We start from the raw sequence: 225790 nt of genomic DNA, 5'->3' as shown, positions 1-225790 counted from the left end.
GTTGGCGGTCTCGCGCTGGCGGCGGAAGGTCGGTGTCTGCTCGGTGAGGTAGGCGGAGTCGCGCGAGCGCACCACCTCGGTGGGGTGCCGCAGCATCGTCAGCGTGCTCACCGAGGCGCCGAGCTCGGCGGCGACGCGGGTCCACACGGGCAGGATCCAGAAGGCACGCGGGTCCTTGACGAGGATCTGCTCGGCGTCGAGCTGGCCGCCCAGCCACTCGCGGAGCTCGGCCTCGACCTCGGGGCGGCTGCCCGCCTCGGCGGCGATCGCGCCGGCGGTGGGCCGGGTGTCGATGGTGCGCACCGGCACCGGGTTGAGCACGCGCTTGTGGAACTCGGTCACCCACTCGGGCTCGTAGTAGCCGCGCGGGTTCTTCTCGTCCGCGGGCACCTCCGGCTGGGGGACGTGCAGGCCCAGGCGCTTGAGCGCGCCCGCGACGCTGGACGTGCCGGACCGGCCGGAACCGGTGACGAGGAGAAGGTGGGGACTCACGCAGGCGAGGCTAGTCCACGACCGATCGCTCCACTGACCGTGCTGGATCGTCCCCCGCCTGGTGCCGAGGATCCAGCACTGTCGAACACGTCGGTGAGCACGCCATCGGCGTACCCGCCCAGCCTCTCGCCTGCAGCACCCCGACGAGAGTGGTGGCCAGGCGGCACGCCTCCAACACCTGACGCCAGCCCGGCCGCAGGGTCAGCCGTGCGGAGGCAGCGGCGGCGAGGTCGCGCTCGAGGTCCTTCCAGCGATCGGCAGCCGCCTCGTGCCCGAGCCGCCCGTCGAGCTCGACGTAGAGGTCGAAGTCCGGATACTCCACGTCGCGGATCGCCCGTCGACCCGCGACCGTGGACGTGCTCTGACGCACGCCGCCGGGAAGGCCGTGGGCACGCTCGACGTCGCGCAGGTAGCGCTGCTCGAGGACTGAATGAGCACCCTCCCCGACATCATCGAGGACCCCCACCAGGAATGCCCTCCCAGGCAGGCGTGGCATGTCGGCGAGGGCGGCGGTCAGCCTGGCCGCAGTCGTACGGCGCGTGGAGACCGCATCGGAGATCACCGCGACTGCATCCTCCTCGCTGCTGCTCGATGCCACCTGGAGCACCGCATGGTCCAGTCGGACCCGGGGAGGGGAGGTCGTCGAGCGCACCCAGTCGTCGTAGTGGGCGAGGCGTTCGACGACGATTCCGCTCGGCGCCCGTCCGCCACGCGACTTGTCGATCGCCACTCTCACGGGCGCGTCCTCACTCACGCCACACCGCTTCATGCCACAGGCCCTCAGCGCGGAGTCGCGGCTGAGCGCCGCCGGCCACACCGCGAGCACCGCGGCCCAGGCACGCTGGTTCCACGTGGGGACGCCGGTGTGGTTGAGGTAGATCCCAGGTCGCAGCCGGACCCACTCCCGCCGCCGGATCATGCGCTCGATGAGGTCGTCCGTGCCGCCTGCCTCGATCACCTGGAAGCGCGCTACGACGCCGTCCTGTTTGGCAAGGAGCTCGTCGATCTTTTCGTCCACGCTCATCCGGGGCTGATGCCCTCGCAGTCGGCACTCCAAGCCAGCACCTCGCAGCCTGTGGACAATCGACCGTGCTGGATCGTCCCCCGCCTGGTGCCGAGGATCCAGCACAGTCCGGACCCCTAGTCGCCCGCCAGCTCCGCCACGATGTCGAGCTGCCCGGCGTGGCGGGCGTACTCCGCCAGCACGTGGAAGCAGATCCACTCGAGCGTCGGCGGGTCGTCGTCGAAGCGCCCCCCGGGCGCGGCGATCGCGTCCAGCGGGACGTCGCGGAGGATGCCGCGAGTGCGCTCGGCGACCACGTCGAGCCGGGCCGCCAGCGACTCGGCGGTCTCGTCGTCGGCCACGGCCCACCGCGCGGTCGCCGCCGTGGTGGGGTCGTCGGCGTCCCAGTCGCCCCACGGCTCGTCGACCTGCTCGCCCAGGAAGCCCCAGACGAACCAGCGCTGCTCCATGTGCAGCACGTGGCTCAGCAGCTCCAGCGGTGTCCACGCCGAGGGCACCTGCGAGGTCCGCTGGTCGTCGTACGACATCGACAGGACGTTGTCCACGAGGTCGCCGCGAGCCCAGTCGAGGTAGCCGATCCAGCGCTCCGCCCCGGCCGGCCCGTCCTTCCGGGGCTCGCCGGCGAAGCGCGCGACGCGGTTGTCGTCAGTCGGCAATGCGGTTGCCGTCCTCGTCCCAGTGGGCGGCGACCTTCTTCGACGGCTGGACGCGCGGCGGCTCGCCGGGCATCTTCGGGTGGTCGGGCGGGTAGTTCAGCTCGACCGGGTTGGCGTCCCACAGGTCCAGCAACGGCTGGAGCGAGAAGTGCTCGTCGTCGATCGTCTCCCACGGGTCGCCGTCGTTGGCGAGCCGCGACGGGACAGTGAAGAGGTTGAGCCCGCTCGGCGAGGTCAGCGTCGCCAGCTCGTCCCACGACACCGGCGTCGAGACCGGCGCGCCCGGCAGCGGCCGCAGGGAGTAGGCCGAGGCGATGGTCCGGTCGCGGGTGTTCTGGTTGAAGTCGACGAAGATCCGCTCCCCGCGCTCCTCCTTCCACCATGCCGTCGTCACGCCGGAGTCGCGCTTCTCCAGCTCGCGGCCGAAGGCGATCGCCGCGTGGCGTACGGCGCTGAACTCCCAGCGAGGCTCGATCCGGACATAGACGTGGATGCCCCGGTTGCCCGACGTCTTCGCATAGCCGGTCATCCCGAGGTCGGCCAGCAGCTCGCGCGCGGCACCGGCCACGCGGACCGCGTCGGCGAAGTCGGTCCCGGGCTGCGGGTCGAGGTCGATCCGCAGTTCGTCGGGGTGGTCGACGTCGTCGCGGCGAACCGGCCAGGGGTGGAAGGTGAGGGTGCCCATGTGGGCACACCAGACCGGCACCGCGATCTCCGTCGGGCAGATCTCCTCCGCCGTACGCCCCGAGGGGAAGGTGATCTCCACCGACTCGAGATAGTCGGGAGCACCCTTCGGCACGCGCTTCTGGTAGAACGCGTCGGCGTCCTTGTCCATCGGCCCGGTGGCCAGCTTCATCCCCGGGCGCACGCCGGAAGTCCACCGCTCCAGCGCCGTCGGCCGGTCCCGCAGCGCGCGCATGAGCCCCTCCTGCACGGACGTGAAGTACTCCGCCACCATCACCTTGGTGACCTCGGGAGTCATGTCGGTCGCCTCGTAGATCACGCGGTCGGGCGACGAGACGCGGACCTCACGGTCGCCGGCCTGCACCATCACCGGCTTCGCTGCTGCCATGTCGGTCAGGCTAGCGGGCTCAGTCGACCGGTTGCAGGATCGAGGTAACCTCGACCACGCCCTCGCCGTACTCCGCGTCCACCCAGCGCTGGTAGCGCCCGTCGTCGTGGAAGACCGTCAGCTCCACCTGGTTGTCGGGGTTGCCGGAACCGACCTGGAGCATCCCCGGCAGGCCGATCAACGACTGCTGGATGCGCTCGAGGTCGGCGTGCGAGTGCTCGACCTCAGTGACGCAGAGCATCCCGCCCCACACCTCGCGCAGTGCGCGCTCGGCACCCGCCGGGTCGCCAGCGACGTAGACGGTCACCACGGTCTCGGCCGGGTCCCGCGGCCCCGGGGCACCCTCCACCGTGCTGACGGCGGTCAGCGCATGGTCGGGCAGGTCCTCGGCCACACTCGACAAGCTCGTCAGCTGCTCCCGGGTCGCGCGGGCCGGGTCCTCGACCTGCCAGCCTCCTGCCGGCTCGGGGCACGGGATCGAGAAGTCCGGCGTGTACGGCGACGACGACGGCGGGTCGACATCGGTCGGCTCGAACGACTCACCGTCGAACGTGCCCGTCAGCAGGAACGAGCCCCAGCGCACACCGTTCGACTCCTCGAAGGCGCCCGCGTGCTCGGTCCAGTCCCAGCCCGGCACGGCAGCGTCCGAGCAGTCAGGCGGGCCACCGAAGGAATAGGAGCCGAAACAGAGCTGTGGACCCGACCCGTCGTCACTGACCACGACCGGCTGCCGGGTGGTCACGATGCCAGTCGCCCCCGGCACAGCCGTCGGCCGCTCCACCGGGCCCGCGTCCGCCACTGACCGCTGGTCACCACAGCCGACGGCCGCGAACAGCACCGCAATCCAGCACGTCGTCGCCGCGAGTCGTCGGACCATCCGCTGATCGTGCCCGCTCGCGGCCGGAAGACCGAGCGCCGTGGCCGAACCGTGACCTGGCGGCGCCTCAGACCTTGATCACGAGCTTGCCGAAGTTCTCGCCGCGCAGCATCCCGGCGAAGGCGGCGGGCGCGTTCTCCAGCCCCTCGACGACGTCCTCGCGGTAGCGCACCCGGCCGCTGCCGACCCACTCCCCCATGTCGCGGACGAAGTCGCGGCCGTGGCTGCGGGTGAACTCGGACTGGATGAAGCCGCGGATCGTCAGGCTCCGGGTGAGGACCTGCCCCATGAGGCCGGCCAGCTGGTCCGGCCCCTCCGGCGGTGCCGTCAGGTTGTAGTTGGCGACCAGCCCGCAGACCGGGATCCGTGCGTAGGTGTTGAGGCGTCGCCGTACGGCGTCGAAGACCCTGCCGCCGACGTTCTCGAAGTAGACGTCGATGCCGTCTGGGGTCGCTGCCTTCAACTGGTCGACGAAGTCGGGGGCACGGTGATCGAGCGCCGCGTCGAAGCCGAACTCGTCGGTGAGGGCGCGCACCTTGTCCGGCCCGCCGGCGATGCCCACCGCCCGGGCCCCCTTGATGCGGGCGATCTGGCCGACTGCGCTGCCGACCGGTCCGGTGGCCGCGGCCACGACGACGGTCTCACCCTCCTGCGGGCGGCCGATCTCGAGGAGACCGGCGTAGGCGGTGAAGCCCGGCATGCCCAGCACACCCAGGGCGGTCGTGACGGGGGCGACCGACGGGTCGAGCTTGCGGACCTGGTTGCCCTCGGCGATCGCGGCCGTCTGCCAGCCGGAATAGGACAGCACGACGTCACCCGGCGACAGGCCCTCGAAGCGGGACTCGACCACCTCACCGACGGTCCCACCCACCATGACGTCACCGATCTCGACCGGATCAGCGTAGGACTTCGCGGTGCTCAGGCGACCGCGCATGTAGGGATCGAGCGAGAGGTAGCGGATCGCGAGCGCCACCTGGCCGTCCTGCAGGTCGGGCAGGGCCTCGGTGACCGTGCTGAAGGTGCTGGCGTCGGGTTCACCGACGGGCCGCTGGGCCAGGCGGATCTGGGTGGTGTCCATCCCGACAGCGTGCCAGCCGGCCCATGGACAGGGGAGTAACTTGGTCTGCATGGCCTACGAGGTGGAGAAGACCGACGAGCAGTGGCGAGCCGAGCTCAGCCCCGAGGAATACGCCGTGCTGCGGCAGGCCGGCACGGAAGCCGCCTTCAAGGGCACCTACACGGACACCGAGACCGAGGGCACCTACTCGTGCAAGGCCTGCGGCCACGAGCTCTTCACGAGCACCACGAAGTTCCACTCCGGCTGCGGCTGGCCGAGCTTCTACCAGCCGCTGAGCGACACGATCGAGTACATCAAGGACACCTCCCACGGCATGGACCGGGTCGAGGTGCGCTGCGCCAACTGCGGCTCACACCTGGGGCACGTCTTCCCCGACGGCTACGGCACGCCCACCGGCGACCGCTACTGCATCAACTCGATCTCGCTCAACCTGAAACCTGCCGCAGAGCAGAGCTGATCTCGACCACGCCGGAGCCGAACTCCCGGTCGACCCAGGCCTGGATCGAACCGTCGTCGTAGATCACCATCTGCTCGACCTTGTTGTTGACCGATCCATAGCCCCCGCCGAGGAAGCCCGGCAGGTCCCTCAGGTCCTCGGCGGCACGGCGGAGCTCGGCCTCGGTGTTCGCCACCTGGTAGACGCACAGCGGCCCACCCCAGACAGGGCGCAGCTCGGCCTCGGCCGCCGCGACGTCGCCGGTCACGCCCACATTGACGATGGTGAAGGCCGGGTCGTTCATGGCCTGCTCGATCTCGAGCGAGGCCTCGCCGTCGAGGAAGTCCTGCCAGCGCGGATTGATCGACTGGTCCACCCACACCAGTCCGTGATCGGGGCGGACGGCCGCAGCCCGCATCAGCTTGCCGCGCGCCGTGTCCGAGGTCGTGGCGTGGTCGAGGACGGTCCAGCCGCCGGCGGGTTCGGAGCACGGCGTCCTCTCAGGCATCTGCATCTCGGGCACCTCGCCGCCGGCGACCACCTCCGTGGGCGTGAACGCCGTGCCGTCCCAGTCGCCGACGAGGGTGAACTCGCCCCACCGCACGCCGTCGGCTTCCTCGTAGGCACCCGCGTGATCAGCCCAGGTCCAGTCGAGCACCGGCGGTCCGCTGCACTGGGGCGGCAGTGACTCCGCCACCCCACCGAGGCAGAGCTCGGGGCCGTCACCGTCATCGAGGACGGTCGTGCGCCAGGTCGTCACCGGCCCGGTCGCGGCCAGCACCTCGGTCGGTCGCACCGGCGGGGAGGCGACAGGAGCAACCTTGTCGCCGCACCCGGCCACCAGCGCGGCCATGACGCACACGAGCACCGTCCCCCGCACGGTGCTGGCCATCAGCTGGCCGGGAGCAGGGACGAGCTGATCTCGACCCGGCCCTCGCCGTACGTCGAGTCGGCCCACTCCTGGAGCGAGCCGTCGTCGAAGAGCACGCCGATCTGCACGACGTCGTCGGCGGCCGAGGACGAGATGACGCCGGGCAGCTTCTGCAGCTCCATCGCCAGCTCGTTGAGCTCGGTCTCCGTGTACGCCGCCTCGCTGACGCACAGGGCGCCACCCCACGTCTCACGGAGCTTGGCGTCGGCGCCCGCGACGTCCTCGGTGACGGCGACGTTGATGATCACCTTGCTCAGGTCCATGACGCCGTTCTCGACGCCGGGGTCGAGGGGCTGGTCGATCCAGGATCCTGCGTAGCCGGGCAGCGCGGACGCCGCGGCGAAGGTCGCGTCCATCGCCTCCTGGCTGGTCTTCGCCGGGTCCACGACGCCCCAGCCCTCGGCGGGCGCCGGGCACGGTGTGTCGAGCTCCGGCTCGGGCGCCTGGCTCATCGGGTCGTAGAGCGCTGCGGGCGTCGCCTCGGTGACCGCGAACGTGGTGCCGTCGAAGGTTCCGGTGAGGGCGAAGGAGCCCCACTTCGTCCCGGCCTGGTCCTCGTGCTCGGGGTGGGCGGCCCAGTCCCAGCCGGCGATCGGGGGGCCCGAGCACTGCGGCGGCAGCGACTCGGCCACGGCCGTGCAGAGCTCGGGACCGTCGCCGTCGTCGAGCACGGTGACGAGGCCGTCGGTGCTGACGGTGCCGCTCGCGGCCGGCACGGCGGTCGGGAACTCACCCGGCTCAGCGGCCGCAGCGGTGTCGGAACCGGCGGCGGGGTCGACGCCCCGCATCTCGTCCTCGGTGCTGCAGGCGGCCGTGGACAGGGCGAGCAGCGCGGCGAGCGCGACGACGGTGCGTGTCATGGGAGTACGACGATCGGTGCGCATCGCTGGTTCCTTCGTGCCGAGGGACGTGACGCGTCCACTATGCCGGGTCCCCGGCCGACCGTGCGTCAGGGCAGACGGGCGACCAGCTCCGCGGGCGAGACCCGCGAGCCGGTGTAGAACGGCACCTCGTCGCGCACGTGGCGACGGGTCTCGGAGCCGCGCAGGTGGCGCATCAGGTCGACGATCCGGTACAGCTCGTCGGCCTCGAAGGCCAGCATCCACTCGTAGTCACCGAGCGCGAAGGACGCGACCGTGTTGGCGCGGACGTCGGGGTAGTCGCGGGCCATCTTGCCGTGCTCGGCGAGCATCGCGCGGCGCTCGCCGTCGTCGAGGAGGTACCACTCGTAGGAGCGCACGAAGGGATAGACGCAGACGTGCGCCTTCGTCTCCTCGTCGGCCAGGAAGGCGGGGATGTGCGACTTGTTGAACTCCGCGGGACGGTGCAGCGCCATCTGCGACCAGACGGGCTCCAGCCGCGCGCCGAAGGTCGTGCGGCGGAACGTGTTGTAGGCCGACTGCAGCATCTCGCTGTCCTCGGCGTGCCACCAGACCATCAGGTCGGCGTCGGCGCGCAGGCCGCTGACGTCGTAGAGCCCGCGCACCACGATGTCCTCCTCGGCCTGCGACGCGAAGAGCGCCTCCACCTCGGACGCCTCGGTGTCGCGGTCGGCGGCGCCGAGCACGTCGCGCAGCTTGAAGACCGACCACATCGTGTAGCGGATGGTGTCGTTGAGCTCTCGTGCCTTCGCTGCCTTCGTCGCCATACGGCTCATTCTGCCCGGGCGACCTCGGCGGCCGCACGATGGGCTGACCCGATCACCGCGGGGATGCCCACTCCGTCACACCAGGCGCCGCAGACGGCCAGGCCGGGCGGCAGCGAGGAGCGCACGCGCGCGACCAGGTCGAGGTGGCCGACGGCGTACTGCGGCAGGCCTCCGCCCCACCGCTGCACGTGCGTGTCGATGGGTACGGCGACGACGCCGGCCAGCTCCGCGAGCTCGGCCAGCGAGCGCGCGACCAGCTCGTCGTCGGTCGCCTGCAGGGTCGTCTCCTCCCCCACGCGACCCAGTGAGGTCCGCAGGATCGCGACCTCGCCGCCGGCCTCGTGCACCCAGTCCCACTTGGCGAAGGAGAAGGTGCTGGCCTTGATCCCGCGCTGCTCGACCGGCGGCACCAGGAAGCCCGACCGGTCACCAAGGTGCGTGACGGCCTCGCACGGGAGGGCGAGCGTCACGACAGCCACGCTGGCGGACTCGATGCGCGCGACGCCGACGGCGGCCTCGGGCGCGACCCCGGCCAGCAGCCTGGCCGTGGATGCAGCCGGTGTCGCCAGCACGACGTGCCGCGCGAGCACGGTCTCGGGTGCGTGCGTCGAGCCGACGGTCAGGGCCCAGCCGTCGCCGGCGCGGCGCAGCTCACGCACGGTGGAGTCGAGGCGGACGTCGAGACCGGCGGCGACCGCGGCCGGGAGCAGACCCATCCCGCCCGGCAGCCCGGCGAAGACGGGGACGTCGCTGCGCGGGAACCCGGCTGCCTGGTCCAGCAGCGAGCCACGCCGAGCCATCGCCAGCAGCTGTGGGACCGCTGCCGCGGCCGAGATGCGGTGGGCCCGTCCGGCATAGACACCGCCCAGCAGCGGCTCGACGAGGCGGTCGACGACCTCGTCACCGAGCCTGGTCGCCACGAGCTCGCCGACGCTGACGTCGTCGTCGAAGGCCACCGCGGTCTCGGCGCGCACGCGGGCCAGGCCGGACCCGGACAGCACCCCTGACGCCGCCAGCTCGTCGAGGTCGAAGGGCACGCCCATCAGCGATCGCGGCATCGGCCGCAGCTCGCCGCGCGAGTAGATCCGCGAGGTCGCGGTCGTCGGGTGCACCACGTCGAGGCCGAGGTCGCGCGCCAGTGCCACGCCCTCGGGCCGGCGGTTGAGCATCGCCTCGGCGCCGACGTCGACGAGGACCCCGGCCACCGACTCGCGTCGCAGCTTGCCGCCGATCCGGGGCGAGCCCTCGAGCACCAGCACTTCGTGGGTGGCCGCGAGATCGCGGGCCGCGGTCAGGCCGGCGATGCCCGCTCCGACCACCACGACGTCATGCCTCACGCGGGCAACTCTGGCACGACCGGGTCCGCCGCCCCCGTCACGGTTCGGTCACGGCAGTCCTCCGCAGGGAACCGGCTGCCCGATCGACGGCGTCCGACGCTCATGACAACACTCACGCGGAACCAGCCGCGCTCCCCGCGCAACCGGCGCCGGAAGGCCGGGCTCATCGCAGCAGTCACCATGACGGCGACCCTCATGACCGGCCTCGCCGCCTGCTCGTCCGGCGGCCAGAGCGACGCCGGCTACGCGGACCGCGAGTCGACCTCCGCCGCGGGCGCGGGCTCCGACGGTGCGGGCAGCGACAGCCGGGCCGCCGAGCTCGACAGGCAGTACTCCGGCGACGCTGCCACCGGCGACGCCGTCACCGGCACCTCGGCCAGCAAGGCGCGACAGCCCGCGATCGAGCGCCACGTCATCTCGAACGGCACCGTGTCGCTGGTGAGCGCCGACGTGGCGAAGGCCCGCCGCGACGTCCAGCGCATCGTGGACGCCCAGCAAGGAACGGTCTCCGAGGAGAACACCCAGACCGACGACGAGGGCACGGCGACGTACGCACGACTCGTCATCCGGGTGCCGTCGAGCTCCTTCGCGGCGACGATGCTGGAGCTGGAGAAGGCGGCCGAGCTGCGCCAGTCGCAGCTCTCGAGCGAGGACGTCACGACCCAGGTCATCGACACCGACGTGCGGGTGCGCGCCCAGGAGAGCAGCCTGCGGCGGGTCGAGCAGCTGCTCGCACGGGCCAGCTCGCTCAAGGACATCATCTGGATCGAGTCGCAGCTGACGCGTCGTCAGGCCGAGCTCGACTCGCTGAAGTCGCAGCAGGCCTGGCTCTCCGACCAGACCAGCGACTCGACGATCACCATCGACATCGAGCGCAAGCACGCCGCCGAGGAGGGGAAGGAGGACGGCGACGCCGGCTTCCTCACCGGGCTCAGGAGCGGCATGTCGGCGCTCGGCGAGTTCGCGACGGCGATGGCCACCATCACCGGGGCCCTGCTGCCGTTCGCGATCGTGCTGGCGATCTTCGGGCTGCCCGTGTGGTTGTTCGTACGCCGCAGTGCCCGCCGTCGTACGGCAAAGGAACCCGCCACGCCGTGACGCCCCCGACGACGTGGCTGCGTCCTCGACGACCGAGCGGCGCGGCTATGGTCGATGCATGGAAGCCGACCTCCACGGAGGCACCCGGATCGCCGTCCTCATCGACGCCGACAACACGTCCCCCAAGTACGCCGAGGCGCTGCTGGAGGAGGTCGCGAAATATGGCACGCCCACGATCAAGCGGGCGTACGGCGACTTCTCCCACCAACGACTGGCCGGCTGGTCCCGCGAGCTCAACGCCCGCGCGATCCGCTCGATGCACCAGATCGCCTTCACCACCGGCAAGAACTCCACCGACTCGGCGCTGATCATCGACGCGATGGACCTGCTCTACGCCGACAACGTCGAGGCGTTCGCCATCGTCAGCAGCGACAGCGACTTCACCAGCCTGGCGCTGCGGCTGCGCGAGTCCGGCAAGAAGGTCTACGGCCTCGGCCGCAAGACCACGCCGTCGTCGCTGCAGAACGCCTGCGACCGGTTCATCGCGCTCGAGGTGCTGATGACGGAGTCCCAGCCGGACGAGGAGGCCGAGGAGCCCGAGGAGAAGGGCCGGTCCGGCGACGAGAAGTCGGGAGACGAGTCGCCGTCGCTCAACCTCCAGAGCGCGCTGACCAAGGCGATCAACGCGATGGCCGACGAGGACGGCTGGGTGACGGTGTCGCAGATCGGCAACCACCTCACCCGCACCCACGCCTCCTTCGACCCGCGCAACTTCGGGCACAGCAAGCTGACCGCCCTCGTGCAGGCGCAGCCCTACCTCGAGACCCGCGGCGACGCGAAGCGCCTCGAGGTTCGGCTCAAGGCACCGCGCAAGGCCGCCGCCGAGCCGAAGAAGGCGACCAGGGCGCCCAGGAAGGCCGCCGCGAAGTCGCCCGAGAAGACGCCGGCCAAGGCGTCCGCGAAGACCCCGGCCGCCGAGGCTCCTCCGGAGGCCGAGCCGCCGGCGACGCCCACGGTGAAGGTGACCACCCGGACCCGCACCGCGCGCAAGACGACGACCCCGAAGGGCTGAGCCCCTCAGTCCTTCGTGGGTCGGGTGACGGCTGCGACCAGGTCGGCGACGACGACGCGGGCCTGGTCGTCGATCGTCTCCCGCGGCAGGGCGCGCAACGGGCCGCGCGAGGTCAGCGTCGCGAACCCGTGCACCCCCGACCAGCAGGTCATGGCGGCGTCGCCGACCCGGTCGGCGGCGAGCCTCCCCTCGGCCACGAGCGCCTCGAGCGACTCCTCCAGCAGGGTGTACGGCGACCGCCCGCCCGCCTGCAGCTTCTCCCCCATCGCGAAGAAGGCGACGTCGAACCAGCCCGGCTCGTCGAGGGCGAACGCGATGTAGCCCTCGCCCACCGCCGTCAGCAACGCCGTCCCGTCGTCCGCGTCCGCCTGCCGGGCCGCGATGGTCGCGGCCATCTCGTCGAGCACCGAGACCGCGACCGCTGACACGAACGCGTCCCGGTCGGCGAAGTGCCGGTAGGCCGCCCGCGCCGTGACGCCCACCTGCCTGGTCGCCTCGCGGATGCCGATCGCGTCGGCCCCGTCGACGCGCGCCAGCTCGCGGGCGACCCGCACCAGCTCCTCGCGCAGGTTGCCGTGGTGATAGCTCGCTCTTGCCGTGGTCATGGCCAAAGTCTACAGTGACGACATTGATGTACTCGGTGTGGACATGCCCGATTCGACAGCGGACAGGAACTGTCCTGCATCGCCGAGACACTCGAGACATCGAACAGTCACCACAGACCAGAAGGAGACACCCATGACACTCGCTGTCGAGGCCATCGCCCTCGTCAAGCGCTACCGCGGCAAGGGTGGTGAGGTCGACGCCGTGCGCGGCATCGACCTGGCCATCCCGACCGGTTCGGTGTTCGGCTTCCTCGGGCCCAACGGCGCCGGGAAGTCCACCACCGTGCGGATGCTGACCACGCTGATGACCATCACCGCGGGCTCCGCGCGGGTGGCCGGCATCGACGTCGCGGCGGATCCCGACGCCGTACGCCGCCGCATCGGTGTCGCACTCCAGGAGGCCGGGCTCGACCCGCGCCAGACCGGCCGCGAGCTGCTCCGGCTGCAGTGCCGGCTCTACGGCATGTCGTCGGCCGAGGCCGCGGAGCGGACCGAGGAGCTGCTGCGCCTCGTCGAGCTCGAGGACTCGGCCGATCGCAACGTCAAGGGCTACTCCGGCGGCATGAAGCGGCGCCTCGACCTCGCCTCGGCGCTCGTGCACCGACCGGAGGTGCTCTTCCTCGACGAGCCGACGACCGGCCTCGACCCGGCCAGCCGGCTGACGATCTGGGAAGAGGTGCGGCGCATCAACGAGCAGGGCACGACCGTCTTCCTCACCACGCAGTACCTCGAGGAGGCCGACCAGCTCTGCGACGAGGTCGCGATCATCGACGACGGCCTCATCGTGCGGCAGGGCTCCCCCGCCGCGCTCAAGGACGAGCTGGCACGCCGTCGCGGTGACGGTTCCGTGCCCACGCTCGACGACGTGTTCCTCGACGCCACCGGTCGCAGCCGGGCCCGGGTGGCAGGCGACGTACAGGAGGTCCAGGCATGAGTGACACCACCGTTCTCGGCGGGCGGGCAGTGCGCGAGTCGCTGCGCACCCCCGACGCCCTGATCCCGACCATCTTCATCCCGCTGTTCTTCCTGGTGGTCAACACCGGGCAGGTCTCGAAGATCTTCCAGGCCGACACCACGGCCTTCCTGCAGGGGCAGGGCTATGCCGCGTTCCAGCTGCCGACGTCCCTGCTGCTGGCCGCGTCGTTCGGCAGCTCCGCGCTGTTCCTGGTCGAGGAGATCGAGGGCGGCTACTTCGACAAGCTGCGCGCAGCCCCGATCTCGCGGGTCTCGATCGTCTTCGGCCGGCTCTGGTCCGAGGGCATCAAGAGCCTCGCGCTGACGGCGCTGATGGTGCTCGTGGCGCTGCCGTTCGGCGTCCGGGTCGCGAGCGGCGTCGCCGGCTTCGCGGTCCTGCTGGTGCTGATCGCACTGTGGGCGGTGGTCTTCAGCGGCTTCATGCAGCTGATCGCGCTCAAGAGCCGCAGCGCGGCCGCGACCCAGGCCGGCGGCATGGCGTTCTTCCCGCTGCTGTTCATCACGCCCAACTTCGTGCCCCGCGACCAGCTCAGCCGGCTGATGGAGATCGCGGCGTCGTTCAACCCGGTCACCTACCTCATGGAGGCGGCCCGGTCGCTGGTGCTCGACCCGACGTTCCAGTGGGCCGTGCTCGGCAAGGGGTTCGTGGTCGTCGCGCTGGCCATGGCCGTGATGGTGGCGCTGACCGTGCGGGCGATCAACGACTACGAGTGAGGCTCAGACCGGGTAGGCCTGCACGAACTCCGTGAGTGCCTTGAGCTGACCCGGATCGGTCGACGGGATGACCCCGTGACCCAGATTGAAGATGTGACCCTTGGCGGCCCGGCCCGCGTCGATGATCTCGGCGGCCCGGGCCGTCATCACGTCGGTCGGTGCGAAGACCAGCGTCGGGTCGAGGTTGCCCTGCACGGCGCGGTCACCCACACGGGCAATGCCGTCCGCCAGCGGTGTGCGCCAGTCGATGCCGACGACGTCGGCGCCCGCCTCGGCCATCAGCCCCAGCAGGTTGGTGGTGCCGACCCCGAAGTGGATGCGGGGCACGCCGAGCTCGCCGGCCGCGGCCAGCACGCGCGCGGAGTGCGGCATGACGTGCTCGGAGTAGTCGCCGGGGGTGAGCGCACCGGCCCACGAGTCGAAGAGCTGTACGGCGCTGGCGCCGGCCTGGACCTGGATGCGGAGGTAGTCCGCGGCGATGCCGGCGATCTTGCGCATCAGCGCGTCCCAGACGTCGGGGGCGCCGAACATCAGCGCCTTGGTCTTCGCGTGCTCCTTCGAGGGCCCGCCCTCGACGAGGTAGGACGCGACCGTGAACGGCGCGCCCGCGAAGCCGATCAGCGGCGTGCTGCCGAGCTCGGCGACGAGCTGCTGCACGGCCTGGGTGATGAAGGGGACGTGGTCGGGCGTGAGGTCGGGAATCGCCTCGACGTCGGCCAGGGTGCGCACCGGGGAGGCCACGACGGGGCCGATCCCGGGCTTGATGTCGAGGTCGACGCCCACCGCCTTGAGCGGCAGCACGATGTCGGAGAAGAAGATGGCCGCGTCGACGCCGTAGCGGCGGACCGGCTGCAGGGTGATCTCGGTGACGAGGTCGGCGTCCATGCAGGACTCCAGCATCCCGACGCCCTCGCGGATCTTCAGGTATTCGGGCAGCGACCGGCCTGCCTGCCGCATGAACCACACGGGCGTGTGGCTCGGGGTCTCGCCACGGGCCGCGGCCAGGAAGGCGCTGCCGGCGAGCCCGCCGTCTGACTGGGTGTCGGTGGAGGCTGTCACGGAGGAATCTTCGCAGGTCAGGCGGCGTGGCGGCACATCGCCACCGGCCGCCACTGACCTACTGTGGAGCCATGGTGGCGCGTCAAGAGACGCACTCGGAGTCGAGTGCTGGGCCTGCGGAGTTCCGCGCGGCGGTCGCCAGCATGCGCGCAGCAGCCCTGCGGCCCGAGGTTTTCTGCGAGGAGATGCCGGCCCCGCAGCGCATCGCGCCCTATTCCTCCGCCCTGTCCGCCGACGTCACGCTCGACGACGTCGACCTCGGCACCGGCCGGATCATCCTGCTCCACGACCCCGCCGGCAACGAGGCCTGGAACGGCACCTTCCGGTGCGTGGTCTATGCCCGCGCCGAGATCGACCCCGACCTGATCTCCGACCCGATGCTGGCGGCGGTGGGCTGGTCGTGGCTGAGCGAGGCGCTCGAGGCCCATGGCGCGGTCTACGCCGAGATGTCCGGGACGGTCACGAGCGTGGCCACCGAGAGCTTCGGCGGCATGGCCGACGAGGAGGGCACCGCCCAGATCGAGGTCCGCGCCTCCTGGACCCCCGTGGCCACCGACGAGGACAAGCCGCTCGACCTCGGCCCCCACGTCGAGGCGTGGGCCGAGCTGTTGTGCACCTCGGCCGGGCTCCCGCCCGTCCCCGAGGGCGTCACGGCGATCCCGAGCCGGCGCGGTCAGCGCGGCTCGTGACGATGGACGAAGCACCCACGACAGAGGCGGCGGTCGACGAGCCACCCCTCGCACCCCTGCTCACTCTGCGCGACGGCCTGCCCCACGTGGTGGAGACCGACGAGGCCCTCGCCGAGGCGTGCGCCGCTCTGGGCGCGGCCAGCGGGCCGGTCGCGATCGACGCCGAGCGCGCCTCCGGCTACCGCTACTCCTCCCGCGCCTATCTCATCCAGCTCCGGCGCGAGGGCGCCGGCACCTGGCTGGTCGACCCGATCGCCTTCGACGACTTGCGCCCGCTCCAGGAGGCGCTGGCCGGGACCGAGTGGATCCTGCACGCCGCGACCCAGGACCTGCCGTGCCTGCGCGAGGTCGGCCTCGAGCCGGCGTCGATCTTCGACAGCGAGCTGGCCGGTCGCCTGCTCGGCTATCCCCGCGTCGGGCTGGCCACGCTCGTCGAGACGCTGCTGGGCCAGCGCATGCGCAAGGAGCACTCCGCTGCCGACTGGTCGACCCGGCCGCTGCCGAAGGCGTGGCTCGACTACGCCGCGCTCGACGTCGAGGTCCTGCTCGAGCTGCGCGAGCTGATGGTCGACGCGCTCGAGGAGGCCGGCAAGACCGAGTGGGCCCGCCAGGAGTTCGACCACCTCCTCGGTTTCGAGCCGACCGTCCGCCAGGACGCCTGGCGACGCACCTCCGGCGTCCACCGCCTGCGTGGTCGGCGATCGCTCGCCGCCGCGAAAGCGCTGTGGGAGGCCCGCGACGAGATCGCCGAGCGTCGTGACGTGACGCCCGGGCGGATCATCCCCGACGCTGCGATCGTGGCGGCGGCCACCGCACTCCCCGCGGACCGTGCAGCCCTGCTGGGCACCCCCGGCTTCCACGGCCGTGGCGCCGAGCGCTACTCCCGCACCTGGGTCGAGGTGCTGGCAGGAGTCCGCGAGCTGCCCGAGGACGAGCTGCCCACCCGCACTCCGCGCGTGGACGGCCCGCCGCACCCCCGCATGTGGGCCGACCGCGACATCGTCGCCGACCGCCGCTTCAAGGCGGCGCGGGCCTCGATGCTCACGCTGGCCGAGGAGCACAACCTGCCGGTGGAAAACCTCCTCACCCCCGACTTCGTACGCCGCGCCATGTGGTCGCCGCCGACCACCCGTGAGCCGGCCGAGCTCGCCGACGCGCTGCGCGAGCAGCTCACCGGCTACGGCGCCCGCCCCTGGCAGGTCACCCTGGTCACCGGCGCCCTCACCGGGGCCGTGCTCGCCGGGGACGTCGAGCCCTCACCGCCCGAGCCCGACGCCGTGGCCGAGCCCGACGCCTGAGCGCTAGTCGGTCGGGGACTCCGACGGCGCCGGCGACTCGGTGAACGACTCGGGGTCGAGCACCGAGCGGGAGACATTGTCGATCTCCTCGGTGGCGAGCTCGAGGTCGAGGACACCGGGGCTGGTGACGAGGTCGTCCAGGAGCGGGGAGACGGCCGTCTCCAGCTCGGGCCCGGTGGCCAGCAGCGGCGGGATGATCATGCCGCGGATCGCGGAGTTGAAGACCGACGCGTGGGCCGGCTGGCGGTCCGGCCACAAGAAGGCGTCGGAGCCGGCGACCTCGGTGTTGGCCGGGACGATGTAGCCGGTGCGGGTCACGATCTCGAGCGCGGCGTCGGAGACGGCGTAGGCGAGGAAGTCGGCGGCGTCGTTGACCCGCTCGGAGTCGGCGGAGATGCACAGCCCGTCGATGTCGCCCACGGTCGCGGGTGAGTCGATGACCGGCATCGAGATGGTGTCGAAGGACAGCGAGTCGACCGCGCGCAGCTCGGGGACGAGGTCGCGGAAGCCGGCGATCATGGCGAGCTTGCCGCGCTTGAACAGCTGCAGGGCGGTCGCCTTGCGCAGCTCGTCGGCGCTCGGCGTCAACGTCGTGTCGCGCAGGATCGCCAGCGTCTGGTCGAGGGCCGAGCGGGTGCCGTCGTCGGAGAAGGCGAGCGAGGTGGGGTCGTCGTCCTCGTCGAAGACCTGGCCGCCGCCGGAGTAGATGAAGGGTGCGAGCCCGCGCAGGGTGGGCTCGATCCAGACGCCGTCGACCTTGCCGCGGCGCGTCGCGAACTGGGCAGCGGCGGCGAACTCCGCGAGCGACCAGCGGTCGCTGCGCACGTCGTTCTTCACGGACGGTACGTCGAGCCCCCGGCGCTCCATCTTGTCGAAGTCGATGAGGTCGTCGTTGTAGTAGATGACCATCGGCGAGACCGAGTAGGCCATGCACTGCAGCTCGTCCTCGTAGGCGAACGCGTCGACGGCGTCGCGCGAGAAGCGGTCACCGAAGTCGACGCCACGCTCGTCGAGCAGCAGGCCGACCGGCCGCGTCGCGTCGGCGTCGGCGATCTGTCGCAGGTCGCGGCGACTGGTCAGGAAGACGTCGGGCGCGTCGCCCTCGAGGACCGACTCGAGCGCCTGCTCGTGGTTGGCCCAGGTGACGAGCTTGACCTCGCGCGTCTGGGAGGTCGCGTTGAACGAGTCGACGACGCGCTGGAAGGCCTTGAGCTCGGTGGGGTGGCCGAAGGCGCCGAAGGTCAGCGTCCGCGGCTCCTCGGCGGTGCCCGCGCTCGGCTTGGGCGTGGGCTCGGGTGCGGGCTGCTGCTCCTCGGAGCAGGCCGCGAGCCCGAGACTGAGCACCAGCGCAGCCGTCATCGCCATCAGCCGCCGCGTCATCCGTGCCCTGCTTCCCGTTGCCTTGTCCTGCCTCGGCAACCCTAATGGGCCGCCGGTCACTGCGCCGCGTGGTGTCCGGCTGCCTCGAGCACCTGGGCGAACAGCACCGGGTCGAGGGCGGCTCCCTCGCGCCGTACGCCATCACGCGTCAGCGGGACCAGCCGGTCGAGCCGCACCTCGCTGGGGCGGCCCTCGGAGTCCCAGCCACCGGCGCCGACGTCCATCCAGAAGCGACCGTGGGCCGCCTCGTCGGCGGCGTCGCGGTCGTGGTCCTGGCTGGAGAGATAGAGCCCGACCCAGCCGTCGCCCTCGACACGCAGCACCAGCACCGGCCGGTCCTTGCCCTGCGACGGATCGTCCTCGTAGGCCACCCACGCCCAGACGACCTCGCCGGGATCTGGCTCGCCGTCGATCTCGGGGGCGTAGGTCTCGCTCGACATGGCCATGAGCATAGGGGCGGCTCCTAGAGTGGATGGATGCCCGACTCCGACTCCCCCCGACACCACCGACCGTCCGTTCCGGGCGCGACGTTCTTCGAGGAGATCAGCGACGGCGCCGACCCGGCCGCGATCCGCGAGGCCGGTGACCTCGCCGCCACGCTGCTGGTGCGCGGGGCCCAGGGAGCCCACGACCACGACCTGGTCGAGCGGGTGCTGCACCTTGCCGACACCGAGGGTCTCGAGACGCTCGCCGAGGTGTGGTCGGGCGCCCCGGCCGACACGCTGGCGGGCTGCCTGTGGCGGCTCTACGTCCTCCGAGCGTGGGTGCACCGCTCACCGTCGGCCGTCGCTGCGGAGTACGACGCCGGGCTGGCCGGCGCCCAGGTCGCGCGCGTGGTGGCGGGGGTGGCCGACCCACCCGGTCCCGACGAGGTCAAGTCGATGATCGACGAGGTGCTGCGCGGCATCGTCGGCGACTTCGCCGTCACGCTGCTCCGCGCCTCCGCATTCGCCCGGGTCGTGGCCACCGGCCGCGCCACCGTCGCGGGCTCGATCCACGCCGACACCGTGAGGATGCTCACGCTCGCCGAGCAGCTCGAGGCGGCGGGCCACCTCGAGCTCCGCGGTGCGCTGGCCTGAGCGAGATCTCGACGTAGACTCTCCCCCGGAGCACGCCGGATCGCGGCAGCCCCGGGTCCCAAAATTAGCCGCTACGAGCGGCCACGCGCCGTGAGGCGCTCCCGGTCCGGCGTGCCCCACTGACTTCGCCGGCCGCTCAGCCCGCGGCGAGTGCCTTGCGGATCCGCTGGTCGCTGACCGAGCCCTTCGTGCCGAGGTGCTGCGCCCACAGCGACACGCGGTACTCCTCCAGCAGCCAGCGCACGGCGCGCTGTCCGGCGCTCGGCGGTCGACCGGGCGGCAGCGCGGCGACCTGGTGCAGCCAGGCGTCCTGCAGGTCGGCCATCTGGTCCATCAGCTGCCGGTCGCGCGCGACCTGCTCGTCCAGCTTGGCGCGGCGGTGCTGCACCGCTGCGAGGTAGCGCGGGAGCTCGCGCAGCTGGATGGCTCCCGCCTCGCCGATGAAGCCGCGCGACATCAGCCGCTGGACCTGCGTCTTCATGTCCGTCAGCGCCGGCAGCGTCAGCAGCTCGGCCCGCCCGGACAGCTCCTTGTCGCACGCACGCCACGCGCCCAGCACCCGGATCACGTCGTGGACGCAGGCGGTCACCGCCGCCGTGTGGTCGCGCCGGGCGACGGCCAGCAGGGCGTCGTACGCCGCCTCGTCCCGCACCTCCGGACGCGCGTCGACGAGGTCGCCGACGACGGCCGCGCGGACGTCGTCCACGAGCTCGCCGACCGTCGGGTACGGCGATGCGACCAGCGCCAGCATGCTGAACTGGTCGAGCCCGAGCTGGTCGACGGTGGGTGACCCGCCGAGGGCGAGCAGGAGCAGGCGGCGTACGCCCAAACGGTGGCGGGCAGCGGCCTCGACAGCGGACGCGCAGACCTGGACGCCGACGGTGCTGCCCTCGTCGACCAGGGCCGGGAAGCCGCGGACCTCGTGGCCGGCGCGGAGCTGCGTGAAGGACTCCTCGAGGGTGCCGAACGTCCAGCTCGTCTGGCCGGTCGCGGAGACGCCCGAGTCGGCGGCGACGTCGGCGATCGCCTGCTCGAGGCTGGGTCGCAGCGGCTCCTTGAGCGACTCGAGGTCCTTGCCGCGGGCGGCCTCGCCACCGTCCTCGTCGACGACCTTGAACGTCGGCTGGAGGTGGCCGGGAACCTTGCTCCAGTCCCACGCGTCGCGGGGGACGACGATGCCGGTGCCGGCCACGAGATAGCGCTCGAGGGCGTCGAGCAGCGGCTCAGCGCCGGCGGGCACGGCCGCGAGGAACTCGCGCGCCTTGTTGGGGGCCGGAACGAAGTTGACGCGGAGGTTCTTGGGCAGGCTGCGGATGAGCTCGGTGACGAGCTCCTCGCGCAGGCCCGGCACCAGCCAGGAGAAGTCGGCCGCCTCGACCCGGTTGAGGGTGGCGACCGGCACCTCGATCGTGATGCCGTCGTCGGCCGCGCCCGGCTCGAAGTGATAGCTGATGGGGAAGGTCAGCCCGACCTCGTCGGAGTCGTGCCAGCTGGTCGGGAAGTCGGTCGCGCGGACCTCGTCGGCGCCGGCGTGGGTGAGCATCTCCGGGTCGAAGGTGAGCAGGTCGGGCTTCGTCCGGCGCTCGCGCTTCCACCACTGGTCGAAGTGGGCGCCGCTGACGACCTCGGGGCCGACGCGGGCGTCGTAGAAGTCGAAGAGCGTCTCCTCGTCGACCACGATGTCGCGCCGGCGGGCGCGGTGCTCGAGCTCCTCGGCCTCGTCGAGGAGCTGTCGGTTGGTGTGGAAGAAGGCGTGCTGCGTGCGCCACTCCCCCTGCACCAGCGCATGCCGGATGAAGAGCTCGCGTGACAGCGCCGGGTCGACCTTGCCGAAGGTGATCAGCCGGTCGGCGACGAGGGGGACGCCGTAGAGCGTGACCTTCTCGTGGGCCATCACCGACGCCCGCTTCGCCGACCAGTGCGGCTCGGAGTAGGTGCGCTTGACCAGGTGGGCGGCCAGTGTCTCGGCCCACTCCGGCTTGATCGCGGCGTTCTGGCGACCCCACAGCCGGCTCGTCTCGACCAGCTCGCCGGCCATCACGAAGGCCGGGTTGCGGCCCTTGAGCACGCTGCCCGGGAAGATCGCGAAGCGCGCGCCGCGCGCCCCGACGTACTCCCGCATCGCCTTGCGCTCGCCCGGTCTCGGCTGCGCCCGCTCCTCGAGGGCGCCGATGTGGCTGAGGAGCCCCGACAGCAGCGCCTGGTGGATGCCGTCGGCGTCGGGCAGGTCAGCCGGCTGCCCGAGGTCGACCTTCATCTCCTTGCAGACCTGGCGCAGCTGCGACTCGAAGTCCTGCCACTCGCGCACGCGCAGGTAGTTGAGGAACTCGCGCTTGCACATCCGGCGGAAGGCGCTCGAGCTGAGCTCGCGCTGCTGCTCCTTGATGTGGCGCCAGAGGTTGAGCCAGGTGAGGAAGTCGGAGGTCTCGTCCTTGAAGCGGGCGTGCTGCTGGTCGGACTGCGCCTGCATCTCCGCCGGGCGCTCGCGCGGGTCCTGGAGGCTGAGCGCCGCGGCGATCACGATGACCTCGCGGACGCAGCCGAGGCGCTCGGCCTCGAGGATCATCCGGCCGAGTCGCGGGTCGATCGGCAGCCGGGCAAGGCGTCGGCCGAGCTTGGTGAGGGTGGGGCCGGCAGGGGGCGGACCTGGCTTCGACACGCTCGCCGGCGATCGGCGCTCCACCAGCGTCGAGAGGGCGCCGAGCTCCTCCAGCAGCTCGATGCCGGCCTTGATGTTGCGGTTGTCCGGCGGCTCGACGAACGGGAAGCGGCCGACGTCGCCGAGCCCGAGCGAGGTCATCTGGAGGATGACGCTGGCGAGGTTGGTGCGCAGGATCTCCGGGTCGGTGAACTCGGCGCGGCCCTCGAAGTCCTCCTCGGAGTAGAGCCGGATCGCGATGCCGGCCTCGACACGGCCGCAGCGACCGGAGCGCTGGTTGGCGCTGGCCTGGCTGATCGGCTCGATCGGCAGTCGCTGCACCTTCGTCCGCAGCGAGTAGCGCGAGATCCGCGCGACGCCGGTGTCGATGACGTAGCGGATGCCCGGCACGGTCAGCGAGGTCTCGGCCACGTTGGTGGCGAGCACGATGCGCCGTACGGACATGTTGTGGCTGGAGAAGACGCGGTGCTGCTCGGCCGCGGACAGCCGGGAGTAGAGCGGCACGACCTCGAGCCGGTCGCTCTTGAGCGCGTCGAGGGCGTCAGCGGTGTCACGGATCTCGCGCTCGCCCGGCAGGAAGACCAGGACGTCGCCCGGACCCTCGGCCGACAGCTCGCGGACCGCCGCGAGGATCGCTTCGGTCTGGTCGCGCTGGACCGGCTCGCCCTCGGCGTCGGCCTCGGGCAGCTCGAGGAGCGGGCGGTAGCGGATCTCGACCGGGAACGTCCGGCCCGTCACCTCGACGACGGGTGCGTCGAAGTGCTGGGCGAAGCGCTCGACGTCGATGGTCGCGCTGGTGATGATCAGCTTGAGGTCGGGCCGGCGCGGCAGCAGCCGCTTGAGGTAGCCGAGCAGGAAGTCGATGTTGAGGGAGCGCTCGTGCGCCTCGTCGATGATGATCGTGTCGTACTTGCGCAGCTGGCGGTCGCGCTGCAGCTCCGCGAGCAGGATGCCGTCGGTCATCAGCTTGATCCGCGACTGGCGCGAGGTGCGGTCGGTGAAGCGCACCTGGTAGCCGACCACGTCACCCAGCTCGGTGCCGAGCTCCTCCGCGATCCGCTCGGCCACGGAGCGGGCCGCGATCCGGCGCGGCTGGGTGTGCCCGATCAGCTTGCCGTCGGCGGCCCGGCCCAGCTCGAGGCAGATCTTGGGGAGCTGCGTCGTCTTCCCGGACCCCGTCTCGCCCGCGATGATGACGACCTGGTGGTCGCGAATGGCAGCCGCGATGTCGTCACGGCGCGCGGAGACCGGCAGGGCCGGCGGGTAGGAGATCTGCACAACCGGATCATTCTCCCGCACCCCGCAACCGAGTTCGGTCCGGGTGGCGTACGGCGATCGCCGTACGCCTCAGGTGAGGTCGACCAGTCCCGGCAGCGACAGGGCGAGCACCTCGAGCAGCTGGTCGCGGGTGATCGTGGTCGGGTCCTCCGCCCAGGTGAGCACCATCTCCTCGGTCATCGCGGACCAGCCGCGCACGACCAGCCGCGACTGCGGGGTGTCCGTCAGGATCTGCCCGAGCGAGTCCTCGCGGAAGATCCGGTCGGTGAGCGCGAAGCGACCCTTCTCGTAGACCGCGCGGACCTCGTCGGTGCCACCGGCCGCAGCCCGCACCAAGGAGCGGTAGAGCGTCAGGTTGTCGAGCACGTAGTCGACGTAGACACCCAGGGACGTGAGGAGCCGTTCGAGCGGCTCCCCCTCGGCCGGGGGGGCGGTCTTCTCCACGAGGTCCTCGACGGCGTGCCGGATGACGGCCAGGCGGAAGTCCTGCTTGGAACCGAAGTAGTGGTAGAGCAGGCCGCGCGAGACACCGGCCTCCTCGGCGAGCACGTCGATGGAGATCTCGTCGACCGACCGGGTCGCGAACAGCTGCGCGCCGAGCTCGAGGAGCTGCGCGCGCCGCGCGTCGGGCGAGAGTCGGGTCCGCGCCGGAGAAGTGGTCATGCACACATCCTATTGACGGATATTCAATAACGCCAATAGTCTCCTCCCCATGACCCAGCGCACTGCTCCCCTGCCCGCAGCCGTCGACCACCTCGTGATCGGTGCCGGCTTCGCCGGGCTCGGCGCGGCGATCAAGCTCGCCGAAGCCGGCGAGGACGACTTCCTCGTCATCGAGAAGGACGGTGGCATCGGCGGCACCTGGCGAGCCAACACCTATCCCGGTGCGGCGTGCGACGTCCCCAGCCAGCTCTACTCGTACTCCTTCGCACCCAACCCCGACTGGTCGATGTCGTTCTCCCCGCAGCCGGAGATCGAGGCCTACCTGCGCGACGTGGCGGAGAAGTCGGGCACGCTCGACCGGTTCTCCTTCGACACCGAGCTGACCGACGCGCGGTGGGACGAGAGCGACCAGCGCTGGCACGTCACCACGTCGCGCGGCGAGGTCGTGGCCAAGGCCCTCATCTCGGGCTCCGGCGGACTGTCCGTGCCGAAGATGCCCGAGATCGACGGCATCGAGACCTTCCAGGGCGAGGTCTTCCACTCCGCCCGCTGGGACCACGACGTCGACCTCGCCGGCAAGCGCGTCGCGATCATCGGCACTGGTGCGTCCAGCATCCAGATCGTCCCCGCGATCCAGCCCGACGTCGCCCAGCTCGACGTCTACCAACGCACCGCGCCCTATGTCCTGCCGCGCAACGACCGCCGCTACACCCGCCTCGAGAGGCTGCTCTTCAAGCACGTCCCCGTCGTGCAGAAGGCCTACCGCACCGGGATCTACTGGGCGCGTGAGCTCTACGTCCCGGGCTTCGTGTGGAACCCCGCACTGGCCACACCCGCCAAGAAGCTCGCGCTCGCCAACCTCGCGAAGGGCATCCAGGACCCCGAGCTGCGCGCCAAGGTCACCCCGACCTACCAGGTCGGCTGCAAGCGCATCCTGATCTCCAACACCTACTACCCCGCGCTCGCGGCCGACAACGTCGACCTGGTCACCGACCCGATCGCCAAGGTCACCGGCAACGCGATCGTCACCGCCGACGGTGTCGAGCGACCCATCGACGTACTCATCGTGGCGACCGGCTTCCAGACCACCGAGCAGCCGATCGCCGAGCTCATCCACGGCCGTGACGGCGCGTCGCTCTCCGACGTGTGGGCCGAGCACGGGATGGCGTCCTACAAGGGCACCGCGACCCGGGGCTTCCCCAACCTCTTCCAGGTCGTCGGCGCCAACACCGGTCTGGGACACACCTCGATGGTCTTCATGATCGAGTCGCAGCTCGCCTACATCGTTGACGCGCTGACCACCATGCGGCAGCGGGGCGTGGCAGCGGTCGAGCCGCAGCAGGCCGTCCAGGACGAGTGGAACGACGACATCCAGCGGCGCATGAAGCGCACGGTGTGGAGCACCGGCGGCTGCTCGAGCTGGTATCTCGACGCCCACGGCAAGAACACCACCCTGTGGCCGCGCGCGACCTTCACCTTCCGCAAGCTGATGTCGCGCTTCGACGCGGAGAGCTACGACCTCGCGCCCGCGAAGGCCACCTCACAGCACGCCACCACGCAGACCGAAGGAGCCAGCGCATGAGCCTCAAGACACTGCAGGACAAGGTCGTCGTCATCACCGGCGCCGGCTCCGGGATCGGGCGCGAGCTCGCCCGGCAGTCCGCCCAGCAAGGTGCGCTGCTCGCCATCTCCGACTGGAACCCCGACGGCCTCGCCGAGACCGTCGAGATCGTCAAGGCGCTCGGCGCCGAGGTCCGCAGCGACGTCGTCGACGTCTCCGACCGGGCCGCGATGGCGCAGTGGGCGACCGACGTGGTCGGCCAGTTCGGCCGGGTCAACCTGGTCGTCAACAACGCCGGCGTCACGATGAGCGGCGACTTCGAGAACATGACCTACGAGGAGTTCGACTGGATCGTCGGGGTCAACCTCGACGGTGTCGTCAACGGCACCAAGGAGTTCCTCCCCCACCTGATCGCCTCCGGCAACGGCGCGCTGGTCAATCTCTCGTCGCTGTTCGGGCTGGTCTCGATGCCCGGGCAGAGCGCCTACAACGCCACGAAGTTCGCGGTCCGCGGCTTCACCGAGGCACTGCGCGAGGAGATGCTGATCAACGGCCACCCGGTGACCGTCACCAGCGTCCACCCCGGCGGGATCAAGACCGGCATCGCGCGCAACGGCCGCACCACGGCCGGCGAGGACCACGAGCAGCTCTCGGACCTGTTCGAGAAGAAGCTCGCGCGGATGCCCGCCGACAAGGCGGCGCGCATCATCCTCAAGGGCGCGCTCTCCGGCAAGGCGCGCGTGCTCGTCGGTATCGACGCCCACGTGCTGCACCACTTCGCCAAGCTCGTGGGCTCGCGCTACCAGGACGTCATCGCCCGGGTGGCGCCGCGCCTGATGCCCTGACCCCGCTCACAGCCCCCGGGCCAGCCTGACGAGCCTGACGATGTCAGAGCCTCCGGAGCAGTAGTTCTCCCGGTCCTCGACGTCGTGCGCGGAGACGACGGAGACGGCGTACGGGCCGTCGGACCACCAGGCGAACATCGGGCCACCGGAGTTCCCGGGGTTGATGTCCGCGTCGGTGTCCATCGCCCGGCCGGAGCCGAAGTCCCACGCGTGCTCGTTGAGCCACTTGCTGCGCTGCCACGTCGGCCAGGCCGCGCCGCCGACGTCGCCGGGGTAGCCGACGTTGTACCAGTACGCGTCGCCGTCCCAGCTGCTCGAATAGGTGCGGCAGCCGAGCCAGCCGAACCTGTCCCCGATCGGGTCCGCGACCTCGAGGACGGCATAGTCCTCGTCCAGCTCCGTCCAGCCCACGGTCCCGGTGACCTGGGTGTAGGCGAAGACGCGCCGGATGGGCGACACCGCCGACACGGTGGCGCCGGCGCGGTGCACCTCGACGGTGCCGTTGACCCCGCCCGGGACCGACCAGTTCACGACGTGGCTGGCGGTGAGGACGTGGCGCGGGCCGATGATCACCCCGGAGCCGGAGCCCACGCTGGTGATCACCTTGCACACGCACCCCCACGGGTAGGAGCGGTCGCTGTAGGTCCGCCGCTCGTCGCTGCCCAGGACGACGGCGGGCTGGAGCTCCTTGCCCCGGAACCGGATGCGCGGGCGGTAGCCCTCCTGGCGCAGCGCGGCGACCGGTCGCGACCGGATGTCGGACCAGTCCGGCACCGAGAACTCGATCGGTTCGTCCGAGACGTCGGCCAGCATCTTCGCGTCGACCCGCACGACCTCGAAGGCCTCGAGGTCGGCCAGCGCGTCGAGGGACCTGAACACCTCCGGCACCTTCCCCGACCCCTCGCGGTCCACGTCCTCGCAGCGGACGTTGTCCACCGGACGATCCGGGTCGCACCGGTTCGACGACCGGTCGGTCTCACGCTTGTTCGTAGCCATGGTGCTCACTCCCCCTGTCAGGCCCCGCCCGATGCCGGGCCTCACCAGAGAGGAACGCGCAGGACTGCGTCAGATACGACCGCCTAGATTCCTTCCCATGACTCGTGCTCCCGGCGACCCGGTCCGCGTCGAGGTGACCAAGTGGGGCGATCGGCCCCACTGGCGCTTCGCCGGCGTCTGGCTCGGCTCTGATGCGTACGGCGAGTGGCTCGGCTTCCCCGCGGGCACCCACAACTCCCGGCCGGGGTTCGCCTTCGACTCCGAGGTCGACGCGGTCACCCTCGTGCCGCACGAGGGTCACTGGCTCGCCACCTTCCACGCTTCGGGGATCTGGTGCGACCTCTACATCGACGTCAGCACGCCGGCCACCTGGGACGGAGACGTCCTGCGCACCGTGGACCTCGACCTCGACGTGATCCGGATGGCCCCCGAGGACCCGGGCCTCTCGTTCACCGCTCCGCAGAACCAGCGCGCGGGGTGGGGCGAGGTCTTCATCGACGACGAGGACGAGTTCCTCGAGCACCAGGTCGCCTACGGCTACCCGCCCGAGGTGGTCGCCGCCGCTCGCGCCAGCGCGGACGGGCTGCACGCCGCGGTGGTGGCCGGCGCGGCGCCGTACGACAAGGTGGCGCACCTGCCCTGGCTGGCGTTGCTCGACCAGCGGGCCTGACGTTCAGACGATCCGGTCGGCCCGGGTCTCGCCGCGCTTCGTCGCCCGGAAGGGCCCCACGAGCCGCGGGCCGGAGAGCCGCGCCTCCATCCGGCGGGTCTCGCGCTTCAGGGGCTGGGCGAGGTACTCCCCCAGGATCACCCCGGACGCCAGCGCGACCGCGACCGAGGCCGCGGTCATCATCGCGACGATCCCCTCGGAGGTGCCGGAGCCGTCGGTGGCGAGCAGCGAGAGCCCGCGGTAGATCGAGAGGCCGGGCAGCAGCGGCACGATGGCGGACACCGCGACGACGAGAGGCGGCACCCGGAAGCGGCCGGCGACGCCGTAGGCGACCACGCCGATGATGAAGGCGCCGACGGCCGCCGCCCAGGTGCGACCGAAGCCGGTCTCGCTGACGACGGCGTTGAGCAGGGTCGCGACGCCGGAGGTGAGGGCGATCGGGAGCAGCGCGCGGCGGGGTGCGTAGCAGGCGAAGGCGAAGGCGGCGGCCGACACCGCGGCACCGACGACGGCGATGAGCACGTGGTTGCCGAGCGAGCGGCCCGGCACGAGCTGGCCGAGGTTGACCCCCAGCACGTCGGCCACCGAGAGGCCGCCGCTGACCCCCGCGATGATCCCGGCCGTGGCCAGCAGCGCCTCGATCACCCGCGCGCCACTGGTGACGTAGAACCCGGTCAGCGCGTCCTGGATCGCACCCATGAAGCCGATGCCGGCGAGCAGCATGACGATGTTGGCGGTGACCACGAGCGAGAAGTCGGCCGTGAGCGGGGTGGCCGCCAACCCGACCGCGAACAGGGTCGCGACCATCCCGCCCGCGACCTGGAGGTAGAACGTGGGCAGCCGGCGTCGGGCGAGCACGAGCTGCAGGCGGTCGATCGTCATGGCCGCGGCCGACGCGATCAGCGCGATCAGCCAGTCGCCGCCCAGGAAGACCGCGACGCTCGCGCACATCACGCCCCAGGCGAGCGTCACCGACCAGCGCGGCCAGGGATGCCCGGTCGAGAGGATCGTGGCCATGCGGGTGCGGGCGAGGTAGAGGTCGAGCTCGCCGGCGAGCACCTCGTGCACGAGGTGGTCGACCTGCGTCAGGTCGGCGTAGTCGATGTCGCGGTGCTTGACGTTGCGGATCATCAGCACCGGCGGGTCCTCGGGCGAGAGCTGGTAGCTCATGGACAGCGACGTGAAGGTCACGTCGATCTCCGGGTGCCGCAGGCCGAGGTGGAGGGCGACCGACTGCATGGTCGCGGTGACGTCGGCCGCGCCGGCGCCCGACGACAACAGCACCTCACCGATGCGCAGGCACAGGTCGATGGTCAGGTTGAGCTCGCGCGGATCGTCCACCACGGGGCCCATGGTTGCACCGGTCGCCGGGCGCGGGCAGGCGGGCTCAGGCGAGGCCGTCGAAGGGGCGCACCTCGACCTTGCCGCGGCACGCCGCGGACGCCTCGGCCGCGAGCGCGAGCGCGACGTCGAGGTCGGGTGCGTCGATGACCCAGAAGCCCGCGATGAGCTCCTTGGTCTCGAGGTAGGGGCCGTCGGTCATCACCGGCGTCTTCCCCTGGCCGTCGACGACGGTCGCGCTCGACGCCGACTGCAGGCCACCGGCGAAGACCCAGTAGCCGTCGGCCTTGAGCTTGTCGTTGAAGGCGCCGGTCTCGGCGAACGCCTCCTCCATCTCCTCCTTGGAGCCGTAGCTGCCGAACTCGTCCAGCTCGGCGGGCCCGTGCACGGTCATCAGGTAGTGCGTCATCTCGTTCCTCCTCGGTCCGGGCGGTCCGGTGACCGCCTCTCATTCACTCCACGAACGACGTCGGGCGCATACGACAAACGTGGCACAGAAATTGTTCGTCGTGACCTGGGGCCAGCCTCAGGGGTGACGCGGCGACGCGTCACATCCCTACGATGGCTGGGTGCGCATCGACTTCCCCATCGCCTTCCAGGCTTCGTCCGCGCCGACGATCGGGGTCGAGTGGGAGTTCGCGCTCGTCGACCGTGAGACCCGCGACCTCTCCAACACCGCGGCCGACCTGTTCGCCGCGGTCACGCCGGAGCTGGTCGACCCCTCTCGGCTGCACAAGGAGCTGCTGCGCAACACCGTCGAGGTCGTGACCGGCATCTGTACGTCGGTGGGCGAGGCCGTCGCCGACCTGCGCACCACCCTCGGGGTGGTCGTGCCCGCGGCGGACCGGCTCGGCGTCGACCTGCTCGGATCGGGCACGCACCCCTTCGCGAAGTGGTCGGCACAGCAGCTGACCGAGGGCCCCCGCTACGAGGAGCTGATCAACCGCACGCAGTGGTGGGGCCGGCAGATGCTGATCTGGGGCGTGCACGTGCACGTCGGGTTGCCGTCGCAGGACCGGGTGATGCCGATCATGTCATCGTTGCTCAACACCTATCCCCACCTCCTGGCCCTCTCCGCGAGCTCGCCGGTCTGGGCCGGCCTCGACACCGGTTATGCCTCCAACCGGTCGCAGATGTTCCAGCAGCTGCCGACCGCCGGGCTGCCCTTCACGTTCGACACGTGGGAGGAGTTCGAGGCGTGCATCGGTGACCAGGCCACGACCGGCGTCATCGACTCGATGTCCGACGTGCGCTGGGACATCCGGCCGGCGCCCCATCTGGGCACGATCGAGAACCGGGTCTGCGACGGCATGTCCGACATCACCGAGCTCGCTGCCCTGACCGCGCTGATCCACTGCCTGGTCGTCGACCTCGACACCCGCCTGGCGGCCGGGGAGACCCTGCCGACGATGCCGCCCTGGCACGTGCAGGAGAACAAGTGGCGAGCAGCGCGCTACGGCCTCGACGCGATCGTGATCCTGGACGCCACGTCGCGCGAGCGGCTGGTCACCGACGACCTCGACGACCTGCTCGAGCGCCTCACGCCGCTGTCGAAGCGGCTCGACTGCGAGGACGAGCTGCGCTCGGTCGCCGACATCCCCCGCAAGGGCGCCTCCTACCAGCGCCAGCGCAAGGTCGCCGCCGACACCAACGGCGACCTGGTCGCCGTCGTCGACTCGGTCGTCGCCGAGCTGCGGGCCTCCCTCTGACCCCGGCCCTGCGGCCTCAGCTGCGCGGCCGCGGGATCGCGTCGGTCGACTCCAGCTGGCCCATGCCCGTCAGCATCAGCAGGTCGGTGACGACCGCGCGCAGCTGCGCCAGCATCACCTCGACCGACAACGCGTCCTCGCGCGGCAGCTCGGAGGTCGCGATCCCGACGGCGATCAGCGCCGGCTGCGCCGCCACCGCCACCCGGTCGGCCTGAAGCTCGTCGGCGACGAGGTCGATCGCGGCCGCGAGGTCGCGCGCGACCAGCGGATAGGCCGACGGCACCGGCCGTCTCCTGTACGCCGCCAGCGCGACGTACCTCATCAGGACCCTCGTGCTGCGCAGCGACCTGTCCAGCGGCTCGACGAGCTCGGCCATCCGCCGGACGCCGGGCTTGTGCCGCACCCGGAACGGCGAGGAGGCCACCACCGCCAGGCCCTCGTCGGCGGCGCTGCGCAGCTCGGCGATGAGGTAGTCGGTGGAGCGGGCGTCGGCGAGCAGGTCGAGCGCGCGCTCCAGCTCGCCGTCGACCATCACGTCGGCGGCGGCCCGCAGCATCTCGGCCTCCTTGCGCAGCACGCGGGCAGCCTGTTCGCGCGGTCTGCGCAGGGCGGCGGCCGGCACGACCGTCGCGGCCACGAGCGCGACGGCACCACCGATCAGCGCGTCGGTCCAGCGGGTGAGGGCTCCGCCCGGGCTGACGATCAGCGTCGTGATGACGATCGACTGCACCGCGGCCTGGGTGACCATCAGCTGCCCGCCGTCGAGGAGGAAGGCCACCGACATCGCCAGCGCCACCACGATCGCGATCTGCCACCAGCCGGACCCGAGCCAGACCACCAGCAGGTCGCCGAGCAGCACGCCCAGGGCGACCCCGACCGTCACCTCCGCGACCCGGCGCAGCCGCTGTCCGTAGGACGTGCCGAGGCTGACGACCGCCGCGATCGGGGCGAAGAACGGGGTGTCGTGACCGAGCAGGTCCTTGGCGATCAGCCAGGCCACGCCAGCTGCGACGGCGCACTGGGCGATCGCGAAGGACTTCGAGCGCAGCCTCTCGACGCGGGTGCCCATCGACGTACGACCCCGCGACCAGGCCCGGTCGAGCCGATCGAGCGGGGTGGCCTCCATGGGCAGATCCTGCCAGAGCGTGACGGCTCGCCGGGATGGTCGTTTCCCTTGTGGCCCGACTCACATGGCGCGAGGATCGGGCTTGCGTCCAAGGAGGGACCCAGCATGGTGACACCGATCGACCCGACGTCCGTGGCTTTCCTGTATGCCGAGAGCCGCAAGCAACCGATGCACGTCGGGGGGCTCCAGCTGTTCGAGAAGCCCGCGGGTGCCGGTGACAACTACGCCCGGGAGATCTACGAGGCGAGCACCACGAGCGAGGCGGAGATCGCACCACTCTTCCTCAAGCGCCCCAAGCGCTCCCTGACGACCGCCGGGCAGTTCGTCTGGGAGCACGACACCCAGTTCGACATCGAGCACCACGTGCGCCACAGCGCCCTCCCCCAGCCGGGACGCGTCCGTGAGCTGCTCGACCTGTGCTCGCGCCTGCACTCCCAGCGGCTGGGCCGCGAGCGGCCGCTGTGGGAGAGCCACATCATCGAAGGACTCAACGACGGCCGGATCGCCGTCTACACCAAGATGCACCACGGGCTCGTCGACGGCATCTCCGCGATGCGGCTGATGGCGAACAGCATGTCGTCCGATCCCGACGAACGCGACATGCCGCCGCTGTGGGCAGCGCGACCTGCGCGGGCGAAGGTGGAGAAGGCCCGCGCGACCACCCAGCAGTCCCTGTCCGAGGTGCCGCTCTCGGCGCTGCGCTCGGCGCTGGCAGTCAGCGCCGACGCGGCCGGGATGCCCGGGGCGCTGGTCAAGACGCTCAACAAGAGCCTGCGCAACGAGACGTCGGCGCTGTCGCTGTATGCCCCTCGCACGATGTTCAACCAGCCGATCACCGGCTCGCGGCGCTTCGCGGGCCAGCAGTGGGAGATCGCGAGGATGACGAGCATCGGCAAGGCCACCGGCACGACGATCAACGACGTCGTGCTGGCGATGTGCAGCGGCGCACTGCGGCAGTACCTCCTCGACTTCGACGCGCTGCCCGACGCCTCGATGGTCTCCATGGTGCCGGTCGGTCTCCACGCCAAGGCGCCGAGCAACGCCTCCGCCGACGGTGGCAACGCGGTCGGCTCCGTGATGGTCCAGCTCGGCACCGACCTGGCCGACCCGGGCGACCGGCTCGCGAACATCCACCGTTCGATGAAGGCGGGCAAGGCCGCGCTCGCCTCGATGACACCGACCCAGATCATGGCGATGAGCGCGCTCGGCATGACTCCGTCGTTCCTGATCCCGATGCTGCGGCTGCAGGGGGTCGTGCGTCCACCGTTCAACGTCGCGATCAGCAACGTGCCCGGTTCACGCACCACGCAGTACTTCAACGGTGCCAAGCAGGTCGGCCAGTACCCGCTCTCCATCCCGATCAACGGCGTGGCGCTCAACATCACCTGCGTGTCCTACGACGGCAACATGGGCTTCGGCCTCACCGGCTGCCGGCGGACGGTGCCCCACCTGCAGCGGCTGCTGACCTACCTCGACGACGAGCTCGCCGCGCTCGAGAAGGCCGCGGGCCTCTAGCTCGAGCCGTGCCGCTCCGCGACCGCGGCGAGCCGGGCGCGGGTGATGTCGGCGACCGTGGCGAAGCCCGCGTTGGCGGCGTTCGAGCCCGGCCGGGTGGGCTCGCCGGAGTTGATGCTGATGCAGCGACGCGTGCCTGCGTCAGCGGCGTTGGCGAGCGCGACGGCGTGACCTGTCGTGCCGCTGCCGGCGAAGGGGTCGAGCACCACCGCGTCGGGCGGCATCGTGGCGAGGATGCGCCGGACCAGCCCGGTCGGCTTGGGCGACTCGAAGACGTGCCCGATCAGCCCCTTCAGCTCCGCGACTGCCGTGTCGGTGGAGCCGATCTCCTCGGAGAGCCAGATCGTGGTGAGCTTCTTGCGGCGGCCCCCGTCGCGGTGCAGCCAGTCGCGCTGGAAGACATCCACGCGGGTCCCGTTGCGACCGTTGATCTCGCGGCACACCAGGTCGTCGGGCCGCTCGTCGATGCGCGGGCGCGACCAGCGCCACACCGCGGGCCGGCCGTCGCCGAAGACCGGCCACACCTCCTGGGCGCCGTCGAAGTCGGTCGTCGCGACGGCGCCGGTCAGCGGGTCGCCGTACACGGGAAAGTGCAGGGTGCGCGAGGTGACCGGGTTGAACTTCTTGTTGGTGTTGCGCAGCGGGAGGTGGCGGAAGGCGCGCCCGTCGTCGGTGAGGAGCGGGAAGTCGTCGGCGTTGACCGTGTCGGGGCTGCTGGCGTCGAGGACGCACTGCTTGGCGTCGCGGGCGTAGGCGAAGAGGTATTCGTGACTGGTCGCGAAGCCCCCGCCGAGCTGGCGGCCCTTCGGATTGAGGTTGACGACGACCTGGGCGAGGAAGTTGGCCTCGCCGAAGACCTCGTCGAGCAGCAGTCGGAGGTACGCCGCCTCGTTGTCGTCGATGCTGATGAAGAGCGCGCCCGTGTCGGCCAGGACGTCGCGCATCGCCACCAGGCGCGGGCGCATCATCGCCACCCAGGCCTCGTGCCGGCTCGCGCGGCCGCCCCCGTCGGAGCGGAACGAATCGGCGTAGGCGAAGTCGTTGCCGGTGTTGTAGGGCGGGTCGGTGTAGATCAGGTCGACGCTGCCCGGCTCGAGGGTGGGGAGCACCTCGAGGTTGTCCCCCTCGATGAAGACGTTGTCCTCGCGCGCAGCCACGCCGGGCAGCCTAGTGGCGACAACCTTCCCCGCGGTGGGTTCGTCTTCCACTGGTGATGACGCCCCGACCGCCCAGCACCGACACGCCACCGACCTCGTCCGGCAGGCTTCGCCGCGCCTTTACTCTGGAGCGCGTGCCTTCCTCCACACGCGTGACCTCTGCCCTGCTCGCCGGTGCCCTCGGGTGCTCGATGCTCGCCGTCGCCGCGCCTGCCCTCTCCTCGCCCGAGAGCGTCCGTCCCACCTCGTCCGCCCAGGGCGACGGTGACGGCCTCGGGCCGCTCCAGCGGCGTGCGCTCCGCGAGCCCGGGACGGTCATGGGCAGGCCGGGACAGACCTCCGACGGCGTGCGCGCACGGATCGCGCGCCAGCTGCCCCGCGGCACCCGCGACGAGCCGGCCACGGTGACCAGCGACGTGACCTACGAGATCGCCCCCGGCATGACCATCCGCGAGTGGGACCAGACCGACTACCGCGGCCCGATCCGCGCCAACCTGCTCACCGTCGACCTCAACGCCCCGAACATCTCGTTGGACTACCTCGGCGCCAAGTACGCCGTCCGTACCAAGACCGTCAGCAAGCTGGGTGCCGCGGAAGGTGTCATCGGGGCGGTGAACGGCGACTTCTTCGACATCTCCGACACCGGGGCCGCCCTCGGCGTCGGCATCGACCGCCAGCGCGGCCTGGTCCAGGGCTCGGCCAGCGGCTGGATCCCCGAGAACGCCTCGTTCTACCTCGACTCCGCCGGCCAGCCGCAGGTCGGCCCGATGGTGACGCGGACCAAGCTCCGCCAGCGTCCGCGCTGGCCCGTCAGCGGCCTGAACGCCCCCACCATCGCCCCGGACTCGATCGGTGTCTACACGAGCGACTGGGGCTGGACCAAGGGCTACTCCGTCACCGACGGGGACAAGAAGGCCCGCGAGGTCGTCGTCGTCAACGGCAAGATCGTCTCCAACAAGGGCATCCTGTCCAAGGGCCGCAAGGTCAAGGGACAGGTCATGGTCGGGCGCGGTTCGGCCGCCAAGCTGCTGCGGGACCTCAAGGTCGGGCGCAAGGCGACCTTCAAGTACAAGGCCAAGCCCGGGGCCACCGTCGCCGTGTCCGGCGACCGTCCCCTGCTGCTCAACGGGGTGCAGACGGTCATCAACGACCGCCTCATGCACCCGCGTACGGCGGTGGGCATCGACGTCGACGGCCGGAAGCTGTTGTTCTTGGTGATCGACGGCCGCTCGGCCGTGAGCCGCGGCTACACCATGGTGGAGCTCGCGACCATGATGCGCGCGCTCGGCGCGGAGAGCGCGCTCAACTTCGACGGCGGCGGCTCCTCGACGCTCTACTCGCGCAAGGTGACCGGCGAGATGGGCGTCATCAACGAGCCGTCCTCGGGCGGCGTCGAGCGCAAGGTCGCCAACGGGGTCGGCATCTACTACAACGGCACGTTCCCGCCGATCCTGCCGCCCGTGCCGCCGACGCCGACCCCCACCCCGGCTCCGTCCCCGACCCCCACCGCGACCACGCCGCCGCCCACGACCCCCACTGCCGCCGGACGCTGACGCCCCGGCCGGCTCAGCTGGGCACGAGGAACAGCGCCACCGAGGTGACCGGCACCAGGCACTGCACCTTCGACTTGGGCAGCACCGGCGCCACCTCGATGCCCTCGAACGTCGTGGACCAGGTGATGCCGGTCGGGGTGTGGCAGCCCACCGAGACGACGGCACCGAACAGCGTGCTGTCGTCCGGGACCTGCACCTCCTCGATGGCGGTCCGCACGTCGGCGGCCAGGCGGGCGTCGGTCGCGGACACGAAGGCGTCGACCGACTTCTGGTCGACCAGCGCGCTGGCGCGCTCGGCGGTCTCGCCGTCCACATTGGACGCGCTCACGATCACGGCCTGTCCGGGCTCGACGCTCTCACCGACCACGACGTGGCCCCCCGCGCCGGTGGAGGTGTCGGAACCCGGCGAGCCGGACTCGGACGGAGCCGATTCGGTCGTCGAGGTGTCGGTCGCGTTCCCATCGCCTGAGTCGCTCCCGCAGCCCAGGACGCTCACGAGCACGAAGACGCAGCACGCGGCGCTGGCACGCAGAGTTCTTGGGCTCATGGCACTAGGACGATAGCCCGCGCGACCGGGTTCCGCCCGCGCAGCGCGCAGTGCCTAGGCTCGACGCCATGGCCCTGTTCACCCGCGCCGAGCTCGAGTCGTTCCGTGACACCGAGGTCCCCGACCTCGTCGGCCCGGACGTGCGGCTAGTCTTCGTCGGCATCAATCCCGGCCTGTGGACCGCAGCGACACAGACCCACTTCGCGCACCCGGTGAACCGCTTCTACCCCGCGCTGCTGCAGGCCGGGATCATCGATCGCCCCATCGATGCCGCTGCGGGCATGGACGACGAGGACCGCGCCTACTTCCGCTCGCGCGGCCTCGGCATCACCAACCTCGCCCCCCGGGCCACCGTGCGCGCCGACGAGCTCACGCCCGACGAGCTGCGGGCCGGCGGCGCGCGACTGCTCGAGCTCGTCACCACGCTCCGACCGCGCGTCGTCGCGGTCGCCGGCATCACCGCCTACCGCCTGGCGTTCGGGGACCGCAAGGCCACCGCCGGGCGGCAACCGCAGCCGCTGGGCGAGGCCGAGCTGTGGGTCGTGCCCAACCCCAGCGGCCTGAACGCCCACCACACGGTGGCCACCCTCGCCGCTGCCTATGCCGAGCCGGCACGCGCTGCGGGGATCCTCGGCTGAACCGGCTCCACCCACGACACGGCCGGGTCACGACGCATCCCCCAGCTCGCCCTCGAAGACCTCACCGCCCTCCACGATGAGCAGCGCCGACCCCCGCCCGCACGGTCCGGGCACGTCGAGCGAGCCGTCGACCTGGTGGCCCTCGCCGAGGAACTCGGCGATCAGGAACCGCAGCCACTGCCCCGCTGCGACCGACGCCGCCGCCAGCACCAGGCAGCACCCCTCGTCACAGGGAAGCCAGGGCGACGGCACTGCTGGCTGTCCTGGCCAGATCCGGGCCACCTGGCCGCGGCGGCGGCCGAAGCCGGCGAGGAAGGCTGCCTCTCCGGTGTCGAGGGCGGGAGTGAGGCTGAGCCGGTCGCCGGTCCGTGCGTGGTGGGTCATCTGGGTCCTCCTTCGGTGGTGGTGTGCGTCGTCCTGACGCCCTACCCACCGTGGCCACGTCCACCGACAACACCGGCGTTGCGGCGTACGACCTGTGGACAGGCCGCAGGCGCACCTGCCCTGTGGACACTTTGCGGCCCGCGAATCTGAGAGGCTGTGCCCGTGCCCCCCACTGACCTGCCCGTACGCGAGGCCGTGCGCGCCTATGCCGCACTACAGCCGGGACTGGTGGAGCCGACCGAGCACTTCGTCGAGCTGATCACCACCCTGCTCGACGACGCCGGCATCAACTACCTCAGCGTCACCGGCCGGACGAAGAGCGTCGCGTCGTTCGCCGCCAAGGCCGCGCGGACCGTCGGCGACCAGCTCCTCTACCCCGATCCCCTCGTCCAGATCACCGACCAGATCGGCGTGCGTGTCATCACCTACGTCCACAGCGACGTGGCCGCGGTCGCGGAGCTCCTCGACGACGAGCTGACGATCCTCGACGACCGCGACATGGGCCAGGAGACCGCGCGTGCCGGCGGCTTCGGCTACGCCAGCCGGCACCTCCTGGTGACGCCCGATCCCCCGGACGACGAGGTGCACCAGGCGCCGTACGACGAGGTGCGCGGCCACCGGGCGAGCGTGCAGGTGCGCACCGTGCTGCAGCACGCGTGGGCCGAGTTCGAGCACGACATCCGCTACAAGGGCACCGTCCCGGAGGAGTACGTCCCCGACCTCGACCGCCGCTTCACACTGGCGGCCGGGCTGCTCGAGCTCGCCGACCGGGAGTTCTCCACCATCCGCGAGCGTCTCCAGGCGGTGGCCCCGGTCTCCCCCGGCGAGGCCGATCCCAGCGACCCGCGCATCAGCGGGCAGGAGCTGGCAGCCTTCCTGGCCGGGCAGTACGCCGACGCCGGCTGGTCGCACACCGACCACTACGGCTGGATCGGCGGCCTGATGCTCGAGCTGGGCATCACCTCGCTCGACGAGCTCGACGGGCTGCTCACCTCTGTCGACGCCGACGCAATCATCCGACGGATGGGCTACCGCTATCCCGCTGGTGCAGTCCGTCGTCTCGACGACGCCCTGCTCGCGATCTTCGGCCAGCAGTACGTCGACCTGAAGGGCAACTCCCACCGGGTGGAGAAGCTCACCGAACGACTCGCGAAGCTGAACTCGCCCGACGGCTGATGAGGACCACTCTCTAGGGTTGGCCCATGCCGCGCCCGCTCTGGACCTCGCTCACGCCAGTCCTCGCTGCGCTCCTGCTCGCCGCGACCTGGGGGCGCCACCCGGGCGCAGCAGTGCTGACCCTCGTCGCCGTGGTGCTGGTGGGAGCCGTGCTGGCAGCGGTCCACCACGCCGAGGTCGTCGCCCACCGGGTCGGCGAACCGCTCGGCTCGCTGGTGCTCGCGGTCGCCGTCACGGTCATCGAGGTGGCGCTGATCATCACGCTGATGATCACCGCCGACAAGGACACCTCCGGTCTCGCCCGCGACACCGTCTTCGCTGCCGTGATGATCAGCATCAACGGCATCCTCGGCCTGTCACTGCTGGTCAGCGCGCTGAAGCACCACCTCGCGGTGTTCAACCCCGAGGGCACCGGCTCCATGCTCGCCACCGTCGTCACGCTGGCCACGGTCTGCCTGGTGCTGCCGTCGTTCACCATGTCCGAGCCCGGTCCCGTCTACACCGGCCCGCAGCTCGCCTTCGCGGCCATCGCCTCGCTCGTTCTCTACGGCCTGTTCGTCTTCACCCAGACGATCCGGCACCGTGACTTCTTCCTGCCCGTCGACCGCGACGGCGAGACGCTCGGCTCGGGTGGTCACGTGGACGCGGACGACGACGGGCACGCCGACCCGCCGGACAACCGCACGACCGCGTGGAGCGCCGGGCTCCTCGTCGTCTCGCTCGTCGCCGTCGTCGGCCTGGCCAAGATCGTCTCGCCGGCCATCGAGGACGGCGTCGCGGCGGTCGGCTTCCCGAACGCCGTCGTCGGTGTCGCGATCGCCCTCCTCGTGCTGATGCCGGAGTCGATCGCGGCAGTCCGCGCCGCCGCCCGCGAGCGGGTCCAGGTCAGCCTCAATCTCGCGTTCGGCTCGGCCATGGCCTCGATCGGCCTGACCATCCCGACCCTCGCCGTCGCGTCGATCTGGCTCGACGGGCCGCTGTCCCTCGGTCTCGACAACGTGCAGATCGTGCTGCTGTTCCTGACCGTGGTCGTCGCCATCCTGACCGTGGTCCCAGGTCGTGCCAAGCCCCTGCAGGGCGGCGTGCACCTCGTCCTGCTGGCGGCCTTCATCTTCTTGACCATCGCTCCCTGAGCCCCTGACACCCCGACCGAGAGACCGAGATGACCGAGCCCGCCCAGCCCCGCCGCGCGCGACACCTGATGGACCCCAACGCACCACGCCCGGTGCGCGATCACGCGTCCGAGAACAAGAGCCTCACCCGCGTGCAGCGCTGGGTGATGTCCGCGCTCGCCGTGACCACGATCTTCCACCTGGTGATGGGCCTGATCATCGCGGCGCTCTTCCTCGACAACCCGCGCCCCGGTGCCCAGGTCGGCCTGTGCCTGATCGCCGGCGCGTTCGGCGTGATCGCGATCGCGGTCGCGTTCGTGATCCACGGCAAGAAGCCGCTCACCCCGTGGCTGCTCGTCGGGCTGATCCCCTCGGCGGTCGGGATCTACCTGATCAACCGCTAGCTACTTCTGGGCCTTGGCCTTGCCGAACCAGGTCTCGTAGATCTCGTCGTAGCGACCGCTCTCCTGGATGTCGGCGAGCACCTCGTTGATGACGCGCAGGAGGTCGACGTTGCCGTCCTTCTCCACCGCCATGCCGTACTGCTCGCCCGTGTCGAACTCGGAGACGACCTCGAAGTCGGGGTGCCGCTTGATGGCGTCACCGACGATGTTGTTGTCGTAGATGCCGGCGTCGACGGCGCCGCCGCTGAGCGCGGAGTCGACGTCCTGGACGTTCTTGTAGGACACGATCTGGGTGTTGGTCGGCGCGTGGTCGTTGGCATAGAGCTCGCCGGTGGTCGCTTCCTGTACGGCGATGCGCCCGCCGCCGAGGTCGCTGAGGTCGTCGATCCCGCTGCCCTTCTGCACCACCATCACCTGCGCGGCGTTGAAGTAGGGGCTGGAGAAGTCGACGACGCGGGCCCGGTCGCCGTTGATCGACATGGCGGCGACGCCCACGTCGCAGCTCCCGTCGTTGAACAGCTCCCCCGAGGCGATGTCGTCGAAGTTCTCGTTGACGAACTCCGCCTTGACGTCGAGCGCCGCGGCCACTTCGTTGACGAGGTCGATGTCGAAGCCGACGACCTCACCGCCCTGCTCGAACTCGAAGGGCTCGTAGGGCAGGGACGTGCACACCTTCAGGGCGCCGTCCTTGACGAGCTCGGGCTCGGGTGCGCTCGTCGACGAACCGTCGGAGCCGCAGCCGGCCAGGGCGAGCACGACCACCGAAGCGATGGCCACACGCGCCATCGGCAGACGTGAGGTGCGCATCAGCTGGCACCTGCCAGCGTCCGGGTGAGGTGCTCGAGGGCGTATTCGGTGACCCGGATGAGGGCGGCCTTGGCAGACTCGCGATCGCGTGCATCGATGGAGATGATCGGGACCTCGGGCGGCAGCGCGAGGGCGGCCTTGACCTGGTCGAGGGTGTACTGCTCGATGCCGTCGAACTGGTTGACCGCGACGATGAACGGCAGGCCCTTGGCCTCGAAGTAGTCGAGGGGCGAGAAGGACTCGTCGAGTCGCGCGGTGTCGACGATGACGATCGCACCGATCGCGCCGAGGCACAGGTCGTCCCACATGAACCAGAAGCGGCGCTGGCCCGGCGTGCCGAAGAGGTAGAGGATCAGGTCCTCGCCCAGCGTCAGCCGGCCGAAGTCCATGGCGACGGTGGTGGTCGCCTTCGAGGGGACGGCGTCGAGGTTGTCGACGCCCTCCGACTCGTTGGTGACGAGCGCTTCGGTGCGCAGCGGTTGGATCTCCGACACAGAGCCGACCAGGGTTGTCTTGCCAACGCCGAAACCGCCAGCGATGACGATCTTGGTCGACGCTGCCTTGTTGCGACTAGTAGGTGCGGAGTCCACGGAGGGTCCTTTCGATGAGCTCTATCCGCTCGTCCTTGGACGAGTTCTCGGTGATGGTTGCTTGTACGCGGATGAACCCGTGCTCGACGAGATCGCTGAGCAGGACGCGCACGACGCCGATTGGCATCTTGACGAGGGCCGCGCACTCAGCGACGGAGCGTCGGTCACACACCTCGAGCACCTGGAGGGCGGCGGCGCTCACCGAGGCGCCGTCGTCCGTGGGTTCCAGACGCAGGGTCGCTTCCATGGGCAGGTCCACGGTCGCGTGGGTCCGCCCTGAAGTGATGGTGTACGGCCGGACGAAGCGAGGTCTCCTGACCTGCTCGTCCGATCCGTCTGACTCAACTGGTGTCACGGCCGGTCACGCTCAGTTCGACGAACTGACGCGGGCCCCGGCCTGGACGGTCTGACCGACGCGCTCGACGAGCAGCGCCATCTCGTAACCGACCTGGCCGATGTCCGCGTCCTCTTCGGTCAGGACCGTGAGGTTGGAGCCGTCGCCGACGCTCATGAGCATGAGGTAGCCGTGCTCCATCTCCACGACGGTCTGGAGCACTGCCCCACCGTCGAAGAGGCGCGCGGCACCGACGGCGAGGCTGGCCAGACCGGACGACACGGCCGCAACCTGCTCGGCCCGCTCGCCGGGGATGCTCTGGCTCTCCGCCATCAGGAGGCCGTCGGCGGACACCAGGATCGCGTGGGCCGCGTCGGTCACCTCCTCGACGAAGCGAGACACCAGCCAGTTCAGGTTGTTGTCGGTGGCAGAGATGCCTTGGGACTCGGTCATTTCTCTTCTACTTTCTTACTGGTCGTCGGCAGGCACGGAGGCAGTGCGTCCACGGCGGACACCGGCCTTGTGAGCGGACAGTCGAGCACGGATGGCTTCGGGGTCGCGACCGGCGCTCCCCACGGGCTTGGTGACGCTGCCCGGCACGAGACGTGCACCTGGGCGGCGGACCGGCAGTCCGGAATCTGTGGACACCTCTTCGTGGGTGGTGGCGACGGTGTCGGCTCGCTCCCATCCGGCCTCGACCTCAGTCGAGGTCCACTCGCGGTCCTGCTCGTCGGTGCTGAGCCACGACGACTTCGCGGACCCGTTGAGCGCGGGCTCCTCGACCCGCGCGACCGGAGCCGGCTGGTCCAGGACGGTGGTGGTCGTGCCGACGTCGAAGACCGGCTCGGACACCAGGTTGGCTGCAGGGGCCTCGGTGGCGACCTCGACCCACGAGGACTCCACGGGCTCCAACAGGGCCGTCGTCGCGACCGGGGCGACCACCTCGCGCTCGCTCGGCAGGGGGTCGCTCGGCAGGGGGTCGGTCAGCGGGTCACCGAGCGACCCGCGCTCGCGCGAGGGCATCTGCAAGATGGCGGCGTGGTCAACCTCGTCGTAGTCCGGGATCGGCAGTCGGCCGCGCTGGGGACGGATCTTGGCCATGAGGGCCGCGATGTGCGCTTCGGGGCTCTCCTCCTCGATCTCGTCCTCGACGACCGGCTCGGCCACGACCACGGGGACCTCGACCACGGGGGCCTCGACGACCGGGGCCTCGACCTCGACGGCTTCCTCGACCGGCGCCGGCTCGTCGAGCGCGGACGTCGTGGCGTAGGTCTCGGGGGCATCCTCGATGAACTCGTCGGCCACCTCCTCGGCGACCTCGGGCTCCCGCGGGAGATCCGGAACGGCCGAGACGATGGGCGCAACGGGGGTCAGGTCGCGCTTGGAACGCAACGCCATCCCGCCGGTGGCGCGCTTGGTCTCGCGCGGCGTCTCCGGCTCGGTCTCCTCGCCGTCGGCCTTGGGGAGCTGGACGCCGGCCGCGCTGAGCGTGGGCAGGGTCGCGCCGCGCTCGCGGGTCGGCAGCACGGGGCTGACCGATCGCAGGTGGGAGTCGCCGATGCCCAGCGGGTCGGACGCGTCGACGGCGGACTCGTGGGAGCCGCGCGTCGGGAGCTGGGTGGGCGGCACCAGTGCCGGGGAGTCCTCGAACGCCTCGATCGGGGCGGCCTCGAGTGCCTCGTCCTGCTCCTCCACGAACGGCTCGGGCTCGGGCTCGACCGGAGTCGGCTCGAGGTGCGCGCGCTCGGGCAGGATCGCGTTGGGCACCAGGACGTAGGCGGTCGTGCCGTCGCCGCTGTTGGCCTTCAGCGTGACGCTGACGCCGTGGCGCTGGGCGAGCCGGCTGACCACGAACAGGCCCATGCGACGGGCGGTGTCGGGGGTGACCTCGACGCCGGTGCGCAGGTTCTCGTTGATCTGCTTGAGCTCGTCGGCGGGGATGCCGAGACCCGCATCGGCCACCGTGATGGTCACACCGTTGTCGGTGACGACGGAGTCGAGCACCACGCTGGTGTGCGGCGAGGAGTAGGACAGCGAGTTGTCGACCAGCTCGGTGACGAGGTGGACCAGGTCACCGGCGGCGGACTCGTTGACCAGGATCGGCAGGTCGGACTCGACCCGCACGCGCTGGTAGTCGGTCACACCAGCGGTCGCGGCCTGCAGGGTCTCGCCGATGGAGACGCTCTCCCAGCCGGCCGAGCGCGTGGGCGCGTCGGCGAGGATGAGCAGCGAGTCGGCCGTACGGCGCATGCGGGCCGCGAGGTGGTCGAGGCGGAAGAGGCTCTCGAGTCGCTTCGGGTCCTCCTCGTCGCTCTCCAGCGCCTCGATCAGGTTGAGCTGCTGGTTGATCAGCGTGGTGTTGCGACGCGAGAGCGTCACGAACATCTCGCCGACCTGGCTACGGAGCTTGGCCTCGCCGGAGGCGAGCGTGACGGCCTGCTGGTGGAGGTCGTCCACGGCCCGGGCCAGCTGGCCGACCTCTTCGTGCGTGTTGACGTCGATGCGCTTGATCGGGCCCGGCTCCGAGCCGGCCCGGATGCGGGCGACCGCGTCGGGCAGGTCCTGGCGGGCCACCTTGAGGGCGCCCTCGCGGACCCGGCGGATCGGGTTGACGAGGGTGCGCGAGATCAGCAGGGCGAGCGCGATGGCGGCGCCGAGCGCGATCAGGGTCAGCAGGGCGTTGAGCAGGGCGCGACGGCGGGCGTCGGACGCGGTCTCGGCGAGCTGCTCGTCCACGCCGTCGAGCAGCGTGGTCTGCAGCTTGTCGTATTCGTCGTAGGCGTCGGCGCCACCGAGGTCGCTGCCACCGGTGCGGATCTCGTTGGCGCGCTCACCGTTGTTGGTGCGCAGGGCCTGGATCGAGTCGTCGGCCTCGCCCAGCTGGCCGGCAAGGCGGTCGAGCGCGGCACTCTCGGCACCGAACTCGGAGAAGAGGGGGAGAGCGTCGTTGCGACCCGTGCGCTCAGTGGCGCCCAGCGCCTGCTGCATGGCGAGCGCGAAGCGACCACCGAGCGCCTGGGACAGCAGCTCGAGGCGGGGCTCGGGGGTGAGCTGCTCGTTGATGATGGTGGTGATGAGCTTGGTGACACCCGACTGCATCTGCCGCAGCTGGGCGATCCACGTGCCGGGGCTGACGGGGCCGGTCGCCTCGTCGCGCAGCGCGCGGCTGAGGCTGAGGATCACGTCGACCTGGCGGCCCTGCTCAGTGGTGAGGTCGGCGTCGTCACGGGCCTCGAGAAGCTCGGCGGCGGCGGCCTTGATCTCGGCCAGCGCGTCGTCGAGCTCGTTCTGGCTGGTGCCGGTCGTCGACTGGGCCGCGACCATGCCCTTCTCGGCCGCGGTGAGGTAGGCGATCGCAGGCTCGAGCACGGTGACCTGCTGGGCACTCGCCGAGGCGTTGGCGGACTGCTCGAGGTCGTTGGTGACCCGGAGGCCACCGAATGCCGCTGCGAGGAGCAGCGGGATCGCCAGTGCGAGCGCAACCTTGCGTCGCAGCGGCCAGCCGGAGACGGCGAGTTGGGAGTCGCGTCCCTGGGACGGGCTCTGGTCGCTCATGTGGACCCCATGACTTTCATCTTCTCCGCCCGAGGGACGGCTGCCCCACACAGGGCAAACTCAAGATAGAGACTGGGCGGCCTCCGCGTGGCGGAATTGGAGAACTAGCCCAGCCAGATGTCTAGACAGCCTATGGGATTAGCCCGTTCGGGCGCGAGCGCGACGATCGGTGGATGTTTTCAGGCCAGCGACCACACGCCGGGGGCGCCCTTGGCCATCACGCCGTCCTTGATCATCGACTGCCGGGCCCGGCGGGCGGCATAGCGCCACCGCAGCTCTCCTTCGGGCGTGAGCTGCCGGTCGCCGTCGAGCAGATCCTCGGCCAGGCGCGACTCCAGTGCGGTGAAGACGTCCTCGGTGTCGAGCTCGCCTCCGGCGGCCTCGAGCACGCCGACGATGTGGGGTGCGAAGTCCTCGGGTGGGGTCCACTTCCGCGGCGCCCGCCGGGTGGGTACGGCGGGCGCCGTGGTCTTCGCAGCGCGGGGCGTGCTCACGCGAGGTGCCCTGACCGGCGCCGGGGGCGGCGGAGGTGCCGGAGGCATCCCGTGCACGCACGTCGACAGGGGCAGGTCACACAGGTCGCAATAGTCGTCAGGCATCGGTGCCAACGCTAGCCCACCTCGACGTCACGGGCGGACGTCGCGCTCCCAGAACCGAAGCGCCGCGCAGGCCTTGACGAAGTCCGAGGCGCTCTTCACCGACAGGTCGGGGCAACCGGCGTCGGGCTGGATCGCCGCAGCGGCCAGCCACTCCCCCGCGTCGGCGCCCACACCGATGAGCTTGTGGTGGGCGAAGGCGTCGTTGACGAAGTCCTTGGCACTGGCCCGGCCGGCGAGCTCGGTGGCACCGGCGAGCGAGGGCAGCAGGGCCACCGCGTCGAAGAGCACCGACGGCCCGCCGTCGATCGCGTGGTGGGGCTTGATCGTGCCGCCGCCCTTCAGCTTGACGGGCCCGATCGCGGGTGCGACGTACTCGACCGTCGCCCCGGCCTTCTCGAAGGCGCCGGCCACCGCGTTGACGACGGCCTTGTCGCTGCCGTCGGTCACGACGATGCCGAGCTTGCGTCCGGCGAAGGAGTCGGGGCCGTTGAGCTGGATGCTCAGCGCAGCAGATTCGGGCAGGTCGGTGCGCGGGGCGACCGCTGCCTCGGCCGCGTCCGGCAGCGGCATCGCGAGCTTGTCGGCGACCTGCTGGGCGAGGTCGTCGTGCACGTTGCGCAGGTTGGCGAGCATGCGGGTGCGGATCTTGGGGTCCTCGACCTTGCTGAGCTCGAAGCCGAAGGCCGCCACGATGTGCTGGCGCTCCACGTCGGTCTGGCTGATGAAGAACTGCCGCGCCTGTGAGTAGTGGTCGGCGAACGACTCCGCGCGCAGCCGCCGGGTCTGACCCTGCTCCTCACGCATGACGCTCTGGTAGCCCTGCACGAGGTCGGCGCGCGAACCGCGGTCGGCCCCGGTCAGCGAGTTCGGCTCGTAGTTGCCCCGGCCGGTCTGCGGCATCGTCTGCATGTGGCCGTCGCGCTGGAAGTGCGCGACGGGGCAGCGCGGTGCGTTGACCGGGATGTGGGTGAAGTTGGGGCTGCCCAGCCGCTTGAGCTGGGTGTCGAGGTAGGAGAAGTTGCGGCCCTGGAGCAGTGGGTCGTTGGTGAAGTCGATGCCCGGGATGACGTTCTGGGTGCAGAAGGCGACCTGCTCGGTCTCGGCGAAGACGTTGTCGACCACGCGGTCGAGGGTGAGGCGGGCGATCACCCGGACGGGCAGCACCTCCTCGGGAATGATCTTGGTCGCGTCGAGCACGTCGAAGTCGAACTTGTCGGCGAAGGCGTCATCGAAGACCTGGACACCGAGGTCCCACTGGGGGAAGTCGCCCGACTCGATCGCGGCATAGAGGTCGCGGCGGTGGAAGTCGGGGTCGGCGCCGTTGATCTTCACCGCCTCGTTCCACACCACCGACTGCATGCCCTGTCGCGGCTTCCAGTGGAACTTGACGAAGGTGGCCTTCCCGTCGGCGTTGACGAAGCGGTAGGTGTGGACGCCGAAGCCCTCCATGAACCGGAACGAGCGCGGGATCGCGCGATCGCTCATCGCCCACAGCAGCATGTGCGTCGACTCCGGCATCAAGGACACGAAGTCCCAGAAGGTGTCGTGCGCGCTGGCGGCCTGCGGCCAGCCACGGTCCTGCTCCTCCTTGACCGCGTGGACGAGGTCGGGGAACTTCATCGCGTCCTGGATGAAGAAGACCGGCATGTTGTTGCCGACGATGTCCCAGTTGCCCTCCTCGCTGTAGAGCTTGACCGCGAACCCGCGTACGTCGCGGGCCAGGTCGGGCGAGCCGAGGTTGCCCGCCACCGTGGAGAACCGGACGAACGCCTCGGTCCGCTGGCCCTTCTTCTGCAACGGAGCGGCCCGGGTCAGGTCAGGCACCGGGTCGAGGCACTCGAGGTAGCCGTGGGCGCCGTAGCCGCGCGCGTGCACGACGCGCTCGGGGATGCGCTCGTGGTCGAAGTGGAAGATCTTGTCGCGCAAGACGAAGTCCTCGAGGACGGTGGGGCCGCGATCGCCCACCTTGAGCGAGTTCTGGTCGTCGCCCAGCGGGGTGCCGGTCGACGTCGTCATCCGCTCGCCCCCCTTGACGCCCTGGTGGAGCTCGTCCCCCGTGCCGCGCTGGTCGGGAGTGCTGGTCGGTCGTTTGAGAGCCATGCCGAGAGTCCTCACGTCGTGGCCGCGGTGATCGCGTCCCCCACCGGCGAGGCTAGCCATCATCGGGCGTGGCCGACACCCCCCGATTCAGGCTCGACGCGGCCGAGATGCCCGCCGCGGGGGTCCGGCGAAACGCTCCGCCGCGCGCCTATGGAGAACCGGACGCCGACGCGCCGCTACGGTGATCCCGTGGGACGTCTCCGGCAATCCGTTCTGCATCCTGCCCGGGTCGTCCCGGTCGCGTTCTTCGCGGCGATCGTCGTGGGCACCGTGCTGCTCGCGCTGCCGTGGTCCACCCCGGGACCCGAGCGGACGCCGATCCTGACAGCAGCCTTCACCGCCGTCTCCGCGGTGTGCGTGACCGGACTCGCGACGGTCGACACCGCGACGTACTGGTCACCGTTCGGCCAGGGCGTGATCATGGCGCTGATCCAGGTCGGCGGCTTCGGGATCATGACCCTGGCGACCCTGCTCGGGCTGCTCGTCGGCGGCAAGCTGCGGTTGAAGTCGTCGCTGATCGCGCAGGCCGAGACGCACACGCTCAACATCGGCGACGTGCGCCACGTCATCGGCCGCATCGCCATCACCATCCTGGCGTTCGAGATCGCCTTCGCCACGATGCTGACGTTCCGCTTCCGGGCGGCCTACGACGACACCTGGGGCCAGGCCCTGTGGCACGGCGCGTTCCACTCCGTGTCGGCATTCAACAACGCCGGCTTCGCGCTCTACAGCGACAGCCTGATCGGCTTCGTCGACGACGCGTGGATCATCTTCCCGATCTGTGTGGCCGTCATCGCCGGCGGCATCGGCTTCCCCGTCCTGTTCGAGCTGCGCCGTCGCTGGCGCAGCCCCGATCGCTGGACAGTGCACACCCGGTTGACCGTGTACGGCACCGGCATCCTGCTCGTCGTCGGCACGGCCGCCTTCCTGGCCCTCGAGTGGACCAACGCCGGCACGCTCGGGCCGCTCGACACCTGGGGCAAGCTCGTCGGTGGCGTGACCGGTGGCGTCGTGCCCCGCACGGCCGGGTTCAACAGCGTCGACTACGGCCAGATCACCCCCGAGACGATGGCCGTCAACTACGTCCTGATGTTCATCGGCGGTGGCTCAGCGGGCACCGCCGGCGGCATCAAGGTCACCACGTTCTTCCTGCTGGCCTACGTCATCTGGTCCGAGGTCCGCGGTGAGCGCGACACCAACGTCGCCCACCGGCGCATCAGCAGCGAGACCATGCGCCAGGCGCTCACGGTCGCGCTGCTAGCCATCGCCGCGATCAGCACGGGCACGATGGTGATCCTGCTGTCCACGGACTACGCCCTCGACGTCGTGCTGTTCGAGTCGATCTCCGCCTTCGCCACGGTCGGTCTGTCCACCGGCATCACGCCCGACCTGCCGCCCGTGGCCGAGGTGACCCTCATGCTGTTGATGTTCGTCGGCCGCGTCGGCACCATCACCGTCGCCACCGCCCTGGCGCTGAAGACCCGTCACCGCCACTTCCACCTGCCCGAGGAGCGTCCCATTGTTGGCTAGGAACAAGCCGGACTCCGTGTCCGTCGTCGTCATCGGACTCGGCAGGTTCGGCACCGCCGTCGCCCAGTCGCTGGTCAACCTCGGCCAGGAGGTGCTCGCGGTCGACGAGAACCTCGCGCTGGTGGAGCGCTGGGCCGAGGAGCTGACCCACGTCGTGCAGGCCGACACCACGGACGATCAGGCGCTGCGCCAGCTCGGCATCAGCGACTTCGACCGGGCAGTCGTCGCCATCGGCACCGACATCGAGGCCAGCGTCCTGACTGTCCTCGCGCTCGCCGAGGCGGGCGTCCCCGACATCTGGGCCAAGGCCATCACCCGCAAGCACGGCGCGATCCTCGAGCGCGTCGGCGCCCACCACGTCGTCTATCCCGAGCACTCCATGGGCGAGCGGGTGGCGCACATGCTGACCGGCTCGATGATCGACTACATCGAGTTCGACGACCACTTCTCCATCGCTCGCGCGCACGCGCCCAAGGAGACCTGGGACAAGACCTTGGCGGAGTCCTCGCCCCGGACCCACCACGGCGTCACCATCGTCGGCGTGAAGCGGCTGGGCGAGGACTTCACCTATGCCCGGCCCGAGACGTCCGTCGCGCGCAACGACCAGCTGATCGTCTCCGGCCCGACGGACAAGGTCGAGAGGTTCTGCAACCTCAAGTAGTCACCGACCCGTCACCCCGACGCCCCTTCCCAGGGCCGCCGGGGTGCGCCATGCTCCCGATCATGAACCGTCATCTCGGGACGGGTCGAGCCCTCGCGCTCGCCCTCATCAGCGCACTCGTCGTCGTCCTCTCGCCGGTCGCACCGGCCACGGCCGCCACCCCGCTCACCGTCAGCCAGGCCATCGGTCAGCAGACCGGGGCGACGCAGACCGTTCGCGGCTACGTGGTCGGGCAGCCGACCGCGACCAACACGGTCGTGCGGTCGGACTTCCCCAACGACTACGCCCTCGCGATCGCCGACTCCGCCAGCCAGACGAGCACGTCGCAGATGCTCTACGTGCAGATCCCGTCGGCGTACCGCGCGCAATGGGGGCTGAAGACCAACCCCGGCCTGATGGGCAAGCAGATCGACGTGACGGGAGCGCTGTCGGCGTACTTCTCCCACCCCGGCATGACGGGCACCTCCGCCTTCGCGCTCGCCGGCGGCACCACCGAGCCGCCTCCGGGCGGCACGAGCCCGTGGGACAGCACCTACTACGCGCCGGCGATGGGCAAGACGGGTACGGCGCTGCGCACCTCGTTGCACGACATCATCGACGCCCACACCCAGCTGTCCTACGACCAGGTGTGGACCGCGCTCAAGGACACCGACCAGGACCCCGCCAACACCGCGAACGTGATCGAGCTCTACACCGGACGCTCCATCTCCAAGAGCAGCAACGGCGGCAACCTCGGGCAGTGGAACCGTGAGCACGTCTGGGCGCAGTCGCGCGGCGGCTTCACCACCAGCGCCGGGCCCGGCACCGACCTGCACCACATCCGCCCCGAGGACGTGGCCGTCAACTCCACCCGCGGCAACAAGGACTTCGACCTCGGCGGCTCGGCGGTGTCGGGGTGCACCGACTGCTGGACCGACGCCGACTCCTTCGAGCCGCGCGACGCCGTCAAGGGCGACGTGGCGCGGATGCTGCTCTACATGGCGATCCGCTACGAGGGCGGCGACGGCTTCAACAACCTCGAGATGAGCAGCACCGTCGGCTCCTCCTCGACCCTGATCGGCGACCTTGAGGTGCTGATCGCGTGGAACTCTGAGGACCCGGTGTCGACGTTCGAGATGCGTCGCAACGATCGCATCCACTCGACCTGGCAGGGCAACCGCAACCCGTTCATCGACCACCCCGAGTGGGCCACCGCGATCTGGAACTGACCCCCGGTGCGCGATGCTGGGTCCATGAGCGAGCGCAACGTCCTCGGTGGCGAGCTGGAGTCCTGCGGCACCGAACCCATGACCGGGTTCTACCGCGACGGCACGTGCACGGTCGGGCCGCAGGACGTCGGCCTGCACGCGATCTGCGCAGTCATGACCGAAGACTTCCTCGCCCACCAGCGCGAGGTCGGCAACGACCTGTCCACCCCGCGCCCCGAGTGGGGCTTCCCCGGCCTCGCGCCCGGTGATCGCTGGTGCGTGGTCGCCGTGCGCTGGCTCCAGGCGTACGACGCCGGGCGCGCCGCCCCCGTCGTCCTGGCTGCCACGTCCGTGCGGGCGCTCGACGTCGTCCCGCTCGAGGTGCTGCGGCGCCACTCCGTCGACGTACCGCCCGATCTGTCGGAGCTGACCTGACGACTCTGTTCAACAGGGTGGTTGGGGGTGTAGGGATGAAGCATGGCCGCGCTCGAAAGTGCCCAGCTGCTCGCGGAGCTCGAACCGACCGTGGCGGAGAACCTCGACCGACATCTCGCCATCGCCGACGAGTGGATGCCGCATGAATACGTGCCCTGGAGCCTCGGACGCGACTTCGCCGAGCTGGGTGGCGACCCGTGGGAGGTCGCGCAGTCGCAGCTGTCCCCGATCGCGCGGACGGCGCTCGAGGTCAACCTGCTGACGGAGGACAACCTGCCCAGCTACCACCGCGAGATCGACCGCGCCTTCGGCCGCGACAGCGCGTGGGGCACGTGGGTCAACCGCTGGACAGCGGAGGAGGGGCGGCACGCGTTCTGCATCCGCGACTACCTCCTCGTCACCCGCGGCGTCGACCCCGTCGAGCTCGAGCGGGCGCGGATGCAGACGATGGAGACGGGCTACGACACCGTCGACAAGCCGCTGCTCAACGTCTGCGCCTACGTCTCCTTCCAGGAGCTCGCGACCCGCGTCTCCCACCGCAACACCGGGCGCTACACCGAGGAGCCCATCGCGGAGAAGCTGCTGAGCAGGGTCGCCAAGGACGAGAACCTGCACATGATCTTCTACCGCAACATCGTCGCCGCGGCCCTCCAGGTCGCGCCGAGCCAGACGATGCGCGCGGTCACTGATGAGGTCCTCGACTTCCAGATGCCCGGCAACGTCATCCCCGGCTTCACCCGCAAGGCGGTCGCGATGGCCAAGGCCGGGATCTACGACCTGCGGATCCACCACGACGACATCGTCACTCCCCTGCTGCGGCAGTGGGGCGTGTGGGAGCTCGAGGGCCTCGACGCCGACGGGGAGGCAGCCCGCGACGAGCTCGCGCTGGCTGTCTCCGCGCTGGACACCGAGGCCTCCCGCTTCGTCGAGCGCCGTTCCGAGGCAGCGGCGAAGAAGGCGGCGCGGCAGTCGTCCTAGGCGCTCATCGGGGGCGGTGCCGCTCGAACGCGACGACCTGCTGGAAGGTCGGCCGGTTCTGCCAGTCGATGTCGCGCACCCCGACCGCGCCCGAGGTGGAGTGCCGGATGGCGTCGATCGACTTGTCGTAGGTCAGGTCGGCGACCTTCGAGACCCCCTGCGCGGCCAGCACTCGCGTGACGGCACCGCGCAGCGACGTACGCACGGTCTGGCGGCACTTCTTCAGGCTGCCGCGCCCGCAGTAGGCGAACGCGAGGTCCTCGCGCACGGTGCGGTCGCCGAGCAGCGTGCGGAGGTCCTTGTTGAGGTAGCTGTAGTAGGGCGGGTCCATCCACGCGGAGCCGGTGCCGGCCCGCGGGTGATCGTCGAGGTTGCCGGGCACGTCCCGAGCCAGCACGCCGAGCCGGTCGCCCATGACGTCGTAGGCCACGGACTCCTCGCCGTCCTCCCACCAGGTGTCGAAGAGCGCGATCGCCTGCTGGTGGGCGTAGGCGCCGTCGCGGTCGCGGTCGACGCGCGGGGCCCCAGCGCGCGCCCAGCGCTTGAGGGCCGCGCGCGCTTCGGTCGTACGGCGGTCCTTGCCGATCACCTTCAGCAGTGACGGCAGCACCGACGTGGCGCGGGTGTCCTGCGTCGCCGCGTCGGCCATGATCCCGACCGCGCGCGTCAGCGACACCTTGCGCGAGCCGCGGATGTCGCGGCGGACCTTGTCCTCGAGGGCGTCGGAGCGGTGCACCGAGCCCCAGCCCCAGATGTTGTCGGGCGCTCCCCACTTCGGCGACTGCCGGTTGTTCCAGCTGACGAGGTAGCCGCGCTCCGGGTTGATCTCGCGGACGTGGTCGTCGAAGCCGAGCCAGCCGCGCCAGTCGTAGCGGCGATCGCCCCAGCGCGGGAAGTCGAAGGCCGTGCCCTTCGCGCGCCGCGGCAGCCGCCCGGAGGCGAAGTAGGCGATGTCGCGGTTGTCGGCGTAGAACCAGTTGAAGGTGTAGTCGATGCCGTGGGCCGCGCGCTGGAAGGTCTTGGCGTCCTTGACGTAGTCGGGGTTGTTGAGCCGCGCGAAGCCGATCGCGGAGGCGACCTCGCGGCCGTAGGTGCTGCGCTGCGCGACGAGCGCGACGGGAACGCCGTCGACGGTGGTGCGCTCCTGCACGATGCCGTGACGGGTGCGGAGCACGAGGAAGGTGTAGGTCGCCGGCGCCCCCTGCCAGCCGGCGCTCGGGTGCACGGTCTCGCTCGGGGTGTTCCTGGTCATCGGCACGCACGTGCCGTCCACGAGGTAGCCCTCGGACTCGACGCTCGCCTTGCTGCCATCAACGTTGCAGAGGCGCTCCGCGACGGTGTCGACGTTGTCGAGGGACGCGCTGGTCGCCGACCAGGCGTAGTCGATCCCGCGACCGAGCTCGACCACGAGGTTGGTGCCGGCGAAGGAGACACCGCGGGCGTGCACGCCCGGCCCCATCAGCACCTGCTCGTTGAGCAGCTGCGGGGTGAAGTAGCCGGTCTGCGGACCGAAGACGACGACGGGCTTGCCCGTGGCCGACTCCTTCGCACCGATGAGCAGGGCGTTGCTCATCCCCTGCCGGAGCTCGCGCAGGCTGAAGCTGCCGCTCGGCAGGTCCATCCGCGGCTCGGCGCGCTCGACCTTCGCCTGGACGCGCTCGCGGGCGATCACCGTCCCCGAGCCGGGCCCTGTCTGCCCGCCCAGGTCGGGCAGCGCGACGCCGCGACGCTTGTCGCCGAGCGCCTCGCCGTCGCCGTACGCCGTCTTCACGCTCGCGCTGGTGGGTGCGTCGGCGTCGAGCTTGGTGCGCAGGTCGCGGTAGAGCGCGCGTCCCTTCAACTTGCCGAACTTCTTGGTGAGCTGCTGGAGGTACGCCGCGTTGTCGGCCTCGCCCCCGCCGCCGCGGCCGAAGATGCCGCCGACCAGCGAGGCGATGTAGATGACGTCGGCGCGGTCCCAGCTCTCGATCTGCTGGCCGAGGAGGGCGTACTCCACCGGGCAGGTGGGTGCCACGACCAGGCCGGCCGGGCAGAGCTTGTCCTGGCCGGCGTTGATGCCGGCGAGGTAGGCGTCGAGCCCGCCGACGAGGCGCTGCCCCTCGGCGCCGTACTCCCCCGCGATCTTGTCGATCTGCGCGGTCGCCTCCTCCTCGGTGTAGAAAGCCGCCTTGTGCTGCGCGGCGTCCATCGCGACGTTGCCCGGGGTCCCGCCGGCGAACTCCGCGAGCCGGCCGGAGCCGGTGTGGCGCAGCGCGTCCATCAGGAACATGCGGTCCATCGCCGCGGCATAGCCGGAGCCGAACATGACGTCGCCATAGGTCGTGCCGGTGATGTAGGGGACACCGAACTGGTCCCACTGGATCGCGACGCCGGCGCGCGGGCTCTCCTCGCGCACGACCTGCTCGGGGGTGAAGCCTGCGCTCTTGAAGAGCCCGCCGAGGTCCGTCTTGTCGAGGCTGTACGGCGCGTGGGTGGTCAGCTCGTCGTACATCTCGAGCTGGTCTGCGAAGTTGGGCGGCGCGTTCTTGCCCTCCTGGGCCTCGAGGCCGGGTCCGACCGTCAACAGGTCCGTCGCGTCGATCGTGCCGTTCTCGCCCGGCGGCAGGATGTTGCGGACGTAGCCGTAGTCGTCATCCTGCGCACTCGCGCTCGGTGGCAGCGTCGTGACCGCCAGCAGCGGGACCAGGGACAGGGCAAGGACACTCGACCAACGGCGCACGGCGACTCCTCATTCGGGGCTGTGCCGCCTCAACGACCGGGTGACTTCGCCGGTTACGAGTGCGGCGTTGCGGGGCCCTTCGCCGCGGCCACCGTGAGCAGCAGCTCCAGGCTCCTCACGCTCACGCCGGACTCGAGGTCGCGCAGGGAGATGGCGTCGGCCTTGCGGTCCAGGATGACCACCGGCACGATCGGGTTGCGTCCGGCTGCCTCGACGGCGGGCACGTCGTACCGCAGGATCGGCTGACCGATCTCGACGTCGTCCCCCTCGGCCGCATAGGAGCTGAATCCCTCACCCTTGAGCTGCACCGTGTCGATGCCGAGGTGCACCAGGACGCCGACTCCCTCGGGAGTCTGGACGGCGAAGGCGTGCGGCCAGAGCTTGAGGATCTTGCCCGAGACGGGCGCGACCACGTCGACGACCTCACGCGGCGGATCGATGGCCAGGCCGGGGCCGACCAGGCCCTTCGCGAACGTCGCGTCCGGAACCTCGGCGAGCGGGACCATCGTGCCGACGAGTGGCGAGAGGACCGTCACGCGTCCGGCCGCTGCAGTCGGGAGCGGTACCGCCGGTGCGGCCGCGGGCGCCGCCGCAGGGGCAACGACCGGTGCCGGTCCCTCGGCCAGGGCTGTCCGGATCTCGTCCTTGAGGACGTCCGCCTGGGTGCCGAAGACGGCCTGCACGTTGTTGCCCACCTCCATGACGCCCGCGGCTCCGAGCCCTCGCAGCGCTGCGGCGTCCACCGCGCCCTTGTCGGCCACCTCGATCCGCAGCCTCGTGATGCAGGCATCGACCGTCTTGAGGTTGTCGGGGCCACCGAAGGCGGCGATGAGCTGGTGGGCACGTGCCGTCGCCGCTCCGGGCACGGTGTCAGCGGTGGTGGCGTCGGCCGCGTCATCCGCGCCGTCCATCTCGGGGTCGCGTCCCGGGGTGAGCAGGTTCCAGCGGGTGATCGCGAAGCGGAACATCACGTAGTAGAGGACGAAGAACACCAGGCCCATCACGACCAGGAGCGGGATGTTCTTCGCAGCGGGGGCGGTGCCGTAGAGCAGCAGGTCGATCAGCCCGGCCGAGAACGAGAAGCCCAGGTGGATGTCGAGGGCATAGGCGATCGCCAGGGACAGGCCGGTGAGCACCGCGTGGATCACGTAGAGGGGGAAGGCGACGAACATGAACGCGAACTCGAGCGGCTCGGTGACACCGGTCAGGAAGGCGGTGATGGCGGCCGCGGACAGGATGCCGACCGCGAGCTTCTTCTGCGACTTGCGGGCGCTCTGGATCATCGCGAGCGCGGCGCCGGGCAGGCCGAACATCAGGACGGGGTAGAAGCCGGCGGTCAGACGACCAGCCTCGGGATCGCCGTTGGCGAAGCGGGTGAGCTCACCGGTGTACGTCGCCCCGTCGGCCGTGAAGTCGCCGTACAGGAACCAGATGTAGGTGTTGACGATGTGGTGCAGACCGAGCGGGATCATCATCCGGTTGACGAAGCCGTAGACGAACGCTCCGACCGCGCCGGCGCCGCCGATGAACTCCGCGATGCCGGTCAGTCCCATGTCGAAGAGGGGATAGAGGTAGCTCATCGCGAACGCGATCAGCAGGGCTGCCAGCGAGACGACGATGGGCACGAACCGACGGCCGCCGAAGAATCCGAGGTACGGCGGCAGCTGGATCGTGTGATAGCGATCGAACAGCCACGCCGTCACGATGCCGATGATGATCCCGGCGAAGACGCTGTAGTTGATCGTCGCCTGGTCGCCGGAGGGCGTGGTCTCGCCGGCCAGGACGATGGGCGACATCGCCGTGAAGACCTCGGCCATGACGAGGTAGCCGGCGACTGCCGAGAGCGCCGTCGAGCCGTCGGCCTTGCGGGCGAACCCGATGGCCACGCCCACGGCGAACAGCAGGGGCAGGTTGGCGAAGATGGCGCCGCCCGCCGCGCTCATGGCGTCGAAGAAGGGGCCGATGACGGGCTGGTCGTACTGCCCGAGCAGGTCGTCCTGACCGAGACGAAGCAGGATGCCGGCCGCGGGCAGCAACGCGATGGGCAACATCAGGCTCTTGCCGAGGCGCTGGAGCTGGGCGAATCCGGGGATGCGCAGCCCTCCTCGCCGGGAGGGTGCTCGGGTGGGGACGGCGGTTGACATCGGATCCTCCGGCGGCTGATAGATTGGTGTAGACCAATTGCACATTGGCATAGACCAATCCGGGCCGTCAAGAGGCGGGACGACGTCCGAGCGGAGGATTCTGTGAAGGTTCCGAAGTACTACCTCGTCAAACGGGAGATCCAGCGACTCATCGCCGACCTCCCGGTCGGGGCAGTCCTGCCCACCGAGCGCGAGCTGGCGGAGCAGCTGGAGACGTCGCGCACGACGGTACGAAAGGCCATCTCCGAGCTCGTCGTCAACGGCCGCCTCGAGCGCACGCAGGGCCGCGGCACGTTCGTGGCCCGACCCAAGCTGATGCAGCTGCGGCCCCTGACCTCCTTCTCCCAAGATCTCGCCGCCGAGGGCTGGCGGCCGGGGAGCAAGATGCTGGAGATCGACGTGATCGAGGCTGACGAGGAGCTCGCCCGCCACCTGCAGCTCACACCCGGCGCCCCGGTGCATCGCGTGACGCGACTGCGGACCCAGGAAGAAGAACCCATCGCCCTGGAGATCGCCCATCTGCCGGGACCTCTGCCAGGCCTGGCCGAGGAGATGGCCGCCCGCGGCTCGCTCTACCGCACCCTGGCCGAGGCCTACTTGATCGACCTCGATGCCGTCGAGGACACCGTCGAGACGACGCTGGCCGACCCCGAGACCGCGAACCTGCTCGGGATCGAGGTCGGGCTGCCGTTGTTGCTCGTGCACCGCACGGCTTGGGATGCGGGCGGCCGCCCCGTGGAGTGGACCCGCTCGCTGTTCCGCGGGGACCGGTTCCGGTTCGTCGCCAGACACAGGCTCCGCGACACCGAGCACCCGGCGTCGGCCGGTGCCACTCGGCCATAATGGGCCGATGAAGCTCGATGACGTCCTCGTCCTGGACGGCGGACTGTCCAATGCGCTCGAGGACCGCGGTCTCGATCTCTCCTCCGACCTCTGGACCGCACGCCTGCTCCTGGACGACCCCGCGCAGATCGCCGCCGTCCACCGTGACTACTACCTCGCCGGCGCCGACGTCGCGACGACCGCGAGCTACCAGGCGAGCGTCCCGAGCCTCGTTGCGGCCGGGCTGACGAAGCGCGAGGCCGAGCACACGATCGTCTCCAGCGTCTTGCTCGCGTGCGGGGTGCGTGACGAGATCGCTTCGCACACCGGGCGCCGGCTGCTGGTCGCGGCGTCCGTCGGTCCGTACGGCGCTGTGCTGGCCGACGGCTCGGAATACCGAGGTCGGTACGGCGTCTCGCCAGCCGCGCTCCGCGACTTCCACGGACCGCGGCTGGAGCTGCTGGCCTCGGCGGGCCCGGACCTGCTCGCGGTCGAGACCATCCCCGACGCCGACGAGGCGGAGGTGCTGGTGCCGCTCCTCGACGAGCTCGGCCTGCCTGCCTGGTTCTCCTACTCCGTCTCGGGAGATTCCACTCGCGCCGGCCAACCCCTTCGAGATGCCTACGCCGTCCTGGCCGACAGCACGAGCATCGTGGCTGCCGGGGTGAACTGCTCGGCGCCGTACGACGTGATGCAGGCCGTGACGGCGGCGGTCGCAGTCACGGGTCGTCCTGCTGTCGCCTACCCGAACCTCGGCGAGACCTGGGACAGCGAGTCGCACACGTGGAGTGGCGACGGGGTCTTCAACACCGCGCTCGCGGCCGACTGGGTCGCCGCTGGAGCGCGGCTGGTGGGCGGCTGCTGCCGGGTGGGACCGGACCACATCGCCCAGCTGGCGGGTGTGCTCAAGGAGCACGAGGCCGACCGTGATGTCGGCGGCGCAACGGATGTCCCTATTGGCGGTTGACCTGGTGTCGGCAGCCTGTGCCTCTGCGGTGGTCGGTGGGGGTGACGTCGGTGGTGCCGTCGGGGTCGCGGAGGAACTGTTGGCCGTGGGGGTCGGACCAGAGCCAGGTGCCCCTCTCGAGGGGCGTGTAGCGCCACCCGGCGTGGGTCTTGAGCTGGTGATGATGCCTGCAGAGCGGGGCGATGTTGCAGTCACACGACGCGCCACCCGTGGTGGGGTCGTCGTGGTCGAACGGGACGATGTGGTCGTGGTCGCAGGCCCGGGCGGCTCTGGTGCACCACGGGAAGACGCAGGTCCCGGCGATCAGGTCGGCCCGGATCCGGGTGCGGGTCTTGATCTGGTGCACGGACGTCTGGTCGTGGTCAGCAAGGTCCAGCACGGGCTGGACGACCAGGTGGGTGTCGGTCCGGCCGCACCAGTCACGCACGAGCTGGTCCAGGACCGCGCGGTCGCGGGTGAGATTGCGGGCCACCGGGTCCAGGCCGACGAGGTTGGTGTCGGTGATGTGCAGCACCAGCTCGGCCCGCTTGCCCGGGGCTGGGGCGTCGTCGCCAGACAGCAGGGCCAGCGCGGCGGCCGGGTCCGCGAGGATCCCGATCGCACGCGATCGGCGTACGTCGAGGGACTCCGCCGGCAGGCCCAGGGCCGCGTCCCTCGCGGCGATCGCGACCGCGACCCGGGACACGGTGACGTCGAAGTCGAACAGGTCCTTCCAATCCGCACGGATGGCCATGTCGGCGATCCCGGTGTGGTTGATCGAGGCCTCGTCGAGCCGCACGAACCGCCGGTCCAGGGCCTCGAGCTGGTCGGCCTCACGCTGCTCGGGATAGAGCCGCAGCATCGCCTCGTCGATCTTCTTCTCCAGCGCGACCTCACCGATCTTGTGCGCGAGGTGAGCGACGTGGGTGTCAATGTGGTCCGCCACATCACGCGGGCGACCCATGATCGAGCGCGCGAGCATCCGCGCCTTCGTCGGCTCGACCTGGCCCACGAGCACCCGGTCCCAGAGCCGGGGCAGGCGGTGTCGCACGATCAGCGCATCGCGGATCAGGCACGACGCGGCGTTGGTGGACCGCCCGATCGCGCCACCGAACGCCGCCGGCGCGTCCCACCGCACCGAGGGGATGAACGGATCGTCGAACCCGTCCGGGTCACCGACACAACCATTCGCGCAGCCGCCGCCGAAGTCCTCACCCGGCAGCCCCGTGGTCGGACAGCCGTGAATGCACGCACCACTCGTGGTCGCCTTCTCGTCGGGATGCGCATCGGCCCACTCCGCTGCCAGCACGAACACCCGCGTCTGCGCCGACCGCAACGTTGCGGTCGTCTCCCTCAGCTCCACGATCATCGCGGTCGGGGTGACGGTGTCGGTGGCCATGACCCATTCTCTCTCGAACATCTGTTCGAGTCAATGGGTGGCCGACATTCCATTCATGCGCTCACGGCCGCCCCTGAGGCCCGCTCCCACACGAGAAGGGGACCTGTGGGCTCCGGTGTCGGCCAAGCAACCTCACGCCGCATCGGCCAGCTGGTGTGCCAACCGAGACACACCTCGTCGGCAGGTGCGGCGAGGACCCGGGCCAGGTGCATGACCGCCCGCGAATCGGAAGCGACGAGCAGTGGAGTCAGCGCCTCGACGGTGCCGGGCTCGAGAACGGCGGCGGCCACCAACGGCGCCAGTGGCCGCGACCCCTCGTTGCACCGCTCGCAGGTGCAGTCGCTGTCACCGTCGCCCTCCACGTCGATCTCGCCGGCCAGCGCAGCGAGGACGAGCGCGGCGTCGTACTCCTGACCGTTGCCACCGGTGCCGACCTGGTCGGAGCTCAGGTCAGGGTCGGCAGGCTGGACCAGCTGTCGACGTACTCGTTGCGGCAGGTCGAACAGGAGGTCGAACTCGTGGAGCCGCGCCACGAGCTGGGACATGACCGCGCCCAGGGCGTCCGCGGCAGCCGTCGGCGACGGCATCCACCCACCCAGCCGGTCGGGAGGCACGCACAGGGGCGCGCTCTCGAAGAGAGCGACCCCGTCCGACTCGACGAGTCGCCCGATCACGCACTCGCCGTCGGCCAGCATCGCCGCCGCCCCCAAGTTGATCGTCTCGACCACCGCCCTCGTTGACAGGTCGAACCACAGGATCCGGTCCGCCTCTTCCATGAAGAGCTCGAAGCCACCCATCGGCGCGGAGACCCAGCGTTCGACGCCCGCCGCGCGTCCGAGCAACACCTTGCCGGCCCGGGTCCTGATGAACTCCGCGAGGCCGCCGTACTCATGCAGGACGAGCTGCCGGTAGACCCAGTCGTGGTCCATGACCTTCGACTGCGCATCGGTGTCGTCGACGCCCCACAACGTGCTGCGGCCGCCGCGGGTTGCGACCGCCACCTCCAGGGCACGGTTCGGGTTTCCCGGCGTTGCCTGGGCGGCCTGGGCCACCACCCACCTCGCCCAGACCCACGCCGGCGCCGCGTCCTCGAGGTCGACGATCTGCCTGAGCCTGCGGATCCGTGAGGGCCGCCACCACGGACGACCGTCCGGGCCGTTCGGCATCTCCTCGATCAGACGCAGCGCCTCGACGGCATCGCCGCGGGCCTCGACCGAGTCGACCTCGAGCATCCGTCTGAGCCATGGCGCGTTGACCAGGAACGGGTCTCGCCGGTCGACCTTCTCGACGGGTCGCGACGGTGTCGTACGGCGGGTGCGTCCCTTGCGGCGGTGGCGTGATGTGGGCATGGCCTCAGTCCAACCGGAACGCGTCGCCGGCACCAGACCCCTCGGGCGATCTGTGGACAAAGGCGACTGGGCCCAGGACCGTTTACACCCGCCCATCGCAGGCCTAGTGTCCCGAGATCAGCACCTTGACCTCGGAGGACCTCACAGCCATGTCGACAGACCAGTCGCTCGAACGCCGCACCATCCTCAAGACCGCCGCTGCCGCCTCGCTGGCCGGTCCCTTCGCAGGCCTGGTGGCCGCCGGCCCGGCCTCGGCCAAGACCACACCTCAGGCGGTCGCTCTCTTCCCTGTCCCCGACGAGCGCGACGGTGTCGTGCGCCTGCACGTGCCGGAGGGCTTCCGCTACCGCTCGTTCCACGACACCACGACTCCGGTGGTGCTGACCGACGGCACGACCCTGCCCGGTCGGCACGACGGGATGGGCGCCTTCCCCGGCCCCGACGGCACGGTGCTGCTGGTGCGCAACCACGAGGTCAACAACCCGGTACCGGCGGCGTTCGGCCCCGGCAATCCGTATGACTCGCGCGCGGGTGGCGGCACCACGACGATCCAGGTGACGCGCCGGGGCGAGGTGATCCGGTCCTTCACCAGCCTCAACGGCACGATGATGAACTGCTCGGGCGGCGAGATGCCCTGGGGCTCCTGGGTCACCTGCGAGGAGACGATCAACGGCCCGGACGTCGGCCCCGACTTCACCGGCACCTCCAACGTGTCGCTCACCAAGCCACATGGCTTCGTCTTCGAGGTGCCGGCCAGCGCGTTCCCGGGCGAGGGGCAGTCGTCGCGCCAGCCGATCCGATCGGCCGGGCGCTTCGCGCACGAGGCGGTGTCCTACGACCCGGAGAGCGGCTACCTCTACCTCACCGAGGACGACTTCGGCTTCGCCTCCGGCTTCTACCGCTACAAGCCCCCGACCGACCCGATGCTCGTCGGCCGGCTCGAGGACGGCGGGACGTTGGAGATGCTCAAGATCGTCGGGATCGACAACGCGCATCTCGAAGCGGCGCAGGTGCAGGGTGCGACGTACGAGACCGAATGGGTGCCGATCGCCGACCCGGCCCCCGACTTCCCCTACACGCCTGGCGAGACCGCGCCGACCAGCAACAACGAGGCGATCACCCACGTCGCACGGCAGGGCTGGGCCCAGGGTGCGGCCTACTTCTCCCGGCTCGAGGGACAGGTGTCACGTGCCGGGGTCGTCTACTTCACCTCGACGCAGGGCGGTGGTGAGGCCGAGACCGGCAACGAGAACCCCGCCGGCTACGGCCGCGGCTTCGGACAGGTGTGGGCCTACGAAACCGGCAGCGGGACCCTCCGTTGCGCCTTCCAGTCCTCCGGCCGGATGGTGCTCGACCTGCCGGACAACATCACCACTTCGCCCCGCGGCACGCTCGTCGTCTGCGAGGACAACACCGACAACAACTACATCCGCGGCCTGTCCAAGGAGGGCAACCTCTTCGACATCGCCCTGAACCCGACCAACGACGAGTTCGCCGGGTCGACCTTCAGCCAGGGCGGGCGGACGCTGTTCGTGAACATCCAGGCCAGTCGCGGGCGCACCTTCGCCATCTGGGGGCCGTGGCACGAGATCGGGGTCTGAGCCCGCCCAACAAATCGGCCGGCCGGCTACGCCTTCTCGCAGGCGATGCCGTCGTTGTCGCGGTCGAGGCCACCGTTGGCGGCATCGGCCGCTCGGTACAGCGCCGAGTCGCGACGGAAGGTCGTCACCGGCGTGCCGGATGTCTTGTCGCGAGCCTTGGCAAGACCGACACCGTGCGGAAGACGCTTGTTGACCGTCGTGCAGTTCGCCCACTTGGCGGGTACGGCGGCGGCGTCTGCGGCCACCGCCGTGAACGCGAGGCAGGGCAGCGACAGGGCTGCAGCGGCGGCAAGCTTCTTCTTCATGTGGTCCCCCAGGACGGCTGATGGGCCGTCTATCTGACGGCGACTCGAGTCTGCGTCGGGAACCAGGGCCGTGTCAGAGGAATCGCAGTCTTGGCGGGCTCAGCCGCCGTTTTTTACCTTCTCTTGTTTCCGTGGCCGTGGGGTTTTGGCTGGCGACTTCTCGACCGGGATTGGATGGGCGGTCGACGGCGCGAGCAGGGCCACGATTTCCTCCGACGCTCGCTGCATCGCTGAGGTGAACCACGTCGGCTGGGACAGGACCAGCGCAATCGTCGCGACGGCAGCGACCATTGCGCCCGCGCTTGGCTTCTTGCCACTCTTCCTGCGGCTCATGCGCACCGGCGAGGTGGTGCGAGGGCGAACCTGACGCTCGACTGTCCTGTGAGCCACGAGGGCGTCTTTCAGTTGAGCGAGGTCACCGGCCGACACAGGTTCGCGGCAAGCCGGCTGAGCGCGGAGCTGCGCCACGAGGTTCTGGCTGGAGCAGACCAGGACCTCTCCGAAACGCTCGGCGAACCAGTCATCGCGAACGAGGCAGAGCACGGGCCTCACGGCGGCTTCAGAAGATTCGGGGATGAGGCCAGCGACAGCGCTTGCCGCTTCCGCGACAGCTGCAACCTCCTTGGCCCGACTGCGCCCGTTCTGCCGCAGGATCCCTCCACGCGTTGCGACATCGCCACTCCAGTTCTTGGCGTCGATGACGAACGCACGTCCATTGCCGATTGCGACGTGATCGATGTTCGCGTACTTCCTACCCGGCCAGGCGAGGTCGTGAAGCACCGTCCAGCCGCTGGCCTCGAGTTCGGCTAGAGCGGAGGCGACAGCGACTTCCCCGTTTGCGCCGCGTTCCCAACGATCGGCTGATTCGATCAGTCGGGCAGCCTTCGCCCGCTGGCGGCTCGCTTGCTCACGCGCTGATTCCCCGGCCATGCCACTCTCCCGTTTTGCTATCCGCGCAGATCCAAACACAGCTCACGTTCAACTCGACGAGGAATCGAAAAAGCGCGACGGGCAACGTCTACCTTCCGATTCGTCGGTTCGAGGGAATGTCCGAGCTCAAGCTGGCAAGGTACGCAGCGTGCGCGAGGGCTTGTACGAACACGTGGTCACGGCCGGGCTCGAGCTATCCCTGGATTCGCTCCAGGGCTTTGAACCCGAGCTCGGCAAGGTCGACGACGCGGACCAGTCCCACGTGCTCACGCGGCACATCGCCAAGGCCCTGCATTCGCGGTTGGCCTCCATCAAAGATCCCGTCGCCCGGCTGGCGGCAGCCAATGCCGTGCTCGGCGCAATCGAAGCCGTCCCGGATCCCATGAGTGACCCGGTGCGAGAGCTGCGGGCGTTGCGACTCCCCGACGGCCCCGGTCGTACGCCGCGGCTCCGACACCGCCCCAAGACACCGCTCAACGACGCAGCGCTTTTGACGAACGCGCACGGCGAACCAAGCCTGGCTTCGGAACTACGCGCGGAGATCGACTCCGCCGACTCGATCGACCTGCTCTGTGCGTTCGTCATGTGGCACGGGCTGCGCCTCATCGAAGGCGAGCTCGCGACTGCGCGTGACGCGGGCATTCCGATTCGAGTCGTCACCACGACGTACATCGGCGGCACTCAACGCGAAGCGCTCGACCGTCTGGTCCGCGACTTCGGCGCCGAGGTCAAGGTGCAGTACGACGCGAAGCGAACTCGCCTCCATGCGAAGGCCTGGCTCTTCGGGAGGAACACGGGTTTCGACACCGCCTACGTCGGATCGTCGAACCTCACGACCTCCGCGATGCTCGAAGGCGTCGAATGGAACGTCCGACTCAGCACAGCAGCGACGCCGAGCTTGATGGACAAGTTCCGAGCCACCTTCGATGCCTACTGGAACAGCCCCGAGTTCGAGAGCTACGACCCCGACCGCGACGGGGACCGCCTCGACGATGCCCTCCTGGAAGCGAAGGGAGGCAAGGGTTCCGATCGCGTCACCATGAGCACCGTCGGACTCGAAGTCCGGGCCTACCCCTACCAACAGGAGATGCTCGACGCGCTTGAGGTTGAGCGAGTCCTCCACGACCGGCACCGCAATCTCGTGGTCGCGGCAACAGGCACCGGGAAGACCGTCATCGCAGCCCTCGACTACCGGCACCAGGTCGCCCAAGCCGGTGGCCGACCACCCAGTCTTCTGTTCGTTGCCCACCGTCGCGAGATCCTCGAGCAGTCCATGCGGGTGTATCGCGAGGTGCTGGCGGACGGCGACTTCGGCGAGTTGTACGTCGGCGGGCAGCGTCCGGAACGGTGGAAGCACGTCTTCGCCAGTGTTCAGTCGTTGACGTCGTACGGAGTTGCCAAGATCCCGCGAGACGCCTACGAGGTAGTCGTCATCGACGAGTTCCACCACGCTCAGGCGGCGACCTACCAGCGGATCCTCGAACACCTTCAGCCACGAGAACTGCTCGGGCTGACCGCAACGCCTGAACGCGCTGATGGCACGGATGTCCGGTCGTTCTTCGAGGGTCGAACGGCAGCAGAGCTCCGGCTCTGGGACGCCCTTGGGCAGGATCTCCTCTGCCCCTTCCACTACTTCGGCGTCGCCGACGGCACCGACCTGCGACAGATCGCGTGGAGTCGTGGACGGTACGACGAGGGTCAACTGGCCGACGTCTACACAGGCAACGACGCTCGCGCTCGAATCGTGCTGAGTCAGGTACGCGACAAGATTGTCAACGTCGGAGAGATGCGCGCGCTGGGCTTCTGCGTCAGCGTCGCCCATGCGGAGTACATGACCCGCGTCTTCAATGACGCAGGCATTCCTGCACGCACGGTCACGGGCGGAACTCCTGGCTCAGACCGGTCGGAGGCGTTGCGATTCCTGCGCTCGGCCGAGGTCAACGTGCTGTTCACGGTTGACGTCTTCAACGAAGGTCTCGACCTTCCTGACGTCGACACGGTGCTGTTCCTGCGCCCCACGGAAAGCGCGACGATCTTCATGCAGCAACTGGGCCGCGGACTGCGCCGGACGCAGCGCAAGGCGGTGCTGACGGTGCTCGACTTCGTCGGCTATCACCGCAAGGAGTTCAACTTCTCGAGCAAGTTCGCCGTGCTTACCGGCATCCACGGGAAGCACCTCGAGAAGGCGGTCGCGGAGGACTTCCCGTTCTTACCGTCTGGCTGTCAGGTGCGGTTGGACAAGCAGACGCAGGCGGTCGTGCTGGAGAACCTCAAGTCTCAGCTCGCAGGCAAGTGGAGCAAGATCGTCGGGCAACTCCGCGCCACGAAAGACGATTCTCTTGGGTCATTTCTGGAAACGTCAGGGCTCGAGCTCAGCGACGTCCTGCGGCAGGGCAGCCGCTCGTGGACCAAGCTTCGCCAGGACGCGGGACTCGACACGCTCCCCGGCGACGAGCACGAGGAAAAAATGCTTCGTCGCGTGCGCGCATTCACGCACGTCGACGACCCGCAGCGGGCAGATGCCTATAGGTCGCTATTGGCCGACGACGCCCACCGTTATGACGACCTGTCGCCAGAGGAACAGCGGCTCGCCCGGATGCTCTACTACTCGTTCTGGTACGACGGCGGCGGCTTCGCATCGGTCTCCGAAGGCTTCGATGCACTGCGCCGCGAAGCTGCAACGCGAGCTGAAGTCGCGAGCGTTGTCGACCTGAGCTTTGAGGACGCGCGACACGTCCCCTTCGCGCTGCCCGGACTTCTCGCCGATGTCCCACTCCAGGTCCACGCTCGCTACCAGCGCGAGGAGATCCTCCCCGCCCTCGACTTCCCGCGGCTGCCCAACAGTTTCCGGGAGGGCGTGTACTACTCGGCTCATCTCAACGTCGACGCCTTCTTCATCACGCTCAAGAAGTCCGAGGCCGACTACTCACCCACGACGATGTACGCCGACTACCCCATCTCACGCGACCTGTTCCACTGGGAGACACAGTCGACAACGTCAGTGAACTCACCCACGGGGCGGCGCTACCTCGATGGCTCGTCAACTGTGCTGCTGTTCGTCCGCCAGCAGCCGAGGGACGACTTCGGCACGTCGCCATATCTGTTCCTTGGGCCGGCGACCTACGTGTCGCACAGCGGAGATCGGCCAATCGCGATTACGTGGAAGCTCGAGACCCCGATGCCAACGGACTTCTTCAACCACGCCTCCGCGGTGGCGCAGTAGGGCACTCCGCCTCGAGTGCAGCTCTGCCGCAGCTCGTCAGCGATTCGGATCGCTCGGCACGGCTTCGCTCAGCCGACGCTCGCAGGTTCGGATGCGATGACAGTTCGCGCAGACCACCTCGCACTTCTCCATCTCCACCAGCACTTCGGGCCATGGCCGGATCTTGCCAATCAGGATTGCGATCGTGGCCACCTTCGGTCCGCGCACGTGATCCCAGTCGAGCCCTCGTGCCCAGCTCCGCCAACCACAGTCGGCGCAACCTCGACGAAGCTTGATGGCGTCGTTTTCGTCTTGCATATCGATCCGTCGCTGCCACGACGGTGGATTCCGATCAGCGCGCCGAGTCTTTGAGAAGCGCTGCTGATGCGTCACGCGTCGATGGCAGCGCGCACACCGCGGGTCGCACTTCGCGAGCTCTTCGCGGATGCGAGCGGCGGAGGCGCAGAGTGTCACCAGTCGACTCACGTGCCCGACCTTGACCTCGCCCTCGCGGTGGTCGGGGTCGATCGCCCGAATATCGGCGTAGCCGCAGTCGACACATCCTTGACTCTTCCAGTCGTCCACGATGCCTTGGAGACGAGCACGTGCTCTTCTGAGGTCCTCCTGCCCTTTCGTCTTCCGCCGCTCGACGGAGGCCAAAAGGCTTCGCCCTCGATATTCAGGGTCTGCCCAGCGACGCTTGTTGCGTTGGCGCGTGCGCTCGCGCTCCTCGGGGAGTTGGCGCTTCTCCGCCCACGCGGCACGGCAGATCGCCGATAGGCCGCTGTACCTGCGCGTCTCTTTGTTGAACGCCGACGCCGGATGCTCGGCCTCGCACCATGGACACCAGATCGGTGTGTCTGGCTCGATCTCGGCCGCGGCCGGTCGCATACGTCGCCGTTTCCTAGGTAGCGGTGGGTCGGTCATTTTCGAACTGCACTTTCCCGACCCCGCGTTTGTCTTGCGATCTTTTCTAGCAGTGCCCACCGACAGCGAAACGGCCCCGACACCGTGAGGGGTGTCGAGACCGTTTCGCTATTCAATCAATCAGCTGCAGCCGCTGGTGCTTCCGCACCCTTCGCAGACGTAGCACGAGCCAGCGGGGCGCATCTTCGTCCCGCAGGTCATGCAGAGCGGGCTGTCCACGGCCGTGCCGGTGAGCTTCTCGAAGAGCTCGGCGGAGGTGTGGACACCGGAGGGCGCCTCGATGGTCGCCTTGGTTTCGACACGGCCTCGTTCCTCGCCCTGCTCAACCAGCGGTTCGGCGTCCTCGACCACGACGTCCTCGACCGAGACGAGCTCGGAGGCCGAGCCGGTCTCCTCGACGATCGGCTCGTAGGAACCGGTCTCGAGCTGGCGCTGACGCTCCTCGGCAGAGTAGATGCCGAGGCCGGCGCGGTCCTCGAAGGACATGTAGTCCAGGGCCAGACGGCGCCAGACGTAGTCCATCAGCGACTGCGCCATACGGACGTCCGGGTCGTCGGTCAGGCCGGCAGGCTCGAAGCGCAGGTTGGTGAACTTCGAGACGTAGGTCTCCAGCGGGACGCCGTACTGCAGGCCGATCGAGACGGCGATGGAGAAGGCGTCCATGACACCGGCCAGGGTCGAGCCCTGCTTGCCGAGCTTGAGGAAGACCTCGCCCAGCTCGCCGTCGTCGTGCGCACCGGAGGTCATGTAGCCCTCGGCGCCGCCGACCGTGAAGCTCGTCGTGCGCGAGACGCGCGACTTCGGGAGGCGCTTGCGGGTGGGGGCGTAGACGACCTTCTCGATGACCTTGGTCGCCTCGGCGACGTCGTCGCCCTCGACGTGCTGGCCCTGGTCGCGCTTGGCCTGGTCCGACTTGCCGTCGGAGAGCGGCTGGCCGACCTTGCAGGAATCGCGGTAGATCGCGGTCGCCTTGAGACCGAGCTTCCAGGACTGCATGTAGACGTCCTCGACCTCTTCGACCGTGGCGGTCTCCGGGAGGTTGACGGTCTTGGAGATCGCGCCGGAGAGGAACGGCTGGCAGGCCGCCATCATCCGCACGTGGCCCATCGGCTTGAGCGAGCGGGCGCCCATCGCGGTGTCGAAGACCTCGTAGTGCTCCTGCTTGAGGCCGGGTGCATCGATGACGTGACCGTTCTCGCCGATGAAGGCGACGATGGCCTCGACCTGCTCGGGCTGGTAGCCCATCTTCTCGAGGGCACGCGGGATCGTCTGGTTGACGATCTGCATCGAGCCGCCCCCGACGAGCTTCTTGAACTTCACCAGCGAGAAGTCGGGCTCGATGCCGGTCGTGTCGCAGTCCATCATGAAGCCGATGGTGCCGGTCGGCGCGAGCACCGAGGCCTGCGCGTTGCGGAAGCCGTTCTTCTCACCCGTGGCGATGACGTCGGCCCAGGCCGCCGTCGCGAGCTTGAGCACACGGCTGTCCTCGGTGTGCAGGACGCGCACCACGTCGTTGGCGGCCTGGTGCTTGCGCATGACCCGCTTGTGGGCCTCCGCGTTGCGCTGGTAGCCGGCGTAGGGACCGACGATCCCGGCGAGCTCGGCGCTGCGCTTGTACGACGTGCCCGTCATCAGCGAGGTGATGGCAGCCGCCATCGAGCGACCGCCGTCGGAGTCGTAGCCCAGGCCCATGGCCATCAGCAGCGCGCCGAGGTTGGCGTAGCCGATGCCGAGCTGGCGGTAGTCGCGGGTCGTCTGGGCGATCGGCTCGGTCGGGAAGTCGGCGAAGCAGATCGAGATGTCCATCGCGGTGATGATGAACTCGACGGCCTTCGCGAAGAGGGCGGCGTCGAACGTGTCGTCCTCCTTCAGGAACTTCAGGAGGTTGAGCGAGGCCAGGTTGCACGACGAGTTGTCGAGCGACATGTATTCCGAGCACGGGTTGGACGCGGTGATGCGGCCCGTCTCCGGGTTGGTGTGCCAGTCGTTGATCGTGTCGTCGTACTGCAGACCCGGGTCGGCGCAGGCCCAGGCGGCCTCGCTGATCTTGGTGAAGAGCTCACGGGCGTCGACGCGCTCGATGACCTCGCCGGTGCCGCGGGCACGCAGGCCGAAGTCGGTGCCGTCCTCGACTGCACGCATGAACTCGTCGGTCACGCGGACCGAGTTGTTGGCGTTCTGGTACTGCACGGACGTGATGTCCTTGCCGCCGAGGTCCATGTCGAAGCCGGCGTCGCGCAGGGCGCGGATCTTGTCCTCTTCGTTCTTCTTCGTCTCGACGAACTCCTCGATGTCGGGGTGGTCGACGTCGAGGACGACCATCTTGGCCGCGCGACGCGTGGCGCCGCCCGACTTGATGGTGCCGGCGGACGCGTCGGCGCCGCGCATGAAGGAGACGGGGCCGCTCGCCGTACCGCCGCTCGAGAGCAGCTCCTTGGACGAACGGATGCGGGAGAGGTTGAGGCCGGCACCGGAGCCGCCCTTGAAGATGAAGCCCTCTTCCTTGTACCAGTTGAGGATCGAGTCCATCGAGTCGTCGACGGAGAGGATGAAGCACGCGGAGACCTGCTGCGGGGAGGGCGTGCCGACGTTGAACCAGACCGGGGAGTTGAAGGAGAAGTACTGGTTGACCAGCAGCCACGTCAGCTCGTGCTCGAAGATCTCGGCGTCGCCGGTGGACTTGAAGTAGCCGTTGTCGATGCCGGCCTTCGTGTAGGTCTTCACGACCCGGTCGATGAGCTGCTTGAGGCTCCACTCACGCACGTCGGTGCCGACCGCGCCACGGAAGTACTTCGTGGTGACGATGGTCGAGGCGTTGACGCTCCAGAAGTCGGGGAACTCCACGCCGCGCTGCTCGAAGACGGCCTCGCCGGTCTTCCAGTTGGTCTGGACGACGTCGCGACGCTCCCAGTTGATCGCGTCGTAGGGGTGCGTGCCCTCCGTGCTGAAGACGCGCTCCAGCGTGAGGCCGGCCCCGGTGACATGCGTCTCGGTCATGGGTTCTCCTTCGAATCCGTCTGGATCGGTCGTTGGTGCTTCATCTGTTGGTATGCCCGGCACGCGGCTTCCCCACCACGTGCCGGGCAGTCTGGGTCAGCCAGTCGTGACTGGCTGGGTGAGGCGGCGCTCGGTGCGCAGCATCTCGATCTCGTTCTCGAAGTCCTCCGCCGAGGCGAAGGCGCGGTAGACGCTGGCGAAGCGGAGGTAGGCGACCTCGTCGAGCTCGCGCAGCGGGCTCAGGATCGCCAGGCCGACCTCGTTGGCGTTGATCTCGGCCTGGCCGGAGAGGCGCAGTGCGTCCTCCACGGCCTGGCCCAGGCAGGCCAGCTGGTCCTCGGTGACCGGGCGGCCCTTGCAGGCCTTGCGGACACCGGCGATGGCCTTGTCACGGTTGAACGGCTCGCTCGCACCACTGCGCTTGAGCACCATCAGCTGCATCTGCTCGACGGTCGTGAAGCGCTTCTCGCAGGCAGCGCACACCCGGCGGCGCCGGATCGACGAGCCGTCGTCGGCGACGCGGGAGTCCAGCACGCGGGTGTCGGTCTTGCGGCAGTAGGGACAGTGCATCGCGAGACCTCCTTCCGAGGCTGTGTGGTCGACTGCAGGCGCGCCGAAAACACCCTCTCTAGGGTGTCAACGCATGTGGAGCAGTGGATGTTTCCTGTGGAGAACGGAGCCGAAGCTGTGCAATCAGGGCCGGCTCTTGTGAACTAGATGTGGAAAACCACACCGGTGTAACTACTAGATGTAGTGGTAACCGTACGTCGCGTCCCCAGGGGTTGGCAAGCGGCGATCCCGGCGATCTTCTGGCTCCGTGGCGCGGGCGCGCAAAACCGCAGGTCAGTGGCTCCTGGGGCTCCTGAGACGGGTCCAGACCACGGCGTGTCGAGCCGGCGCCGTACCCCAAAGCGACCACGCGGTTGGGTGTGATCAGCCACAATGACCCCGTGGCTACGGGTAAGCGGGCAGGATCGCGTCGAAGTACGAAGCCGTCGACGTCGTTCAACCGGCCGGCGCTCATGTTCGCCCTCGCCATCACCGGCTGCCTGGTCGCGTGGGGCTATCTCGTCTATCTCGCCATCGATTTCGGTACGTCGGGGCGCGCGGGTGACTCCAGCGCGTGGGCGTTCCTCGCGCTGGCGTCGCTGGGTGCCGTGGCCTGCCTGTTCGCGGGCCTGCTCTTCGTGTCGCGCCTCCTGCGCGCGCTCGGGATCACGAAGGATCCCGCCGAGGCAGAGGCCACAGCACCTGCGCCCACGCCCGTCGCCTCGCGCCCGACCGGTGGGCGTCGCGCCGCGCGTTAGCGGCTGCGGAAGAACTTCACCGAGTAAATCTCTCGATGACCGGAGATGCCGTCGATGGTGATGTCCTCGACCATGACGCGCGCCTTCCCGACGGGGTCGGTCGGCCAGTAGTCGGGCATCTCCCACACGAGCGTCGGCTTGCCCGGGGAGGTCTCGGGCTCGTGCACGGTGATGCCCTTGACCCACTTCTGGGCGAACTTCACCCGCACCGTCGCATCGGAGAAGTCGGCGCCGTCGTCGCCACTGGACAGCGACCACCTGCCGCGCGGGTCGAGCCGGCTCGGGAACCACCCGGCGGCCGGCCAGCTGACCCATTCCGGGTTGGGCGCAGCATCGTTGAAGGGCTGGCCGAACAGGTAGGACACGTTCGCCGTCGCCGTACCCCCGATGCCGATCGCCGTCAGGTAGGGGTAGAGGAACCAGCGCCGGTGGCCGACCTCGTGGTTGATGTTGCCCCAGTCGTCGAGGTAGGACTCGATCTTGGCGGCGTTGGACTCACCACGCACGCCTTGGTAGAGGTTGGACAGGCCCGCCGCGTCGTAGCCCAGCTGCGACCAGCACGGCCACGACTTCGGCGGGTAGTGGTTGACGGCGTTCTTCGCGGTCATCATGATCGCCGCCGCCTGCGCCTCCTCGACCGAGTCGGAGTCGAGCGCGAGCGGCGTGAGCCCGGCGAGCAGACGCGCGAAGTTGATCGCGCCGAGCTGCTTGTTGGTCGAGCCGCCCGAGAGCCGGCCCGACTGGCAGGTCCGGACGTCGCCGCCCACCCACTCCGGGCGCTGGGCGTCGGCACTTCGCCACAGCTGCCGGTACACCGCCTGCACCTCAGCCTTGTCCCTGGTGTCGATCGCCATCGCGGCGCGCGAGGTGACCGGGCTGCTGACCTCTGACTCGGAACGGGGCTGCGGCTCGTGCGGGACCCGCGCATCCGCACCCGGCACCAGGCCCGCTGCGACGAGCAACGGGACCACTGCCGCGGCGATGTGACGTAGGCGCATCCTGTGTCCTTCCCGAGATGGACCGGCGAGAGCCACGTTATCGACGTTGCCCTGAGAACGAACGCCGGACCGTCGCGTCACGCCCCGTGAGGTTCTCCACAGCGTCTGGAGCCGGGCTCGTGCCGGCACGGAATCTCAATTAGCGTGTCGTCGTCCGGCTCGGGCCGGGCCCACTCGGGGAAGAAGGCTCACATGTCCAATGTGTTCGTACGCCGCATCGCGCTCGCCGCCGTCGCGCTCCCGCTGCTCCTCGGCAGCTGTGCCGACGACCCGCCTGTGCCACAGATGCCGGAGACGAGCTCGCCCACGAGTGAGCCGACGGAGACTGAGTCGACCTCGGCTCCGGAGCCATGGGACGAGCAGACCGAGGACGGTGCCGTCGCGTTCGCAGAGCACTGGATCGACCTGCTGAATGGCGCTCGATTGGAAGCCGACTTCGAGCCATTCAGGGCAGCCAGTGCGCCTTCGTGCAAGACGTGCGCCTCCTTCCTTGACGTCCTCCAGCAACTGCACGCTCCCGGCGCCCTTTACGAGAGCAAACCGTGGCGCGTCAGGCAGACGGTCGTCACATCCCGACCCAAGAACGGCAAGGCCCAGGTCGCAGTGCGGGTCTTTGCGCCTGCTGAGCGTGTGCGCGAGGCAGGCGAGAGCGTCGTGCGTCCACACGTGGCTACGACGTCCACCTATGAAGCCTCATTGACTTGGATCAAGTCTGGGTGGCTCATGCAGGAGTTGGTGGTCCTCCAATGAGTCATCGCCTCCTCACGTTGGCCTTCATGCTGATGTTGCTAGGCCACCCCTCCCCGGGGTGGGCAAATCACGGCGGCGCACATTCGGACGTCACCGTCGATCCGAACCAGAACGTTCTAACCGCCACTGCCGAGCAGTCGTCGAACCCCATCACCGAGCAGGACACTTCCGAGAATGTCGGGCAGGAAGTGTCAACAGGTCCTCAGCCCGTGGTGATCTACAAGCCTGTCTGTTTGCGGGGAGACCCCACGCATGACGGCAGCGCCTTCGGTTGCCCGTCGGGAGAGCAACTCGGGTGCGGTGAGGGCGGATCAGTGTTCACCGTCTACGTCACGATGCCCGGACGGCCCACAGAGAGCTCCACTGAATGCATTGAGCCCGGCGACCCCGTTGACCCCGGTGCGCAGACGCCAACGGTCGACATCCCCGGCGAGGCACTGAGTGCCTTCAAGAGGGTCGAACTACCTGCCTCCACGATCGAGATCCAGCCGCCAGGCGGCGAGACGCTGGTCAACTTCAAGACGATCTTGTCGACCCAGGCTGAGCGGCATCAGATCCCGGTCACCCTCGAGAAGGTGAAGATCAATCTGGTCCTCGAAGTCTGGCCGAGCCATTTCGTGTGGCACCACGGCGACGGGACCGAGCAGGAGTCTGCAGTAGCGGGAGTGAAGTGGACCGAGGGAGCCGACGTCGACAGCGCAGGCTTCATCACGCACGTCTACACCACGACGCTGGACGCGGCCCAGGTGAGCGTCGACACGACATGGTCGGCACAGTTCAAGGTCGTCGGTGACAAGGACTGGCGCCCGGTCGACGGAACCGTCACCAAGGTCGGCGCTCCGGCAACTCTCGGGGTGCTGGAGGCGAAGCCGCAGCTCGTCACGAGTCCGAACTGACGGGTCACTCGTCCCCAGCGCGGCTGGACTGTGTGGCTCTGTTGTCACGGGCAGACACCAGAACCACACGGTCGGCGGCAAACAACGAGACCACGAGCAAATGCCGCGAGGGGCGGGCCACGGAAGTGGCCCGCCCCTCGTCTTCCCCGGCCCGCCAGCCGGGGTCGAGTCGGCTGGCGGAGGCTGTGAGTCGGTCAGTCGGTGCTGACCGGGACGCGGAGCTTCTGGCCCGCGGAGAGCGCGACGGAGTCGAGGGCGTTGAGCCGCTCGATCTCGCGCATGGTGGAGCGGATGTCGCCCTCGACGTCGAGCTCGGCGGCGATCCCCCAGAGGGTGTCGCCGGTGCCGACCATGACGATCTCGGTCGGCTCGGCCTGGCCGGGCGTCTCGGAGCCCACGGCGACGGAGCCGAGGAAGAAGGCCGCGAGGAGCAGCAGGGCCAGCGCCGCGAGGAACACGACCACGCGGCCGCGGCGCGTCAGGCGCACGCTGGACTGCGGGGCGCGAGAGACGCGCGGGGCGGAGAAGGTGGGGGAAATGCTGAGGGTGCTCATGTTGGCCTCCTGGGGAAGATCAGCCGGTCGTGGTGTCGAGGGAATGTCTAGACGGAGCCACCGACATCGGCAGCGGGTCGAAGAGACGTTCGATCGAACGTGTGTACGACGGTAGAGCATGTGTTCGAACGATGCAAGCGCTCGGACGAACAATTGTTCGACACGTCAGGAGTCCTCTGAGGCCGACACGCCTTCGAACAAATGTTTGAACAACTGCTCGGCGATGACTACGGTGAAACCAACCGACTGCAGGAGGAGCCGCCATGGCGAAGAAGGAAGCACCGGACGCAAAGGTCCTGGCCATGCCCGACGGGCCGCCGGACGCCACGGGACTCACGCCGCGCCAGCAGCGGGTGCTCGCCACGATCAAGGACGCCATCGAGACCCGCGGCTATCCCCCGAGCATGCGCGAGATCGGCGCCGCGGTCGGGCTCACCAGCTCCTCCAGCGTCGCCCATCAGCTCAAGACCCTCGAGGAGAAGGGCTTCTTGCGACGCGACCCCAACAGGCCGCGCGCGCTGGAGGTGTTCCTGCCCGAGGTGATGGCCGCACGCCGCTCGATGTCGAGCGCCGACGAGTCGACGTACGACGAGACCGACATCGGCGACGCCGCGCCCCCGGCGACCTATGTGCCGATGGTCGGACGGATCGCCGCCGGCGGGCCGATCCTGGCCGACGAGCGCATCGAGGAGGTCTTCCCGCTGCCCAAGTCGCTGGTCGGCGACGGCACCTTGTTCATGCTCGAGGTGTCGGGCGACTCGATGATCGACGCAGCGATCTGCAGCGGTGACTACGTCGTGATCCGCCAGGAGCAGACGGCCGAGAACGGCGACATCGTCGCGGCGCTGATCGACGGCGAGGCGACGGTCAAGACGTTCCAGCGCAAGGACGGACACGTCTGGCTGCTGCCGCACAACGTCAACTACGACCCGATCGACGGCACCAACGCGACCATCCTGGGCAAGGTGACCGCGGTCCTGCGCCGCGTGTGAGGCGAGGTCACCCCTGACCGACACCTGCAGGCGACCCCGGGGTTCCGCGACCGGATCCCCGGGGTCGACCGGGGACAAGCCCGATGCCGGTCAGCCGTCGCCCGGGCTTGTCTGGAACCGTGACGATCCTTGCCCCACGCCCGACCATTTCCGACTCCGCTGCACAGCTCCAGCGGAGTCGTCGCGGCTTGCGCGAGCTCGGCTTCATCGCGCTGCTCTACATCGCGTACGCCGCCTCGCGGGTGTTCGCCGACGACGCCCTCGCGCCGGCGCGTGAGCGAGCGATGCGGATCGTCGACATCGAGGTGACGTTGCTGCTGGACCTGGAACGGACAGCCGTCGGCTGGTTCGTCGACCACGACGTGGCGGGCCTGCTGGCGGCCTACTACTACGCGACGGCCCACTACGTCGGCACCGCCGTCGTGCTCGGCTGGCTCTACCGGCGACGCGCCGCGCTCTATCCGCGTGCCCGGCAGGTCCTGGTCGCGAGCACCCTCGTCGCACTCGTCGGCTACCTGCTGATGCCGACCGCTCCCCCACGCCTCGTCGGCTACGCCGACCTGATGGCGCTACACGCAGACAGCGGCTGGTGGGGCGAGGCCGCGTCGGCACCGCAGGGCATGGGCTGGCTGACCAACCAGCTGGCCGCCTTCCCGAGCATGCACGCCGGCTGGGCGCTGTGGGTGGCGCTCGCGATCAGCGCCGCGACGACCCACCGCGGGTTGCGCTCCGTCGGCTGGGCGCACGCCGTGCTGACTGCCGTCGTGGTCGTCGGCACCGGCAACCACTGGCTCCTCGACGTGGTCGCCGGCTGGGCCATCGTGCTCCTGGCCTGGCAAACAACGAATGAACGTCCGGTCGCCCCGCGTGATCTCGAGGCCTCTGCGTCGTTGCTACATGCGTGACCCAGACCTCGCGCCCCGTTCCGCGCCGTACGATCCTCGCTTCCGCCGGAGCCCTGACCGCCGCAACCGCCGCGAGTGCCGCGGCCAGCGCCGGCGTCGCAGCCAAGCCCGGCCAGGAGCATCGCGTCTTCCAGCACGGCGTCGCCTCCGGTGATCCCCGACCGGGTCGGGTCGTCCTCTGGACCAGGGTGACTCCCTCGCCGGACGCGACTCCCGGGTCGGGCCGCGGCTCGGCCGTGGACGTCGAGTGGGAGGTCGCGCTCGACGAGCGCTTCCGCAAGGTCGTCCGTCGCGGCACCGCGCGCACCAGCGCGGCGCGAGACCACACTGTCAAGATCGACGCGACGCGGTTGGCGCCCGACACCTGGCACTTCTACCGCTTCCGCGTCGGCCGCCACGTCAGCCCCGTCGGCCGCACCTGGACGGCGCCGCGCGCCACCGCCAGCCCCGACAACCTCCGGCTCGGCGTCGTGTCGTGCGCCAACCTGCAGGCGGGCCACTTCTCGGCCTACCGCCACCTCGCGAAGCGCGACGACCTGCACGCGATCCTGCACCTCGGCGACTACCTCTACGAGTACGGCCCGGGCCAGTACGGCTACGGACAGTCCGACGTCGACGTGCGATCGCACGTGCCGGCGCACGAGATGGTCTCGCTGGCCGACTACCGCCAGCGGCACGCGCAGTACAAGCAGGACCCCGACCTCCAGGCGCTGCACGCGCGCTACCCCTTCATCGTCACCTGGGACGACCACGAGGTCACCAACGACCAGTGGGCAGAGGGAGCGCAGAACCACCAGGCCGCCGAGGGCGACTACGCCGCGCGCCGGGCGCGGGCCCATCGGGCGTACGACGAGTGGTTGCCCGTCCTCATGGAGGGCACCGCGCAGGTGGGTGACGGCACGCGGCTCTTCCGCGAGCTGACCTTCGGCAAGCTCGCGCAGCTGAGCATGCTCGACCTGCGCACCCACCGCGACGAGCAGGTCCCCACCACAACACCCAGTCCCGTGCCGACCCTCGAGGCCAGGGTCAGCGACCCCGAGCGCACCATCACCGGCCGCGCGCAGCTCGACTGGCTGCTCGGTGCGCTGCGGCGCGCACGCCCGCAGTGGAAGCTGGTCGGCAACCCGGTGATGATCGCGCCGGTCACCTTCGCGCAGCTGCCGACCGATCTCGTCGACCCCGTCAACGACGTCACCGGGATCTTGCCGCGCGACGGGGCGCCGTACAACGTGGACCAGTGGGACGGCTACACCGACGACCGTCGCGAGCTCTTCACCCACATCCGGGACCGGCGGCTGCGTGACGTGGTGTTCCTGACCGGGGACATCCACTCAGCGTGGGCGTGCGACCTGCCGCAGGACATCGCGACCTATCCGCTGAGCGAGTCCGCGGGCGTCGAGTTCGTCTGCTCGTCGGTCACCTCGAACAACCTGAAGGACATCACCGGCACCCCCGCGCGCACGAGCAGCCTCGTGGTCGAGGGGATCATCCAGGCCAACAACCGGCACGTGAAGTACCTCAACTTCGACGACCACGGCTTCTCGGTCCTCGACGTCACCGCGGCCCGCGCGCAGATGGACTGGTTCGTGATCGGCGACCGTCGTGACCCTGCGGCCCCGGCGAGCTGGAGCGCGTCGTGGGCCACCGCCTCCGGCGCCAACCACGTCGTCCCCGTCGCGAAGCCCGTCGCATGAGCGCCACCCTGGACCGCCGCAGCTTCATCACCCTCGCGGGCGCCGGCGGCCTGGCCGTCACGCTGTCGTCGGCGCCCGGCGCGGCGGCGCGCCCCGCCGCCGACAGGCTCCAGCGGGCCTACGTCCTCGTGCTCGACGGCTGCCGGCCCGACGAGATCACGCCGCTGCTGATGCCGCGCACGAGCGCGCTGCGCTCCTCCGGCCTCAACCACCCCTACGCCTCGTCGGTGCCGATCATGGAGACGATCCCCAACCACGTGATGATGATGACCGGGGTCCGTCCCGATCGCAGCGGCGTGCCGGCCAACTCGGTCTACGACCGCTCGCTCGGCGTCGTCCGCGACCTGGACAAGCCCTCGGACCTCAAGGCGCGTACCGTCATCGAGCGCCTCAGCCGGGACGGCTTCACGACCGGGACGGTGCTCTCGAAGGAGTACCTCTACGGCATCTTCGGCACCCGCGCGACGCACCGCTGGGAGCCCGCGCCCATCGTGCCCGTGTCCGGCCACGCGCCCGACGCGTTCACGATGGCGGCCACCCTCGCGATGCTCGAGCAGCACGACCCCAACCTGATGTTCGTCAACCTCGGCGACATCGACCGGATGGGCCACAGCGACGTCACCGGCCCGGTCGACCTCCGGCTGCTCCGGCAGGCGGCGCTGGCCTCGACCGACCTCCAGGTGGGCCGATTCGTCGACGCGCTGAAGGCAGCCGGACGCTGGTCGCAGTCGTTGGTGATCGTGCTGGCCGACCACTCGATGGACTGGTCGCGCCCCGACGCGGTCATCAGCCTCCAGCCGGCGGTGGACGCCGACCCGCTGCTCGCCGGCAAGGTGGTGATCGCCGACAACGGCGGCGCCGACCTCCTCTACTGGACGGGTGCAGCCGCCCAGCACGACGCGGCCGTGGCCCGGATGATCGCGATCGCCCAGGCGACGCCCGGCGTGCTCAGCGCGCACGACCCTCGCCGTACGACCTGGCTGCGCACCGGCCCGGTCGGCGGTGACGTCGTCGTGTTCTGCCGGGCGGGCTGGCGCTTCAGCGATCCCGCACTGCACTCCAACCCGATCCCCGGCAACCACGGCCATCCGGCGACGAAGCCGATCCCGTTCTTCCTCGCGGGCGGGCACCCGCGCGTCCCCCGCGGCGCGAGCGCGTCGGCGGAGGCGAGGACGATCGACGTCGCGCCCACGCTGACGGACTTCTTCGGGCTGGGTGCGCCGAAGGGCGGCTACGACGGTCAGTCGCGGTTGCCGCGCCGGCGCTGAAGCGGGCTCAGCCCTCGGCCAGGCGCGCGAGCGCCTTGCGCACGAGGGCTGGGTCGGTCGTGGTCCACATCGGCGGCAGGGAGGCCTTGAGGAACGAGCCGTAGCGCGCGGTCGCCAGCCTCGGATCGAGTACGGCGACAACCCCCCGGTCCGTCGTCGTGCGGATCAGTCGCCCGGCCCCCTGGGCCAGCAGCAGCGCGGCGTGGGTGGCGGCGACCTGCATGAAGCCGTTGCCACCTGCGCGGTCGGCGGCCTTCTGTCGCGCTGACATCAGCGGGTCGTCGGGGCGCGGGAAGGGGATCCTGTCGATCAGGACGAGCTGGCAGGTCTCACCCGGAACGTCGAGCCCCTGCCACAGCGACAGCGTGCCGAACAGGCAGGTGTGGGGGTCCTCGACGAACTGCTTGGCCAGCTCGGGCAGCTGGGCGTCGCCCTGGGCGAGGGTGGTCAGGTGGGGCAGGCGCTCGCGCACGACCTCGGCCGCAGCCTCCGCCGCGCGGCGCGACGAGAACAGCCCGAGGGTGCGCCCGCCGGCAGCATCGACCAGCTCGCAGATCTCGTCGAGCTGGGCCTTCACGAGGCCGTCGCGTCCGGGAGGCGGCAGGTGGCGAGCGACGTAGAGGATCGCCTGCTGGCCGTAGTCGAAGGGCGAGCCGACGTCGATGCCGCGCCACGGCAGCACGTCGCCGGAGCGTGAGGGCGCCTCCCGCTCGGTCGCCTTGAGCCCGAGCGTGGACGCGACGGCGTTGAAGTCGCCGCCCAGCATCAGCGTCGCGCTGGTGAACACGACCGTCTTGTCGGTGAGCAGTTTGTCGCGCATCGGCCCCCACACCTGCAGGGGCGCGACGTGCAGCCGGGCGGGGATGCGGTCGCGGGCCTCGTTGAGCCACAGCACGTCGCTGTCGAGGTTGGCGGCCATCCGCTCGGCGTTGGCGAAGACGTCCTGCACCATGCCCTTGGCCTGGGTGCGCCCGGCGTCACCGCCGTCGCCGCCGGGGGTCTCCTTGGGGAAGGCCGACAGACACGTGCGGGCGGCGTCGCGCACCAGCGCCAGCGCCTCGCCGAGCTGGTCGCCGAGCTGCTCGATGCGCCCCGGCGACGTCGCCTCGATCGCCTCGGCGAGCGAGTCGGCCGCCTCGCCGAGGCGGTCGGCGGAGTCGTCCGCCACCCAGCGCTGGGAGCGCCGCGACGCCCGCTCGATGTCGTTGACGGCCAGCTCGTCGGTCGCCGCCTGGGTGACGCGGGCGGTCAGCTCGTGGGCCTCGTCGATGACCACCGCGTCGTAGTCGGGGATCATCGGCACCCCCTCGATCGCGTCGATCGCGAGCAGCGAGTGGTTGGTGATGATCAGGTGGGAGCGCTGCGCCTTCTCCCGCGCGCGCTCCGCGAAGCACTCCGCGGCGAACGGGCACTTCGTCGCGCCCAGGCACTCGCGGTGGTTGACGCTGACCTGGCGCCACTCACGGTCGGTGTGGCGCGGGGCGTTGTCGCGCTCGCCGGTGCCGGAGTCCTCGGACTCCTTCTCGGCCCACGCGCGCAGCTCCAGCACCTTCTCGGCCATCGAGCCGGTCGGCACGTCGACCAGGGCGCCCTGCTCGTCGGGCACGCCCTCGCGGATGCGGTGCAGGCAGGCGTAGTTGCCACGGCCCTTGAGCACGGCGTACGTCGCATCGACCCGGTCGCCGATGGCCTCGACCAGCCTCGGGATGTCCCGCTCGACCAGCTGGTGCTGCAGGGCGAGGGTCGCGGTGGCGACGACCACGCGGTCGTGGTGGAGCAGCGCCGGGACGAGGTAGGCCAGCGACTTGCCGGTGCCGGTGCCGGCCTGGACGAGGAGGTGCTTGCCGTCGCCGAGGGCTTGGGAGACCTGCTGGGCCATCTCGATCTGGCCGGCCCGCTCCTGGCCCCCGAGAGCCGTCACCGCAGCAGCGAGCACCCCGGAGACATCGGGGGCGCTGCGCGCGGGTCGGGCTTGGGTGTCAGGCACCCGAGAACCCTACGGGCGAGCACCGACAGTGCGCCGTACGCCTCGCGAGCGGCCTTGGTTTCGACACGCTCGCTGGCGCTCGTTGCTCAACCAGCGGCGTCAGATGACTGCGCCCGAGTCCTCGGGCGTCCGCTCGACCTTCTCGCGCTTGACCCTGCTCATCGGCCACTTCTCCTGGAAGTAGGTCAGCAACGGGGTCGCGGTGAAGACCGAGGAGTAGGTGCCGACGATCAGACCGATCAGCAGGGCGATCGCGAAGTCGCGCAGCGAGTCGCCACCGAGGACGGCCAGCGCGGCCAGGATGAACATCGTGCCGAGGCCGGTGTTGATCGTGCGCGGCATCGTCTCGATGGCGGCCTTGTTGGCCATCTCCGAGAAGCTGTCGTCGGGCCGGGAACCGAACCAGCGCTCGCGGATGCGGTCGAAGACGACCACGGTGTCGTTGACGGACAGACCGATGATGGTCATCGCCGCGGCCAGGAAGATGCCGTCGATCGGCTTGCCCAACCAGGCGAAGATGCCGACCACCAGCACCACGTCGTGGGCCATCGCCACGACCGCCGAGACGCCGAAGGTCCACTTGAAGCGGAACGCCAGGTAGAGCAGCTGGGCGAGCAACGCGATGCCGAAGGCGATCAGAGCCTTGTCCCGGAGCTCCTGGCCCAGCGAGGCACCGATCGTCTGGTCGTCGATCTTGTCGACCTCGCCGCCGATGGTGGCGAGGGCGTCCTCGATCTGCTGCTCCTCGTCGTTGGAGATCTCACCGGTGCGCACCGTGAAGTCGGCGGTGTCGGCGTCCTGGACGACAGCCTGCGGGAAGCCGGCGTCGCTGATCGCCTCACGGGCGTCGTCGACGCTGACCTCCTTGGAGACCGAGTAGTCGAGCTGGCGACCGCCGGTGAACTCGACGCCGAGGTTGAGCCCCTGCGTGACGATTCCGGTCACGGCCAGCACCAGGGCGGCGCCGGAGATGCCGAGCCACATGCGGCGCTTGCCCATGATGTCGAAGTCGGACCTGTCGAGCCACGCGCGGACCCGACCGACGTTGCCGAGACCGCTCACCGCAGGACGGCTCTCGACCGCCTTGGTGGAGACGCTCATCTCGGAGAGCACGCGAGCGATGATCAGCGCAGAGATCATGGACGCGATGACACCGATGGACAGCGTCACACCGAAGCCCTTGATCGGGCCGGAGCCGAGGATGAACAGCAGCGCCGCCGCGAGCAGGGTGGTGACGTTGGAGTCGATGATGGCCGACCAGGCCTTGTTGAAGCCGACCGCCAGCGCGCGCCGGAGCCCGGCCGACGGATAGGCGGCGTACTCCTCGCGGGCGCGCTCGAAGACCAGCACGTTGGCGTCGATCGCCATGCCGATGGCGAGCACGAAACCGGCGAGGCCGGGCAGCGTCAGGGTCGAGCCGAGCGCGAGCAGCATGGCGTACGCCAGCAGCGCGTAGGAGGTGAGGGCGATCGTCGCCATCGCGCCGACGAGGCGGTAGATGAAGATGATGAAGACGCCGGTCAGCAGCAGGCCGATGATGCCGGCCTCGATCGAGGCGTCGATCGCCTCGGCACCGAGGGTCGGGCCGACGAGGCGGTCGGAGATGAGCTCGAGCTCGAGGGGCAGCGATCCGCCCTCGATCAGCGCGGCCAGCTGCTTTGCCTCGGCCTGCGAGAAGTTGCCGGTGATGTCGGTCGAGCCGCCCGCGATGCCGACTTTGCAGGCGACGCCCTGGTTGACCTCGGGCGAGGTGATGATCTTGCCGTCCAGGACGATCGCGACGCGGCGCTTCGGGTCACCCAGCGGGCTGCAGGCAGCCTTGCCGGTGACGTCGGCCCACTTGTCGCCGCCCTTGCCGCTGAACTCCAACGCCACGACGTAGCCCACGGTGTCGTCCCGGGTGAGCGCGTCGGCGCCCGTGACGTCGTCGCCGCTCAGGGCGGTGGGGCCGATCTCGAGGATGTCGCCCTGGTCGCTGGGCAGGACCTGGTTGCCCTTCTTGGGCTTCTGCTCCGCGCTCGTGGCGGTGCCGATGACGGGGTGGGCGGTCAGCTTGGCCGTCTTGCCGATCTGCTCCTCGGCCTCCTGCGCCTCCTCGTCGTTGGTGACGCCGGGCAGCTCGACCAGGATCCGGTCGTCGCCCTGGCGGACCAGCGTGGACTCGGCGACACCGAGCGAGTCGACGCGTCCGCGCAGCACCTCGACGGTCTTGTCGACGTTCTCGGCGTTGGCGGGGGCTTCCTCGGTGCCGGTCGCCTGGAAGACGAACTGCGCGCCACCACGCAGGTCCAGTCCCAGGTTGGGCTTCTGGTTCAGCGAGAGGGCGAGGCAGCCGCCGAGAAGACCGAGGACGAGGAGAAAACGTACGAGGGCGCCACGTGACATGCGCGACATCCTCCCTCAGGGCCCGCAACGCACCGCAATCGGGGGACTTCAAGACGGGTACGGCGCCACTCTCGACAACCAGCGGTCGCTGATGTTGTCTGGGTCACACTGTCCGCCGAGACCCGGCTGGGCACGTTCCGGGAGGATCAATGAGCACGCTGCACACACGCCTGCGCAAAGTAGGCATCGTCATCCTCGGTGGAGGTCTCGCCACCGCGATGGCGTCCACGGTCAGCACGGCTGCCGAGGACAGCACCCCACGCGAGATCCAGCAGGTGAGCACCGACGAGACCACGAGCCTCGTGATGGTCAACGCACCCACGGTCGAGGAGCGCAACGAGGTCATCGCGCTCGGCCTCGACGCGACCGAGCACGCCACCGAGCGCGGCATAGCGGTCGTCCTGCACGGCGCCGCGGACGAGCAGCGGCTGCGCGAGGCCGGCTACACCTGGCGGGTCAAGGTCCGCGACCTCGAGGCGCAGGCCAAGGCCAACCGCAAGGCCGACCGGGCCTATGCGGCGAGCGTCGAGGAGTCGCCGCTGCCGAGCGGTCGCACGGCCTATCGCACCTACGACGACTACGTCGCCGACCTGGCCCTGCTCGCCGAGCAGTACCCCGCCCTCACCAAGCCGCTGACGCTGGAGAACGAGACGGTGCTCGGCGAGGAGATCCGCGGCCTCGAGATCAGCACCCGCGCCGACACCGTCAAGGACGGCAAGCCGGTCTTCCTGCTGATGGGCGCCCACCACGCCCGCGAGTGGCCCAGCGCGGAGCACACCATCGAGTTCGGCTTCGACCTGCTCGAGTCGTACGCCGATGGCGAGGCCCGCGCACGCGCGATCCTGGCCGACTCGCGGGTCGTGATCGTCCCGGTCGTCAACGTCGACGGCTTCAAGATCTCGCGCGACGCCGCCCCGCTCGGCGACTTCTCCCGCTTCGACTACGAGATGAAGCGCAAGAACTGCGCGATCTCCACCTTCACCTCGCCGGCGTTCCTCGGCGGCACCTGCGCCGACAACCCGGCCGGTCGCCTGCGCGGCACCGACCTCAACCGCAACTACCCCGGCTTCTGGGGCGGCGGCGGTGCCAGCACCAGCTGGTCGAGCGACACCTTCCGCGGGGACTCCCCCGGCAGCGAGCCCGAGTCGGACGCGGTGCGGAAATTCATCTCCGAGCGCGCGGTGACGGTGATGATCTCCAACCACACCTTCAGCAACCTCGTGCTCCGGCCGCCGGCGATCGCCGCGACCGGCAAGGCTCCGGACGAGCCCCAGCTCAAGACGCTCGGCGACTCGATGGCGGCCGCCAACCAGTACACCAGCCAGGCGTCGTACCAGCTCTATGACACCTCCGGCTCGACGGAGGACTGGAGCTACTGGATCACCGGCGGTCTCGGCTACACCTTCGAGATCGGCACTGAGGGCTTCCACCCGGACTACGAGTCGGGTGTGGTGGCTGAGTACCTCGGCCTCGAGCCGGCCGCGGGTGCCGGCGAGGGTGGCAACCAGGAGTCCTACTACCGGGCGGCCGAGGCTGCCCTGGACCCGGCGCTGCACTCGCAGATAACCGGCACCGCGCCGACCAAGCACACGATCACGGTGCGCAAGCACCACGTGTCGCCCACCTCTCCGGTGATCCAGCCGGACGGCAGCATCGGCCAGCCGTTGCTCTACGAGGACACGCTCAGCTCGGAATACGTCTCCACCGGCGGCGCCTTCACGATCGACGTCAACCCGTCGACGCGGCCGCTCGTGGCCGGGCGCTACGGCCGCCTCCCCGAGGCGGACCCGCAGGCTCCCGCGACGCTGACCAACCCGGCCGGCGTGCCGGCGGTCGGCGCGAGCGAGCTCACCACCTTCGAGGTGCAGGGCCTGCCGGATGCCGACAACGGTTATGCGGTCGTGTCGATCTCGTGGCCGACGGTGGACGCAGAGGCGCAGGACTGGGACTTCTTCGTGATCGGGCCCGACGGTGAAGCCGTCGGCTCGGGCGCGACCTTGGCCAACCCGGAGGTCATCCGGATCCCAGACCCGGTCGCGGGCACGTACACGATCGAGGCCAACAACTACGCCGGCGGTACGCCGGAGTACGACTGGTCGGGCGAGGTCAGCTTCGAGAGCCCCGACCCGCCGATCGACACCGGCATCAAGGAGGCGTGGCTGGTCAGCTGCGCCGACAAGCGGGGCGACGTCATCAACACCCGCGAGGTGATCGTCGACCGCGGCCAGTCCGTGGACGTCGGCAACGCCTGCAGGCCGCTCAAGCAGTGAGCTCGGCCCCGGTGGTCACGCGTTGCGCGTGGCCACCGGGTCGCAGCGGCGTCAGACGGCGTACGCCGCCAGGTCGCTCGCGAGGTCGGCGTTGGCGCGGCCCTTGACGAGGGTGCCGTCGCCGGTGTGCTCCAGGGACTCGATCTCGCCCTGCTGGTGCAGCCGGTTGAGCAGGTCGCCACGCTCGTAGGGCAGCAGCGCCTCGAACTGCACGCTCGGGCGCGGCAGCTCGGCCTCGATCGCGGCGAGCGCCTCGTCGATGCCCTCACCGGTCCGGGCGCTGACCACCACGCTGTGCGGCTCGCGCGCCCGCAGCCGGGCGATCACCATCGGGTCGGCCGCGTCGGCCTTGTTGATCAGGACCAGCTCGGGGACCTTCGAGGCGTGGATCTCGGCGAACACCTCGCGCACCGCGGCCAGCTGGCCCTCGGGGTCGGGGTGGGAGCCGTCGACAACGTGCAGGATCAGGTCGGAGTCGGCGACCTCCTCCAGCGTGGAGCGGAACGCCTCGACCAGCTGGTGGGGCAGGTGGCGCACGAAGCCGACGGTGTCGGACATCGTGTAGACGCGTCCGTCCTTCGTGGTCGTACGCCGCGTGGTCGGGTCGAGCGTCGCGAACAGCGAGTCGTCGACCAGCACCCCGGCATCGGTGAGCCGGTTGAGGATCGAGGACTTGCCGGCGTTGGTGTAGCCCGCGATCGAGACGCTGGGGATGTGGTTGCGCGAGCGCTCCTGGCGCATGGTCGCGCGGGTGCCCTTGAGCTCCTTGAGCTCCTTGCGGAGCTTGGCGATCTTGGTGTTGATCCGGCGCCGGTCGGTCTCGATCTTGGTCTCACCGGGGCCACGACCACCGATACCCTCACCGCCGGACACGCGACCGCCGGCCTGGCGGGAGAGGTTGCCACCCCAGCCGCGCAGGCGCTGCTTCATGTAGTTGAGCTGGGCCAGCTCGACCTGCGCCTGGCCCTCCTTGGACTTCGCGTGCTGGGCGAAGATGTCGAGGATCAGCCCGGTCCGGTCGATCGCCTTGACCTTGAGCTTGTCCTCGAGGTTGCGCAGCTGGCTGGGCGCAAGGTCGCCGTCCAGGATCACCGTGTCGGCACCGGAGGCCTGCACGATCTCGAAGAGGCCCTCGACCTTGCCGCGACCGATGAACGTGGCCGGGTCGGGGGTCTGCCGGCGCTGGTAGATCGCGTCGAGCACCTCGGAGCCGGCGGTCTCGGCGAGCAGCGCGAGCTCGGCCATCGAGTTCTCGGCATCGGCGACGGTGCCGGAGGTCCAGACGCCGACGAGGATGACCTTCTCCAGCCGGAGCTGGCGGTATTCGACCTCGGTGATGTCCTCGAGCTCGGTGCGCAGCCCGTCCACGCGCCGGAGGGCGTGCCGCTCGGCGAGGTCCTGCTCACCGGTGGTGAGCTCCTCCTCGGGGTCGGGGCCGTCGGGCGAGACCAGTTCGTCGGCGTCGCCGGACTCGAGGTCGTCCCAGTCGTCGGTCGCGTCGAGAGCAGCGTCCAGATTGAAGTCAGGTGCGTTCGTCATATGCCCTCAAGAGTAGGTCGCCGACTCCCGCGGCGCGAGCGAGATAGCCCTCAGCGACGAACCCGGGTCTTGCGCGACTTCGCCGCAGCGACTCCGCGGCTCCGGGAACGACCGTGAGCGGCACCGTGGCGTAGAACTTCCCGGTACGCCGACCGGGCTGGGTCTTGAACGCGCCCGACGCGCTCGTCCGGACCCGGTCGATGCGGCGGTCCTTGCCCTTCCTCACCTGCCACACGCTGACCCGCTGCTTCGCCACGCAGCCAGCCACGTCGGCGGACAGACGCCCGGTGAGCGCTCGCTTCGTGGCCTTGTAGCGGAGCTTCACGCTGCGATCGACGCTGGGGCAGCCGCTGGGCGTGGCCCCGCCGAGGACCGAGCACACGTCCTGCGGGTCGGCCTTGCCGTCGCCGTCGTCGTCGAGGTCGCACGCGTTGCCCGCTGCGTCGCCGTCGGTGTCGGCCTGGTCGGCGTTGGCGACCGTGGGGCAGTTGTCGGCGTGCACCACGCCGTCCCCGTCCCCGTCGCCGTCGCACGGGTCACCCAGGCCATCGGCATCGGCGTCGGCCTGGTCGGGGTTGGACAACGTCAGGCAGTTGTCGGAGTTGTTGGCGACACCGTCGCCGTCCAGGTCGTCGTCACACGGGTTGCCGCGTCCGTCGTTGTCGAGGTCGATCTGGTCGGGGTTGTCCATCCCGACGCAGTTGTCGACAGCGCGGTCCTCCGCGCCGTCGCCGTCCGCGTCACACACACTGCGGGACACCCTGATCGACCAGGAGGTGAGGGTCGCTGCAACCGTGTCGTAGTTATAGATGTAGAGATACCAATTGCCCCCGAGCGCGGTCCCATCCATCTCACTCAGGGGATCCTTGGGCTTGTAGGTTCCCGCCAGCGAGGCTGCCGTGTAGGTGGCCGTCGCCTCGTCATCCCACGTCAGGGGCGCAACCTGGGCTCCGCTTCCTGCGACGACCGGCTGCAGGATGTTGCGGACGGTCGCCGTCCTGAGCAGGTCGACCCGAACCTTCGCTGCGTTGCGGTGGGTGATGCGATAGGTGACATCAACGTCCAGCACGTTCGACGACGCGGGGACTGGGATCACGGCCGAGGTGAGCTTGGGCCCCCCGGCGTCGGGGTCGGGCTCGATCGTCTTGCCCGTCCCGCTGTAGCTGACGACGCACGGCACCACCGTCGCAGCAGTCGCGGTCGGCGTACTCCCGAAGGCAACGAGCAGGCCTGCCGTCAGTGCGAGCACCGTGGCGCGCGCCAGTGAACGTCCACCCCCGAAGATTTTCACCAAAAGAGGGTACGACGAGACGCCCGCGACGTCAGCACAGGCCGATGGGCCCTACTTCGGAGGCATCCGGATGCCACCGTCGACGCGGATGGTCTCGCCGTTCATGTAGGAGTTGGTGATGCACTCAACGACCATGCTCGCGAGCTCCTCGGCGTGACCCAGACGCTTCGGGAACAGGACGTTCTGGCCGAGGTTGGCCTTGAACTCGTCGGGGTTGGGGAAGGCATCGTAGATCGGGGTGTCGATCAGGCCGGGCGCCACCGTGTTGAGGCGGATGCCGGCGGCCGAGAGGTCGCGCGCGATCGGCAGGGTCATGCCGACCACGCCGCCCTTCGACGCGGAGTAGGACGACTGGCCGATCTGGCCATCGAAGGCCGCGACGGACGCGAGGTTGACGATCGCGCCCCGCTGGCCGTCGGCGTCGGGCTCGTTGCGGCTCATCACGGTCGCGGCCTGGCGGGTCATGTCGAAGGTGCCGATCAGGTTGATCTCGACGACCTTGCGGAAGGCGACGAGGTCATGGGCCGACGCCAGCTGCCCGTCGCGGCCGATCGTGCGCTGGGCCCAGCCGATGCCGGCGGAGTTGACGCACGCACGCAACGGGGCGACCTCGGCGGCGGCCTCGACCGCGGCGGCGATCTGCTCGGTGTCGGTCACGTCGACGCGGGCGAAGACACCCTTGATCTCGGCGGCCAGGGCCTCGCCCAGCTCGGCGTTGATGTCGGCGACGACGACGATCGCGCCGCGGGCGGCGAGTGCTCGCGCGGCCGCGGCGCCGATGCCGCTGGCGCCGCCGGTGACGATGGCAGAGGATCCGGTGATGTCCATGCCCGGATCCTAGGACCCGCTTCGCTCAGAGGTCCGAGGTGCCCTCGGCGACGAGCACGGCCGGACCTGTCATCAGGATCCGGTCGTCGTCGGTCCAGGTGATCTCGAGGCTCCCGCCGGTCACGTCGATGCGGTACGGCGTCCCGCGAGGTGCCTCGTCAGCGAGCGCTGCGGCGACCATCACCGCGCAGGCGCCGGTGCCGCACGATCGCGTCTCCCCGGACCCGCGCTCGTGGACCCGCATCGCGACGTGGTGTGCGCTGCGGCGTACGACGAACTCGACGTTGACCCCGTCGGGATAGACATCGTGGTCGAAGCCGGGCTCCTCGAGCAGACTCCCGGCCTCGTCGAGCGACCCGACGAACGCGACGGCGTGGGGGTTGCCCATCGACACGTGCAGCGCCTCGTGGGCGACCCCGTCGACGCTGACCTTCGTGGTCGCGAGCACGGCGGGACTGCCCATGTCGACGGTGAGGTCGCCGCCGCTGAGGGTGACGGTCTTGACCCCGGCGCGGGTGTCGATCTCGAGCGGCGTCGTGGCGCCCTCGTGGTCGAGGAGGTAGCGGGCGAAGACCCGGACGCCGTTGCCGCACATCTCGCTGAGCGACCCGTCGGCGTTGCGGTAGTCCATGAACCAGCGCTCTCCGTCGCGGACCGCGCGGAGCACGCCGTCACCGCCGATGCCCGCGCGCCGGTCGCACAGCGCACGCACCCGCTCGGCACTCAGCTCGCCGTGGACGGTGCCGTGGGGGTCGGGCAGGAGCACGAAGTCGTTCTCCGTGCCGTGACCCTTGAGGAAGCGATAGCTCACGATGCGATTGTCGCAGGCTTCACCACAGTGTGCCGAGCGCAGACGAAGTCACGGTTGCGGGCGACCTCCTCCAGCTTCAGCTCGACGTGTCGCGGCAGCACCGGCGTGCCGGCGCCCAGCGTCACCGGGGCGTACTGGACCCACACCTCGTCGAGCAGGCCGGCGTCGTGGAACTGACCGACGAGCTCGCCGCCGCCGACCAGCCACAGGTCCTTGCCCGCGGCCCGCTCGACGGCCTGCGCATGCACGTCCTCGACGGCGTCGGCAGTGAAGGTGACGGACGTGACCGGCTCGAAGTCGCGGTGGGTCATGACGTACGTCGCCAGGTCGCCCCACGGTTCGTCGTCGTGGTCGAGGATCCACTGCCAGGTCGTGGCGCCCATGACGCAGGCGCCGATCTGCTCGCGGAACCCCGCGTAGTGCATCGGCCCCGCCTCGTCGATGTCACGCGAGGTCAGCCAGTCGAGCGAGTGGTCGGGCGTCGCGATGAACCCGTCCAGCGAGCAGCCGGTGTAGTAGATCGTCGTCACTTCGGGTCGACCACCCGCGCAGCCCCGCCTCCTCGACGGACCGGCTCCGAGACGGCCGTGAGCTGGCCGCCGGGACCGAACTCGATCGCCGTCGCGGCCCCGATCTGTGCCGCGCTGGTGAACGCGTCACCCGCGGGGACGAGCTTGTGCCCGAGGGCGGTCAGCGCGGCGCCGTACGCCGTGATGAACTCGGGCTCGGAGGTCACGCTCGCCGTGTTGCGCGGGCTGGAGCGCGGCGCCGCGATGGCCTGCTCGATGCTCATGCCCAGGTCGATCCGGTTGACGAGCATCTGCAGCACGGTGGTGATGATCGTGGAGCCGCCGGGCGAGCCCAGGGCCAGGAAGGGCTTGCCGTCCTTGAGCACGATCGTCGGGCTCATCGACGAGCGCGGGCGCTTGCCGGGCTGGATGCGGTTGGGGTCGGCCGGGTCGAAGACCGTCGAGAAGTCGGTCAGCTCGTTGTTGAGGATGAAGCCGTGACGGGGCACGACCATCCCGGAGCCGCCGGTCTGCTCGATCGTGAGGGTGTACTCCACGACGTTGCCCCACTTGTCGGCGACCGTGAGGTTGGTCGTCGAGATGTTCTCGGTGTCCGCATCGGTGGTCCCGCCGGCCGCCGGTGCCGGACAGACCCCGTCGTAGGCCGCAGCGTCACCGGCCGCGACCGGCTTCACCGCCGCCTTGGCGGGGTCGAGGGAGCAGGCCCGCTCGGCGGCGAACTTGTCGCTCAACAGCGTCGGGAGGGGTACGTCGACGAAGCGCGGGTCGCCGAGGTACTTCGCGCGATCGGCGAAGGCCAGCGCCCCGGCCTCGAGGTAGTGGTGGAGGACCTGCTCGGGCGCCTTGCCGGTGAAGTCGGTGCGCTCGAGGATGTTGAGCGCCTCGCCGACGGTGGAGCCACCGCTCGACGACGGCGCCATGCCGTAGACGTCGTAGCCGCGGTAGGAGATCTTGGTCGGCGCCTGCCCGAGGACCTTGTAGTCCCTGAGGTCGCTGCGGGAGAGATAGCCACGCGGCACCGGGAGGTCGGTGCTCTTCGTCGTGCGCGGGTCGCGGACGATGTCGACCATCAGCTTGGCCAGCTTGCCGCGGTAGAACGCCTTCATGCCGCGCGCGGCGAGGTCGGTGTAGGTGTCGGCCAGGTCGGGGTTGGTGAAGATCGAGCCGACAGCGGGCGCGTCACCCTTGGGCAGGAACAGCTTCTTGGTCGCCTTGAAGGCGCGGAAGCGCTCCTCGTTGTCGAGGGTCTGCTGACGGAAGGTCTCGTCGACCTTGAAGCCGCGGGTGGCGACCTTGATTGCGGGCTTGAGCGCGTCGGCGAGCGAGAGCGTGCCGTACTTCCTCAGGGCCCGTTCCCAAGTGGCCGGGGTCCCGGGCGTGCCGACGCTGACGCCACTGGTCACCAGCTCGGGAGTGAAGTTGTAGGGCTTGCCGGTGGCGGGGTCGATGAAGGCGTCGCTGGGCATCTTCTTCGGCGCGGTCTCGCGCCCGTCGATGGTGCTGACCTTGCCGGACTCGGCGTCGTAGAAGACGAAGTAACCGCCACCACCGAGGCCGGCGCTGTAGGGCTCGGTCACCCCCAGGGTCGCGGCCGCGGCGACCGCCGCATCGGCGGCGTTGCCCCCGCGCTTGAGCACCTTGAGCGCGGCCGCGCTGGCCTCCGGGTCGACCGTGGAGACCGCTCCCCCGGTGCCGACGGCTGTCGGGATCTTGGCCGTGGGCCGCTCCGCTGCCTGCGCGGTCTGCGTCGAGGCCGCTGGCGGGGCTTGGGCCGGAGCGGGCGGAGCAGCGGCGAGGACGCCCACGACGAGGGCGGACGCGGCGGCGCTGGTGAGTGCAGGGGTGGGACGCATGGCTACCTCCGAGAGATCAGGTCCGTCCACCTTGCTCCGCGCCGGTCGATCTGTCGAGGGCTGCCAGCGCCTTCTCCACGAGTTCCGGGTCGTCGAAGCGCACCCACGCGACGCGCGGGTCCTTGCGGAACCAGCCGTCCTGGCGGCGGGCGAACCTGCGCGTCGCGGCCTGGGTCTGCACGATCGCCTCCTCATGGCTCAGCTCCCCGCGCAGGAAGGCGATCGCCTCGCGGTAGCCGATCGCCCTGCGCGCGGTCTGGCCCCGCTCGAGCCCGAGGTCGAGGAGTCGCTCGACCTCCTCGACCAGCCCATCGGCGTACATCTGGCGCACGCGCTCCCCGATGCGGGCATCGAGGGTGGGGCGGTCGATGTCGACGCCGATCTGCACGCTGTGCGGGTCGGCGTAGGTCGGGGTCGGCAGGCTGGCGGAGTAGGGGCGGCCGGTGAGGGCGATGACCTCGAGCGCGCGGACGATGCGCCGGCCGTTGTCGGGACCGATCTTCGCGGCGGCCTCCGCGTCGAGGCCGGCGAGGCGCCGGTGCAGCGCCTGGGTGCCGACGGTGGCCAGCTCCTCCTCGAGCTCGCGGCGCAACGACTCGTCCGTGCCGGGGAAGTCGAACCGGTCGAGGATGGCGCGCGTGTAGAGCGCGCTGCCGCCCACCAGCACTGGCGTGGCACCCCGGCCGCGGATGTCGCCGATGGCCTCGCGGGCCCACCCCTGGAAGTCGTGCACGGTCGCCGTCTGGGTCACGTCGAGGCGATCGAGCAGGTGGTGCTCGATCCCCCGCCGCTGCGAGGGCGGGAGCTTCGCCGTACCGACATCCATGCCGCGGTAGAGCTGCATCGCGTCCGTGTTGACGATCTCGCCCCCCAGCCGGGCGGCCAGGTCGAGGCTCAGGCCGGTCTTGCCCGAGGCCGTCGAGCCGACGATCGCCACGATCGGGATGGGGTACGCGTCGGTGGGCATGGTGGCTAGTGTTCCAAACGCGAGCGGTCTCATCGGGGGCTGCATCAATCATCGGAGACGCACATGGGATTCCTCGACGACGCGAAGTCCAAGCTCACGGACGCGGTGGACGGCCAGGGCGACAAGATCGCCGCCGGTCTCGACAAGGCCGGCGACTTCGTCGATGACAAGACGGGCGGCAAGTTCTCGGACAAGATCGACGCCGGCACCGACAAGGCGGCCGACGCCCTCGACTCCCTCGACGGCCAGAACGACGACATCAAGTAGGTCCTTCCCGACCTCCTCGACAGACCGTCCATCCCCCAGGGGGTGGACGGTCTGTTGCATTTGCGCGTCCGTTCTGACATGACTGGAAGCGGGCCGGGACAGCCCCGGCCATGACTCTCGGGAGTTGTGATGGACACCAACAGCGGACTCGGCGACGCCGTCGACAAGTACGGCGATCAGATCGACAGCGCACTGGACAGGGCCGGCGACTTCGTCGACGACAAGACCGGCGGCAAGTACTCCGAGCAGATCCAGTCCGGCGTGGACAAGGCCGGCGACGCCCTCGACGGACTCGACGGACAGAACGACGACATCGGTGCCGAGCCCCAGGCGCCCGCCGATACCCAGGCTCCGCCCGAGCCCGGCACGCCGACCACACCCGGTGACCCGTCCGTCCCGACCGAGCCGGGCGTCCCGACCGAACCGGGCGTCCCGACCGAGCCCACCGATCCCTCGATCCCGACCGAGCCGGAGACCGAGCCGAGCACCCCCACCGAGACGACCGAGCCGGCTGAGCCCGGCTCGCCCACGTCGCCGACCTCGCCGACCGAGCCCACGGATCCCACGGACCCCTCGATCCCGACGGAGCCGACCGCCCCGGCTGAGCCCGTCCAGCCGGGCGTCCCCACCGAGCCGGGCGAGCCCGGTGCCCCGACCGATCCCTCGACTCCGACCGAGCCGTCCGTCGAGCCGTCCGTCGAGCCGTCCACGCCCGGTGAGCCGGCGCCGCAGACGATTCCCACCGATCCGGCCAACCCGGCGACCGGCGAGGCACCGGAGCCGATCGCCGGGTCGTAGCAGTCATCGAGCTGTCGGTCGCGCCCGTTAGGTTGGCGGCGTGACCGACAGCTTCGTGGTGGTGCCTGCGTCCTACGTCTACCTCCTCCGCGACGGCGAGGACGGTTCGGCCGAGGTGCTGCTGCAGCTGCGCCAGGGGACGACCTACATGGACGGCCACTGGGCCGCGGCCGCCGCCGGACACGTGGAGCGCGGGGAGACGGCGTTCGTCGCAGCGCAGCGCGAGGCCACCGAGGAGCTGGGCATTACCGACGTCGAGCTCGCCTTCGAGTTCACGATGCAGCGCACCCAGGGCGGCGAGCCGATCGACGAACGCGTCGACTTCTTCTTCACCGCTCGCGCTTGGGCCGGCGAGCCGAGGATCGTGGAGCCCGACAAGTGCGGCGAGCTGCGCTGGTGCTCGCTGGCCGACCTGCCGCAGCCGATGGTGCCGCACGAGGCATACGCCCTGGACAACCTGGGCACCGACCAAAAATATCTCAGCCATGGATTCCCCACCACCGGAGAGGCCCCACGATGAATGACGACAACCTCGGCCCGCAGCCCGATCCGATCATCGAGGAGAAGGAGCCCAACCCCGGCGGCGCCGACGCACTGCCCGACGACACCGACGACGAGGGCCTCGCGCGCGACCTCGACCCGTCCGCCAACCCGGCCGTCGACGAGGTGATGCCCCCGGAGATCACCGAGGCCGACGACAAGTCGCAGGCACCCGATGGTCAGGCCGACGACATGGAGTCGGGCACCGAGGACACCCCCGAAGCCGGCCAGGAGGCCGAGGACGGGACGGTCGAACCGCCCGCCTGACCCGGCGGGCCTGACACGTTGAAGACAGCGGTATCGCACAGTCACCCAGTGGCTGGGCGATACCGCTGTCTCGTTGTCCACAGGCCCGGTTCCGGTGCTGGCGCGGATGTCGCCGGTCCAGCACGCTGGATGGATGAGCAGCAACGCCGAGGAATCGAGCCCTGCCGACGAGGTCGCGCGGGTCCTGTCGCTGCAGCACGGTGTCATCTCGCGGGCGCAGGCCCTCGAGGCCGGGCTCGCTGACCACGACATCCGCCGCCAGGTCCGCCGGCGCGCATGGGTGCTGTTGCTCCCCGGGGTCCACCTCAACCACACCAGCGATCCCACCTGGCTGCAGCGCGCGTGGGCGGCCACCCTGTACGCCGGCGACTCGGCGCTCTGCCACGACTCGGCACTGCGGGCATCCGAGGGCCCCGGCAAGACGCTGCGCGACGAGTCGGTCATCCATGTGGCGATCGACCGCGACCGTCGCATCCTGTCGCCGGTCGACTGGCTGGTCGTGCACAGGCTGGCCGACTTCGATTCCAAGGTACGACGCAACGCATCACCACCTACGGTCCGGATCGAGCACGCACTGCTCGACGTGGCGGCCGAGGCACCGACGGACTTCGCCGCGGTCGGCGTCCTCACGGATGCGGTGTCATCTCGTCGCACCACCGCGGATCGTGTCCTGGCCGCGTTGCGGACGCGGTCGAGGATTCCTCGTCGGGCCTTCCTGACGGGGGTGCTGACGGACATCCGCGACGGCACCCACTCGGTCCTCGAGCACGGCTACCTGCATCGGGTCGAGCGAGCGCACGAACTCCCCACGGCGGCTCGACAGGTGGTCGAGCTGACCTCCCGGGGCAAGGTCTACCGCGACGTGGTCTACGAGCCGTTCGGCGTCTATGTCGAGCTCGACGGTCGCGCCACCCACGGCACGGCTCAGGCCCACGACCAGGACCTGGCTCGCGACCTCGTCGCGGTGGCCGAGGAGAAGATCACCCTGCGGCTCGGCTGGCGGCAGGTGTACGGCGACCAGTGCTCGACAGCGGCACGGGTCGCTGCAGTGCTGACCAAGAGGGGTTGGACGGGCACGCTCCAACGCTGCCCCGACTGTCCCTGAGGACAGCGGTGTCCTGCGGCCACTGGGTGGCTGCGCGATACCGCTGTCTTCGCAGCGTCAGCCGCAGGCGGTGGCCGGCGGCAGCGGAGCCGGCACCCCGATGCTCGGCATGCCGAGACCGACGCCGGCCGGGGCGGGCTCGGTGTTGCGACGCTCCCAGGCGTCGCCGGCCGGCGTGCGGCGTACGGAGAGAACCGGACCGTCGGCGACGAGGTGGTGCGGCGCGGCCTTGGTGATCTCGACGACGACCATGTCGCCGGGCCGGACGCCTTCGGCACCCACGGGGGTGAAGTGCACGAGCCGGTTGTCCGGGCCGCGGCCGGAGAGCCGGAGGGTGGCTGCGTCCTTGCGGCCCTCGCCCTCGGAGACCATCAGCTCGACGGAGCGGCCGACGAGCGCTAGTCCCTCTTCCCACGCGATCTGGTTGACGACGTCGACGAGGCGCAGGTAGCGGTCCTTCACGACCTCCGGCGGGACCTGGGACTCCATGGTGGCGGCGGGGGTGCCGGGGCGAGGTGAGTACTGGAAGGTGAAGGCGTTGGCGAACCGCGCCTGCCGGACGACGTCCAGCGTCGCGAGGAAGTCCTCCTCGGTCTCGCCGGGGAAGCCGACGATGATGTCGGTGGTGATCGCCGCGTCGGGCATGGCCGCGCGCACGCGCTCGATGATGCCCAGGAACTTCGAGGAGCGGTAGGACCGGCGCATCGCCTTGAGGATGCGGTCGGAGCCCGACTGCAGCGGCATGTGCAGCTGGTGCATGACGTTGGGCGTCTCGGCCATCGCCTCGATGACGTCGTCGGTGAACTCGGCCGGGTGGGGCGAGGTGAAGCGCACGCGCTCGAGGCCCTCGATCGCACCGCACGAGCGCAGCAGCTTGGAGAAGGCCTGGCGGTCGCCGAACTCCACGCCGTAGGCGTTGACGTTCTGCCCGAGCAGGGTGATCTCGGTGACGCCCTCGGCGACCAGCGCCTCGATCTCGGCCAGGATCTCGCCCGGCCGGCGGTCCTTCTCCTTGCCGCGCAGTGCCGGCACGATGCAGAACGTGCAGGTGTTGTTGCAGCCGACGGAGATGGAGACCCACGCGGCATAGGCCGAGTCGCGCTTGGTCGGCAACGTCGAGGGGAAGACCGACAGCGACTCGAGGATCTCGACCTGCGCCTCCTCCTGCGAGCGGGCGCGGTCGAGCAGGGCGGGCAGGGAGCCGATGTTGTGCGTGCCGAAGACGACATCGACGTACGGCGCCCGGTCGATGATCGTGTCGCGGTCCTTCTGCGCCATGCAGCCACCGACGGCGATCTGCATGCCCGGCTTGCGCGCCTTGACCGGCGCGAGGTGGGACAGGTTGCCGTAGAGCTTGTTGTCCGCGTTCTCGCGGACCGCGCAGGTGTTGAAGACGACGACGTCGGCCTGCTCGCCCGTCGGGGTCGCGATGTAGCCCGCGTCCTCCAGCAGCCCGGTCAGGCGCTCGGAGTCGTGGACGTTCATCTGGCACCCGTAGGTGCGGACTTCATAGGTGCGAGCCATAGCCGCACAAGCCTACGGCGGCCCGGCGGGCCAGCCGTAATCGCAGCCGGAGGTCAGTGGCCGCGGAGGTTCTTCACCTTGCCCTTGGCCTTGCCGGCCGCTTCCTTGGCCGCCATCTTGCCCACGTCCTTGAAGAAGATCGCCGCGCCCTTCGGGTCGTCCTTGGCACCCTTGGCCATGTCCTTGAGCATGCCGAGCCTGTTCTTGCTGTCGCTCATCATTTCCTCCGCTGGTCGAGGCGATAGTGCCGATTCAAGCACCGGCGAACCTCGCTGGGGAACAGGTCCGCCGTACGCACTCAACGGGCGGGACACGGTCCGGTCACGTTTGCCGTGGAGGACCCCTGCGTGTGGCCCCGGACACACTGATCCCTATAGGTTGCGGGCATGACCGCGTTGGAGCACGAGCCCCGTTCGGCCGGGCGAGGTGAGCCGCTCGTCGTCCTCACCGATGTCCAGAAGCACTTCGGATCGCTGCACGCCCTCAAGGACATCGACCTCACCGTGACCAGCGGCGAGGTGGTCGTCGTGATCGGCCCGTCGGGGTCGGGCAAGTCGACCCTGTGTCGTGCCATCAACCGCCTCGAGACCATCGACTCGGGCACGATCAGCCTGGACGGGCAGCCCCTTCCACAGGAGGGCAAGGCGCTGGCCAAGCTCCGTGCCGAGGTCGGCATGGTCTTCCAGAGCTTCAACCTCTTCGCCCACAAGACGATCCTCGAGAACGTCACCCTCGGCCCGATCAAGGTGCGAGGACTGAGCAAGTCCGCGGCCGAGACCAAGGCCCGTGAGCTGCTCGACCGGGTCGGCGTCGGTCACCAGGCCGACAAGTACCCCGCCCAGCTCTCCGGTGGGCAGCAGCAGCGGGTGGCCATCGCCCGGGCGCTGGCCATGGAGCCGAAGGTGATGCTCTTCGACGAGCCCACCTCCGCGCTCGACCCGGAGATGATCAAGGAGGTCCTCGACGTCATGGTCGACCTCGCCCACCGCGGCATGACGATGATCGTCGTCACCCACGAGATGGGCTTCGCGCGTACGGCGGCCGACCGGGTCGTCTTCATGGCCGACGGCGCGATCGTCGAGGAGAACACTCCCGAGCAGTTCTTCACCAACCCCACGTCCGATCGCGCCAAGGACTTCCTCGGCAAGATCCTCAAGCACTGACCAGCAGGTCTCGGGGCCGTCCCACAAGGGGGCACCAAGGCTCCTCAACTGTTCACCACATCAAGGGAGAAGCAGATGCGATTCATCCGAACCAAGGCCGCGATCGCGGTCGCTGGACTGGCCCTCTCGCTCGCCGCGTGCGGTGACGCGGGCACCGACAACGAGGGCGTGGAGGTCGAGGCGTCGGAGGACGCCAGCTTCGAGGCGGGCACGCGCATGGCCGAGCTCGCCGAGGCCGGCACCATCAACGTCGGCGTGAAGTACGACCAGCCCGGCCTCGGGTTCAACGAGACCGGCTCCGACATGCCGACCGGCTTCGACGTCGACATCGCCAAGATCCTCGTGGCCTCGCTGGGCATCGACCCGGAGGACACGTCCAAGGTGCAGTACGTCGAGACGATCTCCGACAACCGCGAGCCCTTCCTGGTGGACGGCAAGGTGGACCTCGTCCTCGCGTCCTACTCGATCACCGACGAGCGTCGGCAGGTCGTCGGTCAGGCCGGCCCCTACATGCTCACCGGCCAGCAGCTGCTGGTGCCCGAGGACTCCGAGGCCGCCGGCCCCGAGGACCTGCAGGGCAAGGAAGTCTGCTCCGTCACCGGCTCGACGTCGCTCGACAACGCCAAGGCCCAGGGCATGAAGCCGGTCGGCTTCGACACCTACAGCCAGTGCGTCGACAAGGTGCTCGACGGCACGGTCGAGGCGATGACGACGGACGGCACGATCCTCGCCGGCTACGCCGCGCAGAACGAGGGCGCCCTGAAGGTCGTCGGCGAGCCGTTCTCCGAGGAGCGCATCGGCGTCGGCTACTCGCAGGACTACCCGGAGATGTGCCAGTGGATCAACGACACGCTCGAGGCAGCCAACGAGGACGGCACGTGGGCCGAGGCCTTCGAGGCCAACCTCGGTGCCTCCGGCGTCGAGACCCCGGACTTCCCGGAGCTCGACCCCTGCGAGTCCTGAGCATCCAGCTCACCATCCGAGTCCGGGCCCGCTGAGCAAGCGGGCCCGGACTCCGGTCCCACGAGAGGAGTGGCGTGGAAGCCTTCATCAACGAGTTCCCCGAGGTCCTGCAGGCGTTCGGCTACACCGTCCTGCTCTTCTTGTGCTCGGGCGTCCTGTCCCTCATCGGGGGCACGATCCTGGTCGCCATGCGCGTCGGCCCGATCGCGGTCCTCAACAAGGCGGCCGCCACCTACGTCACGCTCGTGCGCAACACCCCGTTGCTGATGGTGTTCTTCTTCTTCCAGTTCGCCGCTCCCAAGATCGGGATCAACCTCAAGTTCGTCGACGTCCACATCGGGAGCTTCGACTTCACCTCGTTCTTCGCCACCGCGGTGGTCGCCCTGACGCTCTACACCTCCACCTTCGTGTGCGAGGCACTCCGCTCCGGCGTCAACGCCGTCCCGCTGGGTCAGGCCGAGGCCGCCCGGGCCATCGGTCTCCCGTTCAGCGGGGTGATGCGCGAAGTCGTGCTCCCCCAGGCGTTCCGCGCCTCGGTCCCCCCGGTGGCGAGCACCCTGATCGCGCTGCTCAAGAACACCTCGGTCGCCGCCGTGTTCGGCGTCCTGGAGGCTGCTGCCCAGATGAAGATCATGACCAACAACCATGCCGACGAGCGCTGGGGCATCTTCTTGGGCGTCGCCCTGCTGTACGTCGTCCTGGTCGAGCTCGTCTCCCTGGTCGCCATCTCGTTCGAGCGTCGCTGGAGGATCGCCTGATGGCCGCCGGAGTTCTCTTCGACGCACCGGGACCCAAGACGGTCGCCCGGCACCGGATCTACACGATCATCTCGCTCGTCGTGATCGTGGCCGCGCTCGCCTTCGCCGTGAAGCGGCTCGCTGACGCTGGCCAGTTTGCCTACGCCCTGTGGGAACCCTTCGTCACCCCGCAGTACCTCACCGCGCTCCTCGAGGCATGGCTCGACACCATCATCATGGCGGTGCTGTCGGTGCTCGGTGCTGTCGTGTTCGGGGTGGTCTTCGGGATCAGCAAGCTCTCCGATCACCGACCCGTGCGCTGGGTGTCGTGGCTGGTCGTCGAGTTCTTCCGCGCCGTACCCGTCATCATGTTGATGATCTTCTGCTTCTACGCGGTCTTCGGCGACATGCCCATCGCGCGAGGCGCCTTCTGGTCCGTGGTGCTGGCGCTGACGCTCTACAACGGCGCCGTGCTGGCCGAGGTCTTCCGCGCCGGCGTCAACGCCGTCCCTCGCGGGCAGGCCGAGGCGGCGTACGCCATCGGCATGCGCAAGGCGCAGGTGATGAACATCGTGCTGCTGCCCCAGGCCGTGAAGATCATGATCCCGGCGATCATCAGCCAGTGCGTCGTGGCGCTCAAGGACACCAGCCTGATCCTGATCGTCTTCGGGATCGGCCTCACCAAGATCGCCAAGCAGCTGCCGCTGTCGTTCAACAACATCGTCCCGACGACCATCGTCGTCGCCGCGTGCTACATCGTGACCAACCTGGTGCTCACCTGGCTGGCCAACTACGTCCAGCGCAAGTTCGTGGGCGAGAAGAAGGTCCTGCAGGTCTCGATGGTCGCCGACGTCGGCGAAGCCAAGACGACCCTGTAGACCTCGCCCGAGTGTGGCCGGGAGCGACCCGTCACGAAGTGACGGGTCGCTCGCAGCGGTTCCGGCTTCGCAAGCTCAGCCGGACTGAGGACGTCGAAGCCCGTCGCTACGCTCCGGGGCTCCCGCAGCGGTTCCGGCTTCGCAAGCTCAGCCGGACTGAGGACGTCGAAGCCCGTCGCTACGCTCCGGGCTTCTCGGTCACCCAGAGCTTGATGACGCCCTCGATCACGACGGTCCCGTCCTCGCGCTCGCCGCGGACGCGGACGTGCAGGTCGGGGTTGTCGCTGGTCCACTGCTCGGGGTCCGTCTCGGCGATGCAGACGATGTCCGAGGTGGCCTTCGCGGTGTAGGCGACGTCCATGCCCTTGGGGATCCACCGCTTGTGGCTCGGGATCGTCACCTCGGCGAGCGCACCCATGGCCGCCTCGAGGCCGTTGCACAGCGCGATCGCGTGCACGGTGCCGAGGTGGTTCTGGACGCTGCGCCGCTTCGGGATGACGAGCTCGACGTGGTTGGGCTCGACCACCGTGAAGCGCGGGTGGATCGTGGCGAAGTAGGGCGCCTTCTGCGAAAACGCGATGGAGAACGCGCGCTTGCCGACGACGGGGACGGAGGTGGCGGTGTTCCACAGCTTCTGGACCTGGCTCATGCCGGAGATGTTACCAGTCGGTAACTCTGGGCGCGCTGTTCTGCTGAAGGGACGCACCTCCCCCGCCGACGATCAACGTCGCGAGCACCACGGCCAGCTTCTTCCTGCGCTTCATCCATCTGCCTCTCTGAGTCTGGAGCGCCGGACGCTAAATGAGAATGATTCCCATTGTCAAACGAGCGGATCGGCGTGAGAGGATCTGCCCCATGCCGAGCAAGAAACGCATGACCGGGGCCGAGCGCCGCGAGCAACTGATTGCCGTCGCGCGCACGCTGTTCTCAGAACGCGGCTTCGAGGGGGCCGCCATCGAGGAGGTCGCAGCCCGCGCCCAGGTCTCCAAGCCGGTCGTCTACGAGCACTTCGGCGGCAAGGAGGGGCTCTACGCCGTCGTCGTCGACCGCGAGGTGCAGACCCTGCTGGCGATCATGCGCGGCTCACTCACCGCGGGCACCTCGAGGATCGTGCTCGAGCAGGCGGCGTTGGCGCTGCTGTCGTACGTCGAGGAGAACCCGCAGGGCTTCCGGATCCTGGTCCGCGACAGCCCCATCGGGGAGGCGTCCTTCCAGACGATCCTCGGTGACGTCGCCTCCCGCGTCGAGGGACTGCTGGCCGACACCTTCAAGCGCACCGGGCTCGACGCCAAGAACGCCCCGATGTATGCCCAGATGCTCGTCGGGATGGTCGCGAGCCTGGGCCAGTGGTGGCTCGACACCCGCAAGCCCGCGCGCGAGGTCGTCGCCGCCCACGTGGTCAACCTCGCCTGGAACGGGCTCAGCGGGCTCGACGGCGATCCCGTGCTCTACAGCGAGCAGCCCGAGGCCTGACACGTCGCGAGCGGTGAGTGAGCCACACCGACTTCTCGGGGTTTCCGTGGGGTTCTCGAGTGTTGCAACACCCCGGAACGTTGCATTCCCCCGCCTATGCGGGGAACCGAACGTTCTAGGGGTTTCCGTCAGGACAGGGCGAGCAGCTCCATGCACCCTATCTCTCGACGTCAAGATTCTCGACGCGTCTGGCACACTGGCCGCATGCGCGACGAAGTGGACAGCCTGGTCGAGGCGTGGGCGCGCGAGCGCACCGACCTCGACCTCGGTCCGGTCGAGGTCTTCAGCCGCATCAGCAGGCTGGCGCGCCACCTCGACCTCGCCCGCCGCGACGCCTTCACGACCCACCACATCGAGTCGTGGGAGTTCGACGTGCTGGCTGCGCTGCGGCGCGCCGGGGCGCCGTACGAGCTGTCCCCCGGCCGACTGCTGCGCGAGACGCTCGTGACCAGCGGCACCATGACCAACCGCGTCGACCGGCTCGCCGGCCGCGGACTGGTCGAGCGGCTGCCCGACCCGCGTGATCGACGCGGGGTGCTGGTGCGCCTCACCCCCGAGGGCAAGGCCGCCGTCGACGGCGCCTTCGGAGCGCTGATCGCGGCCGAGGCCGAGCTGATCGCCGCGCTGCCGGCCGGCGACCAGGCCACGCTCGCGTCGCTGCTGCGCACGCTGCTCGCGCCGTTCAGCCCACCCGAGGACTGACTCAGGAGCCGAGCAGCTCCGACGCCTCGAGCCACTCGTGCTCGAGCCGCTCCTTCTCGGCCTGGACCGCGCTCAGCTGCTTGCCGAGCTCGGCCAGCCGGTCGAAGTCGGTCAGGGACGCAGCCATCTCGTCGTCGAGCGCCTTCTCCTGCTTGTCGACGCGGGCGATCTGCTTCTCGATGCGCGACAAGGCCTTGCGGGCATCTCGCTCCTCCGCCGAGCCCGCCTTGACCTTCGCCGATCCCGACGTGGTCGCACCGGAGGCGTTCGACCCGCCGGTCAAGGTGCGCGATGCCACCGAGTCGAGGCCCGCGGCGCGACGCTCGAGGTACTCGTCCACCCCGCGCGGCAGCATCGAGATCTGGCCGTCGCCGAGCAGCGCCCAGACGGAGTCGGTGACCCGCTCGAGGAAGTAGCGGTCGTGCGAGACCACGATCAGGGTGCCCGGCCAGCCGTCGAGGAAGTCCTCGAGGACGTTGAGGGTGTCGATGTCCAGGTCGTTGGTGGGCTCGTCGAGCAGCAGCACGTTGGGCTCGTTGAGCAGCAGCTTGAGCAGCTGGAAGCGGCGGCGCTCGCCACCGGACAGGTCGCCGAGGCGGGCGGTGAGCTTGTCGCCGGTGAAGCCGAACCGCTCGAGCATCGACGTCGCGGTGATGTCGGAGCCCGTCGCCGTACGCGTCACGCGCGCGATCGCCTCGATCGTCGGCAGCACCCGACCGTTGGGGTCGACCTCGTCGATGGCCTGGGTGAGGTGCTCCATCGCGATCGTGCGGCCGTGCTTGACCCGCCCGGCGGTGGGCTCGAGGCTGCCCGCGATCAGGGACAGCACCGAGGTCTTGCCGGCGCCGTTGACGCCGACGATGCCGACCCGGTCACCCGGGCCGAGGCGCCAGGTCGCATCGGACAGCAGCTGGCGATCACCGCGGGACATGTCGACGTGCTCGAGGTCGATGACGTCCTTGCCGAGGCGCTGGGTCGCGAACTTCTGCAGCTCGAGGCGGTCGCGCGGCGGCGGCACGTCCTCGATCAGCTGGTTGGCCGCCTCGATGCGGAACTTCGGCTTCGCGGTCCGCGCCGGGGCGCCGCGCCGCAGCCAGGCGAGCTCCTTCTTCACGAGCTGCTGGCGGCGTTGCTCGGACGCACCGGCCTGGCGCTGCCGCTCCGCCTTCGCGAGCACGAACGAGGCGTAGCCGCCCTCGTAGGAGTCGACCACGCCGTCGTGGACCTCCCACGTCGTCTGGCAGACCTCGTCGAGGAACCAGCGGTCGTGGGTCACGACGACGAGCGCCGACGAGCGCTGGATGAGGTGCCCCGCGAGCCAGGCGACCGCTTCGACGTCGAGGTGGTTGGTGGGCTCGTCGAGGATGATCAGCTCGTGCTCGCCGAGCAGCAGCGCGGCCAGCGAGCAGCGGCGGCGCTCGCCACCGGAGAGGCCGAGCACCGGCCGGTCGAGCGAGACGCCGGCCAGCAGCTCGGTGACGACGCCACGCATGGTCGAGTCGGCCAGCCACTCGTGATCGGCGCGGCCCCCGAGCACGGCCTCGCGCACGGTGTGGGTGTCGACGAGCTCGTCGCCCTGGTGGAGGTAGCCGATCTCGACGCCACGGCTCATCGAGACGCGGCCGGAATCGGGCTCCTCGAGACCGGTCATCACCTCGAGCAACGTGGTCTTGCCGTCGCCGTTGCGTCCGACGATGCCGATCCGCTCACCGACGTTGATGCCGAGCGAGACCTCGCTCAGCAGCGGCCGGATGCCGTAGGCCTTCGAGACTTTTTCGAGGTTGATCAGGTTGGCCATCAGGGGCGCTCCAGGAGATGTGCGCCGGCGACAGGGCCGTTCGCGATGAGTACGACGTCGTGCCCCGCACCCCGCAGGCCCGCGACGACGGCGTGGGCGCCGTCGAGCGAGTCGCACAGGAAGATGCAGGTCGGGCCCGAACCGGAGACGAGGCCGCGCAGGGCACCTTCGCCTTCGCCGCGGTCGATCAGGGTGCCGAGCTCGGGTCGCAGGTCGACCGCCGGCGCTTGCAGGTCGTTGTGCAGGGTGCGGGCCAGCCGCAGCGGTTCGCCGCTCGCCAGCGCCGACAGCAGGTCGGCCGGCTCAGCCGGCTCGGCCAGCGCGTCGGGAAACAGCTTGTCGAAGTGCGCGTAGACCTCGGGCGTGGACAGGCCGACGCCGGACGGGACGGCGACCCACCACCAGGTGCCGCGGTCGTCGAGCGGCTGCACGACCTCGCCACGGCCACGGCCACGCGCAGTGCCGCCCACGAGCGAGAAGGGGACGTCGCTGCCGAGCTCGGCCGCGAGGTCGAGGAGCACGTCGTCGGGCAGGCCGGTCCGGTGCAGCCGGTCGTAGGCCAGCAGGGTCGCGGCGGCGTCGGCCGAGCCGCCCGCCATCCCGCCGGCGACCGGGATCGACTTGAGGATCTCGACGGCCTCGTGGCCGTGGCGCCCGGTCCGGGCGCGGATCACCTCGAGCGCACGGAAGGCGATGTTGCCGCCGCCGATCGGGACGTCGCCGGCGTCGATGTAGTCGGCGCACTCCAGCTCGAGCGAGGGCACCACCGCGCCGGTGAGGGTGACGTCGTCGTAGAGGCTGATGGCCTGGTAGACGGTGTCGAGCGGGTGGAAGCCGTCGTCACGCACAGCGCCGACGCCGAGGTGGAGGTTGATCTTCGCGGCGGCGCGGACGGAGACGGTGCTCACCACGGCATGCCCTCGGCGATCCGGGCGAAGTCGGCCACGGTGAGCACCTCGCCGCGCGCGGTCGGGTCGATGCCGGCCTGGACGAGGGCGTGCTCGGCGGCCTCGCTGGAGCCGGCGAGCGGGCGCAGGGCCGCGCGGATCTGCTTGCGGCGGGTGGCGAAGGCGGCGTCGATGACGGTGAAGACCTGCTCGCGGGTGGCCGTGGTGTCCGGCGGGTCGCAGCGGGTCCAGGCGACGAGGCCGGAGTCGACGTTAGGCGCGGGCCAGAAGACGTTGCGACCGATGGCGCCGGCGCGCCGCACGTCGGCGAACCAGGCGGCCTTCACCGACGGGACGCCGTAGATCTTGGAGCCGGGGCCGGCCGCGAGACGGTCGGCGACCTCGGCCTGCACCATCACCAGCCCGCGCTCCAGCGACGGGAGCAGCGTGAGCATGTGGATCAGGACCGGCACCGAGACGTTGTAGGGCAGGTTGGCGACGAGGGCTGTCGGCGGCGGACCGGGGATCGCCTCGATCCGCATCGCGTCGCCCAGCACGACCTCGAAGGCGTCGGCGTGGTCGGGGGCGCGGTCCTCGATCGTCGCGGGCAGCCGTGCGGCGAGCAGCGGGTCGATCTCGACGGCCACCACGCGCCGGGCGACCTCGAGCAGCCCGAGGGTGAGCGAGCCGAGCCCGGGGCCCACCTCGACGACGACGTCGTCGGGTCCGATGCCGGAGTCACGCACGATGCGGCGCACCGTGTTGGCGTCGATGACGAAGTTCTGACCGCGCTGCTTGGTCGGGCGCAGGTCGAGCTCGGCCGCGAGCGTTCGCACCTCCGCCGGCCCGAGAAGTCTCGGACCGGCGGAAGGGGATGTCATACGCAGAGCCTAGATGTCGACCGCGCGATCAGCGTGATCAGCGAGGCAGGCCCAGCTGGGCGGAGCAGTGCGGCCACGCGCCGTACCCGCCGGAAGCGTCACGGAGGCGGGTCGCGACCGCGATCTGGGTCTCCCGCGAGGCCTGGCTCGGGAGGCCCGTGCCGCCGTAGGCCTGCCAGGTGCCGAGGTTGAACTGCAGGCCGCCGTAGTAGCCGTTGCCGGTGTTGATGGCCCAGTTGCCGCCGGACTCGCACTGCGCGAGGGCGTCCCAGACCGTGCCGCCGGAGGCGTAGTTGGAGGTGACCTCCTCCTTGGTGCCGACCTTGACGATGGCGTCGACCGGCTCGCGCTGGACGTCGGCGGTGACGACCTTGGTCGCGATGACCTGGCCGTTGCGGACGGTGAGCTTGTAGGTCACGTCGCGCACGCCGTCGCGGCCCTCGCGGACCGTCTCGTCGTCGCCCTCGAACATGGAGTCGTCCGGGCGCTCGATGACGTCGAAGTCGATCGCCTCGTCCTTGACGCGCTTGGTGACGATGCGGATGTCGGTGAGCACGATCTTGTCGCCGTCGGTGATCTGCTTCTTGAGGCCGGGGGTCACCTTGTCGTGCTTCGACACCTTCACGCCGAGCTCGTCGAGGACCTCGGCCACCGTGAGCGCCGTGATCTTCTGGGTCTTCATCTCCTGCTTGCCGACCTGGATCCGGATCTTCTTCGGGGTCGTGACCTCGAGGCGGATGCCGCTGCGGGAGATCGTGGCGTCACGGCTGGTCGAGAGGTCGGCGGTCGGATAGCCGCGGCCGATCTCGCCCAGGGCGCTCGCGACGTCGGTGGAGTTCACCCAGTAGGTGCGCTCCTCACCATCGACACTCAGCTCGAGCGGGCGGCCGAACTGGACCGAGATGCGGCTTCCGTCATCGACGCTCTCGTCGAGGGCGGGGGCCACGAGATCCTTGTCGGTGAGCTCGATGCCTTCCGAGGCCAGCACCTCGGCGACCGTGTCACCCATGGCCGTGACCGTCTGGGCCTGGCCGTCGAGTGACAGCGTCACCGACTTGCTGAGTGCTGCGTAGCCCAACGTCGAGCCGCCGACGGCGACGACGATGACGGCGACGAGGGTCGCCAGCAGGGCCTTGGACTTGCTGAGGTGGACGATGCGTGAGCGCACGTTTCTCCGGACTTCGAGCTCTCCGGGCCTCGGGCTGTCAGCGCTCCCGCGTGCAGCCGTGTCCACCGGGGGCGGTGGGCGAGGTGCGAGCGGGGGTCTCGCGGAGGGGGCTCATACCAACCTCCGGGCGCTGGCGAATCGTTCCCGATCCCGGCCAACGTCACAGGACGATAACGGTGATGACGGATGGTTCAAAGTCGAACGGCGGTTTTCCGGGCCGATCGTGACCAGCGTCTCGGCGGTCGTGACGGCGCTCACCCGCCCCCTCCGACCCCTCACCACGGGCCGCCGAAGGCCCTCTCGGTGTTGAGGTTGATCGCCTCGCAGAGGGTCTCGAGGTCGTCGCCGCGGACCTCGGCCATGGCCCGGACGGTGTGCGGGACGAGGTAGGAAGCGTTGGGTCGGCCACGGAACGGCGTGGGGGTGAGGTACGGCGCATCGGTCTCCACCAGGAGGCGGTCGATCGGCGTCACGGCCAGTGCGTTGCGCAGGCCGGCGGCGTTCTTGAACGTGACCGTGCCGGCAAAGCTCAGGTGCGCTCCGCGCTCCAGGCAGGCGCGAGCGAGGTCGACGTCGCCGGAGAAGCAGTGCATCACCCAGCGGTCGGGCGCCCCCTCCTCGTCGAGGACGCGCAGCACCTCGTCGTGGGCGTCCCGGTCGTGGATCACCAGCGTCTTGTCGAGCCGCTTGGCCAGGTCGATGTGGCGGCGGAAGCTCTCCTCCTGGACCGCCCGGCCGTCCTCGCCGGTGCGGAAGTGGTCGAGCCCGGTCTCACCGACGGCCCGCACCAGGTCGTGGGCGCCCGCGAGGGCCTCGATCTCGGCCATCGCGGCGTCGAGGTCCTCGACCCGCGGCGCCTCGTTGGGGTGCAGCGCGACCCCGGCGATCAGCTCGGGGTGCTCGGCGGCCGCCGCCACCGCCCAGCGGGCGCCGGGCAGGTCACAGCCGATCTGGACGATCCGGGTGACGTTGACCGACCCGGCCAGCTCGATGGCCTCGCGCGTCTCCAGCCAGTCGCCGTCGGCGATGTCGAGGTGGCAGTGGTTGTCGACCACGGGCAGCGGCAGCGGCTCGGGCGCCGGCGGACGCTGGCGGTCACGACGGGCCCCGGACGTCTCCTCGGTGGCCGCGCGGGCGCGGGTGGGCTCGTTCGTCGGCCTATCGGTGGACAAGGTCGTAGACCTCCCGCTTCGGGACGCCGGCCCGGCGGGCGACGTCGGCGATCGCTTCCTTGCGGGTGGCACCCGCTGCCTCCTCCTCGGCGACGGCGGCGCGCAGGGACTCGGGGTCGGTGCCGACCTCGGCCTGCGCCGGAGCGCCCTCCACGACGATGGTGACCTCTCCGCGGACCCCCTCGGCGGCCCACGCGACCAGGTCGGCGAGCGGTCCTCGCCGTACCTCCTCGTGGGTCTTGGTCAGCTCACGGCACACGGCCCCGCTGCGCTCCCCACCGAAGGCCTCGGCCATCGCGGCGAGCGCCGCCTCGGTGCGGTGCGGCGCCTCGAAGAACACCATCGTCCGGTCCTCGCGGGCCAGGCCGGCGAGCCGGCGGCTCCGCTCCCCCGCCTTGCGCGGCAAGAACCCCTCGAAGCAGAACCGGTCGACGGGCAGGCCGCTGACCGCGAGCGCAGTGAGCACGGCGCTGGGTCCGGGCACCGCAGTGACGTGCACGTCGTGCTCGACCGCCGCGACGACGAGCCGGTAGCCCGGGTCGGACACGCTCGGCATGCCCGCGTCGGTCACCAGCACGACCCGCTCGCCGGCGAGCAGGGCGGCCAGCAGGACGGGCGTGCGCGCCGACTCGTTGCCCTCGAAGTAGGACACGACGCGGCCGGTCAGGGTGATGCCCAGGTCGCTGGTCAGCCGCTTGAGCCGACGGGTGTCCTCGGCGGCGACCACGTCGGCGCCCGTCAGCTCGGCCGCCAGTCGCGGCGGCGCGTCCCCGGCCTGGCCGATCGGGGTGGCGGCGAGCACGAGCACCCCGGTGGAAGGCGTGGTGGAGGACATGCCGCCGATCATGTCAGGGACGATCTAGAGTCTCGGACGTGACCGCTCCTGCCACCGTCAGTCTGTCGCGCACCGCGACGGGCAGCGAGGTCCCGTCCGCGGAGGAGCGAGCCAGACCGCGCTGGCACACCGAGGACCCGCTCATCGGGTGGACGCTGGCCCTCGCGATCACCGCGCTGGCGTTCTTCCTGCGCTGGTGGAAGCTCGGCACCCCGCACCAGTTCAGCTTCGACGAGACCTACTACGCCAAGGACGCGTGGTCGATGCTCGGCAACGGCTACGTGCGGACCTACGTCGAGGACGCCGACAAGACGATCCTCAACGGCCAGGCGGGCGGGCTCTGGGCGGACACCCCGTCGATGGTGGTGCACCCTGAGGTCGGCAAGTGGATCATCGCGCTGGGCGAGAAGGCCTTCGGCATGGACCCCTTCGGCTGGCGCATCGCGGCCGCGGTGGTCGGCTCGCTGATGGTGCTGCTGATGTGCCGCTTCGTCCGCCGGGTGTCCGGCTCGACCGCGCTCGGCCTCGTGGGCGGGCTCCTGCTCGCCCTGGACGGCCTGCAGCTCGTCCTGTCCCGGCTGGCCCTGCTCGACATCTTCCTCGCCTTCTTCATCCTGTTGGGCGTCCACTGTGTCGTGGCGGACCGACAGTGGTTCCGTTCCCGCCTCGCCCGGGGCCGCACCCGGGCGCTCTTCCGGCCGTGGCTGGTCGCCGCCGGCATCGCCTTCGGACTGGCCGTCGGCACCAAGTGGACGGCGCTCTTCCCGCTCGCCGCGTTCGGCCTGCTGCTGACCGCCTGGAACTACGGCGCCCGGCGGTCCTTCGGACAGCCCAAGGCGCTGGTGAAAGCGCTCCTGGTCGACGGCCCGATCGCGTTCGCGAGCCTCGTGCTCGTGGCGCTGGTGGTCTACGTGTCGAGCTGGACCGGCTGGCTGGTGCACGCCGACGAGTACGAGAAGACACTCAGCAACACGCAGTACACGACCTTCGACGGCGGCAAGCCCTGGGCGAGTGCGAGCCAACCCGACGCGGAGGGGATCGGCGAGGTCCGGCAGTCGCTGCACTCCCTGTGGGACTACCACCAGGACGTCTACGCCTTCCACGCCCACTTCCTCAACGACAGCTCCCACGTCTACGCCTCGCGCCCGATCGGCTGGCTGCTGATGAGCCGTCCGGTCGGCGTCGACGCCCAGCTGGACATCCGGCCGGGGAGCCAGGGCTGCGACGCGCCCACGGGTTCCACCTGCCTGCGCCAGGTCCTGCTGCTCGGCAACCCGCTGATCTGGTGGGCAGGGTCGCTGGCGCTGGTGTTCGCCGTCGTCCGCTGGGCCGGCGGGCGCGACTGGCGCTTCGGGGTCGCGGTCGTCGGTGTCGGCTCGACGTGGCTGCCGTGGCTGAGGTTCGACGACCGGCCGATCTTCATCTTCTACGCCATCGCGTGCCTGCCGTTCCTGGTGCTCGGCCTCGCGCTCGCCCTGGGCACCATCGTGGGCTCGTCCAACGCGCCCACCCCGCGGCGTACGGCAGGAGTGGTGATCTCCGGGTCGTTCGTCGTGCTGACCGTGTTCGCCTTCGCGTGGTTCTGGCCGGTGTGGACCGACCAGCTCATCACCCATGACGAGTGGCTGCGGCGGATCTGGTTCACCCGCTGGATCTGAGGCGGAAATGACGAACGGCCCGTCTGGGACGGGCCGTTCGGTGCTTGTGGAGGTGAGGGGACTCGAACCCCTGGCCTTCTCGATGCGAACGAGACGCGCTACCAGCTGCGCCACACCCCCAAGCGATTGGAAAAGATACCAGCCGATATTCGGGGGCGCCCAATCGCGTCAGTCGCCGAGCAGGATGGCCTCGACCTCTTCGAGTGCCTGCCGGGCGTAGCCGCGCCACATCGCGCCGAAGGCGGGCATCGCCACGCGACCGGCCGCGGTCGGGGTGAGCACCCACGTCCAGGTGATCCGGGTGCCGGTGCCGGCGGGCTCGAAGGACCAGCGGCCGTCGGCGCTGGCGACCAGCGGCTTCATCGGGCCACGGACCTCGGAGATGGTGTAGCCGAAGGCGTGCGGGCGGTCGTTGGAGGTCAGCGTCTCGCGCATCGTGCCGCCGTCGGCGAGCACGATCGTGCGCGTCTGGCCGACGCTCCCCCACTCGCCGTCCTGGTGACGCACGTCCTTGATCGGCGGGATCGCGAGCCGGCGGCGGCGGAAGACGGAGGGCAGCGGGTGTGCCAGCACCCGGTCGAAGGCCTCCTCGACCGGGATCGGGACGGCGCGGGACTCGGACAGGGTGACGGTGGCCATGGATCCAACCTAGCGGCGGCGCACAGCCCCCCGTCGAACGTCCCGGAGCAGGTCCGGCGGACCAGCGGACGGCGTCAGGAACCGGCGGCGCGGCGCTCGGCCGCGGCGGTGCGGGCAGTGCGCTCGGACTCCTCGGCCTCGCGGGCCAGGGCGGAGTCGTCGTCGTTGCGACCCGAGGACCAGACACCGGTCGAGTCGAGGTCGATCGTCTGGACCGTACGGCGCACGGCGGGCGCCTTCGAGACGTAGGTCGGCAAGGTCGTCGGCACCATGTCCCACGCGCCCTCGGCACGGGCGGGCGCAGCGCCCTCGGCACGGGCCGGCTCAGCCTCGTCGACCTGCACGGGAGCGGGAGCCGCGGCGGGCTCCTCGGACGCCTCGGACGCCTCGACGTCGGGCGTCATCGGGGAGTCGGTGGTCTCGGGGAGCTCGTCGACGACCGGCAGCGTGGTCCGGACGGGTCGGGCAGCGGCCCGCTCGCCCTTGACCATGACGCGGCAGGCGACCAGCCAGGCGACGAGGAGACCGGCGGGCAGGGCGACCCACGGCCAGGTGAGCACGCCGGCCACGGCGAGCCCGATGACGAGGGTGTTGGCGAGCAGGACCAGCCCGAGCACGTTGCGACGACGCCGGGTGGCCTTCGCGGCGGCGGCCCGGCGAGCGGCGTACGACGGCTGCGTCGCGGCGAGGCTGGAGGCCTTGGTCTCGACGGTCGGCGCGGAGGTGTGGCGGTTGGGCGTGACGACGAGGCGGGCATCGCGGCGGTTGATCGGCTCGCGACGGGCCAGCACGCGCATCGTCTGGGAGAACCGGTCGACCGACCGGCTCCGGACGACCTCGTCATGGTGCTTGAGCGCCTTGGGAATCAGGTAGACGGCCCACGCCACCGCCAGCGCAACGAAGATCAACGCACTCAGGTCCACACCTCTGAGGTTAGATTCCCTAGCGCAGTGTGAGGCGCAAGTCCATAGGTGTGTCGCAAGGCAACTCGTGTGACTCGTGTGATTCGTTCACGACGAGATGAGGGTCGCGAGCATCCCCCGCGGGCAGTCCTCGACCGTGACCGCGAAGATCCGGTGGTCGCGCCAGGCGCCGTCGATGTGCAGGAACCGCGGCGCGTAGCCGACCTCGTGCAGGCCGAGCTTCTCCACGACCCGCAGCGAGTTGCTGTTCTCCGGGCGGATGCTGATCTCGATCCGGTGCAGCCGGGCACTGGTGAAGCAGTGGTCGATCACCATCGCCACCGCGATCGGCATGATCCCGCGACCGGCGACGCCGCGGTCGAGCCAGTAGCCGATCGAGGCGAACTGCGCCGACCCGCGGACGATGTTGTTGACGGTGACCTGACCGGCGAAGCTGCCGTCGACCTCGATCGCGAACGGCATCGCCTGGCCCTGCCGGGCGAGCCGGCGCAGGCGGCGCACGACCTGGGCGTAGTTGCCGCCGGAGTGGTCCTCACCGGGAGGCAGGGTCGCCTCCCACTGCCTGAGCCAGTCCATGTTGCGCGAGCGGACGTCACGCCACGCCTCGGCGTCGGCGGCTTCCAGCGGGCGCAGGGCAACCTCGCGGTGCACCAGGAAGGCCGGCCACCCGGGCGTCGGCTTGACCGGGATCAATGGTCGCTGCCGACGATCTGCTCCACAGCGTGCCGCAGCACCGGCGCCAGCACGGCCAGGCCGTCCTTCACACCCCCGCGGGACCCGGGGAGGTTGACGACCAGGCACGAGCCGATGACCCCGGCGACGCCGCGCGACAGCATGGCGGTCGGGACCTGGTTGGCCAGGCCGTGGGCGCGGATCGCCTCGGCGATGCCCGGCACCTCGTGGTCGAACAGCGGGCGCGTCACGTCGGGGGTGCGGTCGGTCGGTGTCAGCCCGGTGCCGCCGGTGGTGAGCACGACGCGCGCCCCGTCGGTGACAGCCGCGGAGATCGCGCGGCCCACGGCCTCGCCGTCGGGCACGACGACGGGCTCGCCCGTCGAGAAGCCCTGCTCGACCAGCCACGCGACGATCAGCGGGCCGGTCTCGTCGGCATAGACACCCGCCGCCGCGCGGTTGGACGCGACGACGACGGCGGCCTTCATGACCGCTTCCAGTCGCCCGACTTGCCGCCGGTCTTCGTCTCGACGCGCACGTCGGTGATCACCGCACCCTTGTCGACCGCCTTGACCATGTCGATGACGGTGAGCGCGGCGACCGAGACCGCGGTGAGCGCCTCCATCTCGACGCCCGTCCGGTCGGTGGTGGCGACCGTGGCGAGGATGTCGACCGACTCGTCGGTGACCGTGAGGTCGACGGTGACCGACGACAGCGCGAGCGGGTGGCACAGCGGGATCAGCGACGGGGTCTGCTTGGCGCCCATGATGCCTGCGAGCCGGGCCACCGCGAGGGTGTCGCCCTTCGGCACGCCCGCGCCGCGGAGCAGCGCGATCACCGCCGGCGAGACGTGGACCCGGCCCGACGCGCTCGCCGTACGCGCCGTCACGGCCTTGCCGGAGACGTCGACCATCCGGGCTGCGCCGGCGTCGTCGATGTGGGAGAAGGAGGTCATCAGAAGCCTTCGTCCAGTCGGAGGACCTGCACCATGTCGCCGGCTCGCAGGGCCGTGGTGTCGGGGGGTACGACGATGAGCGCATCACTCGCCGCGAGGTCGCCGAGCAGGTGGGAGCCGTGTCCACCGACCGGGGTCACGAAGGCCCCACCGCGGTCGGAGTCCCAGGCCGCGCGCACCATCTGCTGCTTGCCCTCGGGCGAGGAGATGCCATGGGTCAGGCGCGCCCGGGTCAGCGGCCGCGAGTAGGGCAGCTTGCCCATCATCCGGCGGATCGCCGGCAGCACGAACGTCTCGAAGGAGATGTAGGCCGAGACGGGGTTGCCGGGCAGCGTGAAGATCGGGGTGCGGTCGTCGCCGACCGTGCCGAAGCCCTGCGGCTTGCCCGGCTGCATCGCGACGCCGCCGAACCAGACGGAGCCGAGGGAGGACAGCGCCTCCTTGACGACGTCGAAGTCGCCCTCGGAGACGCCGCCGCTGGTGACGACGATGTCGGCGCGCACGAGCTGGTCGCTGAGCGCGTCGGTGAACGTGCGCGGGTCGTCGGGGACGATGCCGACGCGGTAGGCGATCGCACCGGCCGCGCGCGCGGAAGCCGCGAGGAGATAGGAGTTGCCGTCGTAGATCGAGTCCCGGCCGAGCGGCGATCCGGGCTCACGCAGCTCGGAGCCGGTCGAGATGACGACGACGCGCGGACGCGGGCGGCAGCGCACGGTGGCACGGCCGACCGCGGCGAGCAGGCCGAGGTGGCGCGGGCCCAGGACCGTGCCGTGCTCGAGCAGGAGGTCGCCCTCGGCGACGTCCTCGCCGGCGACCCGGATGTGCTGGTGCTTGCTCGGGGCTCGGGTGATCCGCACCTGGGCCACGCCCCGGTCGGTCCACTCGTAGGGGACGACCGCGTCGCAGCCGGCCGGCACCGGGGCGCCGGTCATGATCTTCGCGGCGGTGCCGGGCGAGAGGGCCATCAGCCCGCCCTGGCCGGCACCGATCTCCCCCACCACCGGCAGCTGGACGGGGGCGTCCTCGGAGGCGGTCGACACATCGGCGTACGTCACGGCGTAGCCGTCCATGGCGGAGTTGTCGAAGCCGGGCAGCGAGATGTCGGCCGTGACGTCCTCGGCCAGAGCGAGGCCGAGCGCCTCCATCAGCGGCTGTGGGAAGTCGGGCAGCGGCGAGACCGACGCGAGGATCCGCTCGACGAGGTCGGGGACCGGGAGCAGCTCAGCCATCGGCTGCCAGCACGGCCGACGCGTCGATCCGCTCGGCACTGGGTGCCTTGATCTTGACGTCGCCGACGACGCGCACGCCCTTGCCGAAGGTGACGTCGCCGTCGATGACCAGCGACGTCGCCTCGCGCAGCGACGGGGCGCCCTCGGGGAAGCGCTTGTCGAAGTCGCCGACCAGCTTGTAGAAGTCGCCGTCGAGCTCGATGAAGGGGACACCGTCCGAGGACTGGTCCAGCACGAAGTCCTGGCCAAGGTCGTAGATGTCGGAGCGCAGCACCAGCAGGTCGTTGGTCGTCTTGACCGGCACGAACCGGTCGCGGCCGACCTCGATGGTGCGGGCGCCCTCGAAGATCTCGATCGCGGCGCCCATCGCGGTCTCGATCTGGATGACCTCCGGCGTCGTCGGGTCGGCGGGGTCGAGGTGCTTGACGTTGCGGATCATCGGCAGGCCGAGGATGCCCTCGCGCGCGTCGAGGGCCTCGGTCATCGCGTCGAGGTCGAACCACAGGTTGTTGGTCGAGGTGAACTTGTGACGGTCGAGGTCGGCCAGCGAGTCCTTGTCGGCCTCCAGCGTCTGGGCGCTCTCCCGCAGCACGATCCGGCCGTCGGCCTTGCGCGTGGCGAAGTGGCCGCCCTTGCGGTCGGAGGCGGTTCGCCGTACGGCCTCGATCGCGAACGGCGCACCGCTCTGCGCGAACCAGCCGGCGACGCGTGCGTCGGGGACCGCGCCGAGGTTGTCGGAGTTGGACACGAAGACGTGGCGGAAGCCGGCCTCGCGCAGCTGGGCGAGCAGGCCGGTCCCGCGCAGCGCGGTGTAGAGGTCACCGTGGCCGGGCGGACACCACTCGAGGTCGGGGTTCTTCGGATAGGCCGCCGGCACGAGCCCGGCGGCGAGCAGCTTGGGCACCTTGTTCTGGAGGAACTCCAGCGGCAGCCCGTCGACCTGGAGGTCCTCGTAGCGGGCGAGCGCGGCCATGGTGTCGGCCGACGTGCGGAAGGAGTTCATGAAGATGAGCGGCAGGTCGGCGGCGTACTCCTTGCGCACGTGCAGCACCTGCCGCGCGATGATGTCGAGGAAGCTCAGCCCGCGGCGCACGCACAGCAGCGACTTCGCCCGGTCCATGCCCATCGAGGTGCCGAGGCCGCCGTTGAGCTTGATCACCGCGGTCCGGCGGATCGCCTCGGCCGCGGCCTCGTCGTCCACCTCGACGTCGGCCAGTGCCTCCATGTCGAGCGGGGTGATCGTCGACTCGGGGATCATCCCGGTCTCGCCGTGCTCCAAGAGGCGGTAGTAGTGCGCGAACGTGTCGATGGCGACGGGATCGACACCTGCGTCCTGCATTTTGGCGCGTGCCGTTTCCAGGCCTTTGCTACCCATGCTCCGATCGTAGGCTGATCGCGTGCCAACACCAGCCCAGCCCCCCGTCGTGCCCGCGAAGGACGCCCTGCGCGACCAGGTCCTCGCCGCGCGGCGGCAGCGGCCACTGGCCGAATCGGTGGCCGCGGCGCAGGCGATCGCCGAGCACGCGCTGTCGTGGGACGTCGTACGCCGAGCGGTCACCGTCGCTGCCTATGTCTCGGTCGGCCGGGAGCCGGGGACCGGGCTGCTGCTCGAGGCACTGCACGCCGCCGGCAAGCGGGTGCTGCTCCCGGTCCTGCGGGCGGACAACGACCTCGACTGGGCGGTCTTCACCGGAGCCCTGGAGCCCGCGTCGCGCGGCCTGCTCGAGCCGACCGGCCAGCGCCTCGGGATCGAGGCCGTCGCCGGCGCCGACGTCGTGCTGGTGCCCGGGCTGGCCGCGTCGACCGACGGCGACCGGCTGGGCCGCGGGGGCGGGTCCTACGACCGGGCGCTCGCGCGGGTCGGCGCAGGTGTGCCCATCGGCGTGCTCCTGCACGACGACGAGGCCAGCCTGGTGGTGCCGACCGAGGTCCACGACCGGCGGGTGACGCACGTCGTCACGCCGACGGGGGTCAGGCCCGTCAGCCCTTGAGCAGGTCGCCGATCAGTCCGCCGCCACCGCCGCCGGAGCCGGTCTGCGGGGCCACCCACTCGTAGGGCTGGACGACGACGAAGCCGGGACCGTGGAAGGCGTACTGGAACGCCTCGCCGGAGCCGCCGCGCAGCATCGACTTCATGTTCATGCTCGACACGACGCTGGGCACGAGCGAGGACGACCAGGCGACGGCCGCCTGCACGTCGACGTAGGTCGGCTGCTGGGAGCAGTCGAGGACGACCGGCTTGCCGACGGTGCACAGGGCGACTGTGCCGGTGCCGCGCACGGTGGTGTTGAACAGGCCACCGGCCATCATGCCGGCGCCGCGGACGCGGTTGATGTCCCACTCCATGGCAGCGTCGAAGGCCAGCAGGTTGCGGCCGTTGACCGAGATCCCGTCGCCCTCGAGGGTCAGGAGGTGGACGGTGCCGGCCTCCTGGGCGAAGAAGACCTCGCCCTGGCCGGAGACGCGCATCAGCGGGATGTCCTCGCTGGTGACGACCTTCTTGATCAGCTTGGCCATCGAGCCGGACTTCTCGTGGTCGAAGCGGACCTGGCCCTGGAAGGCCACCATCCCGCCCTTGACCGCGAGCACGTCGGGACCGAGCGAGACGCGCAGCATGTAGGGGTTCTGGAGGGCGAACCGCTGCCCGTCACCGATCTCGAGGTTGTCCTGGGCGAACAGCTCACTCTTCATGGCCCGAGCCTAGCGATCAGTCGGCGGCTCCGGCCGGAGTCAGCACGAGGGTGTCCACGCCGGCCTCGACCACGGCGTCGCGGGTGAACGCCCACGGCAAGTAGTCACCGTTGACGAACAGCTCGGTCTGGTCTCCGTAGTGGGAGGAGCCGGGGTGGCCGGAGACGCCGGTGAGGTTGATGTAGCGCGAGGCGTCGAAGTCGGCGAGCGAGACGACCATCCGCATCGACGGGGCCGCCGTCACGCCATAGCCGAGCGCGGCGTTCCAGCTCGTCGCGTCGACGATGCTCGGCCCGCCGCCGACGCCGCGGTCGTCGCGGTTGAAAAGCCGCTCGATCGGGGCGACGCCGGACTCGCCGAGCGTGGAGTGGTGCAGGTCGAGCTGGTGCAGGTGGCCCCAGGTCCAGTCGGCCGCGTCGAGTGACTGGCGCATCGTCAGCTCGTCGCGCGCGTCGCGCATCGCCTGGCTCAGGATGTCGTCGCGCGACTCGGTGACGTCCTCGGTCTCGCTGTCGTCCCACCACGGCCCGGCTGGGTCGGCCAGCAGGTCGGTGACGACCGCGAACCACCGGTCGCCGCCGTCGGGCCAGATGCCCTCGCGCAGCTCGTCGTGGAAGGTCAGTCGCAGCAGGTTGCTCCACACCGCGTTGTAGTAGGCCGCCGCGGCACTGTCCGCCGGCTGGGTGAAGTCCCAGTCGGCCAGCAGCTCCTGGCCGTCGCGGTAGTAGGGCGAGCCGAGGTCCTCGACGTCGAGGAGGTAGGGCACCAGCGTCGGCGCCATGGGGTTGGCCGTGTCGAGCTGGAGGCGGGTCATCTCCTCCACCGACAGCTCGCCTTCCTCGGCCAGCAGCTCGCGGATCCGCGTCGAGCGGTAGCCCGCGTCCCAGTCGTCGGTCAGGAAGTAGGGGTAGTCGTCGTCGATCACGGCCTGGTTGGCGGTGACGATGAAGCCCTCCTCGGGGTCGAGGACGTTGGGCAGCCCGTCGAAGGGGATGAAGTCGCCGGTCCAGTCGTTGGCCGAGAGCCAGCCCTCGGCCGGCATCGCGCCGGTGTTGCCGGACTTGCGGATGGGTACGAGGCCGGGCGCCTGGTAGCCGATATGGCCGTCGCGATCGGCGTACACCATGTTCTGGGCTGGTACGGCGAACTCGCTGGCCGCCGCCCGGAACTCGTCCCAGTCGCCCGCGCGGTTGAGGCCGAGGACCGCGTCAGCGGTCGTCGTCGGACGGAGTGCTGTCCACTGCAGCGCCACGGCATAGCCGTTGCCGCGCTCCCCCGGCTGGTCGGTCGGCGCGTTGGCCCCGACCGTGCTGAGCTCCCGGGAGACGTCACTGAGCAGCGGCCCGTGGGCGGTCTCGCGGATGTGCAGGACGAAGTCGTCGCCGTCGCGGACCTTGATCGTCTCGGTGCGCAGCGTCAGCGGCCGGGGCTTGCCGTCCTGGATCCAGGTCGCGCCCTCGATCTGCTCGAGGTAGAGGTCGGTGACGTCGGGGCCGAGGTTGGTGAAGCCCCACGCGATGTCGGCGTTGTGGCCGATGATCACGCCGGGCACGCCCGAGAACGTGAAGCCGGCGACGTCGAGCGTGCAGTCGGGGGTGATCTCGCGGCAGTGCAGGCCGGTCTGCATCCAGATGCCGGGCTGGCTGATGCCGAGGTGCGGGTCGTTGGCGAGCAACGGCTGCCCGGTCGCGCTGTGCTCGCCGTCGACCACCCAGGAGTTGGAGCCGATCCCCTCGCCGCGACCGAGCAGCTCGGGCATCCGGTCCAGGCCCGCCTTCAGGTCGACGAGCGTGCGGACCGCCTCCGCGTCGAAGGCCGGGCGCCGCGGGTTGCGCGTGGAGTTGCCGCTTGCGTTCTGCTCGAACACCTCGTCCACGACGCCACCGGTGCCGACGATCGGCGGGTGTGCCTCGGGGTCGTAGGCCGGGTAGAGCTCGGCGATCTCCTCCTCGGTGTGGTCCAGGCTGGCCATCACGCGGGCGATCTCGTCGTCCATGTTGCCGCGCAGGTCCCAGGCCATCGCCTTGAGCCAGGCCAGCGAGTCCGCGGGCTCCCACGGCTCCGGCTCGTAGTCGAGGCCGGTCAGGCCGAGGATCGTGTACTCGACCGCGATCTCGCTGGTGCCGAGCTGGTCGAGGTAGGCGTTGACGCCCTGCGCATAGGCCGTGAGCGCGTCGCGCGTCTCGGTCTCCAGCAGCGCCCACTCCTGCTCCGCGACCCGTCGCCATCCCATGGTGCGGATGTACTTGTCGGTCTCCAGGCCGTCCTCACCGAAGAGCTCGGAGAGCCGTCCGGCGGTCACGTGGCGCCGTACGTCCATCTCGAAGAAGCGGTCCTGCGCGGCCACGAACCCCTGGGCACGCATCAGGTCGGCGTCGGTGTCGGCGTAGATCTGCGGGATGCCGTGGTCGTCGCGGATCACCTCGACGTGCCCCTCGAGCCCCGCGAGCTCGAGGGCACCGTCGGTCTCGGGCACGGGTCGGCGTACGAACGCGACCGCGGTCACGAGGAGCACGACCAGCAGCAGTGCCAGGGCGGCCGCGACGTAGGCGGACCAGCGCAGGCCCCGTGGCGCCTTGCGGAAGAGGGTGCGCAACGAGAAGTCGTCGTCGGGCGTGGTCGCAGGTTGCTCGGTCATCTCATCAGGCATTGTGCCGTACCCTTGGCAGTCGATCGGGTGGAGTGCCAGCGAGTCGCGGGCCCATCTGATCGCGGTCCCGATTGCGCCAGCCAGCAAGGTTTCTCATGCCCACCTATCAGTACGCCTGCACCGAGTGCGGCCACGCCTTCGAGCAGTTCCAGAGCTTCAGCGACGACTCGCTGACCGTGTGCCCCGAGTGCGAGGGCCGGCTGCGCAAGGTCTTCAACGCCGTGGGCGTGGTGTTCAAGGGCTCGGGCTTCTACCGCACCGACAGCCGCTCCGGTTCGTCGTCGACCGTGCCCGCGAGCAGCGGCTCCTCCGACTCGTCGTCGTCCTCGTCGTCCTCCTCCTCGTCGGACTCCGGTTCGTCCAAGCCCGCCGCCACCTCGAGCCCTTCACCGTCCACAGGCTCCTCCAGCAGCTGACCTGCCCGCCGCCTGTGGATGACCACAGGCTGCTCGTCGGTGCAGCGCCCTAGCGTCGCTGCATGCCCACTGCTTCGTCCGTACGCCGCCGCCTGCACGCGCTCCGGCGCGCGATCCTGGCCCGGCGCCGCCCGCTCGCGGCGCTGCTCGTCGCGCTGGCCGTGCTGATCGGGTTGCGCACCACCGTCGGCCCCGGCCCGCCGACCGTCGAGGTGCCGGTCGCCTCGCGCGACCTCGCCGCCGGCGAGCGACTGGAGGCGGACGACGTGTCGATGGTGAGGTGGCCGACGGAGCTGGCGCCGGCCGGGCTGACGGGCGCCGTGGCCGGTCAGGTGCTCGCGGCTCCGTTGCGCCAGGGTGAGGCGATCACCGACCTGCGCTTCGTCGGCTCCGAGCTGGCGCAGGCCCATCCCGACCTCACGGTGATGCCGCTGCGGCTCCCCGACCCGGCCGTGGTCGAGCTGCTCGAGGTCGGTGACCGCGTCGACCTGAGCGCTGTCGACCCCGAGTCGGGCGATGTCTCAGAGGTGGCGAGCGACGTGCTGGTGCTGGCGATCCCGCCGCCCGGTTCGGCCGACTCCACCCTTACCGGACGCCTGGTCGTCGCCGGCATCACCCCGGACCGTGCGCAATTTGTCGCCGCCGCCACGCTGCAGGAGTTTCTCACGGTGACGTATACCCGCTAGCGTGCTCGGTTGTCCTGACATTGATTGATTCCGTCTCTCGGGGTCACGCAAGGAGATAATGCAATGAGTGGATTCAAGAACTTCATCCTCAAGGGCAACCTTGTCGAGATCGCCGTCGGCCTGATCATGGCGCTCTCGTTCGCGTCCGTCGTCACGGCCTTCAGCGCGTGGCTGACCGGCCTGCTTCCCGGTGGCTTCGACGACGTCTTCGGTGACGCCAAGCTGGGCGACCTGGGCTTCTTCCTCAACGCCCTGATCGCGTTCATCATCATGGGTGCGATCGTCTACTTCTTCGTCGTTGTTCCCTACACCAAGGCCAAGGAGAAGTTCTTCCCGGCCGAGGCCTCGGGCCCGAGCGACACCGAGCTGCTCACGGAGATCCGCGACGCCCTCCGGGCCCGCAGCTGAGTTTCGGCTCCAGCACCTGCTTCACCACGAACGGCTCGCCCCTCGGGGCGGGCCGTTCGTTGCATTTCTGCGGGAGCGCCGACTCAGCCGTGGTGGGGCGGCACCTGGTCGCGGTACCAGTCGTCGCCCTTGCCGTCGCCGGCCCCGTCGCCGCGCGAGCCGGGCGAGCGGTCGTCGCTCGTCTGCTCGGGGAGCACGTCACCGAAGACGGCGGCGAGTCGCTTGCGACGTACCCACTCCGGCTCGGGCGAGCCGGCCTCGGGGGTGTCCTGCTCCGGAGCGTCGCTCACGCGCACACCCCGGGTGTCGTCTCCTTCGGCGTCGGCTCCTCGCTGGGGGCCGTCGTCTCGGACTCGGTGGGAGTCTCGGTCGGGGACGCCTCTTCGCTGGGGGACTCGGTCTCGGCCGGCGACTCGGTCTCGGTCGGGGCGGGAGACTCCGACTCCTGCGCCTCGCTCGAGGTCGCGGGCGGCTCGGCGGTCACGGAGTCGGCCAGCAGGTTCGGCGACAGCGCCTTGTCCTCGTTGAGCATCTGCCACAGGGTGTCGGCGTCCTCGGTCCAGTAGACCTTGCCCTTGAACTCGGAGTCGAGCGGGTAGTAGGCCGTCGGGACGGTGATGAACTTGATGTTGTCCAGCCCGACGTCCTGCAGCTGCAGGGCGATCTTGCCGATCCGGGTGACCGAGCCGAGACCTTCGTCGGTGCGCAGGGAGCGCGTGGCCGCGTCGAGGAAGCCGACGACCCGGTCGAGGCGGGTGAGCGTGCCGGCCGACTTCACCTTGCGGATCAGGGCCGCGATGAAGGTCTGCTGACGCTTGATCCGGCTGAGGTCGTTCTGCTGAGCGAGCTCACCGACATAGCGGGCGCGGACGTAGTCCAGGGCCTCGTCGCCGCTGAGGACGGACGGGTCGCCAGCCGGGACGAAGATCTCGTGCTTCGGGTCGTCGATGTCCTCGGGGACGCAGACGGGCACGCCGTCGACGGCGTCGACCATCTCCCCGAACCCGTTGAAGTCGATGACCACGAAGTGGTCGACGAGGATGTCGGTGGACTGCTCGAACTGGGCGACGGTGCACAGCTCACCGCCGGTGCCGAACGCCGCGTTCCACATGACGTCGGGCGCGGCGGCGCTGTCGTCGCACTCGGGACGGTCGACGATCGAGTCGCGCGGGATCGACACGGCATAGGACCGCTTCCGATCGGCGGACAGGTGGACCAGGATCGTGGTGTCCGAGCCGCCTCCGGTCTCCTGGTCGATGTCGTTGTCGTCGCCGGACCGGGTGTCGTCACCCATGACCAGGATGTTGAGGGGCTCGCCGTTGCCGCGGTAGATCTTCTCGGGCCGGTTGCCGATGGCGTCGAGCGACTTCGTGCTGATGTTGCCGTTGAGGTGGCGGTAGAGGAACACGACACCGAGACCTGTCACCAGCGCCAGGACCAGCGAGCTGACCAGCATGACCTGGCCGACCGTGTGCTTGCGCTGGGCCTCCGCCTTGCGCTTGGGCGCAGGAACATCCGTTCCAGGGCTCGACACACCTGCCACGACTCAGTCCACAACCTTCTTCTTGGCGGAGCCCTGCACGGGCGACCTACGCAACCTACGCGAGAGGCTCAAATTGTCACCGTAGTCCGGTCCAGCACAAATTCCCCGCCGTGAGGAGTCATGAGTGAGGATGGGGGTTCGTCTCGACCACTTTCCGCCCGTCTGGCAACCGAAGGTTCCTGTTCCGTGCCGCAATCCCTCCGCCTGTCCCTCACCGCAGGTGCCGGACTCCTCTTCCTGGCGCTCATCGCCGCGATCGCGGTCAGTGGTCAGACCCCGATCGGGCCGGAGCAGGTGGTGAACTCCTCGGCGACGAGCCGGGTGGCTGCGAGCGATGCCCCCAACGTCGTCGTCTTCCTGACCGACGACATGCGCAAGGACGACCTGGCCTACCTCCCCCACGTGCGGAGCCTGCTGGCCGACGAGGGCATGACCTTCACCCAGGCACAGTCGCCGCACCCGCTGTGCTGCCCGGCACGGGCCGAGCTGATGACCGGGCAGTACGCCCAGAACAACGGCGTGCGCCACAACTCCGGTCGGTACGGCGGATGGCAGGCCTTCGACCCGTCGTCGACCATCGCCACCTGGGCCGAGGCCGCGGGCTACGCCACGGCGCTGCACGGCAAGCACCTCAACAAGTTCGACGCGGACGCCCCCGCCGACCCGGGCTGGACCAACTTCGACATCCTGCTCGAGCCGGCGACCGACTACGAGAACTTCACCTTCTTCGACGGCGACACCTACACCGACGACTACGTCACCACCCGCCTCGACGAGCGGACCGTGGCCGACATCGACACCTGGGCGGGTCGCCGGCCGTTCCTGATCTTCGCCAACCACGTTGCGCCGCACATCTGGTTCCCGGCGTCCGCCAAGGGTGACGGCGACGGCGACCGGGGCGGCATGGTGCCGCCGGCCGAAGCGGCGTACGCACAAGCACTCACGGGCCTGACGCCCAAGGCGTTCAAGGCGCCGAGCTTCAACGAGGCCGACATGCGCGACAAGGAGTCGATCGTGCGCGGCCGGGCGAAGCTGAAGCCGGAGGCGATGAGGCGGCTCAACCTCGGGCGCATCCGGTCGCTGCTCTCCGTCGACGAGGCCGTCCGCCACACGGTCGAGGCCCTGGAGCGAACGGGCGAGCTCGACGACACCTTCATCGTCTTCACCTCCGACAACGGCTATGCCCTCGGCGAGCACCGCTACACCGGCAAGGACCGGCTCACCGACGAGATCCTCGACGTGCCGCTCGTGGTCCGCGGCCCGGGCGTCCCCGCGGGCACGCGCTCCGATCGGCCGGTCTCGCTCGTCGACCTCACGACCACGATCGCGCAGCTGATGTCGCTGACCCCGACCCTCACCACCGACGGGGAGAGCTTCGCCGCCACCCTGCGTGACCCCGCGGTTCCGGGCCACCGCGACACGATGCTGATCCAGACCGGCGCCAAGGATCCGTCCGCACGTTTCGCCGGCTGGGCCTACCGCGGCGTGCTGACCGAGCGCTACTCCTACGGCCGGCGGATCAACAACGCCCCTGCCGACGGGTTCCTGTACGACCGCACCAAGGACCCGTTCGAGCTGACCAACCTGCTCCTCGACAAGCGCTACGTCGCCGTACGCCGCGAGCTGGAGCGCCGCTACCGGCTGCTCGACGACTGCGCGGGCAGCAGCTGCAACCGGGGCTTCGGCCCGGTCCCCAAGCCTGGTCGCTGAGCCCGACGTCGGTTCCCATCCATGCATGCGTGCATGGCAGGATGAGCGCCGATCCGCCCCAGTAGCTCAGTGGATAGAGCAGCCGCCTCCTAAGCGAAAGGTCGCAAGTTCGACTCTTGCCTGGGGCACCACCAGCACCGTCACCGGGTCTCGAACCTCAGGCCCCCCGCCTGGACACGGGCGAGCAGGTTCTCGCCCATCGCCTGGGCGGTGGTGACCTGTCCGGCCGTCGGCGGGTTGTCGTCGAAGGCCAGGCACAGCGCCGACTCGGCCAGCATCATCGACGTCTCGGTGTAGCCCGGGTCGCCGCCGCTGACGCGGGTGCGGACGGTCCGGCCGCCGCCCTCACCGACGAAGTCGACGGTGAACCACGACTTCTCCCGCTTCGCCTCGTCGGGCCCGTCCCCGGCCGACACCTTGCCGAGCAGGAAGTTGCGCACGGGCCTGACCTGCGCCGCGGCGGCGAGTGCACCGACGGCGACCGCCCCACCGGCGGCATAGCGGATCGTCTTGGTGCCGGCGAAGTGCGAGTAGCGGAACCTTGGTCCGTAGGTCGCCAGCGCGGCACCGCTCCGGGCCACGATGATCGGGTCGATGGTCGGCAACGGGAGCAGCCAGTAGCCCAGCACCGGGTCGCGGTGGGGCTTGGCCGACACGGCCCGTGACGAGCGGCCGTCGGCCGGCTTTCCCTCCATGCGGCGGCGAGCGGCGTACGCCGCCTTCATCTCGCGCGCCCGGGAGAACTGGCCGAGGGCCGAGTGGATCGTGCCGCCCGAGGCCATGCCGCCGGAGCGGACGACCGCGCGCAGGGTGATCGGGACGTCGGAGGGCAGCTGCTGGACGGTGTGGAGCGCGCCCAGGTCGTGGGGAATCGAGTCGAAGCCGCAGGCGTGGACGAGCCGGGCGCCGGTGCGTACGGCGGTCTCGTGGTGCTGGAGATACATCTGGTCGACGAACTCCGGCTCGCCCGTGAGGTCGACGTAGTCGGTGCCGGCGTCGGCGCAGGCGGCGACCAGCGCGGCGCCGTACTGCAGGTAGGGACCGACGGTGGTGATCACGACCCGGGTCCGGGCGGCGACGTCGGCCAGCGAGATCGGGTCGGTCGAGTCGGCGTGCAGCAGCTCGAGGTCGGGGAGACCGAGCTTGTCGCGGACGGCTTCGAGCTTGGTCTGGTTGCGACCGGCGAGCGCCCAGCGCAGGCCCTCGGGCGCGTTGCGCGCGAGGTAGTCGGCGGTGAGCTGCCCCGTGAAGCCGGTGGCGCCGAAGAGGACGATGTCGAAGTCACGATCAGCCATGCCCACATCCTCACAGGTCGGGGAACCGCCCGGCGAGGGGTGGCGTCCGATAGGCGTGAAGATCCGGACCGCCGTCGCCTCCGCCACCGCCGTCGCCCTGGCCGCCGGAGTCGGCGTCGGGGTCGGCTTCGCCCTCGACCGCGAGGATGAGGGTCACGGCCCGTCGGGCGTCCCCTCCACCGCGCCCCCGACCACCCAGGCGCCCGTCCGGCTCGCGAACGCCTCGCTCGAGGTCGCCGACGACTGCGACGCCCTGCTCGAGTCGTACGTCGATCGCGGGCTCGACCTCGTCTCGCCCTACGGCTGGGGCGGCGGCGCGATCGTGATGTTCGATGCCCGGGCCAGCACGACGGTCGCCGGGCAGTCGACCGCGAACGCCCGGGTCCCGACCACGACCCGCGCGACCAGCAACGAGAGCGGCACCAACGTGCAGGAGGTCGGCGTCGACGAGCCCGACGTCGTGAAGGTGGCGGGCGACCTGCTCTTCCGCATCCAGGACAACGTGCTCACGACCCACGACGTCGCCGGCGACGAGCCCCGCCAGCTGTCCTCCCTCCAGCTCCCGGACCTGCACGACGGCGAGCTGCTGGTCTCTGGCGACCGCCTGGTCGTGCTCGGCGACCGCGGTCACCGGCACCAGCCGAGCGGCGCGCGCGTCCTCGTCGTCGACGTGAGTCGTCCCGGGACCCCGCAGGTCGTCGAGGAGACCGACTACTCCGCGACCATCAGCGCGGCCCGCCTGCACGGGGACGTGGTCCGGGTCGTGCTCGACAACGGGCTCCCGGACCTCGACTTCCGCCTCCCCCACGGCAAGTTCAGCGAGGACAGCGCGGAGCGCTTCAACCGCCTCCTCGTGCGCGAGACGACGCTCGCCGACTGGCTGCCCACCGTCGGCGACGAGCCCGCCGTCGACTGCGGCGACGTCGCCGTCCCCACCATGGAGACCACGCTGGGCACCACCACCGTCGTGACCTTCGAGACCGCCGTCGTGGAGCCCGTCACCACTGCCGTCGCGACCACCTCCACCGCTTCCTACTTCTCCCCCGACCGGTTCTACCTCGCTGCCGGCCCCGCCTCCTTCGGCTGGTGGGGCACCCCGACCATCGACTGCTTCGAGACCTGTCCGGGCGGCGACGGCAGCACCGAGCTGTTCGCCTTCGCCCTCGACGGCATCGACACCACGCACGTCGCCTCCGGGACCGTGGAGGGGCAGGTCAGGGACCGCTGGTCGATGGACCACGCCGACGGTGCGCTCCGCGTCGCGCTCGGCGCGACCAACGAGACCGGCAACTTCAGCTCGGTGGTGACCCTGCGCGAGACCGGCACGACGCTCACCGAGATCGGCCGCGTCGACAAGCTCGGCGTCAACGAGGAGATCAAGTCGGTGCGCTGGTTCGACACCCTCGCCATCGTCGTCACCTTCCGCCAGACCGATCCGCTCTATGCCATCGACCTCACCGACCCCGACGAGCCGAAGCTGATGGGCGAGCTGAAGATCCCCGGCTTCAGCGAGTACCTCCACCCGCTCGGCGAGCGCCGTCTGATCGGCGTCGGCCAGGACGCCGACAGCCGGGGCATGACCCGCGGCGCGCAGGCCTCGCTCTTCGACGTCACCGACCTGACCGACCCGCGCCAGCTCGACATCGTGACCTACCCGAAGCACTCCATGGCGGGTGCGGGGATCGACCCGCGCCAGTTCACCTGGTTGCCCGATCGCCGTACGGCCCTGACCGTCGTCTCGCAGGGGTGGCGCGGTCGCACCGGCTGGGTCTCGGTGCTGTCGTTGCAGGCCGGCGAGATCTCCAACCGCATGGTCGAGGTGGAGTACGGCGACGAGGTGGCCGAGGTCCGGCTGGTCCCGCTCGCCGACGGCCGCGTGGTGCTGGTGACCGGGGACGCCGTCTCCTTCTTCGACCTATCCTGAACGCATGTGCCGCAACATCCGCCCGCTCAACAACTTCGAGCCGCCGGCGACCAAGGACGAGGTGACGGCTGCCGCGCTGCAGTACGTCCGCAAGGTCGCCGGGACGACCAAGCCCTCGCAGGCCAACGAGGCGGTCTTCTACGAGGCCGTGCGCGAGATCGCGCACCTCACCCAGCACCTCCTCGAGGACCTGGTGACGACCGCGCCGCCCAAGGACCGCGAGGTCGAGGCCGCCAAGGCCAAGGCCCGCGCCCAGCTGCGCTACGGGACGTGACAGCCACCCAGGCCGCACCCGAGGAGGCGCTCGACCTCCTCGCTGAGCGCGACCTCGTCGTCCTGACCGGGGCCGGGCTGTCGACCGACTCCGGCATCCCCGACTACCGCGGGCCCGGGGCGCCGACGCGCACCCCGATGACCTTCCAGGAGTTCGTCTCCGGCCCGGTCGCGCAGCAGCGCTACTGGGCGCGCAGCCACCTCGGCTGGGCACGGATGGGCGCCGCCGTGCCCAACGCCGGTCACGTCGCGCTGGCGCAGATCGATCCGAGGCTCCTCATCACCCAGAACGTCGACGGCCTCCACGAGGCCGCCGGCTCCGACCGTCTCGTCGCGCTGCACGGACGGGTCGCGGACGTCGTCTGCCTGGCCTGTCGCCGTACGTCGCCGCGCGCGGCGTTGCAGGTCAGGCTGGACGAGCTCAACGCCGACTGGATGGTGCGCCACGGGCACGCGGCGATGCGGCCCGACGGCGACGTCGACCTCGACGCGACGGCCGACTTCGTGGTCGCCGTGTGCGACGACTGCGGTGGGGTGCTCAAGCCGGACGTCGTGTTCTTCGGGGAGAACGTCCCGGCCGACCGCGTGGCCCGCTGCTACGACGCGGTCGATGCGCTGGGCGCCGACGGCGCGTTGCTGGTGGCGGGTTCGTCGCTGGCCGTGATGAGCGGGTTGCGGTTCGTGAAGCGCGCGGCCGCGGCCGGCACGCCCGTGGTGATCGTCAACCGCGGCCTGACGCGCGGCGACGACCTCGCGACCCACAAGCTCGAGGTCGGGACCAGCGACTTCCTCGCGTCACTGGCCGACGAGCTGGCTCAGAGGCGGCGTACGAAGATGTGATCGGCGGCGTCGGCGAAGATCTCGGCGGTCTCGCCGCCGGAGCCGATCAGGATGCCCTCGGACGTGGCGACGACGGTGATCGTCTTGTCGGGGAGGGCACCGGCGCGACGCAGCGCGCTCATCAGCACCTCGTCCTTCTGCATCTCCTCGGAGATGCGGCGCACGTGCACGCGCGACTCCACCGGACCCGCGACGGCCGCCAGCGACTCGACGCCCTCCATGAAGGTCTCGCCCAGCGCGCTCTCACCGAGCTCGTCGAGACCGGGGATCGGGTTGCCGTAGGGGGACTCGGTCGGGTGGCCGAGCAGCTCGACGAGCCGACGCTCGACGGTCTCCGACATCACGTGCTCCCAGCGGCAGGCCTCGGCGTGCACGAGCTCCCAGTCGAGACCGATGACGTCGGTGAGCAGCCGCTCGGCGAGGCGGTGCTTGCGCATGACCCGGGTGGCGAGACGCATGCCCTCCTCGGTGAACTCGAGGTGGCGATCACCCTCGACCGTGACCAGTCCGTCGCGCTCCATGCGCGCCACCGTCTGGGAGACGGTCGGCCCGCTCTGGTGCAGGCGCTCGGCGATGCGCGCGCGCAGCGGGATGATGTCCTCCTCCACGAGCTCGTAGATCGTGCGGAGATACATCTCGGTGGTGTCGATCAGGTCGCTCACTCGACCCATTCTTACCCATCCGGATTGGCAGGACTTGATGGGGCGTGTCTCTCGATCCTCGGCCGTCGCGAGCGTCGTCCGGGGCGTGCGATGGGAAGGCGGAGGAGGGAGACATGACGGAGTCATGGCGACTGACGACAACGCAGCCAGCGTGCGTGCCGGGCGGCGCGCAGCAGGCCATGGGATTGAGAGACACGCCCTTAGTGCGGCACAGTGGCGAAGCGTGAACGAGATCCCCGATCAGCTCCTCGTCCCTCGCCGCTTCTGCGGACCTCCCGACTCGGGCAACGGAGGGTGGACCGCCGGTGCGCTGGCGACCCACCTGGCCCTGGCCTGCCCGGAGAACCGCGCCGGTGAGTGGCCGACCGTCGAGGTCTCGTTGCGCCAGCCGCCGCCGCTCGACTCCCCCATGCTGCTCACCGAGCAGGACGGCGTCACGAGCGCGAGCTTCGGTGGCGTCGTGATCGCCAGCGCCCGGCGCCTCCCGGACGAGGGCGAGCCGGCCCTCGCGGACGTCGACCCGGTGGGTCCCGACGAGGCGCGGGCCGCCGAGGCGACGTACGCAGGTCACCGCTTCCACCCGTTCCCGACCTGCTTCGCCTGCGGCACCGGGCGCGAGGAGGGCGACGGGCTGCGCATCTTCCCCGGCGTGGTGAGCGGCGAGCGGGTCGCCGCGACCTGGCGTCCCCACCCCAGCCTCAACGAGGACTACCACACCTACGTCGACACGCCGGCGCGCGCCTCGGTGGCCGCCACCTGGGCGGCGCTCGACTGCGTCGGCGGGTGGGCCGGCGACCTGACCGACCGGTTGATGGTGCTCGGACGGATGACGGCGCGCATCGACACCCTGCCGGTGATCGGCGAGGAGCACGTCGTGGTGGGAGCCAAGCGGGGCGCCGAGGGGCGCAAGACCTTCACCTCGGCCACGCTCTACGACGCCGACTCGCGCATCGTCGCGAGCGCCGAGCACATCTGGATCGCGGTCGACCCGGCCGCCTTCGGAGGTGTCCGGCCATGAGCGGGAGCTGGTGGCGCGACGCCGTCATCTACCAGGTCTACGTCCGTTCCTTCGCGGACGCCGACGGTGACGGTGTGGGCGACCTCGCCGGCATCACCGAGCGGCTGCCCTACCTCCGCGAGCTCGGCGTCGACGCCCTCTGGATCACGCCGTTCTACACCTCCCCGCAGCGCGACCACGGCTACGACGTGGCCGACTACTGCGACATCGATCCGCTGTTCGGCAGCCTCGACGACGCCGACACGCTGCTGGCGAAGGCCCACGACCTCGGGCTGCGGGTGATCGTCGACCTGGTGCCCAACCACTCCTCCGACGAGCACGAGTGGTTCCAGGCTGCGCTGGCCGCCGGGCCCGGCTCGCGCGAGCGGGCCCGCTACATCTTCCGGACCGGGCGCGACGACGGCGAGGCCCCGCCGAACAACTGGGCGTCGGTCTTCGGTGGTCCCGCCTGGACCCGGGTCGGGGACACCGACCAGTGGTACCTCCACCTCTTCGACACCACCCAGCCCGACTTCGACTGGCGCAACCCCGAGGTCGGCGACCTCTTCGAGGAGGTGCTCCGCTTCTGGCTCGACCGCGGTGTCGACGGCTTCCGGGTGGACGTCGCCCACGGCCTGTTCAAGGAGGCCTCGCTGCGCGACCAGGTGCTGCCCGAGGGCATCACCGCGACCTCGGGACAGGTCAACACCGACCACTCGATGGTCAGCCGTGAGCTCAAGGACGAGCCGATGTGGGACCAGCCGGAGGTGCACGACGTCTACCGTCGGTGGGCCAAGGTCCTCGACGAGTACGGCCCCGACCGGATGGCCGTCGCGGAGGCCTGGACCCAGACGCCGGCGTCCATGGCGGCCTTCGTCCGGCCCGGCGAGCTCGACCAGGCGTTCAACTTCGCCTGGCTGCTCGCGGACTGGTCGGCGGCGGCCTTCGCGGACGTCATCAACGGCACCCTGGCGGCGGTCGAGCCCGTCGGGTCCGCGCCGACCTGGGTGCTGTCCAACCACGACGTCGTGCGGCACCCGACGCGCTACGGCGGCGGCGCCGTCGGGTTGGCGCGTGCCCGGGCCGCCACCCTGACGATGCTGGCGCTGCCCGGGGCGTCCTACCTCTACCAGGGCGAGGAGCTCGGTCTCGAGCAGGTCGACGTCCCGCCGGCCGCCCGTCAGGACCCGTCGTGGTTCCGCACGGGCGAGGTCGGTCGCGACGGCTGCCGGGTGCCGATGCCCTGGGGCGGCAGCGCAGCGCCGTACGACTTCGGACCGGGGACCGGACAGCCGTGGCTCCCCCAGCCTGCCGACTGGGCGCCGCTGACGGCCGAGGCCCAGACTGGTCAGCCGGGCTCGACGCTGGAGTTCTACCGTACGGCGCTGGCGACCCGCCGAGCCGTGCTCGCGGGCGCCGGGGCCGACGTCGAGCTGCTCCCCGATCTCGGCAGCGACGTGCTCGCCTTCCGGCGCGGCGACGTCACGGTCGTGCTCAACTGCGGCTCGGCGGCAGTGCCGCTGCCGGCCGGCGAGGTCGTCATCGCGAGCGGGCCGGTCGAGGGCGACCTGCCGGCGAACACGGCGGTCTGGCTGCGCTAGTCCCGGTTAGTCCTGGTCCTCGTCGAGGCTGGTGTTGTAGCGCGCGAGCGTCGCGACGAAGGCGTTCAGGTCGGCGTCCGACCAGCCCTCGAGCCGGCGGCCGAGGCGGGCGCGGCGCACGGTCGCGAGGTCGTGCATGCGCTGCCTGCCCTCGTCGGTGAGGCTGACGACCCAGGCCCGACCGTCGTCGGGGTCGCGCTCCTTGCTGACGAGGCCGAGGTCGACGACCGTCTGCACGAGCCGGCTGACAGCACCCTTGTCGAGGTTGAAGGCGTCGACGACCTCGGACGCCCGCACCGGTCCGTGCTCATTCATGTAGGCCAGCACCAGGTAGCCCGTCGACGTCAGGTCGGGGTGGATCGCTTGGGCGCGCTCGCTGATGACGCGCTTGATCCGGCGGACCAGGACCGCCATCTCGACCTCGAGGTCGAGGATCGTGCGCTCGCGGTCGAGAGAGCTCATCGCCCAACTCCGGACGGCGTCGCCTCGGGCGCGGCGGCTGCGGCGATCTCGTCGTCACGCAGGACGGTGGTGCGCATGGGCTTCTCCTCGATGAAGACCAACAGGAGCAGCGAGAGTACGGCGAACGGCAGCGAGATCAGGAACAGGTGCCCCGTCGCCTCGCCGAAGGCGTGCTCGAAGACCTGCCGCACGGGCGGCGAGAGGGTGTCCAGGTCGGGGATCGAGTGCGAGTCGGCGCCGAGCGCCGCGAGCTGGTCCTCCGTGACGGTGCCTGCCTGGACGAGCGAGGCCAGGCCGGTGCGCACGTGGTCGGAGACCTGGTGGCTGAGCACGGCCCCCAGGGCCGAGACGCCGATCGTGCCGCCCACCGAGCGGAAGAACGCGACCACGCTGGAGCCCGAACCGAGGTCGGCCGCGGCCACGCTGTTCTGCACGGCCAGCACGGTGTTCTGCATGGTCGCACCCAGGCCGAGGCCGAGCACCGCCATGAAGACACCGACGAGGGCCAGGTTGGTGGTGTCGTCGATCGTGGCCAGCAGGGCCAGGCCGACGATGACGAAGACCATCCCGCCGATGAGGAACTTCTTCCACTTGCCGGTCTTCGTGATCAGCCGCCCGGAGATGATGCTGGAGACGAGGAGCCCGCCGACCATGCAGATCGACATCAGCCCCGCGCGAGTGGGTGACATGCCGCGCGCGAGCTGGAAGTACTGCGAGAGATAGACCGTCGCCCCGAACATGGCGACCCCGATCAGGACCGAGGCGGCGGTGGCGAGCGTGGTCGTGCGGTCCTTGAACAGGCGCAGCGGGATGACCGGGTCCTTGGCGACGTACGCCTCGACCAGGACGGCGCCGACGATCACGGCCAGACCCGCGGCGACGAGGACGAGGCTGGTCGCGGAGGTCCAGGTGAACTGGCTGCCCGCCAGCGAGACCCACACGAGCACCAGCGAGACACCACCCATGAGCAGCGTGGCGCCGAGGTAGTCGATGGTGACCTCGCGCTTGATGGTCGGCAGGCGCAGGGTCTTCTGCAGCACGACGAAGGCGAGGAGCGCGACGGGGAGGCCGGAGAAGAAGCACCAGCGCCAGCCGACGCTGTCGACGAGCAGGCCGCCGACAAGCGGACCGCTGACCGTCGCGAGGGCGAAGACCGCGCCGATGTAGCCGCTGTAGCGACCGCGCTCGCGCGGCGAGACCATCGTCGCGATGACGACCTGGACGAGGGCGGTCAGGCCGCCGACGCCGAGGCCCTGGATCGCGCGGGCCCCGATCAGCACCTCCATCGAGGGCGCGAGGCCGGCGATCACCGAGCCGATGGAGAAGATCACGAGCGCGCTCTGCACGAGCAGCTTTTTGGAGAACTGGTCGGCGAGCTTGCCCCAGATCGGGGTGGTCGCCGTCATCGTCAGCAAGGTCGCGACGACGACCCAGGTGTAGCCGGTCTGGCTGCCCTCGAGGTCGGTGACGATGGCCGGCAGCGCGTTGGAGACGACAGTGCTCGAGAGCATCGCGACGAACATCGCGAGCAGGAGTCCGCTGAGGGCCTCCATCACCTCGCGGTGGGTCATCTCCCCGGTCTGCTCGGCGCTCGGGGGTGCTGCAGGGGTCGTCACGGACGCTCGATTCATGCTGGACATAAGGTTGTCGTCGACAACTATATTCCTGAGCGGCGTGGATCCGCCATCCTCGGCGACGCCAAGCGGGGTGGCCTCTCGGGGTTTGTGTCACCTTCTTGGGTGTTGCAACACCCCGGAACGTTCGATTCCCCCGCAGAGGCGGGGGAATCGAAGGTTGCGGAGGTTTCCAGCAGAAATGGCAGCGACCCGCAGGCCTGCCCCTCATGGGGGGCGATCCGGGGGATGAATTCCGGGGCCTGCGGGTCGGGTGACTGCGTTGGATTCGCCGGCAGTACGTCGACGACTGGTGCTGCCTAGCGGGCAGCCACCTCACTCATCCGAAAAGACTTCATTTCTCGGACCACCTCCTTTCCGTGTGCCGCAACCGTACGCCCGGATGCGGGAGTGCTCAACGCATTTGTTTGCCCCAGTTCAGGGGGCCAGGCGCTGGATCCGCCAGCCGTCGCCGTCGCGCTCGTAGACCAGGCGGTCGTGCATCCGGCCCGGCCGGCCCTGCCAGAACTCCACCGTCTCCGGCTCGACGCGGTAGCCACCCCAGTGCTCCGGCACCGGCACGTCGCGCCCCTCGAAGCGCGCAGTCACCTCGTCGTACGCCGCCGCGAGCTCTTCACGTGACGCGACCGGCTGCGACTGCAGCGAGGCCCAGGCGCCGAGCTGTGCACCGCGCGGGCGGGTGCGGTGGTAGGCCTCGACCGCCTCACGCTCGAGCACGCGAGCTGTCCCCTCGATGCGCACCTGCCGCTCGAGCGGGTGCCAGGGGAAGAGCAGCGCGCACTGCGGGTTGAGCGCCAGCTCGTCGGCCTTGCGCGAGGTGTGGTTGGTGAAGAGCACGAAGCCGCGCTCGTCGAGGCCCTTGAGCAGCACCATCCGCGACGACGGGCGCGCGTCCGCGCCGGCGGTGCTGAGCACCATCGCGTTGGGTTCGTGCAGCCCCGCGTCCAGCGCCTCGCCGAGCCAGCGCCGGAACATCGACACCGGCTCGGATGTCAGGTCGCCGACGTCGAGCCCGCCGTCGGCGTACTCCGCCCTCAGCGCCGCGAGGTCGTCCGGATCGCGACCGGTCATCCGAGCTCGGCGAAGCCCCGGGCCTGCGTGCCCGAGTCGTCGAGATGGTCACCCAGCCTGGCCAGCGCTGCGCCGACCTGCGCGAGCGTGTCGCCGATGGAGTCCATGGCCGTGGCGAGCTTGCCGAGCTGCTCGGTCGCCCCGCTCATCTCCTCGGCCGCGCTGGCCAGCCGCGCGGCGGGGCCGTCCATCAGCGGCACCCGGGCGGCGGCCTCGGCCGCGTCGGCGATGCGAGCGGCACCGTTGCCGATGGAGGTGACGATGCCGGCCAGGGCGTCGCTGGAGTCGGCCAGGGTGCCCTTGAGCCCGGACGTGCCGTCGTCACCGACGAGCGAGACCGCTGCCGACTTCGCCTGCTCCCCCGCGCCGGCCAGACCGGTGGCGATCTTCTCGAGGTAGTCGGGCAGTCGCCCGAGCATCGCGAGCTGCTCCTTGTTGTTGGTGAGGAGCTCGAGGAGGTCGGCCAGGTCGCTGCCGCCTCCGTCGAGCTTGCCGATGATCGATCCCAGGTCCATGGCCGCACCCTAGACCGCCGAGCGGGTGCCGGGAATGGGCCTCGGTGATGACGCGCTCGCCCCTCGGGTGCACAATTAGTCGGCTCGCGAGACCATCTGAGGCGGGCCTACGCCATACGCAAAGGAGCGTCTGCCGCATGACTGAGGTCCACCACGGGCTCGAAGGTGTCGTCGCATTCGAAACCGAGATCGCCGAACCCGACAAGGAAGGATCGGCGCTCCGCTACCGCGGCGTCGACATCGAGGACATCGTCGGCCGCGTGCCGTTCGAGAACGTCTGGGGCCTCTTGATCGACGGCTCCTACGCCCCCGGCCTGCCGCCTGCCGAGGCGTTCAGCCTCCCGGTGCACACCGGTGACGTGCGCGTCGACGTCCAGGCCGCGATCGCCATGCTCGCGCCGCAGTTCGGCTTCGGCCAGACCTATGACATCACCGACGAGCAGGCCCGCGAGGACCTCGCCCGCGTCGCGGTCATGGTCCTGTCCTACGCCGCCCAGTCGGCCCGCGGGCTCGACAAGCCGGTCGTCTCGCAGAAGATCGTCGACGAGGGCTCCTCGCTCGCGGAGAAGTTCCTGGTCCGCTGGAAGGGCGAGGCCGACCCCAAGCACGTCAAGGCGATCGACGCCTACTGGAGCTCGGCTGCCGAGCACGGCATGAACGCCTCGACGTTCACCGCGCGCGTCATCACCTCCACCGGCGCCGACGTCGCGGCCGCGTTCTCCGGTGCGATCGGCGCCATGAGCGGCCCGCTGCACGGCGGCGCCCCGGCCCGCGTGCTCACCATGATCGAGGAGGTCGAGAAGACGGGCGACGCCACGGCGTACGTCAAGGGCCTCCTCGACTCCGGCGAGCGCCTGATGGGCTTCGGCCACCGCGTCTACCGCGCCGAGGACCCGCGTGCCCGCGTGCTGCGGCGTACGGCGAAGGAGCTCGACGCTCCCCGCTATGCCGTCGCCGAGGCGCTGGAGAAGGCCGCGCTCTCCGAGCTTCGCGAGCGTCGTCCCGACCGTGTCCTCGAGACCAACGTCGAGTTCTGGGCCGCGATCGTGCTCGACTTCGCCGAGGTGCCGGCCAACATGTTCACCTCGATGTTCACCTGCGCCCGCACGGGTGGCTGGTCGGCGCACATCCTGGAGCAGAAGCGCACCGGTCGCCTGATCCGGCCGTCCGCGATCTACACCGGCCCGGCTGCCCGCCCGGCCAGCGAGGTCGACGGCTGGAGCGAGGACTGGGCCAAGTAGGTCCGTTCGTCACGAGAGACAGCGGTATTTCACAGTCACCACGTGGCTGCGAAATACCGCTGTTTCCGCATCAGCCGGTGGATACTTCGCTCAACTCCACGAGAACATCAAAGGTGAGATCCCATGGCCGGTGCGCTCAGCAATGCAAAGCAGGTCGTCGAGGACTCCCTCGTCGCGTCCCTCAGGGCCACGGCCGGCAGCGTCGTGCAGACCGCCGTCAAGGGCACGATCTTCGGCGCCGTCCTGACCCTGGTCGTCGGCACGATGGTCTACCTCCTGTCCGACTCGTGGCTGCGCGTCCTCCTGATGGCCGTGCTGATCACCATCGCGACCACGGTCGCCTCCGTCTACCTCGGGATCTACCGCGCCGCCGGCGCGGCGATCGTCGCCGCCAACGACGAGGCCAACCTCGCCTCGCACGCGCTCGAGGGCGTGCTCGACGTGGCCCGCGCGGGCGACCGCGTCACCGGTGGCATCGGCGGCAACGCCCTGGACGCCGCCTCCAGCCGCGTGATCGGCGCCGCCAAGCTGCTCGGCAAGGAGCGCTCCGGCGTCCTCGGCTTCGTCAGCGCGTTCGCCAAGAAGCAGGTCTACAAGCGCGTCGGCTCCATCGCTGCCGTTGAGCTCGCCGCAACCTCGGGCAACGACGTCGACTGGGACGCCACCAGCGACCGGCTCGAGAACAGGATCGACGGCATGGTCACCAACCAGGTCATGGCTGCGCTCAACCGCGGCGCACTGGTCGTCGCCGTGCCGATCGTCGTCGGCGCGCTCGTGCTCGGCCTGGTCGTCGGGCTTCTGTAGCCGGTCCTCAGCCGGCGACGGCTGCGCGCTCGACGTACCAGCTCGTCAGGGCCTTGGCCCCGGCCTTGCTCAGCGAGATGTGCATGTGGTCGCGGTGGCGCAGGGTGGGCGAGCAGGTCTTGCGGGAGCGGCAGCCGGAGCTGAGGTAGCGCTTCGGCTCGAAGCCGTCCCACGCGGCGTACATCCTGTCGTCCCAGATGACGTACATGATGCCCATCCGCCGCGCGAGCGCGTCGGTGTCGCCGAGCTCGTCGTCGGCGAAGACCTCGGTGATGAAGGCCTCCGCGGTGGCCTCGTCATCGAGGTCGGTCGCGTCCAGGGTCCAGTCGAAGGCCCGACCGTCCTTGTGCTCGGACTGCCCGCCGCTGCGACAGTCGCGCAGCGTGCCGCCGTAGGCGCCGCCGCGGGCCGCCAGCCACTGGCCGAGCGCGACCGTGCCCGGCTTGTCCTTGCGCGCGCACGCCTTCTGCGGCTGGTAGCTCGCATAGCCGTCCACCGGCATCACGTAGTTGGCATCCGCGCGCACGGTCGTCAGGCAGGCCACGAGCGCAGCCGTCACCAGCACCACCAGTCCCTTGCGCACGAGGACGAGGTTAGGCGTGCGGATGGGACTGTGGGGACGAAAGGGGCAAAAAACTACTCGTGGTGCGGCGTGTCGGCTGGACACGCCGACACGTCCAGCACCTTGCCGAGGCAGCGGCTCAGGGGTTCGCAGCGGTAGAACCCGAAGCCGGGGATCGCCGAGTAGCCCGAGGACTCGTAGAGCGCGATCGCCTCCGGCTGCTTGGAGCCGGTCTCCAGCACCATCGCCGCCACGCCCGCCTGCTGCGCGGTGTCCTCCAGGTGGGCGAGCATCCGGCGGGCCAGCCCGAGGCCACGGGCGGCGGGAGCGACGTACATCCGCTTGATCTCGGCCGTGTTCGTCGTGCCACCCAGCTCGACGTCGGTACGGCGACGCCACGCCCCCGACACGACCGGCCGGCCCTCGAGGTGGCCGACGAAGAAGGCGCCGTGCGGCGCCACGAACTCGGCGTGGTCGATCGGGGACTCGTCGCGACCGCCGTAGCGCAGGACATATTCGTCCTGCACCTTCTCGATCAACGCCTGGGCGTCCGGATCACCGATCGGGACCTGACGCAGGTCGAGTCCGCCTGAGACGCTGAGAGGACGCATGCTGGCATCGTATGAGAGGCTGGCGCCGCTGACAGCGTCGTCAGGATTTCCTCTCCTCAGCCCCTTCAGGAAAGGCACCACCGGTGACCGACGCCATCACGATCCCCGCCGACCTTCTGCCCGCCGACGGCCGCTTCGGCGCCGGGCCCTCGAAGATCCAGACCAGCCACCTCGACGCGCTCGCCGCGACCGGTTCGTCCCTCATGGGCACCTCGCACCGCCAGGCCCCCGTGAAGAACACCGTCGGCCGGGTCCGCGAGGGCCTCGCCGAGCTGTTCAGCCTGCCCGAGGGCTACGAGGTCGTCCTCGGCAACGGTGGCGCGACCGCCTTCTGGGACATCGCCACCTTCGGCCTGATCCGCGAGAAGAGCCAGCACCTCACCTTCGGTGAGTTCTCCTCCAAGTTCGCCAAGGCCGCGGCCGACGCCCCGTGGCTGGCCGACCCGAGCGTGATCAAGAGCGAGCCCGGCTCGCGGCCCGACCCGGTCGCCGAGGAGGGCGTGGACGTCTACGCCTGGGCCCACAACGAGACCTCCACCGCCGTCATGGCGCCCTGCCTGCGTCCTGCCGGTGCGGCCGACGACGCGCTGGTCCTGGTCGACGCCACCTCCGGCGCCGGCGGCCTGCCCGTCGACCTCACCCAGGTCGACACCTACTACTTCGCGCCGCAGAAGTGCTTCGCCTCCGACGGCGGCCTGTGGATCGCGCTGATGTCGCCCAAGGCGCTGGCCCGCGCCGAGGAGATCGCCGGCACCGACCGCCACATCCCGGCGTTCTTCGACCTGCCGACCGCGATCGACAACTCCTCGAAGAACCAGACCTACAACACCCCGTCGGTCGCCACGCTCTTCCTGATGGCCGAGCAGCTCGACTGGATGAACGCCCAGGGCGGGCTCGCCGGCATGGTCGAGCGCACCACTGCCTCGAGCGACGCGCTCTACGGCTGGGCCGAGAAGACGGCCTACACGACGCCGTACGTCGAAGACCCGAGCATGCGCTCCCTGGTGATCGGCACCATCGACTTCGACGACGCGATCGACGCCGCCGAGATCGCCAAGGTGCTGCGCGCCAACGGCATCGTCGACACCGAGCCCTACCGCAAGCTCGGCCGCAACCAGCTGCGGATCGCGATGTACCCCGCGGTCGACCCCTCCGACGTCGAGAAGCTCACCGCGGCCATCGACCACGTCGTCGGCCAGCTCTAGCTCTCCCGCAACAACCGCAACGTCGCACGCTCCAGCGCGGCCTGCCGCTCGTCAGAGGTCCTGAACGAGCGACGGGCCGCGTTGGTGATCGTGCGGCCGGACTCGTAGGCCTCGATGACCCGCGGGTCGACGTACGCCGACCTGGCCAGGGCGGGAGTGTTGCCGAGGAACTCCGCGACCTCCTTCATCGCGCCTGACTCGGCGCGCTTGCGCGACGCCTTGGTCTCGCCCGGCTCGTCGGTCTCGGCGAGCGCCAGCGCGGCGAGCACGCTGGCGTGCCAGGTCCGGAAGTCCTTCGCCGTGGCCTCCATCCCCGTCGCGTCCCGGACATAGTCGTTGACCTGCGCCGGGTCCAGGCTGCGCCACGTCCTGCCGTCGCGCCAGGCCAGCAGCTCGTCGCCGCCCCGACGCCGGCGCATCACGTCGAGTGCGGCGATGGTCGGCGCATCGTCGATCTCGATGCTGTGTTCGACCCCCGACTTGCCGACGAAGCAGAAGGTGAGCGAGCCGTCTCGCAGCCTCGCGTGCTCCTGGCGCAGCGTGGTCAGGCCGAAGCTGCCGTTGGTCTCGGTGTAGGAGTCGCTGCCGATGCGGAAGCAGCCGAGGTCGAGGAGGCGTACGGCGATGGCGCACGCCCGCTCGAGCGGCATGCCGTCCCGGCGCAGGTCCGCCAGCACCCGCTCGCGGGTCCGGGGCAGTGCCTTGCCGAAGTCGATCAGCCGCTCGAACTTCGCCGCGTCCCGGCTGGTGCGCCAGTCCGGGTGGTAGAGGTACTGCCGGCGCCCGGCGTCGTCGGTGCCGACGGCCTGCAGGTGCCCGTTGGCGTGGGGCGTGATCCAGACGTCCGTCCACGCGGGCGGGATGACGAGGTCGACGCAGCGCTGCCGGTCCTCGCCGGTCAGCGTCGTGCCGTGCTCGTCGAGGTAGGTGAAGCCCTTCCCCGCCCGCCGGCGCGACCAGCCCTTCTGGTCCGGGGAGGTACGGCGCAGGCGGGGCATGCTCGCACGCTAGCCGCGCGCCGCGCTCCGTCGCCTCACCCGCGGGGCGGCAGGCTCAGCGCGGCCTGAGCGCGCGCACCAGCACGACCAGCACACCGAGACCGAGCAGACCGCTCACGACCCACCACCACACGCTGCGGTCGCCGGCAGCCTCCGTCAGGTCGTCCACCGCCCTGGCTCCACCCTCGGGCTCGGGGGCGGGCGTCGCGGAGGGCGAGGTCGAGGACGAGGCCAGGGGCGACGGCGTGGGGCCGGCCGTGGCCGAGAGCACCGAGCGGATCGACGCCGGCAGCGGCACGCGCAGCACGGGTGCCTGCTGGCCCTCGCTGCTGAGCAGGACGGCCCGTGTCGAGGCAACCGCGATCCCCTCCCCCTGCTGCTGGCTGGGCAGGTCGAAGGCGCCGACCTGCTCGAGCGCGGGGAAGGAGTAGACGACGGCGTTGGTGTAGGTCCGCAGGACCAGGTGCTCGCCGTCGGGGAAGAACGCGCCGTCGGTGACGATGCCGGCGGTCTCCCCCACCAGTCCCAGCATGTTGGGGGCGTCGTCAGCCAGCTCGGGAGGCGCGGCATAGAGCTCGCCGCCGAAGAAGCCCTTCGTGGCGACGTACAACCGACCGGTGACGGGGTGCACGAGCAGCGCCTCGGCATCACGCTGGCCGTCGGGATAGACGAGGTCGATGGTCTCCTCGTCGACGGTCCGCTCGCCGTCGCCGACCGGCACGCGGGTGACCTCGATCGAGTCGCGCGACGCGGTGTTGTCACCGATGTCGGCGACCCACACGTGACCGGGGCCCGCGGGGGCGAGCGCCTCGACGTCGTCGGGGCCGTCGGCCCAGTAGGTGACGCCGACCGTCTCGCCCGTCGCGACGTCGACGGTGAACACACGGCCAGTGTCGCCGGAGTCGTTGATCGTGTGGGCTCGGTCATCCTCGAGGACCAGCCCGCTGGACTCGACGATCTCGGAGTCGAGGAAGCGGAAGACCTCCTCGCCGTCGCGGTCCGCGCCCGCGGCGGTGAGCCCGACGACGAACGGAGCGAGGACGGCGAGGGCGCCGAGCCCGCGCAGCAGGCGCTCAGCCACGGTCCAGCTCCACCAGGTCGGCGAGCTTCGGGGTCACTCCCCACGTGGTCACGAGGTCGTCGTAGTCCTCGCCCACGTCCGCGGGCGCGCGCTCACCGACCCTGGTGGCGCGCAGCAGCGTGTTGCGGGGCGTGTGCGCGCTCTCGACGAACTCGACCACGTCGACGCGATAGCCGGCCAGTCGCAGGATCGAGGCGCGCAGCGCGTCGGTGAGCGTGTCGGCGAAGCGCTCCCGCAGGATGCCGTGCCGGGTGAGCAGGGCGTACGGCGCCGGCGTGGTCGCCTTGCGGAGCTGGGCCGCGATGTCGTGGTGGCAGCAGGGGGCGGCGAGCACCAGCCCGGCTCCCCACCCGACCGCGCGAGCCAGCGCGTCGTCGGTCGCGGTGTCGCAGGCGTGCAGCGCGAGCACCACGTCGGGCGGCTGCGGGAGGTCGGCCTCGCCGATCGTGCCGACGACGAAGTCGGCGTCGATGCCGAGGGTGGCAGCCACCCCGGTGTTGTGGTCGGCCGACTGCTGCTTGACGTCGACGCCGGTGACACGCACCGGCAGCTCGCGCACGTGGCTGAGGTAGCGCTGCGCGGCGAAGGTGAGATAGGCGTTGCCACAGCCCAGGTCGACGACCCGCAGCGGCTCGTCCTCGGTCGGGCGGCGCAGGTGGCCCTTGGCGAGGGCATCGGTGATCGAGCTGTCGAGCAGCCGGAGGAACTCCTCGACCTGGCGGTACTTCGCCTGCCGCGTGGGCTTGATCCGCCCCTGTGCGTCCGAGATGCCGAGCGCGACCAGCACCGGGTCGTCCTCGGCCAGGAGCCGCTGCTTGTCGCGGTCGTGGCCGCGCTCGGCGGTGAGCGCCTCGGCGCGGTCCTGGGTGTGCACGATCGCCTCGAGCTTCTTGGTGACCCGGAGCTGGTGGGTCCGGTCCGTCGTGTCGACGTGCCAGTTGCCGAAGGGCTCGGCGAGGAGGACGGCCACCGCCGCCTCGGCCTCGCTGCCGACGGCGAAGTTCGCGGTGTGGGCCTGGGTGTCGTCGTACGACACGACCTGCAGGTGGCGCCCGGTCTTCAGGTCGACGTGGCGGAGCTCGACGCGGCGGACGTCGCGGTCCGCGACGTGTGGGAGCCGCTGGCCCTTCTGGCGACCGGAGGCGACGGCGCGGACCAGGCCCTCGGGGTCGAGCAGCAGGGCGCGGACCAGGTCCAGCGCTTCGGAGAGGGGCAGGGCCGCCATCAGAACAGGGCGGCGACGATGACGATCAGGATGAGTGCTCCCAACGCGACCGGGATGACAAGACGGCGGTGGCGGGGGTTCACCTGCCCAGTCTACTGGCGCTACCAGTGCTCCATGGACGCGCGGAAGACGCCGGCCAGGTCCTCGCCGGTCACCGCGCGCGGCGCGGTCGCCAGCAGCCGCTGCTGCTTGAGCGCGCCCTCGACCAGGTCGTCGACGTCGCTGTCGAGATAGCCGACCTCGGCCAGCCCGTTGGGGATGGCGATGTCCCGCATCAGCGACCGCAGCACCGACGGCAGGGCATCAGGTCCGGCGCCTGACCCGCCGAGCAGCGAGGCGGCCCGCAGGTGCCGGTCGGGCGCGGCGTCGAAGGTGAGCGCGAAGGCCGCCGGCGCGGTCAGAGAGACAGCCATGCCGTGCGGCACGATCGGCTCGTCCTGCGGATAGCCCTCGGGCCGGTAGTCCCGCACGCGCCCGGCGATCGGGTAGGCGTTGGCGTGCGGGATGTGCACGCCGGCGTTGCCGAAGCCGAGCCCGGCGAAGGTCGCCGCGAGCGCCATCTGCTCCCGAGCCTCGACCGACGAGCCGTCGCGGACGGCGGTGCGGAAGGCGCCGGCCAGCAGCGAGAGCGACTTCTCGGACCACATGTCCGCGATCGGGTTGGCGCCGCAGTAGGGCACCCGCTCCTCGGGGCGCTTGGCGTCGAAGTCGGCGAACCAGCGAGCGGTGTAGCTCTCCAGCGCGTGGCACAAGATGTCCATGCCGCAGCTCGCGGTCACCATCGCCGGCTGGCTCATCGTCAGGGCCGGATCGACGACGGCGAGCGTCGGTCGCAGGCGGGCGTGGCTGATGCCGGTCTTGACCTTGAGCGCGAGCACGTCGAGCACGCAGATCGTCGTCGACTCCGACCCCGTGCCGGTGGTCGTCGGCACGGCGACGAGCGGGAGCAGCGGCGCGGTCGGCGCCCGGCCGGCGCCCACGGGCGCGTTGAGGTAGTCGAACAGCTCTCCCTCGTTGGTCACCAGCAGGTTGACCGCCTTCGCGGTGTCGATCGCCGAGCCCCCGCCCACGGCCACGATCGCGGCCCAGGGACCACCGTCGCGGGCGAAGGCGATCGCCTCCTCGAGCGACTCGTCGGTCGGCTCGACCCGGGCCCGGTCGAAGACGGTGACGTCGAGACCACGCTCGCCGATCTGCTCCGCGATCCGCGCCGGGTGCCCGGTCGCCGCCACGCCCTGGTCGGTCACGAGCAGCACCCGCGGTCGGACGGTCGACGAACCGATGAGCTGGTGGAGGTCGTGGCCGATCTCGGCCGAGGCGCCGGTGCCGAACTTCAGTCCGGGGGCGGCGTAGGTGAACACGGTCTCGGTCATGAGAGCTCCAGGGCATGTCGGACGAGGTCGAGGACGCGCACGGCACCGGACTCGATGTCCGCGATCTCCACCCAGGCCACGGCGTCGGTCGTGCCACCGACCTCCACGACGCGGGCCTCGGCGTCGGCGAGCACCGTGGCGGCGAAGATCAGGTGGACGCCGTGGAAGTCCTCGACACGGCCACTCGGCGCCGTACCGGAGAAGTGCGTGTCGTGTACGTCGAGGAGCGGGCCGACCTCGCAGTCGACCCCGCACTCCTCGGCGACCTCGCGGGCCAGCGCGTCAGCAGGCCGCTCGCCGTGGTCGACCCCGCCGCCCGGCAGCGTCCAGGAGCCGGTGTGGTGGGCGCGCCCCGACAGCCGCGTGAGCAGCACCGCCGACCCGCGGCGGACCAGCGCGTAGGCGGCGATCCGCTGCAGCTGGAAGGGTGAGTGGTCGGCCAGCGCCTCCCCCACCATCGCCACCACGGGCAGCGACCCGTCGGCCACCCGGGAGAGCGGGTGCCAGGCGGCCTCGACGGTCGAGCCGCCGATCTCGATGACGCGCGGCTCGGGCGCGTCCGAGGGCACCCATGCGTCGTAGACGATCCGCAGGGCGTGGAAGTCGGTCATCACGCCGTCGCGCGAGGCTCGCGGCAGGTGGGCGGAGTAGACGTGGGCCGTGTCGCCGATCGTCGCGTCGAGGCCGGTCTCCTCGACGATCTCGCGCAGCAGCGCGTCGCGCGGGTCCTCACCGTGGTCGAGACCGCCGCCCGGGAGCGTCCACAGCTCGGTGCGGCTGACGCGCGGCGCGAGCCGGCACAGGAGCACCTCGGGCTCCGTGGTGACGCGCATGATCACGGCATAGGCCGCCACGCGCTGTCGTCTCGGCAGGGAACCCATGGGCCCTAACCTGCCATGGCCCCCCAGCGTTGTCGTAGCGTGACACTCGTGGCGGCAACACAGCGAGACCCGTGGCTCGACAACACCAAGATGGCCCTGGTGACCCTCGTCGTGATCGGGCACTCCTGGGGGCTGCTGCCGGACACCCACTTCAGCAACTGGGCCTACGACTTCCTCTACTTCTGGCACATCCCGGCGTTCGTCTTCATCAGCGGCTACCTCTCGAAGTCGTTCGAATGGACGCCGCGGCACTTCAAGGGCCTGCTCTACGTCCTGGTCATCCCCTACCTCGTCTTCGAGCCGGCGCTGTACTACTACCGCGTCAGCCTCGGCGAGAGCGAGCCCGGGCTGCTTTACCTCCAGCCGCACTGGACGATGTGGTATCTCCCCGTCCTGTTCTTCTGGCGGTTGATGACGCCGGTCCTCAAGCGGCACTGGCTCTTCCTGCCCGCGGCGGTGGTGGTGAGCCTCGCCGGCGGACTGTGGACGCTCGACTGGTTCATGCTCCCGCGGATCCTCGGCCTGCTGCCGTTCTTCGTGCTCGGCCTGCACCTCAAGCCCCGACACCTCGCTCGCCTCGACGACCCCTGGGTGAAGGTCGCCGCGGTCGGTGCGCTCGTGCTCATTGCGGTGCTGTCCCGAGACCTCGACGACTGGGCCCGCACCGCCTTCCTCTGGTACGACGCCGGCTACGAGGACCTGGACATGCAGGTCGCGACCGCCGCTCAGACACGGCTCTCGGTGATGGCCGTCGGGCTGATCGGCGCCTTCTCGGTGATGGCGCTGGTGCCGCGCCGCGGCGGGTGGTTCACCGCGATGGGTGCGGCCACCATGAACGTCTACCTGCTGCACGGCTTCGTGATCAAGACGGTCAAGGCACAGGGCTTCACCCAGTGGAGCGGGGACCACCCGTACGCCGCACTCGCGGTCACCACGATCGGCGCCGTGCTCCTGGGGCTGGCGCTGGCGAGCCCCTGGTCACGGCGCTACCTGTCGTGGCTGGTCAATCCTCTCGGCACGTGGGAGAAGCATCGCAAGCGGGCTGGTCAGGAGGACCGCACACCTCCGGCCCCCACGACGGCCGCACCGCCGAGCGTGGAACCGAGTCCAGTTCCCTTGCCTCGTGCCGGGTCGGCGCCGCTCCTCCCAGGTGAAACGGATACCACGGCGCATGCTCCCCCGGCCGTGGGCGGTGGTACGGACGAACCTGGATTTCCTCGAGCAGCTCCGTCAGGCGAACGCCGAGGTCCCGAGTCGACGCGGTGAGGTCCGCGTCGGGTGCGACCGGCATCGGCTCACCGAACGTGACGTCGACACGTCGCCCCCGGGTGAAGTCCGGCCTGGGCTCGCGGCCGGTGTGGTCGAGCCGACCGACGCTGTAGATCCGCTGGCTGCCCCAGATCGCCACCGGGACCACCGGCACCCCGCTCTCGCGGGCGAGGCTCGCCACTCCACGCATCAGGGCGCGCACGGTGTAGGAGTAGGAGATGCCGGCCTCGGGGAAGGCACAGACGGCCTCGCCCTCGCGCAGCAGCCGTCGGGCCTTGAGGTACGCCGCCGCGGGCGCCTCGCGATCGACCGGGATGTGCTGCATCCGATCCATCGGGGCGGCCAGCAGCCGCTGGTGCCAGATGTCGTGCCGGGTCATGAAGCGCACGTAGCGCCGGCGCATGACCGCGGCCTTCTCGATGAAGATGAAGTCGGGGTAGGAGACGTGGGTGGCGGCCATCAGCACCGGCCCGGTCGTCGGCACGTGCTCGAGCCCGGTGGCCCTGACGTCGACGTCGAGTCCCCTGAGGGCCAGTCGTCCCAGCGCGTTCGCGGTGCGATACCAGCCGTCGGTCATGTCATGCCTTCGTTGTCGCCCCCGCGATGGATCGGTCGGAGCCTCACGGACTACGAGAAGGGCGGGCGGGCGTCGCGCGCGATCGAGCGTCGACCGGCCCAGCGCCATACCCGCGCAGCGCGGTCGCGGTCGGCCTCGTCGACGAGGTTGCCCATCCAGCGCAGGGCCAGGGTCATCAGCCAGTCGGAGCGCATGCCGGCCGGGCCGAGGGCAGCCACGACCTGCGGCATCGTCGCGACACCCGCCAGCCGCCGGGCGATGGAGAAGGCCTCGCCGTAGTGCTCGCGCAGGACCTGCGGCCACGTCGTCCCGAGGTCCGCCCCGTCCGCCATCAGCTCCGCGACGAGCCGTCCGGTCTCGAGGCCGTAGTCGATGCCCTCGCCGTTGAGCGGGTTCACACAGGCCGCCGCGTCGCCGATCAGCGCCCAGTTGGCACCCGCGACGCCGGAGACCGCGCCACCCATCGGCAGCAGCGCCGACGTCGGCGCCCGCAGGTCGCCGGAGAGCTGGAACTCCTCACGCCGCTGCTCGGCGTAGAAGCCCATCAACGGCTTGATCGCGATGTTGGCGGGGCGCTTCAGTGTCGCGAGGGTGCCGACGCCGAGGTTCACCTCGCCCGTGCCGAGGGGGAAGATCCAGCCGTAGCCGCTGAGCAGCTCGCCGTCCTCCCCGCGCAGCTCGAGGTGGGAGCTGATCCACGGATCGTCGGACATGGCCGACTCGATGTAGGAGCGACCGGCCACGCCGTAGACCGTGTCGCGGTGCCACTCGCGGCCCAGCAGCTTGCCCAGGGGCGACCGGACGCCGTCGGCGACGACGAGGCGCCGGCACTCGATCTCGAAGGTGTCCTCGCCCGACCTGAACGTCACGGCGGCGACGCGGTCGCCATCCATGCGTACGGCGACGGCACGCGCCCCGTCGAGGGCCAGCGCGCCGCTCTTGATGGCGACGGTGCGGATGTGGTCGTCGAGCTCGGTGCGGGCCACGGCGGAGCCCCACGCCGGCAGGTCGCTGTCGGGCAGCGCCGGCCAGGGCAGCAGCAGCGTCTGGCCGAAGCCGTGCGCGCGCAGCCCGAGGTTGACCGTGTGTGCCTGCAGCCACTCGGTCAGGCCGAGCTTGCCCAGCTCCGCGATCGCGCGCGGCGTCAGCCCGTCACCACACGTCTTGTCGCGCGGGAAGACGGCCGCATCGACCAGGACGGTGTCGAGGCCGGCCCTCGCACTCCACGCCGCGGCAGCAGAGCCGGCCGGGCCGGCGCCGACGACGAGGACGTCGGTCGAGGTGGGTGTCGTCACACCGGGATTCTCTCAGCCGGCACCCACCCCCGGTGAATCCGGGTTCAGTAGCTGAACGTGGTCGCCCCCTCGTCGCCGATCCACTCCCACATGGGGATCGTGCCGCCCTTGCTCGCGCCATCGACCAGGTCGCCGTCCGTGAGGCCCTTCGCGTCCACGCAGATCGGGCACACGAGATAGGTGCCGCCCGCCGCGACGTACCGCTCCATCAGGCTCTCCAGCGTCGGACAGCCGGTGCAGGCGGTGGCTGTCGCGACCCCCGCGAACGCGAGCCGCACCGCCTCCTTGGCCAGGAACATCAGTGTCGGGCGCCCCGACTCGGCCGCGCCGACCGCGACCAGGAATGCCACGGTGACCTTCTCCGCGTCCTCCAGCCCGGTGGTGAGTGAGATGACTGCTTTGCCCATCGCTTCCTCCTGTGAGTGGTGAGGAACCCAGTGGAGGTCCTGGGCGCTTCGCTCCGCACTTCACGTTCTGTAGCGAGGGCGCCGTTGCGGGTCTACCGTCGGAGGATGCCGACCTACGGTCAGTTCTGCCCGGTGGCCAAGACCTCCGAGCTGTTGTGCGAGCGGTGGATGCCGCTGGTCCTGCGCGAGCTGATGTGCGGCAGCGCGCGCTTCGGCGAGATCCAGCGCGGGGTGCCGCTCATCTCCCCCGGCCTGCTGACCAAGCGCCTGCGCCAGCTCGTCCTCGCCGGGGTCGCGGAGCGTACGGCGAACGGGCGCGACATCACCTACGCCCTCACGCCCGCCGGCTGGGAGCTCTACCCGATCATCGAGGCGATGGGGGTCTGGGGCCAGCGCTGGGCACGCAGCCGCTACGGCGTCGACGAGCTCGACCCGTCGCTGCTGATGTGGGACATGCGCCGCATGCTCGTCCCCGCGGGCCTGGCCGAGCGGCCGACCGTGGTCGAGTTCCGGATCCGCGGCGGTCCGCCGCGCAAGACGCGCTACTGGCTGGTGGTCGAGGAGAACGCGATCGACCTGTGCCTGGTCGACCCGCAGCGCGACGTCGACCTGTGTGTCGAGGCGGAGCTCAGGGCGCTGACCGAGGTCTGGATGGGTGATCGCACCATGGCCGAGGCCGTGGCCGACGGGACGATCTCCCTCCTCGGCCCGCCCGGGCTGGCCAGCCGCTTCCCGGTGTGGCTGGGCTGTCACCCGGTCCTCGGCGGTGTGCCCAGCGCCGTACCCACCTGAGCGTTCTGAGTCGAGACGTCGATCCGCCGCGCCGTCGCCGTACCCCAGCGGTGAGTGAGCCACATTCCACCGCGCTCGAATGTGGCTGGCGCACCGGCCTCTCGGCGAGTCCCGCACGCCACGCCAGGGGCAGGTGGCACACCCACCTTTTCGCCGGACAAAATGTGGGTCACTCACCGCTTCGGGTCGGCCGGTGACCGAGCCCGGAAAACGACGAAGCCCCGGCCCCGCCGAAGCGGGACCGGGGCTCTACGACGATGGATCAGCTCTGGTAGGAACCGAAGTCGAAGTCGTCCAGTGCCACGGCCTGACCACTGGTGCCGAAGTCGTAGTCGTAGGAGTCGTAACCGGTGACGGAGTACGCCGCTGCGCGGGCCTCCTCGGTGGGCTCCACCCGGATGTTGCGGTAGCGCTCGAGGCCGGTACCGGCCGGGATGAGCTTACCGATGATGACGTTCTCCTTCAGGCCCCGCAGCGAGTCCGAACGGCCGTTGATGGCCGCGTCGGTGAGCACGCGGGTCGTCTCCTGGAAGGAGGCGGCCGAGAGCCACGACTCGGTGGCGAGCGACGCCTTCGTGATGCCCATCAGCACCGGACGACCCGAGGCAGGCTTGACGCCCTCGGAGACCGCGCGGCGGTTCTCCTCCTCGAAGCGCGAGCGCTCGACCAGGTCGGACGGCAGCAGGTTGGTGTCGCCGGACTCGATGACCGTCACGCGACGCAGCATCTGCCGCACGATGATCTCGATGTGCTTGTCGTGGATCGCCACACCCTGCGAGCGGTACACGTTCTGCACCTCGTCGACCAGGTGCTCCTGGGCCTTGCGGACACCGAGGATGCGCAGCACGTCCTGCGGGTCGGGCGTTCCGGAGGTCAGGTGGTGACCGACCTCGATGTGCTGGCCGTCCTCGACGTTGAGGCGCGAGCGCTTCGAGACGGGGTACTCCTGGACCTCGGAGCCGTCGTCGGGCGTGACGAGGACCTTGCGGGCCTTGTCGGTGTCCTCGATCTCGACGCGGCCGGCGGCCTCGCTGATCGGGGTGCGGCCCTTGGGCGAGCGGGCCTCGAAGAGCTCGACCACGCGGGGCAGACCCTGCGTGATGTCGTCGGCCGAGGCCACACCACCGGTGTGGAAGGTACGCATCGTGAGCTGCGTGCCGGGCTCACCGATCGACTGGGCCGCGATGATGCCGACGGCCTCGCCGATGTCGACGAGCTTGCCGGTGGCCAGCGAGCGGCCGTAGCACTTCGCGCAGGTGCCGGTCTTGGCGTCACAGGTCAGCACGGAGCGGACCTTGACCTCCTCGATGCCGGCTGCGATCAGCTCACCGATCTTGACGTCACCCAGGTCCTCGCCAGCAGCAGCGAGGACGTCGCCCGTCTCCGGGTTGGTGATCTCGACAGCAGCAGAACGGGCGTACGCCGCGGTCTCGGCGTTCTCGTCCTTGCGGACCACACCGTCCTCGCCGCGGATACCGATGACCTTGGGCAGGCCACGCTCGGTGCCACAGTCGTCCTCACGGATGATGACGTCCTGCGACACGTCGACCAGACGACGGGTGAGGTAACCCGAGTCAGCGGTGCGGAGCGCGGTGTCGGCCAGACCCTTGCGGGCACCGTGGGTGGAGATGAAGTACTCCAGGACCGAGAGGCCCTCACGGAAGTTGGCCTTGATCGGCCGCGGGATGATGTCACCCTTCGGGTTGGCCACCAGTCCTCGCATGGCCGCGACCTGACGGATCTGCATCATGTTTCCGGACGCGCCGGAGTCGACCATCATGTAGATCGGGTTGCGCTTGTCGAAGTTGGCCTCCATGGCCTTGGCCACGTCGTTGGAGGCCTGGGTCCAGATCTCGATGAGCTCCTGGCGACGCTCGTCGTCGGTCACGAGACCGCGCTCGAACTGCTTCTGGACCTTCTCGGCCTGCGCTTCGTAGACCGCGAGGATCTCGACCTTGTCGGCAGGCGTGGTCACGTCGTCGATCGAGACCGTCACACCCGAGCGGGTCGCCCAGTGGAAACCGGCGTCCTTGAGGGCGTCGAGCGAGGCGGCGACCTCGACCTTGGTGTAGCGCTCGGCGAGGTCGTTGACGATCGCGCCCAGGGCCTTCTTGCCCACTTCGTAGTTCACGAAGGGGTAGTCGCCCGGCAGGGTGTCGTTGAAGAGCACCCGACCCAGCGTCGTGGTCAGGATGACCGACTGACCCTCTTCCCAGTCAGCGCCGAGGTTGTCCTCGAGCGGCGGGACGACGTCGTTGAGACGGATCCGCACCTTGCTCTGCATGGTGATCTCGTGACGGTCGAAGGCCATCATGGCCTCGGCCGGCGTGGAGAACACGCGGCCCTCGCCGACCTCGGCCTCACGGTCGGTGGTCAGCCAGAAGATGCCGATGATCATGTCCTGCGACGGCATCGTCACGGGGCGACCGTCGGAGGGCTTGAGGATGTTGTTGGTCGAGAGCATCAGGATCCGCGCCTCGGCCTGGGCCTCGGCAGACAGCGGCAGGTGCACGGCCATCTGGTCACCGTCGAAGTCGGCGTTGAAGGCGCCACACACGAGCGGGTGGATCTGGATGGCCTTGCCCTCGATCAGCTGGGGCTCGAAGGCCTGGATGCCGAGGCGGTGCAGGGTGGGTGCACGGTTGAGCAGCACGGGGTGCTCGGTGATGACCTCTTCGAGGACGTCCCACACGACCGGGCGTGCGCGCTCGACCATCCGCTTGGCGGACTTGATGTTCTGCGCGTGCGACAGGTCGACCAGGCGCTTCATCACGAACGGCTTGAAGAGCTCGAGAGCCATCTGCTTGGGCAGACCACACTGGTGCAGCTTCAGCTGCGGACCCGACACGATGACCGAACGGCCCGAGTAGTCCACGCGCTTGCCGAGGAGGTTCTGGCGGAAGCGCCCCTGCTTGCCCTTGAGCATGTCGGAGAGCGACTTCAACGGCCGGTTGCCCGGGCCGGTGACGGGACGGCCACGACGACCGTTGTCGAAGAGGCTGTCGACGGCCTCCTGCAGCATCCGCTTCTCGTTGTTCACGATGATCTCGGGGGCACCGAGGTCGAGGAGACGCTTGAGGCGGTTGTTGCGGTTGATCACGCGACGGTAGAGGTCGTTGAGGTCGGAGGTCGCGAAGCGGCCACCGTCCAGCTGGACCATCGGACGCAGGTCCGGCGGGATGACCGGAACGGCGTCGAGGACCATGCCGATCGGCTGGTTGCCGGTCTTGCGGAAGGCGTCGACGACCTTGAGGCGCTTGAGGGCGCGGACCTTCTTCTGGCCCTTGCCGTTGGCGATCGTGTCGCGCAGCGACTCGACCTCGGCCTCGACGTCGAAGTCCTGGAGGCGCTTCTGGATCGCCGCGGCGCCCATGAAGCCCTCGAAGTACTTGCCGAACCAGTTCTTCATCTCGCGGTAGAGGAGCTCGTCACCGAGCAGGTCCTGGACCTTGAGCGACTTGAAGGTGTTCCAGACCTCGTCGAGGCGGTCGATCTCGCGCTGGGCACGGTCGCGCAGCTGCTTCATCTCCCGCTCGGCGCCGTCCTTGACCTTGCGGCGCTGGTCGGCCTTGGCACCCTCGGCCTCGAGAGCGGCGAGGTCTTCCTCGAGCTTCTTGGCGCGGTCGTCCAGCGAACCGTCGCGACGCTTCTCGAGGCGCTCGCGCTCCAGGCCGACCTTGTTCTCCAGGGTCGACATGTCGTTGTGGCGGGCATCTTCGTCGACCGAGGTGATCATGTAGGCAGCGAAGTAGATGACCTTCTCGAGGTCCTTCGGCGCCAGGTCGAGGAGGTAGCCGAGACGCGACGGGACACCCTTGAAGTACCAGATGTGGGTGACGGGCGCGGCCAGCTCGATGTGGCCCATGCGCTCGCGGCGCACCTTGGAACGGGTGACCTCGACGCCACAGCGCTCACAGATGATGCCCTTGAAGCGCACGCGCTTGTACTTGCCGCAGTAGCACTCCCAGTCCCGGGTGGGACCGAAGATCTTCTCGCAGAAAAGGCCGTCGCGCTCGGGCTTGAGCGTGCGGTAGTTGATGGTCTCCGGCTTCTTGACCTCGCCGTGGCTCCAACCGCGGATGTCGTCCGCGGTGGCCAGGCCGATCTGGATCTGCTCGAAGAAGTTCACGTCCAGCAAGGTGTGTTCCTTTTGGTTGCTGTTTGAGTCAGGTGGCTTTGGGACTGAGGGGCCCGGGCGGTCGGTGACCGACCGCCCGGGACGTCACCTCAGACTTCTTCGACGCTGCTGGGCTCGCGCCTGGACAGGTCGATGCCGAGTTCCTCGGCCGCACGGAAGACGTCTTCCTCGGCGTCCTTCAACGTGATGGTGGAACCGTCCTGCGACAGCACCTCCACGTTGAGGCAGAGGGACTGCATCTCCTTGACGAGCACCTTGAACGACTCGGGGATACCGGAGTCGGGGATGTTCTCGCCCTTGACGATGGCTTCGTAGACCTTGACGCGACCAGGCACGTCGTCGGACTTGATGGTGAGCAGCTCCTGCAGGGCGTAGGCGGCGCCGTACGCCTCCATCGCCCAGACCTCCATCTCACCGAAGCGCTGGCCACCGAACTGAGCCTTACCACCCAGCGGCTGCTGCGTGATCATGGAGTACGGGCCGGTGCTGCGCGCGTGGATCTTGTCGTCCACGAGGTGGTGGAGCTTGAGGATGTACATGTAGCCAACGGACACCGGCTCGGGGAACGGCTCACCGGAGCGGCCGTCGAACAGGTTGGCCTTGCCGGTCTCGTCCACGAGGCGCTCACCGTCACGGGTCAGCGTGGTGGAGCCGAGCAGACCGATGATCTCGTCCTCGCGCGCACCGTCGAAGACCGGGGTTGCGACCTTCGTGTCGGGCCCGGACTTCTCGACACCGATCGAGATCAGGCGCTGCTTCCAGTCGCTGTTCTCCGGGTCGCCGGACAGGTTGAGGTCCCATCCCTGCTTGCCGATCCAGCCCAGGTGGAGCTCGAGGATCTGACCGATGTTCATCCGTCGCGGCACACCCAGCGGGTTGAGCACCACGTCGACCGGGGTGCCGTCCTCCATGAACGGCATGTCCTCGATCGGCAGGATCTTGGCGATGACGCCCTTGTTGCCGTGACGACCGGCGAGCTTGTCACCCACCGAGATCTTGCGCTTCTGGGCGACGTAGACGCGGACCAGCTCGTTGACGCCCGGGGGCAGCTCGTCGCCGTCCTCGCGGTTGAAGACGCGGACGCCGATGACCGTGCCGGACTCACCGTGCGGGACCTTCATCGAGGTGTCGCGCACCTCGCGCGCCTTCTCACCGAAGATCGCGCGGAGCAGGCGCTCCTCCGGGGTCAGCTCGGTCTCGCCCTTGGGCGTGACCTTGCCGACGAGGATGTCACCGGTGGTGACCTCGGCGCCGATGCGGATGATCCCGCGCTCGTCGAGGTCGGCCAGGCCCTCCTCGGAGACGTTCGGGATGTCCCGGGTGATCTCCTCGGGGCCGAGCTTGGTGTCGCGGGCGTCGACCTCGTGCTCCTCGATGTGGATCGAGGTGAGGACGTCCTCCTGCACCAGGCGCTGGCTGAGGATGATCGCGTCCTCGTAGTTGTGGCCCTGCCACGGCATGAACGCCACGAGCAGGTTGGTGCCCAGGGCCATCTCGGCCTTGTCCGTGCAGGGACCGTCGGCGATCGGCGAGCCGACCTCGAGGCGGTCACCCTCGACGACCAGCGGGCGCTGGTTGATGCAGGTGCCCTGGTTGGAGCGCTTGAACTTGGCCATCTTGTAGGTCTGGTAGCTGCCGTCGTCGTTCATCGTCTCGATAAACTCCGCGGACACCTCCTTGACCACACCGGCCTTCTCGGCCAGCACGACATCGCCGGCGTCGACGGCGGCGCGGTATTCCATGCCGGTGCCGACGATCGGGCTGTCGCTGACGATGAGCGGGACGGCCTGACGCTGCATGTTGGCGCCCATGAGCGCGCGGTTGGCGTCGTCGTGCTCGAGGAACGGGATCAGGGCCGTGGCCACCGACACCATCTGGCGCGGCGACACGTCCATGTAGTCGACCTCTTCGGCGAGGATCGCGTCGACCTCACCGCGTTGCTGGCGGACCAGCACGCGCTCCTCGACGAACTTGTTGTTCTTGTCGAGCGGAGCGTTGGCCTGGGCGATGACGTAGCGGTCCTCGTCGTCGGCCGTCAGGTAGTCGATGTCGTCGCTGACGACACCCTTGACGACGCGGCGGTAGGGCGTCTCGACGAACCCGAAGGGGTTGATCCGACCGTAGGAGGCGAGGGAGCCGATCAGACCGATGTTCGGGCCTTCAGGGGTCTCGATCGGGCACATGCGGCCGTAGTGCGACGGGTGGACGTCACGGACCTCCATGCCGGCGCGGTCACGGGAGAGACCACCCGGGCCGAGCGCGGACAGACGACGCTTGTGCGTCAGGCCGGCGATCGGGTTGGTCTGGTCCATGAACTGCGAGAGCTGCGAGGTTCCGAAGAACTCCTTCAGCGCCGCGACCACGGGACGGATGTTGATCAGGGACTGCGGCGTGATGGCCTCGACGTCCTGGGTCGTCATCCGCTCGCGGACCACACGCTCCATGCGCGCCAGACCGGTGCGGAGCTGGTTCTGGATCAGCTCGCCCACGGTGCGCATGCGACGGTTGCCGAAGTGGTCGATGTCGTCGGACTGGACCTTGATCGGCTTCTGGTCCGGACCCATGACCACGGCGCCCGTGGCGTCGATCAGGTCAGGAGCCTCGACCGGCGCACCCGCGGCGTGCAGCTGCACGATGTAGCGGATGGCGGCGACGATGTCGTCGACGGTCAGCGTCTGCTGGTCGAAGGCCTCTGTCACGCCGAGCTTCTTGTTGATCTTGTAGCGACCGACCTTGGCCAGGTCGTAGCGCTTCGGGTTGAAGTAGTAGTTGTTCAGCAGCGTCTGCGCAGCCTCACGCGTGGGCGGTTCGCCCGGACGCAGCTTGCGGTAGATGTCGAGCAGCGCCTCGTCCTGGGTCTGGGGGGTGTCCTTCTCCAGGGTGAGCATCATCGACTCGTACTCGCCGAACTCCTCGCGGATCTGCTCCGGGGTCCAGCCGAGCGCCTTCAGCAGCACGGTGACGTTCTGCTTGCGCTTGCGGTCGAGACGGACGCCGACCAGGTCGCGCTTGTCGATCTCGAACTCGAGCCAGGCGCCACGCGAGGGGATCATCTTCGAGGTGTAGATGTCCTTGTCGGACGTCTTGTCCGCGGACCGCTCGAAGTAGACGCCGGGCGAGCGCACGAGCTGGGACACGACGACCCGCTCGGTGCCGTTGATGATGAAGGTGCCCTTGCGGGTCATCATCGGGAAGTCACCCATGAAGACCGTCTGGCCCTTGATCTCGCCGGTCTCGTGGTTCATGAACTCGGCGGAGACGTAGAGGGGGCGGGAGAAGGTGAAGTCCTTCTCCTTGCACTCCTCCTCGGTGTACTTCGGGTCGACGAACACGGGGTTGTCGAACGAGAGCATCATCGTCTCGGAGAAGTCCTCGATCGGAGAGATCTCCTCGAAGATCTCCTGAAGACCCGACTTCTCGGAGACGTCCTCACCCGCAGCGCGGCGCGCCACGACCATCTCGTCCCACTTCTCGCCGCCGACAAGCCATTCGAAGCTGTCGGTCTGGAGAGACAGGAGAGCGGGAACCTCAAGAGGTTCGGTGATCTTTGCGAAAGAGGTGCGACGGGAGTTACCAGCGGAGCTGCGCGCGGCCAAGAGTTTTCCTTCGAATGATCAGGTGATTCGAATCGCAGCCAGCCTTCCACCGTCGACACCCGTCCGGACAGGGTGAAGGGCATTTGAGGGCAGGCGCAAAGAAGAAGGCTACCCCAAATAGACGCGCGGCTCAAACGCGGGGGTCAACTCCTCAGGAGCCGACTCTTCCGCGTTGCCGACGATGATGAACGCCGAGGCCGGTCAGGTCAAGCACCACGGCCGCACGGGCCGCCCCCGATAGCGCTACTGGGCCGCGGGCGAGGTGACCAGGTTGTCGATCAACCAGTCCTCGCCGACCTTCTGCATGGTGACCGTGACCTGGTCCTTGTAGGTGACCGGCTCGGGCGTGAGCTTGTTGGTCGTGGGTCGGTCGATGAAGACCAGCACGTCGACGCGGTCCTCCCCCGACCGGACGATCCCGGACGCGATGACCTCGGCGGCGACCTTCGTCTGCGTCGACGGCGCGTTGTCGGTGATGACCCCGAAGAGCTGGTCGTAGTCCTCGAAGTAGTCGGCCGTGACGTAGGACTTCGCGCGCTCACGGTCGGCCTCGAGCGACTCGTAGTCGTAGGACAGCACCGGCACGATGGCCTGCTCCGCGGCCGCCTGCGCCTGGCTCGACGCTTCCTCCACGGTCGAGTCGTCGCCCGCCTGCCAGGCCCAGATCGCTCCGGCCACGCCGAGCGCCGCGAGCGCTCCGAGCAGCCCCAGCAGCCAGGTCGGCACGTTGCGGGTCCGACCCGGCTCGACCGACCGTGCGGCAACGGGGGCGTCCCCGGTCGTCGCGTCGTCGACCTGGGACGTCTCGGCGTCCGGCTCGGGCTCGGGTGCCTGCGCGGCCAGCTCGACGTCGTACGCCGCTCGCGACCGCTCGTCGAGCAGCACCTCGGCTGCCTGGTTGAGCGTCTGGAACCGTCGCGAGCCGGGCTCGAGGTCGGCGATGCCGGCGCGCCAGGCTGCGCGGATCTCGTCGTGGGACGCGGTGGGCTCGACGTCGAGGACGTCGTACCAGCTCGGGGTCATTGCTTGCCCTCCGTCGACGGGGTCTGCGAGGGCGTCGGCACGGGGTTGCCCGACTCGGGCACGGCTCCGCCGGCGGTGACGGGGCTGAAGTCGTCGACCAGCCACTCACCGTCGATCTTGACGAGGCTGACCTCGATGCGGAACGGGATCGGCTCCTGCGGGACGGTCTTGCCCTTGATGGTGTAGGAGTCGGTGAAGGACCCGGCGACGAGCGTGCGCGCCGAGTCGGCGTCGAGGCTGGCGACGCCAGTGGCGAACACGTCGGGCACGCGGGCCACACCGGCCTGCGCGACGAGCTGCTCGGCCGCACCGGCCTCCTTGTCGAAGGAAGCGGCGAACTTCGGGGTGATGACCTCCTTGACCTTCTCGCGGTAGTCGGGCATCGCGCCGCTGTCGTCGAGCAGGTCGGGACCGTAGGAGCCCATGCGCAGCATGAACTGCTCGGTCTGGGCCATCACGTCCTCGCGGCCGGCCTGGGTGTCGCCGGCCTCCGCGTCACGGGTCACGAGCAGCGTCGCCGCCGTGGCGACAGCCGCCAGGATCACCGCGACCAGCACAGCCGCCAGCACCAGTCGGAACGACTGGGAGCGGGGTGGGTCGACGGAAGGGGGCGTGCTCAGTCCTGCGTCAGCAGAGGCTGGAGGAACAACCACTTCCACGATTCCTTTCCAAGGGTCCGGGGTGCCACGCTACCGGCCGACTCCACAGCCTTCGCCTCGCGCTCACCCCAGGTGAGTTCGCCGGTGGCGGGATCGTAGGCGGCGATGGGGTCGGGGTAGGACGCTGCAGCTCGCGGTGCGTGCTGCGCTCCTCGGGCGTTGGACTTCGAGGCGGGCTCGGTGCAGCCGGCCGACATGTTCATCGGACGGTTGGAGCCGTCGAGGGGCGAGCGACGGTCGGTGCTCTCGTAGCCGCCGTGGCACACGTGCGGCTCCTCGGTGATGATCATGCCGAAGTGGGCGTCGAAGTTGCCGGTCGCAGCGGTCTTCGAGACGACGGTGAAGCCGCCCTCGACGACGTAGGGGTAGAGCACCAGCAGCTGCTCGACACCGTCGAGCCGCGACACGACCACCTCACCGGTGGTGACGAGGTTGTTGATCAGGGAGCCGAGCTCGACCTCGTTGTCCTCCAGGAAGCGGCGCAGCTGGATGGCGGTCGCGCTGCCGTTGTCGATGACGGCACGGATGTCCTTGTCGGCACCGACGACGCTGGTGGAGAAGACGCTCAGGTCGCGGGCGAAGGAGCGCAGCGAGCTCTCCGAGGCGAGCTGGCCGCGCAGGACGACGTTGGAGTCCTTGATCAGCTTGGTCGTGATCTCGAAGTTGTCGTCGGCCGCCGCGAGGAACTCGTTGCCCGAGTCGATGATCGTCTGCAGGTCCTCGCCCGCGCCACCGAAGGCGGCACCGAACTCCGTCGTGACCGTCTGAAGGTCCTTCTCGTCCACGCTGCGCACGGTGTTGGACAGGTTGGTGAGCAGCGTGTCCGTCTGGATCGGCGTGCGGGTGCGGTCGACGTCGATCTCGGAGCCCTCGTCGAGGTAGGGCCCGCCGTCGGCGCGCGGCTGCAGCTCGACGTACTGCTCACCCACCGCGGAGCGGTTGCCGACCACGGCGATCGTGTCGACGGGGATCGTGTCCTGGCCCTTGTCGATGTCGAGGTGGATGTCGACGCCCTCATCGGTCAGCACCATCTCGGAGACCTCGCCGATCCGGACACCGCGGTAGGAGACCTCGGCACCGGCGAACGCGCCACCGGAGTCGGCGAAGTGGGCGACGACCGTGTAGGCGTCGTCGATGATCAGCCGGTCGAGGCGGGCGTAGCGGGCGCCGACGAACGAGACACCCAGGAGCGTGATGATCGCGAAGACCATCAGCTGGAGCTTGGTACGGCGAGTGATCATCGGAGCACCATCCCGGGCACGAGCAGGTTCACGAGGTGGGGGTCGTAGACGTCCATCAGCTCACCCATCGTCGGTCCCTGCTGAGACGGGCGCTGGCCCGTTCCGGCTCGGGGGGCTCCCGGCTGGCGGAGCAGGCTCGGCAGGGTGGTCGGGATCGACAGCGTGGGCAGCGTCGTCGGCACGCTGCTCGGCAGCCCCGGGATCGCATTGAGCTGCTTGCAGACGTCCTTGTCCTTGTTCGCCTGCTTCTTGCACTCTTCCTTGAGCTGCAGCAGGTCGTTGGGGGTGTTGAGGACCTTCAAGCAGGCCGCACTCAGCGGGTTGCCGCTCTTGAGGCACTCGAGCACGTTGTCGACGATCTTCGTCGGGTCGATCTGCGTCGGCAGGTTGGTGGGCAGCGTCGGCGGCCCGGTCGCGCCGTTGCTGAGATCGATGTCGAGGGTGACGGACAGGTTGGTGAAGTCACCCATGTGCAGGTTCCTCGCCACCTGCGGGTCACGGCCCACGACCTCGTCCACGAACGGGTAGGTCAAGAAGACGTGGAAGGCGTGGGCGAAGTTGTCGCCCGAGGCGGCGAGCTGCGACAGCACCGGGTTGAGCAGCTCGAGGCTGTCGATGGTGGATTCCTTCGACTGCGTGATGACCTTGACGCCCACGGAGCTCAGCTGGTCGAGCGCCTTCAGCATCTTGACGAGGTCGCCACGCTGGCGGTCGATGGAGTCCAGCGCGCTGGGCAGGTCCTCCAGGGCCGCGTCGATGGTCGGCTGTTCCTTGCGCACCGACAGTGCGAGCTGGTTGAGCTTCTCGATCGCGGTGACGATCTCGGCCTTGTTCTCGTCGAGCTGGCCCATGAACGAGCTGATCTGCTCGAGCACGGACCGAGCGGCCCCCTCACGACCCTCGAGGGCGAGGTTGAGCTCGCGCGTGATGGTCTGGAGCTGGCCGATGCCGCCGCCGTTGAGGAGCAGGCTCAGCGCACCGAAGACCTCTTCGACCTCGGAGTTGCGTCCCGAGCGCGAGAGCGGGATCTCGTCGCCGGACTCGAGGGGGTTGGCGCTGGCGTCCTGGTCGGGTGCCTTGAGCGAGACGAACTTCTCGCCGAGGAGGCTGGTCTGGCGGATCTCCGCGAGCGCGTTGTCCGGCAGGGCCACGTCGTTGCGCAGCTCGAGGGTGACCTCGGCGGTGTAGCCCTCGAGGTCCACGTCGCGCACGGTGCCCACGCTCACGTCGTTGACCTTGACGGTCGACTTGGGCACGAGGTCGAGCACGTCGGCGAACTGCACCTTGACGATCATCGGGTTCTCGCCGGAGTCCGGGCCACCGGGGAGCGGCAGCTTGTAGACGTCGAACTCACAACCGGTCATGAGCAGGGTCGCGCCCAGTACGGCCGCGAGGGTCTTGAGCTTCTTCATCGCTGCACCTCCACGAGGCCGCCGAGGGTCGGGTCGAACTCGAGGCCGGGAGCCGCAGGAAGGGTCGTGCCTTCCTTGAAGGCCCCGCTGCGGGGCAGGATCTGCTCGATCGTGTCGCAGACGGACTCAGCACCCTTCACCTGGTCGGTGAACCCGCAGAGGAAGGCCGCGGGGTCCGCCTCGATCTGGCTGCCCAGCATGCCGAGGTTGGCCCGGGTGTCGAGGGTGCCGGCCTGCGGGTTGTAGGTCAGGGCAAGGTTGTTGAGGGCGAGGGGACCGACCTTGAGGACGGTGTCCAGCGCGTCGCGCTGCTTGACCAGCACCTTGGAGACCCGGTTGAGCCCCTTGATGTTGCGGCCCAGCACCTCACGGTTGTCGGTCACGAAGGACGACACCTGGGTCAGCGCGGTCGACAGGTTCTTCAGCGAGGCCGTCAGCTCCTCGCGCTCGCCCTTGAGCAGCGCGGACACGTCGGCGAGGGACTGGTTGAAGCCCCGGACCGTCTGGTCGTTCTCGGCCAGCGTCTCGATGAACTTCCCGAGCTGCTCGGCGCTGCCGAACAGCTCCTCCTTGTTGTCGGCCAAGGTGTCGGAGAGCCGGGCGAAGTTCTTCAGGGTGGAGTTGAAGTTGGCTCCCTGCCCCTCGAAGTTGTCGGCCGTCACTGCCAGCAGGTCGGACAGGGCGCCGTTCTCGTTGGCACCGTTGGGCCCCAGCGCCACATTGAGGGTGTCGAGGCTCTCGAAGATCTGGTCGAGCTCGATCGGGACCGCGGTCTGGGAGAGCGCGAGCTCGGTGTTGTCGGGCATGACCTCGTCGCCCTCCTGGAAGACCGGGGTCAGCTGGACGAACCGGTCACCGACGATCGACGGCGCCACGATGGCCGCCTGGGCGTCTGCGGGGAGGTTGATGTCGGCGTCGTAGGCCATGGTCACCTCGACGTCGGTGCCGGAGGGCTTGACCTCCTCCACCGTGCCGATCGCCACGCCCAGGACCCGGACCTCGCTGCCCTCGTAGACCGAGACCGCGCGGGGGAAGTGGGCGACGAGCCGCTTGGAGTCGTCGCTGCCGATCATGGTCAGCACCGCGGCGGTCACCAGGGCGAGGACGACCAGCGGGACGGCGAGCTTCTTGATGATGTCCATGTCAGCCCACCTGCGGAGCGGGAGGCATGTTCTGGATGTAGGTGTCGAACCACGGTCCGGTGCCCAGGGTGTTGGCGAAGACCGTGTAGAACGGCGCCATCAGCCGCAGGCTGTTGTCGAGGTTGTCCTCGTTCTTGTTCAGCACGTTGACGACGTTCTCCAAGTGGGTCAGAGCGGGCTTGAGGTCCGCACGGCTCTGCTTGACGAGCAGGGTGAGCTCGCGCGAGAGCGTGGAGGTGGACGTGAGCAGGTTGTGGATCGCCTCGCGACGGCTCACCAGCGCACGGAACAGCACGTCGGCGTCGCGCATCAGCGCCACGATGTCCTGGTCACGCTCGTCGAGCACCCGCGAGACCTTCTCCAGGTTGACGAGCAGCGTGTTGATCTCACCGTCGCGGGCAGCGACGTTGGCCGAGAGCCGGGTGACCCCGTCGAGGGCCGCGCGGAACTCCTCGGGGGTGTTGCGGGTCAGGTCGGCCAGCGTGGTCAGCGACTCGGCGAGCTGGTCGGTGTTGATCTCCTCGGAGGTCGCGGCCAGGCCTTCGAACGCCGACACCACGTCGTACGGCGACGTGGTCCGCTCGACGGGGATGGTCGACTCCTCCGCCATCTGCCCGGAGCCGGCCGGCTCCAAGGAGAGGAACATCGCGCCGAGCAGGGTCTTCACCTTGATCGCCGCGTGGGTGCTCGGGCCGAAGCTCTCGTCGGAGTCGACCTTGAAGCTGACCTTGACCTGGTCGCCGTCGAGCTCGACGGCGTCGACCTTGCCGACGCGCACGCCGGCGATGCGGACCTCGTCGTTGACCTTGAGGCCACCGGACTCGGAGAAGGCGGCGTAGTAGGTGTCACCGCCGCCGATGACCGGCAGGTCGCCGGCACGGAACGCGACGACGAGGGACGCAGCGATCATCGCCAGGCTGATGGCGCCGATGACGACCGGGTTGCGCTCGCGGAAGGGGATCATGTGGTTCATCCGAGGTTGCACCTGTCCGATCCGGTCTGGTAGCTGACAGGGACGTTCACGCCGGCGGGCAGCTTCACGCGGCCCTGGAACTCGCAGAGGTAGAAGTTGAACCACGAGCCGTAGATCGCGGTGCGGCCCACCTTCTCGAGCTTGATCGGGAGCACCTGGAGGGCGCGGTCGAGCTCTGCCTTGTTGCGGTCGAGGTTGCCGGCGAACTTGCGCAGGTGCTTGATGTCCTGGACGAAGGGCTTGCGGATCCCCTGCAGCAGCCCGGCGGTCTGCACCGACAGGGTCGAGATGTCGTCGAGCGAGGTCAAGATCGCCTGCCGGTCGTCCTTGAGCCCGCCGATGAGCTGGCGGAAGGACCCGATCAGGCGCGCGAGCTGTTCGTCGCGGTCGCCGATGTGCACGAGGACCTGGTTGAGGTTCTCGATCAGGTCACCGATGACCTCGTCGCGGTCGGCGAGCGTGGAGGTGACCGACGCCGTGTGCTGCAGCAGACCCTCGAGCGTGCCGCCCTCGCCCTGGAAGACCTGGACGATCTCGTAGGACAGCTTGTTGATGTCGGCCGGGGACAGCGCCTGGAACAGCGGCTTGAAGCCGTTGAACAGGACGGTCAGGTCCAGCGCCGGCTTGGTGCGGTCGACCGGGATCGTGGAGCCCTCGGGCATCCGGCCCGAGTCGCCCACCTCCTGGGTGAGGGAGATGTAGCGCTGGCCCACGAGGTTGCGGTAGCGGATCGTGGCGAACGTGCCGCCGTTGACCTGCGTCGCGTCGGCCACCGTGAAGCTCACCAGCGCACGGGTCCGCTCGACGATCTCGATGTCTCGGACCGTGCCGACCTTCACGCCCGCGACGCGGACGTCGTCACCCTTGTTGACTCCGGTGGCGTTGGTGAAGACCGCCTTGTAGTCGCGGGTGGAGGCGAAGTTGAGGTTGCCGATGAGCACAATCAGCAGGGCCGTTGCCACCGAGGTGACCACGACGAACGTCAGCAGGCGAAGGAGGTCGCCCGAGGTCTTCTTGTCGAGGAGCGGCATCAGCGATCAGCTCCCATCGAGACGGTCGCACCACGAGCCATCGGTGCCACCAGCAGGACGCCCAGGTCGGGCACGTCCTGTGCGCTGGTCCCGATCGCCGGGCCGAGCAGGCCCTTGACCAGGGCCGACTCCTCGCGGCTGCCGGGGTAGCCGGCTCCGGTCGACCAGCCGGTCGCGGAGCGCGTGATGCCCTTGCCGGTGGGTTCGTCGACGCCGTCGGCGAAGTTGGGCTGGTGGGTCACGGGGTTTTCCTGGCTCCAGGGTGCGTTGGGCAGGCGGCCGCAGTAGGGGCCGCGCTTCTCGCCGTACACGGGCTTGTCCGCGGGCCCGTAGCCACGCGGCTGGTTGGGCAGCGTCTCCAGCACGATGTGCAGGGTGAAGCCGCGGAACGCCTCGGCCTGCAGCTTGCCCGCGCTCACGATGCCTTCGAGCAGGCAGGGGTACTCGGGTGCGTAGCGGGCGAACACGCCCAGCTGCTCGCGGCTGACCTCACCGAGACGGATGATGTTGTCGCCGTTGTCGCCGAGGAACCGCTCGGCCGTCGCGGAGAACGAGCCGATGTCCTTGAACAGCGCATTGAGCTTCTCCTCGCGCCCCTCGAGCGTCTGCGTGGTGGTGATGGTGTTGCGCAGGATCGTGGCGACCTCAGGCAACACATCGGAGTACACGTCGGACACCTGACCGGTGAGGCGCAGGTCCTCGACGAGGGCCGGGATCTGGGGGTTGAGGCGCTTGAGGTAGCTGTCGATCGTCTCGAGGTTGCCGCCGAGCTGGTCGCCGCGGCCCTCGAGCGCAGTCGCGATCGCGTTGAGCGTCATGTTGATCTCGGCCGGCTGCACCGCGCGCAGGAGCGGGAAGAGGTCGTTGAGCACCTGCTCGACCTCGGTCGAGACGTCGGTGCGGTCGATGACCGTGTCGACCTGGATGGGGTCGGCCAGCGGGCCCTCGGGCACGATCAGCGAGACGTACTTCTCGCCGAACAGGGTCTTCGGCACGATCGAGCCCGAGACGTTGCTCGGAATCGTGTCGCGCATGTCGGGGTAGAGACCGAGCGTCAGCGTCGCGCCCTCACCGTCGGTGCGGATGTCGATCACCTCTCCGACCTGGACGCCGCGGATCTTGACGTCGGCACGGATCGGGGTCTGCAGGCCGATGTTGGTGGTCTTGAGCTCCACCTCGTCGAAGTCGGTGAACTTCTGCGTGAAGACGCCGTACGACAGCCAGACACTGGAGAGCAGCAGGGCGAGGAAGACCACGCCGAGCACCTTGTTGTTCTTCATCGGATTCATCGCTATCCCGCCAGCCTGACAGTGGCGTTGGTTCCCCAGATCGCCATGGACAAGAACAGGTCGATGACGTTGATCGCCACGATGCTGGTGCGCACCGCGCGACCCACAGCCACACCCACGCCCGCGGGACCGCCGGAGGCGGTGTAGCCGTGGTAGCAGTGGATGAGGATGACGGTGACCGCGAACACGAGCACCTTGCCGAACGACCAGAGCACGTCGCCCGGCGGCAGGAAGGCGTTGAAGTAGTGGTCGTAGGTGCCCGCCGACTGCCCGTAGAACTGGGTGACGACGAGACGGCTGGCGAAGTACGACGACAGCAACCCGACGACGTAGAGCGGGACGATCGCGATCAGTCCGCCGACGACACGGGTGGCGACCAGGAACGGCATCGAGGGGATGGCCATCACCTCGAGGGCGTCGACCTCCTCGGAGATCCGCATGGCACCGAGCTGGGCGGTGAAGCCGCAGCCGACCGTCGCCGCGAGGGCGATGCCCGCGACGAGGGGGGCGATCTCACGGGTGTTGAAGTAGGCGGAGACGAAGCCCGCGAACGCGGCGGTGCCGAGCTGGTTGAGCGCGGCGTAGCCGGACAGGCCGACCTGGGCGCCGGTGAAGAAGGTCATGCCGATGATGACGCCGACGGTGCCGCCGATGACGGCCAGCGCGCCGGAGCCGAGGGTGACCTCGGCGAGGATCCGCAGGATCTCCCGGGGATAGCGCGTGACCGAGCGCGGGATCGACCTGACAACGCCGATGTGGAACGCGAGCTGGCCCCCGAGGGTGTCGAGCGAGTCGAGGGGCTTCTGGTAGACGCTCTTGATGCCGGCCATGTCATCCGCCCTTCGGTGGGACGACCTGGAGGTAGATCATGCTCAGGACGAAGTTGGCGACGAAGAGCAACAAGAACGTGATGACGACGGACTCGTTGACCGCGTCACCCACGCCCTTCGGACCACCGCTGGCGTTCATGCCCTTGTAGGACGCGACGATCGCGGCGATCAGACCGAAGACGAGGGCCTTGATCAGGCCGATCCACAGGTCTGGCAGCTGGGCGAGCGCCGTGAAGCTGGCGATGTAGGCGCCTGGGGTGCCGTCCTGGAGGATCACGTTGAAGACATAGCCGCCGGCGACGCCGACCACGCTGACCATGCCGTTGAGGAAGAACGCCACCAGCATGCAGGCGAGAACGCGCGGGACCACCAGCCGCTGGATCGGGTCGATGCCGAGGACCATCATCGCGTCGAGCTCTTCGCGGATCTTGCGCGCACCGAGGTCGGCCGCGATGGCCGAACCGCCGGCGCCGGCGATGAGCAGGGCTGTGCCGATGGGCGCGGCTTGTTGGATGACAGCGAGGACCGACGCGGAGCCGGTGAAGGACTGCGCACCGAACTGCTTGATCAGCCCACCGACCTGGAGCGCGATGACGGCGCCGAAGGGGATTGCGACGAGCGCGGTCGGGACGATGGTCACCGACGCGATGAACCAGGCCTGCTGGATGAACTCGCGGAGCTGGAAGGGGCGACGGAACAGCGCGCGCCCGACGTCGAGAGCGAAGGCAAAGAGCTTGCCCGCGACCCCGATCGGGGCAAGTGCCCGGGATGCGGTGAGTGAGGACACGGCGTGATCAGGCCCCCGGGGCGAGGCCGGCGTTGGCGCTCAGGAAGGACCCGGGAGGAGGCGTCACACCGTTCTCGCGGCACCACTGTCCGGGAGCGGGCTGGTGGCGGCGCGGGATGCCGCTCGACGGCTCGAGCTGGAGCGGGATCGGCGGCAGCGGCGGCATGTCGAGGTCCTTCTCGGCCGCGAGCTCGTCGGCGTCCTTCTCCTCGGACATGCCGATCGGGCCGACGGTCTGGGCGTTGAGGAACTGCCGCACGACCGGCTCCTCGGAGCTGAGCAGCATCTCGCGGGGACCGAACATCGCCAGGTGCTTGTGGTAGAGCAGGCCGATGTTGTCCGGGACGGTCCGGGTGCTGTTGATGTCGTGGGTGACGATCAGGAACGTCGCGTCGATCTGGGCGTTCAGGTCGATGAAGAGCTGGTTGATGAACGAGGTGCGCACGGGGTCGAGGCCGGAGTCGGGCTCGTCGATCAGCAGGATCTCGGGGTCGAGCACCAGCGCGCGAGCCAGGCCGGCGCGCTTGCGCATGCCGCCGGAGATCTCGCCGGGGAGCTTGTCCTCGGCACCGATCAGGCCGACGAGGTCCATCTTCTCCATCACGATGGAGCGGATCTCGGACTCGCTCTTCTTCGTGTGCTCGCGCAACGGGAAGGCGACGTTGTCGTAGAGGTTCATCGAGCCGAACATGGCGCCGTCCTGGAACAGCACGCCGAAGAGCTTGCGGATCTCGTAGAGGTCGCGCTCGGAGCAGCTCGCGATGTCGGTGCCCTCGATCATGATCGAGCCCTCGTCGGGCTTGATCAGGCCGATGAGCGTCTTGAGGAACACGGACTTGCCGGTTCCCGACGGGCCGAGCATGACCGACACCTGGCCTGCAGGGATGGACAGCGTCACGTCACGCCAGATCAGCTGTTTGCCGAACGACTTGGTGAGGCCGTCGACCTTGATCTCAACGCCCATGCCCGCAATCTCCCTTTGCTGTCTACGACCGCCGCCTGACACCGCCGCGCACGACTCCCTCGGCGTGGCACAGATCTCAGTGTCGGCGTTACTCCTCGGTACCAACGCCACTACCGCGGTGAGGTTACGCGTGAATGGCCGTCGCGTCATGGGCCAACCACGTGTCGACACGCAAATGCAACGAAGGGCGACCACCCTCGCGGGTGATCGCCCTCCGGCTGATCGATCAGTGCCTGGTCAGCGCACGGCCGTGGCCGCGTGCGATCCGGACAGGAGTCAGATCAAGGTCACTTGACGGTGACGGTGGCGCCGGCGGCCTCGAGGGCCTCCTTCGCCTTGTCGGCCGCAGCCTTGTCGACCTTCTCGAGGATCGCCTTCGGGGCGGACTCAACGAGGTCCTTCGCCTCCTTCAGGCCGAGGCTCGTGAGGGCGCGCACCTCCTTGATGACGTTGATCTTCTTGTCGCCAGCGGCCTCGAGGACGACGTCGAACTCGTCCTGCTCGGCAGCGGCCTCGCCACCGGCGGCGGGGGCGCCCGCAGCGGCGGCAACGGCGACGGGAGCGGCGGCGGTGACGCCGAAGGTCTCCTCGAACTCCTTCACGAACTCAGAGAGCTCGATGAGGGTCATTTCCTTGAACGCGTCGAGCAGCTCGACGGTGGTCAGCTTCGCCATGGTGGCGGTTCCTTCCGATCTGTGACCCGCGCATCCGCGCGGATCATGGGGTTTCAGGTGGTGTACGTCGGCCTGGGTCAGGCGTCGGTGGACTCGGTCGCGTCGTCCGTCGCCTCTGCTGCGGGAGCATCCTCGGCCGGAGCCTCGGTGTCCTCGACAGGGGCGGCTTCCTCAGCGGCCGGGGTCTCCTCGGCAGCGGCCGGCGTGCCGGCACCACCTGCGAGGATCGAGGGGTCCTCGGACGCCTTCGCCTCCAGGGCGCCGGCGAGCCGGGCAACCTGGGCGAGCGGGGCGTTGAGGAGGTAGACGGCCTGGGACAGCGACGCGAGCATGCCGCCCGCGAGCTTGCCCAACAGGACCTCACGCGACTCGAGATCGGCCAGCTTGGCGATCTCGGCAGCGTCGAGGGACTTGCCGTCCAGGACACCGCCCTTGATGACAAGAGCGGGGTTTGCCTTGGCAAAGTCACGCAGACCCTTGGCTGCCTCGACCACGTCTCCATTGATGAAGGCGATGGCCGTGGGGCCGGTGAGCAGGTCGTCGAAGCCTTCGATTCCCACCTCGGTGGCGGCAATCTTGGCAAGCGTGTTCTTGACCACGGCGTAGCTGGCGTTCTCGCCGAGGGAGCGCCGCAGGTCCTGCAGCTGCTTCACGGTGAGACCGCGGTACTCGGTCAGCACAGCGCCGGCGGCTTCGTTGAACGACTCAACGATCTCCGCAACGGCAGCAGTCTTTTCTGGCCGCGCCATGGGGTCTCCTTCCGGATGTCGACCACCGGCGTAGACCCCGTACAACGACAAACGCCCCGAGCACAGGCTCAGGGCGCGGAGCCGCATTGCTGCGGATCGTGCTCTCACCTGCGCTGGCCGTCCGCTGTTGGGCGGAACCTTCGATCTCAGGGCTGATGCCCGTCGACAACCGGCGGTCTTTGGATTCGAAGAGCAACAGTACGGCGAGGGCTGCACCGTGCCAAATCGGGAGTTCTGCCACGCGGTCGGCCCGGGGTTGGTTGCATTGCCCCGTGGACGACAACCTTGACACCATCGGCGGCACCCTGGCTCGAGCCGAGGAGCGCATGCGCTCCGGACGTCACGCCGCCGAGCGTCTGTGGCCGACCGGCTTCAGCGACCTCGACGCCATCATCGGCGGCGGCCTGCGCTCGGGCGGCCTGGCGCTGCTCGCCGGCCCGCACGGACTCGGCAAGACGACCTTCGCGGTGCAGATCTGCCGCAACGTCGTACGCACCGGACGCCCGGTCCTCTACTTCTCCTACGAGCACGAGGCCGACGACATCTCCCAGAAGCTGCTGGCCATGGAGGCCGGCGAGCTGGACGCCACCGGGCGCTCGCGCCTGACCACCATCCGCGAGGCCTTCGAGGGCGACGACGTGGGCTCCATCGAGCAGCGGCTCGACGCCATCCCCAGCGCGGTGCAGGCGTTGTCCAACGTGCGCGCCTACGCCGAGCTGATGTTCGTGCACCGATCGACGGGCAGCCGCACCGACCTCGCGGCCATCCGAGCCCACATCGACCGGGTCCGTGCGCTCACGGGCAGCGTCCCGCTCGTGGTGGTCGACTACCTGCAGAAGGTGCTGGTCCCCGGTGGGCCGGCCGACGAGAACGAGCGCTCGACCACGGTCGTCGAGGGGCTGAAGGACCTCGCCATCGACATCGCGGCGCCCGTGCTCGCGATCGTCGCCGCCGAGAAGGAGGCCCTCCAGTCCGGCACCCGCATGCGGATGCACCACCTGCGCGGGTCCTCGGCCCTGGCCTACGAGGCCGACGTCGTGCTCGTCCTCAACAACAAGGTCGACATCGTGGCCCGTCACCACCTCATGTACGACCTCGGCAACACCGAGCGCTTCCGGGAGTGGGCCATCCTCGGGATCGAGAAGAACCGCTTCGGGCGCGACGGGATCGAGCTGGAGTACAAGAAGCGCTTCGACCAGGGCCGGTTCGAACCGGAGGGGCGGACGGTCACCGAGCAGCTGATCGACGACCGGGTCTTCCTCGAGTAGGAACCGGCCCGCGGGTCAGCTCAGGCCGGGGATGTCGTCGGCGACCTCCGCCGCCGGCGGCGCCGAGACGTCGACGTCGGTGCCGAAGTCGTAGTAGGTCCCCTCGGTCGTGCTCGTGGTCGGCTTGCCGCCCGTCATGTTGGGCACCTCGAGCTCCTGGTGGAACTTGCGCGGCTGGTCGTCGGCGTCGACCCACATCTCGATGCCGATCTCCTCGGGCAGGTAGGCGGCCATCTCGGCCGGCATCTCCATCGCCTCGGTGTAGGCCGCCGTGTCCATCACGACGTTGTAGTGGTTGGTCTCGACGCCGTCGACCTCCTCGGTGCCGAGCAGCTCGAACTCCTTCGGCGTCTGCATGGCCTTGAACAGCGTGCTGGGGTCGCTCGCCTTGCCGAGCTGACCGAAGAGGCTGTTGGGGTCGGTCATGTCGACCTTGAACCACTTCTTGCCCTCGGGCAGCGGCAGACCGCCGCCGGAGATGTAGAGGACCTTGTCGAGCATGACCATCTCCATCGCCTGGGCTCCGGTGCTCGCGGCTTCCATCGCGATCCCGTCGTCGCCGTACTCCAGGACGCCGGTCATCTCGGTGGCGCTGGCGCCACCCGACGTGGTGACGCTGAAGGCCATCGACTCGGCCTTCTCCATCGCTGCCATCACTGCGGGATAGAACTCCTCGACCGAGAGCTCCTCGAGGTCACCCGAGACCTCGTCGGTGCTGCCGGACGTGTCGACGCCCGCCGAGTCGTCGCTCGCCTTGGTGTCGGTGTCGCCTCCGCACGACGCCGACGTCAGCACGAGAGTGGTGAGCAGGGAGGCTGCGCCGAGTCGGCGGGCCAGGGACGAGCGGGCCATGGTGGCTCCTTCACGATGTGGGCTGGTCGCGCACATCCTCACCCATCGCGCCCGGGCTCAAACCACGCCACCATCTGCTGAACGGGCACCAGGACGACAAGGCCGGGACGAGAACGATTCCATGCGTTTGTCCTCGGGGCACCCTCCGGACGTGTTGAAATCCGACGGTGGACCCGAAGCTGATTCTCGCGAGTGACGTGCTGGAGCGCGTCGACCGTCGCCTGCTCGACCCCGACTCAGCGGCGCCCCTGTGGCCGACCGGGTTCCCATTGCTCGACGAGGCGCTGGGCGGCGGGCTGCGAGCCGGCACGCTCAACCTGCTGGCCGGTGCCCAGGGCGAGGGCAAGACGACGTTGGCGCTGCAGATGGCTCGCCGCTCCGCCAGCGCGGGCCGGCCCGTCGTCTTCGTGTCCTTCGAGCTCGAGGCCGAGACGCTGCTGCAGAAGTGCATCTCCGCCGAGGCCGCAGAGCGCTCGTCCCGCCCGTCGCCCCTCAGTGTGAAGCAGGTGCGTGCGGCGTTCGAGGCGTCCGACTCCGTCGCGGGCGGCCTGCCCGAGCGGCTCCGCGAGCACGTCGGCGGCATCGAGGCGCTGACCGCCGTGAGTCGCTACGCAGGTCTGCTGTACATCCACCGCTCCACGGCGACCCAGACGACGCTCGACGTGATCGCGGCGTCCGTGAAGGACGTGCTGGTCGAGCACGGCGTCGCGCCCCTCGTGGTCATCGACTACCTGCAGAAGATCTGCACGCCCGACCACTTGCTCGAGGAGGAGAAGGTCACCCGGATCACCGAGGGCCTCAAGGACCTCAGCATCGAGTTCGAGTGCCCCGTGCTCGCGATCTCCGCCTCCGACCGCGCCGGCCTCGAGCCCGGCACCAGGATGCGGGCCCGCAACATGCGCGGCTCCACCGCCCTGGCGTACGAGGCAGACGTCGTGCTGATCATGAGCAACAAGGCCGACGTCGTCGCCCGCCATCACCTCATGTACGCCGCCAACGGCGGCGAGCACTTCAAGGAGTGGTCGGTCGTGACGATCGAGAAGAACCGCTCCGGGCACAGCGGCGGCGAGGTGGAGTTCCGCAAGCACCTCGAGTGCGGGCGGTTCGACGCCACCGGCCAGGTCGTCTCCGAGAAGCTGATGGACGAACGGGTCTACACGGAATAGGGCGGCTCGGGCCCGAAATGACACCACCCCGGCCGCCTGGGCGACCGGGGTGGTGAACAGTTGGTGACTCAGACTCAAGTCAGGCTTGGGCCTCGTCCTCGACCGCGACGTTCTTGGTGCGGTTGGGGTCGACCTGGACGCCGGGGCCCATGGTCGTGGAGACGGTGACCTTCTTGATGTAGCGGCCCTTGGAGCTGGCCGGCTTCAGACGCAGAACCTCTTCGAGGGCGGCGGCGTAGTTCTCCGCGAGCTGCGCCTCGGAGAAGGACGCCTTGCCGATGATGAAGTGCAGGTTGGAGTGGCGGTCGACGCGGAACTCGATCTTGCCGCCCTTGATGTCGGCGACAGCCTTGGCGACGTCGGCCGTGACCGTGCCGGTCTTCGGGTTGGGCATGAGCGAGCGCGGGCCGAGGACGCGACCGAGACGGCCGACCTTGCCCATCATGTCGGGGGTCGCGACCACGGCGTCGAAGTCGAGCCAGCCACCGTTGACCTTCTCGATGAGCTCGTCGCCACCGACGAAGTCGGCGCCGGCCTCACGGGCGGCGTCGGCCTTCTCGGCCACCGCGAACACGAGGACGCGAGCGGTCTTGCCGGTGCCGTGGGGCAGGTTGACGGTGCCGCGCACCATCTGGTCAGCCTTGCGGGGGTCGACGCCGAGACGCATGACGACGTCGAGGGTCTCGTCGAACTTCTTCTTCGAGCCGGCCTTGGCCAGCTTGATGGCGGTCAGCGGGGCGTAGAGCTCGTCCTTGTCGAACTGCTCGGCCGCCGCGCGGTAGGTCTTGCTGCGCTGCATGGGATTCCTCTTATCTGAAAGTGTGGTCGTGAATGAGCCAGCGCGGCTCTGCCACGGGTGTTGCTCGCGGTCGCGAGATGTCAGTCGGTGGTGACGCCCATGGAGCGGGCGGTGCCCTCGACGATCTTCATCGCGGCGTCGATGTTGTTGGCGTTGAGGTCGGGGAGCTTGGTGGTCGCGATCTCGCGCACCTGGTCCTTGGTCAGCTTGCCGACCTTCTCCTTGTGCGGGACGCCCGAACCCTTCTTCAGGCCAGCGGCCTTCTTGATCAGCTCAGCGGCCGGCGGCGTCTTCGTGATGAAGTCGAAGGACCGGTCCTCGTAGATCGTGATCTCGACAGGGATCACGTTGCCACGCATCGACTCGGTCTGCGCGTTGTAGGCCTTGCAGAAGTCCATGATGTTCACGCCGTGGGGACCGAGGGCGGTACCCACCGGCGGAGCCGGAGTTGCTGCGCCAGCCTGCAGCTGCACCTTGACGAGTGCAGCAATCTTCTTCTTGGGAGGCATTTCTTTCTCTCTCTCGTGTGGTCATGACGGGGAACTCCCCCTGCCACTGGTGTTACTTCAACTGGTGCTGGACCTCGTCGCGGCCGGGCGAGCCCGGCCCCGGTGTCAGACCTTTTGGATCTGGCTGAAGCTCAGCTCGACCGGGGTCTCCCGGCCGAAGATCTCGACGAGGGCCTTGACCCTCTGGGACTCGGCGTTGATCTCGGTGATCGTCGCGTGCAACGTCGCGAACGGACCATCGACGACCATGACGGAGTCGGACACGTCGAAGTCGGCCACCTCGACCGGCTTCTTGACGGTGGCGGTGCCCCGACCGGACTTGTCGCCGGCAGCGGCGGCAGCCTCGGCCTCGGCGACGGCGACCACGGCAGGGGCGAGCATGTCCTCGACCTCCTGCATGCTCAGCGGCACCGGCTGGTGGCTGTGACCGACGAAGCCGGTCACGGACGGCGTGTGCCGCACCGCGGACCACGACTCGTCGGTGAGGTCCATGCGGACCAGGACGTAGCCCGGCAGGACGGTGCGGGTGACCATCTTGCGCTGGCCGTTCTTGATCTCGGCGACTTCCTCGGTGGGGACCACGATCTCGTGGATGTAGTCCTCCATGTTGAGGGAGATGATGCGGTTCTCGAGGTTCTGCTTGACCCGCTTCTCCATGCCGGAGTAGGTGTGCACGACGAACCAGTCGCCCGGCTTGGCCCACAGCTCGCGGCGGAACGCCTCGAGCGGGTCGTCGTCCTCGGGCTCGTCGGCAGCGGCCGACTCGTCGTCAGCGTCGATGTCCTCGGGGGCGTCGGTCTCCTCGGTGCCCTCGGCGGGCTCCTCGGTGTCTGCCTCAGGGGTCACCTCAGTGGCCACGGCGTCCGCGGGAGCGTCCTCGGACGGCGCCTCGAGGGCGTCCTCCGGGGTCGCCTCGGGGGCGTCAGTGGCCTCGTACTCATCCGAGGAGTCGTACTGATCCGACACGTAGTGCTCCGAACTTCTGTCTGCTGGTGTGACCGGCCGCGGGCCGGTCGACTGGACTGTTGCGATTCACACGGGTTGATCCGCATGGCCGGCGAACCGGCGGGCGATCACTGGCTGGCGTTGCCGGTGAACAGGGCGAACGCGAGCTTGCCGAAGGCGAGGTCGAGGGCCGCGACGAACGCCATCATCACGAGGACGAACACCATCACCACCAGGAAGTAGGTGATGAGCTGCTCCTGCGTCGGCCAGACGACCTTGCGCAGCTCGGCGACCACCTGACGGTAGAACGTGACAGGACTGGTGCGCTGCCCGTCGTCGCGGCGGGAGTCCTCACGCGACTCGTGGACCGCGTTGGAGTCCGACACGTCTGCCACCTTCTCTTCGTCGTTTGTCTGTTCCGTGTGTTTTGCAGGGCACGAGGGACTTGAACCCCCAACCTTCGGTTTTGGAGACCGATGCTCTGCCAGTTGAGCTAGTGCCCTCCGATGGATCGACACCCGCCGGTGACGCCCGCAGGACGGGCAGCACGAAGCAGGTGGTGTGAGCCACCAAACGTGAAGCATACGCAAGGCCCCCCAGCGGCGTCGAACCGGCGGCTTCGTCGCGCAAGCCTCATCGGCCATTCGCGCATTCGCCATCTGGTCGTCGAGGAGGTAGGGCGAGGTGGGAGGGCCTCGCCGCCCGGCGGGGGTCGTCCAGCTCGGGAGACTGCCATGAACATCCGCCTGCGCTCACTCGTCCGCGCTGCCCCGCTCCTCGTCACCGGCGTGCTCGTCGGCGCCCCACTGGAGCCGGTGCTCGCCGCACCCCCGGGTGCGGACGACGTCGAGAACATCGCCCACCGGGGTTCCTCCGGGGTCGTGCCGGAGAACACGATCGCCGCCGTCGAGCGGGCCCTGGCCCAAGGTGCGGACACGATCGAGAACGACATCCAGCGCACCGCCGACGGCGAGCTGGTGATCATGCACGACACCACGCTCGCCCGGACCACGGACGTGGAGCAGGTCTTCCCCGACCGCGCCCCCTGGTCGGTGGGCTCGTTCACGCTCGCCGAGATCAAGCAGCTCGATGCCGGCTCGTGGTTCTCGGCGGCGTACGCAGGAGAGCGCGTGCCGACCCTGGGCGAGTGGGTGCGGGCCGTGGGCAACCGCGCCGGGATGCTCCTGGAGCCCAAGGCGCCCGAGCTCTACCCCGGCATCGAGGTCGACCTCGACAAGGAGCTGCGCGCCCTGCCGGAGTTCACGCGGGCGCTCAAGCGCGGTGAGGTCGTCGTGCAGGCCTTCAACCACCCCTGGCTCAGGGCCTACCAGGACCTCGCGCCCGACGTGCCGACCGGCCTGCTCTTCGGCGCCACCCCGACGCAGGCCCAGATCGACGCTGCCGCGACGTGGGCCGAGCAGGTCAACCCGGCGCTCGGGGTGACCAGCGAGGGCACCGTCACGGCCGTGCACGACGCGGGCATGGAGATCAACGTGTGGACCGTCAACGGCGGGCAGGACATGCGCCGCGCCCTGTCCTGGCAGGTCGACGGGATCATCACCAACTACCCGCAGGTGCTCGCCGAGATCCTGCGCAAGAGCTGAACCTCCCGGCCACGAGGACGCGGCGCCCTAGCATGGCGACATGCCTGGGCACCGCGACCTCCACACGCTCCCCAAGGCGCATCTCCACCTGCACTTCACCGGCTCCATGCGGCACGCGACGCTGCTCGAGCTCGCCGAGCGCGACGGCATCGCGCTGCCGGACAGCCTCGTCGAGGACTGGCCGCCCCAGCTCTCGGCCGCCGACGAGAAGGGCTGGTTCCGCTTCCAGCGCCTCTACGACGTCGCACGCTCGGTGCTGCGCACGCCCGACGACGTACGGCGACTGGTGCTCGAGGCAGCGGAGGACGACGTCGCAGACGGCGGGCGGTGGCTCGAGATCCAGGTCGACCCCAGCGGCTATGCCGCCCGGTTCGGCGGCATCACCACCTTCACCGAGCTGGTGCTCGACTGCGTCCGCGACGCCTCGGAGCGGACCGGTCTGGGCATGGCCGTGGTGATCGCGGCCAACCGCACGCGCCACCCCCTCGACGCGCGCACCCTGGCCCGGCTGGCCGGGCAGTACGCCGGTCGCGGAGTCGTCGGCTTCGGGCTGTCCAACGACGAGCGACGGGGACGGACCGGCGAGTTCGCCGGGGCCTTCGCGATCGCGGAACGCGCGGGGTTGCTGCTCGCCCCGCACGGCGGCGAGCTGCGCGGGCCCGAGCACATCCGGGTTTGTCTGGACGAGCTGCACGCCGACCGCCTCGGCCACGGCGTGCGCGCTGCCGAGGACCCGGCGCTGCTCGACCGGATCGTCCAGGCCGGGGTGGCCCTGGAGGTGTGCCCGGTCTCCAACGTGGCGCTCGGCGTCTATTCCGACCTCACCTCGGTGCCGCTTCCCCAGCTGATCGCGGCCGGCGCCACCGTCGCGCTGGGTGCCGACGACCCCCTGCTCTTCGGCTCGCGGCTCGCCGGCCAGTACGCCACCATGCGCGCCGCCCACGACCTCGACGACGCCACGCTGGCCGACCTCGCCCGCAGCTCCTTCGCCGCCTCGCGCGCCCCCGCCGAGCTGATCTCCGCGGCAACCGGGGAAATCACCGATTGGCTGTCGGTCGTTCCTGAGAGGATGTCGGGGTGACGCCACCCGACGAGCCGCCGAGCAACCCCTACGACCCCAACTGGCCCAAGCCGGAGCAGCCCGCCTCGAGCGGGAGCAGCGACTCCCCCGGCCAGCCGTGGGGTCAGCCCTACGGCCAGCCCTACGGTCAGGACCCCTCGGCGCACCAGCCTCCGCCGTCGACCGGCGAGGCGCCGTTCGCGCCCCATGGCCAGCAGCAGCCGTGGGGGCAGGCGCCCTACGGACAGCCGGGCTACCCGTCCCAGGCGCCCTACGGCACGCCGACCTACGGCGGACAGGTCGCCTCGCACCCGTCGGCGACGACCGCCATGGTGCTGGGCATCGGCGCCCTGGTCGGCATGTTCGTCTGCGGCGTGCCGGTCCTGCTGGCGCCGTTCGCCTGGATGATCGGCGGTCGCGCGGTCAAGGAGATCGACGCCAACCCGGGTCGCTGGTCAGGACGCGAGCAGGCGCAGGCCGGCCGGATCATGGGCATGATCGGCACCGGTCTGCTGGTGCTCGGCACCATCGCCGCCATCATCTTGTTCACGGTCGCGTTCTCGGTCACCGAGGGCTCCGACCTGGGCTTCGACCCGGAGACCGACTCCTACACGTCCGACCCGTCGTTCTGAGGCTCGTCCTCAGAGGGTGCAGCCGACGAGCACCGGCTCGTTGACGAGGCGTACGCCGAAGGCCTGCTCGACCCCGTCGCGCACGGCGCGCGCCAGCGCGAGCAGCTCGGCGGTCGTGGCAGAGCCACGGTTGGTGAGCGCGAGCGTGTGCTTGGTCGACAGCGAGGCCCGGCCACCGATGTCGTGGCCCTTGGCGAACCCGGCGCGCTCGATCAGCCAGGCGGCGCTGGACTTCACGGTGCCGTCGGGCTGGGGCCAGCGGGGCGCGTCGGGCGGGAGGGCGTCGGCCTGCTCGGGCGTGAGGAACGGGTTGGTGAAGAAGGACCCCGCGCTCCAGGTGTCGTGGTCGGTGGGGTCGAGGACCATGCCCTTGCCGGCACGCAGGCCGAGGACGGCGCTGCGCACCTCGGCGAGCGGCGCGCGCTGGCCGGCCTCGACACCGAGGGTGCGGGCGAGCTCGGCATAGGCGACCGGCGCGCCGAGAGACCCCGGCCGCAGCTGGAAGTCGACGCTGAGGACGACGTGGCGCGAAGGATCGGCCTTGAAGCGCGAGTGGCGGTAGCCGAAGCCGCAGTCGGCAGCGGCGAAGGTGCGCACGCCCTTGAGCGTGCGGTCCCACACGCGGACCGACGCGATCGTCTGGGCGACGTCCTGGCCGTAGGCGCCGACGTTCTGGATCGGGCTGGCACCCACGCGGCCCGGGATGCCGGAGAGCGCCTCGACGCCGACCCAGCCGCGCTCGACGGCGGTGGCCACGAAGTCGTCCCAGCCCTCACCGGCGGCGACCCGGACCATGACCCCGCCGCAGACGCCGTCGCAGTCGTCGGTGTCGGGGGTGATGCCGGACGTGGCGACCTCGACGACGAGCCCCTCGAAGCCGTCGTCGGCGACCACGAGGTTGGAGCCGCCGCCCAGGACCAGGACCGGGGTGCTGCTCGCGTCGGCGCCGGAGACGGCGTCGATGATCTCCTGCTCCGTCGTCGCGCGCACCCAGGCGCGGGCCGGACCGCCGAGGCGCAGGGTCGTGTGGTCGGCGAGGAGCCGGTTGGACGGGTCAGGCACGGACGACGGCCTTGGGCATCCCGAGGACCTTGACGTCACCGCAGGTCACCTCGAGGGCGATCGTGACCAGGCCGTCCTCGACCTTCTTGACCGAGCCGGCGACGACGATCTCGACGGCGCCGTCGGCCGGGACGACGACCGGGTTGGTGAACTTGCAGCCGAGCTCGACGACCTCGGCCCCGTCGGTCCACGCCGCGACCGCCCGCCCGGCGAGGCCGAGGGTGAGCATGCCGTGGGCGATGACACCGGGCAGGCCGACGCTGCGGGCGACGTCCTCGTCCTGGTGGATCGGGTTGGGGTCGCCGCTCGCCTGCGCGTAGGCGACCAGGTCGGCGCGGGTCAGGGGGTAGGTGACCGGCTCGAACGCCTCGCCGGCCCTCATGCGGCACCCGCGGTGTGGACCAGGGTCGCCTTCGCCGTACAGACCAGGGCGCCGGAGGCGTCGTGGATCGCGCTGCTGGTGCCGATGATGTCGGCGCCGCCGATCTGGCGCAGCGAGGCCACCGTCAGCGTGGCGGTGAGCTGGTCGCCGATCCGGACCGGGCGCTCGTAGGCGAAGCGCTGCTCGCCGTGGATGATCCGGAAGAGGTCGATCTCCTCGGCGGCCAGGAACGCGTTCATCGCGTCGAAGGCCAGGACGATGGGGTAGGTCGGGGGCACTGCGTCACCCGCCGGGCCACCGAGCGCCGTCGCGAACGCGTCGACATCGGCACGCGACACCTCGCGCTGGGGCGTCGGTGGGAACTCGCGCCCCACCAGGGACTGATCGACGGGCATGGGCGTGAGCCTAAATGACGACGACCCGGCACAAGATGTGCCGGGTCGAGGTGAAGAGCTGGGATCAGCGGGTCTCGCGGTGCGCGGTGTGCGTGCGGCAGCGCGGGCAGAACTTCGACAGCTCGATGCGGTCGGGGTCGTTGCGGCGGTTCTTCTTGGTGATGTAGTTCCGCTCCTTGCAATCGACGCACGCGAGCGTGATCTTGGGGCGAACGTCAGAGCTCTTGCTGGCCACGGGATGTCCTTAGAAGTTTGTGAATCAATGCAGGCTGTTCGGTAGCGGGGGCGGGACTCGAACCCGCGACACCACGATTATGAGCCGTGTGCTCTAACCACCTGAGCTACCCCGCCGCCAGGCAGGTGCACCGCCAGACTACGACGAGCTCCAACCCAGAGCCCCTTTACGGAATCGAACCGTAGACCTTCTCCTTACCATGGAGACGCTCTGCCGACTGAGCTAAAGGGGCAACGACGGAGAAGAATACACACGGCCGACCGGGAACTGAAATCGCCTCAGCGCAGCGCTCTCAGTCCTGGATCCGGGGCCACGGAGCAGCCTGTTCCAACTCGTAGGCCAGCTCGATCAACCGGGCTTCGCGACCCCATCCGGCGCCCAGCATCATGCCCTGCGGAAGCCCCGTCGAGGTGGTCGCCAGCGGCAGCGAGATCGACGGCTCACCGGTGGCGTTGGCCAGCGGCGTGAAGGCCACCCAGTCGAGCAGCCGCCCCATGATGTCGTCGTAGTCGGCGCTCGGCGAGAGGTCCCCGACGCGGGGTGTGGCCGTCGCCAGCGTCGGCGTGAGCGTGACGTCGTACGTCGCTCGGTGGCGCGCCGCGAGGCGCTTGCTGGCGCCGATCGCGGCGATCGCGCCGGGGAGGCGGTGGAGGTGGCGGCGGGTGTGCCGATCGAGCCCGAGGGTGAGGTTGTCGAGGCGGGAGCGGTCCCACGTGGGACCGAAGGTGCTCCGGCCGGTGCGCACGATGAACATCGCCAGCATCCCCCAGTAGAGGAGGAAGTCGTCGACGAAGGAGTCGGGCACCGGCGGGTCGATCTCCTCGACGCGGTGACCCAGCGACTCGAGCAGGGCGGCGGTCTTGAGGGTGAGCTCGCGGACCTCCGGGCTGGCGTCGCGGCCGACGCCCTGCGTCACCACGGCGATCCGCAGCCGGGAGCGCCCCGGCCGGGTGAGGTCGCCGATCGGGGCCAGCCGCGGGTGCCGGAAGACCTTCTCGGCCTCGCGGTAGAACGCGGCCGTGTCACGCACCGACCGGGTCAGCACGCCGTCGGAGACGATCCGCACCGGCATGTCGCGCATCATCTTGTCCTGCGCCAGCCGGTTGCGCGTCGGCTTCAGCCCGACGAGGCCGTTGACGGCGGCCGGGATGCGGATCGACCCGCCACCGTCGTTGGCGTGCGCGATCGGGACCACGCCGGCCGCGACGAACGCGGCCGAGCCCGCGGAGGAGGCGCCGGCGTAGTGGTCGAGGTGCCACGGGGTGCGCACCGGGCCGAGGCGCGCGTGGTCGACGGCGGCATTGAAGCCGAACTCCGAGAGCCGGGTCTTGCCGAGCGGGATCACGCCCGTGGCGAGGAACATCCGGGCGAAGTCGCCGTCCTGCTTGCGGGGACCTCCGACGAAGGCGTCGGTGCCGTGCTGGGTGGGCATCCCCGCGACGTCGACGTTGTCCTTGACGAACGTCGGCACCCCGGCGAAGAAGCCGGGCCGCGGCGCCCGCGACTCGGCGCGAGCCCGCTCGAAGGCCGCATGGGCCATCGCCCCCAGGTCGGCGTCGACCGCCTGCGCGCGGGCGATCGCCGCGTCGATCACCTCGGTGACCGGGAGGCCGGCGTGCATCGCAGCCACCAGCCCCACCGCGTCGAGGTCCTGCAGGGCGTCGTCGGCGAAGGCGTGCACGCGGGTCATGCCGGGCAGGGTAGCCCCGACGTCACTGCAGGAGCAGGAGCAGGACGGGGAGCAGCATGCTCGTGGCGAGGGCGGTCAGGCCCATCGACAAGCCGCTGAACGCGCCCTCGGTCTCGTCCTCGGCCAGGGCGCGACTCGTCCCGATCCCGTGCGAGGTGGCACCGAGCGCCAGGCCGCGTGCCCGGCGGTCACGCACACGCGCCAGGTCGAGCACGGCCGGACCGACCACCGCACCGAGGACCCCGATCGAGATCGCGAACACCGCCGTCAGCGACGGGATGCCGCCGGCCACCTCGGACAACGCGATCGAGACGGGCGTCGTCGCGGCCTTGGGGGCCATCGTCACCGCCAGCACCTCGTCGCCGCCGAGCGCCTTCACGAGCGCGTAGGCCGTGACGATCGACGCCGCCGCGCCGACCGGGATGGCGACCAGCATCGGCAGCAGGACGCCCCGCAGTCGCCGTACCTGCCGATGCAGTGGGACCGCGAGCGCGACGGTCGCCGGACCGAGCCAGAACGCGACGATCTCGGTGCCCTCGCGGTAGGCGGCGTAGTCGATGTCGGCCGCCCAGAGGACCAGGCCGATGAACACGATCGCGACGAGCACCGGCTGCGCGAGCGCGTGCCCGCCCGTCCGGTCGCGCGCCTCGCAGCCGAGGCGGTAGCCGACCAGCGTCAGCGCCACCAGGGCGAGCGGCGAGGTGCGCAGCCACTCGAGGGCCTCGCTCATGTGCGCCTCGTCATGAGCGTCACGAGCCAGCCGACGACGAGCAGGCCGGCGAGCCAGCTCACGGCCATGGCGCCCACGATCGGCAGCGCGTCTGCTCGCAGGACGGCGAGGTAGGTGACGATGCCGACGCCCGCCGGGACGAAGAAGAGCTGCAGGTGACGGAGCATCGCGTCCGAGGCCCGCAGCACGCCGGCGCCCTCGTCGGGATCTCGCCACTGGAGGAGCGCGAAGAGCAGCACCATCCCGACGATCGGCCCCGGCACGGGCGCATCCGTCAGGCGGACCGCGACCTCGCCGACGACCTGGCAGACCAGGAGCCACATGAGGCCGTTGATCACGCCCAGACCCCGCTCGAGCCGCGGCGGTGGCAGCCGACGAGGTGGTCGTCGACGATCCCGACGGCCTGCATCAGCGCATACATCGTGGTCGGGCCGACGTGCGCGAAGCCGATCCTCTTCAGTGCCTTGCTCAGGGCGAGGCTCTCGGGGCTGGTCGCCCCCATCTCGTCCGTGTCGTGGGGGGCGGGGGTCCGGTCGGGACGGAAGGACCACAGGAAGTCGACGAGTCCGCCCTGGTCGCGCAGCGCCACGGTCGCCCTGGCGTTCGCGACGGCGGCGTCGATCTTGCGGCGGTTGCGCACGATGCGTGCCTCGAGCATCAGGCGCTCGGTGTCGCTGTCGTCGTACGCCGCGACCACGTCGGCGTCGAAGCCGACGAACACCTCGCGGAAGGCCTCGCGCTTGTTCAGGATCGTCAGCCAGGACAGCCCCGACTGGAACGCCTCCAGGGTCAGCCGCTCCAGGTGGGCGGCCTCGCCGACGACCGGCATCCCCCACTCCGTGTCGTGGTAGGCGAGGTTGACCGGGTCGCCCGCACCCCACGGGCAGCGCGCGAGTCCGTCGTCTCCGATCACAGGTCCGGCCATGGGCGTCATCCTCGCGCGGCCTGCCGAGCCGGCGCCAACCCGACCCCGAGCCGCCGACCCGCTTGACCTAATGCGTTAGTCATGACTAACGTATTACTCATGACCGACGCCCTCTCCGCTGCCGCGGAGCCCACCCGGCGCCGGATCCTGCAACTGCTGGCCCCGCAGCCGCGGACGGTCAGCGAGATCGCTGCCGACTTCACCGTCACCCGCTCGGCCATCTCCCAGCACCTGCTGCTGCTGGAGGAGGTCGGCCTGGTCACGGCCGAGAAGGTCGGGCGCCAGCGGATCTACCGCGTCCGACCCGACGGCCTGCGCGAGCTCCAGGCCGAGATCGACCGCTTCTGGACGACCGAGCTCGACCTGCTGGTCGCCGACGCACACCACCTCGACGACAACCGCCCAACCGACCACCGCTGAAAGGCACTCCCATGACCACTGTCACCAAGACCGCCGTCCTGCCCGTCTCCGTCGACGAGGCCTTCGCCCTCGTCACCCAGCCCGAGCGGCTGCGCCGCTGGCAGACCGTCACCGCGCGCATCGACCTGCGCGTCGGTGGCGACTACCGCTGGACGGTCACGCCCGGCCACATCGTCGCCGGCACCGTCCTCGAGCTCGTGCCGGGCAAGCGGATCGTCCTCGGCTGGGGCTGGGAGGGCGGCCTCGACCCCGCCACCTCCACCGTCTCCATCACCCTCACGCCGGTCGGCGACGGCACCGAGGTCACCCTCGTGCATGAGGGCCTGACCGGCGAGCAGGCCGCGAGCCACTCCGAGGGCTGGAACCACTTCTTCGAGCGGCTCGAGCGGCTCGCCACCACCGGCGACGCCGGCCAGGACGAGTGGGCCGCGGCCCCGGAGAACCTCGACGAGCTCACGGCCGCCGAGGCCACGCTCGCGGTCCTCCAGCCCGTCCTGCGCGGCCTCGCGGCCGAGGACATGGCCGCGCAGACGCCGTGCGCCGACTTCGACTGCGACGCCCTGGCCACCCACCTCCTCGGCTCGCTCGTCGGGGTCGGCGCGATGGCCGGCGTCGACATCGCGACCCCGGAGGACGGCACCCTGGAGGACCGCGTCTCGACCATGGCCGGCGACGTGATCGAGGCCTACCGCGCCCGCGGCGTCGAGGGCACGGTGGCCGGTCCCGGCGGCCACGACCTGCCTGCGCGCGTGGCGGTGACGATCCTGTCGATCGAGTTCCTGCTGCACGCCTGGGACTTCGCGCAGGCCAGCGGCCAGCAGGTCACCGTCGCCGACGAGGTCGTCGCCTGGGTGCGCGAGCACGGCGGCGACATCATCGTGGGCGCCCGCGCTCGCGGCGCGTTCTCCGACGAGGTCGAGGCCCCGGCCGACGCGTCGCCGCTCGACCGGCTTGCGGCGTTCGCCGGTCGCCGTACGCCCGTCGCGGTCGTAGCCTGACGACCATGGAGATGCCGAAGCACACCGACGAGGACAAGGCCCGCTTCCGGTCGCTGGTCACCGAGGGCCCGGGCGTCGAGATCAAGCCGATGTTCGGCTCGGTCGGCGCGTTCGTGAACGGCAACATGTATGCCGGGTTGTTCGGGTCCGCGGTCGGCGTCAAGGCCTCCGCGGAGGACCTCGCCGAGCTCGGCGCCATCGAGGGCGCGGGTCCGTTCGGGCCGGCCGAGCGCCCGATGGGTGGCTGGCTCGCGCTGCCGGAGTCCTTCAGCGACGAGGAGGCGATGTCGTGGATCGAGCGGGCCCGCGAGCACATCGCGACCTTGCCGCCGAAGGTGAAGAAGGCGAAGAAGTGACCCAGCTGTCAGCGGGCGAGTCGCTCACCCTGGCGGACGGCCAGCCGCTCGGAAAGCTCCGGATGGCCGTCGGCTGGGAGCACACCCATACGGCCGGTTTCGCGGGCAGCGGAGCGGCACCGGCCGACCTCGACGCGTCGGCCGTGCAGTTCGCCGGCGGCCAGTTCTTCGACGTCGCGTTCTTCAACAACCTCGCGACCCGCGACGGCTCGGTCGTGCACCTCGGCGACAACACCACGGGCAAGGGCGAGGGCGACGACGAGTCGATCAGCGTCGACCTGGCCAAGGTTTACGCGAAGGTCGACACGATCCTGTTCCTGGTGACGAGCTACCAGGGCCACTCGCTGGAGTACATCCGCAACGCCTACTGCCGCCTGATCGACGACGCCGGTGTCGAGCTCGCCCGCTTCACGCTCACGCTCGAGGTGCGCGAGACGGGCGCCGTCCTGGCCAAGCTCGTGCGGTACGGCGACGCGTGGCAGCTGCACGCCATCGGCTCGGGCATCGCCCTCAAGACGCCGACGGACTCGATCGAGTCGCTGGCGCCGTACGCCTGAGAGGACGACCTAGCCGCGCGAGCGGAGCCGCGCGTTGGGCAGGGTGGGCGCGGGGATCGGCGGGAGCGGTTCGTCGACCACGATGCCGAAGCGACCGGGTCGCACCTCGCGGCCGTCGGTCACACCGACGACCTGGTCCTGCCACTCCTCACGGAACGCGACGACCTCCTCGTGGGTGCGGCCCACGAAGTTCCACCACATGACGATCTGCTCGCCGAACGGCGGACCGCCGAGCACCACCACGCGCACGGCTTCAGCACCTGCGGTCAGCGCGATCGACGTACGACCGGGAGCGACGTAGGCGAGCTCGTCCTGCTTGACCTCGCGCTCGTCGACCTGCAGGACGCCGCGGTCGACGAGGAAGCCGAGCTCGAAGGTGTCGTCCACCTCGAGGTCGAGCCTGGCCCCCGGGTCGAGGTGCAGCTCCGCACCGAGGAGCGGTGTGTGCGTCGACACCGGCGACGTGTCCCCGAGCAGCGAGCCGAGGAACACACGCGCCTGCCAGCCCGACCCGGTCAGCAACGCCGGCGCGTGGTGGGCGAAGCCGGGCGCGACGTGACGGCTCGCGTCGGGCAGGGCCACCCAGAGCTGGACGCCGTGCAGCGACGTCGTCCCGGCCGTCGACACCTCGGAGTGACTGATGCCCTGGCCGCCGGTCATCAGGTTGACCTCGCCGGGCCGCACCATCGCGTCGTTGCCCGCGCTGTCGCGGTGGCGGATCTCGCCCTCGAACAACCAGCTGACGGTCTGCAGCCCGGTGTGCGGGTGGGGCGCGACGCTCATGCCGCCCGACTCGGCGACCAGGTCGGGACCGTAGTGGTCGACGAAGCACCAGGCGCCGATGAGCGAGCGCTCGCGCTGCGGGAGGGTACGGCGCACCCGCATCGCGCGAGGCCCGCCGAGCGGCACGTCGCGCGGCGAGAGGACCTCGATGCCGCACTCGACGTCGCCCGTGGTCGCCACGGTCTCCTGGGGGTCGCGCTCGGGGTTGGTCATGGTCCCCCACGCTACTCCGGGGAATCGGCCGCACATCGAGGTCCGTTGGCAGCAATTTCACTCGACCCGGCACCTTCACCCTCCCTAGGGTCACAGGGACCGGAGCACGTTTCGCACCGTTCTACGAGAAGGACTGATCCGCATGCGGAAGCTCGTCGAGTCAACGTTCGTGACGCTGGACGGCGTCATCGGTGATCCCCAGGTCTGGGGAGTGCCCTACTGGGACGCCCAGCACCAGGAGTACGCCACCCACCTGCTCGACTCCGCCGACGCGCTCGTGCTCGGTCGTGAGACCTACGAGAACTTCGCCGGCGCGTGGCCGAGCCGCTCGGGCGATCCCTACAGCGACAAGATCAACGCGATGCCCAAGCACGTCGCCACCCGCACCCTCACCGACCTGACCTGGAACGCGTCGCCGCTCGCCGGCGACACCGGCGACGCCCTCGCCGCGGTCAAGGACCAGCCCGGCGGCGACCTGCTGAAGTTCGGCACCGGCGAGCTCGACCAGACCCTGCTCTCGCGCGGCCTGCTCGACGAACTGCACCTGTGGGTCTTCCCGGTGATCGCGGGCACGGGCGACCGGCTGCTCGACGGCCTCGTCGACACGACCCACCTGAAGCTCGTCGACACCCACCGCTTCGACAGCGGGATCGTCGTGCAGGTGCTCGCGCCGGAGTCGAACGGGTCCTGATCAGCTCAGGTGGTGGGGCGTGACCACGCGCCGCCCGCCCGTGCCCCGACCCTCAGTGACACCCCGGCTCTCGTCCGTCGGCTGGTAGCCCGGCTCCTCGAGCCGCACGATCACCGACTTCGACGTCGGGGTGTTGCTGCCCTCCGCCGTCGAGTCGAGCGGCACGAGCGGGTTGGTCTCGGGGTAGTAGGCCGCGGCGCACCCGCGCGGCTGGTCGTAGGACACGATCCGGAAGCCGCGTGCGACCCGCTCACCGTCCTCCCACTCGCCGACCAGGTCCACCATGTCGCCGTCGCTGCGACCCAGGGACTCGATGTCGGACGGGTGCACGAACACGACCCGGCGCCCGCCCTTGATCCCGCGGTAGCGGTCGTCGAGGCCGTAGATGGTGGTGTTGAACTGGTCGTGGGATCGCAGCGTCTGCAGGATCAGCCGGCCGGCGTCGACCTCGAGCACCTCGATCGGCGTCGACGTGATGACCGCCTTGCCGCTCTTCGTCTCGAACGTGCGCGAGTCACGCGGCGGGTGGGGCAGCACGAACCCGCCCGGCTGGTCGATCTTCTCGTCGTAGGCAGCACACCCGGGGACCACGCGCGCGATGTGGTGGCGGATGCGGCTGTAGTCGTCGCGCATGGCCGCCCACGGGATCGTGGAGTCGGGCAACGTCGCGAGGGCCAGCGAGCAGACGATGTCGACCTCGGACCGCAGGTGCTTCGACGCCGGCTTGAGCGGGCCGTGCGAGGCATGCACCGCCGACATCGAGTCCTCGACGGTGACGCGCTGGCGACGACCGCCGGTGAGGTCCTGCTCGCTGCGACCGAGCGCGGGGAGGATGAGCGCCTCTCCCCCGGTGACCATGTGCGAGCGGTTGAGCTTGGTCGAGACGTGCACCGTGAGGGCGCAGCTGCGCATCGCCTTCTCGGTCACCTCGGTGTCCGGCGCCGCCGCGACGAAGTTGCCCCCGAGGCCGAAGAAGACCCGGACCTTGCCGTCGCGCATGGCGCGGATCGCCTTGACGGTGTCGTAGCCGTGCTCGCGGGGCGGTTCGAAGCCGAACTCGTCACGCAGCGCGTCGAGGAAGTGGTCGGGCACCTGCTCCCAGATGCCCATCGTCCGGTCGCCCTGGACGTTGGAGTGCCCGCGCACCGGGCACAGGCCGGCACCGGGCCGGCCGATGTTGCCCTGCAACATGGCGACGTTGACGATCTCCTTGATCACCGCGACGGAGTTGTGGTGCTGGGTGATGCCCATCGCCCAGCAGGTGATCGTCGCCTCGGAGTCGCGGAACATCTCGGCGGCCGCGGTGACCTGCGCGCGGCTCAGCCCGGTGGACCGCTCGACCTTCGCCCAGTCGAGGTCGGCGACGTGGGCGGCGTAGGCCTCGAAGCCCTCGGTGTAGGTCTCGAGGAAGTCGTGGTCGAGCGCGTCCCACTCGACGAGCAGCGCACCGATGGCCTGGAACAGCGCGAGGTCGCCGTTGATGCGGATCGGCAGGTGCAGGTCGGCCATCTCCGTACCGGTGCCGACGACGCCGCGCGGGCGCTGCGGATTCTTGAAGCGGACCATGCCCGGCTCCTCGAGCGGGTTGATCGAGATGATCTTCGCGCCGTTGTGCTTGGCCTCCTCGAGGGCGGAGAGCATGCGCGGGTGGTTGGTGCCGGGGTTCTGGCCGGCGACGACGATCAACGACGCACGGTGGATGTCGTCGAGGCTGACCGAGCCCTTGCCGATGCCGATGGTCTCGACGAGGGCGGTGCCGCTGGACTCGTGGCACATGTTGGAGCAGTCGGGCAGGTTGTTGGTGCCGAAGGCCCGGGCGAAGAGCTGGTAGGCGAAGGCGGCCTCGTTGGAGACCTTGCCCGAGGTGTAGAACACCGCCTCGTCAGGGTCTTCGAGCCGCGCGAGGTGGCCGGCCATCAACTCGTTGGCGTCGTCCCAGGAGATGGGTTCGTAGTGCGTCGCGCCCGGACGCAGCACCATCGGCTCGGTGATCCGGCCCTGCTTGCCCAGCCAGAACTCCGAGCGCTGCTCGAGGTCGGCCAGCGAGTGCTCGCGGAAGAAGTCGGGACCGACGCGCTCCCGGGTCGCCTCCTCGGCGACGGCCTTCGCGCCGTTCTCGCAGAACTCCGCCGTGTGGCGGTGGTCCGGACTGGGGTCGGGCCACGCACATCCCTGACAGTCGAAGCCGTCGACCTGGTTGAGCTTGAGCAGGGTCTGCGCCGTACGCCGCAGGCCCATCTGGCTGATGCCGGACTCCATGGCCTTCGCGACCCCGGTGACACCAGCCGCGGTGTGCGGCCCGTGCTCGACCTCGAGGGATTTCTCGTCTTCGACCTTCTTCGAGAACAACATGTCCCCCATCTTGCCCCCGACACCGTGGGCTGTCGCGCGCCGGACACCTCGACCTTCCCTGTCGTTCATCGGCATGCGGCACCGTGCCCGCATGCGGATCGCGCAACTCGCCAACTTCATCGGACCCGCCTCGGGCGGCATGAAGACCGCCATCCACGCGCTTGGTGAGGGGTACGTCGACGCCGGCTGTGAGCGCCTGCTCGTGATCCCGGGCCCGACGGACTCGCGGGTCTCGACCCACGCAGGTGACGTCGTCCAGCTGCGCGCGCCGAAGGTCGGCGGCGGCTACCGGTTGATCGTCGAGCCCTGGCGGGTCACCGAGGTCCTGGAGTCCTGGCGACCGACGTCGGTGGAGCTCAGCGACAAGCTCACGCTGCTGCCCGTCGCTCGGTGGGCACGCCGCTCAGGCGTCGGCTCGGTGTTGTTCTCGCACGAACGGCTCAGCGACATGTTCGCCATGCGCACCGGCCTCGACACGACGTCCAAGGTCTCGATCGCGCTGCTCAACCGGATCCTGGTCCGCAGCTTCGACACCATCGTCGTCACCTCGCGCTACGCCGAGGACGAGTTCACCAACGCCGCGGCCGGTGCGGACTGCCCGATGGTGCGGGTGCCGCTCGGCGTCGACCTCGACACCTTCCGCCCGGCGCTCGACCCGCAGCGTGCTGAGGGGCCGCTCCGGCTCACGCACTTCGGCCGGCTGAGCCGCGAGAAGAGCCCGCACCTCGCCGTGGCCACCGCGGTCGAGCTGCACCGCCGCGGCATCTCGATGACGCTCGACGTGTACGGCGACGGCCCCCACCTCTCAGAGCTCGTGGAGCTCGCAGCCGGCGCACCGGTGACGTTCCACGGCTTCGTCGAGGGCCGCGCCGACCTCAACGCCCGCATCGCGGCTGCCGACATCTCGCTCTCCGTCTGCCCCAGCGAGACCTTCGGCCTGGCCGTGCTCGAGGCACTGGCATCCGGCACCCCCGTCGTGACCGCCGACCGGGGTGGCGCCCGCGAGCTGGTGGACGAAGGATCGGGGGCGTGGGCCGCTCCCCGCGCGTCGGCCCTCGCGGACGCCGTGCTCGACCTGGCCGCCCGGCCCGAGGCCGAGCGTCGACGAGCGGCTCGCGCCCGCGCCGAGCAGTTCCCCTGGTCGGCGACGGTCGACTCGATGCTCGACGTGCACGCCGAGGTCACCCGCAGTGCGCGCGTCGCGGTCGGCGCCTGACGCCCCCACGGAATAGCGCCCACCGGGAGCCGGTTGGGCTCCGAGTGACCTCACTCTTCGAGCCCCTGACCCTCGGCGCGGTGACGACGCCCAACCGCGTCTTCATGGCCCCCCTGACCCGGATGCGCGCGACCGCGCCCGGTGACGTCCCCAACGAGCTGATGCGCGACTACTACGTCCAGCGCGCGAGCGGCGGGCTGCTGATCTCCGAGGGCACCCAGATCAGCCCCGAGGGCAAGGGCTACATGGACACCCCGGGCATCCACGACGACGAGCAGGTCGCGGGCTGGCGCACGATCACCGACGCGGTCCACGCCGCGGGCGGGCTGATCGCCGCCCAGCTGTGGCACGTCGGCCGGGTGTCCCACGAGTCCTTCCACGACGGTGCGCTCCCGGTGTCGGCCAGCGCGGCGCCGTACCGGAATCGCACGACGGTCCGCGGGGAGGACGGCAACCCCACCCGCGTCGACTGCCCCACACCTCGTGCCCTGGAGCTCGACGAGATCCCGCGCGTGATCGAGGACTACCGCCGCGCGACGCTCAACGCCCGCGAGGCCGGCTTCGACATGGTCGAGATCCACGGCGCGCACGGCTACCTCCTGCACCAGTTCCTCGCCGCCGACGCCAACCTGCGCACCGACTCCTACGGTGGCTCGCTGGAGAACCGCGCCCGGCTGATGCTCGAGGTCACCGACGCCGTCGTCGGCGCCTGGTCGGCCGACCGCGTCGGCATCCGCATCTCACCGATCGGCTCGTTCAACGGCACGACCGACCCCTCGGGTGCGGAGGCCGGCCTGTACGTCGCCGGCGAGCTCGCGCAGCGCAACCTGGCCTTCCTCCACCTCTCCGAGCCCGACTGGGCCGGCGGCCCGGAGCTGAGCGACGACTACCGCCGCTCCCTGCGCGACGCCCACCCCGGCGTCATCGTGGGTGCCGGCAACTACGACGCGGCGAAGGCCTCGCGGCTCCTGTCGGAAGGCCTGATCGACGCAGCGGCGTTCGGCCGGTCGTTCATCGCCAACCCCGACCTGCCGCGCCGGCTCGAGGAGGACCTCCCCCTCAACGCGCCGCTGCCGGAGAGCTTCTACGGCGGTTCCAAGGCCGGCTACACGGATTATCCCGTCCACGCCTGACGCGCGTCGCTCCGCGCCCTCCTGTCAAGCGAGGCGGCCCAGGGCGGACTGGGACTCGACCAGTCCCTCGTCACTCGGCGCCTGCTTGTCACCGAAGACGCGCTGGGCATGGCGAGCGCGGAGCCCGAGGTGCGCCTCCGAAGGCGTGGTGAAGCCGTCCCGCTCACGCGCCTCAGCCGGGGTGAGCACTTCCGGGTTGAGCGGGTCGATGCCCTGCCAGTGCGGCTCGACCACCGACAACAGCCCGGGGGCGACCTGGCGCACGACGTAGCGCTTCACCGGACCGACGCGGTCCACCACCGTGAACAGTGACCACAGGTAGGGGCGGATCAGGAGATCGGTCACGGGGGACTGCTCGATGCCGCCCAACTGGCGCTGGTAGTGCGGCATCGAGGCGATGGTGCCCTTGCGCAGCGACCAATTCATGATCGGCCTCATCACGCGCACGAACCCCGTGGCGTCCACGAGGACGTGGTTCGCCCCGTCGAGCAGGTGGTCCATCATCTGCTGCGCGGCTTCGCTGGCGGCGACCTTCGGGCGCCAGGCCTCGAAGTAGGCCCGCACCTCGTCCCGGGAACGGGGTACGGCGGCCGGGTCGCAGGTCTGCAGCTCGGCGGCGATCGCGCACTCGGCCCAGTACTGGTTCTCCTCGGCCTCGGTGAGCTTGCCCGGGCCGTACAGCTCGTAGGCCTTGAGCACCGAGTGCCAGCCGGTGATCAGGATCCACAGCTGGGAGTCCGGGTCGTTGGCGTCGTAGTGGTTGCCGCTGACCGGCTCGACGCCGATCGCCTTGGAGTGGATCTTGACCAGCACGTCGGCCATCTTCGTGATGGTGCGGCTGTCCCCGAACGCGACGGTCGCGAAGTACTGCACCGTCCGCGCATAGCGGGTGGGCAGCCGGGCGTAGTTGTCCCCGGTGTTGTGCACGGCCGCGAGCAGGTGGGGGTCGAGCTCCTCGATGACGACAGCCCGCTGGATGCCGATCAGGGGCGTCGTGGCGTAGCCCCAGACCTTGCGGGTCGGCGAGTCCTCCGAGAAGAACCCGTAGTCCTCGTGCGGCTGGATCCTCGGCTTGTTCTTCGTCATGGACATTCCTCAGGGGTTCATCGAGCTCATCGAGCTCTGACCTGACGTTAATACACCTATGCAGGAATTTGCTACAGTGGTGACGCAAAATCACCCCGACCTAGGATTCGGCCATGCCCGCGAAGACCCGCGCTCGCCAGCGCGCCCCGCACCTCGGGCCGGAGCGACGACGTCCACAGGTGCTCGACGCCGCGCTCGCGATTGCGGTCCGCGACGGCATCGGAGCGGTCACCGTGGGAGCGGTCGCGGCCGAGATGGACGTGACGCGGCCGGTGGTCTACGCCTGCTTCTCCGACCGCGTGGACATGGTCGAGGCGCTGCTGGACCGAGAGTCCGCAGCGCTGCTCGAGGCAGTGCTCGACGCACTTCGCGGCTCGGGCACGACCCTCGAGCCCGAGCAGGCATTCACCGAGGGCTTCCGCTCGCTGCTCGCGGCCGCGGCGACCCGGCCGGACTCATGGCACCTGTTGCTGACCGGCGAACCCGATCCTGCGCTCTCCGAGCGCTTCCGCGCTGCACGCACCCTCGTCCAGGCCCAGGCGACCGCCTGGATCGGCCCGGCGATGGTCCGGTGGTGGAACACGCCCGAACTGGGCCGAAAGCTCCCCGTCCTGATCGAGTTCTTCATGTCCTCGTGCGAAGCCGCGGTCCGTTCGCTGCTCGACGACGGCAACGACTGGGGTCCCGACGAGCTCGGCGAGTTCGTCGGCAGCGCGGTGCACCGGGCGTTCCGCGACGCCTGAGTCAGACGTCTCGGGTGGCCGCGCAGTGCCGTGCCCAGCAGAGCGACCCGAGCGCGCTGATCACGAGGGCGGCGAGCGCGAGCCCGAGCGTGCTGGTGGCGACGTACGGCGTGAGCGCGACCGCCGCGACGGCGTTGAAGACGAGCGCCAGGAAGCTCGCGCACGACATGACCGCGCCACGACGGGTCGGCAGCAGGTCGAGCGTCATCAGCTGGATCGACGGGTAGGCCATGCCGTTGCCGAGACCGAGCAGGCTCGGGCCGATGATCGCCCATGGCAGGTCGGTCGCGAGCGGTGAGGCGGAGATGCCGACGCCGACCAGGGCTCCGAGCAGCGTGATGGTGTAGCCGATCGAGACGAGCTTGCGCTGGGTGATGAGCCCGGCGGTGCGACCGCTGATCAACGAGCCGACCATCATCGAGCCGATCATCGGCACGAAGAGCATCCAGAAGTCGAGCTCGCCGAGGCCGAGCAGGTCGACCACGAAGATCGCGGCGCCGCCGATGTAGAGGAACTGCGCGCCGAAGCCGAGGGCGCCGGCCCAGGCCAGGCGGTGGAACGCGGGCTGCCGTCCGACCTCGACCAGCCCGCGCACGACCTCGCCGACCCGCAGCGGGACCCGCGCCTCGACCGGGTGCGTCTCGGGCAGGACGACGAGCGTCGCGATGATGAGCACGACACCGAGGAGCACCTGGAAGGCGAACACCAGTCGCCACGGGCCGATCTGGAGCAGCCCGCCGCCGACGATCGGCGCGATGGCCGGGGCCAGCCCGAAGATCAGCGCCACCCGGCTCATCAGGCGCTGCGCCTGCTCGCCCTCGAACATGTCGCGGATGACGGTGCGGCTCACGATGGTGGCGCCGCCGGCGCTCAGGCCCTGGACGATCCGCCCGACCAGCAGCAGCTCGAAGGTGGGGGCGAACGTGCAGGCGATCGACGCGGCGGCGTACGCACCGACGGACCAGAGGATCACCGGCCGGCGACCCAGGGAGTCGGACAGCGGCCCGTGGAAGATGCTCATCGCGGCGAACGCCAGCATGTAGGCCGTGACGATCAGCTGGAGCTCGCTCGTCGTCACCCCGAACTCGTCGCGGATGTGCGGGAACGCCGGGAACGGCGTGTCGATGCTGAACGGCCCGATCATCGAGAGCATCGCCAGCACCAGCGGGATGAGCGCGATGAAGCGGGGTACGGCGACCTCGTCGACCCGTTCCCCCGCGCTCATGGGGTCATCAGATCATCCCGGCGCCAGTGCTCTTGCCCTGGCGCCGACTCTGCGGGCGTCCCCCTTGCGCCCGCGGCCCGGTGTGACGTAGAACACGGGAGGCGCGTCGACCACCCCCGCGACGTGCTTCCGCCTGACCGAAGGACTCACCATGTCCCGTCCTCCCCTGGCCGTCGCGCTCCTGGCCCCGGCCCTCCTCATCGCACTCGGTGTCACCGCACCGGCCGCGGCCCACGACGGTTCCGGGCCAGATGCCCGGCTCGACCCGGCGCGGATCGCGTCGCTCCCCGGTGCCAGCACCTCGGCCCTCGGGCTGATGAGCGACAACGTCCAGCACCTCGCCAACTCCCCCGACGTCCTGGGCATCTCCGGCTGCTTCTCCAAGAGCGCGCCGTACTTCTACCTCTCCGGTCTCGACACGATCAGCGTCTTCGACGTCTCTGACGCGGCCAACCCGGAGCTGGTCGGTGTCCTGGACAACATCGTCTTCGAGAACGAGGCGATGAACTGCGGCGAGCGGCGCACCAAGGACGGCGTGGAGCGGTTCGTGCTGGTCGGCAACAACCTCTACGACTACTCCAGCTCCGATCCCGAGGGCTCGGCCGGATCCACGCTGGAGGACGAGCTGGTCGTCGTCGACGTCACCGACCCCACCGATCCCCACGTCCGGTCTCGCCTGACCACCACCACCGGTGACCACACCGTCGCGTGCATCCTCGAGACCGCCTGCGACTACGCCTACTCCTCCGGTGGCAGCACGGGCTTCTCGATCGTCGACCTGCGCGACCTCGACGCCCCGCGCGAGCTCGACGGCGACGCCGTCACGGCCGGCGTGCAGCCGCTCTCGATCGCGACCGGCGGCCACAAGTGGAACTTCGCGGCCGGCTACGGCATCCACACGGGTCGCACCGGCACCCGGATCCTCGACGTCACCGACCCACGCGACCCGCAGCTGCTGGCCTCCAGTGGCGCCGCCGGTCGCGGTGACAACCCTGACGGCTCGGCCAACGGCTACAACGACTTCATCCACCACAACTCCTTCTGGCCCAACGCCGAGAACTTCGTCGCCGGAGCGGCGCCGGCCCTGGCGAACGGCAACGTCCTGCTGGTGACCGAGGAGGACTACGAGGACGTCAACTGCGAGACGGCCGGCTCCTTCCAGGCCTGGCACGTGCAGGGCCTGCCCGGCGGCGACGCCGGCGAGGGCGCGATCGTGCCGCTGGACAAGGTGGAGCTCGCCGACCTCGGCACCTTCCCGCTGCCCGTCGGCGGCTTCTGCTCGTCCCACTGGTTCGACTACCACCAGTCCGGCATCGCGGCGGTGGGCTTCTACGGCGGCGGCACCCAGTTCATCGACGTCCGGGACCCCCAGCAGCTGACCTCCTACGGCCACGCCGTCTGGGGCGCCTCGGAGGTCTGGGACACCTACTGGGTCCCGGTCTACAACAAGAACGAGGTCGCGACCGGCAAGCGGAGCGACATCGCCTACAGCGTGGACCTGGTGCGCGGGCTCGACGTCTACCAGGTCGACCTGCCCACCTCCCGTACGTCGACCGAGGGCGGCGGACTCCTCGGCCAGGTCAACGCGGTCAGTCTGCAGACCCCAGGCCTCGCGCTCGGCTTCGGCCTCGTCGCAGCCATGGGACTGCGCAGGCTGCAGCGTCGCCGTTCCTGATCCCAGACCATCCCACCCCCTCTCCCAGGAGATCTCCATGCGTTCCACAGTCCTGCGCTCCGGCGCCGTCCTGGCAGCCGTCGCGCTCTCGCTGACAGCCGCCCCCGCCCTCGCCCACGAGGGGGGTGGCGACAGCCCCACCAACGTCCGCGCGCTCCAGGTGGCGACCGAGGGCGAGGCGAACAACATGTCCTTCGTCGCCAACCTGCAGTACGAGCAGGCCACCACCGACACCGACGGTGACGGCGAGCTCGACCCGGTCAACCAGAACGGCTCCGACGTCGAGTTCATCACCGTCGGCAAGAAGGAGTACGCCCTGGCCGGCACCCTGCGCAAGGGATTGCGGATCATCGACGTCACCGATCCGGCCGCGCCCCGCCAGGCGGCGCACTACGACTGCCCGCTCTACCAGGGCGACGTCCAGGTCTGGGAGAACGGCGGCAGGGCGTACGTCGCCTACACCGCCGACAGCGCCTTCGACTCCGGCGGCGTGAAGGCCTCGACCTCGCAGTGCGGCCGCGACCTGGCCGACGACTTCGCCGCCCAGGGCATCGACCCTGCCCGCGCGCTGGGCACCGTCATCGCCGACATCTCCAACCCACGCAAGCCGCGCACCGTGTCGTTCCTGTCAGTGCCCCGCGGGTCGCACAACATGACGATCCACCCGAGCGGCGACTACCTCTACAACTCCAACTCCGACCTCGCCACGAGCACCGATCCGACCATCGAGGTCTGGGACGTCTCCGACGTGCAGTCCCCGGCGAAGGTGCACACCCTGCACCTGCCGGTGGTCCCGACCTCGCTGGGATCGGAGTCCCACGACGTCACCTTCGACGCGGACGGCGACCGCGCCTACTCGGCGGCCATCTCCCAGACGCTGGTGCTCGACACCACCAATCCTGCGAACCCCTCGATCCTGTCCCAGATCATCGACCCGAGCATCAACGTCTCCCACCAGGCCGACCCGGTCACCCTCACCGACGCGGACGGCAACGAGCGGGAGCTGCTCGTGATCACCGACGAGCTGGCAGGTGCCACCAGCACCTACACCTGCCCCGGCGGCGGCCTGCACGTCTACGACATCACCGACGACAACGCGCTCGCCCCGGTCAAGGTCGGGGCGTGGTTCATCGACCACGTCAACGCCCCCGAGTCCCGGTGCACCTCGCACGTGCTGCGGATCTACCCGGAGCAGGAGATGCTCACGATCGCCTGGTACGGCCAGGGCGTGCGCGTGCTGGACATCTCCGGCCTCGCCGACGTGGCTGCCCTCCCGGCCGCGGTGGCGTTCGGTGACGGCGTGGGCATGACCGAGGTCGGGTCCTACGTGATGCCCGATGCCGACACCTGGTCGTTCAAGACCAACAAGATCGCTGCGGACGGGTCGTTCTACGGCTACGGCAACGACATGGTCCGCGGCTTCGACGTGTTCCACTACGACGGCACCGGGATCGACCGCGAGGTCCCCCCGCTCGTCCCGACCTCGCTGCTGACCGACGCCGAGCTGATCGACGCCGGGGTCACCGAGGGTCTCGGTGGCGTCGTGGCCAGCCCTGAGCCCGTCGCCGAGCCCACCAGCATCGGCCTGCCGGCCTCCGGGCTCACCCTGGGGGTCGGCCTCGTCGCGGCCGTGGGGCTGCGCCGCCTGCGTCGCGGCTGAGGGCTGTCAGCTGTTCGAGAACACCGCAGGATCGTCGGGGCCCCGGCCCGCCCACGTCCAGGCGTAGGCCGGGTCCTCGACGGCGAGGCCGCCCTCGCCGAGCTCGAGCGGGGCGAAGGTGTCGACCATGACGGCCGACTCGTCGAAGTAGTCGGCACCCAGCGACGCCTCGATCGCGGCCGGCTGCGGGCCGTGGGCGTAGCCGCCCGGGTGCAGGGAGATCGAGCCGAGGTTGATGCCCGAGCCCTTGCGCGCCTCGTAGTCGCCGCCGACGTAGAACATGACCTCGTCGCTGTCGACGTTGGAGTGGTAGTAGGGCACCGGGACCGAGAGCTCGTGGTAGTCGACCTTGCGCGGCAGGAAGTTGCAGATGACGAAGTTCCAGCCCTCGAAGACCTGGTGCACCGGCGGCGGCTGGTGGATCTTGCCGGTGATGGGCATGAAGTCGTCGACGTTGAACGTGTAGGGGTAGAGGCAGCCGTCCCAGCCGACCACGTCGAAGGGGTGCGTCGCGTAGGTCATCCGGGTGCCGACGATGCCGGAGCTGGTGCGGTGCTTGACCAGCACGTCGACGTTCTCCCCTTCCATGACGTACGGCGACGACGGCCCGTGCAGGTCGCGCTCGCAGTAGGGCGCGTGCTCGAGGAACTGCCCGAAGCGCGACAGGTAGCGCTTGGGCGGGTGGATGTGGCTGTTGGCCTCGATCGCGTACAGGCGACTCTCCGACGCCGGCACCCAGCGGTGCGTGGTCGCGCGCGGGATGACGACGTAGTCGCCGGCGCGGTAGGGCACGACGCCGAAGACCGACTCGACGGTGCCGGTGCCGGACTCGACGTAGACGCACTCGTCGCCGATGGCGTTGCGGTAGAGCGGGCTCGGCTCCGTGCCGGTCACGACGTAGGCGATGCGGACGTCGCTGTTGCCGAGGACGAGGCGGCGGCCCTCGACCGGACAGGTGCCCGTCTCCAGCGAGTGCAGCTTGAGGTGGCGTGCCTTGAGCGGGTGGTTGGGCGTGCGCGTCTGGTCGGCGAGCTCCCAGACCTGGCTGTCGACGAGCGCGGACGGGACGCCGCGGTGGTAGAGCAACGAGGAGTCGGAGGAGAAGCCCTCCTCCCCCATCAGCTCCTCGTAGTAGAGAGCCCCGGTGTCGTCGCGGTGCTGCGTGTGCCGCTTGGGCGGGATCGCCCCGACACTGCGGTAGTGAGCCATCAGTATTCCCATTCGTCCGATAATCGGCGCCTCTCGTCCGCTATGCGCCTATTGACTACAGTAACGGCGTGAGCACCCAGCTGCCAGCCATGTGGACCGGCTTCTTCGACGACGCGGCGGTCTTCCCGCCCGGCAACGCCGACCTGCCCGACGCGGTCGCGGCGTTCAGAGCGAGACGAGACGAGTGGTACGCCGACCTGGTGGCCTCCCTCGTCGTCACCGATGAACGGGTGCCGGCCGTGGCGGACGCCGAGGTCCCGCTCTCGATCGTCGTCACCGGCGGTGCGGGCGCGCTGGCCGGGGCGCTCCGCCTCGCCGCCCGCGCGGGCAACCGGGTCGCCGGCCTGGAGATCGCCCTCCGCGACCTCGACGACCTGGCCGGCAACGCCCGCCGGGTCGTCGCCGCCGTCGACGCCGCCCGGATCGAGGGCGACCTCGACGACGAGACGCCGGTCTTCGTCGAGCTGCCCGCCGCCGACGTGACCTACGGCTGGGAGGCGGCGGCCGACGAGGTGGCCGCGGCCGAGCTGCGACTGAAGTTCCGCACGGGCGGGACCGAGGCACACCAGTTCCCCAGCGCCGGCCAGGTCGCTGCCTGGATCGACGCCGCGCTCGACCGCGAGCTCGCGTTCAAGTGCACTGCCGGGCTGCACGACGCCGTACGCCATCGCGATCCCGAGACCGGGTTCGAGCACCACGGGTTCCTCAACGTCCTGGCCGCCACCGCCGAGGCCGACTCCGGCCTGGGCGCCGCCGACGTCGCCGAGACGCTGGAGCTGACCGACGAGGCCGAGCTGCTCGGCCTCGCCCGCGAGCTCGACCTCACCAAGGCCCGACGGTGGTTCACCGGCGTCGGCTCCTGCTCGATCCTCGAGCCCCTCGCCGATCTGACCCACCTCGGACTCCTGGAGAAGCCATGACGGCCACACACAGCTGGGTGGAAGGAGCAGCGGGCTCGCTCTTCGACCTCGACAACCTGCCGTACGGCGTGTTCTCGCTCGACGGTGCCGAGCGCCGCGTCGGCGTCCGCATCGGCGACTTCGTCCTCGACCTCGCGCCCGTCGCGGAGATCGGCGACCCCGCCTCGGTGCTGGCGCGTGCGTGGCGGTCGCCGAGCCTGAACGCCTTCATGGCGCTGGGCCCCGAGCAGTGGGCGACCGCGCGCTGGTGGATCGACGAGGTGCTGCGCCACGACGTGCACGAGGCACGCACGGCGCCCCACCTGCACCCGCTCGACCGGGTCGAGCTGCACCTGCCGATCGAGGTCGGCGACTACGTCGACTTCTATGCCTCCGAGCAGCACGCCTCCAACGTCGGGCGCATCTTCCGCCCCGACCAGGCGCCGCTGCTGCCGAACTGGAAGCACCTGCCCGTCGGCTACCACGGCCGCGCCGGCACCGTCGTGGCCAGCGGCACCGATGTCGTCCGCCCGTGCGGCCAGCGGGTTTCGACAGGCTCAACCGACGGTTCTCCTCCGACCCCCACCTACGGACCGTCGACCCGGCTCGACATCGAGGCCGAGCTCGGCTTCGTCGTGGGCACGCCGACGGACCTCGGCGAGCGGGTCAGCGTCGCCGACTTCACGCACCACACCTTCGGCGTCGTCGGGCTCAACGACTGGTCGGCGCGCGACATCCAGGCCTGGGAGTACGTCCCGCTCGGGCCGTTCCTCGGCAAGTCCTTCGCCACCTCGATCAGCCACTGGGTGACCCCGCTGGCCGCCCTCGAGGCGGCGTGGACCGACCTGCCCGGCCAGGACCCCGAGCCGCTCGACTACCTCGCGGTCGGCGAGCGGGCCGGCCTCGACATCGACGTGGAGGTCGTGCTCAACGAAACGGTCGTCTCGCGTCCGCCGTACGCCTCGATGTACTGGTCCCCCGCCCAGATGCTCGCCCACACGACCGTCAACGGCGCGAGTGTGCGCACCGGCGATCTGTGGGGATCGGGCACGATCTCCGGCTCCGAGCCCGACCAGCGGGGATCGTTCCTCGAGCTGTCGTGGGGCGGCAAGGAGCCGTTCCTGCTCGACGGGGTCGAGCGGACCTTCCTCGAGGACGGCGACGAGGTGACACTGCGCTACACCGCACGCGGCACGTCTGGGGGTCGGATCGCGTTGGGCGAGGTGACGGGTCGGATCCTGCCGGCGACCTGAGCCAGCTCGGGTTCCAGCACGCCCGGCAGCCACGGTGCGGTGGCGATCTTCTCGAGCCGCTCCCGGGCGGTGCGGGTCGCCAGCAGCGCCAGCACGAGACCGGTCACCAGCAGGGAGCCGACCACGATCGCGACGTACGCCCCGTGCAGTGACGAGTCGAGGGGTGCGACGAGCCCGGAGATGACGACGGCCGCCAGCAGCCCGACGGTCCCGAGCCGCGGCAGCCGGATGGCCGCGAGGAAGGGCAGGGCCCAGAGGAAGTACCACAGGTGCACGACGGGGCTGAGCAGGATGAGTGCGCCCATCACGGCCGCCACCGCCCGCACCGCGTGCACCCGCGAGCCGGTCGGCCACGTCAGCGCGACCCGGATCGCGATCGCCAGCGCGACCACCTGCGCGACCGCGCGCACGAGATCGAGGAAGGTGCCGGGAGCCAGGCCGGTGCCGAGCCAGCGCGCGAGCAGGTCGAAGAAGCCGCCGAGCACGGTCGGCATCGAGAGCGGCACGTTGACCGAGCCGGGCACTCCCAGCGCGTGCACCCAGCCGACGCCGAGCCCGGCCAGGATCCCGGGCAGGACGAGCGCACCGCACGCCAACGCCCCGACCTGGGTCAGGCGCCGCAGCCGCTGCACCACCGAGGCGCCGACCGGCAGCGCGATCAGCGCGACGCCGATGCAGACCAGTCCGCCCGGCAGCTTGACCGCCGCCGCGAGACCGCCCAGGGCTGCACCCCACATCCAGCCCTGCTCCACGGTCACGACGAGCGCCGACGTCATCAGGCCGACCATCAGCAGGTCGTTGTGCAGCCCGCCGACGCCGTGCGCGAGCATCAGCGGCGAGCACAGCACGACGGCCGACGTGAGCGCCGGGTTGATGCCGGCCCAGGCCGCGAGCTTCGGCACCGACCACGCCAGCAGTGCCAGTCCCAGCAGCGCGAAGCCCCGGTGCGCGATCACCAGCATCCACGGGTTGCCGGTGACGTCGGCGACCGCGTCGCCGAGGAGCAGCGGCACCGGGCCGTACGGCGCCGCGGTCTCCATCCAGCGCGGGTCGACGCCCTGCACGATCGGCCCGACCAGCACCCCCGGGCCGTGCTCGTACGGCGAGATCCGGAAGTGCGTCAGCACGCCCTGCGCCGCGTAGGACCAGCCGTCGCGGGAGAACAGCGGAGGCGCGAGCACCAACGGGGCCGACCACACGATCGTCGCGTGCCGGACCAGCGCGAGCGCGTCCTCACGCTCGTCGCCCTCGGCCCGGGCGACGTGCCGGCACAGGCGTAGCCACGCGGCGGCGTAGAGCCCGAGCCCGACGAGCACGACGGCGAGCCCGGCCATCCGACCGGACTCCGCGCCCCGGAGCTCCTGCACCAGCGTGATCTGCATGAGCGCCGTCGACTCGGGCAGCGTCGAGATGACGACGCCCCCGATCAGGACCAGCAGGCCGCCGGCAAACCCCCGAGTCAACATGGCCGGGAGGCTAGGTCGGCTCACCGACGGGTCCGCCACGTCCGGGTGAACTCGACTCGAACAGTTCCCCCGCGTGTCTAGAGTTCGACGCGTGAAGCAGCTCGGGCAGCATGCCCCGCCCCGCCACGTCATCGCGCACCTCTCCGACCCGCACCTGCTGGCCGGCGGTGTGCGGCAGTACGGCGCCGTCGACACCGAGGCAGGGCTGCGGCTCTCCCTCGAGCGGCTCGCCCGGGTCGACCCGCCCCCGCAGGCCCTGGTGTTCACCGGGGACCTCGCGGACAAGGCCGAGCCGGCGGCGTACGCACGACTCCGCGAGATCGTGGAACCGGCCGCCGCCGCGATGGGCGCCGTGGTCGTGTGGGTGATGGGCAACCACGACGAGCGCGCCGACTACGCGCGCGAGCTCTTCGGGCAGGCCTCCGACGAGCCGCAGGACCGCGTGCACGAGGTCGACGGGCTGCGCATCATCTCCCTCGACAGCAGCGTGCCGGGCTACCACCACGGCGAGCTCAGCGACGAGCAGCTGGCCTGGCTCGCCGACGTGCTGGCGACACCCGCCGAGCACGGCACCCTGATCGCGCTGCACCACCCACCGATCCCGCTGCCGATGCTGCGCGCCGCCGAGCTGATCGAGCTGCTCGACCAGGACCGGTTCGCGGCCGTCGTCCGCGGCACCGACGTGCGCGGCATCCTCGCCGGCCACCTGCACTTCTCGACCTACTCCCTCGTCGAGGGCATCCCGGTCTCGGTCGCGTCGGCCAGCTGCTACACCGTCGACCCGACGCCGGTCGACCGCTTCGTGTCCGGCGTCGACGGCGGCCAGGCGTTCACGATGGTCCATGCGTACGCCGACCGGCTGGTGCACACGATCGTGCCGCTCGTGCCCGGCCCCGAGGTGAGCGGCATCGGCCTCGACATCATGGAGGCGATCGAGGGGCTCAGCGTCGAGGAGGCGCGCGAGCTCGCCTCCTCCAAGACCTCGCCCTTCAACACCCAGCTCGAGGGCGACGTCACGACCTGACCGCTGAGGCCCCGCGACCAGCCCGGGGCTACGGCCGGTCGGAGGAGTCGCCGGTGACCACGACGTAGAACCGCTTGCGGGTGTCGGCCGTGGTGACGGTGCCGTCGCTGTTGCGCGGGCTCACGACCAGGTGGTTGGTGTTGCCGGCGCCGGGCGGCGCGCAGTTGACGATGCCGGGCTGGCACATCGCCGCGGAGATCTCGCCGGCGAACTCGGGGTTCGCGTCGGCGGCACCGGCGCGCCCGTTGGTGACGCCGTCGGCGTTCTGGTCGACAGTGTTCTGGAGCGCGACCACCGCCAGGATGCCGTTGTTGGTGAGGTTCTCCCCGGCGTTGATGTAGACGTTGCCGTTGGCCCGCAGACCGGTCACGTCCGCGCCCATCGGGGCGAGGGTCGGATAGGCCGCGGTGATGCTGAAGCCTCCGGACTGCGCCACGATCGCGCCGGTCGCGTCGACCAGGGCCCAGCGCCCGACGCCGGCCGGGCCGGTGGCACCCTTCGCGCCCTCAGGTAGCTGGCCCTTCGCGAAGTCGCGGGCCTTCAGCGAGCTGTCGCGGATGTCCATCGAGCCCAAGGAGCCGTTCTTGATGTCGCGGCCCTTGAGGTTCTGGTCCTTGACGTCGACCGACTTGATCGACTTGTTGGCGATGTCGTCGGAGCCGATCAGGCCGGCTGCGGCCACGGAGGTGCCCGTGGAGGCGACGACGAGGGCGAGGACTGACACGGCCATGGACGGCGAAGGGCGGCGAAGGTGCGGAAGACGCATGAGCTGAACCTCTCGATCGGGCACACCCCGGCGGTGGCCTCCTTGGAGGTTCGGTGTGACCCGGGTCACGGATTGGTCGGCGGATCAGACGCCCTCGGTGCCGATCCCGGGGTGCACGAACGGCCGGCCGGCCTGCATCTCCTCGACGGCGCCCGGGTGGACGCGGCGCAGGTGGTCGAGCCCGCGCCGGCGGTAGCGCAGGATCTGCACGATGCCGAAGGCCCAGAACGGGAACTGCACGGCCATCGCGAGCCGGTAGTCGTCGAGCGCGTAGGCGTCCATGCCACCGGGCTGCGCCAGGTCGAGCACGACGCCGATCAGCGCCATCACGAGCAGCGAGGCGGTGAAGCCGCCGACGTTGACCAGGCCGTTGGCACGCCCGATCGCCTGCACGGGCGTGAAGGTGCGGGCGAGGTCGAAGCCGACCATCGACGCCGGTCCCCCGCTCGCGGTCGCGAACGCCATCACGACGACCAGCCACGCCGGCGCCACCCCGGGCCACAGCAGCACGGAGGTCCACGCGATGGCCATCGTCAGGACGACGCCGATCACGATCCAGGAGCGGTAGAGCGGCAGCCGCGCCACCAGCCGCGCGAGCACCAGCCCGCTCGCCACGGCCCATGCGGTCATCGCCATCAGCAGCCCGCTGGCCGCACCCTCCGACCACCCCAAGCCGCGCACCAGGAAGGGGAAGCCCCACAACAGGACGAAGACCGTGCCGGAGAACTGCGAGGTGAAGTGCGACCACATGCCCAGCCGCGTGCCGGGGTTGCCCCAGACGGTCCTGACCGACTGGGCCAGGGCGCGCAGCTTGATGTGCACGACCTCGTCACGGCGGTACGGCGAGTCCTTGACCAGGAAGACCACGGCGATGAGCAGCACGACACCGATCGAGGAGACCGAGGCGAAGGCGCGGGTCCAGCCGAGCCGGTCGAGCAGCAGGGTCAGCGGGGCGGCGGCGGCGATCGCGCCCAGCTGGCCGGTGAGGCCGGTCAGCTGCGTGACCATCGGCGCCTGCCGGACCAGGAACCAGACGCTGACGATCCGGATGACGCTGACGAAGATCATCGCGTCGCCCGCCCCGAGCACGGCGCGGGCCGCGACGGCGGCACCGAACGACGTACTGAACGCGAAGGCCAGCTGCCCGGCCGTCATCAGCACCAGCCCGAACAGCAGCAGCGTCCGCGAGCCGAAGCGGTCGAGCAGCACCCCGACCGGCACCTGCATCCCGGCGTAGACGACCAGCTGGAGCACGGTGAACGCCGCCAGGCTCGTGGCGGTGATCTCGAAGCGCTCGGCCGCGAGGATCCCGGCGACGCCGAGGGAACTGCGGTGGAAGACGGCCAGGACATAGACCGCGAGCGCGACCGACCAGATCGCCCACGCGCGACGCCGACCGATGTCGTGGATCTGCTCGGCGCCCATGGCGCCAGCATCGCAGGGAGTCGATCGCCGTACGCGTGTAGGGCTTGTGGCCCCTGATCGCCTGGTCCTGCGGCCACAACTCCTACACGAGTACGCCGCGGCGGCGCTGGCCCCCGAAATGCCGAACGGCCCCGACGATGCGGGGCCGCTGGTGGCAGATGAAGGATTCGAACCTTCGAAGGCATACGCCGACGGATTTACAGTCCGCTCCCATTGGCCGCTCGGGCAATCTGCCGTGCTGTTCCTCGTCCAAGGGCGAGCTTGGTCGAGGAGCAACGAGAGATGAGGATAGCGTCAGACCGATCAAGACCGAAAACCGGAGGAGCCACATGGCCGACTCAAGCTTTGACATCGTGAGCAAGCTCGACCGCCAGGAGGTGGACAACGCGCTGAGCCAGGCTGCTCGCGAGGTTGCCACCCGATTCGACTTCAAGGGAACCGGCGCCTCCATCGAGTGGAAGGGCGAGCAGGCCATCGAGATCGTCGCCTCCGCCGACGACCGCGCCACCGCCGTGCTCGACGTCTTCAAGGACAAGCTGATCAAGCGCCAGCAGAGCCTGAAGATCCTCGACGCCACGGAGCCCCGCCAGTCGGGCCAGGTGTCCAAGATCGACATCACGCTCAAGGAGGGCATCACCACCGAGGATGCCAAGAAGATCTCCAAGCTGATCCGCGACGAGGGCCCCAAGGGCGTCAAGGCGCAGGTCCAGGGCGACGAGCTCCGGGTGTCGTCGAAGAAGCGCGACGACCTCCAGGCCGTGCAGGCGCTGGTGAAGTCGCAGGACTACGACTTCGCGGTGCAGTTCACCAACTACCGCTGAGCCACCTCAGGGACGGCCGCGGTCCGCAGGGACAGCGGCCGTCGCCATGAGGTCGGCGGCCACTGGCCCGGTCACCCGTGGGTCGCGAAGGGCAGCACGGCGTGCGCCGAGCGGATGTGCTGGTCGACCCGGTCGGCCGCGAGCGCGCCGTCTCCGGACTCGATCGCGGCGAAGATCGCGCGGTGGTCCTTGCGCAGCTGATCTGCGACCCCTTCCCAGTCCGGTCCGAGCGCCTCCAGGGCATGCAGGATGGGGCGGCGCATCGAGTCGCGCAGGGCGATGGTCATGTCCGCGACGAGGCGATTCCCGCTCGCTTCGGCGATCGCCACGTGGAACGCGGTGTCCAGGTCGTTGAACCTCTCGGCGCCGATGCCGGCACTGTCCATCCCGTCCAGCGCCGCACGCATGGCGTCGAGGTCGTCCTCGCCCGCGTGGTCGGCAGCGAGGGCCGCGCTCGAGCGCTCCAGCATCACGCGGGCGTCGACCACGTCGGGCAGCGGGAAGTTCGAGAGCGCGACATGCAGGCGCAGCAGCCGGGTCAGCGCCTCGCTGGGCATGGCGGAGACGATGGTCCCGGCGTCCTTGCCGGACCCGACGCCGGACCGCACCACCCCCTGCGCCTCGAGCCCACGGATGGCCTCGCGCACCGCGGACCGGCTGACCTGCAGGTGACCGGCCAGGTCGCGCTCCCCCGGCAGGCGATCTCCGACGCGCAGCGTCCCGGCCAGGATCTGCTCCTCGATCTGGTCGAGGACCAGCTCGTGGGAGCGACTCCGCGTGACGGGGTGCCAGGGCGCCTCCGGGGCGTCCTCGACAGCGGGCGCGACGCGCTCGGTCATCTGCATCGTCCAATCTCTTGACGGGTGATGTGGATCACTCTACAGTCCACATGTGTGGTCAGACCACAGGATGGTCGACCAACGGGTTCACAAACTCTCCGTGGAGGTCCCGATGTACTCACCCGATCTGGCGCCGATCGCTGACAGCCTCGCGCTGTCCTCGCTGGTGGCCGCGCTGCCGTTGGTGACGATCTTCGTCACCCTCGGCGCCCTGCGCTGGAAGGCCCACCTCGCCGCCCTGACGTCCGTCGGCGTCGCAGTCGTGGTCGCCGTGCTGGCCTATGGCATGCCCGCCGACCTGGCGGTGCTCTCGGCCTCCGAGGGGGCGATCTTCGGGCTCTTCCCGATCATGTGGATCGTGCTCGGCGCCCTGTTCCTGCATCAGCTGACGGTGGTCAGCGGCAAGTTCGAGGACCTGCGCGCCACCTTTCACCTCATCTCCGACGACCCACGGATCCAGGCGATCATCATCGCCTTCTGCTTCGGCGGTCTGCTGGAGGCACTGGCCGGCTTCGGCGCCCCCGCCGCGATCTCGGGCGTCATGCTCGTCGCGGTCGGCTTCCCCGCGCTGCGCGCCGCCATGGTGGTCCTGCTCGCCAACACCGCACCGGTGGCCTTCGGCGCCATGGCGATCCCGATCATCACCGCCGGCACCTTGACCGGGATCCCTTACGAGGAGATCGGTGCCGTCGTCGGGCGCCAGACACCGTTCCTGGCGCTGTTCGTGCCCCTGATCCTGGTCTTCGTGGCCGACGGGCGTCGCGGCGTCCGCGAGATCTGGCCCCTGGCCCTCGTCGTCGGTGCCGTCTTCGGTGCCGCCCAGTTCGTCAGCTCCAACTTCATCTCTGTCGAGCTCACCGACATCATCGCGTCGCTCGCCGGGATGGGCGCCGCGGTGGCCATGCTCCGCGTGTGGCAGCCGCAGGGATCGACCGAGGCCGCCGAGCGGTTGATGAGCACCCACGACGCCGAGGACCTGCCCGACGACGCTCCCAGCGGTGGCGGCAACGTGGCCGTCGAGGCGAGGCGAGAGCTCGACCAGGTCGCGCAGCGCGCCTCCCTGCTCACACGCGGCCGGATCGCGATGGCACTCTTCCCCTACCTGCTGGTCATCGTGGTCTTCTGCATCGCCAAGCTGGTCACGCCCGTCACGGAGTTCCTGGCGAGCACCGACCGGCTGGTCGAGTGGCCGGGCCTGCACGGCGCCGTCGAGTCGGCATCGACGATCTACAAGTGGCAGTGGCTCTCCTCGCCGGGCACCTTGCTGGTCATCTGCGCGATCATCATCGGGCTGGTGCAGGGGGTCGCGGCGAAGCGCATCGCCACCGAGTTCCTCACCACCGCGAAGACGTTGCGCTTCGCCTTCCTCACCGTCGCCTCCGTGCTGGCGCTGGCCTACGTGATGAATCTGTCGGGCCAGACCCAGACGATGGGTCACTGGATCGCCGGCACCGGCGCCGCCTTCGCCTTCCTCTCCCCCATCCTGGGCTGGTTGGGCACCGCGGTGACCGGGTCCGACACCAGTGCCAACGCGCTCTTCGCGACGCTCCAGCAGACCGCCGCGGAGAAGGCCGGCCTCGATCCCAACCTGCTGGTCGCGGCCAACACCTCCGGTGGCGTGGTCGGCAAGATGATCAGCCCCCAGAACCTCACGATCGCCGCTGCGGCGGTCGGCCTGGCCGGCCGGGAGTCCGACATCTTCCGCAAGCTCATCGGCTGGAGCCTGGGGCTCCTGTTCGCGCTCTGCCTGCTGGTGGGACTCCAGTCCACTGTGCTGTCCTGGATGGTGTGATCACGATGACCTCACTTCCCGGCCATGGCATGCGGGTGGCGCTCTTCGCCACGTGCTTCAACGACTCGATGTGGCCCGAGACGCCGAAGGCGGTCGTCACGATCCTCGAGCGCCTCGGCGTCACGGTCGAGTTCCCGCTCGAGCAGACGTGCTGCGGACAGATGTTCACCAACACCGGCTACGCCCGCGAGGCCCTGCCGCTGGTCGAGCGCTTCGCCGACGTCTTCGGTGAGTACGACGCCGTCGTGGCGCCCTCCGGATCGTGCGTCGGGAGCGTGCGACACCAGCACGCCACCGTTGCCAGTGGGTGCGACCGCCCCGCCCTGGCCGACCGGGCGAGGACGACGGCCGGGAAGGTCTTCGAGCTCAGCGAGCTGCTGGTCGACGTGCTCGGCGTGACCGATGTCGGAGCGACCTTCCCGCACCGCGTCACCTACCACCCGACCTGTCACTCGCTGCGGATGCTGCGGGTGGCCGACAAGCCGCTGCGGCTGCTGCGGGAGGTCCGCGGCATCGACCTGGTCGACCTGCCCTCGGCCGAGGAGTGCTGTGGCTTCGGGGGCACCTTCGCCATGAAGAACTCCGACACGTCGGTCGCGATGGGTTCCGACAAGGCCCACCATGTCCGCGAGACCCGGGCCGAGGTCCTGGTCGCCGGCGACAACAGCTGCCTGGCCCACGTCGGCGGGCTCCTCACCCGACAACGATCCGGGGTCCGGGTGATGCACCTGGCCGAGGTGCTCGCCTCCACCGAACGCGACTTCGCCGTCGACAACGAGCTCGGCGACCCGCCCGCCGCGACGACCACCCAGCACACCGACACGGAGGCGACGACATGAGCGGCACGTTCATCGGCATGCCGAAGTTCCAGACCGCTGCCAAGGAGGCGCTGGGGAACTCCCAGCAGCGTCGCAACCTGCAGCACGCCACCCACACCATCCGCGAGAAGCGCGCCCGGGTCGTCGAGGAGCTCGACGACTGGGAGGGGCTGCGCCAGGCGGGCGCGGACATCAAGGACAACGTCCTGTCCCATCTCGACACCTACCTCGTCCAGCTCGAGGAGTCGCTCACCAGGGCCGGTGCCACCGTGCACTGGGCCGGCGACGCAGCGGAGGCCAACGAAATCGTCACCTCCCTGGTCCGGGCGACCGGAGCCGACGAGGTGGTCAAGGTCAAGTCCATGGCGACCCAGGAGATCGGCCTCAACGAGGCCCTCGAGGAAGCCGGCATCGCCGCCTGGGAGACCGACCTCGCCGAGTTGATCGTGCAGCTCGGCCACGACCGGCCCAGCCACATCCTGGTCCCGGCCATCCACCGCAACCGGGCCGAGATCCGCGAGATCTTCCTGCGCGAGATGGGGCACGTGGGCACCCCGCCGCCCGCCGGGCTCACCTCCGAGCCACGCGAGCTGGCCGAGGCCGCCCGCGTGCACCTGCGCGAGAAGTTCCTGCGCGCCAAGGTGGCCATCTCCGGCGCCAACTTCGCCATCGCCGAGACCGGCACCCTCGTGGTCGTCGAGTCCGAGGGCAACGGCCGGATGTGCCTGACCCTGCCCGAGACCCTGATCAGCGTCGTGGGCATCGAGAAGGTGCTGCCACGGCTGGAGGACCTCGAGGTGTTCATGCAGCTGCTGCCACGCAGCTCCACCGGTGAGCGGATGAACCCCTACACCTCCACGTGGACGGGGATCACGCCCGGCGACGGGCCCCAGCAGGTGCACGTGGTGCTGCTCGACAACGGTCGCACCGACGCGCTGGCCGACACCGTCGGCCGCCAGGCCCTGCGCTGCATCCGCTGCTCGGCCTGCCTCAACGTCTGCCCCGTCTACGAACGCGTCGGCGGCCACGCCTACGGCTCGGTCTATCCCGGCCCCATCGGCGCGATCCTCAACCCCCAGCTCCGCGGCACCACCAGCGAGGTGGACCAGTCCCTGCCCTACGCCTCGTCCCTGTGCGGTGCCTGCGGCGACGTCTGCCCCGTCAAGATCGAGATCCCCGACCTCCTCGTGCACCTGCGCACGCGCGTGGTCGACGAGCACCGCGGCGGGATGCCCTCCGGTGAGGAGATCGCGATGAAGGGCGCCGCCTGGATGTTCTCCGACCACCGCCGGTGGGAGAAGGCCCAGAAGGGCGCCGAGCTGGGCGGCCGCATGTTCCGGAAGAAGGACACCATCGGGCGTCTGCCGGGACCGCTGTCGGCCTGGAGCGACGCCCGCGACGCCCCCGTTCCGCCCGCAGAGTCCTTCAGGACATGGTGGAAGCGCGAGAAGGAAGGCCAGTGATGAGCGCCCGAGACGACATGCTCGCCCGGATCGCCGCCGCCCTCGAGGGCGCCGAGCGGACACCACCCCCGGACCACCCGTACGGCGCCGTGACCCCGCTGGCCGACGTCGCGGCCACCTTCGTCGAGTGCGTGGAGGACTACCGCGCCGTCGTCGAGCGGGTGGCCCCGGAGGGCATCGCGGCGGCAGTGGCCCAAGCGCTCTCGCGGGCCACGCGCATCGTCGTACCCCCCGGCCTGCCGACGGAATGGCTGGTTGCCCTCGACCGCGTCGAGGTCGTGGCCGACGACGGGCACCTGAGCGCCGACGAGCTCGACCGGTTCGACGCGGTCGTCACCGCGGCGAGGGTCGGGATCGCCGTGACCGGCACCATCGTGCTCGACCACGGCCCCGACCAGGGCCGCCGCGCACTGTCCCTGGTGCCCGACCTGCACATCTGCGTCGTGCACGAGTCGCAGCTGGTCGGCGACGTGCCCGAGTCCATCGCCCCGCTCCGCGACGCCGTCGACGCCGGCCGGCCCCTGACGTGGATCAGCGGGCCCTCGGCCACCAGTGACATCGAGCTCGAGCGGGTCGAGGGAGTCCACGGCCCCCGCACCCTGCACGTCCTGCTGGTCGCGCCGACGTCGTAGCCGCCACCGCCCGCTCAGGCGTCAGGCCAGGGGTCGCGCCGTGGCCACGGCGTCGGCGAACCACCGCGTGATCGAGGTGGGGTGGGTGATCGCGGTGCCGACGACGACGGCGTGCGCACCCCGCGCCAGTGCCTCGGTGGCCTGGGCCGGCGTGTGGATGCGACCCTCGGCCACGACCGGCACGTCGAGGGCACCGGCAAGGCGGGCGACCAGGTCGAGGTCCGGCCCCGCCAGCTTGGGCGTGTAGTCGGTGTAGCCCGACAGCGTCGTGCCGACGAGGTCGGCACCGGCCTCGGCGGCAGCGATGCCCTCCTCGAAGGTCGACACGTCGGCCATCACCAGGACGTCGTGGTGCTCGCGCAGGCCGGCGATGGTCTCGGCGAGGCTCAACCCGTCCGGTCGGCGGCGGCTGGTGCCGTCGAGGGCGACCACCTCCGCGCCGGCTGCGGCGACGGCAACGGCGTGCGCCAGCGTCGGGGTGATGAACACCCCCTCCTTGCCGTCCTTCCAGAGGCCGATGACGGGCACACCGAGGCCGGCGAGCATGGCCTCGATGTGGTCGATCCCCTGGGCGCGTACGGCGACGGCCCCACCGGCCACGACGGCCTGCGCGACCCGGCTCATGGTGTCGGCGGTGTTCATCGGCTCGTCGCCGTAGGCCTGGCAGGACACCACCAGTCCCCCGCGCAACCGCTCGAGCACGTCGATCATCAGGCTTCCTCTCCTACGAGTTCCCAGGCGAGCGCGGCGGCTCCGAGCAGTGCTGCGTCGCCGCCCAGCCCGGAGCCCACGATCTCCACGTCACGCAAGGACGGCAACAGCTCCGCGGCCGAGCCCTCGACCAGGGCGGCCCACCAGGGGTCGCCGGCGTTGACCACACCGCCGCCGACAACGACCACGTCCGGGTCGAGCACGTTGACCAGCCCGCCGATGGTGGCCCCGACCGCGAGCCCGCCGAGCCGGATGACCGAGGCTGCCTCCGCGTCGCCCGCGGAGGCGGCGGCGACCACCGCCTCGAGGTCGGCGACCTCCACGCCCGTCCGCCGCGTGTGCTCCCGCACCAGGGCCGGTCCACTGGCGATCGCCTCGAGGTGACCGGTGGCGCCGCAGCTGCACGGCAGGTCGCGCGCGTGCGCCGACGGCACGTGGCCGACGTGTCCGGCGGCGGCGTTGGCCCCGACCAGCGTGCCCCCGGGCAGCACGAAGGCTCCGCCCACGCCGGTGCCGACGGCCACGAACAGCGCCGTGCGACGGCCGCGGGCGGCGCCGTACCGGCTCTCCCCCAACGCGTGCGCATGCACGTCGTTGACGACGGTGGTGGCCAGGCCGGTGCGGGCGGCGAGCTCGCCGCGCAGGTCGGTGCCGGCCCAGCCGGGCAGCGCGTCGGTGGCGCCGAGCACGTGGCCGCCGACCGGATCGATCACGCCGGCGCTGCCGACACCCAGGGCCAGCAGGCGGTGCGCGTCGTCGCGCAACGACGCCACCAGCGCGGACGCCGTCGACAGCACTGCCCCGGCGCCGGCTCGCGCCGGTGTCGGGGCCTCACTGCGGCGTACGACGCCTCCGTCGCGGTCGACGAGGGCCGCCGCGGTCTTGGTGCCGCCGATGTCGACGACGGCGACCGTCTCGGTGGTGGGCATCTGGTTAGAGCAGCCCCGCCAGCTCGAGCTCGCCGCGGATGCGGGCGGTCTCGTCGGCGTCGAGCGGGCGCATGGGCAGGGACACCGCGTTGGAGTCGATGACGCCGAGCAGGGTGAGCGCGGTCTTGAAGGCGCCGACGCCGCGCGTGCTGCCCGCGGCCGTCGCGTCGGGGGCGTCGACGATCCGGAAGAGCCGGGTGAGCCGGTCCTGCTCGGCCTTCGCGGCCGCCCAGTCGCCGGCGCGGCAGGCGCGGTCGAGACGCACGTAGCCGTCCGGGTCGACGTTGCCCAGCCCGGGGACGGCGCCGGAGGCACCGGCGAGCATCATCGCGTCGACGACCACCTCGTGGCCGGTGAGGGTGACGAACTCGGCGTCGGGCAGCTCGTCGGCGAGCCGCACCAGCAGCTGGCGGAACGACACGTCGTCACCGCTCGAGTCCTTGACCCCGGCCAGCACTCCGTCCGCGGCGAGGCGCAGGTGCATGTCGACGGGGATCTTGGTGTGCACGCACACCGGGATGTCGTAGGACAGCATCGGCAGGTCGGTCGCGGCGTGGATCGCGCGGAAGTGTCGCTCGACCTCGTAGGGGCCGACCAACGTGTAGAACGGCGCCGTGGTGACGAGGGCGTCCACGCCCAGCGCCTGCGACGCGTGCGCGCGGTCGATGACCCGCTGGGTCGTCGGCTCGATGCAGCCGGCCATGACCGGGACGGCCCCGCCGGTCGTCTTCACGATCACCTCGAGGGCCTGGTCGCGCTGGGCGTCGGTCAGGAAGACCGTCTCGCCCGAGCTGCCGAGGGCGAAGAGTCCGTCCACCCCGGCCTCGAGCTGGCGCTCCACGAGCCGCTCGAGGGACGCCGTGTCCACGGCACCGTCCTCGGTGAGTGGAGTGACGGTGGGCGGGACGACGCCGCCGAATCGCGGCCTGGGGGTGTTCACGAGCTCTCCTTGACGTGCAGTGGTGTGTCGGTATGGGTGGCCGCCCGCGCCAGCTCGACGAGCTCGCCGTCGGTGGTGCCGGCCGGGATCGGGTGGTAGCAGCGGAAGTCGTGGGGCTTGCCGCCGTTGGCGGCACCGGGCTCCGGCCTCGGCATCTCGCCGGCGCAGATCTCGGTGGCCTTCCAGCAGCGGGTGCGGAACGGGCAGCCGCTGGGTGGCCTGGTCGCCGAGGGGACCGGGCCGACGAGCGGGATCGGGTCGAGCGGGGAGAGCAGGCCGGGGGTCGCCGAGAACAGCGCCCGTGTGTAGGGGTGCTGGGCACCCTCGGGCACCAGCGAGGCGGGTGTCTGCTCGACGATCCGCCCGAGGTACATCGTGATGATCCGGTCGCTGACCCGCTTCACCGTCTGGATGTCGTGCGAGACGAAGACCATCGCCAGGCCGAGCCGCTCCTTGAGGTCGAGGAGCAAGTTGAGGATCTGCGCGCGCACCGACACGTCCAGCGCGCTGGTCGGCTCGTCGGCGATGATCAGGTGCGGGTCGAGCGCGAGCGCCCGGGCGATCGACACGCGCTGGCGCTGGCCGCCGGACAGCTGGCTGGGCAGCACGTCGGCGACCGACTGCGGCAGCCCGACCAGCTCCATCAGCTCGGCGATCCGCGCGTCGCGCTCGGCCACGGTGCCGCGGCGGTGCACGTCGAGGGGGTCGCGCAGGATCTGGCGCACCGGCATCCGCCGGTTGAGCGAGGTGGCGGGGTCCTGGAAGATCATGCCGACGCCCGCGCCGATGTGCAGCCGGCGCTCGGCCGCGCTCATCGACCAGACGTCCTGGCCCGCGACCTGCACTTCGCCGCTGGTCGGTTTCTGCAGGCCGACCAGCACCTTGGCCAGCGTCGACTTGCCGCAGCCCGACTCGCCGACGACCCCCACCGTCTCGCCGGCGGCGATGGACAGGTCGGCCCCGGTCAGGGCATAGACGCGCTCGCGGTCGAAGATGCCGCCACCGCGGGTGCGGTGCACGACGTGGACGTCGGTCAGGCTGGCGATCGCCTGCGTGGGGACGGGGGTGGCGGTCATCGGGTCACCTCCGTGGCCTCGAGCTGGAGCGCGGGGTGGTGGCACGCGTAGCGGTGGTCGGGCTCACCGACGAGCGGTGGCGCCTGCTCGCGACAGATGTCGCTGGCCATCGGGCAGCGGTCGCTGAACCGGCAGCCGAGCGGGAAGTCCGCCGGCGACGGCACCACACCGGGGATCTGCGTGAGCCGCTCGGCGCCGGTCTCCAGCGACAGCACCGACCCGAGCAGGCCGCGCGCGTAGTGGTGTGCCGGGGCGCCGATCACGTCGGTGGTCACGCCCGACTCGACGATCTGGCCGCCGTACATCACGACCACGCGGTGCGAGACGTCACTGACCAGCGCGAGGTCGTGGCTGACCAGGATCAGCGCGAAGCCCAGCTCGGCCTGCAGCCGCAGCAGCAGCTCCATCACCTGCGCCTGCACGGTCACGTCGAGCGCCGTGGTGGGCTCGTCCGCGATCACCAGCCGCGGGTCGCGCGACAGCGCCATGGCGATGACGACGCGCTGGCGCTGACCGCCCGACAGCTCGTGGGGGTAGGCCGACAGGGTGCGCTTCGGGTCCAGCCCGACGAGGCCCATCAGCTCGACCGCCGTACGCGTGCCGCCGCGGCGGATCAGCTGCCTGAGCTGGCCGCCGATCGTGATCGACGGGTTCAGCGCGGAGAGCGCGTCCTGGTAGATCATCGCGATGTCGCGGCCCATCAGGGCACGACGCCGCGTGGCGTTGAGCGTCAGCAGGTCGGTGCCGTCGAAGGCCATGGTGCCGCGGATGCGGGCGCCCTTGGGCTGCAGCCCCATCACCGCGAGGGCGGTCAGCGACTTGCCCGAGCCCGACTCGCCGACCAGTCCCAGCACCTCGCCGGGGCGTACGGCGAAGGAGATTCCGTCGACGATGTCGACGCCGTTGTGCACGCCGGCGAACCCGATCGAGAGGTCCTCCACCGAGAGGATCGGCTCACCGGTCGGCCGCGGCCGGGCCCGCTCCCGCAGGCGCTGGGCCGCCTCGGCGAGGCCGGGCAGCTCGATCACCTTGCCGTTGCCGGGGCGAGCCTGCTCGAGCCGGTCGCCGACGACGACGTCGCGACGCACCAGGGAGCGCCGCGCGGCCGGGGCGGCCCAGGCGTCGGAGATGCCCTCGGAGAGCACGTTGAGCGCGAGCACCGTGAGCAGGATCAGCAGGCCCGGGAAGAAGGTGGCCCACCAGCCCCCGACCTGGACCATCTCCTTGCCGAAGGCGATGACCGAGCCCCACGAGGAGGCGGCGTCCTGCGGCGAGAGACCGCCGCCGATGAACGACAGCGACGCCTCGAAGACGATCGCGTCGGCGACCATCACGGTCACGAACACCATGATCGGCGCCGCGCAGTTGCGCAGGACGTGGCGCCACAGGATGTGCGGGCGGCGCGCGCCGATGATGCGCTCGGCGGCGACGTAGTCCTCGCGGTACTGCGAGAGCACGTTGGCGCGCACGATGCGGGCGACCGGCGGGATGAAGACGAAGCCGATCGCGACGATCAGCACGAACAGGCTGTTCTTGCCGAACGAGATGATGAGCAGGGCGGAGAGCACGATGGCCGGGAAGGCCATCACGACGTCGAGGACGCGCATGACGAGCTCGTCCACGGCGTTGCGCGAGGTTCCGGCGAGCGCACCGAGCAGCGCCCCGAACACCAGGGCGATCCCGGCGGCACCGAAGCCGACCATCAGCGAGCGGCGGGTGCCGGCGACCAGACGGGAGTAGACGTCGCGGCCGAGCTTGTCGAGGCCGAACCAGTAGTCCGAACCCGGACCTGTCAGTGGCGAGTCGAGCCCGGTCTGGGTCGGGTCGTGCTTGAGCAGCAGCGGCGCGAGCACTCCGACGAGCACGATGAGCAGCACGAAGCCGAGGGCGAACTGCGAGGTCAGGTTGAGACGGCGGAGGTGGTGCATCAGTGGCCTCCCCTCAGCCGAGGGTTCGCGAAGAGATAGAGGATGTCGACGACCAGGTTCACGACGACGAAGCCGAGGGCGATGGTCAAGATCGTGCCCTGCGCGAGCGCGGTGTCGTTCTGGCGGACGGCGGTCATGATCAGCGTGCCCATGCCGGGCAGCGAGAAGATCGCCTCGATGATCACGGTGCCGCCGATGAGGTAGCCGATCCGCAGGCCGAGGACCGTGAGCGGGTTGACGAGCGCGTTGCGCAGCACGTT

At 70.0% G+C, this 225790-nt stretch carries 213 protein-coding genes, 6 tRNA genes and 1 pseudogene (2 of these 220 only partly in view); 86 read left to right on the top strand and 134 right to left on the bottom strand.

The genetic code is table 11. The features are described from left to right. The 6 genes from C9J87_RS02205 to C9J87_RS02180 all read right to left on the bottom strand — a co-directional run. On the bottom strand, positions 1-492 hold the 5' end (the start) of the coding sequence (locus C9J87_RS02205; RefSeq protein WP_107704598.1) for a sulfotransferase family protein. The gene continues 525 nt to the left of window position 1, outside the view; the window shows 492 of its 1017 coding nt (coding positions 1-492); its start codon is at positions 490-492; its stop codon lies off the left edge, out of view. A gap of 10 nt (positions 493-502) precedes the next feature. Beyond that, positions 503-1516 carry a type IV toxin-antitoxin system AbiEi family antitoxin domain-containing protein gene (locus tag C9J87_RS02200; protein ID WP_198652220.1) on the bottom strand — a complete coding sequence of 338 codons (1014 nt, stop codon included), beginning with the start codon at positions 1514-1516 and terminating at the stop codon, positions 503-505. A gap of 116 nt (positions 1517-1632) precedes the next feature. Further along, positions 1633-2172: a mycothiol transferase gene (locus C9J87_RS02195; protein WP_107704597.1), complete on the bottom strand. Its 540-nt coding sequence runs from the start codon at positions 2170-2172 to the stop codon at positions 1633-1635. Beyond that, entirely contained in the window at positions 2162-3244 is a 1083-nt protein-coding gene (locus C9J87_RS02190) for a DNA polymerase domain-containing protein (RefSeq protein ID WP_010834042.1), read from the bottom strand. Before C9J87_RS02190 ends, C9J87_RS02195 begins: the two co-directional genes overlap by 11 nt. A gap of 19 nt (positions 3245-3263) precedes the next feature. Next, positions 3264-4121 (bottom strand): hypothetical protein, encoded by an 858-nt coding sequence (locus C9J87_RS02185; protein ID WP_107704596.1) that lies wholly within the window; start codon positions 4119-4121, stop codon positions 3264-3266. Between the two features lie 67 nt (positions 4122-4188). Next, positions 4189-5199: an NADP-dependent oxidoreductase gene (locus C9J87_RS02180; RefSeq protein ID WP_010834044.1), complete on the bottom strand. Its 1011-nt coding sequence runs from the start codon at positions 5197-5199 to the stop codon at positions 4189-4191. Positions 5200-5248: 49 nt separating this feature from the next. Between C9J87_RS02180 and msrB the strand changes: the two genes are divergently transcribed. After that, positions 5249-5656, top strand: a complete 408-nt coding sequence (msrB, locus tag C9J87_RS02175; RefSeq protein ID WP_010834045.1) for a peptide-methionine (R)-S-oxide reductase MsrB — start codon at positions 5249-5251, stop codon at positions 5654-5656. Here msrB and C9J87_RS02170 read toward each other — a convergent pair. The 4 genes from C9J87_RS02170 to hemG all read right to left on the bottom strand — a co-directional run bounded on the left by C9J87_RS02170 (position 5625) and on the right by hemG (position 9551). Beyond that, positions 5625-6593, bottom strand: a complete 969-nt coding sequence (locus C9J87_RS02170; protein ID WP_157953093.1) for a hypothetical protein — start codon at positions 6591-6593, stop codon at positions 5625-5627. The genes msrB and C9J87_RS02170 overlap by 32 nt on opposite strands. Continuing rightward, on the bottom strand, positions 6527-7426 hold the full coding sequence (locus tag C9J87_RS02165; protein ID WP_051204234.1) for a hypothetical protein: 900 nt from the start codon (positions 7424-7426) through the stop codon (positions 6527-6529). The genes C9J87_RS02170 and C9J87_RS02165 overlap by 67 nt, the downstream gene beginning before the upstream one ends. Positions 7427-7515: 89 nt before the next feature. Beyond that, positions 7516-8214 carry a hydrogen peroxide-dependent heme synthase gene (hemQ, locus tag C9J87_RS02160; protein ID WP_010834048.1) on the bottom strand — a complete coding sequence of 233 codons (699 nt, stop codon included), beginning with the start codon at positions 8212-8214 and terminating at the stop codon, positions 7516-7518. Positions 8215-8219: 5 nt separating this feature from the next. Next, positions 8220-9551 carry a protoporphyrinogen oxidase gene (gene hemG, locus C9J87_RS02155; RefSeq protein ID WP_198016859.1) on the bottom strand — a complete coding sequence of 444 codons (1332 nt, stop codon included), beginning with the start codon at positions 9549-9551 and terminating at the stop codon, positions 8220-8222. 180 nt (positions 9552-9731) lie between these two features. On the opposite strand from hemG, the gene C9J87_RS02150 reads away from it, so the two are divergent. Both C9J87_RS02150 and C9J87_RS02145 read left to right on the top strand, forming a co-directional pair. Further along, entirely contained in the window at positions 9732-10649 is a 918-nt protein-coding gene (locus tag C9J87_RS02150; protein WP_157953092.1) for a DUF4349 domain-containing protein, read from the top strand. Between the two features lie 58 nt (positions 10650-10707). Then, on the top strand, positions 10708-11661 hold the full coding sequence (locus tag C9J87_RS02145) for an NYN domain-containing protein (protein WP_157953091.1): 954 nt from the start codon (positions 10708-10710) through the stop codon (positions 11659-11661). A gap of 5 nt (positions 11662-11666) precedes the next feature. Here C9J87_RS02145 and C9J87_RS02140 read toward each other — a convergent pair whose 3' ends face one another. Continuing rightward, positions 11667-12266, bottom strand: coding sequence for a TetR/AcrR family transcriptional regulator (locus C9J87_RS02140; RefSeq protein WP_107704593.1), 600 nt, complete (start codon positions 12264-12266; stop codon positions 11667-11669). Positions 12267-12399: 133 nt separating this feature from the next. Here C9J87_RS02140 and C9J87_RS02135 point away from each other — a divergent pair, with 133 nt between their 5' ends. After that, positions 12400-13200 carry an ABC transporter ATP-binding protein gene (locus C9J87_RS02135; protein WP_107704592.1) on the top strand — a complete coding sequence of 267 codons (801 nt, stop codon included), beginning with the start codon at positions 12400-12402 and terminating at the stop codon, positions 13198-13200. After that, a complete protein-coding gene (locus C9J87_RS02130; RefSeq protein ID WP_010834053.1) occupies positions 13197-13955 on the top strand; it encodes an ABC transporter permease in 759 nt (252 codons plus the stop codon). The genes C9J87_RS02135 and C9J87_RS02130 overlap by 4 nt, the downstream gene beginning before the upstream one ends. Before the next feature lie 3 nt (positions 13956-13958). Here the strand turns inward: C9J87_RS02130 and hemE are convergent, their stop codons facing one another. Beyond that, on the bottom strand, positions 13959-15014 hold the full coding sequence (gene hemE, locus C9J87_RS02125) for a uroporphyrinogen decarboxylase (protein ID WP_051204236.1): 1056 nt from the start codon (positions 15012-15014) through the stop codon (positions 13959-13961). Positions 15015-15085: 71 nt separating this feature from the next. Here hemE and C9J87_RS02120 point away from each other — a divergent pair, with 71 nt between their 5' ends. Both C9J87_RS02120 and C9J87_RS02115 read left to right on the top strand, forming a co-directional pair. After that, a complete protein-coding gene (locus tag C9J87_RS02120) occupies positions 15086-15703 on the top strand; it encodes a DUF3000 domain-containing protein (protein ID WP_036491206.1) in 618 nt (205 codons plus the stop codon). 2 nt (positions 15704-15705) lie between these two features. Then, on the top strand, positions 15706-17001 hold the full coding sequence (locus tag C9J87_RS02115; protein WP_010834056.1) for an HRDC domain-containing protein: 1296 nt from the start codon (positions 15706-15708) through the stop codon (positions 16999-17001). Positions 17002-17004: 3 nt separating this feature from the next. Here C9J87_RS02115 and C9J87_RS02110 read toward each other — a convergent pair whose 3' ends face one another. Next, on the bottom strand, positions 17005-18381 hold the full coding sequence (locus tag C9J87_RS02110; RefSeq protein WP_010834057.1) for an ABC transporter substrate-binding protein: 1377 nt from the start codon (positions 18379-18381) through the stop codon (positions 17005-17007). 56 nt (positions 18382-18437) lie between these two features. Continuing rightward, positions 18438-18821: a type II toxin-antitoxin system PemK/MazF family toxin gene (locus C9J87_RS02105; protein WP_198652218.1), complete on the bottom strand. Its 384-nt coding sequence runs from the start codon at positions 18819-18821 to the stop codon at positions 18438-18440. Positions 18822-18857: 36 nt separating this feature from the next. Here C9J87_RS02105 and C9J87_RS02100 point away from each other — a divergent pair, with 36 nt between their 5' ends. Then, entirely contained in the window at positions 18858-19460 is a 603-nt protein-coding gene (locus C9J87_RS02100; RefSeq protein ID WP_107704590.1) for a hypothetical protein, read from the top strand. A 136-nt stretch (positions 19461-19596) separates the two neighbouring features. On the opposite strand, the gene hrpA is transcribed toward C9J87_RS02100, so the two are convergent. Continuing rightward, a complete protein-coding gene (gene hrpA / locus C9J87_RS02095) occupies positions 19597-23397 on the bottom strand; it encodes an ATP-dependent RNA helicase HrpA (protein ID WP_107704589.1) in 3801 nt (1266 codons plus the stop codon). A gap of 69 nt (positions 23398-23466) precedes the next feature. Beyond that, positions 23467-24060, bottom strand: coding sequence for a TetR/AcrR family transcriptional regulator (locus C9J87_RS02090; RefSeq protein ID WP_010834061.1), 594 nt, complete (start codon positions 24058-24060; stop codon positions 23467-23469). Positions 24061-24109: 49 nt separating this feature from the next. Here C9J87_RS02090 and C9J87_RS02085 point away from each other — a divergent pair, with 49 nt between their 5' ends. Both C9J87_RS02085 and C9J87_RS02080 read left to right on the top strand, forming a co-directional pair. Beyond that, positions 24110-25642 (top strand): flavin-containing monooxygenase, encoded by a 1533-nt coding sequence (locus C9J87_RS02085; RefSeq protein WP_010834062.1) that lies wholly within the window; start codon positions 24110-24112, stop codon positions 25640-25642. Then, positions 25639-26466: an SDR family NAD(P)-dependent oxidoreductase gene (locus C9J87_RS02080; protein WP_107704588.1), complete on the top strand. Its 828-nt coding sequence runs from the start codon at positions 25639-25641 to the stop codon at positions 26464-26466. The genes C9J87_RS02085 and C9J87_RS02080 overlap by 4 nt, the downstream gene beginning before the upstream one ends. A 6-nt stretch (positions 26467-26472) precedes the next feature. Here C9J87_RS02080 and C9J87_RS02075 read toward each other — a convergent pair whose 3' ends face one another. Next, the gene (locus tag C9J87_RS02075; protein ID WP_198652216.1) at positions 26473-27462 is read right to left on the bottom strand and encodes a trypsin-like serine peptidase; all 990 of its coding nucleotides are present in this window, start codon (positions 27460-27462) and stop codon (positions 26473-26475) included. Positions 27463-27559: 97 nt separating this feature from the next. Between C9J87_RS02075 and C9J87_RS19565 the strand changes: the two genes are divergently transcribed. Then, complete coding sequence (locus C9J87_RS19565; RefSeq protein ID WP_157953090.1) at positions 27560-28132, top strand: DUF402 domain-containing protein; 573 nt, start codon at positions 27560-27562, stop codon at positions 28130-28132. Between the two features lie 3 nt (positions 28133-28135). On the opposite strand, the gene C9J87_RS02065 is transcribed toward C9J87_RS19565, so the two are convergent. Continuing rightward, positions 28136-29485 (bottom strand): threonine/serine exporter family protein, encoded by a 1350-nt coding sequence (locus tag C9J87_RS02065; protein ID WP_051204237.1) that lies wholly within the window; start codon positions 29483-29485, stop codon positions 28136-28138. 34 nt (positions 29486-29519) lie between these two features. Beyond that, entirely contained in the window at positions 29520-29882 is a 363-nt protein-coding gene (locus tag C9J87_RS02060) for a YciI family protein (RefSeq protein ID WP_010834067.1), read from the bottom strand. Positions 29883-30042: 160 nt separating this feature from the next. Between C9J87_RS02060 and C9J87_RS02055 the strand changes: the two genes are divergently transcribed. Further along, positions 30043-31182: a glutamate--cysteine ligase gene (locus tag C9J87_RS02055; protein ID WP_107704587.1), complete on the top strand. Its 1140-nt coding sequence runs from the start codon at positions 30043-30045 to the stop codon at positions 31180-31182. A 16-nt stretch (positions 31183-31198) separates the two neighbouring features. Here C9J87_RS02055 and C9J87_RS02050 read toward each other — a convergent pair whose 3' ends face one another. Then, a complete protein-coding gene (locus C9J87_RS02050) occupies positions 31199-32308 on the bottom strand; it encodes an FUSC family protein (RefSeq protein WP_010834069.1) in 1110 nt (369 codons plus the stop codon). A 105-nt stretch (positions 32309-32413) separates the two neighbouring features. Here C9J87_RS02050 and C9J87_RS02045 point away from each other — a divergent pair, with 105 nt between their 5' ends. Next, positions 32414-33823 carry a WS/DGAT/MGAT family O-acyltransferase gene (locus C9J87_RS02045; protein WP_010834070.1) on the top strand — a complete coding sequence of 470 codons (1410 nt, stop codon included), beginning with the start codon at positions 32414-32416 and terminating at the stop codon, positions 33821-33823. On the opposite strand, the gene C9J87_RS02040 is transcribed toward C9J87_RS02045, so the two are convergent. Beyond that, on the bottom strand, positions 33820-34980 hold the full coding sequence (locus C9J87_RS02040; RefSeq protein WP_107704586.1) for a site-specific DNA-methyltransferase: 1161 nt from the start codon (positions 34978-34980) through the stop codon (positions 33820-33822). The two genes, C9J87_RS02045 and C9J87_RS02040, sit on opposite strands and share 4 nt — an antisense overlap. 134 nt (positions 34981-35114) lie before the next feature. Here C9J87_RS02040 and C9J87_RS02035 point away from each other — a divergent pair, with 134 nt between their 5' ends. After that, positions 35115-36533 (top strand): phosphodiester glycosidase family protein, encoded by a 1419-nt coding sequence (locus tag C9J87_RS02035; RefSeq protein ID WP_157953089.1) that lies wholly within the window; start codon positions 35115-35117, stop codon positions 36531-36533. A gap of 13 nt (positions 36534-36546) precedes the next feature. On the opposite strand, the gene C9J87_RS02030 is transcribed toward C9J87_RS02035, so the two are convergent. Then, the gene (locus C9J87_RS02030; protein WP_157953088.1) at positions 36547-37080 is read right to left on the bottom strand and encodes a hypothetical protein; all 534 of its coding nucleotides are present in this window, start codon (positions 37078-37080) and stop codon (positions 36547-36549) included. Between the two features lie 68 nt (positions 37081-37148). Between C9J87_RS02030 and C9J87_RS02025 the strand changes: the two genes are divergently transcribed. Next, entirely contained in the window at positions 37149-37718 is a 570-nt protein-coding gene (locus C9J87_RS02025; protein ID WP_107704583.1) for a mismatch-specific DNA-glycosylase, read from the top strand. 27 nt (positions 37719-37745) lie between these two features. Here the strand turns inward: C9J87_RS02025 and C9J87_RS02020 are convergent, their stop codons facing one another. Continuing rightward, on the bottom strand, positions 37746-38102 hold the full coding sequence (locus tag C9J87_RS02020) for a hypothetical protein (RefSeq protein ID WP_107704582.1): 357 nt from the start codon (positions 38100-38102) through the stop codon (positions 37746-37748). 162 nt (positions 38103-38264) lie between these two features. On the opposite strand from C9J87_RS02020, the gene C9J87_RS02015 reads away from it, so the two are divergent. The 3 genes from C9J87_RS02015 to C9J87_RS02005 are packed head-to-tail and all read left to right on the top strand — an operon-like array spanning position 38265 to position 40794. Further along, a complete protein-coding gene (locus C9J87_RS02015; protein WP_107704732.1) occupies positions 38265-39278 on the top strand; it encodes a GTP pyrophosphokinase in 1014 nt (337 codons plus the stop codon). 26 nt (positions 39279-39304) lie between these two features. Continuing rightward, the gene (locus C9J87_RS02010) at positions 39305-40411 is read left to right on the top strand and encodes a calcium:proton antiporter (RefSeq protein ID WP_107704581.1); all 1107 of its coding nucleotides are present in this window, start codon (positions 39305-39307) and stop codon (positions 40409-40411) included. A gap of 29 nt (positions 40412-40440) precedes the next feature. Further along, positions 40441-40794, top strand: a complete 354-nt coding sequence (locus tag C9J87_RS02005; protein WP_010834078.1) for a hypothetical protein — start codon at positions 40441-40443, stop codon at positions 40792-40794. Here the strand turns inward: C9J87_RS02005 and C9J87_RS02000 are convergent, their stop codons facing one another. From C9J87_RS02000 to C9J87_RS01970, 7 genes are all read right to left on the bottom strand, one after another. Next, complete coding sequence (locus C9J87_RS02000) at positions 40795-41601, bottom strand: ABC transporter substrate-binding protein (RefSeq protein WP_036491213.1); 807 nt, start codon at positions 41599-41601, stop codon at positions 40795-40797. Next, positions 41601-42191: a GTP-binding protein gene (locus C9J87_RS01995; RefSeq protein WP_010834080.1), complete on the bottom strand. Its 591-nt coding sequence runs from the start codon at positions 42189-42191 to the stop codon at positions 41601-41603. Before C9J87_RS01995 ends, C9J87_RS02000 begins: the two co-directional genes overlap by 1 nt. Further along, positions 42172-42450 carry a DUF742 domain-containing protein gene (locus C9J87_RS01990; RefSeq protein ID WP_010834081.1) on the bottom strand — a complete coding sequence of 93 codons (279 nt, stop codon included), beginning with the start codon at positions 42448-42450 and terminating at the stop codon, positions 42172-42174. The genes C9J87_RS01995 and C9J87_RS01990 overlap by 20 nt, the downstream gene beginning before the upstream one ends. A gap of 108 nt (positions 42451-42558) precedes the next feature. Further along, complete coding sequence (locus C9J87_RS01985; RefSeq protein WP_010834082.1) at positions 42559-42978, bottom strand: roadblock/LC7 domain-containing protein; 420 nt, start codon at positions 42976-42978, stop codon at positions 42559-42561. 15 nt (positions 42979-42993) lie between these two features. After that, positions 42994-46080 carry a sensor histidine kinase gene (locus C9J87_RS01980; RefSeq protein ID WP_107704580.1) on the bottom strand — a complete coding sequence of 1029 codons (3087 nt, stop codon included), beginning with the start codon at positions 46078-46080 and terminating at the stop codon, positions 42994-42996. A 179-nt stretch (positions 46081-46259) separates the two neighbouring features. After that, entirely contained in the window at positions 46260-46574 is a 315-nt protein-coding gene (locus C9J87_RS01975; protein ID WP_010834084.1) for a hypothetical protein, read from the bottom strand. 132 nt (positions 46575-46706) lie between these two features. Continuing rightward, entirely contained in the window at positions 46707-48779 is a 2073-nt protein-coding gene (locus C9J87_RS01970) for a catalase (RefSeq protein WP_010834085.1), read from the bottom strand. A 189-nt stretch (positions 48780-48968) separates the two neighbouring features. Between C9J87_RS01970 and C9J87_RS01965 the strand changes: the two genes are divergently transcribed. From C9J87_RS01965 to C9J87_RS01945, 5 genes are all read left to right on the top strand, one after another. Then, positions 48969-50309 (top strand): TrkH family potassium uptake protein, encoded by a 1341-nt coding sequence (locus tag C9J87_RS01965; protein ID WP_036493358.1) that lies wholly within the window; start codon positions 48969-48971, stop codon positions 50307-50309. Positions 50310-50325: 16 nt separating this feature from the next. Continuing rightward, the gene (locus tag C9J87_RS01960) at positions 50326-50970 is read left to right on the top strand and encodes a potassium channel family protein (protein WP_010834087.1); all 645 of its coding nucleotides are present in this window, start codon (positions 50326-50328) and stop codon (positions 50968-50970) included. 62 nt (positions 50971-51032) lie between these two features. Continuing rightward, on the top strand, positions 51033-52178 hold the full coding sequence (locus tag C9J87_RS01955; protein ID WP_232819806.1) for an endonuclease: 1146 nt from the start codon (positions 51033-51035) through the stop codon (positions 52176-52178). 24 nt (positions 52179-52202) lie between these two features. Next, positions 52203-52592 (top strand): DUF2237 family protein, encoded by a 390-nt coding sequence (locus tag C9J87_RS01950; protein WP_010834089.1) that lies wholly within the window; start codon positions 52203-52205, stop codon positions 52590-52592. Between the two features lie 42 nt (positions 52593-52634). Continuing rightward, positions 52635-53570 (top strand): acyl-ACP desaturase, encoded by a 936-nt coding sequence (locus C9J87_RS01945; protein ID WP_010834090.1) that lies wholly within the window; start codon positions 52635-52637, stop codon positions 53568-53570. A gap of 4 nt (positions 53571-53574) precedes the next feature. On the opposite strand, the gene C9J87_RS01940 is transcribed toward C9J87_RS01945, so the two are convergent. Next, complete coding sequence (locus C9J87_RS01940; protein ID WP_107704578.1) at positions 53575-56289, bottom strand: penicillin acylase family protein; 2715 nt, start codon at positions 56287-56289, stop codon at positions 53575-53577. Between the two features lie 53 nt (positions 56290-56342). Continuing rightward, positions 56343-58433 carry a glucose PTS transporter subunit IIA gene (locus C9J87_RS01935; protein ID WP_107704577.1) on the bottom strand — a complete coding sequence of 697 codons (2091 nt, stop codon included), beginning with the start codon at positions 58431-58433 and terminating at the stop codon, positions 56343-56345. Positions 58434-58535: 102 nt separating this feature from the next. On the opposite strand from C9J87_RS01935, the gene C9J87_RS01930 reads away from it, so the two are divergent. Continuing rightward, positions 58536-59276, top strand: a complete 741-nt coding sequence (locus C9J87_RS01930) for a GntR family transcriptional regulator (RefSeq protein ID WP_010834093.1) — start codon at positions 58536-58538, stop codon at positions 59274-59276. A gap of 7 nt (positions 59277-59283) precedes the next feature. Further along, positions 59284-60222, top strand: coding sequence for a homocysteine S-methyltransferase (gene mmuM / locus C9J87_RS01925; RefSeq protein ID WP_010834094.1), 939 nt, complete (start codon positions 59284-59286; stop codon positions 60220-60222). On the opposite strand, the gene C9J87_RS01920 is transcribed toward mmuM, so the two are convergent. Together C9J87_RS01920 and C9J87_RS01915 are read right to left on the bottom strand one after the other, a co-directional pair. After that, positions 60209-61600: an HNH endonuclease signature motif containing protein gene (locus C9J87_RS01920; protein WP_107704576.1), complete on the bottom strand. Its 1392-nt coding sequence runs from the start codon at positions 61598-61600 to the stop codon at positions 60209-60211. The genes mmuM and C9J87_RS01920 overlap by 14 nt on opposite strands. 53 nt (positions 61601-61653) lie before the next feature. Beyond that, a complete protein-coding gene (locus tag C9J87_RS01915) occupies positions 61654-62949 on the bottom strand; it encodes a hypothetical protein (protein ID WP_156887275.1) in 1296 nt (431 codons plus the stop codon). 149 nt (positions 62950-63098) lie between these two features. Between C9J87_RS01915 and C9J87_RS01910 the strand changes: the two genes are divergently transcribed. Next, on the top strand, positions 63099-64550 hold the full coding sequence (locus C9J87_RS01910; RefSeq protein WP_010834720.1) for a PhoX family protein: 1452 nt from the start codon (positions 63099-63101) through the stop codon (positions 64548-64550). 26 nt (positions 64551-64576) lie between these two features. Here the strand turns inward: C9J87_RS01910 and C9J87_RS01905 are convergent, their stop codons facing one another. Together C9J87_RS01905 and C9J87_RS01900 are read right to left on the bottom strand one after the other, a co-directional pair. Continuing rightward, positions 64577-64855 carry an excalibur calcium-binding domain-containing protein gene (locus tag C9J87_RS01905; protein ID WP_010834721.1) on the bottom strand — a complete coding sequence of 93 codons (279 nt, stop codon included), beginning with the start codon at positions 64853-64855 and terminating at the stop codon, positions 64577-64579. A gap of 99 nt (positions 64856-64954) precedes the next feature. Further along, positions 64955-65785 carry a nuclease-related domain-containing protein gene (locus tag C9J87_RS01900; protein ID WP_084622946.1) on the bottom strand — a complete coding sequence of 277 codons (831 nt, stop codon included), beginning with the start codon at positions 65783-65785 and terminating at the stop codon, positions 64955-64957. Positions 65786-65933: 148 nt separating this feature from the next. On the opposite strand from C9J87_RS01900, the gene C9J87_RS01895 reads away from it, so the two are divergent. Next, positions 65934-69008: a DUF3427 domain-containing protein gene (locus tag C9J87_RS01895; RefSeq protein WP_232819805.1), complete on the top strand. Its 3075-nt coding sequence runs from the start codon at positions 65934-65936 to the stop codon at positions 69006-69008. Between the two features lie 36 nt (positions 69009-69044). Here the strand turns inward: C9J87_RS01895 and C9J87_RS19560 are convergent, their stop codons facing one another. The 3 genes from C9J87_RS19560 to nrdR all read right to left on the bottom strand — a co-directional run bounded on the left by C9J87_RS19560 (position 69045) and on the right by nrdR (position 73481). After that, positions 69045-69914, bottom strand: coding sequence for a hypothetical protein (locus tag C9J87_RS19560; RefSeq protein ID WP_156887274.1), 870 nt, complete (start codon positions 69912-69914; stop codon positions 69045-69047). 120 nt (positions 69915-70034) lie between these two features. Beyond that, entirely contained in the window at positions 70035-72911 is a 2877-nt protein-coding gene (locus C9J87_RS01890) for a vitamin B12-dependent ribonucleotide reductase (protein ID WP_107704574.1), read from the bottom strand. A 96-nt stretch (positions 72912-73007) separates the two neighbouring features. After that, a complete protein-coding gene (gene nrdR, locus C9J87_RS01885) occupies positions 73008-73481 on the bottom strand; it encodes a transcriptional regulator NrdR (protein ID WP_010834682.1) in 474 nt (157 codons plus the stop codon). A gap of 380 nt (positions 73482-73861) precedes the next feature. Between nrdR and C9J87_RS01880 the strand changes: the two genes are divergently transcribed. Next, a complete protein-coding gene (locus C9J87_RS01880) occupies positions 73862-74218 on the top strand; it encodes a hypothetical protein (RefSeq protein WP_157953086.1) in 357 nt (118 codons plus the stop codon). Here the strand turns inward: C9J87_RS01880 and C9J87_RS01875 are convergent. Further along, on the bottom strand, positions 74215-75216 hold the full coding sequence (locus C9J87_RS01875; RefSeq protein WP_107704573.1) for a CAP domain-containing protein: 1002 nt from the start codon (positions 75214-75216) through the stop codon (positions 74215-74217). The two genes, C9J87_RS01880 and C9J87_RS01875, sit on opposite strands and share 4 nt — an antisense overlap. Before the next feature lie 192 nt (positions 75217-75408). Between C9J87_RS01875 and C9J87_RS01870 the strand changes: the two genes are divergently transcribed. Together C9J87_RS01870 and C9J87_RS01865 are read left to right on the top strand one after the other, a co-directional pair. Further along, the gene (locus C9J87_RS01870; RefSeq protein ID WP_157953085.1) at positions 75409-75966 is read left to right on the top strand and encodes a DUF6318 family protein; all 558 of its coding nucleotides are present in this window, start codon (positions 75409-75411) and stop codon (positions 75964-75966) included. Positions 75967-75983: 17 nt separating this feature from the next. Continuing rightward, positions 75984-76862, top strand: a complete 879-nt coding sequence (locus C9J87_RS01865; protein ID WP_157953084.1) for a hypothetical protein — start codon at positions 75984-75986, stop codon at positions 76860-76862. 194 nt (positions 76863-77056) lie between these two features. Here the strand turns inward: C9J87_RS01865 and C9J87_RS01860 are convergent, their stop codons facing one another. Then, positions 77057-77416 (bottom strand): LysM peptidoglycan-binding domain-containing protein, encoded by a 360-nt coding sequence (locus C9J87_RS01860; protein ID WP_051204269.1) that lies wholly within the window; start codon positions 77414-77416, stop codon positions 77057-77059. 263 nt (positions 77417-77679) lie between these two features. Between C9J87_RS01860 and lexA the strand changes: the two genes are divergently transcribed. The 4 genes from lexA (at position 77680) to C9J87_RS01840 (ending at position 82275) form a co-directional block, all read left to right on the top strand. Next, positions 77680-78408 (top strand): transcriptional repressor LexA, encoded by a 729-nt coding sequence (gene lexA, locus C9J87_RS01855; protein WP_010834676.1) that lies wholly within the window; start codon positions 77680-77682, stop codon positions 78406-78408. 119 nt (positions 78409-78527) lie between these two features. Beyond that, positions 78528-79313 carry a phosphatase PAP2 family protein gene (locus C9J87_RS01850; protein ID WP_051204268.1) on the top strand — a complete coding sequence of 262 codons (786 nt, stop codon included), beginning with the start codon at positions 78528-78530 and terminating at the stop codon, positions 79311-79313. After that, entirely contained in the window at positions 79310-81007 is a 1698-nt protein-coding gene (locus tag C9J87_RS01845) for an alkaline phosphatase D family protein (protein WP_010834674.1), read from the top strand. Before C9J87_RS01850 ends, C9J87_RS01845 begins: the two co-directional genes overlap by 4 nt. Next, entirely contained in the window at positions 81004-82275 is a 1272-nt protein-coding gene (locus C9J87_RS01840) for an alkaline phosphatase family protein (RefSeq protein WP_107704570.1), read from the top strand. The genes C9J87_RS01845 and C9J87_RS01840 overlap by 4 nt, the downstream gene beginning before the upstream one ends. Before the next feature lie 7 nt (positions 82276-82282). Here the strand turns inward: C9J87_RS01840 and C9J87_RS01835 are convergent, their stop codons facing one another. Further along, positions 82283-84154 (bottom strand): ATP-dependent DNA helicase, encoded by a 1872-nt coding sequence (locus C9J87_RS01835; protein WP_084623169.1) that lies wholly within the window; start codon positions 84152-84154, stop codon positions 82283-82285. A gap of 207 nt (positions 84155-84361) precedes the next feature. Beyond that, a complete protein-coding gene (secD, locus tag C9J87_RS01830) occupies positions 84362-86647 on the bottom strand; it encodes a protein translocase subunit SecD (RefSeq protein WP_107704569.1) in 2286 nt (761 codons plus the stop codon). Positions 86648-86796: 149 nt separating this feature from the next. Here secD and C9J87_RS01825 point away from each other — a divergent pair, with 149 nt between their 5' ends. Then, complete coding sequence (locus tag C9J87_RS01825; protein ID WP_198652211.1) at positions 86797-88917, top strand: M14 family zinc carboxypeptidase; 2121 nt, start codon at positions 86797-86799, stop codon at positions 88915-88917. Between the two features lie 51 nt (positions 88918-88968). Here the strand turns inward: C9J87_RS01825 and hflX are convergent, their stop codons facing one another. Genes hflX through miaA form a run of 7 tightly spaced genes read right to left on the bottom strand, consistent with a single transcriptional unit; the run spans position 88969 to position 96736 of the window. Continuing rightward, entirely contained in the window at positions 88969-90456 is a 1488-nt protein-coding gene (hflX, locus tag C9J87_RS01820) for a GTPase HflX (protein WP_107704568.1), read from the bottom strand. Further along, positions 90440-91747, bottom strand: coding sequence for a thrombospondin type 3 repeat-containing protein (locus tag C9J87_RS20105; RefSeq protein ID WP_232819804.1), 1308 nt, complete (start codon positions 91745-91747; stop codon positions 90440-90442). Before C9J87_RS20105 ends, hflX begins: the two co-directional genes overlap by 17 nt. A 51-nt stretch (positions 91748-91798) precedes the next feature. Continuing rightward, positions 91799-92575 (bottom strand): SDR family NAD(P)-dependent oxidoreductase, encoded by a 777-nt coding sequence (locus C9J87_RS01810; RefSeq protein WP_010834667.1) that lies wholly within the window; start codon positions 92573-92575, stop codon positions 91799-91801. A 25-nt stretch (positions 92576-92600) separates the two neighbouring features. Then, the gene (gene dapF / locus C9J87_RS01805; protein ID WP_010834666.1) at positions 92601-93386 is read right to left on the bottom strand and encodes a diaminopimelate epimerase; all 786 of its coding nucleotides are present in this window, start codon (positions 93384-93386) and stop codon (positions 92601-92603) included. After that, on the bottom strand, positions 93383-93916 hold the full coding sequence (locus C9J87_RS01800; RefSeq protein ID WP_010834665.1) for a dihydrofolate reductase family protein: 534 nt from the start codon (positions 93914-93916) through the stop codon (positions 93383-93385). Before C9J87_RS01800 ends, dapF begins: the two co-directional genes overlap by 4 nt. Continuing rightward, positions 93913-95769, bottom strand: coding sequence for a gamma-glutamyltransferase (gene ggt, locus C9J87_RS01795; RefSeq protein ID WP_107704567.1), 1857 nt, complete (start codon positions 95767-95769; stop codon positions 93913-93915). Before ggt ends, C9J87_RS01800 begins: the two co-directional genes overlap by 4 nt. Before the next feature lie 16 nt (positions 95770-95785). Further along, entirely contained in the window at positions 95786-96736 is a 951-nt protein-coding gene (miaA, locus tag C9J87_RS01790; protein ID WP_107704566.1) for a tRNA (adenosine(37)-N6)-dimethylallyltransferase MiaA, read from the bottom strand. 63 nt (positions 96737-96799) lie between these two features. Here miaA and C9J87_RS01785 point away from each other — a divergent pair, with 63 nt between their 5' ends. From C9J87_RS01785 to C9J87_RS01765, 5 genes are all read left to right on the top strand, one after another. After that, positions 96800-97003, top strand: a complete 204-nt coding sequence (locus C9J87_RS01785; RefSeq protein ID WP_107704565.1) for an antitoxin — start codon at positions 96800-96802, stop codon at positions 97001-97003. Between the two features lie 129 nt (positions 97004-97132). Further along, on the top strand, positions 97133-97801 hold the full coding sequence (locus tag C9J87_RS20100; RefSeq protein ID WP_107704564.1) for an antitoxin: 669 nt from the start codon (positions 97133-97135) through the stop codon (positions 97799-97801). Positions 97802-97841: 40 nt separating this feature from the next. Then, a complete protein-coding gene (locus C9J87_RS01775) occupies positions 97842-98321 on the top strand; it encodes an NUDIX domain-containing protein (protein ID WP_010834661.1) in 480 nt (159 codons plus the stop codon). Next, positions 98318-98608, top strand: coding sequence for a hypothetical protein (locus C9J87_RS01770; protein WP_010834660.1), 291 nt, complete (start codon positions 98318-98320; stop codon positions 98606-98608). Before C9J87_RS01775 ends, C9J87_RS01770 begins: the two co-directional genes overlap by 4 nt. A gap of 133 nt (positions 98609-98741) precedes the next feature. Continuing rightward, a complete protein-coding gene (locus C9J87_RS01765; protein WP_036491461.1) occupies positions 98742-99713 on the top strand; it encodes a hypothetical protein in 972 nt (323 codons plus the stop codon). A 57-nt stretch (positions 99714-99770) separates the two neighbouring features. Here C9J87_RS01765 and miaB read toward each other — a convergent pair whose 3' ends face one another. Continuing rightward, positions 99771-101237, bottom strand: a complete 1467-nt coding sequence (miaB, locus tag C9J87_RS01760) for a tRNA (N6-isopentenyl adenosine(37)-C2)-methylthiotransferase MiaB (protein WP_010834658.1) — start codon at positions 101235-101237, stop codon at positions 99771-99773. Positions 101238-101290: 53 nt separating this feature from the next. Further along, a complete protein-coding gene (locus C9J87_RS19555; RefSeq protein ID WP_156887271.1) occupies positions 101291-101455 on the bottom strand; it encodes a hypothetical protein in 165 nt (54 codons plus the stop codon). 168 nt (positions 101456-101623) lie between these two features. Between C9J87_RS19555 and C9J87_RS01755 the strand changes: the two genes are divergently transcribed. From C9J87_RS01755 to C9J87_RS01740, 4 genes are all read left to right on the top strand, one after another. Continuing rightward, positions 101624-102400 carry an amino acid ABC transporter ATP-binding protein gene (locus C9J87_RS01755; RefSeq protein ID WP_010834657.1) on the top strand — a complete coding sequence of 259 codons (777 nt, stop codon included), beginning with the start codon at positions 101624-101626 and terminating at the stop codon, positions 102398-102400. A 75-nt stretch (positions 102401-102475) separates the two neighbouring features. Then, positions 102476-103363 (top strand): glutamate ABC transporter substrate-binding protein, encoded by an 888-nt coding sequence (locus C9J87_RS01750; RefSeq protein ID WP_010834656.1) that lies wholly within the window; start codon positions 102476-102478, stop codon positions 103361-103363. Between the two features lie 74 nt (positions 103364-103437). After that, the gene (locus C9J87_RS01745; RefSeq protein WP_010834655.1) at positions 103438-104121 is read left to right on the top strand and encodes an amino acid ABC transporter permease; all 684 of its coding nucleotides are present in this window, start codon (positions 103438-103440) and stop codon (positions 104119-104121) included. Beyond that, complete coding sequence (locus C9J87_RS01740; protein ID WP_010834654.1) at positions 104121-104978, top strand: amino acid ABC transporter permease; 858 nt, start codon at positions 104121-104123, stop codon at positions 104976-104978. The genes C9J87_RS01745 and C9J87_RS01740 overlap by 1 nt, the downstream gene beginning before the upstream one ends. A 178-nt stretch (positions 104979-105156) precedes the next feature. Here C9J87_RS01740 and C9J87_RS01735 read toward each other — a convergent pair whose 3' ends face one another. Next, the gene (locus C9J87_RS01735; RefSeq protein WP_010834653.1) at positions 105157-105627 is read right to left on the bottom strand and encodes a hotdog fold domain-containing protein; all 471 of its coding nucleotides are present in this window, start codon (positions 105625-105627) and stop codon (positions 105157-105159) included. Between the two features lie 224 nt (positions 105628-105851). Between C9J87_RS01735 and C9J87_RS01730 the strand changes: the two genes are divergently transcribed. Next, positions 105852-106451 (top strand): TetR family transcriptional regulator, encoded by a 600-nt coding sequence (locus tag C9J87_RS01730; protein ID WP_107704563.1) that lies wholly within the window; start codon positions 105852-105854, stop codon positions 106449-106451. 204 nt (positions 106452-106655) lie between these two features. Beyond that, on the top strand, positions 106656-107153 hold the full coding sequence (locus C9J87_RS01725; RefSeq protein WP_010834651.1) for a MarR family winged helix-turn-helix transcriptional regulator: 498 nt from the start codon (positions 106656-106658) through the stop codon (positions 107151-107153). A 1-nt stretch (position 107154) separates the two neighbouring features. Here the strand turns inward: C9J87_RS01725 and C9J87_RS01720 are convergent, their stop codons facing one another. The 6 genes from C9J87_RS01720 to rsmI form a co-directional block, all read right to left on the bottom strand. Then, a complete protein-coding gene (locus tag C9J87_RS01720) occupies positions 107155-108951 on the bottom strand; it encodes an ABC-F family ATP-binding cassette domain-containing protein (protein ID WP_107704562.1) in 1797 nt (598 codons plus the stop codon). Beyond that, the gene (locus C9J87_RS01715; protein ID WP_198652207.1) at positions 108951-109859 is read right to left on the bottom strand and encodes a 4-(cytidine 5'-diphospho)-2-C-methyl-D-erythritol kinase; all 909 of its coding nucleotides are present in this window, start codon (positions 109857-109859) and stop codon (positions 108951-108953) included. The genes C9J87_RS01720 and C9J87_RS01715 overlap by 1 nt, the downstream gene beginning before the upstream one ends. Further along, a complete protein-coding gene (gene rsmA / locus C9J87_RS01710; RefSeq protein ID WP_036491456.1) occupies positions 109856-110719 on the bottom strand; it encodes a 16S rRNA (adenine(1518)-N(6)/adenine(1519)-N(6))-dimethyltransferase RsmA in 864 nt (287 codons plus the stop codon). The genes C9J87_RS01715 and rsmA overlap by 4 nt, the downstream gene beginning before the upstream one ends. Before the next feature lie 37 nt (positions 110720-110756). After that, positions 110757-111887, bottom strand: coding sequence for a resuscitation-promoting factor (locus tag C9J87_RS20375; protein ID WP_107704560.1), 1131 nt, complete (start codon positions 111885-111887; stop codon positions 110757-110759). A gap of 275 nt (positions 111888-112162) precedes the next feature. Continuing rightward, a complete protein-coding gene (locus tag C9J87_RS01700; RefSeq protein WP_107704559.1) occupies positions 112163-113059 on the bottom strand; it encodes a TatD family hydrolase in 897 nt (298 codons plus the stop codon). Continuing rightward, positions 113046-113894 (bottom strand): 16S rRNA (cytidine(1402)-2'-O)-methyltransferase, encoded by an 849-nt coding sequence (gene rsmI / locus C9J87_RS01695; RefSeq protein ID WP_107704728.1) that lies wholly within the window; start codon positions 113892-113894, stop codon positions 113046-113048. The genes C9J87_RS01700 and rsmI overlap by 14 nt, the downstream gene beginning before the upstream one ends. A gap of 38 nt (positions 113895-113932) precedes the next feature. Here rsmI and C9J87_RS01690 point away from each other — a divergent pair, with 38 nt between their 5' ends. Next, positions 113933-115552, top strand: coding sequence for a dolichyl-phosphate-mannose--protein mannosyltransferase (locus tag C9J87_RS01690; RefSeq protein WP_198652205.1), 1620 nt, complete (start codon positions 113933-113935; stop codon positions 115550-115552). 47 nt (positions 115553-115599) lie between these two features. On the opposite strand, the gene C9J87_RS01685 is transcribed toward C9J87_RS01690, so the two are convergent. From C9J87_RS01685 to C9J87_RS01650, 8 genes are all read right to left on the bottom strand, one after another. Continuing rightward, positions 115600-115672, bottom strand: a tRNA-Ala gene (locus C9J87_RS01685). A 48-nt stretch (positions 115673-115720) separates the two neighbouring features. Beyond that, positions 115721-116191 carry an SRPBCC family protein gene (locus tag C9J87_RS01680; RefSeq protein WP_107704558.1) on the bottom strand — a complete coding sequence of 157 codons (471 nt, stop codon included), beginning with the start codon at positions 116189-116191 and terminating at the stop codon, positions 115721-115723. A gap of 74 nt (positions 116192-116265) precedes the next feature. After that, entirely contained in the window at positions 116266-117114 is an 849-nt protein-coding gene (gene sepX / locus C9J87_RS01675; protein WP_107704557.1) for a divisome protein SepX/GlpR, read from the bottom strand. Positions 117115-117201: 87 nt separating this feature from the next. Then, the gene (locus tag C9J87_RS01670) at positions 117202-117807 is read right to left on the bottom strand and encodes a GNAT family N-acetyltransferase (protein WP_232819802.1); all 606 of its coding nucleotides are present in this window, start codon (positions 117805-117807) and stop codon (positions 117202-117204) included. Next, positions 117804-118274 (bottom strand): MogA/MoaB family molybdenum cofactor biosynthesis protein, encoded by a 471-nt coding sequence (locus tag C9J87_RS01665; RefSeq protein WP_107704556.1) that lies wholly within the window; start codon positions 118272-118274, stop codon positions 117804-117806. Before C9J87_RS01665 ends, C9J87_RS01670 begins: the two co-directional genes overlap by 4 nt. Further along, on the bottom strand, positions 118271-118741 hold the full coding sequence (gene moaC / locus C9J87_RS01660) for a cyclic pyranopterin monophosphate synthase MoaC (RefSeq protein ID WP_107704555.1): 471 nt from the start codon (positions 118739-118741) through the stop codon (positions 118271-118273). Before moaC ends, C9J87_RS01665 begins: the two co-directional genes overlap by 4 nt. After that, positions 118741-119970 (bottom strand): molybdotransferase-like divisome protein Glp, encoded by a 1230-nt coding sequence (glp, locus tag C9J87_RS01655; protein WP_107704554.1) that lies wholly within the window; start codon positions 119968-119970, stop codon positions 118741-118743. Before glp ends, moaC begins: the two co-directional genes overlap by 1 nt. Continuing rightward, positions 119963-121345, bottom strand: coding sequence for a UTP--glucose-1-phosphate uridylyltransferase (locus C9J87_RS01650; RefSeq protein ID WP_107704553.1), 1383 nt, complete (start codon positions 121343-121345; stop codon positions 119963-119965). Before C9J87_RS01650 ends, glp begins: the two co-directional genes overlap by 8 nt. A 22-nt stretch (positions 121346-121367) precedes the next feature. On the opposite strand from C9J87_RS01650, the gene C9J87_RS01645 reads away from it, so the two are divergent. After that, positions 121368-121961: a 5-formyltetrahydrofolate cyclo-ligase gene (locus C9J87_RS01645; RefSeq protein WP_232819801.1), complete on the top strand. Its 594-nt coding sequence runs from the start codon at positions 121368-121370 to the stop codon at positions 121959-121961. On the opposite strand, the gene C9J87_RS01640 is transcribed toward C9J87_RS01645, so the two are convergent. Further along, a complete protein-coding gene (locus C9J87_RS01640) occupies positions 121951-122661 on the bottom strand; it encodes an AIM24 family protein (protein WP_010834635.1) in 711 nt (236 codons plus the stop codon). The two genes, C9J87_RS01645 and C9J87_RS01640, sit on opposite strands and share 11 nt — an antisense overlap. 16 nt (positions 122662-122677) lie before the next feature. Continuing rightward, the gene (locus C9J87_RS01635; protein ID WP_107704551.1) at positions 122678-125299 is read right to left on the bottom strand and encodes a penicillin acylase family protein; all 2622 of its coding nucleotides are present in this window, start codon (positions 125297-125299) and stop codon (positions 122678-122680) included. 107 nt (positions 125300-125406) lie between these two features. Here C9J87_RS01635 and C9J87_RS01630 point away from each other — a divergent pair, with 107 nt between their 5' ends. From C9J87_RS01630 to C9J87_RS01620, 3 genes are all read left to right on the top strand, one after another. Next, positions 125407-125727 (top strand): FmdB family zinc ribbon protein, encoded by a 321-nt coding sequence (locus C9J87_RS01630; RefSeq protein WP_010834633.1) that lies wholly within the window; start codon positions 125407-125409, stop codon positions 125725-125727. A 62-nt stretch (positions 125728-125789) separates the two neighbouring features. Further along, complete coding sequence (locus C9J87_RS01625; protein ID WP_010834632.1) at positions 125790-126413, top strand: SAF domain-containing protein; 624 nt, start codon at positions 125790-125792, stop codon at positions 126411-126413. A gap of 63 nt (positions 126414-126476) precedes the next feature. Next, on the top strand, positions 126477-126821 hold the full coding sequence (locus tag C9J87_RS01620; protein WP_010834631.1) for an MscL family protein: 345 nt from the start codon (positions 126477-126479) through the stop codon (positions 126819-126821). 83 nt (positions 126822-126904) lie between these two features. On the opposite strand, the gene C9J87_RS01615 is transcribed toward C9J87_RS01620, so the two are convergent. Beyond that, positions 126905-127111: a hypothetical protein gene (locus C9J87_RS01615; RefSeq protein WP_036493632.1), complete on the bottom strand. Its 207-nt coding sequence runs from the start codon at positions 127109-127111 to the stop codon at positions 126905-126907. Beyond that, positions 127108-128364 (bottom strand): LCP family protein, encoded by a 1257-nt coding sequence (locus C9J87_RS01610; RefSeq protein WP_157953083.1) that lies wholly within the window; start codon positions 128362-128364, stop codon positions 127108-127110. Before C9J87_RS01610 ends, C9J87_RS01615 begins: the two co-directional genes overlap by 4 nt. Before the next feature lie 186 nt (positions 128365-128550). On the opposite strand from C9J87_RS01610, the gene C9J87_RS01605 reads away from it, so the two are divergent. After that, on the top strand, positions 128551-130074 hold the full coding sequence (locus C9J87_RS01605; RefSeq protein WP_157953082.1) for a sulfatase-like hydrolase/transferase: 1524 nt from the start codon (positions 128551-128553) through the stop codon (positions 130072-130074). A 55-nt stretch (positions 130075-130129) separates the two neighbouring features. Beyond that, a tRNA-Arg gene (locus C9J87_RS01600) sits at positions 130130-130205 on the top strand. Between the two features lie 9 nt (positions 130206-130214). On the opposite strand, the gene C9J87_RS01595 is transcribed toward C9J87_RS01600, so the two are convergent. Beyond that, entirely contained in the window at positions 130215-131369 is a 1155-nt protein-coding gene (locus C9J87_RS01595; RefSeq protein WP_107704548.1) for a saccharopine dehydrogenase family protein, read from the bottom strand. Positions 131370-131424: 55 nt separating this feature from the next. On the opposite strand from C9J87_RS01595, the gene C9J87_RS01590 reads away from it, so the two are divergent. Genes C9J87_RS01590 through C9J87_RS01580 form a run of 3 tightly spaced genes read left to right on the top strand, consistent with a single transcriptional unit; the run spans position 131425 to position 134406 of the window. Next, a complete protein-coding gene (locus tag C9J87_RS01590; protein ID WP_157953081.1) occupies positions 131425-133293 on the top strand; it encodes a beta-propeller domain-containing protein in 1869 nt (622 codons plus the stop codon). A gap of 4 nt (positions 133294-133297) precedes the next feature. After that, on the top strand, positions 133298-133567 hold the full coding sequence (locus tag C9J87_RS01585) for a DUF2277 domain-containing protein (protein WP_107704546.1): 270 nt from the start codon (positions 133298-133300) through the stop codon (positions 133565-133567). Then, on the top strand, positions 133564-134406 hold the full coding sequence (locus C9J87_RS01580) for a Sir2 family NAD-dependent protein deacetylase (protein WP_010834620.1): 843 nt from the start codon (positions 133564-133566) through the stop codon (positions 134404-134406). The genes C9J87_RS01585 and C9J87_RS01580 overlap by 4 nt, the downstream gene beginning before the upstream one ends. Here C9J87_RS01580 and C9J87_RS01575 read toward each other — a convergent pair. Beyond that, a complete protein-coding gene (locus C9J87_RS01575) occupies positions 134382-135068 on the bottom strand; it encodes a metal-dependent transcriptional regulator (protein ID WP_036491435.1) in 687 nt (228 codons plus the stop codon). The genes C9J87_RS01580 and C9J87_RS01575 overlap by 25 nt on opposite strands. A 223-nt stretch (positions 135069-135291) precedes the next feature. Between C9J87_RS01575 and C9J87_RS01570 the strand changes: the two genes are divergently transcribed. Beyond that, positions 135292-136086, top strand: coding sequence for a hypothetical protein (locus C9J87_RS01570; protein ID WP_107704545.1), 795 nt, complete (start codon positions 135292-135294; stop codon positions 136084-136086). Further along, entirely contained in the window at positions 136083-137666 is a 1584-nt protein-coding gene (locus C9J87_RS01565; protein ID WP_010834617.1) for a glycoside hydrolase family 13 protein, read from the top strand. Before C9J87_RS01570 ends, C9J87_RS01565 begins: the two co-directional genes overlap by 4 nt. 6 nt (positions 137667-137672) lie before the next feature. Here C9J87_RS01565 and C9J87_RS01560 read toward each other — a convergent pair whose 3' ends face one another. The 4 genes from C9J87_RS01560 to C9J87_RS01545 form a co-directional block, all read right to left on the bottom strand. Further along, the gene (locus tag C9J87_RS01560) at positions 137673-138128 is read right to left on the bottom strand and encodes a MarR family winged helix-turn-helix transcriptional regulator (RefSeq protein WP_107704544.1); all 456 of its coding nucleotides are present in this window, start codon (positions 138126-138128) and stop codon (positions 137673-137675) included. Beyond that, positions 138125-139744, bottom strand: coding sequence for an MDR family MFS transporter (locus C9J87_RS01555; protein ID WP_332248894.1), 1620 nt, complete (start codon positions 139742-139744; stop codon positions 138125-138127). Before C9J87_RS01555 ends, C9J87_RS01560 begins: the two co-directional genes overlap by 4 nt. Before the next feature lie 435 nt (positions 139745-140179). Further along, positions 140180-140833: a pyridoxamine 5'-phosphate oxidase gene (gene pdxH / locus C9J87_RS01550; RefSeq protein ID WP_010834614.1), complete on the bottom strand. Its 654-nt coding sequence runs from the start codon at positions 140831-140833 to the stop codon at positions 140180-140182. Then, positions 140830-141348: a hypothetical protein gene (locus C9J87_RS01545; RefSeq protein WP_010834613.1), complete on the bottom strand. Its 519-nt coding sequence runs from the start codon at positions 141346-141348 to the stop codon at positions 140830-140832. Before C9J87_RS01545 ends, pdxH begins: the two co-directional genes overlap by 4 nt. Before the next feature lie 137 nt (positions 141349-141485). Here C9J87_RS01545 and C9J87_RS01540 point away from each other — a divergent pair, with 137 nt between their 5' ends. Beyond that, positions 141486-142589 carry a citrate synthase 2 gene (locus tag C9J87_RS01540; protein ID WP_010834612.1) on the top strand — a complete coding sequence of 368 codons (1104 nt, stop codon included), beginning with the start codon at positions 141486-141488 and terminating at the stop codon, positions 142587-142589. Positions 142590-142712: 123 nt separating this feature from the next. Then, entirely contained in the window at positions 142713-143393 is a 681-nt protein-coding gene (locus tag C9J87_RS01535; protein ID WP_010834611.1) for a hypothetical protein, read from the top strand. 7 nt (positions 143394-143400) lie between these two features. Here the strand turns inward: C9J87_RS01535 and C9J87_RS01530 are convergent, their stop codons facing one another. After that, positions 143401-143976 (bottom strand): hypothetical protein, encoded by a 576-nt coding sequence (locus tag C9J87_RS01530; RefSeq protein WP_010834610.1) that lies wholly within the window; start codon positions 143974-143976, stop codon positions 143401-143403. Between the two features lie 53 nt (positions 143977-144029). Continuing rightward, positions 144030-144566, bottom strand: coding sequence for a GNAT family N-acetyltransferase (locus C9J87_RS01525; RefSeq protein WP_107704543.1), 537 nt, complete (start codon positions 144564-144566; stop codon positions 144030-144032). 83 nt (positions 144567-144649) lie between these two features. On the opposite strand from C9J87_RS01525, the gene serC reads away from it, so the two are divergent. Further along, the gene (gene serC, locus C9J87_RS01520; protein ID WP_010834608.1) at positions 144650-145771 is read left to right on the top strand and encodes a phosphoserine transaminase; all 1122 of its coding nucleotides are present in this window, start codon (positions 144650-144652) and stop codon (positions 145769-145771) included. Here serC and C9J87_RS01515 read toward each other — a convergent pair. The 5 genes from C9J87_RS01515 to C9J87_RS01495 all read right to left on the bottom strand — a co-directional run bounded on the left by C9J87_RS01515 (position 145768) and on the right by C9J87_RS01495 (position 151329). Then, a complete protein-coding gene (locus tag C9J87_RS01515) occupies positions 145768-146769 on the bottom strand; it encodes a DNA topoisomerase IB (protein WP_010834607.1) in 1002 nt (333 codons plus the stop codon). The genes serC and C9J87_RS01515 overlap by 4 nt on opposite strands. A 55-nt stretch (positions 146770-146824) precedes the next feature. Continuing rightward, positions 146825-147850, bottom strand: coding sequence for a hypothetical protein (locus tag C9J87_RS01510; protein WP_107704542.1), 1026 nt, complete (start codon positions 147848-147850; stop codon positions 146825-146827). Further along, on the bottom strand, positions 147843-149075 hold the full coding sequence (locus C9J87_RS01505; protein WP_107704541.1) for a class I SAM-dependent methyltransferase: 1233 nt from the start codon (positions 149073-149075) through the stop codon (positions 147843-147845). The genes C9J87_RS01510 and C9J87_RS01505 overlap by 8 nt, the downstream gene beginning before the upstream one ends. A gap of 101 nt (positions 149076-149176) precedes the next feature. After that, a complete protein-coding gene (locus tag C9J87_RS01500; protein WP_107704540.1) occupies positions 149177-150448 on the bottom strand; it encodes a hydroxyacid-oxoacid transhydrogenase in 1272 nt (423 codons plus the stop codon). Beyond that, entirely contained in the window at positions 150445-151329 is an 885-nt protein-coding gene (locus C9J87_RS01495; RefSeq protein ID WP_107704539.1) for an NUDIX hydrolase, read from the bottom strand. The genes C9J87_RS01500 and C9J87_RS01495 overlap by 4 nt, the downstream gene beginning before the upstream one ends. 48 nt (positions 151330-151377) lie before the next feature. On the opposite strand from C9J87_RS01495, the gene C9J87_RS01490 reads away from it, so the two are divergent. Next, positions 151378-152595 carry an acyltransferase family protein gene (locus C9J87_RS01490; RefSeq protein WP_157953080.1) on the top strand — a complete coding sequence of 406 codons (1218 nt, stop codon included), beginning with the start codon at positions 151378-151380 and terminating at the stop codon, positions 152593-152595. A gap of 142 nt (positions 152596-152737) precedes the next feature. Here the strand turns inward: C9J87_RS01490 and C9J87_RS20530 are convergent. From C9J87_RS20530 to C9J87_RS01475, 3 genes and pseudogenes are all read right to left on the bottom strand, one after another. Then, a pseudogene (locus tag C9J87_RS20530) lies at positions 152738-153175 on the bottom strand (lysophospholipid acyltransferase family protein); the annotation flags it as partial. Positions 153176-153225: 50 nt separating this feature from the next. Further along, positions 153226-154470, bottom strand: coding sequence for a geranylgeranyl reductase family protein (locus tag C9J87_RS01480; RefSeq protein WP_107704536.1), 1245 nt, complete (start codon positions 154468-154470; stop codon positions 153226-153228). A gap of 44 nt (positions 154471-154514) precedes the next feature. After that, positions 154515-154877 (bottom strand): peroxiredoxin-like protein, encoded by a 363-nt coding sequence (locus C9J87_RS01475; RefSeq protein ID WP_010834600.1) that lies wholly within the window; start codon positions 154875-154877, stop codon positions 154515-154517. A 105-nt stretch (positions 154878-154982) separates the two neighbouring features. Here C9J87_RS01475 and C9J87_RS01470 point away from each other — a divergent pair, with 105 nt between their 5' ends. Next, a complete protein-coding gene (locus C9J87_RS01470) occupies positions 154983-155669 on the top strand; it encodes a winged helix-turn-helix transcriptional regulator (protein WP_107704535.1) in 687 nt (228 codons plus the stop codon). 262 nt (positions 155670-155931) lie between these two features. Here C9J87_RS01470 and C9J87_RS01465 read toward each other — a convergent pair whose 3' ends face one another. The 15 genes from C9J87_RS01465 to rplJ all read right to left on the bottom strand — a co-directional run bounded on the left by C9J87_RS01465 (position 155932) and on the right by rplJ (position 176177). Next, a complete protein-coding gene (locus tag C9J87_RS01465) occupies positions 155932-159807 on the bottom strand; it encodes a DNA-directed RNA polymerase subunit beta' (RefSeq protein ID WP_107704534.1) in 3876 nt (1291 codons plus the stop codon). Positions 159808-159896: 89 nt separating this feature from the next. Continuing rightward, positions 159897-163403, bottom strand: coding sequence for a DNA-directed RNA polymerase subunit beta (gene rpoB / locus C9J87_RS01460; protein ID WP_107704533.1), 3507 nt, complete (start codon positions 163401-163403; stop codon positions 159897-159899). 243 nt (positions 163404-163646) lie between these two features. Continuing rightward, entirely contained in the window at positions 163647-164426 is a 780-nt protein-coding gene (locus C9J87_RS01455; RefSeq protein WP_010831584.1) for a J domain-containing protein, read from the bottom strand. Then, complete coding sequence (locus C9J87_RS01450) at positions 164423-164995, bottom strand: hypothetical protein (protein WP_051204098.1); 573 nt, start codon at positions 164993-164995, stop codon at positions 164423-164425. Before C9J87_RS01450 ends, C9J87_RS01455 begins: the two co-directional genes overlap by 4 nt. Positions 164996-165042: 47 nt before the next feature. After that, on the bottom strand, positions 165043-166326 hold the full coding sequence (locus C9J87_RS01445; RefSeq protein WP_010831582.1) for an MCE family protein: 1284 nt from the start codon (positions 166324-166326) through the stop codon (positions 165043-165045). After that, the gene (locus C9J87_RS01440; protein WP_010831581.1) at positions 166323-167738 is read right to left on the bottom strand and encodes an MCE family protein; all 1416 of its coding nucleotides are present in this window, start codon (positions 167736-167738) and stop codon (positions 166323-166325) included. Before C9J87_RS01440 ends, C9J87_RS01445 begins: the two co-directional genes overlap by 4 nt. Then, a complete protein-coding gene (locus tag C9J87_RS01435) occupies positions 167735-168880 on the bottom strand; it encodes an MCE family protein (protein ID WP_107704532.1) in 1146 nt (381 codons plus the stop codon). Before C9J87_RS01435 ends, C9J87_RS01440 begins: the two co-directional genes overlap by 4 nt. Position 168881: 1 nt before the next feature. Continuing rightward, on the bottom strand, positions 168882-169844 hold the full coding sequence (locus C9J87_RS01430) for an MCE family protein (RefSeq protein WP_107704725.1): 963 nt from the start codon (positions 169842-169844) through the stop codon (positions 168882-168884). A 5-nt stretch (positions 169845-169849) separates the two neighbouring features. Beyond that, positions 169850-170884, bottom strand: a complete 1035-nt coding sequence (locus C9J87_RS01425; RefSeq protein ID WP_107704531.1) for an MCE family protein — start codon at positions 170882-170884, stop codon at positions 169850-169852. Further along, a complete protein-coding gene (locus C9J87_RS01420) occupies positions 170884-172164 on the bottom strand; it encodes an MCE family protein (protein WP_232211563.1) in 1281 nt (426 codons plus the stop codon). The genes C9J87_RS01425 and C9J87_RS01420 overlap by 1 nt, the downstream gene beginning before the upstream one ends. An 11-nt stretch (positions 172165-172175) precedes the next feature. After that, positions 172176-173003, bottom strand: a complete 828-nt coding sequence (locus C9J87_RS01415; protein WP_107704530.1) for an MlaE family ABC transporter permease — start codon at positions 173001-173003, stop codon at positions 172176-172178. Between the two features lies 1 nt (position 173004). Continuing rightward, complete coding sequence (locus tag C9J87_RS01410) at positions 173005-173790, bottom strand: MlaE family ABC transporter permease (RefSeq protein WP_010831575.1); 786 nt, start codon at positions 173788-173790, stop codon at positions 173005-173007. Between the two features lie 7 nt (positions 173791-173797). After that, positions 173798-174754 (bottom strand): ABC transporter ATP-binding protein, encoded by a 957-nt coding sequence (locus C9J87_RS01405; protein WP_010831574.1) that lies wholly within the window; start codon positions 174752-174754, stop codon positions 173798-173800. 287 nt (positions 174755-175041) lie between these two features. Continuing rightward, positions 175042-175428, bottom strand: a complete 387-nt coding sequence (gene rplL, locus C9J87_RS01400) for a 50S ribosomal protein L7/L12 (RefSeq protein ID WP_107704529.1) — start codon at positions 175426-175428, stop codon at positions 175042-175044. A gap of 77 nt (positions 175429-175505) precedes the next feature. Further along, a complete protein-coding gene (gene rplJ, locus C9J87_RS01395; RefSeq protein WP_010831573.1) occupies positions 175506-176177 on the bottom strand; it encodes a 50S ribosomal protein L10 in 672 nt (223 codons plus the stop codon). A gap of 272 nt (positions 176178-176449) precedes the next feature. Between rplJ and C9J87_RS01390 the strand changes: the two genes are divergently transcribed. Then, positions 176450-177445 (top strand): DnaB-like helicase C-terminal domain-containing protein, encoded by a 996-nt coding sequence (locus C9J87_RS01390; protein ID WP_198652197.1) that lies wholly within the window; start codon positions 176450-176452, stop codon positions 177443-177445. A gap of 15 nt (positions 177446-177460) precedes the next feature. Here C9J87_RS01390 and C9J87_RS01385 read toward each other — a convergent pair whose 3' ends face one another. Beyond that, positions 177461-178297: a LolA-like protein gene (locus tag C9J87_RS01385; protein WP_107704527.1), complete on the bottom strand. Its 837-nt coding sequence runs from the start codon at positions 178295-178297 to the stop codon at positions 177461-177463. A 167-nt stretch (positions 178298-178464) separates the two neighbouring features. Here C9J87_RS01385 and C9J87_RS01380 point away from each other — a divergent pair, with 167 nt between their 5' ends. Further along, complete coding sequence (locus tag C9J87_RS01380) at positions 178465-179463, top strand: DnaB-like helicase C-terminal domain-containing protein (protein ID WP_010831570.1); 999 nt, start codon at positions 178465-178467, stop codon at positions 179461-179463. Between the two features lie 79 nt (positions 179464-179542). Here C9J87_RS01380 and rplA read toward each other — a convergent pair whose 3' ends face one another. From rplA to C9J87_RS01355, 5 genes are all read right to left on the bottom strand, one after another. Then, entirely contained in the window at positions 179543-180262 is a 720-nt protein-coding gene (rplA, locus tag C9J87_RS01375) for a 50S ribosomal protein L1 (RefSeq protein ID WP_010831569.1), read from the bottom strand. An 80-nt stretch (positions 180263-180342) separates the two neighbouring features. Beyond that, a complete protein-coding gene (gene rplK, locus C9J87_RS01370; protein ID WP_010831568.1) occupies positions 180343-180771 on the bottom strand; it encodes a 50S ribosomal protein L11 in 429 nt (142 codons plus the stop codon). A gap of 105 nt (positions 180772-180876) precedes the next feature. After that, entirely contained in the window at positions 180877-181737 is an 861-nt protein-coding gene (gene nusG, locus C9J87_RS01365; RefSeq protein ID WP_010831567.1) for a transcription termination/antitermination protein NusG, read from the bottom strand. A gap of 107 nt (positions 181738-181844) precedes the next feature. Next, the gene (gene secE / locus C9J87_RS01360) at positions 181845-182102 is read right to left on the bottom strand and encodes a preprotein translocase subunit SecE (RefSeq protein ID WP_036490027.1); all 258 of its coding nucleotides are present in this window, start codon (positions 182100-182102) and stop codon (positions 181845-181847) included. Positions 182103-182146: 44 nt separating this feature from the next. Then, positions 182147-182219, bottom strand: a tRNA-Trp gene (locus C9J87_RS01355). Positions 182220-182450: 231 nt separating this feature from the next. Here C9J87_RS01355 and C9J87_RS01350 point away from each other — a divergent pair. From C9J87_RS01350 to C9J87_RS01340, 3 genes are read left to right on the top strand one after another with little or no spacing between them, the layout of a single operon-like run. After that, positions 182451-183320 carry a glycerophosphodiester phosphodiesterase gene (locus tag C9J87_RS01350; protein WP_157953078.1) on the top strand — a complete coding sequence of 290 codons (870 nt, stop codon included), beginning with the start codon at positions 182451-182453 and terminating at the stop codon, positions 183318-183320. Positions 183321-183360: 40 nt separating this feature from the next. After that, the gene (locus C9J87_RS01345; protein WP_107704525.1) at positions 183361-184401 is read left to right on the top strand and encodes an adenosine deaminase; all 1041 of its coding nucleotides are present in this window, start codon (positions 183361-183363) and stop codon (positions 184399-184401) included. Beyond that, complete coding sequence (locus tag C9J87_RS01340) at positions 184398-185012, top strand: DUF4190 domain-containing protein (RefSeq protein WP_107704524.1); 615 nt, start codon at positions 184398-184400, stop codon at positions 185010-185012. The genes C9J87_RS01345 and C9J87_RS01340 overlap by 4 nt, the downstream gene beginning before the upstream one ends. A 9-nt stretch (positions 185013-185021) precedes the next feature. Here the strand turns inward: C9J87_RS01340 and C9J87_RS01335 are convergent, their stop codons facing one another. From C9J87_RS01335 to C9J87_RS01290, 10 genes are all read right to left on the bottom strand, one after another. After that, positions 185022-186074: a UDP-N-acetylmuramate dehydrogenase gene (locus C9J87_RS01335; RefSeq protein ID WP_107704523.1), complete on the bottom strand. Its 1053-nt coding sequence runs from the start codon at positions 186072-186074 to the stop codon at positions 185022-185024. Further along, entirely contained in the window at positions 186067-186456 is a 390-nt protein-coding gene (locus C9J87_RS01330; protein WP_107704522.1) for a MaoC/PaaZ C-terminal domain-containing protein, read from the bottom strand. Before C9J87_RS01330 ends, C9J87_RS01335 begins: the two co-directional genes overlap by 8 nt. Then, on the bottom strand, positions 186453-186851 hold the full coding sequence (locus C9J87_RS01325; RefSeq protein WP_010831560.1) for an FAS1-like dehydratase domain-containing protein: 399 nt from the start codon (positions 186849-186851) through the stop codon (positions 186453-186455). The genes C9J87_RS01330 and C9J87_RS01325 overlap by 4 nt, the downstream gene beginning before the upstream one ends. Positions 186852-186915: 64 nt before the next feature. Next, a complete protein-coding gene (rpmG, locus tag C9J87_RS01320) occupies positions 186916-187086 on the bottom strand; it encodes a 50S ribosomal protein L33 (protein ID WP_036490026.1) in 171 nt (56 codons plus the stop codon). Between the two features lie 42 nt (positions 187087-187128). Then, a tRNA-Met gene (locus tag C9J87_RS01315) sits at positions 187129-187202 on the bottom strand. A gap of 43 nt (positions 187203-187245) precedes the next feature. Beyond that, positions 187246-187318: transfer RNA gene (locus C9J87_RS01310), tRNA-Thr, on the bottom strand. Between the two features lie 60 nt (positions 187319-187378). Further along, positions 187379-188776: an amidase gene (locus C9J87_RS01305; RefSeq protein WP_010831558.1), complete on the bottom strand. Its 1398-nt coding sequence runs from the start codon at positions 188774-188776 to the stop codon at positions 187379-187381. A 22-nt stretch (positions 188777-188798) separates the two neighbouring features. Beyond that, a complete protein-coding gene (locus C9J87_RS01300; RefSeq protein ID WP_010831557.1) occupies positions 188799-189506 on the bottom strand; it encodes an LrgB family protein in 708 nt (235 codons plus the stop codon). Next, positions 189503-189844: a CidA/LrgA family protein gene (locus C9J87_RS01295; RefSeq protein WP_010831556.1), complete on the bottom strand. Its 342-nt coding sequence runs from the start codon at positions 189842-189844 to the stop codon at positions 189503-189505. Before C9J87_RS01295 ends, C9J87_RS01300 begins: the two co-directional genes overlap by 4 nt. Beyond that, positions 189841-190431 (bottom strand): DNA-3-methyladenine glycosylase I, encoded by a 591-nt coding sequence (locus tag C9J87_RS01290; protein WP_010831555.1) that lies wholly within the window; start codon positions 190429-190431, stop codon positions 189841-189843. The genes C9J87_RS01295 and C9J87_RS01290 overlap by 4 nt, the downstream gene beginning before the upstream one ends. 99 nt (positions 190432-190530) lie before the next feature. Here C9J87_RS01290 and C9J87_RS01285 point away from each other — a divergent pair, with 99 nt between their 5' ends. From C9J87_RS01285 to C9J87_RS01270, 4 genes are read left to right on the top strand one after another with little or no spacing between them, the layout of a single operon-like run. Further along, positions 190531-190851 (top strand): ArsR/SmtB family transcription factor, encoded by a 321-nt coding sequence (locus tag C9J87_RS01285; protein WP_010831554.1) that lies wholly within the window; start codon positions 190531-190533, stop codon positions 190849-190851. An 11-nt stretch (positions 190852-190862) separates the two neighbouring features. Then, on the top strand, positions 190863-191849 hold the full coding sequence (locus tag C9J87_RS01280) for a TIGR03086 family metal-binding protein (RefSeq protein WP_107704521.1): 987 nt from the start codon (positions 190863-190865) through the stop codon (positions 191847-191849). 5 nt (positions 191850-191854) lie between these two features. Continuing rightward, a complete protein-coding gene (locus tag C9J87_RS01275) occupies positions 191855-192205 on the top strand; it encodes a TfoX/Sxy family protein (protein ID WP_010831552.1) in 351 nt (116 codons plus the stop codon). Then, positions 192202-192762, top strand: coding sequence for a TerD family protein (locus tag C9J87_RS01270; protein ID WP_010831551.1), 561 nt, complete (start codon positions 192202-192204; stop codon positions 192760-192762). Before C9J87_RS01275 ends, C9J87_RS01270 begins: the two co-directional genes overlap by 4 nt. Before the next feature lie 9 nt (positions 192763-192771). Here C9J87_RS01270 and C9J87_RS01265 read toward each other — a convergent pair whose 3' ends face one another. Then, entirely contained in the window at positions 192772-193758 is a 987-nt protein-coding gene (locus tag C9J87_RS01265; RefSeq protein ID WP_010831550.1) for a pirin family protein, read from the bottom strand. Between the two features lie 142 nt (positions 193759-193900). Here C9J87_RS01265 and C9J87_RS01260 point away from each other — a divergent pair, with 142 nt between their 5' ends. Beyond that, positions 193901-194449, top strand: a complete 549-nt coding sequence (locus C9J87_RS01260) for a dihydrofolate reductase family protein (RefSeq protein ID WP_010831549.1) — start codon at positions 193901-193903, stop codon at positions 194447-194449. On the opposite strand, the gene C9J87_RS01255 is transcribed toward C9J87_RS01260, so the two are convergent. Then, the gene (locus C9J87_RS01255) at positions 194450-196801 is read right to left on the bottom strand and encodes an FdhF/YdeP family oxidoreductase (protein ID WP_107704520.1); all 2352 of its coding nucleotides are present in this window, start codon (positions 196799-196801) and stop codon (positions 194450-194452) included. Between the two features lie 91 nt (positions 196802-196892). On the opposite strand from C9J87_RS01255, the gene C9J87_RS01250 reads away from it, so the two are divergent. Next, positions 196893-198017, top strand: a complete 1125-nt coding sequence (locus tag C9J87_RS01250) for a glycosyltransferase (RefSeq protein WP_107704723.1) — start codon at positions 196893-196895, stop codon at positions 198015-198017. 44 nt (positions 198018-198061) lie between these two features. Further along, the gene (nemA, locus tag C9J87_RS01245) at positions 198062-199150 is read left to right on the top strand and encodes an N-ethylmaleimide reductase (RefSeq protein ID WP_107704519.1); all 1089 of its coding nucleotides are present in this window, start codon (positions 198062-198064) and stop codon (positions 199148-199150) included. Positions 199151-199174: 24 nt separating this feature from the next. On the opposite strand, the gene C9J87_RS01240 is transcribed toward nemA, so the two are convergent. Beyond that, the gene (locus C9J87_RS01240) at positions 199175-200236 is read right to left on the bottom strand and encodes an oxygenase MpaB family protein (RefSeq protein WP_198652195.1); all 1062 of its coding nucleotides are present in this window, start codon (positions 200234-200236) and stop codon (positions 199175-199177) included. Positions 200237-200349: 113 nt separating this feature from the next. Between C9J87_RS01240 and C9J87_RS01235 the strand changes: the two genes are divergently transcribed. Beyond that, positions 200350-200979: a TetR/AcrR family transcriptional regulator gene (locus C9J87_RS01235; RefSeq protein WP_084622763.1), complete on the top strand. Its 630-nt coding sequence runs from the start codon at positions 200350-200352 to the stop codon at positions 200977-200979. Position 200980: 1 nt separating this feature from the next. Here C9J87_RS01235 and C9J87_RS01230 read toward each other — a convergent pair whose 3' ends face one another. Then, positions 200981-202204, bottom strand: coding sequence for a multidrug effflux MFS transporter (locus C9J87_RS01230; RefSeq protein ID WP_107704517.1), 1224 nt, complete (start codon positions 202202-202204; stop codon positions 200981-200983). Between the two features lie 151 nt (positions 202205-202355). On the opposite strand from C9J87_RS01230, the gene C9J87_RS01225 reads away from it, so the two are divergent. Beyond that, positions 202356-203879 carry an LVIVD repeat-containing protein gene (locus C9J87_RS01225; RefSeq protein WP_010831543.1) on the top strand — a complete coding sequence of 508 codons (1524 nt, stop codon included), beginning with the start codon at positions 202356-202358 and terminating at the stop codon, positions 203877-203879. A 37-nt stretch (positions 203880-203916) separates the two neighbouring features. Then, complete coding sequence (locus tag C9J87_RS01220) at positions 203917-205539, top strand: LVIVD repeat-containing protein (RefSeq protein WP_010831542.1); 1623 nt, start codon at positions 203917-203919, stop codon at positions 205537-205539. Between the two features lie 6 nt (positions 205540-205545). Here the strand turns inward: C9J87_RS01220 and C9J87_RS01215 are convergent, their stop codons facing one another. Then, positions 205546-206748 carry a homogentisate 1,2-dioxygenase gene (locus C9J87_RS01215; protein WP_107704516.1) on the bottom strand — a complete coding sequence of 401 codons (1203 nt, stop codon included), beginning with the start codon at positions 206746-206748 and terminating at the stop codon, positions 205546-205548. 68 nt (positions 206749-206816) lie between these two features. Between C9J87_RS01215 and C9J87_RS01210 the strand changes: the two genes are divergently transcribed. Both C9J87_RS01210 and fahA read left to right on the top strand, forming a co-directional pair. Continuing rightward, the gene (locus C9J87_RS01210; RefSeq protein ID WP_232819800.1) at positions 206817-207668 is read left to right on the top strand and encodes a hypothetical protein; all 852 of its coding nucleotides are present in this window, start codon (positions 206817-206819) and stop codon (positions 207666-207668) included. Next, positions 207665-208900 carry a fumarylacetoacetase gene (gene fahA / locus C9J87_RS01205; protein WP_107704515.1) on the top strand — a complete coding sequence of 412 codons (1236 nt, stop codon included), beginning with the start codon at positions 207665-207667 and terminating at the stop codon, positions 208898-208900. The genes C9J87_RS01210 and fahA overlap by 4 nt, the downstream gene beginning before the upstream one ends. On the opposite strand, the gene mptB is transcribed toward fahA, so the two are convergent. Next, positions 208825-210366 carry a polyprenol phosphomannose-dependent alpha 1,6 mannosyltransferase MptB gene (gene mptB / locus C9J87_RS01200; protein WP_010831538.1) on the bottom strand — a complete coding sequence of 514 codons (1542 nt, stop codon included), beginning with the start codon at positions 210364-210366 and terminating at the stop codon, positions 208825-208827. The two genes, fahA and mptB, sit on opposite strands and share 76 nt — an antisense overlap. Positions 210367-210457: 91 nt before the next feature. Here mptB and C9J87_RS01195 point away from each other — a divergent pair, with 91 nt between their 5' ends. Continuing rightward, on the top strand, positions 210458-211390 hold the full coding sequence (locus tag C9J87_RS01195) for a metallophosphoesterase (protein ID WP_107704514.1): 933 nt from the start codon (positions 210458-210460) through the stop codon (positions 211388-211390). A gap of 28 nt (positions 211391-211418) precedes the next feature. Here the strand turns inward: C9J87_RS01195 and C9J87_RS01190 are convergent, their stop codons facing one another. From C9J87_RS01190 to C9J87_RS01180, 3 genes are all read right to left on the bottom strand, one after another. Continuing rightward, positions 211419-212156 (bottom strand): hypothetical protein, encoded by a 738-nt coding sequence (locus C9J87_RS01190; protein ID WP_157953077.1) that lies wholly within the window; start codon positions 212154-212156, stop codon positions 211419-211421. Between the two features lie 84 nt (positions 212157-212240). Continuing rightward, a complete protein-coding gene (locus C9J87_RS01185) occupies positions 212241-213581 on the bottom strand; it encodes an MFS transporter (RefSeq protein ID WP_107704513.1) in 1341 nt (446 codons plus the stop codon). 149 nt (positions 213582-213730) lie between these two features. Beyond that, a tRNA-Tyr gene (locus C9J87_RS01180) sits at positions 213731-213816 on the bottom strand. Between the two features lie 94 nt (positions 213817-213910). Between C9J87_RS01180 and C9J87_RS01175 the strand changes: the two genes are divergently transcribed. Beyond that, positions 213911-214402, top strand: a complete 492-nt coding sequence (locus C9J87_RS01175; protein ID WP_036490018.1) for a YajQ family cyclic di-GMP-binding protein — start codon at positions 213911-213913, stop codon at positions 214400-214402. 71 nt (positions 214403-214473) lie between these two features. Here C9J87_RS01175 and C9J87_RS01170 read toward each other — a convergent pair whose 3' ends face one another. After that, on the bottom strand, positions 214474-215241 hold the full coding sequence (locus tag C9J87_RS01170; RefSeq protein ID WP_036490016.1) for a FadR/GntR family transcriptional regulator: 768 nt from the start codon (positions 215239-215241) through the stop codon (positions 214474-214476). A gap of 112 nt (positions 215242-215353) precedes the next feature. Between C9J87_RS01170 and C9J87_RS01165 the strand changes: the two genes are divergently transcribed. The 4 genes from C9J87_RS01165 to C9J87_RS01150 are packed head-to-tail and all read left to right on the top strand — an operon-like array spanning position 215354 to position 219946. Then, on the top strand, positions 215354-217033 hold the full coding sequence (locus tag C9J87_RS01165) for an L-lactate permease (protein ID WP_107704721.1): 1680 nt from the start codon (positions 215354-215356) through the stop codon (positions 217031-217033). A 5-nt stretch (positions 217034-217038) separates the two neighbouring features. Beyond that, positions 217039-217872: a (Fe-S)-binding protein gene (locus C9J87_RS01160; protein ID WP_232211562.1), complete on the top strand. Its 834-nt coding sequence runs from the start codon at positions 217039-217041 to the stop codon at positions 217870-217872. Then, on the top strand, positions 217869-219314 hold the full coding sequence (locus C9J87_RS01155; RefSeq protein ID WP_198652193.1) for a LutB/LldF family L-lactate oxidation iron-sulfur protein: 1446 nt from the start codon (positions 217869-217871) through the stop codon (positions 219312-219314). Before C9J87_RS01160 ends, C9J87_RS01155 begins: the two co-directional genes overlap by 4 nt. After that, positions 219314-219946 carry a LutC/YkgG family protein gene (locus tag C9J87_RS01150; protein WP_198652191.1) on the top strand — a complete coding sequence of 211 codons (633 nt, stop codon included), beginning with the start codon at positions 219314-219316 and terminating at the stop codon, positions 219944-219946. The genes C9J87_RS01155 and C9J87_RS01150 overlap by 1 nt, the downstream gene beginning before the upstream one ends. A 21-nt stretch (positions 219947-219967) precedes the next feature. On the opposite strand, the gene C9J87_RS01145 is transcribed toward C9J87_RS01150, so the two are convergent. The 6 genes in view from C9J87_RS01145 to C9J87_RS01120 are tightly spaced (at most 4 nt apart) and all read right to left on the bottom strand, a layout consistent with a single transcriptional unit that may run on beyond the window. Further along, the gene (locus C9J87_RS01145; protein WP_107704511.1) at positions 219968-220657 is read right to left on the bottom strand and encodes an N-acetylmannosamine-6-phosphate 2-epimerase; all 690 of its coding nucleotides are present in this window, start codon (positions 220655-220657) and stop codon (positions 219968-219970) included. Then, a complete protein-coding gene (locus tag C9J87_RS01140) occupies positions 220657-221586 on the bottom strand; it encodes an ROK family protein (protein WP_107704510.1) in 930 nt (309 codons plus the stop codon). The genes C9J87_RS01145 and C9J87_RS01140 overlap by 1 nt, the downstream gene beginning before the upstream one ends. A gap of 4 nt (positions 221587-221590) precedes the next feature. Continuing rightward, positions 221591-222526 carry a dihydrodipicolinate synthase family protein gene (locus tag C9J87_RS01135; protein ID WP_010831526.1) on the bottom strand — a complete coding sequence of 312 codons (936 nt, stop codon included), beginning with the start codon at positions 222524-222526 and terminating at the stop codon, positions 221591-221593. Further along, positions 222523-223602: an oligopeptide/dipeptide ABC transporter ATP-binding protein gene (locus tag C9J87_RS01130; protein WP_010831525.1), complete on the bottom strand. Its 1080-nt coding sequence runs from the start codon at positions 223600-223602 to the stop codon at positions 222523-222525. The genes C9J87_RS01135 and C9J87_RS01130 overlap by 4 nt, the downstream gene beginning before the upstream one ends. Beyond that, complete coding sequence (locus tag C9J87_RS01125; RefSeq protein WP_010831524.1) at positions 223599-225530, bottom strand: dipeptide/oligopeptide/nickel ABC transporter permease/ATP-binding protein; 1932 nt, start codon at positions 225528-225530, stop codon at positions 223599-223601. The genes C9J87_RS01130 and C9J87_RS01125 overlap by 4 nt, the downstream gene beginning before the upstream one ends. Continuing rightward, positions 225530-225790, bottom strand: the end of a protein-coding gene (locus C9J87_RS01120; RefSeq protein WP_010831523.1) for an ABC transporter permease. 696 nt of this gene lie beyond the right edge of the window; the window shows 261 of its 957 coding nt (coding positions 697-957); its start codon lies off the right edge, out of view — the gene reads right to left on this strand; its stop codon occupies positions 225530-225532. The genes C9J87_RS01125 and C9J87_RS01120 overlap by 1 nt, the downstream gene beginning before the upstream one ends.

The organism is Nocardioides allogilvus (genome assembly GCF_003047285.1).
GTDB classification, from domain to species: Bacteria; Actinomycetota; Actinomycetes; order Propionibacteriales; family Nocardioidaceae; genus Nocardioides; species Nocardioides allogilvus.
The sequence above is the reverse complement of the archived record's forward strand: the minus strand, read 5'-3'. Positions and strand labels throughout refer to the sequence as shown.

Coding starts and splice junctions, on each gene's coding strand:
- C9J87_RS02200 (WP_198652220.1), bottom strand. CDS start 1,516: ATGAGCGTGGACGAAAAGATCGACGAGCTCCTTGCCAAACAGGACGGC.
- C9J87_RS02190 (WP_010834042.1), bottom strand. CDS start 3,244: ATGGCAGCAGCGAAGCCGGTGATGGTGCAGGCCGGCGACCGTGAGGTC.
- C9J87_RS02185 (WP_107704596.1), bottom strand. CDS start 4,121: ATGGTCCGACGACTCGCGGCGACGACGTGCTGGATTGCGGTGCTGTTC.
- C9J87_RS02180 (WP_010834044.1), bottom strand. CDS start 5,199: ATGGACACCACCCAGATCCGCCTGGCCCAGCGGCCCGTCGGTGAACCC.
- msrB (WP_010834045.1), top strand. CDS start 5,249: ATGGCCTACGAGGTGGAGAAGACCGACGAGCAGTGGCGAGCCGAGCTC.
- C9J87_RS02165 (WP_051204234.1), bottom strand. CDS start 7,426: ATGACACGCACCGTCGTCGCGCTCGCCGCGCTGCTCGCCCTGTCCACG.
- hemQ (WP_010834048.1), bottom strand. CDS start 8,214: ATGGCGACGAAGGCAGCGAAGGCACGAGAGCTCAACGACACCATCCGC.
- C9J87_RS02150 (WP_157953092.1), top strand. CDS start 9,732: ATGACGGCGACCCTCATGACCGGCCTCGCCGCCTGCTCGTCCGGCGGC.
- C9J87_RS02145 (WP_157953091.1), top strand. CDS start 10,708: ATGGAAGCCGACCTCCACGGAGGCACCCGGATCGCCGTCCTCATCGAC.
- C9J87_RS02140 (WP_107704593.1), bottom strand. CDS start 12,266: ATGACCACGGCAAGAGCGAGCTATCACCACGGCAACCTGCGCGAGGAG.
- C9J87_RS02135 (WP_107704592.1), top strand. CDS start 12,400: ATGACACTCGCTGTCGAGGCCATCGCCCTCGTCAAGCGCTACCGCGGC.
- C9J87_RS02130 (WP_010834053.1), top strand. CDS start 13,197: ATGAGTGACACCACCGTTCTCGGCGGGCGGGCAGTGCGCGAGTCGCTG.
- C9J87_RS02120 (WP_036491206.1), top strand. CDS start 15,086: ATGGTGGCGCGTCAAGAGACGCACTCGGAGTCGAGTGCTGGGCCTGCG.
- C9J87_RS02115 (WP_010834056.1), top strand. CDS start 15,706: ATGGACGAAGCACCCACGACAGAGGCGGCGGTCGACGAGCCACCCCTC.
- C9J87_RS02110 (WP_010834057.1), bottom strand. CDS start 18,381: ATGACGCGGCGGCTGATGGCGATGACGGCTGCGCTGGTGCTCAGTCTC.
- C9J87_RS02105 (WP_198652218.1), bottom strand. CDS start 18,821: ATGTCGAGCGAGACCTACGCCCCCGAGATCGACGGCGAGCCAGATCCC.
- C9J87_RS02100 (WP_107704590.1), top strand. CDS start 18,858: ATGCCCGACTCCGACTCCCCCCGACACCACCGACCGTCCGTTCCGGGC.
- C9J87_RS02090 (WP_010834061.1), bottom strand. CDS start 24,060: ATGACCACTTCTCCGGCGCGGACCCGACTCTCGCCCGACGCGCGGCGC.
- C9J87_RS02085 (WP_010834062.1), top strand. CDS start 24,110: ATGACCCAGCGCACTGCTCCCCTGCCCGCAGCCGTCGACCACCTCGTG.
- C9J87_RS02080 (WP_107704588.1), top strand. CDS start 25,639: ATGAGCCTCAAGACACTGCAGGACAAGGTCGTCGTCATCACCGGCGCC.
- C9J87_RS02075 (WP_198652216.1), bottom strand. CDS start 27,462: ATGGCTACGAACAAGCGTGAGACCGACCGGTCGTCGAACCGGTGCGAC.
- C9J87_RS19565 (WP_157953090.1), top strand. CDS start 27,560: ATGACTCGTGCTCCCGGCGACCCGGTCCGCGTCGAGGTGACCAAGTGG.
- C9J87_RS02065 (WP_051204237.1), bottom strand. CDS start 29,485: ATGGGCCCCGTGGTGGACGATCCGCGCGAGCTCAACCTGACCATCGAC.
- C9J87_RS02060 (WP_010834067.1), bottom strand. CDS start 29,882: ATGACGCACTACCTGATGACCGTGCACGGGCCCGCCGAGCTGGACGAG.
- C9J87_RS02050 (WP_010834069.1), bottom strand. CDS start 32,308: ATGGAGGCCACCCCGCTCGATCGGCTCGACCGGGCCTGGTCGCGGGGT.
- C9J87_RS02045 (WP_010834070.1), top strand. CDS start 32,414: ATGGTGACACCGATCGACCCGACGTCCGTGGCTTTCCTGTATGCCGAG.
- C9J87_RS02030 (WP_157953088.1), bottom strand. CDS start 37,080: ATGAGCCCAAGAACTCTGCGTGCCAGCGCCGCGTGCTGCGTCTTCGTG.
- C9J87_RS02025 (WP_107704583.1), top strand. CDS start 37,149: ATGGCCCTGTTCACCCGCGCCGAGCTCGAGTCGTTCCGTGACACCGAG.
- C9J87_RS02020 (WP_107704582.1), bottom strand. CDS start 38,102: ATGACCCACCACGCACGGACCGGCGACCGGCTCAGCCTCACTCCCGCC.
- C9J87_RS02010 (WP_107704581.1), top strand. CDS start 39,305: ATGCCGCGCCCGCTCTGGACCTCGCTCACGCCAGTCCTCGCTGCGCTC.
- C9J87_RS02005 (WP_010834078.1), top strand. CDS start 40,441: ATGACCGAGCCCGCCCAGCCCCGCCGCGCGCGACACCTGATGGACCCC.
- C9J87_RS02000 (WP_036491213.1), bottom strand. CDS start 41,601: ATGCGCACCTCACGTCTGCCGATGGCGCGTGTGGCCATCGCTTCGGTG.
- C9J87_RS01985 (WP_010834082.1), bottom strand. CDS start 42,978: ATGACCGAGTCCCAAGGCATCTCTGCCACCGACAACAACCTGAACTGG.
- C9J87_RS01980 (WP_107704580.1), bottom strand. CDS start 46,080: ATGAGCGACCAGAGCCCGTCCCAGGGACGCGACTCCCAACTCGCCGTC.
- C9J87_RS01970 (WP_010834085.1), bottom strand. CDS start 48,779: ATGGCTCTCAAACGACCGACCAGCACTCCCGACCAGCGCGGCACGGGG.
- C9J87_RS01955 (WP_232819806.1), top strand. CDS start 51,033: ATGAACCGTCATCTCGGGACGGGTCGAGCCCTCGCGCTCGCCCTCATC.
- C9J87_RS01950 (WP_010834089.1), top strand. CDS start 52,203: ATGAGCGAGCGCAACGTCCTCGGTGGCGAGCTGGAGTCCTGCGGCACC.
- C9J87_RS01945 (WP_010834090.1), top strand. CDS start 52,635: ATGGCCGCGCTCGAAAGTGCCCAGCTGCTCGCGGAGCTCGAACCGACC.
- C9J87_RS01935 (WP_107704577.1), bottom strand. CDS start 58,433: ATGTCAACCGCCGTCCCCACCCGAGCACCCTCCCGGCGAGGAGGGCTG.
- mmuM (WP_010834094.1), top strand. CDS start 59,284: ATGAAGCTCGATGACGTCCTCGTCCTGGACGGCGGACTGTCCAATGCG.
- C9J87_RS01920 (WP_107704576.1), bottom strand. CDS start 61,600: ATGGCCACCGACACCGTCACCCCGACCGCGATGATCGTGGAGCTGAGG.
- C9J87_RS01915 (WP_156887275.1), bottom strand. CDS start 62,949: ATGCCCACATCACGCCACCGCCGCAAGGGACGCACCCGCCGTACGACA.
- C9J87_RS01910 (WP_010834720.1), top strand. CDS start 63,099: ATGTCGACAGACCAGTCGCTCGAACGCCGCACCATCCTCAAGACCGCC.
- C9J87_RS01905 (WP_010834721.1), bottom strand. CDS start 64,855: ATGAAGAAGAAGCTTGCCGCCGCTGCAGCCCTGTCGCTGCCCTGCCTC.
- C9J87_RS01900 (WP_084622946.1), bottom strand. CDS start 65,785: ATGGCCGGGGAATCAGCGCGTGAGCAAGCGAGCCGCCAGCGGGCGAAG.
- C9J87_RS19560 (WP_156887274.1), bottom strand. CDS start 69,914: ATGACCGACCCACCGCTACCTAGGAAACGGCGACGTATGCGACCGGCC.
- C9J87_RS01890 (WP_107704574.1), bottom strand. CDS start 72,911: ATGACCGAGACGCATGTCACCGGGGCCGGCCTCACGCTGGAGCGCGTC.
- nrdR (WP_010834682.1), bottom strand. CDS start 73,481: ATGCACTGTCCCTACTGCCGCAAGACCGACACCCGCGTGCTGGACTCC.
- C9J87_RS01875 (WP_107704573.1), bottom strand. CDS start 75,216: ATGCGCCTACGTCACATCGCCGCGGCAGTGGTCCCGTTGCTCGTCGCA.
- C9J87_RS01870 (WP_157953085.1), top strand. CDS start 75,409: ATGTCCAATGTGTTCGTACGCCGCATCGCGCTCGCCGCCGTCGCGCTC.
- C9J87_RS01860 (WP_051204269.1), bottom strand. CDS start 77,416: ATGAGCACCCTCAGCATTTCCCCCACCTTCTCCGCCCCGCGCGTCTCT.
- lexA (WP_010834676.1), top strand. CDS start 77,680: ATGGCGAAGAAGGAAGCACCGGACGCAAAGGTCCTGGCCATGCCCGAC.
- C9J87_RS01840 (WP_107704570.1), top strand. CDS start 81,004: ATGAGCGCCACCCTGGACCGCCGCAGCTTCATCACCCTCGCGGGCGCC.
- C9J87_RS01835 (WP_084623169.1), bottom strand. CDS start 84,154: ATGGCCCAGCAGGTCTCCCAAGCCCTCGGCGACGGCAAGCACCTCCTC.
- secD (WP_107704569.1), bottom strand. CDS start 86,647: ATGTCACGTGGCGCCCTCGTACGTTTTCTCCTCGTCCTCGGTCTTCTC.
- C9J87_RS01825 (WP_198652211.1), top strand. CDS start 86,797: ATGAGCACGCTGCACACACGCCTGCGCAAAGTAGGCATCGTCATCCTC.
- hflX (WP_107704568.1), bottom strand. CDS start 90,456: ATGACGAACGCACCTGACTTCAATCTGGACGCTGCTCTCGACGCGACC.
- C9J87_RS01810 (WP_010834667.1), bottom strand. CDS start 92,575: ATGGACATCACCGGATCCTCTGCCATCGTCACCGGCGGCGCCAGCGGC.
- ggt (WP_107704567.1), bottom strand. CDS start 95,769: ATGCGTCCCACCCCTGCACTCACCAGCGCCGCCGCGTCCGCCCTCGTC.
- miaA (WP_107704566.1), bottom strand. CDS start 96,736: ATGCCCACCGACGCGTACCCCATCCCGATCGTGGCGATCGTCGGCTCG.
- C9J87_RS01785 (WP_107704565.1), top strand. CDS start 96,800: ATGGGATTCCTCGACGACGCGAAGTCCAAGCTCACGGACGCGGTGGAC.
- C9J87_RS20100 (WP_107704564.1), top strand. CDS start 97,133: ATGGACACCAACAGCGGACTCGGCGACGCCGTCGACAAGTACGGCGAT.
- C9J87_RS01770 (WP_010834660.1), top strand. CDS start 98,318: ATGAATGACGACAACCTCGGCCCGCAGCCCGATCCGATCATCGAGGAG.
- C9J87_RS01765 (WP_036491461.1), top strand. CDS start 98,742: ATGAGCAGCAACGCCGAGGAATCGAGCCCTGCCGACGAGGTCGCGCGG.
- miaB (WP_010834658.1), bottom strand. CDS start 101,237: ATGGCTCGCACCTATGAAGTCCGCACCTACGGGTGCCAGATGAACGTC.
- C9J87_RS19555 (WP_156887271.1), bottom strand. CDS start 101,455: ATGAGCGACAGCAAGAACAGGCTCGGCATGCTCAAGGACATGGCCAAG.
- C9J87_RS01755 (WP_010834657.1), top strand. CDS start 101,624: ATGACCGCGTTGGAGCACGAGCCCCGTTCGGCCGGGCGAGGTGAGCCG.
- C9J87_RS01750 (WP_010834656.1), top strand. CDS start 102,476: ATGCGATTCATCCGAACCAAGGCCGCGATCGCGGTCGCTGGACTGGCC.
- C9J87_RS01740 (WP_010834654.1), top strand. CDS start 104,121: ATGGCCGCCGGAGTTCTCTTCGACGCACCGGGACCCAAGACGGTCGCC.
- C9J87_RS01735 (WP_010834653.1), bottom strand. CDS start 105,627: ATGAGCCAGGTCCAGAAGCTGTGGAACACCGCCACCTCCGTCCCCGTC.
- C9J87_RS01730 (WP_107704563.1), top strand. CDS start 105,852: ATGACCGGGGCCGAGCGCCGCGAGCAACTGATTGCCGTCGCGCGCACG.
- C9J87_RS01725 (WP_010834651.1), top strand. CDS start 106,656: ATGCGCGACGAAGTGGACAGCCTGGTCGAGGCGTGGGCGCGCGAGCGC.
- C9J87_RS01720 (WP_107704562.1), bottom strand. CDS start 108,951: ATGGCCAACCTGATCAACCTCGAAAAAGTCTCGAAGGCCTACGGCATC.
- rsmA (WP_036491456.1), bottom strand. CDS start 110,719: ATGACATCCCCTTCCGCCGGTCCGAGACTTCTCGGGCCGGCGGAGGTG.
- rsmI (WP_107704728.1), bottom strand. CDS start 113,894: ATGTCCTCCACCACGCCTTCCACCGGGGTGCTCGTGCTCGCCGCCACC.
- C9J87_RS01680 (WP_107704558.1), bottom strand. CDS start 116,191: ATGGCCACCGTCACCCTGTCCGAGTCCCGCGCCGTCCCGATCCCGGTC.
- C9J87_RS01665 (WP_107704556.1), bottom strand. CDS start 118,274: ATGAAGGCCGCCGTCGTCGTCGCGTCCAACCGCGCGGCGGCGGGTGTC.
- moaC (WP_107704555.1), bottom strand. CDS start 118,741: ATGACCTCCTTCTCCCACATCGACGACGCCGGCGCAGCCCGGATGGTC.
- glp (WP_107704554.1), bottom strand. CDS start 119,970: ATGGCTGAGCTGCTCCCGGTCCCCGACCTCGTCGAGCGGATCCTCGCG.
- C9J87_RS01650 (WP_107704553.1), bottom strand. CDS start 121,345: ATGGGTAGCAAAGGCCTGGAAACGGCACGCGCCAAAATGCAGGACGCA.
- C9J87_RS01640 (WP_010834635.1), bottom strand. CDS start 122,661: ATGAAGAGTGAGCTGTTCGCCCAGGACAACCTCGAGATCGGTGACGGG.
- C9J87_RS01635 (WP_107704551.1), bottom strand. CDS start 125,299: ATGACCGAGCAACCTGCGACCACGCCCGACGACGACTTCTCGTTGCGC.
- C9J87_RS01630 (WP_010834633.1), top strand. CDS start 125,407: ATGCCCACCTATCAGTACGCCTGCACCGAGTGCGGCCACGCCTTCGAG.
- C9J87_RS01625 (WP_010834632.1), top strand. CDS start 125,790: ATGCCCACTGCTTCGTCCGTACGCCGCCGCCTGCACGCGCTCCGGCGC.
- C9J87_RS01620 (WP_010834631.1), top strand. CDS start 126,477: ATGAGTGGATTCAAGAACTTCATCCTCAAGGGCAACCTTGTCGAGATC.
- C9J87_RS01595 (WP_107704548.1), bottom strand. CDS start 131,369: ATGGCTGATCGTGACTTCGACATCGTCCTCTTCGGCGCCACCGGCTTC.
- C9J87_RS01585 (WP_107704546.1), top strand. CDS start 133,298: ATGTGCCGCAACATCCGCCCGCTCAACAACTTCGAGCCGCCGGCGACC.
- C9J87_RS01565 (WP_010834617.1), top strand. CDS start 136,083: ATGAGCGGGAGCTGGTGGCGCGACGCCGTCATCTACCAGGTCTACGTC.
- C9J87_RS01560 (WP_107704544.1), bottom strand. CDS start 138,128: ATGAGCTCTCTCGACCGCGAGCGCACGATCCTCGACCTCGAGGTCGAG.
- pdxH (WP_010834614.1), bottom strand. CDS start 140,833: ATGACCGGTCGCGATCCGGACGACCTCGCGGCGCTGAGGGCGGAGTAC.
- C9J87_RS01545 (WP_010834613.1), bottom strand. CDS start 141,348: ATGGACCTGGGATCGATCATCGGCAAGCTCGACGGAGGCGGCAGCGAC.
- C9J87_RS01540 (WP_010834612.1), top strand. CDS start 141,486: ATGACTGAGGTCCACCACGGGCTCGAAGGTGTCGTCGCATTCGAAACC.
- C9J87_RS01535 (WP_010834611.1), top strand. CDS start 142,713: ATGGCCGGTGCGCTCAGCAATGCAAAGCAGGTCGTCGAGGACTCCCTC.
- C9J87_RS01525 (WP_107704543.1), bottom strand. CDS start 144,566: ATGCGTCCTCTCAGCGTCTCAGGCGGACTCGACCTGCGTCAGGTCCCG.
- C9J87_RS01515 (WP_010834607.1), bottom strand. CDS start 146,769: ATGCCCCGCCTGCGCCGTACCTCCCCGGACCAGAAGGGCTGGTCGCGC.
- C9J87_RS01505 (WP_107704541.1), bottom strand. CDS start 149,075: ATGGCGGCCCTGCCCCTCTCCGAAGCGCTGGACCTGGTCCGCGCCCTG.
- C9J87_RS01500 (WP_107704540.1), bottom strand. CDS start 150,448: ATGACCGAGACCGTGTTCACCTACGCCGCCCCCGGACTGAAGTTCGGC.
- C9J87_RS01495 (WP_107704539.1), bottom strand. CDS start 151,329: ATGGGTTCCCTGCCGAGACGACAGCGCGTGGCGGCCTATGCCGTGATC.
- C9J87_RS01475 (WP_010834600.1), bottom strand. CDS start 154,877: ATGGGCAAAGCAGTCATCTCACTCACCACCGGGCTGGAGGACGCGGAG.
- C9J87_RS01470 (WP_107704535.1), top strand. CDS start 154,983: ATGCCGACCTACGGTCAGTTCTGCCCGGTGGCCAAGACCTCCGAGCTG.
- C9J87_RS01455 (WP_010831584.1), bottom strand. CDS start 164,426: ATGACCCCGAGCTGGTACGACGTCCTCGACGTCGAGCCCACCGCGTCC.
- C9J87_RS01445 (WP_010831582.1), bottom strand. CDS start 166,326: ATGATCACTCGCCGTACCAAGCTCCAGCTGATGGTCTTCGCGATCATC.
- C9J87_RS01440 (WP_010831581.1), bottom strand. CDS start 167,738: ATGAAGAAGCTCAAGACCCTCGCGGCCGTACTGGGCGCGACCCTGCTC.
- C9J87_RS01435 (WP_107704532.1), bottom strand. CDS start 168,880: ATGGACATCATCAAGAAGCTCGCCGTCCCGCTGGTCGTCCTCGCCCTG.
- C9J87_RS01430 (WP_107704725.1), bottom strand. CDS start 169,844: ATGATCCCCTTCCGCGAGCGCAACCCGGTCGTCATCGGCGCCATCAGC.
- C9J87_RS01425 (WP_107704531.1), bottom strand. CDS start 170,884: ATGCCGCTCCTCGACAAGAAGACCTCGGGCGACCTCCTTCGCCTGCTG.
- C9J87_RS01420 (WP_232211563.1), bottom strand. CDS start 172,164: ATGAAGAACAACAAGGTGCTCGGCGTGGTCTTCCTCGCCCTGCTGCTC.
- C9J87_RS01415 (WP_107704530.1), bottom strand. CDS start 173,003: ATGGCCGGCATCAAGAGCGTCTACCAGAAGCCCCTCGACTCGCTCGAC.
- C9J87_RS01405 (WP_010831574.1), bottom strand. CDS start 174,754: ATGGGCGTTGAGATCAAGGTCGACGGCCTCACCAAGTCGTTCGGCAAA.
- rplL (WP_107704529.1), bottom strand. CDS start 175,428: ATGGCGAAGCTGACCACCGTCGAGCTGCTCGACGCGTTCAAGGAAATG.
- rplJ (WP_010831573.1), bottom strand. CDS start 176,177: ATGGCGCGGCCAGAAAAGACTGCTGCCGTTGCGGAGATCGTTGAGTCG.
- C9J87_RS01385 (WP_107704527.1), bottom strand. CDS start 178,297: ATGGCCCGCTCGTCCCTGGCCCGCCGACTCGGCGCAGCCTCCCTGCTC.
- rplA (WP_010831569.1), bottom strand. CDS start 180,262: ATGCAGCGCAGCAAGACCTACCGCGCGGCGGCCGAGCAGTTCGACAAG.
- rplK (WP_010831568.1), bottom strand. CDS start 180,771: ATGCCTCCCAAGAAGAAGATTGCTGCACTCGTCAAGGTGCAGCTGCAG.
- C9J87_RS01350 (WP_157953078.1), top strand. CDS start 182,451: ATGAACATCCGCCTGCGCTCACTCGTCCGCGCTGCCCCGCTCCTCGTC.
- C9J87_RS01345 (WP_107704525.1), top strand. CDS start 183,361: ATGCCTGGGCACCGCGACCTCCACACGCTCCCCAAGGCGCATCTCCAC.
- C9J87_RS01330 (WP_107704522.1), bottom strand. CDS start 186,456: ATGAGGGCCGGCGAGGCGTTCGAGCCGGTCACCTACCCCCTGACCCGC.
- C9J87_RS01325 (WP_010831560.1), bottom strand. CDS start 186,851: ATGCCCGTCGATCAGTCCCTGGTGGGGCGCGAGTTCCCACCGACGCCC.
- C9J87_RS01305 (WP_010831558.1), bottom strand. CDS start 188,776: ATGACCCGCGTGCACGCCTTCGCCGACGACGCCCTGCAGGACCTCGAC.
- C9J87_RS01300 (WP_010831557.1), bottom strand. CDS start 189,506: ATGAGCGAGGCCCTCGAGTGGCTGCGCACCTCGCCGCTCGCCCTGGTG.
- C9J87_RS01290 (WP_010831555.1), bottom strand. CDS start 190,431: ATGGCCGGACCTGTGATCGGAGACGACGGACTCGCGCGCTGCCCGTGG.
- C9J87_RS01285 (WP_010831554.1), top strand. CDS start 190,531: ATGACCGACGCCCTCTCCGCTGCCGCGGAGCCCACCCGGCGCCGGATC.
- C9J87_RS01280 (WP_107704521.1), top strand. CDS start 190,863: ATGACCACTGTCACCAAGACCGCCGTCCTGCCCGTCTCCGTCGACGAG.
- C9J87_RS01275 (WP_010831552.1), top strand. CDS start 191,855: ATGGAGATGCCGAAGCACACCGACGAGGACAAGGCCCGCTTCCGGTCG.
- C9J87_RS01265 (WP_010831550.1), bottom strand. CDS start 193,758: ATGACCAACCCCGAGCGCGACCCCCAGGAGACCGTGGCGACCACGGGC.
- C9J87_RS01260 (WP_010831549.1), top strand. CDS start 193,901: ATGCGGAAGCTCGTCGAGTCAACGTTCGTGACGCTGGACGGCGTCATC.
- C9J87_RS01255 (WP_107704520.1), bottom strand. CDS start 196,801: ATGTTGTTCTCGAAGAAGGTCGAAGACGAGAAATCCCTCGAGGTCGAG.
- C9J87_RS01250 (WP_107704723.1), top strand. CDS start 196,893: ATGCGGATCGCGCAACTCGCCAACTTCATCGGACCCGCCTCGGGCGGC.
- C9J87_RS01240 (WP_198652195.1), bottom strand. CDS start 200,236: ATGACGAAGAACAAGCCGAGGATCCAGCCGCACGAGGACTACGGGTTC.
- C9J87_RS01235 (WP_084622763.1), top strand. CDS start 200,350: ATGCCCGCGAAGACCCGCGCTCGCCAGCGCGCCCCGCACCTCGGGCCG.
- C9J87_RS01230 (WP_107704517.1), bottom strand. CDS start 202,204: ATGAGCGCGGGGGAACGGGTCGACGAGGTCGCCGTACCCCGCTTCATC.
- C9J87_RS01225 (WP_010831543.1), top strand. CDS start 202,356: ATGTCCCGTCCTCCCCTGGCCGTCGCGCTCCTGGCCCCGGCCCTCCTC.
- C9J87_RS01220 (WP_010831542.1), top strand. CDS start 203,917: ATGCGTTCCACAGTCCTGCGCTCCGGCGCCGTCCTGGCAGCCGTCGCG.
- C9J87_RS01215 (WP_107704516.1), bottom strand. CDS start 206,748: ATGGCTCACTACCGCAGTGTCGGGGCGATCCCGCCCAAGCGGCACACG.
- fahA (WP_107704515.1), top strand. CDS start 207,665: ATGACGGCCACACACAGCTGGGTGGAAGGAGCAGCGGGCTCGCTCTTC.
- mptB (WP_010831538.1), bottom strand. CDS start 210,366: ATGTTGACTCGGGGGTTTGCCGGCGGCCTGCTGGTCCTGATCGGGGGC.
- C9J87_RS01190 (WP_157953077.1), bottom strand. CDS start 212,156: ATGCGTCTTCCGCACCTTCGCCGCCCTTCGCCGTCCATGGCCGTGTCA.
- C9J87_RS01185 (WP_107704513.1), bottom strand. CDS start 213,581: ATGGGCGCCGAGCAGATCCACGACATCGGTCGGCGTCGCGCGTGGGCG.
- C9J87_RS01175 (WP_036490018.1), top strand. CDS start 213,911: ATGGCCGACTCAAGCTTTGACATCGTGAGCAAGCTCGACCGCCAGGAG.
- C9J87_RS01170 (WP_036490016.1), bottom strand. CDS start 215,241: ATGACCGAGCGCGTCGCGCCCGCTGTCGAGGACGCCCCGGAGGCGCCC.
- C9J87_RS01165 (WP_107704721.1), top strand. CDS start 215,354: ATGTACTCACCCGATCTGGCGCCGATCGCTGACAGCCTCGCGCTGTCC.
- C9J87_RS01160 (WP_232211562.1), top strand. CDS start 217,039: ATGACCTCACTTCCCGGCCATGGCATGCGGGTGGCGCTCTTCGCCACG.
- C9J87_RS01155 (WP_198652193.1), top strand. CDS start 217,869: ATGAGCGGCACGTTCATCGGCATGCCGAAGTTCCAGACCGCTGCCAAG.
- C9J87_RS01150 (WP_198652191.1), top strand. CDS start 219,314: ATGAGCGCCCGAGACGACATGCTCGCCCGGATCGCCGCCGCCCTCGAG.
- C9J87_RS01145 (WP_107704511.1), bottom strand. CDS start 220,657: ATGATCGACGTGCTCGAGCGGTTGCGCGGGGGACTGGTGGTGTCCTGC.
- C9J87_RS01140 (WP_107704510.1), bottom strand. CDS start 221,586: ATGCCCACCACCGAGACGGTCGCCGTCGTCGACATCGGCGGCACCAAG.
- C9J87_RS01130 (WP_010831525.1), bottom strand. CDS start 223,602: ATGACCGCCACCCCCGTCCCCACGCAGGCGATCGCCAGCCTGACCGAC.
- C9J87_RS01125 (WP_010831524.1), bottom strand. CDS start 225,530: ATGCACCACCTCCGCCGTCTCAACCTGACCTCGCAGTTCGCCCTCGGC.